The organism is Subtercola boreus, from assembly GCF_006716115.1.
GTDB lineage: Bacteria > Actinomycetota > Actinomycetes > Actinomycetales > Microbacteriaceae > Subtercola > Subtercola boreus.
Map to the genome: position 1 here is coordinate 510,801 of NZ_VFOO01000001.1, position 230,686 is coordinate 741,486.

The following is a 230,686-nucleotide window of genomic DNA, read 5'->3' on the forward strand; positions in this document are numbered from 1 at the left end:
CACCGGTTACGCGGCTGCCCATCACCGCTTCTCGCCTGAGTTCGAGTGGGCGGTCTCGATGAGCACCTCGATCGCGCTGCACCTCCTCGGCGAGGGATTCCAGGTGCGGCACATCGACGCTGTCGGGGCGCGGTTCGACCCGTCGTCACCCGAAGAACTGCTGCTGCACGCGGCCCGCACGACGGTCATCGAACCGGAAGCTGACACAGATTCTGCTCCGACAGGCGTCGACTACCGGCTCGCCGTGAGCCGCACCGAGTCCGCCGCGGGCGACCTCCCCCCGCTCTTCGCCGTGGTCGGTCGACTCGACGACGCCTCGCTGCACTCGCTCGCGAGCTCCGCCCGGTTCTCCTCCGGCGCTGTCGCGATCATCGTCACCCCGCCCGGCGCAGCGTTGTCGACGTGGGCCGTCGCCGAGCGCCAGACCCTCGAATCGGCCGGCTGGACGACCCAGGTCATCACCTCCGACGAAGCCCCCTCCGCCGCGTGGGGCACGGTCGACGGCGAGAGGCTCGTGCTGTGAGCGGCACGCGCATCCGCCCCTCCTCCCGGCGGCCCGGAGGCAGCAGACTCACCGGCCGTCGGGGTTCCAGCGACGAATTCACCCGGGCCTGGGCCGGATTCGACGAAGCCAGGGCGACACCCGCCGGCACGACCCCGCGGGGCCCGGTCCACAGTGACGGGGTCGGCAGAGCCGACGACCACGACCGCCTCACCCGCACCGAACCGGGCCGCGCCGGCCAGGCTGCCGTCTCGCCGATCCTCTTCCTGCTGATCATGCTCCCGGTGGGCGGGCTCGCCCCGCTTCTGTCGGGGTCGGGCTGGTGGTGGAACACTGCCCTCGTCGTCGCCCTGGTGCTCGGAGCGGCGCTCCTCGTGCGCCTCCTCCCGCTCCCTGCCGCTGCCCCACCGATCGCGGCCCTGGTTGCCTGGGCGATCACGGTCACCGTCATGTTCGCGCCGGGCGACGCCCTGTTCGGCTTCCTTCCGACCCTCGGCACGCTCGACACGATCCGTTCCGGCCTCGCCGACGCGGGGGAGTCGATCGCCCTGCAGAGCGTCCCCGCCGACCCCGTGCAGCCGATCGTGCTGCTGCTGGCCCTCACCGTGGGGCTCCTCGCCGTGCTCGCCGACTCGCTCGTCTTCGGGCTCCGGATGCCGGCTCTCGCCGGTCTCGTGCCCGTGTCGATCCTGGTCGTGCCCTACACGGTGCGCCAGCAGGAGTTCGACATCGTGCTGTTCGTCGTTCTCGCCGCGACCTACCTGCTGCTGCTCTTCGCGGCGGGCCGCTTCGGCATCGGCCTCCGCCTCCGGCAGGGGGAGAACATCCGTGCCGGGCGGAATGCCGGGCGCGCCGTGCTCTCCGGTGCGCTCGCCGTGCTGCTCGCCTGCTTCCTCCCCGGGGTGACGCCGGGGCTCACGCCCGGCTCGTTCCGCCCGGCCCAGTCGGCGCAGCTGCCTTCGGTCTATTCCAGCGGTGTGGATCCGTCGATCCAGCTCAGCCAGGACCTCCGCCGCACGAACCCCGTGCTCTCCCTCACCTACAGCACGACCTCGGCCTCGGGCCTCTATCTGAAGCTCGTGAACCTCTCCGATTTCACCACCAGCCCCTGGCAGCCCGAAGACCTCTCCGAAGCGGCGCCGCTCGGGTCGGGCTTCGCCGCGCCCGACGGTCTCTCGGCCGATGTCGCCATCCAGCCGGTCACCACCGACGTCTCGGTGACGGGGCTCCGGAGCGACTGGCTGCCCGTGCCGTATCCCGAGACCGACGTCACGGGCCTCGACGGCGACTGGACGGTGAGCCCGGGCAGCCTCACGGTGACCGGCGACAACACCAACACGACAGGCCAGGACTACTCGGTCACGAGCCTGCTCGTACAACCCACCCCCGCGCAGCTCGCAGCTTCCGCCTCCACGGTTCCGGATGCCCTGCAGAACTACCTGCGGCTGCCGAGGTCGATCTCCCCGATCATCCGCAACACCGCCCTAGAGGTGACGGGCAGTGCGGCGAGCAACTACGACAAGGCTGTCGCACTGCAGAGCTACTTCACGTCGGGTGCGTTCGAGTACTCGGTCTCGGCGCCCGTGGAGGGCCACTACGACGGGGGCAACTTCGCCGCGGTCGCCACGTTCCTGTCGGCCAAGAGCGGGTATTGCATCCATTTCGCTTCGGCGATGGCCGTCATGGCGCGTACCCTCGGCATCCCGTCGCGCATCGCGATCGGCTACCACCCGGGTGGGGCCGGAACGCGCGAGTCAGACGATCTGACCACGTTCCAGGTCTACAGCGACCAGTTGCACGCCTGGCCCGAGCTCTGGTTCGACGGCATCGGCTGGCTGGCGTTCGAGCCGACTCCGGGCCTCGGGCTGACGCCACCGGAGTACTCCCTGCCGAACTACACCGGAGCCGCCGCCACGGCCCCGCTCCGGGACGGTGCCACCTCGTCGGCGGTGCCCACGACCCCGCGCGCGGCCCCCCAGCTCGACAGTGGCGACGTTGCAACCAGTGACCCGCAGGTGCAGGCGGCCCAGCAGGGCCGCGCCTGGCTGATCGCGGCCGGCATCGCGGTGCTCGTCATCCTGCTCGCGCTCGTGCCCGCCGGGTGGCGCCGGCTCCGTCGACGGCGTCGCCTCGCCGCGATGATGGTGGATGACCGGCCGGCCTCGATCGGCTGGCAGGAGGTCAGGGACTCCGCGAAGGACTACCGCTTCGAGCTGCTGGACGGTGAGACGGCCCGCGGTTTCGCGGCCCGACTCGGGTCTCTCTACCACATGCCCGCGGAGCCGATCGAGGAGTTGCTCGTCGCGGTCGAGCGTGAACAGTTCGCGCGGCCCGGCACGGCGGGGCAGCCAGACCGCCTGGTGTCAGACGTCGAGCAGATCATCCGTGCGCTGAGTGCGCAGGCGAGCACAGCGGATGATCGGCGGGCGCTCCTCCTGCCCACGTCGTTGCTCGGCCGTCCCGGGCGCTGACGCCGGCCGCCGCCCGCCGGCCGCCGCTCCCCGGGCCCGCGCCCCGGGCGTTCGGCTACCGCAGCGAGTCGCTCTGCGCCGCCTCCGGGGTGCCGGAGGCGTGGGCGCTCGCCGTCCGCGCGGTGGTGGTCAGGGCGTCGGCCGCACGTACGAGGGCGAGGTGCGACAGCGCCTGGGGTGTGTTCCCGGCCTGGCGGTGGCCCGTGATGTCGTACTCCTCGCTGAGAAGGCCGACGTCGTTGCGGAGCTTCAGCAGGTCATCCATCAGCCGGCGGCCGTCTTTCAGCCGGCCGCTCCGCGCATACTGCTCGACCAGCCAGAACGAGCACGCGAGGAACGGGTACTCGCCCGCAGGGAGTCCGTCGACGCCGGTCTCCGTGCGGTAGCGGAGCAGCAGCCCATCGTGCAGCAGCTCCTGCTCGATGCGGGCGACGGTCCCGAGCATCCGGGGGTCGTCGGCTTCGACGTAGCCCACCTGGGCGAGCTGAAGCAGGGAGGCGTCGACCGCGGTGCCGCCGAAGACCTGCGTGTAGCAGCCGAGCTCGGCGTTGTAGCCCTTCTCCTCGATCTCGGCACGCACCTGCTCGCGGAGGCGACGCCACTTCTCGACCGGGCCGCGGAGGCCGAACTGCTCGACACCCTTGACGCCCCGGTCGAGCGCCGCCCAGACCATCACGCGCGAGTGGGTGAAGAACTGGTCCGGCCCGCGGATCTCCCAGATGCCGGAGTCGGGGCGTTCGAGATTCGATTCGACGACTGTGAGCAGCGCTCGCTGCAGGGCCCAGGCGTCCTGGCTGGCCTGCCCGGTCTGCACGCGTGAACGGTGCAGCGCCACCATCACCTCACCGATGACGTCGGCCTGGTACTGGTCGACCGCGCCGTTGCCGATCCGCACGGGGGAGGCCCCGTTGTACCCGGGCAGCGACGTGATTTCCTGCTCCGGCAGCCAGCGCTCACCCGCCAGTCCGTACATGATCTGCACGTCGTTCGGGTCACCGGCGATCGCGCGGAGGAGCCAGCCGCGCCAGGCATCCGCCTCGCCGACGAAGCCGTGGTCGAGCAGCACGGTGAGGGTGAGCGAGGCGTCCCGGAGCCACACGTAGCGGTAGTCCCAGTTGCGCTGCCCGCCGAAGCTCTCGGGCAGGGAGGTGGTCGCGGCGGCGACGATGCCGCCGGTGTCCTCATGGGTGAGCGCGCGGAGCACGAGCAGCGACCGCATCACTGCGGCGTGGTACGGGCCGTCCTGGGCACTGTTCGATCCCCAGTTCTCCCACCAGTCGAGGGTGTCGGCCAGCGCGACATCCACATCGTTCGGTGTCGGCGTCGGGCGGTGCGACGGATACCAGGTCAGCACGGTGTCGACAGTCTCGCCCTCCGTCACGACGAACTCGCGGCCGTGCGAATGGTCGGTGGGTTCGAGCTCCGGCCCGCGGACCACCAGTGCATCGGGGCCGGCGATGGCGACGAGGTCGGAGGCACCCTCGGGCGTGGCGATCTGCCGAACCCACGGGATGGCGGTGGCGTAACCGAACCGCATCCGCAGGTCGACCGTCATCGGGACCGACCCGGAGATGCCCCTGACGCGGCGCATCAGGTCGGCCCGCCGGTCGCCGTGCGGCATGAAATCGGTGACCTCGACCACGCCGGTCGGGGTGGTCCAGACGGTGCTGAGCACGAACGTGTTCCCGACGTACTGGCGGTGCGAGCGGGCCTCCGGATGCTGCGGGGCGATCTTCCACCGGCCGTGGCTCTCGTCGCCGAGCAGGGCGCCGAACGTCGACGGCGAGTCGTAGCGCGGCAGGCACAGCCAGTCGATGCTGCCGTCGTCCCCGACCAGGGCCGCGGTGTGGCAGTCGCTGATCAGGGCGTAGTTCTCAATCGGGAGGGCCATGTGACCATCTTGCACGACCGGCCCGCGCGCGGCCCCCCATTGCGGTTTAGTCTTGTTCGGTGACACCGGACACCCTCCTCGACGACGAACTGCTGCAGGTCATCCGTTCGCGCGCCGCCGGCTACGACGCCTCGAACACGTTCTTCGCTGAAGACCTCGACGACCTCCGCGCTGCCGGTTACCTCCGGATGTTCGTGCCGACCGAGCTCGGTGGGCACGGTTTCGGGCTGGAACGCGTGGCCCGGGAACAGCTCCGCCTCGCCACGGCGGCCCCGGCGACGGCGCTCGGCATCACCATGCACCTCGTCTGGACGGGCGTGGCGAAGACGCTGCTCGACCGCGGGGACTGTTCGCTCGAGTTCGTGCTGCGGGAGGCGGCCGCGGGAGAGGTGTTCGCCTTCGGCAACAGCGAGGCGGGCAACGACCTCGTGCTCTTCGGATCGACCACCCGCGCCGAGCCGCAGCCCGGCGGCGCGTACCGCTACTTCGGGCAGAAGATCTTCACGTCGCTCTCGCCCGCCTGGACCCGGCTCGGCATCTTCGGGCTCGACGACTCAGACTCCGGGCATCCGCTGCTCGTGCACGGCTTCCTCGATCGTGCGGCGGGCGGGTACGAGATCCTCGACGACTGGGACACCGTCGGGATGCGCGCAAGCCAGAGCCGAACGACGGTGCTCGACGGCGCCGAGGTGGCCGCGGACCGGATCGTGCGGAAGCTCCCGGCCGGCCCGAGCAGAGACCCGTTGGTGTTCGCGATCTTCGCCAACTTCGAGATCCTGATCGCCGCCCTCTACACCGGTATCGGCGAGCGGGCCCTCGAGCTGGCAGTGCTCGCCGCCCACCAGCGAAAGTCCCTGAAGAACGATGGCCGACCCTACTCATCAGACCCGGACATCCGCTACCGCGTCGCCGAGGCTGCCATCGCGCAGGACGGTCTCTACCCCCAGCTCGACGTGCTCGCGCGGGCCGTCGACGACCTCGCCGACCTCGGGGCGTCGTGGTTCCCGCGGCTCGTCGGGCTGAAGCTCCGGGCGACCGAGAACGCGCGGTTCGTGGTCGACCAGGCGCTCCGTGTCTCGGGCGGGCGGGCGCTGTCGTCGGCGAGCGAGCTCGGCCGGCTGTACCGGGACGTCGTCGCCGGTATGTTCCATCCCTCCGACCCCGAGTCTGCGCACTCGACGGTCGCCAACGCCTGGTTGGGGCCTCCCGAATGACAGCTTTCCCGAACATCCTCCCGCTCGACGGGGTCACGCCTGTCGTCGATGCCTCGGCCTGGATCGCGCCCACCGCCCTGCTCATCGGCGACGTCGCTGTGGCTGCCTCGGCGAGCGTCTTCTACGGCGCCGTCGTGCGCGGGGACACCGCCCACATCGCCCTCGGCGAGGGGAGCAACCTGCAGGACAACGTGGTCGTGCATGCCGACCCCGGCTCTCCGGTCTCGGTCGGGACAGACGTCAGCGTCGGGCACGGCGCGGTGCTGCACGGCTGCACGATCGGCGACCGCACGCTCATCGGCATGAATGCGACCGTGCTCAACGGGGCGCAGATCGGTGACGACTGCCTGGTCGCTGCGGGCGCGCTCATTCTCGAGAACACCGTCATCCCGAACGGATCGCTGGTGGCCGGGATGCCCGGGAAGGTGCGGCGCGAGCTCACCGACGACGAGCGGGCCTCCGTGAAGGACAACGCGGTGCGTTACCGGTCGACGGCGGCGCGGCACCGGCAGGCCGTGGGAGGGGAGTGACGGCGCGGGTGCTCCGGAGGCCGACGACCTGGGCCGCGCTGGTCGCCGGTGCTGCGCTGGCAGTTTCGCTCGGTGGATGCTCGGGCGAGGGCCAGGCGGATCCTGCGGCGGGCGCGCCGCCGGCGGCCGCGCCCTCCGGTGCCGCTGTCACCGGTGTCGAGACGTCTGCACCGACACCGACACAGACACCAACACCGACACAGACACCGACACCGACGGTGTCGGCCACCCCTCCTGCCAGTCCCGCGGAGCTCGATGCTCTGTATGCCTCTACACGCATGGACTCGATGTCGCTCGATGCCAAGATTTCCATGATGTTCATGGTGCAGGTGCCGGGCACCGACCCCGCGCCGATGGCGGCCTACCTGGCGGCGAACGGCCCGGGCGGCTTCCTGCTGCTCGGCAACAACGTGCCGGGCTCGGCGGAAGCTCTCCGCGCGCAACTCGCCGGGGTGGAGGCGACAGCCGGGCTGTCTCCGCTCATCTCGATCGATGAGGAGGGCGGTGACGTCGCCCGCCTCGGCCAGGACGTCTTCCCCGGCGCCGATGAACTGAAGTCCCTGCCCGTCGAGGCGACGACCGACTCCTTCAGCCAACGCGCGGCGCTGCTGGTGTCGGCGGGCGTCTCGGTGAACTTCGGCACCGTCGCCGACGTCACCGCCGACCCGGGCTCGTTCATCTTCGACCGGGTTCTCGGAACCGACCCCGCCTCGGCCGGCGCGCGGGTCGCTGCGTCGGTGTCCGCCGAGAACGGATCGGTGTTCAGCACGCTGAAGCACTTCCCGGGACACGGCGAGACGAACGCCGACTCGCACACGAGCATTCCGGCCACCGACCTGTCGTTCGACCAGTGGCAGGCTCGGGATGCACCCCCCTTCGCCGCAGGCGTCGAGGCCGGCGCGTCGCTGGTGATGTTCGGGCACCTCGCCTACTCGAGTGTCGACCCCGAGCCGGCCTCGCTCTCGGCGCGCTGGCACGAGGTCCTGCGCAGCGAGCTGGGCTTCACCGGTGTCGCAGTCACGGACGACATGCTGATGCTCCAGGACTCGGGCCTGCCCGAGTTCGCCGACCAGTCGGCGAATGCCGTGCGGGCCGTGTCGGCGGGTAATGACATGCTGCTCTACAACAGTGCGATCGACATGGCACCGCCGGTCGCGGCGATCCGCGCGGCTGTGCAGTCCGGGCAGTTCAGCGAAAAACAGATCGACGAGTCGGTGGTGCGCATCCTGACGCTGCAACGGCAGCAGTGGGAGCGCACGCACCCGGCCAGGTGATGGGCGGGCCGGTTGTAATCGGGTTGACGAGTGGAAGGCAGGGCAGCGCATGTGCGGAAGGTTCGCCATGAACAAGGAGACGGATGACCTCATCCTCGAGTTCATCGCACGCGGTGGCCGGGCCGAGGACTGGCGGCCGAGCTACAGCGTCGCCCCGACAGACGAGGCCCCGATCATCCGGGACCGCGTGCCGAAAGACGAGACAGGCCAGCCGGGCGAGACGGTCGAGCGGGAACTGGAGCTCGCAGCCTGGGGGCTGAAGCCGGCGTGGTCGAAACCGGGTGGCCCGGCTCCGATCAACGCGCGGCTGGAGTCCGTCGCGACGAACGGGATGTTCCGCGGCGCCTTCGCCTCGCATCGCTGCATCGTTCCGATGACCGGTTACTACGAATGGCAGCAGCAAGACGACGGCAAGCAGCCGTACTTCATCCACTCCGACGCGGAGGTGCTGGCCGCCGCCGGGCTCTACAGCGCGCGGAAGGTGGACGACGCATGGAACGTCACCTTCACGATCATCACGCGCGAGGCACGGGATGCCTCGGGGGAGGTCCACGACCGGATGCCCGTGTTCCTGCAGCCCGACCTCTGGACGCAGTGGCTCGACCCCGCGAAGGTGACGGCGCCGGATGCCCTGCTGCACCTGCTCGAGCTCAGCTCGGCCTCGGTGGCGCGGTCGATCACGACGTACCCCGTGGCGCGTACAGTGAACAATTCGCGCACACTCGACGCAGCGGACCCCGCACTCATCGAGCCGATCGAACTGGCGGGCTGAGCGGGCTGAGCGGGCCGCGAGCCCGGGTTGGCGGGCTGGGGGCTCAGCTGCGGTTCGCTGCAGCCGCCTCGAGCGCCGGCAGCGCCTGCGCGAGGGTGCCGATATCGTCGTCGGACTGGTCGGAGAGCAACTGCAGTACCCGGTTGGTGCGGGCGAGGCGCGCCTTCGCGACCGCTTCCACACCCGACTCGGAGGCGCGGAGGAGGAACGACCGGCCGTCTGCCGGGTCGGGTTCGCGTTCGACGAGGCCCCGGTTCTCAAGATCGGCGACGATCCTGGTCATCGTGGGGGCGGCGACGTTCTCGAGCCGCGCGAGGTCGCTCGGGCGGAGCGGACCGGCGGCGTTCACGCTCGACAGGGCCGAGAGCACCCCATTGCTCAGTTCGTCACCGACGGGGCGGATGCGGCGATTCAGGCGGCTGATGGCCAGCAGGAGGCGTTCGGCCACCTCGTGGCGGTCGATGCTGGTTTCGTCAGGCATTTCTCGACTTTACACTGAGCGGGTGGACGGCTGCGGGACGCTCGCCCCCTTCTCGGGAACGGCCTCCTCGACGTGCACGTACCTGGAGCCACGGGTGATCGACATCACCGCGGCGATGACCGACATGGCGGCGGCGACCACGAAGACGAGCACGAGACCGTCGTGGAACGGACCCGACAGCAGTTCGGGGAAGAACGTCTGGCCGGTGAGGGTGGCCGAATTCTGGGCCGACAGGCTGCCGAGGACTCCCGTGGGGCCGAGCAGGCTCTCGATCGGGTTGTAGCCGAGGAAAGCGGCGAACAGGCTGCCGACCGGGGGAGTCTGGCCGATCTGCGCCGCGATGTTCGCCGGCACACCGTTCTGGCTGAGGCCCGCCGTCATGGCTCCCGGAAGGGAAGAGGAGAGCCCGGCGATCATCAGCGAGAAGAACACTCCGATCGAGAGCGAACTGCCGGCGTTCAGTGCGGCGCCCGCCATTCCCGAGGCCGAACCGCGCTGGTTCGCGGGCACGCTGTTCATGATCGCGGTGCGGTTGGGCGAACTGAAGAGCCCGGAACCGATGCCGCTGAGCCCGGTGATGAGGGCGAACTCCCAGTACTCGAAGTTCACCGGGATGACCAGCAGGGCGAGGAAGGTGGCGGCGTTCAGCAGCAGGCCGGTCGTCGCGAAGGCCCGGGCGCCGAAGCGATCCGAGAGTGCCCCCGACAGCGGTCCGGCGATCAGGAAGCCGATGGTGATCGGCAGCAGGTAGATGCCTGCCCAGAGCGGGGTGTCCTCGTACGAGTAGCCGTGCAGCGGTAGCCAGATGCCCTGAAGCCAGATGATCAGCATGAACTGGAGCCCACCTCGCCCGATGGCAGCCAGGAGCCCGGCGAAGATGCCGCTCGTGAAGGCCCGGATCTTGAAGAGGTGCATGTTGAACATCGGGTTTGCCACCCGGAGTTCGATCATCACGAAGACGACGAGCAGAGCGAGGCCTCCGATGATGGCCGCGAGCACCCACGGATTCAGCCAGCCCATCGTCATGCCGCCGTAAGGCTGGATCCCATAGGTGATCCCGGCGAGCACGGCCGTGAGGCCGACCGCGAAGGTGATGTTGCCGGGCCAGTCCACCGAGCTCTTCGTACTGGTGCCGACCTCGTGCAGCGACTTGTACGACCAGATCGTGCCGATGATGCCGATCGGAACGCTCACGAAGAACACCGCGCGCCAGTCGACCACGGCGAGCAGTCCGCCGACGATCAGGCCGATGAAGCTGCCGGCGATCGCAGCGACCTGGTTGATCCCCAGGGCGAACCCGCGTTTGTTGACAGGGAACGCATCGGTCAGGATCGCGGTCGAGTTCGCGAAGAGCATGGCCCCGCCGACGCCCTGCACGACCCGCCAGACGATGAGCCACATCGCGCCCGCTCCGGCGCTGTACGGGTCCAGGGCAAGGGCGATCGATCCGGCGGTGAACACGATGAAGCCGATGTTGTAGATCTTCACGCGGCCGTAGATGTCGCCGAGCCGACCGAAGGTGACCACGAACACAGCCGTCACCAGCATGTAGCCCATCAGGATCCAGAGCAGGTAACTGACGTTGCCGGGTTCCAGCGGGTTCAGCCCGATCCCCTTGAAGATGGCGGGCAGCGAGATGATGACGATCGACGAGTTGATCGTCGCCATCAGCACGCCGAGAGTGGTATTGCTGAGCGCGACCCAGCGGTACCTGGGGTGATCCTTGGTGAACAGGGCAGTACGAGAGGCCACAGGATGCTCCGGAGTCAGTAGGGCACTTATTAGTTGCTTTAGCCTAACTAACTATAGTGCGCCTGCGGCTGATCCAGATCGTTCCCGCACCGATCGCCGTGATGACCAGGGCGATGAGGATCACATAGAACGTCACGGAGAGGTAGCCGTTCGCCGACGTCGCCGGGTTCAGGAAGGGGTACGGGTACCACTCCTTGCCGGTGGCGCTGTCGATGGCCAGCGGCCCGCGGACCAGGGTGTAGACCACCCAGACGATCGGGAAGGACAGGATCGCCCAGAGACGCTTCCAGTTCAGCGGCACCCGCCCCGGGGCGAACAGCCAGTCGAGCAGCAGGTAGATCGGCGCGATCACGTGCAGAATTTCGTTCGACCAGGCGAGCGTCTGTCCCTGGGGGAGTGCAATGCCGCGGAGCAACAGGTTGTAGACGATTCCGGTGGTCACCATGTAGGTGACCACGGCTGCGCGCACAGTGGTGAAGAGCACGGGATCGGGCGACACGCGGCGCACGACCAGCGCTGCCCCGACGACGAGCACCACGATGCTGGCCGCGTTGGAGTCGATCGTGAAGAAGCTGAAGAAATTGACCACCACGAAACCCACCGATGCAGGGTTCGCCTGGTTGGCGAGATTCGCGGTGTGGGCCAGCTGGCCCACAATGGCGGTGGCTATGGCGGCTGCGACCAGGATGCGCAGCACGCTGAACAGGAGCTTCATGTCCACAGCATAGGACGCGGTGGCGTGCCGGCGTGGTGTCCCAGCGGGGCGGGGTCAGGCGGCTTTCGCGAAAGACCCCTCGGCGTGGGATGAACGGCTGACGACCGAGTCGTCGGGAACGACGGAGTCGTGAGCGACATGCACCGAGTCGGCGACGGTCGCGCGGTCGCCGATACGACTGTGGCTGCCGATCTTCGCGCCGCGGCCGATGCGGGATTCCTGCCCCACGTGCACGCTCGCCCCGATGAACACTCCGGCACCCACGAGGGCGCCGCGGTCGATCCAGCTGCCGGCGCCGATCCAGGCACCCTGCCCGACCTGGGCGTCGGGTTCGACGTAGGCGGACGATTCGATGTAGGCGCTCGGGTGCACCGTCGCGGTCGCCGAAATGAAGCCGCGACCATTCAGGTGGTGCTTGTAACGCGCGAGTTCACCGAACTCGTTCTCGATCTCGACATAGACCTTGCTCAACAGTGTCTCCCTGACGTACTTGTGCCTGAGGTTCTTGTACCTTTGATACATGTAACACCGCGGGAGGCTAGTCGATTCCCTACAGGCTGCAAATCAGCTGGGCGTTTGCGCCTCCTCCGCTCGCCGTGTACGACGCATGCCGAGACGGATGACCAGCAGCACGATCGCGGCGATCAGAGCGAGCGCGACCAGCCAGGGCAGGGCCACCCCGAACGCGACAAGAGCTCCCGACAGCGCCGTCACCAGCGAGGACCAACCGGTGCCGAGGCCACTCCAGAAGTCGCCGGGACCGACCGTCGGCGCGGTGGCGGCCGTATCGACACTGACCGTGATCGCGGAGTAGGCGACGGTGTCGGTGAGCGCCGTGCGCTGCGCGACCAGGCTGTCGAGGTCGGCCTGGCGCTCGGAGAGGGTGGATTCCAGCGCGATGAGGTCGGTGGTGCTCGTCGCCTTCGACATCAGGTCGAGGAGCCGGGCGACCGAGGTCTGCAGGGCGGTGATCCGCGCGGCGATGTCACTCGACTGGGCCGTCACGTCCGTCGCCGTGATGCTGACGGAGTCGACCGTGGCGAGCTCTTTCAGGCCGTCGATCGCCTCGGTCACCTTCTCGCTGGGGATGCGGAGCACGAGGTCGGCTCGTGCGTCGCCGGAGGTCTGCTCCGTCCGGTTGTCGACATGCCCGCCGAGCGACGTCGCCAGGGCGACGGCGCGGTCGGCGACGGTTGTCGGTTCCTCGGCGAGGAGGGCGATGGTTCCCGTCGTGACGATCTGCGCGCCGGGAACCAGTGTCGCGACATCCCGGCCCGTGTCGCCGTCGGAGTGTGCCGCCAGCGTGCCTCCGGGGGAGTTGTTCGCGTCGCTGGAGGTTCCACCGCCTTCGAAGGTTTCGCCCGGCGAACTGCTGGATGCGCTGCCGAGGGCCGAGCATCCACCGAGCAGCAGGGCGACGGACAGTGCGCCGATAACGAGCAATTTTCGCTTCATGGCCACACTGTAGGCAAACCACCTGCGAATCAAGCCTCCCCAGCGCACATGGTTATCGGGTTGTTATCCGCCCTAGGCTGGGGGAATGCATTCACGCGAACTCGGCCGTACCCACCGCACCGTCTCGGAGATCGGGCTCGGCACCTGGCAACTCGGCGCCGACTGGGGCGACGTCCACGAAGAGGATGCCCTGGCCGTACTCGATGCGGCTGTCGACCATGGTGTCACCTTCTTCGACACGGCCGACGTCTACGGCGACGGTCGGAGCGAGCAGACGATCGGCTCCTACCTGGCATCGAACCCCGGGCACTCGATCACGGTCGCAACGAAGATGGGGCGGCGGGAGGCGCAGGTCGCGTCGAACTACGTGCTCGACAACTTCCGGCTGTGGACAGACCGGTCGCGCCAGAACCTCGGCGTCGACACACTCGACCTGGTGCAGCTGCACTGCCCGCCCTCCGAGGTCTTCACCGACGATGCGGTCTACGACGCGCTCGACACCCTCTTCTCCGAGGAACGCATCGCCGCCTACGGGTTCAGCGTGGAGACCGCAGACCAGGCGCTCGCCGCCATCGCGCGGCCCGGCACCGCGACCATCCAGATCATCCTGAACGCGTTCCGGCTGAAGCCGCTCGACGAGGTGCTGCCCGCGGCGCGCGCCGCGGGGGTCGGCATCATCGCGCGTGTCCCGCTCGCCTCCGGGCTCCTCAGCGGCAAGTACACGGCCGAGACCACGTTCGACGCGAACGACCACCGCACCTTCAACCGGGACGGCAGCGCATTCGATGTGGGCGAGACCTTCTCGGGCGTCGACTTCGCCACCGGTGTCGAGGCGGCCCGTGCGTTCGCCGAGCTGGTGCCGGAGGGCGTCGCGCCTGCCACCGCCGCTCTCGCCTGGGTCGCACAGCAGCCCGGCGTCAGCGCGGTCATCCCCGGCGCGCGCACCCCCGGCCAGGCCGTGGGAAACGCGGAGGCGGGCTCCCTCCCGCCCCTCGGCGCCGCCTTCGACGACGGTGTGCACGCCATCTACGACCGCTACTTCCGCCAGAGCATCCACTCCCGCTGGTAGAGAGCGCCCGCCCTTCTCGCGAGCGACGGCGGGAGGCCGCTAGCCGACGTCGTCGGGGTCGCGGCCGGTGCGCTCACCGGTCTCGAGCGCGGCGATGAGGGCGAGGTCTGCGTCGTCGAGGGTGAACTCGAACACGTCGATGTTGCTCGCGATGCGCGAGGGCGTGATCGATTTCGGGATGACGACGTTCCCGAGCTGCACATGCCAGCGGATGACGACCTGCGCGGGGGAGACGCCGTGCTTCGCGGCAATACCGTCGAGCACGGGATTGCCGAGCACCCGGCCCCGGGCGAGCGGCGACCACGCCTCGGTGAGGATACCGTGCGCGTCATGGTACGCGCGGAGGTCGGCCTGGGGGAGCCACGGGTGCAGCTCCACCTGGTTGACGCTCGGAACCACACCCGTCTCGGCCGCGAGCCGGTCGAGGTGGTGCGTGTGGAAGTTCGAGACGCCGATGGATCGGGCCAGCCCGTCGGCCTGGATCCTCTCGAGGGCCCGCCAGGTCTCGACATAGAGGTTCTGCTTCGGTGCGGGCCAGTGGATCAGGAAGAGGTCGACATAGTCGAGTCCCAGCCGGTCGAGGCTCTCATCGAAGGAGCGGCGTGCCTCGTCGTAGCCGTGTCGGTCCTGGAAGACCTTCGTCGTGACGAAGATCTCCCGGCGATCCACCTCCGAGCGGTTCACAGCCTCACCGACCCCGACCTCATTGTCGTAGAGGGTCGCCGTGTCGATGTGGCGGTAGCCGGCGTCGAGGGCGACTCCGATCGCGTCGACCGCTTCGGCGTCGGTCACTTTGTAGACCCCGAGCCCGACCTGCGGGATCGTGTGGCCGTCGTTCAGGGGCATCGCTGGAGCTGTGGTCATGACCCCATTCTTCTACGGTCGCGCGCCCTTGCCGTTCGCCACCGGCCGGGGCGCGCTCAGCTCGTGACGGCGGCGAACGGCTCGGTGTCGGGAATCGGACTGGCGTCCCTGCCGCGGAGGTCCGGGTGCCAGCGCCGACCGAGGAGGGGCACGAGGAAACCGACGAGCGCGAGTGCGGCGGCGACGACGAACGCGCCCGTCGGTCCCTGCGCGTCGATGAGGAACCCCGCGAGAGCGGATCCGACAGCCGCACCGATGAGCTGGCCGGTGCCGACCCAGCCGTACGCCTCCGCCGTCTCGCTGAAACGCACGCTCGACGAGACGATCGAGAACATCACGGCCAGCGCGGGAGCGATACCGACCCCGGCCAGGAACAGGAAGACAGCGAGCCACCACACGTTCAGGGAGACGGCTGCGATCGCCGTGCCGGCGAAGACGATCAGCATGCGCTGCGCGAGGGCCCACGGACCGATTCCGACGTGGCCGAGCGCGAGACCGCCGACCAGGGAGCCCACCGCGAAGATGGCCAGCACGATACCGGCCTCCGCGCCGCCGTGCCCGAACGAGGCGACGACCCCTGCCTCGATCGCCGCGCAGGCCGCCACCAGCAGGAAGCCGACGATCGTCGCGAGCAGAACGGGGGGCTTGGCCAGCACCGCCCCGAGGCGCTTGCGGCTGCGGGGGATGCGCACCCGGCCGAGTTCGGGGCTCGACAGGAACCACGCGCCGCCGCCCACCAGGAACGCGACCGCGAGCAGGATGCCCTCGACCGTGCCGACCTGCGTCGCGGTGAAGGTGGTGATGACCGGCCCGACGACCCAGATGATCTCCTGCGCCGAGGCGTCGAGCGAGAACAGCGGGGTGAGCTGCTTCGAGTTGACCATCTTCGGGTAGATCGTGCGGACGGCAGGCTGGATCGGCGGCATCGTGAGGCCCGCCGCGAAGGCGACCCCCATGGTCAGCGGGATCGTCATCGGAACGAGCGCGATGACGGAGACAGCGATCGCACAGATCGCGATCGTGCCCGTGATCACCGGCCGCATGCCGAGCCGGCCCATCAGGCGGCTCGTCAGCGGTCCCGCGATCGCCTGCCCGATCGACAGTGCGGCGAGCACCAGCCCGGCCGCGCCATACGATCCGTGCACCCGTTCGATGTGCAGCAGGAAGGCGAGCGACAGCATGCCGAAGGGGAACCGTGCCACGAGCTGGGCGGCCATGATCCGCCCGACACCGCGGGTCTTCAGAAGATTTGCGTAACTGCTCACAAGAGGTCAAGTGTACCGGTTGGACGGTACAAGAACGCCCCTGTGGCAGGTGCAGACATCCGATCGTCACCGGGAGTTCAGCCCGGCAGCAGCCTCAGCTCACGGCCGACTCAGCCCGGCAGCAGCCCCAGCCCGGCAGCCGGCTCAGCCCGGCGGCCAACTCAGCTCGCGAGCAGCTTCTGCAGCCGCTGGAGCGAGACGGGCTCAGCGGTTCCGAGCGACTGCGCGAAGAGGCTGATCCGCAACTCCTCGATCATCCAGCGCGCGCGGATGAGCGGGGCGCTCAGCACCGAGGCGGCATCCGCCGGCAGGGGGAGCGCGCCGCCCGATGCTTCGTAGCGTGCTGTGGCATTCTGTACCTCCGTCATCCAGGCCCGGTCCCGTGCCGGTGCGTCGGGCAACTTCTGCATACGCTGCTCAACCCCTGTCAAGTACCGTGGATAACTCCGCAGCTGCACCGTGCCTGTGGAGGAGATGAAGCCAGGGAAGATCAGCGCCGCCAGCTGGGCCCGGGCATCCGACAGTGCCGGCAGCAGCGACACACTGGTCACAGCCTTGAGGGCCCGCTCGGCATCCCGAGCCTTCAGCAGGGTCGCCGCAACGGTGGCGACGGTCTGGTACATCGAATCGATGATGCCGGCCGAGAGGCGATCGCGGACAGCCTCGAACTCGTCCTTCGTGTACAGCAGGCCCGCCGGATGCTCGGCCCGCAGCACCTCGTCGGCCGAAGCGCGCAGGCAGTCGTCGAACAGGGCCTGGATGCCCGGGTAGGGGCTCGTTGCGAGGATCAGTTTCTCGTTCTGGCTGAGGTGCTCGCGAACGTACGACACCGGTGAGGGCACGGCGAGCAGCAGCAGGCGCCGGATGCCCGCGGGCGTCAGCCGGTCGGCCTCCTGCTGGGTGCTCATCAGCCGGATCGCAACAGAGCTCTTCTCGTCCACAATCGCGGGATATGCGCGAATCACACTGTTCTGGAGTTTCGTGTCCACGAACCTCGGCAGTTCCGTAAAGTCCCACGTTGTGAGGCCGCTCCGCTCCAACGAGTGCGCGGTCTGGCGAGAAGCACGGGCGACACTGTCGCGCGCCGCCGAACGGAACCGGGCCTGGAGTGCGGGCAGATCCTTCGACGCCGCGACAGTCTTGCCCGTCTCATCCACCACACGGAAGGAGACGGAGAGATGCGAGGGAATGCGCGAGCGGTCGAAATCACTCACGGCGACGGGTACGTACGCCAGGCGCGACATGGTCTGGGCGAGAGAGGCGAGGAAGGTCAGTTCGTCGCTCCCGGCATCCGGCAGCGACGTCAGGAGCTTCGACGCCCAGTCGGTCGCCGGCACGAAGTTCCGCCGGATCGCCTTCGGCAGCGAGCGGATCAGCGCGGTCACCAGTTCCTCGCGGAAGCCCGGCACCTGCGCCTCGAAGTCCTCCGGCTCCAGCCGCGGCAGCAGAGCGAGCGGAACGGTCACGCTGACCCCATCATCGTCGGAGCCCGGCTCGAACCGGTACGACAGCGCGAGCTGCTGGTCGCCCTGCTGCCAGGCCGCGGGGAATTTCGTCTCGTCGACCTCCGGTGCGCCCTCGGGCAGCAGCGAATCGACGGTCATCGTGAGCAGCGCAGGCGTGTCGTGCCGGGCCTTCTTCCACCAGCCGTCGAAGCTCCGCGCGGTGTTGACGTCACGCGGCACGCGCTTGTCGTAGAACTCGAAGACCGCCTCGTCGTCGAGCAGCAGGTCGCGGCGGCGACTGCGTTCCTCGATCTCGGCGAGCTCGTCACGGAATCGCCGGTTCTCCCGGTCGAAGGCGTGAGGGGATTCCCAGTCACCGTCGACGAGGGCGTGCCGGATGAACAGCTCACGGGCATAGGCGGCATCCACCCGGGAGAACTGCACCCGGCGTTTCTGGATGATCGGCACCCCGTAGAGCGTTACCCGCTCGAACGCGACCACCGCTCCCTGCTTCTTCTCCCAGTGCGGCTCCGAATAGCTCCGCTTGCAGAGGTCCCCGGCCAGCGACTCCGCCCACGCCGGATCGATGGAGGCGTTCATCCGGGCGAAGAGCCGGCTCGTCTCCACCAGCTCCGCACTCATCACCGCGTTCGGCTGCTTCTTCGACAGGACAGAGCCGGGAAAGAGGCTGAACCGGGTCTGGCGTGCGCCGACGTAGTCCTTCTTCGCGGTGTCCTTCAGGCCGATGTGGGAGAGCAGACCCGCAAGCAGAGACCGGTGGATGCCGTCGGGGTCGACGGACGGCTCGCCGATCACCAGGTCGAGGGGCTTGCTGAGCTGGCGGAGCTGACGGAAGACGTCCTGCCATTCCCGCACCCGCAGGTAGTTCAGGTGCTCGGCCTTGCAGAGCCGGCGGAAGGCGCTCGACGACAGCTCCCGCTGCTTCTCCTCGACATAGTTCCAGAGGTTCAACAGGGTCAGGAAGTCACTGGTCGGGTCGGTGAACCGCGCGTGGAACTCGTCAGCGCGCTGCCGCTTCTCGAGCGGGCGTTCCCGCGGGTCCTGGACGGTCAGCCCGGCCACGATCGCCATCACCTCACGGCTGGTGCCGTGGTTCTTCGACTCGATCACCATCCGCGCGAAGCGGGGTTCGATCGGCATCCGGGAGAGGTCGCGCCCGACCCTGCTGAGAGTCGGTACCGCCGATGCGCCCGGCTTGTTCGACGACGACCCTGGGGCATTGATCGCGCCCAGTTCGCTCAGCAGGTCGAGCCCGTCCTTGATGCCCCGGGAGTCCGGCGGCTGCAGGAAGGGGAACGAGGCGATGTCGCCGAGCCCCAGCGAGATCATCTGCAGGATGACCGCCGCGAGGTTCGTGCGGAGGATCTCCGGTTCGGTGAACTCGGGCCGGGCGAGATAGTCCTCCACGGAGAACAGCCGGATGCAGATACCGTCGCTCGTGCGCCCGCTCCGTCCCGCGCGCTGGTTGGCCGAGGCCTGCGAGATCGCCTCGATCGGCAGGCGCTGCACCTTCGACCGCACGCTGTAACGACTGATGCGGGCCGTGCCCGTGTCGATCACGTACTTGATGCCCGGAACGGTGAGGCTCGTCTCGGCCACGTTGGTCGCCAGCACGATCCGGCGCCGGATGCCCGGGGTGCTGTTCCGCTGGAAGACCTTGTGCTGGTCGGCGGCGCTCAACCGTCCGTAGAGCGGGAGTACCTCGGTGGCAGCACCGAGCGAGCCCGAACCGCCGGAGTTCAGGCGGCCGCGGATCGACTCCTCGGCGTCGCGGATCTCGTTCTCGCCCGAGAAGAAGACGAGCACGTCCCCGTCGCCCTCCCGTGCGAGTTCGTCGAGGGCCTCGTTGACGGCGTCGAGGGGGTCACGGTCGGCGGTTGCGCCGGCGCCGGTCCGCCCGGTCGAGGTACCTGCGCCGGCGCCGGTCCGCCCGGTCGAGGTACCTGCGCCGGTGCCGGCGCGACTTCCGCCCGGCCCGGTGCCGGGTCGCGAGCGGGGGGCGGGCTCGTCGTCGACGTCGTCGACGTCATCCAGAACCGCGCCGTCTGCGACGAGCGGCCGGTACCGCACCTCGACCGGGAAGGTGCGGCCGGAGACCTCGATGATCGGCGCGCCGCCGAAGTGCCGGGAGAAGCTCTCGGGGTCAATCGTCGCCGAGGTGACGATCACCTTCAGGTCGGGGCGTTTCGGCAGGAGTTCGCGCAGGTAGCCGAGCAGGAAGTCGATGGTGAGGCTCCGCTCGTGCGCCTCATCGATGATGATCGTGTCGTACTTCTTCAGCAGGCGGTCGCGGTGGATCTCGTTCAGCAGGATTCCGTCGGTCATCAGTTTGATGCGGGTGTCGGCTCCGACCCTGTCGGTGAACCGCACCTGGTAGCCGACGAGTTCGCCGACCTCCTGGCCGAGCTCCTCGGCTATGCGTTCGGCGATCGTGCGCGCGGCGATCCGCCTCGGCTGGGTGTGGCCGATGCTGGTGCGGCCGAGCTCCAGGCAGATCTTCGGGATCTGGGTGGTCTTGCCCGAGCCGGTCTCGCCGGCGATGATCACGACCTGGTTCGCCTCGATGGTGCGGGCGATCTCTTCGCGGAGTCGGCTGACGGGGAGCTCTGGCGGGAAGTGGATCGACGCGGGAATCATGGGCATTCCATTCTACAAGCGTGGGTGGGGCGCCGGGCCGGGTGCGGACCGGGCCCCGGGCCGGAGCGTCGGTCGGGCCGGAGGCCGTGGCCGGGGCCGGCCCTGCGGGCGGGCCCCGTACGCTGGGAGCATGGCCAACCGACTCGCCACAGCGATAAGTCCGTATCTCCGTTCGCACAGCGACAACCCGGTGGATTGGTTCCCCTGGGGTGAGGAGGCCTTCGCCGAGGCGGTGCGGCGGGATGTGCCGGTGCTGGTGTCGATCGGCTACTCCACCTGCCACTGGTGCCATGTGATGGCCCGGGAGAGCTTCAGCGATCCTGCCCTCGCCGCTGTGCTCAACGACGGCTTCGTGGCGATCAAGGTCGACAGGGAGGAGCACCCCGAGGTCGACTCGGTCTACCTTGCGGCGGCCGGCGCCTTCACCCAGAACCTCGGCTGGCCGCTGAATGTGTTCGCGACACCCGGCGGCCGGGTGTTCTTCGCGGGAACCTACTCGCCCCCGGTCGCCGTGCAGGGCAACCCGTCGTTCCGGCAGGTGCTCGATGCGGTGCAGGAGGCCTGGCGGAGCAGACGGAGCGACGTCGAGAGTACGGCCGCGCAACTCGTCGAGGCGCTCGCCGAGGCGGGATCGCAACACGCGCCAACGGCGGGGCAGCAGTACGACTCGCCGGTGTCGCCCGACCCCGAACTGCCGACCACGGCGGAGCTGGCCCAGGTGGTCTTCGAGCTCGACGCCTACGAGGACACCGTGCACGGAGGGTTCGGAACCGCTCCCAAGTTCCCGGTTGCCCCGGTGCTGCGGTTCCTGCAGGCGATGGATGCTCCGCTGGCCGATCGCACACTCAAGGTGATGGCGGCCTCCCCGCTTCGCGACCCCATCGAGGGCGGATTCTTCCGTTACGCCACCCAACAGGACTGGAGCGACCCGCACTACGAACGGATGCTCTACGACAACGCGCTGCTGCTGGACGCGTACACGACCGCGGCCGAGAAGCAGCCGGGTGCCGATTGGGCGAAGGAGACGGCGCTCGGCATCGCCGACTACCTGATGACGCGCCTGCAGCAGCCGGAGGGCGGCTTCGGCTCCGCGCAGGATTCCGAGAGCACTGTCGGGGGAGTCCGGACCGAGGGCGGGTACTACGGGCTCGATGCCGGGCAGCGTGCGGCGGAGGTGCCTCCGGCTGTCGACCTGAAGATCCTCACCGGGTGGAACGGCCTCGCCATCGGTGCCCTGGCTCACGCTGGGTCGGCTTTCGGCGAGAACGGCCTCCTCGATTCAGCCCGACAGGCGGCGGACTACCTGCTCGCCCACCACCTGCGGGCCGACGGAACGGTGGTGCGCGCGTCACTCGGAGGCCGGGTCTCCGAGGCGCGCGCCACCCTCGAGGACTACGGCATGCTCAGCGCTGGCCTGTTGCGGCTCGGCACCGCAACCGGCGACAAGCGCTACAGTGCGGCGGGAGCGGCGCTGCTGGACGCTGTGCTGGAGGCGGGTGCTGAGCCGGGAGAGAGCGACGCACCTGCCGGAAGCGTCGGCACTGCCCAGAAGCTGTTCGTCGTACCCGGCGGCGGTGACCCCGTGCTGGCTGCCCGCGGGCTGCTCCTGGAGGGAGACGTCTCCGAGGGGGCGTACCCGTCGGGCAACAGTGCTGCGGCTGAGGCTGCGTACCTCCGTTACCGGGAGACCGGCGACGCAGCGTATCGGTCTGTCGCGCTACGGGCGCTCGCGCCGCTGGGGCCGGACGCATTGTCACGGCCCATCGGATTCGGAGCCGCCCTCGAACTGATGGTGCGGCTCCGAGCGGAGGCCCGGTCCGAAGGCGGGCCAGGGTTCTAGGCTGCGGAGGAGTCTGCGGCCGATTCGGTGGGCCGCTCCTCGGCGTTCCACTTCGCAAAACCGCCGTCGAGAACGGTGACACGCTCGTGGCCGAAAGATCGGAAGACGTCGCGGAGTCGGGCAGCGTCATCCACAGGTGCGGTCTCCGACCCTGCGGATGACCCTGCGGTCTTCGATCCCGCACCCGCGTCGTACAGCACGACCGTCGAGCTGGAATCGATGCCGTAGCGGAGAGTGATCTCCCGGAAGGACGCGTCATCCGCGGCCGCGAACCCGTCGGCGAAGAGGGCGGTGGGGATGCGCGAGCACCGCGCCTCCGACGGTCCGGCCGCGCGGCCGAAGCCACGGCCATCCAGAACCACCATCGTGTCGGAGCCGAGATGATCGCAGAGCCACTGGGTCGACACGGAGGGCGACACGGCGGGACGCGTGGCGGGAGGTGTCGGGAAGGCGGCAGACGAGATCACGTCTCTCACGCTAGCGGCGACCGGTGACACCGACCTGAACATCCGGCCTGAAAGTCACAGACGCGTAACATTCGGCGTCGAATGCCGTCGCTCCGTACACTCGGCCACGATCACGGCGACGCACGGCTGCAGCGCCCGGCTGCAACGTTCGGCCGTAACCGCAACGCCCTACCGGAGCGTCTTGCGTGCCGAGATCTGGCCCGTGTCGAACCCCAGCAGGTGCAGTCCGCCGTGAAAGCGGGCGTGCTCCACCTTGATGCAGCGGTCCATGACCACGGTGAGGCCCTGGCTCTCGCCGTACTCCGCCGCCTCCTGGTTCCAGATGCCGAGCTGCACCCAGACGGTCTTCGCGCCGCTGGCGATCACGTCGTCGATGACCGAGGGGATGTCGCTGGCTTTCCGGAACACGTCGACGATGTCGGGCACCTCGGGGAGGGACGCGAGGTCAGGGTAGGCGGGCTGGCCGAGGATCTCCTTCGCGTTGGGGTTCACGAAGTAGACGCGGTAGTCGCTCGACGACAGCAGGTAGGTGCCGACGAAGTAGCTGGACCGGGCGGCGTTCGGCGAAGCGCCGACAATCGCGATCGACTTCGCCTTCCGCAGGATCTTCAGCCGCTCCTTCGCGTCGGGGCCGACCCAGGTGCGCTGCGACTTCAGGAGTTTCGCAAGCGGTGACGACGAGGGGACCGAGCAGGTCAGCCCGTTCGAGAGCTGGGCCGTGACGAGATCGTCGGGGACAGCTGTGGGGAGGGGAGTTTCGCTGGTGAGAGTCATGAGAGACCTTCCGTCGCCTTTGTCAGTGCCTGGTCGAGGTCGTAAACAATGTCCTCGGGGTCTTCTATTCCCACGCTGATGCGCACGATGCCGGGCAGCACACCCGCCTCGACGAGCTGCTGCTCGTTCAGCTGGGCGTGGGTCGTCGACGCGGGGTGGATCACCAGCGTCTTCGCATCGCCGATGTTCGCGAGGTGGCTGGCGAGGTCGACCGATTCGATGAAGGTGCGCCCGGCATCCCGGCCGCCCTTGACGCCGAAGCTGAAGACCGAGCCCGGCCCCTTCGGCAGGTACTTCAGGCCCCGCTCGTAGTGCGGATGCGCGGGAAGGCCTGCCCAGTTGACGTACTCGACGCGGGGGTCCGCGTCGAGCCACTCCGCGACGATCCGTGCGTTGTCGATGTGGGCCTGCATGCGGAACGGCAGGGTCTCGACGCCCTGCGCGAGCAGGAAGGCGGAGTGCGGGGCGAGGGAGGGGCCGATGTCCCGCAGCTGCTCGGCGCGGAGGCGGGTCAGGAAGGCGTACTCGCCGAAGTTGCCCGACCATTCGAGGCCGCCGTAGCTCGGCACGGGCTGGCCGAACAGCGGGAATTTCTCGCTGTGCCACTCGAACCTGCCGCTCTCGACGACGACGCCGCCGAGGGTTGTGCCGTGCCCGCCGAGGAACTTGGTGGCCGAGTGGATGACGATGTCGGCACCCCACTCGATGGGCCGGTTGAGGAACGGGGTGGCAATGGTCGAGTCGATGATGAGGGGAATGCCGTGCGCGTGCGCGACCTCGGCGAGCCCCTCGATGTCGGCGACCTCGCCGGACGGGTTCGCGACGGTCTCCGCGAAGATCAGCTTCGTCCTGTCGGTGATCGCTGCGGCATAGTCGGCGGGGTCGGAGCTCCGCACGAACGTGGTGTCGACGCCGAAACGCCGGAGGGTGACATCCAGTTGCGTGATCGAGCCGCCGTAGAGGTTGGCAGACGAGACGATGTGGTCACCCGCCCCGACGAGTGAGGCGAAGGTGATGTACTGCGCGGCGAGCCCGCTCGCGGTCGCGACGGCGCCGAGTCCGCCCTCGAGGCTCGCGATGCGCTCCTCGAACGAGGCGACCGTGGGGTTCGCGAGCCGGCTGTAGATGTTGCCGTACTTCTGCAGGGCGAAGCGGGCCGCGGCATCAGCCGTGTCGTCGAAGACGAAAGCCGACGTCTGGTAGATCGGCAGCGCGCGGGCGCCGGTCACCTCGTCGGGGATGTTGCCTGCGTGGATTGCACGAGTCCTGAAGCCGTATTCGCGATCTGCCATAGAAGCCAAACTACCGGAGGCTACAGCGACGAATGCCCTGCGGAGCCCACTGCGACGCAATGTGACGCTGTGGGTCTCGCAGACGGCGACGCGGGTCTCGCAGACAGTTCTGAGACTCCCGAACTAAGCTGTATGCACGTCAATGCCGACCGAAAGAAGTGCTTCATGAGTGCAGGTTTTGCCACGATGTCCGTTGCGTCGATTCTCGTCGAATCCGCGAAGCGCACACCCGACCACGTCGCGATCGTGGTCGGGGAGACCTCGACCACCTACGCAGAACTCTGGCAGCAGACCCGCGAGTATGCGGGTGCCCTGCGCGACCGTGGGGTCGGCCCCGGCACCGCCGTGGCGATGCTCATCCCGAACGTCGCGGACTTCCCCCGCATCTACTACGCGGTGCTCTCGCTCGGCGGCGTGGTCGTGCCGATCCACGCCCTGCTGAAGGGCAAGGAGATCGAATACGTGCTCCGCGACAGCGGCGCCGAGCTGCTGGTCTGCGCCGCTCCGCTGCTGGCCGAGGGCGCCAAGGGCGCGGGCCTCGCCGGTGTGCCGGTTCTCAGCGTGCTGCTGCCCGAGGCGAACCCCGGGCTGCCGCCCCGGCTCGAGGACGAGGCTCGCGCATCCGTGCCGATCGACACCTATGTGCAGCGCGAACCCTTCGACACAGCGACCATCCTCTACACCAGCGGTACGACCGGAACGCCGAAGGGCGCCGAGGGCTCGCACCTGGCGCTGGTCGAGCAGGTGAACGTCTCGCTGCTGACGACCTTCGACATGAAGGCGGATGACAAGGTTCTCGGCGCCCTGCCGCTGTTCCACACGTTCGGTCAGACCTGCACCATGAACACGGTCTTCCGCGCCGGAGCGACCATGGTGATGGTGCCGAAGTTCGACGGCGACACGGCGCTGAAGGTCATGAACGACCAGCAGTGCACGATCTTCATGGGTGTGCCGACGATGTACATCGCGCTTCTGGATGCGGCGACCCGCACCGATACCAGGCCCCCGCTCCGCTACGGCATCTCCGGGGGTGCGGCGATCCCCGTCGCCGTGATCAACCGCTTCAAGGAGCTGTTCGGAACCGAGATCCACGAGGGGTACGGCCTGACCGAGACGTCGCCCGTCGCCACGTTCAACATGGTCGGGGTTCCGCCGCGCGCGGGCACGATCGGCACGCCGATCTGGGGGGTGGATGTCGAGATCGCCGACGCCGAGACGGCCGACTCGATCGTGCTGCTGCCGACCGGCGAGCTGGGGGAGCTGGTCATCCGGGGGCACAACCTGATGAATGGCTACCACAACCGTCCCGAGGACACGGCGAAGGCGATGGTGGACGGCTGGTTCCGCACCGGCGACCTCGGCCGGAAGGACGAAGACGGCTACCTCACGATCGTCGACCGCACGAAGGACATGATCCTGCGGAACGGCTACAACGTGTACCCGCGCGAGGTCGAGGAGGTGCTGGCCGGGCATCCGGCGGTCTCGATGGTGGCCGTCTACGGGGTGCCGCACGAGACCCACGGGCAGGAGATCATCGCCTCGGTCGTGCTGGCTGCCGGCGCGTCGGCCACAGCCGATGAACTCACCGTGTTCGTGAAGCAGGATGTCGCGGCCTACAAGTACCCGCGCCACATCGACATCGTGGAGTCGCTGCCGCTCGGACCGTCGGGCAAGGTGCTGAAGCGCGAGCTCGTGGCCGCGTACGTGGCGCGCGAGGAGGCGGCCGTCGCGGGCTGACGGCCGCCGGCTGGCGCCCCTGCGGGTCGGTGCAGCGGCGGTCAGCGCAGCAGCGCGACCGCCGCGAGCGACAGCAGCGCGATCAGCAGCCACGACGCCAGGCCGACGATGAGCGCGCGCCAGCCGGTGCGGGCAAGGGTGGCGAAGCGGATGTTCGAGCCCAGCGCGAACAGCGCCATGCCGAGCAGGATGGTCTGTGCGGTGTCCGCGACGGAGAGCACCGACCCGGCCACCGCAGCTCCCATCACGCCGTCGCCGAGCAGGAACGTTCGCACGAGCACCGCGGCGAGGAAGCCCACGATGAACAGGGGCACGATCGCTGGCCGCTTGGCCCGGTCAGTGGATTCCGCGCCGGCAGAAGACCGCCCCTGATCCTCGGCCCGGAACGCCCGGCGGTCGCGCCTGCGCTTGACGAACCCGACGATCGCGACCATCGGGGCGAGCGTCAGCACCCGCGTCAACTTGACGACGACGGCCGCAGCCAGCGCGGTGGGACCGGCGATCTGGGCGGTCGCGACGACCTGCCCGACGTCGTGCACGCTCAGCCCGACCCAGAGGCCGAAGTCCGCGTAGTCGAGGCCGAGCGGGAAGCGGAGCGCCGGCAGGATGAAGATCGCCAGCGTGCCGCAGAGCGTCACCAGGGCCACGGGGGTTGCCTGGTCCTCGTCCTTGCTGCGGGTCACGGCGCTCATCGCACCGATCGCCGAGGCCCCGCAGATCGAGAATCCGGCAGCGATCAGGATCGGCTGGGTGCCGGGCAGGCGCATCAGCCGGCCGAGCCCGAGGGTGGCTGCGAACGTGATCCCGACGACGAGCACGATCACGATGATCGTGGGCCAGCCGAGCCCGGCGATGTCGTAGAGCGAGAGTTTCAGGCCGAGCAGCACGATACCGATCCGCAGCAGCCGCCGGGCCGCCAGCGCGATCCCCGGCTTCAGCACGGTGTCGAGCAACCGCTGCGTGGCGGGGATCTGGCCCACGATCATCCCGAGCCCGACCGCCGCGGTGAGCAGCGGGATGGCCGGCAGGGCGAGGTGGAGGAGGAACGCGACGAGCGTGGCCAGCCCTGCGACCGCGAAGCCGGGCAGCCAGCGCGGGCCGGGAAGCCAGCTCGGGCCGGGAAGCCAGCGCGGCGCTAGCGCCACGTCGGCAGCCAGTAGTGCAGCGTCAGCAGCCAGCCCGGTATCGGCTGCGCCGTCCAGACGGGCCAGAAGAACACCGACACCGCCACCGCGAGCAGCAGGTAGGCGCCCACGACCCAGAGGGCCGCGACCCGTTTTCGCCGGGCATCCGTTCGCTTGCCGAGCGCCATGCCGATCACGAAGGTCAGTCCGAGGATCATGTAGGGCTCGAACGCGATCGTGTAGAACTGGAAGATCGTGCGGCCCGAGAAGAGCAGCCAGGGCAGGTAACCGCCGACCATGCCCATCAGGATGATGCCGACCTGCCACTCGCGCTTCCGGATGAGACGGTAGACGAGGAAGAAGATGGCAGCTGTCGCGGCCCACCAGATCGCGGCGTTTCCCACCGAGGTGATGTTCTCGTAGCAGGTCTGCTCGCCACAGCCACCCGTACCGTCGCTGATCGTGTTCACATACATCTGTGTCGGGCGGATCATGAACAACCAGGTGAACGGGTTGGCTGCATACGGGTGCGGCGAGTGTTCGTTCACGTTGAAGTTGTAGACCGACACTTCGAAGTGCCAGAAGTTCTGGATGGTCAGCGGCACCCAGGCGAGGCCGCCGGCCCAGGGCGTGCCGTCGGTCTGCGCCCAGTTGCGGTAGTAGCCGTTCGTGCTCGTGAACCAGCCCGTCCAGGTGACGAGGTAGCTCGCGAGGTAGACGGGCACGAGCAGCACGAACGTCGCGAGGCCCTGCTTGAGGATGGCGGCGCTGATCCAGAAGGGCAGGCCCGCGCGGCGCCTCGCCAGGGCATCCACCAGCACCGTCCAGAGCGCGAACGCGACGAGGAAGTAGAGGCCTGACCACTTGACGGCGGTCGCGAGGCCGAGGGCGACGCCCGCGGCCACCAGCCACGGCCGGTTCCAGATCGCCGGGCCCCAGAGCACTTCGTCACCCTCGCGCTCGCGTGCGGCTATCCGCTCGGCCAGCCGTTTCAGGTGCCACTCTCGGTCGAGCAGGAACGCGCCGAACCCGAGCAGCAGGAACAGCATCAGGATGCCGTCGAGAATGCCCACCCGCGACATCACGATCGCGTGCCCGTCGATCGCGAAGAGGAACCCGGCGATCGTGCCGAGCAGCGTCGAACGGAAGAGTTTGGTGCCGATCATCGAGATCAGCAGCACGCCGAGGATGCCGCAGACCGCCACCGAGATGCGCCAACCGAAGCTGTTCTCGGCCCCGAAGACGGCCAGGCCGAGCGCGATGATCCACTTTCCGAGCGGTGGATGCACGACATACGTCGGGCTGTCGGTATAGGTGTTGACGTCGCCGGCGTTGAACGCGGGGTCGGGCGTCGCCGGCCAGGATCCCTCGTAGCCGAGGTGCAGCAGGGACCAGCCGTCTTTGACGTAGAACGTCTCGTCGAAGACCAGGCTGTGTGGGTCGCCGAGGTTCCAGAGCCGGAGGATCGCGGCGAGCAGGGTGACGGCGATCGGGCCGCCCCACCGCCACGCGCGCTGCCTCGCCGGAGTGGAGACGAGCGCACCCCACCACGAGTCGAGCCGGCTGCCGCGCGGGCCCTCGACGACGGGCGGTGCTGGCGCTGGGTGTACGGCGTCGGTCGCGTGGCTCACCCGCCCCATGGTAGCGGGCGACCTCCCCGCCGGGCCGACAACCCCGCCGGGCCCAGCGGTGCGAGACTGGGGGGATGATCATCCTCGCCGCCACTCCGATCGGCAACCTCAAGGACGCCTCCGTGCGCCTCGTCGAGACGCTCGAAGCCGCCGAGGTGGTCGCAGCCGAGGACACGCGCGTCACGGCCAAGCTGTTGCGTGCGCTCGGCGTCGAGAACCGGCCGCGCCTCCTTGCGCTGCACGACCACAACGAGCGGGAGAAGTCGGCCGAGCTGGTCGAACTGGCGCGCACGACCGACCTCGTCGTTCTGAGCGATGCCGGCATGCCGACGGTCTCCGATCCGGGGTTCCATCTCGTGCAGGCGGCTGTCGCGGCGGGGGTGGATGTCACGGTCATCCCCGGCCCGTCGGCGGTCGTGTCGGCGCTCGCGGTCTCGGGGCTGCCCACCGACCGGTTCACCTTCGAGGGTTTCCTGCCGCGGAAACCGGGCGACCGGGTCTCGGCGCTCACGGAACTCGTGCGGGAGCGCCGCACGATGGTGTTCTTCGAGTCGCCGAACCGGCTCGCGGCCTCGCTCGGCGACATCGCGGCGGTGCTCGGCGACGATCGGGTCGTCGCGGTGTGCCGCGAGCTGACGAAGCTCTACGAAGAGGTGCGGCGGGGCGGCGCGGCATCCCTCGTGCCGTGGGCGTCGGCCGGGGTGAAGGGCGAGATCGTGCTCGTGGTCGCGGGGGCGCCCGCGCTCGACGTCACACTCGAGACCGGGCTGGCCCAGGTGCGCGAGTTGGTCTCCGACGGCACGCGCCTGAAGGATGCCGCGGCGGCCATCGCCGAAGCGACGGGGCTCAGTAAGCGTGACCTCTATGAGGCGGCGCTGGCCGGCAGGTCATCCGGTGCGTCCTCTCGTCCACAGGTGGCGGATCTGCCGGGTTATCCCCCGCCCCGGTAACAGGGCGGTTCGGATGACCGGCACACCTTAAGATGATGAGCATGTCCGACGGCTCTTCGTTCTATATCACCACTCCCATCTTCTACGTCAACGACGTGCCCCACATCGGGCACGCCTACACCGAGGTGGCGAGTGACGTTCTGGCGCGCTGGCACCGCCAGGCGGGCGACCCGACGTGGTTCCTCACCGGTACCGATGAGCACGGGCAGAAGATCCTCCGCACGGCTACCGCGAACGGCGTCTCGCCGAAGGAGTGGGCCGATCGCCTCGTCGAGACGGCCTGGCAGCCGCTGCTGTCGACCATCGACATCTCGAACGACGACTTCATCCGCACCACCGATGAGCGGCACGAGGCCAACGTGCAGCTCTTCCTGCAGCGACTCTTCGACGCCGGGTACATCTACACGGGGGACTACGAGGGCTTCTACTGTGTGGGCTGCGAGGAGTACAAGCAGCCCACCGACCTCGTCGCCGGCACCGGGCAGTACGAGGGCGTGCAGGTCTGCGCCATCCACTCCAAGCCGGTGGAGCTGCTGCAGGAGCGCAACTACTTCTTCCGCATGAGCGACTTCACGCAGCCGCTGCTCGACCTCTACGAGTCGAACCCCGACTTCATCCAGCCCGAGAGCGTGCGCAACGAGATCGTCGCCTTCGTGAAGCGTGGGCTGAACGACCTGTCGATCAGCCGCCAGTCGTTCGACTGGGGCATCAAGGTCCCGTGGGACGACACGCACGTCGTCTACGTCTGGTTCGACGCGCTGCTGAACTACATCACTGCGGCCGGTTACGGCAGCGACGACGCCCGCTTCGAGGAGCTGTGGCCCGCCACGCACATCGTCGGCAAAGACATTGCACGCTTCCACGCCGTCATCTGGCCGGCGATGCTGATGGCTGCCGGGCTCTCCGTGCCGAAGCAGGTCTTCGGCCACGGCTGGCTGCTCGTGGGCGGGGAGAAGATGTCGAAGTCGAAGCTCACCGGCATCGCCCCGAACCAGATCACCGACACGTTCGGGTCGGATGCGTTCCGGTACTACTTCATGAGCGCCATCACCTTCGGCCAGGACGGATCGTTCAGCTGGGAAGACCTGTCCGCCCGCTACCAGTCCGAGCTCGCCAATGGGTTCGGCAACCTCGCGTCGCGCGTCGTCGCGATGGTGTCGCGCTACTTCGACGGGGAGATCCCGGCGGCCGGGGCGCTCGAGGAGGCCGACGAGAAGATCCGCTCAGTGGAACAGACCGCCACGGCCGATGCCGACGCGGCCATCGAACGACTCGCCATCCACGACGCGCTCACGAGCATCTGGCAGCTGGTCGACGACCTGAACGGGTACATCACGGCCCAGGAGCCGTGGGCCCTGTCGAAGCAGCCCGAGACCCGCGAGCGGCTGCAGACCGTGCTGGCCACGGCCGTGCACGGCGTCGGTACGCTCGCCGTGCTGCTCTCACCGGTGATCCCGGAGGCCACGGCGAAACTGTGGCTCGCGCTCGGCGGCGTGGGAGACCTCGGCGCCGTGCCGCTCCGCCGTGCGTGGGAGTGGCAGAGCTCCGGCCGCGTGGTTCCACTCGAGCCGCTGTTCCCGCGGGTCGAGACCATCGAGGGTGCGGCGTGACCGACGACGGGCCGCCTTCGGGCGGAGCGTCTGGTGCTGGTACGTCTGGTGCTGGTGCGTCTGATGCCGGTGCGTCTGGTGCCGGTGCCATCCGGCAACGCGACCCCTCGCCCGGGCGTGACCTGAGCTACCCGCCGCTCCCGCAGCCGCTCACCGTTCCCGTCTACGACAACCACACCCACCTCGAGATCGCCGACGGCGCACCCGGTGAGACGCTCACGTACCGCGAACACCTCGACCGGGCATCCAGTGTCGGCGTGCGCGGGGTCGTGCAGGTCGGCGGCGACGTCGAGACCTCCCGCTGGTCGGCCAAGCAGGCGCTCCGCGAGCCCCGGATGCTCGCGGCCGTCGCCCTGCACCCGAACGAGGCTCCCGTGTACGAGCTCGCAGGCGGTCTCGACGACGCGCTCGCGGTCATCGCCGAACTCGCCACCCGCCCCCGCGTCGCGGCGATCGGCGAGACGGGGCTCGACTTCTTCCGCACCTCCGGCGACGAAGCCATCGCCGCGCAGTACCGCTCGTTCGAGGCGCACATCGAGATCGCGAAAGAGAACAACCTCGCGATGCAGATCCACGACCGTGACGCCCACGCCGAGGTCATCGCGACACTGAAGCGCGTCGGAGCACCGGAGCGCACGGTCTTCCACTGCTTCTCGGGCGACGCCGAGTTGGCTGAGATCTGCGCCGAGAACGGCTGGTACATGTCGTTCGCGGGCACCGTGACCTTCAAGAATGCGGCCAAGCTGCGCGAAGCCCTCGCGATCGCACCGCGCAACCTGCTGCTCGTCGAGACCGATGCCCCCTTCCTCACGCCGGTGCCGAACCGGGGCCGGCCGAATGCGCCCTACCTGATCCCGCACACCCTCCGGGCGATGGCCGACCACCTCGGCACCGATGTGTCGATGCTCGCCGCGCAGATCTCCTCCAACACGGAGCTCGTCTACGGCTCGTGGAACGCTGAGCCCGTCGTGCTGCCCGAGTGGAGCGAGTGATGACCGACGAACGCGCAGCGCTGCTGGGCCCGGCCGAGATCCGCGACCTCGCCGAGCTGCTGAACCTCACCCCGACGAAGAAGCTCGGCCAGAACTTCGTCATCGACGGCAACTCGGTGCGCCGCATCGTGCGCATTGCGGGCGTGCAACCCGGGGAGACGGTGGTCGAGGTCGGTCCCGGGCTCGGCTCTCTCACCCTCGGCATCCTCGAGGTCGGAGCCGAGGTCATCGCGGTCGAGATCGACAAACGCCTCGCCGAGCAGCTCCCGCTCACGGTCGGCCTGCTGCAACCGGATGCCCGGCTGACCGTCATCCGCGACGACGCGATGCGCATCATGTCCCTGCCCGGCGCCCCCACCCGGCTGGTCGCGAACCTGCCGTACAACGTCTCCGTGCCTGTACTCCTGCACTTCCTCGAGCACTTCTGGAGCATCCAGAGCGGGGTCGTGATGGTGCAGGCCGAGGTCGGGCACCGCATCGCCGCCGACCCCGGGTCGAAGGTCTACGGCAGCCCGAGTGTCAAGGCGTCGTGGTACGGCACCTGGCGAACGGCAGGCCAGGTGAGCAGACAGGTGTTCTGGCCGGTGCCGAACGTCGACTCGGTGTTGGTGGCGTTCGAGCGGTCGTCGACGAGCCTTGCCAGCGAGGAGCTGCGCCTCGCCACGTTCGAGCTGGTCGACGCAGCCTTCCAGCAGCGGCGCAAGATGCTCCGGCAGTCGCTGTCCAGCGTGTTCGGCAGTTCTGCCACCGCCGCGCAGGTCATCGAGTCCGCCGGGCAGGATCCGACCGCCCGCGGCGAAGCCCTCACGGTGCACGACTTCCTCTCGATCGCCCGGGTGGCGACAACCGTCGAGTGACGTGCCCGGCCGGCCCCGGGCATCCCGCGCGACCACTCTCGGGTGACGCGCCTGTCCGGCCCGGGCATCCCGCGCGACCACCGTCGAGCGAGCTCTCCCGGCTCGGGTAGGTTATTCTCATGACTCAGAACTGGCGGGGCAAAGCGGTTCACGTCAGGGCGCCGGGCAAGATCAACGTGTTCCTCAAAGTCGGGGCCGTGATGCCCGACGGCTACCATGACGTCGCGACCGCGTACCAAGCCGTCTCGCTCTACGAAGACGTGAGAGCGTACGACGCCGATGACTTCTCGGTCGCCTTCACCGGATCCATCGACTCGACCGGGCTGTTGACCGACGGCTCGAACCTCGCCATCCGCGCCGCCCGCATGCTTGCGCACCGCGCCGGCTACCGCGGGGGAGTGCACCTCGAGATCTCGAAGAACGTCCCCATCGCCGGCGGCATGGGCGGCGGGTCAGCGGATGCCGCGGCCACCCTCCTCGCCTGCGACACCCTCTGGGGCACGGAACTCGGCCGCGAGGAGCTGCTCGGGCTCGCCGCGCGCCTCGGGGCCGACGTCCCGTTCGCCTTCACAGGTGGCACCGCGATCGGCACCGGCCGGGGCGACCGGCTGAGCCCGGCGCTCGCGAAGGGGCAGTTCCAGTGGGTGCTGGCGCTCGCGACGTTCGGCTCGTCGACCCCCGAGGTCTACCGGGAGCTCGACCGCCACCGCGACCGTCACGCGCAGGACATCTTCCCCGCCCAGACCCAGCCGACCGTCGACGCCGATGTGCTGCAGGCGCTCCGCGCGGGCGACCCGCACATGCTCGCGGAGTCGCTCCACAACGACCTCCAGGCACCGGCGCTCCACCTCGCGCCCGCGCTCGCCCAGGTGCTCGAGATCGGCGAGGCCAACGGTGCCCTCGCCGGCATCGTCTCAGGCTCCGGCCCCACGGTGGCGTTCCTCGCCGCCGACCCTGACGGAGCCCTCGAACTGCAGCTCGCGCTGGGCGCTGCGCGCCACACGGTCGTGCGCGTGACGGGCCCCGTGCACGGCGCCCGCCTGATCGGCGACTGACCGCCCTCCGCCCCTCGCCCGCCGCCTGCCGCATGCTCCCGCTCGGGCCGCGCCGCCCTCCACCGCGCCGCGCCGCCCTCGCGAACCGGCGGAGCTCAGCCCACACGAACTCGTATACGCGGTCGCAGCGCCTGAGGTTCGTCGGTTCATTCGGGCGCCGACAGGTTTCGGGCATCCGGCGTACTATCTGGGGCGAATCGCCGAATCCGTGTCCGATGTGGTGGCCGGCGGGCCGGGCGGTACGAGGGTAAGGCGTTTTGTGTCGCCGTTCCAGTGCCGCAGGGGGCCGGCGAAGGACGGCCACGAGGTGCCCGCCATGAGATCGTGCGTGGCCCAGCCCTCGGCGGCCAGCGCTGTGAGAGCGTCGGCGAGCTGCGCGGGTGTCAGTCGCGATGCGAGGGTGACGTGCGGCAGCCATGCGTCCGGGCGGCTGAACGCCGACAGGTCGACCACTCCTCGAGCGCGCCGGTGCACTGCGGCGTGCAGTTCGAGCAGCCGGGGGCTCACGACGACGAGCCTGGCGAGGACGAGGCCCGACGGCGGCTGGCCGAACACGGCAAAACCCTGGAGGGTGAGCGGAAGCGGTCGGTGCTCCAGTCCCGGCCCGGATCCAGCATCCGCTTCGAGAGCTGCTGTTGCGTCGGCATCGAGCGCGGCTTGAGCGCCGGGCGCTTCGGCGGGGCCGAGATCGGCATGCACCGCGCGCGCGGCGAGCAGCGTGAGGTGCGGCGCGTTGCTCGCGCCGGTGTGCCGCGCCTGGCTCGGCAGGCCAGCATCCAGGAGGGGCTGCCACTCAGCCCTGATCCGGGCATCCGTCACTGGGTCGAGCAGCAGCTCGAAGCTCATCATGCGCGGGCGCCCGCCGCCCGGCCGCCTGCCGCAGCCCGACCGCCTGCCGCAGCCCGACCGCCTGCCGCCGCCCGACCGCCCGTCGCAGCCCGACCGCCCGCCGCCGCCCGACCGCCCGCAGCAGTCCCGGCGCTCGCCGCCGCCCGGCCGCCCACCACCACCGCCGCGCTCAGGCCGGCAGCTCGATGAGCGCGTGCACCGGGTACCCGGCGACGGCTTCGCGCCCGCCGAGCCCCGTGAGCTCGATGGCAACGCCGAGCCCCACGACCACGTAGCCCGCCCGTTCGAGCAGCCGCACGGCCGCAGCGAGGGTACCGCCCGTGGCGAGCAGATCGTCGAGCACGTACACGCGGGAGCCCGGGGCGAGCGAGTCCGGCTGCAACTGGATGGTCGCGGTGCCGTATTCGAGATCGTATGTCTCGCTCAGCAGCGGCCCGGGCAGTTTGCCTGCTTTGCGGATCGGGTACACCCCGATGCCCCGCGAGTGCGCGGCGGCGGCAGCGAACAGGAACCCGCGGGCCTCGACACCGACCACGGCATCGATGTCGGCCGGCATCCGGGAGAGCAGGGCATCCGTCACCTGCCGGAGGGCCGGTCCGTCGGCCATCAGGCCGGTCAGGTCACGGAACAGGATGCCCGGCTGCGGGAAGTCGGGAGTGGTGGTCATCTTGGCGGCGATCAGTTCCGCCACGCTCGTCGAAGAGGTCACCCTCGAAGGCTAGCCGAGCATCCAGAGCCCGGCCGACGCCCCGGCAGCCAGCCCGGCCGCCGCACCAGCCGCACCAGCACTCAGACGATGTCGTCGCGGCGCTCGCTCCGCGTGATCTGCTCGCCGCTCACCGGGTCGACCGCACTGCGGGTCGTCGCGGTCGAGGAGCGCTTCCGAGCGATCAGCGCGATACCGATGATGACAATGACGAAACCGGCGCCCATCAGGATGTAACCGACCGTCTTCAGGTCGATCCAGCTGACGGTCACGTCGAGCGCGAAGGCGAGGATGGCGCCGACGGCGAAGAGGAAGATACCGAATCCGAGACTCATGGGAGACCTGCTTTCTGCGTCACCCCCGACGCTACACGGGTGGTGCCTCTTACACCCTCTCCGTGGGTCCCCCGATTCTGTGGTCAACTTGAGGTAATGGCACATCTACTGGGGGCAGAGTCCCTCCACCTCGAATTCCCCACCCGCGTGATCTTCGACGACGTCACCATCGGCATCAACGAGGGCGACCGCATCGGCATCGTCGGTCGTAACGGCGACGGCAAGTCCACCCTGCTCCGGATGCTCGCGGGGAGGCTCGAGCCTGACAGCGGCCGCGTCACCCGCCGGAACGGTGTCACGCTGGCGGTGCTCGACCAGTCCGACACCCTCGACGACACGCTCACGGTCGGCCAGACCATCGTCGGCGACATCGACGAGCACGTCTGGGCGGGCGACCCGATCGTGCGCGACGTGATCGCGGGCCTCGCCAGCGACATCCCGTGGGAGGCGAACGTCAGCGACCTCTCCGGTGGCCAGCGCCGCCGAATCGCGCTCGCCCAGCTGCTGATCGGCGACCACGACATCATCTTCCTCGACGAACCGACGAACCACCTCGACGTGGAGGGCATCTCCTGGCTCGCCGGGCACCTCAAGCGCCGCTGGTCGACGAACTCCGGCGGGCTCGTGGTCGTCACCCACGACCGGTGGTTCCTCGACGAGATCTGCACCGCCACCTGGGAGGTGCACGACCGGCTGATCGAGCCGTTCGAGGGCGGCTACGCGGCCTACATCCTGCAGCGCGTCGAGCGTGACCAGATGGCGGCGACGATGGAGGGCAAGCGCCAGAACCTGATGAAGAAGGAGCTCGCCTGGCTGCGTCGGGGGGCCCCCGCCCGCACCGCGAAGCCGAAGTTCCGCATCGACGCTGCCAACGCGCTGATCGCCGACGAGCCGCCCGTGCGCAACTCGATCTCGCTCGCCTCGATGGCCATGCAGCGCCTCGGCAAAGACGTGGTCGACCTCGAGAACGTCTCCGTCGTCTACGACGGAGCCGGCTCGCAGGGTGAGAAGCGGGTGCTGCACGACGTCACCTGGCGCATCGCCCCGGGCGAGCGCACCGGGGTGCTGGGCGTGAACGGGGCCGGCAAGTCGACCCTGCTGAGCCTCGTCGCCGGCTCACTCCAGCCGACCACCGGCACGGTCAAGCGCGGCAAGACCATCCGCGTCGCCACGCTCACCCAGCAGCTCTTCGAGCTCGACGACATCCTGAACGACCGCGTCAGCGAGGTCATCGGCCGCCAGCGCAGCAGCTACGTCTCCGGCGGCAAGGAGATGACGCCCACCCAGCTGCTCGAACGCGTCGGCTTCACGAGTGCGCAGCTCTCCACCCCGGTCAAAGACCTCTCCGGTGGGCAGAAGCGTCGCCTGCAGCTGCTGCTCATCCTGCTCAGCGAGCCGAATGTGCTGATTCTGGATGAGCCCACCAACGACCTCGACACCGACATGCTCGCCGCCATCGAAGATCTGCTCGACACCTACCCCGGCACGCTCCTCGTCGTCTCGCACGACCGGTACCTGCTGGAGCGCGTGACCGACAACCAGTACGCGGTGATCGAGGGTGGATTCATCCACCTCCCGCGGGGGGTCGACCAGTACCTCGAGGTGCGCGCCCTGCAGCAGCGCACGGGGACTCGCGGGTCGACGTCGAGCCCGACCGAGTCGCAGGCGGGCGGTTCGGCTCCGGCGGGTGGATCGGGCAGTGCCACCGGTGCGCCCTCGAAGCCGAAACTGTCGGGTGCGGACCTCCGCAATGCGCAGAAGGAGCTCGCCTCGGTGAACCGCCGGCTCGAGAAGTACGGCACGCAGGTCGCAGGCATCCACGAGAAGATGGCGACTCACGACGCCAGCGACTACGCCGGCCTCGGTGCCCTGTCGGCCGAGCTCGACACGGTGCAGTCGACGCTCAGCGACCTGGAGCTGCGCTGGCTCGAGTTGAGCGAGCTGCTGGCTTAGCCGAAGTCGCGGGAGAGTTTCCGCAGAAGCCCGGCCAGGCGTTCCTGGTCGGGCTTCGACAGGCCCGACAGCAGCTGCGTCTCGTTGATCACGAGCTCGTCGATCGCCCGGTCGACCCGGGCGAGGCCGTCGGGCGTCATGGTGACGAGGATGCCGCGGCCGTCCTTCGGTGAGGTGCGCCGTTCGACGAGGCCCCGGCTGACGAGCCGGTCGATCCGGTTGGTCATCGTGCCCGACGACACGAGTGTCTCCTCCAGCAGTGCCTTCGGGCTCAGCTGGTACGGAGAGCCCGCCCGCCGGAGCGCGGAGAGCACGTCGAACTCCCACGAATCCAGCTCGCTGGTGCCGAAGGAAGTGCGGCGCGCCCGGTCGAGGTGCCGCGAGAGCCGCCAGACGCGCGAGAGCACCTGGAGCGGTGCGAAGTCGAGATCGGGCCGTTCCCTCTTCCACGCGTCGACGATCGCATCGACTGAGTCTGTGGATTCCGGTTCGGGCATCCTTTCATTATCGCCCGAAACCGCCCGGATCTGGTCTGGCCCGTCACGCCCGGGCGCGTGATCTGGCAGACTTGTTCCCTGCACGCGGCGAACGCCGTGGGCATTCCGCCTTGGTGTAACGGCAGCACGACAGCCTTTGGAGCTGTTAGGACTAGGTTCGAATCCTGGAGGCGGAGCGCTCGGCGTCCGCGCCCCGGGCGAACGGAACGAAAGAGGACCATGACCGACTCCCGACTCGCGATCATCATCCTCGCCGCAGGCCAGGGCACGCGCATGAAGTCCGAGACGCCGAAGCTCCTGCACCACCTCGCGGGCATCCCGATCGTGAGCCACGTGCTCGCGACGGCACGGGAACTGGACGCTGTGCACACCGTCGCCGTGGTGCGCCACGAACGCGACCTCCTCGTCGACGTGATCACCGAACAGCTGCCCGACGGCCTGGTCGTCGACCAGGACGAGATCCCGGGCACCGGTCGCGCCGTGGAGCAGGCGGTGGCCGCCCTTCCCGCCGACTTCGACGGCGACGTCCTGGTGATGAACGGCGACACCCCGATGCTCGACGTGCAGACCCTCGCGGGCCTCGTGGACGAGCACCGTCGCTCCCGGGCATCCGCAACGCTGCTGAGCGCCTTCCTGCCCGATCCGTCGGGCTACGGCCGCATCGTGCGCCACACCGACGACGATGCCTCGCGCGCCGACGGCAGCGCGGGCCGGGTGGACCGCATCGTCGAGCACCGTGACGCGACCGACAGCGAGCTCGCGATCGCCGAGATCAACGCCGGGGTGTACATGTTCGGCGTGTCCGAGCTCCGTGACCTGCTGCCGCAGCTCAGCACGCACAACGCCCAGGGCGAGAAGTACCTCACCGACGTCATCGAACTGCTCCGCCGGGCGGGATCCGATGTGAGCGCCCTCGCGGTCGCCGAGTCGTGGCTCGTCGCGGGCATCAACGACCGCGCCCAGCTCAGCGAAGCCGCCGCCCAGATGAATGCCCTGATCATCCGGGGCTGGCAGCTGGCCGGCGTCACCGTCCAGGATCCGGCGACGACCTGGATCGACCTGAAGGCCACCCTCGAACCCGACGTGACCATCCTGCCGGGAACCCAGATCCGCGGTGCGACCACCATCGCGCGCAGCGCCGTCGTCGGCCCCGACACGACCCTGGTCGACTGCGAGATCGGGCAGGGGGCGATCGTGAAACGAACGGATGCCGAACTCGCCGTGATCGGAGCCGGAGCCACCGTCGGGCCGTTCTCCTACCTCCGGCCGAACACCGTGCTCGGTGCCGGCGGCAAGATCGGCACCTTCGTCGAGACGAAGAACGCCGAGATCGGCGCGGGAAGCAAGGTTCCGCACCTCTCGTACGTCGGAGACGCGCGCATCGGCGAGCAGTCGAACATCGGCGCAGCCACGATCTTCGCCAACTACAACGGCATCGTGAAGAGCCACACCGAGGTCGGTTCGCATGTGCGCACCGGGTCGCACAACGTGTTCGTCGCCCCCGTTACAATTGGTGACGGAGCGTACAGCGCCGCCGGAACAGTGGTGCGGAAGAACGTTCCAGCAGGATCGTTGGCCATGAACGTCGCACCGCAGCGCAACCTCGAGGGGTGGGTCGCTTCGCATCGCGAAGGATCGGCCGCCGACCTGGCTGCGAAGCGGGCCGAAGCCGCCGCGGCCGACAATTCAACAACAGCGGCGCCCGTCGCGCCGGATTCGGGAGAATAAGTGTCTGAGATCACGTCCAACGGTGAAAAGCACCTCGTTCTCGCCTCGGGCAGGGCGCACCCCGAGCTCGCTGAGGCCATCGCGGCCGAGCTCGACACCGGACTGATCAGCACCACCGCGCACACCTTCGCGAACGGCGAACTCTACGTGCGCTTCAACGGCAGCGTGCGCGGCAGCGACGTGTTCGTCATCCAGTCGCACTCGACGCCGATCAACGAGTGGTTGATGGAGCAGCTCGTCATGGTCGACGCTCTGAAGCGCGCCTCGGCGAAGCGCATCACGGTGGTCGCCCCGTTCTACCCGTACGCCCGGCAGGACAAGAAGCACCGCGGCCGTGAGCCGATCTCGGCCCGCCTCGTCGCCGACCTCTTCAAGGCGGCCGGTGCCGACCGCATCATGTCGGTGGATCTGCACGCCCCGCAGATCCAGGGCTTCTTCGACGGCCCCGTCGACCACCTGTTCGCCATGCCGGTGCTCATGGAGCACATTCGGAGGACATTCGACCTAAAGCAGCTCACAGTCGTCTCGCCCGACATGGGGCGCGTGCGGGTCGCCGATGTGTGGAGCGACAAGCTCGGCACACCCCTGGCGATCATCCACAAGCGCCGTGATCCGCTGGTGCCGAACCAGGTCTCGGTGCACGAGATCGTCGGTGACGTGAGCGGCCGCTGGTGCCTGCTGGTCGACGACCTGATCGACACCGGCCGCACGATCGTCGCGGCCTCGGAGGCTCTGAAGAACGCCGGCGCCAAGGGCGTCATCGTCGCGGCGACGCACGCCGTGTTCTCCGACCCGGCCTACGACATCCTCCAGTCGGACTTCATCGACTCGGTGGTCGTGACCGATACGCTCCCGATTCCGGCGGAGAAGCGTTTCCCGTCGCTGACAGTGCTCCCGATCGCGCCGCTGCTCGCGCGCGCCATCCACGAGGTGTTCGACGACGGCTCCGTCACGTCGATGTTCGACGGCGATGCGTGAAAATCTGTTCGTGAAATAAACGTCGCAGGCCACCGGTTGAAGACATCATGACGACCACAACCGACTTCCTTCCTGCCGCCGAGACCATCACGATGTTCAGCACCTCGTGGTGCGGTTACTGCAACCGCCTCAAGAAGCAGCTCGACAAAGACGGCATCGGCTACACCGAGGTCAACATCGAGGAGGTCGAGGGCACGGCCGAGCTGGTCGAGGCCCTGAACGGCGGCAACCAGACGGTGCCGACCGTGCTCTTTCCCGACGGCTCCAGCGCCACGAACCCCTCGGTGATCGAAGTGAAGTCGCGCCTCGGCCTGTAGAGCCCTACGGGTTCAGCGCGTCCTGCGGGCTGAGCTGGCGCAGCTCGGCCTGGGTCGGGTACGAGGGGATCAGCCCCAGCGCCGCCACCGGTTTGCGGTCGCCGCCGTACGCCCCCACTGAGTAGCACACCCAGCCGGCACCGACGGCGGCGAAGAGCTCGAACCGCACCGACGAGCCGGTGGCGCTCGGTACCCGGTAGGCCACGTTCGCCTGGCAGGCGGCGCCGGCGGTCGCTTTGGCGAGGCTGTAGGTCGTGAGGATGCCCGGCAGCACGAGCGCGACGATGCCGAGTACGACGACCGCGCGCATCACGTGCAGGCGCCTGGCGCTCCGGAGCGGCCTGTCGCCGTGCGGCTCATAGCCGGCGAGTTCGGGTTCGTCGTCGTAGTCGGTCACGCGATCCATCCCGCGGTGGCTCCGGTGACGGCCGTGCCGTCGAGGTCGCGGAGCTTGAGCCCGACGAAACCGGTCGCCGCATCGGAGGTCTGCACGCGGAACGGTGGCCGGTCATCCAGAAGAATCCCGACGATGACGTCGGCGACGCCCTGCGGTTGCTGTGCGCCATCGAAGGAGCCCCTGGTGCGCTCGAGGTAGTGGTCGAACGCCTCGCGGTAGGCCTCGGAGCCGTTCGCGGCCCCCGTGCTGAGCGCGTCGATGCTCGCACCGACGTTCGCCACGAACTGGGTGGCCACGGCGCCCGGTTCGACGACTGTGACGCGCACCCCGGCTGCGGCCGCGACGGGGTGGAGGCTCTCCATCATGCCTTCGACCGCGAACTTGGCGGCGCAGTAGCTCTCGTTGAAGGGCTGGCCGACGATACCGCCCACGCTCGTGACTGTGACGAGGCTGCCGCCGGATGCCCGGAGGTGCGGCATCGCGGGTCTCGTGACATTGAGCACCCCGAAGTAGTTCACCTCCATCACCTGTCGTACCGCGTCGAGGGTGTCGAGTTCGAGGGTGCCCACGTGGCCCGCTCCGGCGTTGTTCACGACGGCATCGAGCCGACCGTGGGTTGACGCGATGTCGTCGACCAGGGCGGCGGACGCCTGCGGGTCGGTGATGTCGAGCATCCGCAGTTCGAGATATTCGGAGACCCCGGCGACCGCGGCGGCCGTCAGCAGCTCGGCATCGCTGCCCGCTCGGCGCACCGTGGCGACAACATGCCAGCCGGCGAGGGCTGCTGAGACGGCCGTGGCCAGCCCGATGCCTGTGGACGTACCGGTGACCAGGACGACGGGTCGGGCGGATGGAGTCTCGGGGGAGTCAGTGGCCATAGAGAGATTATCCGCCCATCCACTGACTCCCGCGATGGGGCTGCTAGTGCGAGCTGCCCTCGGACTCGATCTCCGTGCGGTCGCCCGACCACAGGGTGTGGAAGGTGCCTTCCCTGTCGACGCGCTTGTAGGTGTGCGCACCGAAGAAGTCGCGCTGCGCCTGCACGAGCGAGGCCGGCAGGCGCTTCGACGCGAGCGAGTCGTAGTAGCTGAGCGCCGAACTGAACCCGGGAACAGGGATACCCGAGAGCGCAGCGGTCGACACGATCCGGCGCCAGGCCGCCTCGCCGTTCGCCACCGCAGAGGCGAAGTACGGGTCGGCAAGCAACGTCTTCAGGCCCGGGTTCTTGTCGTACGCCTCGACGATGCGGTTCAGGAACTGGGCCCGGATGATGCAGCCACCCCGCCAGATCTTCGCGATGTTGCCCTTGTTGATGTCCCAGCCGTACTTCTCGGCGCCCGCGATGATGGCGTCGAAGCCCTGGGCGTACGCGACGACCTTGGAGGCGTAGAGCGCCGCGTTCACGTCGTCGGAGAACGATGAACCGACCTCGACGGGCGACGGGCGCGACGTGATGACGGCCTGGGCCGCCTCGCGCTGCTCGGGGTGCGACGACACGGCGCGGGCGAACACGGCCTCGGCGATGCCGCCGACGGGCACACCCAGGTCGAGGGCGTTCTGCACGGTCCAGACGCCGGTGCCCTTGGAACCTGCCTGGTCGAGCACGATGTCGACGAACGGCTTGCCGGTCTCTGCATCGACCTGCTTCAGCACCTCGGCCGTGATCTCGATCAGGTACGACTCGAGGTCGCCCGAGTTCCACTCGGTGAAGACGTCTGCCGCGGCGCGCGGCGTGAGGCCGCCGATCTTCGTCAGGAGGTCGTACGACTCGGCGATCAGCTGCATGTCGGCGTACTCGATGCCGTTGTGGATCATCTTGACGAAGTGGCCGGCGCCGCCCGTGCCCACGTGGGTCACGCAGGGCTCGCCCTCGGCGACGGCCGCGATCGACTTCAGAATGGGGCCGAGGGTCTTCCACGACTCATCCGAACCGCCAGGCATGATCGAGGGGCCCTTGAGCGCGCCCTCCTCGCCGCCCGAGATGCCGGTGCCGACGAAGTGGATGCCCTTCGCCGTCACGGCCTCCTCGCGGCGGATCGTGTCGGTGAAGAGCGCGTTGCCGCCGTCGACGATGATGTCGCCCTCTTCGAAGAGGTCGGCGAGCTGCGAGATGACGGCGTCGGTGCCCTTGCCGGCCTGCACCATGATGATGGCCGTGCGGGGCTTCGTGAGGGAGGCGACGAAGTCCTCGATCTTCTCGCTGGCGACGAAGCCGGCCTCCGGGTGCTCCTCGGTGAGCAGGTTCGTGCGCTCCACCGACCGGTTGTACACGGCGACCGTGTTGCCTTCGCGGCTCGCCAGGTTGCGGGCCAGGTTCGAGCCCATCACGGCAAGCCCGACAACGCCGATGTTCGCTGTCGCTTCGCTTGTTTCAGCCATTGTTCTCCTCCAGATAAGTACCGTTTCCAGCGTAGTGCTTCGACGCCGGGCGCCCCCGGGTGCCCGCGTGGGGGTTGGGTGAGGGATGGGTACCCCCCTATGTGGGCAATTCCCCCCGGTCGGGGGTGCGGGGGTAATAGGATCGCACCGAGCACCCTAGGAGAGGCGACACATCGTGAGTATCACTGGCATCCGAGGCACTTTCTTCGACTTCGTCGACGACCCCTGGAAGCACGTCGGCGACGAGGAGGCCTCGGCCCGGTTCCACTCCGACGGACTGCTGGTGGTCGAAGACGGCATCATCATCGCTTTCGGCGACTACAGCGAGATCATCAACGATTTCGCTGACATCGACGTGACCCACATCGAGCACCGCATCATCACCCCGGGGTTCATCGACGGGCACATCCACTTCCCGCAGACCCGGGTGCTCGGTGCCTTCGGCGAGCAGCTGCTGCCGTGGCTTCAGAAGTGGGTCTTCCCCGAGGAGGCCCGCTACGCCGACCGCGCCTACGCCAAAGACGGTGCCGTGCGGTTCTTCGACAACCTGCTCGCCTCCGGAACCACGACGGTACAGGCGTTCACGAGCAGTGCACCCGTCTGCACCGAGGAACTCTTCGAGGAGGCGTCGAAGCGCAACATGCGCGTCATCGCCGGGCTCACGGGCATCGACAAGAACGCTCCCGACTACTTCGTCGACACCGCCGACAACTTCTACGCCGACAGCAAGACGCTGATCGAGAAGTACCACAACGTCGGCCGCAACCTCTACGCGATCACGCCGCGGTTCGCGTTCGGCGCGAGCCCCGAGCTGCTCGAGCGCTGCGCACAGCTGAAGACCGAGCATCCGGATGCCTGGGTGCACACCCACATCTCGGAGAACCCGGCGGAGGTGCGTGGCGTCAGTGAGGCCCACGAGGGCGCGGAGGACTACCTCGCCGTCTACGAGAAGTACAACCTCGTCGGCCCGAAGTTCACCGGCGGTCACGCCGTCTGGCTGTCGAACTCGGAGTACAAGCGCCTGCACGAGGCCGAGGCCTCCGTCACCTTCTGCCCGAACTCGAACCTCTTCCTCGGCAGCGGTATGTTCCGCCTCGGCAAGGCAACCGACCCCGACCAGCGGGTGCGGATGACCTTCGGCACCGACATGGGCGGCGGAAACCGGTTCAGCATGCTCTCCGTGCTCGACGGCGCGTACAAGGTCGGGATGATCAACAACACCCTGCTCGACGGCAGTGTCGACCCCTCACTGAAAGACAGCGCCGAGGCCGAGCGCAACAAGCTGTCGGCCTACCGCGCGTTCTGGTCGATCACCCTGGGCGGGGCCGAGGGTCTCTACATCGACGACAGGGTCGGCAGCTTCGAGGTCGGCAAGGAGGCGGACTTCGTCGCCCTCGACTGGACCCAGGGCCCCCCCGGCGCCGACTGGCACTCCTCGCTCATCGCCGACGGCGGCGACCCGGTGACGATGGATGACGCGGCGAACATGCTGTTCGGCATCATGATCGTCGGCGACGAACGTGCTGTCGACGAGACCTGGGTCTACGGGTCACGCGCCTACAAGAAGGGCTGAGTGTGGCGACGACGGTCGGTGAGACCCGGCAGGGGCCCGCGGTCTCGCTGATCATCCAGCGCCGTGTGCTGCCGGGCAGCGACGATGTCTACCGGGCCTGGCAGCGGAAGCTCGGCAACGTGCTGAGCGTCTGGCCGGGCTTCCTCGGGCGCGACGTCATCGAACCGTCGCCACCGTCGCAGACCGACTGGGTGCTCGTGCAGCGGTTCGCGAACGTCGAGGCCGCCCGGGGCTGGCTGCAGAGCCCCGAGCGGGCAGCCCTGTTCGACGAGATCAAGGAGCACTTCGTCGGCCAGGAGGAGATCAACCTCGTCACCGAAGACGAGCGGAAGGCGCCGGAGGCGGCGTCGATCATCGTCACCAGCCGTGTTGCACCGGCCGACGAAGCCGCATTCCTCAGCTGGCAGCGGAAGATCTCGGCGGCCGAGGCCAACTTCCCGGGCTTCCAGGGGCACAAGATCGAACGCCCGACTCCCGGTGTGCAGGAGGACTGGACGGTCATCCTGAGCTTCGACACCGACCAGAACCTCGCGGCCTGGACGGATTCTCCGCAGCGCCAGAAGCTGCTGGCGGAGGGGGAGGCCTTCGCCTCGAACACCCGCGTCTCGAAGGCGAAGTACGGATTCACCTTCTGGAGCACCGACCGGCCGAGCCGGCTGATGATCTTCAAGGACAACCTGCTCGTGCTGCTGGTGCTGTACCCGATCGTGTTCCTGTTCGGGTATCTCATCAGCGAGCCGTTCCTCAGCGGGGTGCCGTTCTGGCTGAGCCTGTTCATCGGCAACATCGTCAGCACGCAGCTTCTCGGTTGGCTGGTGGCGCCCTGGATCTTCCGGGTCTTCGCGTGGTGGCACAAGCCCGGTATCGGGTCGCGCCGGGAGGTGCTCGGCTACGTCATCCTCGCGGTGCTCTACGCGGCGTCGATGGCTCTGGATGCCCTGCTGATCGCCCTCGGGCCGATCGGTGGTGGCGGCGCCGCGTAGGCTCGGGATGTGACAGCTTCCGCCCCCGCTCTGCCGCCCGTCGTCGTGATGGGGGTCTCCGGATCGGGTAAATCGACCGTCGGAGCCGCGCTCGCTTCAGCACTCGGCGTCGACTTCATCGACGGCGACGACCTGCACTCCGCAGCCAACACGGCGAAGATGGCCAGCGGCGTGCCGCTCACCGACACCGACCGGCAGCCCTGGCTCGAAGCGGTTGGGCACGTGCTGCATTCGGAGCCGGGTGCCGGCCCTGTCGTCGCGTGTTCGGCCCTCCGCCGTGTGTACAGGGAGGTCCTGCGGGGTGCCGCACCCGACGCCGTGTTCCTCCACCTGGCCGCCGGGGCGGACCTGCTGCGCGCCCGCCTGGTGCACCGCGAGAACCACTTCATGCCGCCGGCCCTGCTCGCCTCGCAGCTCGGCACTCTCGAGCCGCTGGAAGCCGACGAGCGCGGCGTCGTGCTCGACACGGCGGGTGGAGTCGACGAGGTCGTCCTGCAGGCGATCGTGTGGCTCCGCGGTTCCGTGTAGACTCTCAAGCTGAACTTCGGCGAGGGATGCTCTGCATCCGTGATCGACGCGGTGGACGAGGCTTCTGGTCTTTCCTCACGCTGATGCGTTCGAGTTGAACACACCCACAAACCCTCTCATTCGAGACTTTTACAGCGGGCCTTCGTGGCCTGCAAGGAGAAACACCATGGCTGACGACAACAAGATCATCGCGGAGACGCGCACTTCCTTCGGCAAGGGTGCGGCGCGCAAGCTCCGCGCCGCCGGCAAGATCCCCGCCGTGATCTACGGCCACGGCGCCGACCCGCAGCACGTGAGCCTTCCGGGCCACGAGGTCTTCCTGCTCATCCGCAAGTCGAACGCGCTCATCGAGCTCGACATCGAAGGCGCCAAGCAGCTCGCGCTGGTCAAGGATGTGCAGAAGGACCCGGTGCGCCAGATCATCGAGCACCTCGACCTGATCGTCGTGCGCCAGGGTGAGCGTGTGCAGGTGGAGGTCTCCGTGCAGGTCGAGGGCGAGCCCGTCTCCGGCGCCACCGCCGACCTCGACACCTTCACGCTGCTGCTCGAGGTGCTCGCCACGAACATCCCGACCCGCGTCGTCGTCAACATCGAGGGCGCCGAGGCCGGCACCCAGATCCTCGCCAAGGACATCGAACTGCCCGAGGGCGCTGTTCTCGTCGGCGACGAGGACCAGCTGATCGTTGCCGTCTCGATCCCCGAGGAGCAGGACCTGGGCGACAGCCTCTCGGCCGGCGACGCGTCGACGTCGGACGCCCCGACGACCGCATAGTCTCCTGTTCTGTCCAGACGTGCCGCGGCGGCCTTGTTCGCCGCGGCACGTCTGTTTTCTCCCCCAGGTTCTTCTTCCTCTCCGCTGAAAGGTGCGCGTCATGGCTGCTGACGACCAGTGGCTCGTCGTCGGGCTCGGCAACCCCGGCCCGGAGTACGCCGGCAACCGGCACAATGTGGGCCAGATGGTGCTCGACGAGCTGGCGTCGCGGTTCTCGGGGTCGTTCAAAGCGCACCGTTCCAACGCCCGGGTGGCCGAGGGGCGGCTCGTTCCGGGCGGGACGCGGTTCGTCCTCGCCAAGCCGAACAGCTACATGAACAACTCGGGCGGGCCGACCGCCGGCCTGCTCTCCTACTACTCGATCGATCCGTCGCACCTGATCGTGGTGCACGACGAGCTCGACATCCCGTTCGACACCCTCCGCCTGAAGTCGGGCGGCGGGCACGGCGGGCACAACGGCATCCGCGACATCATCACGGCCTCGGGCACACCCGACTTCACCCGGGTGCGGGTCGGCATCGGGCGCCCGCCCGGCCGGCAGAGCGCGGCGGACTTCGTGCTCCGCGACTTCTCGTCGACGGAGCGGACGGTGCTGCCGAACCTGCTGGCGGATGCCGCCGACGCCGTCGAACTCATCGCCGCCGACGGCCTCACGGCCGCGCAGCAGCGCTTCCACGCGCCGCCCGCCTGAGCTGAGCCGCGCACGCTGTCGGCGCAAGCCCGGCCGGGTGTCGGAGGGGAGCCGTAGAATTGGGTACGTGATCCTTCAGGGCTTGATTCCGGCGCTTTCGCGCGCCTCCACGTTCGACCGTGCCCTGGCGGAAGCCGGACGAGATGCCGACTTCTCGCTCACCGACGGGCTGCGGGCGCCGCTTCTCGCCGGGCTCCTGGCGCAGCGCGCGGAACGGGGACTCCCGGAGGCGCTCTTCGTGGTGACGGCAACCGGGCGCGACTCGGAGAGTCTGCGCGCGAGCCTCGAGTGCCTGGCGCCGGGTGCCGACATCCTCGAGTTCCCGGCGTGGGAGACACTGCCGCATGAGCGGCTGAGTCCGAGCGCCGAGATCGTGGGCAAGCGCATCGCCGCGCTCCGCCGCCTCGACGAGTGGACCGCCGAGACGGCAGCTGCCGATGCGAAGGTGAAGGGCGCAGAACGTCCCCGGCCGCTTGTCGTCGTGGCGTCGGTTCGTGCCGCGCTCCAGCCCCTGGCCGACAACCTCACCGAGCACCAGCCCGTGCGGTTGGTGAAGGGCGGCCGCGGTTACGATCTCGCGAGCCTGGTCGGCGAACTCGTCGAACTCGCCTACTCGCGGGTCGACATGGTCACCCGTCGCGGCGAGTTCGCGGTGCGCGGCGGCATCCTCGACATCTTCCCGGCCGTCTCCGAGCACCCCGTGCGGGTCGACTTCTTCGGCGACGAGATCGAGGAGATCCGCGGCTTCTCGGTCGCCGACCAGCGTTCGCTCGAGAACCAGTTCGACCACGTCGAGCTGCCGCCGAGCCGCGAGCTCTTGCTCAGCGAGTCCGTGAAGCAGCGCGCGCGGGAGATGCAGCACGAGTTCCCGAGCCTGTCGGGGCTGCTGGAGAAGATCGGCCAGGGCATCCCCGTCGAGGGGATGGAGTCGCTTGCCCCTGCGCTGCTCGATCGACTCGTCACGGTCACCCACTACTTGCCAGCCGGTGCCGCGATCGCCGTCATCTCGCCCGAACGGGTGGCAAGTCGGGCTGTCAGCCTGACGGAGACGAACCGCGAGTTCCTCTCCGCCGCCTGGAACGCCGCCACCGCAGGAGCCGAGGCTCCGATCGACCTGGCTTCGGGCGAATTCATCACGCTGAACGACCTGCGCGACGCCGCCGGCATCCACCGCCCGTGGTGGACTCTCAGTACGTTCGACAGCGGAACGGCATCCGTCGACGAACACCTGGAAGCGATCGTGGGCACCGATGCGCACTACTTGAGAATCCAGGCTGACGCCGTTCCGAGCTTCCAGGGCAACGTCGAGGGTGCGCTCGATCATGTGGCGAGCCGGATGCACGACGGCTGGAGTGTCGCGGTCGTCGCGGCGGGCACCGGTCTCGTCGAACGCGCGGCCGACGTCCTGGCCGAACGCGAACTGCCTGCGCGCGTGGTCGAGCAGTTCCCGGCCGCACCCGAGCCGGGAATCGCCTACCTCGTGAAGGCCACCGTCGAGAGCGGCTTCGAGCTGCCCGAGATCAAGCTCGCGCTGATCAGTGAGAACGAGTTCTACGGTCGGAGCGCCGGATACGACGCCCGCCAGGTGAAGAAGCTGGCGACGCGCCGCAAGAATGTCGTCGACCCCTTGCAGCTGAAGGCCGGAGACATCGTCGTGCACCAGACGCACGGCATCGGCAAGTTCCTCGAACTCGTGCAACGCGAGGTGTCGAGCGGCGGCCGCAACCCGGTGAAGAGCACCCGCGAATACCTGCTGATCGAGTACGCGCCCTCGAAGCGCGGCTACCCCGGTGACAAGCTCTACGTTCCCACCGACCAGCTCGACCTGCTCACCCGGTACGTCGGGGGAGAGGCGCCCGCCCTGTCGAAGATGGGCGGCAGCGACTGGTCGGCGGCGAAGACGAAGGCACGGAAGGCCGTGCGCGACATCGCCGTCGAGCTCGTGAAGCTCTACTCGGCACGCATGGCGTCGAAGGGCTACGCGTTCGGCCCCGACACCCCCTGGCAGCGGGAGCTCGAGGAGGCGTTCCCGTTTGCCGAGACGCCCGACCAGCTCACCACGATCGACGAGGTCAAGGCCGACATGGAGCGGCCGATCCCGATGGACCGCCTTCTCGCCGGTGACGTGGGCTTCGGCAAGACCGAGGTCGCCGTGCGCGCCGCATTCAAGGCCATCCAGGAGGGCAAGCAGGTCGCGATGCTCGTGCCGACCACCCTTCTCGTGCGCCAGCATCTCGAGACCTTCACCGAACGTTTCGCCGGTTTCCCTGTGCACACCCGTGCGCTCTCGCGGTTCCAGACCGACAAGGAGGCCCGCGAGACGATCAAAGGCCTCGAAGACGGCACCATCGATATGGTGATCGGCACCCACCGCATCCTCGCCGAAGCGATGACGTTCAAAGACCTCGGCCTCGTGATCATCGACGAAGAGCAGCGTTTCGGTGTCGAACACAAAGACAAGCTGAAGAAACTCAAGACGAACGTCGACATCCTCTCGATGAGCGCCACGCCCATCCCTCGCACCCTCGAGATGGCGGTGACGGGCATCCGCGAGATGTCGACGCTCGCGACGCCGCCCGAAGACCGGCACCCGATCCTCACCTATGTCGGCCCGAACTCCGACCGGCAGATCGCGGCCGCCATCCATCGGGAGATGCTCCGCGAGGGGCAGGTCTTCTTCGTGCACAACCGGGTCTCATCGATCAACCGGGTCGCGGCGCACATCGCCGAGCTGGTTCCGGATGCCCGTATCGCCGTCGCCCACGGGCAGCTGCCTGAGCACCTGCTCGAACAGGTGATCGTGGACTTCTGGGAACGCAAGTTCGACGTGCTCGTCTCGACCACAATCATCGAGACCGGGCTCGACATTCCGAACGCCAACACGCTGATCATCGACCGTGCAGACAAGTACGGCCTGTCGCAGTTGCACCAGCTGCGCGGGCGGGTCGGGCGCGGCCGCGAGCGGGCGTATGCGTACTTCCTCTACGACGAGCTGAAGCCGCTTTCGGAGACCGCGCACGACCGCCTCTCGACGATCGCGGCGAACAACGAGCTCGGCTCCGGCATGCAGGTCGCCCTGAAAGACCTCGAGATCCGCGGGGCGGGCAACCTGCTCGGCGGCGAACAGTCGGGCCACATCGCGGGTGTCGGTTTCGACCTCTACCTCCGGATGATCGGGGAGGCCGTCTCGACGTTCCGCGGCGATGTCGCAGAAGGCCAGACCGAGTTGCGGCTAGAACTGCCGGTGGATGCGCACATCCCCGAAGGGTACGTCGACAGCGAGCGGCTGCGGCTGGAGGCCTACCAGAAGCTCTCGACCGCCTCGTCGCCGGCCGCGGCGGACGGCCAGATCGACCAGGTGCTCGAAGAGCTGACCGACCGGTACGGCGAACCGCCGGAGCAGGTCACGAACCTGATCACGGTCTCGAAACTGCGCCGGCTCGCCCAGCGCACCGGGCTCAGCGAGGTCGTGGCGATGGGGTCGAATCTGCGCGTGGCGCCTGCGGCGCTGGCGGATTCGGTGCAGGCCAGGCTCCGGCGGATGTACCCGTCCGCGAAGTACATGGCGGCGGCTGCAGCACTGTCGGTTCCGATGCCGGTCGTGAACGGGCATCCGCTGCCCGACGCGGAACTCATCGCGTGGGTCGAGAGCCTGCTCGGCGCGATCTTCCCGGCGCCCGCGGTTCCGGCCGCAGCGGCGGCGCCCGCCGAGTAGCCCCGGCTCACCCCCGCCCGGTAGCGCCCACCCCACCCGCACCCCCCCCTCGGGGAGTCGATTTCTCCACCAAAATCGGCTTTTTGCCGGAGAAATCGACTCCCCGATCGGTGAGCGGGGCGGGAGGGGGGGCGAGGCGGGTCGGGTCAGAGGTTCTCGCCGCGGTAGCTGCCGACGCTCCAGGCGTTGCCCTCGGGGTCGGTGAACGAGAACTCGCTGCCGCCGTAGCTCTGCTCGGTGAGGGGGCGGATGATCGTCCACCCGGCCGCGCTCACCCGGTCGAAGACCGCCCGGGGTTCGTCGGTACTGAGGTAGGTCGTCGAGGTTCCCGGGCCGCCGACCGTTCCCGACCATCCGGTGCCGCCGGTGTCGCTGCCGAACATGATTCCGCCGCCGCCCGGCCAGAGCAGTTCGGCGTGCGCGATGTCGCGCTCGGGATCCCCGGCGACGTCGCCCCGGTAGACGACGTGTTCGGTGAACCCGATGGTCTCGACGAGCCAGGCCAGCGCGGCTGCCGCGTCATGGAAGCGGAAGGTGGGCCAGACTCCCGGCGCTGGTGTCTTCGTCATGGCGAACAGCCTGCCACCCGGGACGGCGGATCGCCAGAGGTCGGCGTCACGCCAGCGGCTCCGCAGGAGCGATGACCCGCCGCCGCGCCGCGGTGCGCACTGCTCCGATGCTCGCAGCGATGACCAGCGCGATCGCCACCGCCTCGACCCAGGTCAGCGCTTGGCCGAGGATGGCGAGCCCGGCCAGTGCCGCGATCGCGGGCGCGAGGCTCATCAGGATCGAGAACGTCGCCTCTGGGATGCGCCGCAAGGCCAGCAGCTCGAACGCGTACGGGATCGTCGAGGAGAGGAGAGCAACCGCCAGGCCGAGCAGCAGTACCCGGGGCTCGACGAGGGCGGATCCGGCCGTCAGCAACCCGAACGGCAGGGAGATGATGGCTCCGACCACCATCGCGATCGCGATGCCGTCGAGCTTCGGGAATCGGGCCCCGGTGCGCGCCGAGAGCAGGATGTAGGCCGCCCAGAAGACCCCGGTTCCTGCGGCGAAGGCGACGCCGACCGGGTCGAGGGCGTCCGCACCGCCCTGGCTGAGCAGTGCGACGCCCGCGAAAGCGAGGACCGCCCAGAGCCAGGCGGAAGCGCGCCGGCTCACGACGACCGAGAGCACCAGCGGCCCGAGAACCTCGATGGTGACGGTGGTTCCGAGCGGCAACCTGTCGAGCGCGGTGTAGAACATCATGTTCATGCCGCCCACCGTGAGACCGAAGGCGACCACGATCATCCAGTCGCTGCGGCTGTATCCCCGAAGCCGGGGGCGGCAGAGGGCCATCAGGACGAGCGCGGAGAACCCGAGGCGGAGTGTCACCATGCCGAGAGCGCCGACGGTCGGGAACAGCGTGATCGCGAACGACGCGCCGATCTCCTGGCAGAGCAGCCCCGCAACGACAAGCCCGATGGGCCCGAGTGTGCCGGCTCGGAGGCTCAGGGCGGTGGATGTCACGCCCTCACGTTACCGTTCGGAGGGTCCCGGGTCGGTTCTGTCGTCTGCTCTGCCGTACGCGTCCGCCTCCGCCAGCTCGGCCTTGGCGTAGTGCCGGTTGCGGGGGCGGAGCACCACGGTGGCGAGCAGAGCGGCGAGCACGGACGCGACCAGGATGGCCACCTTGGCGTCGTCGTCGTGCACGCTGCCGATGCCGAAACTGAGTTCCGCGACGAGGAGCGAGACGGTGAACCCGATCCCGCCGAGCAGGGCGACCCCGGTGAGATCGATCCACCGGATGCTCGGATCGAGTTGCGCGCGGGTCGCCCGGGTGGTGACCCAGGTCGTGAGCAGGATGCCGACGGGTTTGCCGAGCACCAGGGCGGCGACGATGCCGATCGTCACCGGACTCGAGAGCGCGGTGGTGAAGCCGTCGAGCCCGCCGATGGTGACACCTGCGGCGAAGAACGCGAAGACCGGCACGGCGAAGCCGGTGGAGATCGGGCGGAAACGGTGCTCGAAGATCTCGGACAGCCCGGGTCCCGCCTCCGGCCCGCCGCTGGCCTTGCTCCGGATCACCGGGATCGCGAAGCCGAGCAGCACCCCCGCGATGGTCGCGTGGATCCCCGACGCGTGGATCAGAGCCCAGACGGCCACTGCGATCGGCAGCAGGATCAGCCAGGCCGCCGCCTGGTGCCGGCCGAAGAACCGGCGGAACCGCTGGGCGAGAACGGTGTAGAGGGCGAGCGGGAGCAGAGCGAGCAGCAGGGGTACGAACTGGATCTCGCTGGTGTACACGAAGGCGATGATCGCGATGGCGATGAGGTCGTCGACCACCGCGAGTGTGAGCAGGAAGATGCGGAGTGCGCTCGGCAGCCGGGAGCCGACGATCGCGAGCACGGCCACGGCGAAGGCGATGTCTGTCGCGGTGGGGATCGCCCAGCCGGTGATGGCTTCCGGGTCGGCGAGGTTGATCGCCAGGTAGATGAGGGCGGGGACGATCACGCCGCCGACCGCAGCGGAGACCGGCACGATCGCCTTGCTGAACTGGCGGAGCTCGCCCGCGACGAACTCCCGTTTAAGCTCGAGCCCGACCAGGAAGAAGAAGATCGCCAGCAGACCGTCTGATGCCCACTGGCCGAGGCTCAGATGCAGGTGCAGAGCCTCCGGCCCGATCTCGAAGTCCCGGAGCGCGAAGTAGCTGTCAGCGAACGGAGTGTTGGCCCAGATGACAGCGATGGCCGCCGCGACCACGAGGATCACGCCGCCGACCGTTTCTTTACGGAGGATCTCGCCGAGACGGGACGATTCGGCCGAACGGTCTGCGGCGAACAGGCCGGGCTTCGTGTCGGGGGTGCCCGCGGGCGGTGAGTGCTGGGTCATGGTGCCTCTCGGAAGGGTCGAAGAAGTTTCTGCCGACCAGACTTCCCGGCTCACCGGTTACAGTCTAACGACAGTGCTCAACCGGCCGGCGTGACCCGCGCCGACCGATGGATGTGAGGCCCGCGTGACAGACCAGTACCCCTCCAGGCTCGACGAACTGATCGCCGTCACCGCTCGGCTGCGCGCGCCGGGTGGATGCCCGTGGGACGCCGAGCAGACCCACGAGTCGCTCGTGCAGTACCTCGTCGAGGAGTCGCACGAGCTGGTCGAGGCGATCGAGGTGGGCACACGCGACGACCTGCTCGAGGAGCTCGGCGACGTGCTCTACCAGGTGATCTTCCACGCCGATCTCGCCGCTCACACGCCGGGCGAGGGCTTCGACATCCAGGATGTCGCGGCTCACATGACCGCGAAGATGGTGGGGCGGCATCCGCATGTCTTCGGCGACCGGATCGCGCACACGGCTGCCGACGTGGTGGGAATGTGGGACGACCTGAAGGCCGTCGAGAAGCCGGGCCGCACAAGCGTGCTCGACGGGATCCCCCAGGGGATGCCCTCGCTCGCGCTCGCGGACAAGGTGATCGGCAAGGCGCAGAAGATCGGCCTGCTCGACGCCGACGCCCCGGCGGGCATCCCGGTCAGCGACGAAGACGAGCTCGGTTCGCTGCTGCTCGCCGTGGTTGCTTCGGCCAAGGCGCAGGGGCTCGATGCCGAACGCGCGCTGCGGTCGACGCTCCGGGGACTGCAGGATGAGATCCGCGAGGCGGAGGCTCAGGATTCAGCCGACGCGGGCATCATCGCGCTGCCGTCTGTCGACTGATGCCCCGGGCCAGCGCCCGAGCAGCAGCACCGCAATCGCGTAGAACACCGCGCCGAGCACGGCGAACGGCAGGTCGAGGAAGAACTCCATCACGCAGAACGCCGGCACGAACGTGAGCACGGCGGCCAGCGCGACGATCGGCCCCGGGGGAGTGGGCCCCACCTCGCGCGGCTTCTCGAACCGCCCGACCAGGAACGACAACCCGAACAGCGCCGCCATGACGATCACGAAAAAGACGGGGCGGCTCCACCACCAGGCCGGGCCCGCCGGAGCGGGGGATGCCCCGGGGATGAGCAGCGCGATCCCTGAGAGAATGATGATCACGGGCAGGTGCCAGAGGTAGATCGTCATCAGCCGCGATCCGACGACGAAGACGAAGGCGCGCGCGGCGTGCGTGTTCATGAGGGCTGCCAGCGCCGGTCGCAGCAGCCTCAGGATGCACGCCTGACCGAGGGCGAGCGCGACCAGGGGCAGCGTGGGAGGGTTCAGGTTCGTGAGCATGTCGTCGCTGTACGGGCCCAGACCGGTCAGCGGGAACAGGGTCGCGTACGCGGCGGCGGCGACCAGCACCAGCTGCCACCAGGCGCGTCGGTCGAACCATCCGTCGGCGTACCAGAAGCCCAACTGCTGCACCAGCAGCCAGACGAAGAAGAGGTTCAGCAGGCCGACGGCGTCGATCCCGCTGGAGTAGCGCAGGGCATCCACGACCACCGCACCGGCGAGCAGCACGACCAGGGTGAGGCGCGGGGCTCGCGCATGCCAGCGGGCCATTGCGGGCACGAGCGCCTGGCAGAGACCGTAGGCGGCGAGGAACCAGAGCGGCGAGCCGGCCCCGACGACGACGGTGTCGAGCAGGGTCGGGTCGATACCGATGAGCCGCGCCCCGCCGATGACGGCCACGTAGAACACGAAGAGGGGGAGGGCGGGCTGGGCGAGGCGCAGAACCCGGGTGCGCACGAAGTCGGCGGGGGTGCCTCCGCGGCGAACGGAGCTCCGCCAGGCTGTGATGCTCGCGAACCCGCCGACCACGAAGAAGAGCGGCATGATCTGGCCCTCCCACGTCACGGGCGCGAACCACCACTGCTGCTCGAGGGGGCGCGAAACAGTGAGTTGGCCGTCGGCCGCGAACCCGACGCCGACCATGAGCAGGTGGATGATCACCACGAGCAGCACGCAGAACACCCGCGCGATGTCGAGCGTCAGGTCGCGTTTGGAGAGGTCGATCGACGACGTTGTCAGACTGGCGGAACTCATGCGAACAATATAGGGGACGCGAGCTTTCGTCAGCCGCGGCGGCGCGGTGCCGGCATCCGGGCACCGACGAACGGGCGAGGATGGTGCGGCACGCCCCGCTCCGCGGCACCCTGTCCGCTGAGGCTCGTCCGTTTGTCGGCCGACAGCGGGCAGGACGGGGAAGGCTCCGCGCGACTGGCAGAATTGGGGCATGGCTCAGGCAATCACCCCGCCCCGCGGCATGCGCGACTTCCTTCCGGCAGAGAAGGCGACGCGCGAGCGTGCGCTCGGCATCATCCGCCGCTCCTACACCGCGCACGGGTTCGACGAGATCGAGACGCCCGTGATGGAGGACATCGAGCGCCTGCACTCCGGCCTCGGCGGGGACAACGAAAAGCTGAGCTTCAGCGTGATGAAGCGTGCGCTCAGCAAGAGCGACCTCGAGGAGGCGGCCGAGTTCGAGGCGCCCGAATTCCTCGCCGACCTGGGGCTCCGGTTCGACCTCACGGTTCCGCTCGCACGGTTCTACGCGAGCCACCGCGGGGAGTTGCCGAGCGTCTTCCGGGCCATCCAGATCGCGCCGGTCTGGCGTGCGGAGCGCCCGCAGAAGGGTCGCTACCGCCAGTTCGTGCAGTGCGACATCGACATCATCGGCGAGCCAGGCCAGCTGGCCGAGGCGGAGATCATCACGGCGACGCTCGCCACGCTCGACGAGCTGGGGCTGGCCGGCTGCACGATCCGCATCAACGACCGTCGGCTGCTCACGGCGATGCTGGACGTCTTCGGATTCGCTCCGGCTGAACATCCACAGGTTCTGATCACGGTCGACAAGCTCGACAAGGTGGGCCAGGACGGCGTCGTCGCCGAACTGCGCGAGCGCGCCGTCACACCGGCCGCCGTCGATGCGCTCGACGCGTTCTTCCACCGCATCACGACCCAGGAGTTCAACCCGTTCGGCGTGCGTGCGATCACGAAGGCCCTGCCGGCGGGGGTCGACCCCGAGCTCATCGCCGAGCTGGCCGCGCTCGCAGAGGTCGTCGACAAGGCGTACCTGCAGTTCGACCCGTTCCTCGTGCGCGGCATGGGCTACTACACGGGCACGATCTTCGAGATCGCGCACCCCGACTTCTCGTTCTCGCTCGGGGGAGGAGGTCGTTACGACGGCATGATCGGCCGTTTCCTCGGTACGGATGTCGCGGCCTGCGGCTTCTCGATCGGATTCGAGCGCATCGTCGACCTCCTGCAGGCCGACGCCGTCGGGGCTCCGGATGCCCTGCTGCTCCTGCACGACGCATCCGCGACGCCGGCGCAACTGGTCGGGTTGAAGACGCAGCTGATCGCCTCGGGAACCCGTGTGCGGCTCGAGAAGCGGACGAAGAACACGAAGGCGCAGCTCGACCGCGCGGCAGCCGGCGGGTTCACCTCGTTCGCGTTCGTCGGCCCCGACACCCACGCCGAGGCAGACCTCGAGGTCAAGGCGATCTAATCTTCTACATCTCGTAGAAAAAGTGAGGATTTGGACGTTAGATAGTTCGGCTATACAATCAAGTACGTGAACAGCGAACTTTCTGAACTTCTGGGCGACCTCGTAGCCGTCACCCACCGCCTCACCCGTCTCGCGGCCCAGGCCACGGGGGAGACCACGCCGCCCGCCTCGTGGCGGACGCTCAGCGTGCTCACCTCCGCCGGGCCCATGCGCCTCGGCGAACTCGCGAACGCGAGCCGCGTCAGCCAGCCGACGATGACCAGGATCGTCGCCAACCTCAACGAGCTCGAATGGATCAAGCGCATCGCCGATTCATCCGACGCCCGCGCCTGGCAGATCGCCATCGCGCCGAAGGGCCAGGTCGCGTTGAACGATTGGCGTTTCCGCCTCGGCGTCGCCCTCGAACCCCTCTTCTCCGACCTCACGCACCGTGAGCTCGAAGTTCTCAGCCAGGCCACCGAGCTCATCGGCGACCGTATAGACGTACAGGAGCTTGCAGCCTAATCATGACAACCGTCGGATCCTCCCAGGGCTCCGCGACCCCCGCCACACCGACGAAGGCCGCTTCAGCCGCACAGACAGCACCCGCACCCACTACGCACGGCCCCGGAAGCTCAGGCCACGGCCACGGCCACGGCCACGGCGGTGGCGGGGCATCCATCCTGCACCAGCCGAAAGCCGTCTGGGCCGTCGCCTTCGCGAGCGTCATCGCGTTCATGGGCATCGGCCTGGTCGACCCGATCCTGCCGGCCATCGCCGAAGCGCTCCAGGCCAGCCCGACGCAGACCTCGCTGCTCTTCACGAGCTACCTCGTCATCACCGGCCTCGCGATGCTCATCACGAGCTTCGTCTCGAGCCGGATCGGTGCCAAGAAGACCCTGCTCATCGGTCTCGCCCTGATCGTCGTGTTCGCGGCCCTCGCCGGGCTCGCCGGCAGCGTCGAGGGTGTCATCGGGTTCCGCGGCGGCTGGGGGCTCGGCAACGCGTTCTTCATCTCCACGGCCCTCGCCACCATCGTCGGCGCCGCGAGCGGCGGAGCGTCGAGCGCCATCGTGCTGTACGAGGCCGCCCTCGGTCTCGGTATCGCGATCGGTCCACTGCTCGGTGGCCTGCTCGGCTCGATCAGCTGGCGCGGCCCGTTCTTCGGAACCGCCGTGCTCATGGCCATCGGCTTCATCGCGATCGCGGTCCTGCTGAAGAAGGACGAGAAGGTCGACCGGGTTCCGACCCGCCTCAGTGCGCCGATCCGGGCACTGGCGAACCCGAGCATCCGCCTGCTCGCCTTCACCGCCCTGTTCTACAACATGGGCTTCTTCACCCTGCTGGCCTACACGCCGTTCCCGCTCGGCCTCAACGCGATCGGCCTGGGCTTCACCTTCTTCGGCTGGGGGATCGGAGTCGCGGTCACCTCGGTGTTCGTCGCCCCTCTGCTGACCCGTCGGATGAAGCGCACCACAGCCCTGACCGGGGCGCTCGTGCTGCTCGCGCTCGACCTCGTCGCGGGTGGGCTCCTCATCTCCTCCACAGTCGGCCTCATCGTCTGCATTGTCGTCGGCGGCCTGATGCTCGGAATCATCAATACCGTGCTCACCGAGTCGGTCATGATGGCGACCGACCTGCCGCGCACCGTCGCGTCGTCGGCCTACTCGGCCGTGCGGTTCCTCGGCGGTGCCATCGCTCCGCCCGCCGCAGCAGCGCTGGCCGTGGCCGTCAGCCCCGGGTTCCCGATGTACGCGGCTGCCGGCTCGGTGATCGTGGCCGCCCTGTTCGTCGTCATCGGACGGAAGACCCTCCGCCGGGTCGACGCCGGCGGCGAGGAGACCGAGTTCGAGGAGGCCCAGGCGCTGAGCGTCGGCGAGGAGTAGATCGGTAGACTGGTGCCACCGGATGCTCGCCTGCTGCGACATCCGTCACAGAACTCATAAGGAGACAATCCAGTGGCATTGATCGAAGCCGTAGGCGCTCGCGAGATCCTCGATTCGCGCGGCAACCCGACCATCGAGGTCGAGGTTCTGCTCGACGACGGCGTGGTTTCCCGCGCTGCCGTCCCGTCCGGAGCATCCACCGGTGCCTTCGAAGCCTACGAGCTCCGCGACGGCGACAAGAGCCGCTACCTCGGCAAGGGCGTGCTGAAGGCCGTCGACGCCGTGATCGACGAGCTCGGCCCGGCGCTGGAAGGCTTCGACGCCAGCGACCAGCGCCTCGTCGACGGTGCGATGATCGCGCTCGACGGCACCGAGAACAAGAGCCGCCTCGGCGCGAACTCGATCCTCGGCGTCTCGCTCGCCGTCGCCCGGGCCGCTGCCGACTCGGCCGACCTGCCCCTGTTCCGCTACGTCGGCGGCCCGAACGCCCACGTGCTGCCCGTGCCGATGATGAACATCATCAACGGTGGGTCGCACGCCGACTCGAACGTCGACATCCAGGAGTTCATGATCGCGCCGATCGGTGCCGAGACGTTCTCCGAGGCCCTCCGCTGGGGCGTCGAGACCTACCACGCGCTCAAGTCGCTGATGTCGAAGAAGGGCCTCTCGACGGGCCTCGGCGACGAGGGCGGCTTCGCGCCGAACCTGTCGTCGAACGCTGCGGCGCTCGACCTCATCCTCGAGGCGATCACGGCGGCGGGCTTCACCCCCGGCACCGACATCGCCCTGGCGATGGATGTCGCGGCGAGCGAGTTCTACCGCGACGGCGCCTACCAGTTCGAAGGCAAGGCCACGTCGTCGGTGGAACTCAGCAGCTACTTCGAGAACCTGCTGGCGAACTACCCGCTCGTCTCGATCGAAGACCCGCTCGAAGAAGACGACTGGGAGGGCTACCAGCACCTCACCTCGTCGATCGGCGGCAAGGTGCAGATCGTCGGTGACGACCTGTTCGTCACGAACCCGGTTCGCCTGGCCAAGGGCATCTCGCTGGGCGCCGGCAACTCGATGCTCGTCAAGGTCAACCAGATCGGCACGCTCACCGAGACGCTCGACGCGGTCTCCCTGGCGCAGCGTTCCGGCTACACCACGATGATGTCGCACCGTTCGGGTGAGACCGAGGACACGACCATCGCCGACCTCGCCGTCGCCACCAACTCGGGTCAGATCAAGACCGGTGCGCCTGCCCGCAGCGAGCGCGTCGCTAAGTACAATCAACTCCTGAGGATCGAAGAGGAGCTCGCCGAGGCGGCTGTCTACGCGGGCCGCACCGCGTTCCCGCGCTTCACCGCCTGATCGGGCAGAGCGCTCCAGCAGTAGGCGGTTCCACCGAACCGCGAGTGAGGAATTCCATGAGATCGACGGTCGGCAGGGCTCCGCGCTCCGCCGACCGCCGGTCGACCGGGGCCGCACCCACCAACTGGCTCCGCAGCATCCGGTTCTCCGGCTTCACCGTGCTGATGCTGGTCATCCTCGTGCTCTTCGTCGTGATCGTCGCGCCGGGTGCGCGGATCTTCATCGAACAGCGCCAGCAGATCGCCGACCTCCAGCAGAACCTGAAGGCTGCCGAGGCGCAGAACTCCAGCCTCACCTCGGATGTCGCGCGGTGGAGCGACCCCGCCTACATCCGGGCCGAGGCGCGCGACCGCCTCTACTACGTCATGCCCGGCGAAACCAGTTTCCTCGTGCTGAACGACACCGGCACGGGGCAGGCCGGCAGTACGGCACCGGTGTCGAGTGACATCCAGACCACACAGAGCGACTGGATCGCGTCGCTGCTGGTCTCCGGGCTCACCGCCGGCCTCAGCACCCAGACGCCCGACCAGCTCGGCCTCACGCCCACCGGCGCAGCGACCCCCGATGGAACGGCGCCCACCGGCGCGGCCACCCCCGACGGAACGACACAATGACAACGCCCCCGTTCGACGCTCCCACCCAGCTCGACATCCAGACCGTCTCGAACCAGCTCGGCAGGCAGGCGCGGAACGTGCTCGGTATCGCCGCGCGCTGCATCTGTGGCGCGCCGACCGTCGTCGCCACCGCCCCACGCCTCGACGACGGAACCCCGTTCCCCACGATGTACTACCTGAGCCACCCGGCCGCGACAGCCGCCATGTCCGACCTCGAGGCCGCCCAGATCATGCCCTCCCTCCAGCAACTCGTCGAATCCGACGAAGCGGTCGGTGCCGCGTACCTCGCCGCGCACGAGCAGTACCTCGCCGACCGGGAGAGCATTGCCGTCGTCGAGGAGATCGCCAACATCTCGGCCGGAGGGATGCCCGTGCGGGTCAAATGCCTGCACGCCCTCGCCGCGCACGCCCTCGCGGCGGGCCCCGGGGTGAACCCGATCGGCGATCTCGCCCTGGCGCGGGGGGACTGGTCGCCACTCGTCTGCGAGTGCAAGGAGTATCCTGTAGATGCGGCCAGCGCAGGCCATTGAACAACTCCGTGGCACACCAGTGCGATAACTCGTTCTGGCCCGTGGTGCGGAGGTAGTAGCCTGTTGGCTTGTACCTGACCGAGGAGAACCTTTACTGTGCCGAAAATCTTGATCGTCGGCGGCGGCTACGCCGGCTTCTACACCGCCTGGAAGCTCGAGAAGTGGTTGCGGAACGGCGAGGCTGAGGTCACCGTCGTCGACCCGCTGCCGTACATGACGTACCAGCCCTTCCTGCCCGAGATCGCATCCGGCTCGATCGAGCCCCGCCACGCGGTCGTCGCGCTCCGTCGCCACCTCAAGAAGACGACGATCATCGCCGGCAAGGTCGAGAAGATCACCCACGCCGACAAGACCGTCACGATCCACCCGAACATCGGCGAGGACTACGAGGTCGAGTACGACACCATCGTCGTCACCGCCGGCTCGGTCTCGCGTACGTTCCCGATCCCGGGTGTCGCAGACGAGGCCATCGGTCTGAAGACGATCGAGGAGGCCGTGGCCATCCGCGACCGCATCCTCACCAACTTCGACAAGGCTTCGCAGCTGCCCGAGGGACCCGAGCGCGACCGCCTGCTGACCTTCGTCGTCGTCGGCGGCGGCTTCGCCGGCATCGAGATCTTCGCCGAGATTCGCTCCTTCGCCAGCGCCCTGCTCGACAGCTATCCCGAGCTCGCCTTCGAGGACACCCACTTCCACCTGATCGAGGCCATGGGCCGCATCATGCCCGAGGTCTCGCTGAAGACCGCCGGCTGGGTCATCAAGAACCTCGCCGAGCGTGGCGCCCAGATCCACCTCGACACCCAGCTGAAATCCGCTGTCGGCGGTGTCGTCGAGCTGTCGACCGGTGAGAGCTTCGAGTCCGACACCATCGTCTGGACGGCCGGCGTCATGGCCAGCCCGATGCTGAAGAACACCGACCTCCCCATCGAGGAGCGCGGCCGCCTGCGCCTGCAGGCCGACCTCCGTGTCGTCGGTGACGACGGCATCGTTCCCGACGCCTGGGGTGCCGGCGACGTCTCGGCCGTGCCCGACCTCTCCGGTGGTGGTGTGGGCGGGTTCTGCGTACCGAATGCCCAGCACGCCGTGCGCCAGGGCAAGCAGCTCGCGAAGAACATCGTCGCCGAGCTCCGTGGTGAAGACGTCAAGGACTACTTCCACAAGAACGCTGGCGCGGTCGCCGGCCTCGGCCTCGGCGTCGGCGCTTTCCAGTCGGGCAAGATCGGTATCACCGGCTTCCCCGCCTGGGTCATGCACCGTGGCTACCACGGTCTCGCCATGCCGAGCTGGGAGCGCAAGATCCGCGTCATCGGCAACTGGGCGTTCAACCTCGTGCTCGGCCGCGACATCGCCTCGCTCGAGGCCCGGGTGCACCCGCGCGCAGCGTTCGAGGAGTTCGCGTCCCGTCCCCGTCCGGCTGCTCCCGCCGCTGCGGCGCCCGCCGCTCCTGCTGTCGGTGCTGGCACCCCAGGCCCCGCCGGTGCTCCGGTGCCGGTCGGTGGAGCGGTCTCGAAAGAGTAACCTCCTGGTCGCCCCCATAGCCCAATTGGCAGAGGCAGACGACTTAAAATCGTCGTAGTGAGGGTTCGAGTCCCTCTGGGGGTACTTCAGCCTTAACTTTGTCTTGCTGTGTCAACGGGAGAGTTGGGGCTATCGCCGGCGCGGATCGGGTTGCCGCGCGCGCCGCGCCTAGTGGCCCTCCCGCCGGAGCTCCGCCTCGAGCGGCGCATCCGACACGATCGTCACCGGCACGCCGGGGGTGATGAGAAGTTCGTAGGTCTGCGGGTTGCCCTCGAGGTCGGTGCAGAGGAATGCCGTCCACTCGGTGCGGCCCGCGGCGACGATCGACTGGATCAGGTCGCGGACCGCGGTGTGCTCGTCGGCGTCAGCGATCACGATCTCGGTATTGCCGTACTGCAGAATCGAAGTCATTCGGTTTCCCCTCGTCTTTTCGGCCGCCTGTGCCGGAGAAATCCTCAGGGAGGGATCTTCCGGCACAGGGGCGGCATCGCCATGTTGCCGAAGGTTCCGCTCAGGGAGCGGAACACGTCAGGCAACGGATGGGCGTCGACGGAGCGCTAGGAACACTCTTCAACCGGCAGCACAATTCGGTAGCTGCGCATTCAAGCTAACCCGTTCGGGTTAACCCCTGCAAAGGCCCAGTTGTGGGGGCAGACGGGGAACGCCGCCGACGTCCCCGTCCAACACGAGGACGAACATGACGTCTAAAACGATGACCCGAGCAGCACCGATTGTTCACCTGGGCGCGCGAGAGTAGGCGGATGACGGCACCACCCACCCTCGCGCGAAAGCTCGGCACCGTCGACGCGGTGAGCATCGGCCTCGGTTCGATGATCGGGGCCGGCATCTTCGCCGCGTTCGCCCCGGCCTCGTCCGTCGCGGGTGCTGGGCTGCTCGTGGGGCTGCTGGTCGCCGGGATCGTCGCCTTCTGCAACGCGACGTCATCGGCGCAGCTCGCCGCGCAGTATCCGACGTCGGGTGGCAGCTACGTCTACGGCCGGGAACGGCTGGGGGAGTGGCCCGGGTTCCTGGCGGGGTGGAGCTTCGTGGTCGGCAAGACGGCCAGCTGCGCGGCGATGGCGCTCACGTTCGCCGCGTATGCGGCACCGGCCGGCTGGGAGAAGCCCGTCGCGGTGCTGGCTGTGCTCGCTCTCGCAGCCGTCAACCTCGTCGGGGTCACCCGAACGGCAGCGCTGACGCGCGTGATCGTGGCATTCGTGCTGCTGGTGCTGGCCGTTGTCGTGATCTCGGCGGTGGCGGGCCGGGGGCCGCTGGTTCTGGATGCTCGACCCGACTTGTTCGAGCACGGCTGGTACGGCATCCTGCAGTCCGGCGGGCTGCTCTTCTTCGCCTTCGCGGGCTACGCGCGCATCGCGACGATGGGGGAGGAAGTGAAGGAGCCGCAACGCACGATCCCACGCGCCATCCTCGTCGCCCTGGCGGCGACCTTCGTGGTCTACGCCGTTATCGCGCTGACGGTTCTCGCCGTGCTCGGCCCGGAACGGCTCGCCGCGAGCAGCGCACCGCTCGCCGATGTCGTGGCGGCGGGAGGGTGGAGCTGGGCTTCGCCGCTCGTGCGGATCGGTGCGGCCGCCGCGGCCCTCGGTGCGCTGCTGGCGCTCATCGCGGGAATCGGACGCACGAGCCTCGCGATGGCCCGCAACGACGATCTGCCCCGCTGGCTTGCGGCCGTGCATCCGAGGCGCCGGGTGCCGCAGCACGCGGAGATCGCGCTGGCCGTGGTCGTGTGTGTGCTGGTGCTGAGTGTAGACCTCCGATCAGCGATCGGTTTCTCGTCGTTCGGCGTGCTGCTCTACTACGTTGTCGCGAATGCTGCCGCCTTCACGCAGGGCGCGGCGGATCGGCGCTACCCGCGAGCGCTCCAGGTTGTCGGAGTGCTCGGTTGCCTCGTTCTGGTCGCGACGCTGCCGCTGCCGGCTGTGCTCGTGGGGCTGGGTGTGCTGGTGGTGGGGATCGGGTACCGGATCGTGCGGTTGCGCACCGCGGTCAGCGCGAAGCGGCCGCCTTCTCCGCCAGGTAGTCGTCCATCGTGACGGCGACGTCGCTGAGGAACCGCTCGAACTCCGCCAGAACCTCGGGGGAGTAGCGATCCATGACCGTGCCGAGGCGTTCGGCGAGCGGGTCGAAGAAGCCGTCGATCAGTTCTTCGACTCCGTCGGTCGAGTGCAGGGTGACGATGCGCCGGTCGGCGTTGTCGCGCGCGCGGCGGATGTGCCCGGCGTCTTCGAGCCGGTTGAGGAGCGAGGATGTCGCGCCCCCGGTCAGCCCGACGCGGTGGCTGAGCTGGGTCTGGGTGAGGGGCGCACCGGCGTCCTGTGCGGCGAGAATGTGTACCAGCGCGTTGGCGTCGGTGGTGTGGAGGCCGGCGGAGAGCCCGAGCTGGCGGCCCATGTCGCTGAACGCTGTTCCGTGCATCCGGAGCGCTGTGAGCAGCCGGTCGTGCTGGGCGTTCGGACCGGACGGCGATTCCGGCATGGCGACCTCCTCGTGTCAACCCCAGTCTACGGGTATTCGTTTGATTGTCACTTCATTTGATCATGGGTTAGATTGATCATGTAACTATTTTGAAGGGGCCCATCATGAACGAGAATCCGAAAGTCCTGATCTCCGGGGCGAGCATTGCCGGCCCCGCCCTCGCCTACTGGCTGGGGCGTTACGGCTGGCGGAGCACCGTGGTCGAACGGGCGTCGGAGTTCCGCGACGGGGGGCAGAACATCGACGTGCGTGGGGCGGGCCGTGAAGTGCTGCGGCGAGCGGGCCTCGAAGACGCGGTTCGCCGGGCGAACACGGGTGAGGTCGGCACGCGGTTCCTGGGCAGCGGCGGGTCGATCGTCGCCGAATTCCCGGTGCGGGCCTCGGAGAGCGGCGGCGCAACAGCCGAACTCGAGATCCTTCGCGGGGACCTGGCGCGCATCCTCGTCGACGCAAGCGTGGCCGGCGACCTCACCGACTATCTCTACGGCGACCAGATCGCGGGGATCGTCGAAGGCGAAGACGACGTGGAAGTGACATTCGAGAGCGGCGAGCAGCGGCGCTTCGACCTCGTCGTCGCCGCAGACGGAATGCGCTCGAGCACCCGCGAGCTCGTGTTCGGCGGCGAAGCATCCGTTCATCCCCTCGGCATGGAGACGAGCTACTTCACCGTCCCGCGCACCGCCACCGACACCCCCTGGTGGAACTGGTACAACGAAGCGGGCGGCCTCGCCGTGACGCTCCGACCCGACCAGCACGGCACGACGCGCGCGACGCTCTCGTCGATCAGCTACGGGAAGGTCGGCGGTTCCGGCAGGTCCGGGGCGGTGGATGCTCGCAGTGAGCGCCGCACGGCCGCTGAGCAGAGGGCGCGGCTCCGCGAGCAGTTCCGTGACGTCGGCTGGGAGGCTCCGCGCCTTCTCGACGCGCTCGACGACGCGTCCGACCTGTACTTCGAGTCGATCGGGCAGGTGAAGGCACCGCACTGGTCCCGCGGTCGTGTCGCGCTGGCAGGGGATGCCGCGTGGTGCGCCTCGCCCGTGAGCGGCATGGGCACCAGCCTGTCGATCGTGGGCGCGTACGTGCTTGCGGGCGAGCTCGCCTCGCACGTGCACCACCGGGATGCGTTCGCCGGCTACGAGCGGATCATGCGCCCCTACGTCGACCAGGCACAGCAGCTCCCGCCCGGAGTGCCCCGCGTTGCCAACCCGCGGACGCGGGCCGGTCTCGCGGCGCTGCACGTGGCGCTCCGCGCCGCATCCACCCCCCTCGTGGGCAAGCTCGGCGCGAAACTCTTCGCGCCGCCCGCCGACAGGATCGAGCTGCCCGACTACGCGCACCTGGAGCGCGGCCGCGCGTAGCGCCCCGTCGCTGAGGGCTCGCCCCGGGTCAGGCGGCCGCCGATTCCAGCACGTGTTCGGCGCGCTCGGGGCTGCCCGCGGCGAGACCGCGGTCGATCGCCCGGCGGGATGCGAGCCAGATGACGACGCCGAGGAGGAAGACGAGCCCCTCGGAGACGGTCAGCGACCAGATGATGCCGGCGAGACCGAACCAGAGGTTGCCGAGCAGCACGATGGGGATGAACAGCACGCCCTGCGCCAGGGACATGACGATGGCGGGCACCGAGCGCCCGGTCGCCTGGAAGAGCGAGGTCAGCAGACCGGTGAAACCGTTCACGATCATCGCGACGAGCTGGGCGGTGAGGATGGTGACACCGATGGCCAGCACGGAGGGGTCGGAGACGAACGCTGAGAAGACCTGGTCGCGGAACACGAAGACCGAAGCGGCCGAGAGGAGCACGATGCCGCCGACGGTGACCGCCGAGACCCGGAGGGCCGACCGGAGCCTGGCTCGGTCGCCTTTGCCGTAGGAGTAAGCGAGCAGCGGCAGTACGCCGAGGGTGACGCCCATGACGAGGAACTCCGGCACCTGGGCGATGCGCACGGCGACGCCCATCGCGGCGAGGGCGCTGTCGCCGTAGGCCACCGCGAGGTTGTTCAGCACCAGGGAGGTGACGATCAGGAAGGCCGACTGCAGAAGCTCGCCGACACCCACGCCGAAGACCGGCTTCAGCACGGCGGGCGACAGGGTGAACCAGCGTGGCGCGAGGCTCACGTGTTCGCTGTGGCGCTGCAGCCAGACGATGAAGTAGACGACGACTCCGAGGTTCGAGAGCCCCATCGCGAGTGCCGCTCCGCCGACGCCCCAGTGCAGCACCAGGATGAACAGCACGTCGAAGACGACGTTCGCGATGGTGGACGCGATGAGCCCGATCATCACCTGCCGCGCCGCACCCTCCGCCCGCACGATCTGTTCCAGGCAGAAGGCGGCGGCGAGCACCGGCACGAAGCCGAGCATGACGGCCACGTAGGCGCTCGTCGCGGGCACCGCGGCGGCATCCGCCCCGAGAAGCGACACGAGCGGACCGAGCAGCAGCAGTCCGAGACCGCCGAGGATGGCGCCCGTCACGATGGCCCCCCACAGGGCGAAGGAGGAGACGTGCTTGATCTGGTCGGCCTGGCCTGAGTCGGTCTCGGCGGCGCCGAACAGCCTCGAGATGAGGGCGCCGCCGCCGACGCCGAACACGCCGCCGACCGCCATGACCAGGCCGAGGAGGGGTGTGCCGAACGTGATGGCGGCGAGCAGGGTGGCGTCGTGCAGCGAGCCGATGAAGCCCGCGTTGACGACGTTGTAGACGGCGCCCACGATCATGGCGGCGGCCATCGGCACGCAGAGGTGCACCAGGGCGCGCACGATCGGTGCGGCGGAGAGGTACCAGCGATTGGTGCCGACGGCGCCTACCCGGGGCGGGAGTGTGACGGGGGGAGTGGAGGGTGGGGTGGAGGGTGAGGTGCTCATGACTGCTCCTTTCCGGGCAGGTTCGAGCGCGCGCCGACGAACGCCGGCACGGCGAGGAGAGGTGGGGGACTCTGGATGCCCGCCCGGGCTCGATGGTCAGGGTGGGGTGGTGCGGGGATTGGTCCGGCGGGGCGCTACCGGGGCGTTATCGCGTGGGTTGCGGCAACACGGAGGTCACCTTCGTCAGGAGGTCGTGCAGCGTGGCCCGCTCCGCTGCGCTGAGCGGCGCGAGGATGGTGTCGTCGGCGGCCTCCATGGCGGAGTCGAAGCCGGCGATGAGTTCGGCGCCGGCGGGCGTGGCGTAGACGCGTTTGCTGCGCTCGTTCCCGCCCTCCGTGCGGCGTTCGATGAGGCCTCGGCGTTCGAGCCCCTGCAGGAGGCTCGACACGCTGGCGGCGCTGGTGCGGGTGAGTGCGGCGATGTCGCGCTGGATGGATCCGGGGTTCTGTTCGAGGAAACCGAGGGCGAATGCCTGCTCATGGCTCAGCTCACGCTCGCGGATCCAGTCCTCGCCGACTTTGCGCTGTGCCCAGCCGATCCAGCGCAGCAGTGAGAGCGTGCTGGTGAATTCCGGTTCCTTCATGATCAGAACTCTAACTGTTAGCCTTCTAACTGTCAAGGGAACCGCCAGCTGGCGCGCGAAACGGCCTGATCAGTCACGACTGGCGGTCGCGAGAGGCGGGAGCGCCCGACAGAATGAAGACGAAGGCACAACGCCGTGCCCCACGGCCCAGGGAGACCAACCATGACATCCACCGATTCTGTCCGCGAGTTCGCTCGCCCGCCCTACGACCCGGAGCTCGCTGCAGTGCTCGCCGTGCTCGGCGCACAGATGCCGCCGACCGTGACCCCTGGGATGATCGCCCCGATGCGCTCGGCGAGCGTCACACCGCCGATCGAGGAGTTGCTGGCCGGCCGCGCGGTGACCCACGAGGAGCGCAGCGTGCCCGGACCCGAGGGGGCTCCGGAGATCATCCTGAGCATCTTCCGTCGCACGGATCACGTGGCGGGAGGCCCGGGGATCTACAACGTGCACGGTGGCGGCATGATCATCGGCGACCGCTTCACCGGCCTCGAACCGCTGCTGGACTGGGTCGAGCAGTTCGATGCCGTGCTGGTGAGCGTCGAGTACCGGCTCGCTCCCGAGTCCCCCGATCCTGCCCTCGTCGACGACTGCTACGCCGGGCTGGTCTGGACCGCGGAGCACGCCGACGAGCTCGGCTTCAACGCCGACCGACTGGTCATCTCGGGAGGAAGCGCTGGCGGCGGCATCGCCGCGGGAGTCACCCTGATGGCCCGGGACAAGGGCGGTCCCGCGCTGATCGGCTCCCTGCTGATGTACCCGATGCTGGATGACCGGAATGAAACGGTTTCGAGCCACCAGTTCGTCGGCATCGGCGTCTGGGACCGGGGCAGCAACGACACCGGCTGGGATGCTCTCCTGGGCGATCGCCGCGGGACGGAGAACGTGTCCATCTACGCGGCTCCTGCTCGCGCGACCGACCTCTCCGGTCTTCCGCCCACGTTCATCGATGTCGGCTCGGCTGAGGTCTTCCGCGACGAGGACGTGGCGTATGCGTCGAAGATCTGGGCCGACGGTGGCATCTGCGAGCTGCATGTGACCCCGGGGGTGTTCCACGGGGCTGAGCTGATGGCGCCCGCGGCTGCCCTGTCGACCGCCGTCGCAGAGAACAGGACCCGCTGGTTGCGGCGTATCCTCGGCGTCTGACGGGTTGCGCGCCGGGCAGGCCTCGGACGTTCTCGTCCGACCTGTCCTGCCTGGGTTAGGGTGGGGGCAGACAGCAGCGCGCCGTCCTGCGACTCTCCGGCCGGCGCGCACCTCGCAGAGTCGTGAGTGGATCTCCAGAACATGCAGGAACTAGTGGGACGGATCACCGCCCTCGATCCGGTGGCGAGCGACAGCCTGCGGGTGATCTCCTACTTCGACACGCTGGTGGAGGGGCATGCGTCGGCCGAGGCGCTCCTCCGCGCCGCCAGCGTGCTCACGGGGTGCGGGGTCGGCTTTGTTGCAGAGGAGACGGTGATGCGTGTCGACAGCGCCGGTGCGCGCTCGGCGGATCCCGGCGTTCCGGAGGGTGGCCGTTGGCCCTCCCACGCGGTCGGTGAGGGCTGGTACGCGTGGATCGAACGGAGCGGGAGCGCTCACGTGAACGACGCGATGGTGCTGGAGCGACTGTCGTTCGGCTTGCGGATCTCGCTGGAACGCACCCATCCGGTCGCCATTGCCCGCCGGAACCTGGAGATCCTCATCGATGCGGCCGAGAGTCCCGACGCCCGGGCGGCAGCGGCTCGCCGCCTGAGGGTCGACACCGGCCTGCTGCGACTGGTGGCGGCCCCGGCCGCCGACTCTGGAGCCGAGCCGGGTGCCGGCAGCGTTGTGGTCGACACGCTTGTCGGCCGGGTGCGGGCGAGGATCGTTCGCGAAGGCGCGGGTGCGCCTCTCGGCCGCCTCGGTCTCGGACTCCTTCTCCCGGCGACCGATGCGCCGCGGTCGTGGCAGACGGCGCTCCTGGCGCTCCGTCTGTCCACGGAGGCCGAACCGGTCATCGACGCCAGCGCCCTCGGCGGCATGCTTCTGCTCGCCGAAGCAGCCGAGACCTCATCCCATCCGCAGCCCGACGTCGAGGCGATCGATCGGCTGGTGCAGGATGACCCACGGAACCTCGCGAACCTCGAACTCCTCGTGCGTGCGGAGAGCGTCCGCGCGGCGGCGGCCTCGACAGGGGTGCACCACTCGACGATGCAGGCCCGCGTGTCCGAGCTCAGCGAGCGACTCGGCTTCGATGTGCGTTCTTCAGAAGGCCGGGTACGGCTGTCGCTGGCGCTCCGCCTCCACCACCTTGCCACGAATCGGTTCTGACGGGGACGGGGCTTCCACGCGCACGGCGCGGAAGCCCAGGATCACTCCGCCGCCTCGACCTCCGGCTCGATGATGAGGAACAGGCCACCGTAGGGCGGGAGGCTCACGGAGAAGCTCTGCAGGTCATCCACCCGCCCGGTCTCCTCGCGGGTCGTCGCGTCGATGACCGCGCGGCGGGCGATCAGGGCGTCGGAGCGGACGGTGCCGTCGATCTCCTCTCCGGTGAAGTTCAGCACGGTGATCTGCAGGCGCGGATCCTCGATCGTGATGTCGCCTTCGTCGAGGCGGTGCACCATGACGAGCATGCCGGGGTGCGCGACATCCGGGATGTCGACCTGGCTGGCGATGTCGAGCCCGTAGGTCGAACGGAGGTCGAGGATCTGCCGCACCGACAGCGCGAACGAGCCGGGCGTGTCGAGCTGCTCGGGCAGGGGACCGTAGAGCGAGCGGCCGCGGGGCATGCCCGAACTCGACGCCGTGGCCTCGGGGAACACGTTCATCAGGTCGTGGGCGCCGCGCTCGATCCAGCGGGTGTCGCCGTCGGCGATGAGGTCGCGCACCTCGTCGACCGGCACCGGCAGCATGCCGAGCAGATCCCAGGCCGAGAGGGCAAAGACGCCGGGCTGCCAGGCGTTGAAGCGCACCAGGCAGAGGTGGGCGGCACGGATGCTCGCGACATCCTCATCGGTGATCGACGCCAGCGTGGTGTGGCCCTGCGTCGCGGCGATGACCGAGGCGGTGGTGCAGGCGATGCCGTTGGTGGTGAAGACCATGTTGTAGTCGGCCGCGTCTCCGGTCAGCTTCGACACCAGGTCGGCACGAACCGTCTCGGCGAGCTGCCCGCCGGTGATCTCCTCGTCGCGGAACGGGTACAGGTCGGCGCGGTGCAGGGTCTCCCAGTGCAGCAGCTCGTAGGTGAGCTCGTCGTGGTTCTGGAGGGCGTGCACGAGGCTCACCGGTTCGACGCCGAGGCTCAGGGAGGTGCGGAGCGTCAGCCGCAGGAACTCGGTGTCGCCCATCGCCAGCGCGTGCTGGTAGGCGGGCCGGTTGATGAAGTCGTAGGAGAGGTCGGCGCCGACCCGGCCGGTGTCGCGGATGTCCTCGATGGTGAGGTTCAGCTCCTGGAAGCTGAAGCCGCCGACCTTCCGCACCATGCCCGCGATGAGGTGGTTCGCGGCCTCGGAGAGCGGATGTCCCTCCGACCACGCCGGGCTGCCTGAGGCGCTCTTCTCCACGCCGAGGAAGCCGTTGGCGTCGAGGCGGAGCGCGCTCGAACCGAGGTCGCCGAGGGAGTGCAACGCATCGCCGATCACGAGGCGCATTCCGGCGAACGTGGGGTCGAGCCAGTTGATCGAGGGCTGGCCCTGCTTGAAGTAGTGCAGGTAGACCCAGCGGCGGGTGATGCCGTCGACGCCGAGCACGGGGCCGGTGGCGCTCCAGTTCGTGTCCTTCTGGCCGGGGGAGTAGAAGATCACGCGCTGCAGTTCGCCGATGATGAAACCCTGCTCGGCGAGCTGGTGCTCGGTCTCCTTGTTGAGGTTCACCGAGTCGCGGCCCGCGGGCACCTCGGGCAGCAGCCCCCAGCTCTCCTCGGGGATCTCGACCATGTGGTAGATGCCCGGGTAGTCCTTGTAGGCCATCTCCGCGAGGCGGAAGTCGGCGCCCTTGCCGGTGTGGCCCGGCACGATGTCGTCGATGACGCTGCCGCCGTGATGGTCGGCGACATCCGAGAGCAGCCGGAACTCGTCCTCCGAGCCGAACGCGGGGTCGATCTGGGTGGAGATGCGGTCGAAGTGGCCGTCGACGCTGGCTGTCATGCTCCAGCCGGTGATGCCGCCGGCACGCTTCACGGGGCCGGTGTGCACGGCTGAGATGCCGATGGTCTCGAAGGCGGCCCAGAGCCGTTCGTCGCCGAGGGCGCCGAGGTAGGAGACACCCGGTTCGGTGATCAGCGAGATGGGGTAGGCGGTGAACCAGACGGATGCTGTGCGGATGGCTCGCCGGGCATCCGGTTTCGCGTAGGGGTTCCGCCACATGCTCGGCTGGCCGGACAGACCGCGCGAGAGCACCTGGGCGTCGCGGAGCATCGACTGCCGGATCAGCCATTCGACATAGGAGACGTTCGACGCGTCGGCTGACCGCGGATCGGAGAAGGAGCGTTGGATGCGGCTCGCACGGAGGTTCGCGCGGGGCCGGAGGCGTGGCGGCCGCGCCGGATAGAGCTCGCCGTCGAACGTGATCTCGGCAGCGGGTTCGGTCGATTCTTCTTCGGTCATAGCCCTATCTTTCCCTCTCCCGAAGGCGGTTGCGTGCATTCCCCCCATTTGCAGCCGATTGTTCCGCGAAGTGCCCGCTCGTGGGCAGTAATATGCCATACACGACTACGAGCCATACGTGCTGGCCGCGCCTGCTTAGGAGATGATGCTGAGATGAACGAGAGCTCTTCGATCCGAAGCATCCCGCAGTCGTCGAGTCTCCGCGCCGAAGTGGAGCGCGCACTCTCGGTCGCGATCATCTCCGGCGAACTCGAGCCGGGCACGGTCGTGTCGGTTCCCGGGCTCGCCACCCAGTTCGGGGTGTCGGCGACCCCGGTGCGCGAGGCCATGCTCGACCTCGAGAAGCGGGGGTTCGTCGAGTCGGTGCGCAACAAGGGTTTCCGCATCACCACCGTCGGCGAAGACGACCTCCGCGAGATCGTTCAGGCGCGCCGCTGGTTGGAGGTGCCGGCGATCCGGATCGCCGCGGAGGAGTTCCCGGAAAATCGCCTCCCGGAGTTCCGCGCGATGGCGGAGCAGATCATCCGGGCAGCCGCGGCCGCCGACTTCGCCGCCTACCTGGCTGCGGACTCGCACTTCCATCTCGAACTGATCGCGCTGACGGGCAATCGCCGGCTCGTGAGGCTCGTCGAGGAACTCCGCAGCCAGACCCGCATGGTCGGCCTTGCCGAGCTGAAGGACACCCGCGAACTCGAACTCTCGGCAACGGAACACCACGAACTACTCGACCTGCTCGTCGCGGGCGACGCCGACGCAGCCGAGAAACTGCTGCATGCGCACATCGGCCACGTGCTCGGCTGGTGGGCGGGCCTCGCCGAAGACCAGCTCGAAACCTCCACCCTCCCCACGAAATGAGCACCCCGCGTTGACCACCCCACACTCCTTTCCCACGACGGCCCTCCTCGGTGCCGGTTCCATGGGCCAGGCCGTGCTCGCCGGGCTCCTCCGCCCCGACGTCACGGTCGAGGGCGGCATCAGGGCGACCACGAGGTCGGCGTCGCGCGCGGCGACCGTGCCCGAGCATCCGTCGCTCAGCGTGTACAGCACCGAGACCGACCCCCGGGCGAACCAGGTGGCCGTGACGGATGCCCGCATCGTCATCGTCGGAGTGAAGCCGTACATGGTCACCGACCTGCTGGCCGAGATCGCCCCCTCGCTCGCGCCGGACGCCATCGTCGTGAGCCTCGCCGCCGGCGTCACCCTCGATGTGTTCGAGCGCGCCCTGCCGTCGTCGGTCGCGGTCGTGCGGGCGATGCCGAACACGCCCTCGCTCATCGGCAAGGGTGTCACCGGGCTGGCGCAGGGGAAGCGCGCGAGCGACGAGCAGTTCGCGCTGGTGACGGCGCTGTTCGAGCTGGTCGGCGACGTGGTCGCTGTTCCCGAGGGCGAGATCGATGCGCTCAGCTCGATCTCCGGATCGGGTCCGGCGTACTTCTTCTACCTCGTCGAGCAGCTCACCGCGGCGGCTGTCGCGAAGGGCTTCACGCCCTCGCAGGCGGCAACACTCGTGAACGGCACGTTCATCGGTGCCGCTGCGCTGCTGGAGCACACGGGGGAGGATCCGGCCGAGCTCCGGCGCCGCGTCACCAGCCCCAAGGGCACCACCGAGCAGGCCATCCGCGTGCTGTCGGAGGGCGGCCTCGAGAAGCTGTTCACGGAGGCGACGGATGCTGCGGTGGCGCGCTCGAAGGAGCTGGCGTCGGGTAGCTGACGCCGACCGCGGCGCCGGCGCCGGTTTTCTGTACAGATGCACATGTGAAGATCGTGTTTCCGATCGCTCTGTGACCGGTTCTCCGGGGTTCTCATTGTCGTAGCGCGTCACTCGGCGCGGCTTTCGACGACGACAGTTCGCCTTGGGAGGCCCCCGTGTCGACATCCGCAGCATCCCGCGAAGCAAGCTCCGGCACGTCCTCGCCGGCCCTGAAACGCACCGTCGGGTTCTGGGGGCTGACGTTCGTCTCACTCGGGTCGATCATCGGGTCGGGCTGGCTGCTGGGGGCGCTGACAGCGGCGAAGTTCGCGGGCGGCTCCGCCCTCATCTCGTGGGTCATCGCCGCGATCATGCTCATGGTGCTCGCGCTGATCCACGCCGATCTGGGCGGTGCGTACCCGGTCGCCGGGGGCACCGCGCGCTACCCGCACTACGCGTTCGGTGGTTTCGCGGGGTTCACGGCGGGTTGGGTGACCTACCTGCAGGCGGTGTTCATCGCTCCGCTCGAGGTGGAGGCGTCGCTCAGCTACGTGAACTCGGTCGGCAGCATCAGCACCGACTTCCCGCTGATCAACGTCGACGGAACGCTCACCGGCCAGGGCATCGTCGTGGGCATTCTGGCGATGCTGCTGTTCACCTTCGTCAACCTCGGCGGCGCCCGCTGGATGAGCGACAGCAACACCGGCATCGTCATCTGGAAGACGCTGGTGCCGATCCTGACGATCGTGGTACTGATCACGCTGAGCTTTCACGCACAGAACTTCACGGCGAACGGTGGGTTCGCGCCCTTCGGCTTCCACGGCATCTTCGCGGCGCTGCCGGCCGGCGTCGTCTTCGCGCTCCAGGGGTTTGAGCAGGCATCGCAGATGGCCGGCGAGGCCAAGAACCCGAAGAAGGATGTCGCGCGGGCGATCATCCTCGCGATGGGTATCGGTGCGCTGCTCTACCTGCTGCTCGAGGTGGCCTTCGTCGGGTCGCTCGACCCGGCCACGCTCATCCAGAACGGCTGGTCGAATCCCATCGGCGAGGGCGACTACGGGCCCTATTACACGCTGGCGCTGTCAGCCGGGGCGGGGTGGCTGGCCGCTGTGCTGATCATCGACGCCGTGATCTCGCCCGGCGGAACGGGGCTCATCTATGTGGGCACGACCGCCCGCATCTCGTACGCCCTGGGACTGCCCGACCGGCTCACCCGCCTTTCGGCCCGCGGTGTGCCGGTCTGGTCGCTGGCGCTCGCGAGCCTCCTCGGCATCGGCGCCCTGCTGGTACCGGGGTCGGGCTGGCTGCAGCTCGTCGGCTACATCACCGGCGCGACAGCGATCATGTACGCCTTCGCGCCGATCTCGCTCGCTGCCCTGCGGAAGGCCGACCAGAAGCGCCACCACCCCTACAGGGTGCCGGCGCCGATGTTCATCCTGCCGCTCGGTTTCGTCTTCGCGAACCTGATCATCTACTGGGGCGGTTTCGACGCGACCTGGCGACTGTCGGTTGCGGTGCTGGTCGGCCAGGTGCTGTTCGTCATCGCGGCGCTCGTGAAGGCGAAGAACGTGAACCTCGCGAAGGCGCGCTGGCAGTCGGCGTTGTGGATCTGGCCGTGGCTCGTCGGCATGTGCATCATCGGCTACCTCGGTGACTTCGGAACCACGCAGCTGAACGTGCTGCCCGCCGACTGGGACACGCTGATCGTGGCGGCGTTCGCCGTGGCGGTCTTCTACTGGGCGGTGAGCCGCCGGATGTCTTCCGCCGACGTTGAATCGCAGGTGGCGGAGGACATCGAGCACGAGGAGGAGGCCGAGGCCGGCCGGCCCGCCGTGCTCCCCGCCTGACCGCGGCGGGCGACGCGGCTAGACGAGCAAGCCGGACTGGACGACCTGGCGGGGGCGGGACTGGTCCCAGAGCAGGGCGCTGTCGTCGAAGGGGTTGCCGTCGAGCAGCAGCAGGTCGCCGGCGGCTCCGGGCGCGATGCGTCCGATGTCGGTGCGCTGCAGCAGGGAGGCGTTCACCGAGGTGAGCGAGCGCAGCACGTCGGCGACCGACTCGACCTCCAACTGCAGGCGGATACCCTGCAGCTGATCGTCGGCGAGCGCCGACATCAGGTCGCTGCCGAAGCCGATCTGCACCCCGGCCGCCCGGGCCAGCTGCACGGCGGTCTTGCCGGCATCCAGAACCTCGGAGTTCTTCGCCCGCGAGATGGGGTTGAGGTTCACCTCGTCTCCGCGGCGGTTCATCGCGTCGTAGGCGACGAGCGTCGGCACGAGGAACGCCCCGTGCGCCGCCATCAGCGCCGCAGCCTCCTCGTCGAGCAGGTTGCCGTGCTCGATCGACCGGATGCCGTTGGTCACCGAATGGATGATCGCCTCCGGCGAGTACGCGTGCGCGGCCACGTAGCTCCCGCGACGCGTCGCCTCGTCGGAGACGGCGAGCAGCTCCTCGGCGGAGTACTGCGGCACCCGGATCGGGTCGGTCAGTGACACGACACCGCCCGACGTCATCACCTTGATGGCGTGGGCACCGGTGCGGAATCTCTGCCGCACGGCGCGCCGCAGGTCATCCACTCCGTCCACGATCTCGTTCATGTGCCCGCCGTGGAAGCAGAGGTCGAGGTCGCCGGGCCGCGGGTCGCCGTGCCCGCCGGTCTGGCTGAGGGCGGGGCCGGTGAAGTGGTAGCGCGGGGAGGGGAAGAGGTCTTCGTCGATGGCCCGGGCGAGGCCGATGTCACCACCGGCGACATCGCGCACCGTGGTGAAGCCCCGGCGGAGGGCAGCGGCGAGCCGGTGCGTGCCCACGATCGAGACGTAACTGAGTGGCCGGAGTTCCAACTCCATCCCGCCCATCGCGGTGCTGTAGGCGTGGAAATGGGCGTCGATGAACCCCGGGACGATCGCCCTGCCCTTCGCGTCGACGACACGGCCGACACGGGTTAGCCCCGGCCCGACCTCGGCGATGACCCCGTCGACGACGGTGATGTCGGCCTCGACGAGGTCGTCGGAGACCCCGTCGAAGACGAGGGCATCGGTGACGGTCAGGGTTCCGGTGGCGCGGCTCATCGGGGGGCTGCTTCCTTCGAGAGAGTGGGGTGCTGCGTGATATACTACTGTAGGGGTGGGGAGGGAGAGCCATGAAGGTCATCGTGATCGGCGGCGGCATCATCGGTGCAGCCACAGCGCGCAGTCTCTCCCGCCGGGGCATCGAGGTCAGCGTCATCGAACGCGGCCGGAACGTCGGTGGCACCTCCTCGGGAGGCGAGGGCAACCTGCTGCTCTCCGACAAGGGACCGGGCGACGAGCTCCGGCTCACGCAGTACTCGTCGACCCTCTGGCCCGTCGTCGACGCCCAGCTGGCAGACGAGCTGGGCCCCGGTTTCCCGTCGGTCGAGTTCGAGCGGAAGGGCGGGGTGGTCGTGGCGACCACCGCCGGAGGCGCCCAGCCGCTCTACGACTTCGCGGCCCTGCAGCGCACGGCGGGCGTGGATGCTCGACCCGTCGACCCGGCGGAAGCCCTGCTGCTCGAACCGCACCTGAACCCCGCGATCACGGCGGCCATCCACTACCCCGAAGACGCCCAGGTGCAGCCCGTGGTGATGACGGAGGCGCTCATCGCGTCGGCGAAGCTCAGCGGCGCCCGGTTCTTCGAGAACGAGACCGTGCTGGCGGGCATCCGGAACCCGCAGGGCGAGCTCGTGGGAGTGCGGACCTCGCGCGGCACACACCATGCGGATGCCGTCGTCGTTGCGGCGGGCCCGTGGTCGGCCGAGGTGTCCGGCGCCCTGGGCGTGCCTCTGCCCGTGAAGCCGCGCCGCGGAATGGTGCTGGTCACCTCGCGGATGCCGCACCGCATCTTCCACAAGGTGTACGACGGCGACTACGTCGGGGCGGTCGGGTCGAGCGACGCGGCGCTCCAGACCTCGAGCGTCATCGAGACGACGGCTGCGGGCACAGTGCTCATCGGCTCGTCCCGCCAGCAGATCGGCTTCGACAGCCGTCTGACCGTCGCCGTGCTGCGGGAGCTCGCGCAGAAGGCGCTGCGGCTCTTCCCCTTCCTCGCCGGCATGTCGGTGATGCGGAGCTACGGCGGATTCCGCCCGTTCATGCCCGACCACCTGCCCGTGATCGGGCCCGACCCGCGGCTGTCGGGGCTCTGGCACGCCACCGGGCACGAGGGTGCCGGGATCGGGCTGTCGGTCGCGACAGGTGCGATCCTCGCCGACCTGATGACCGGAGCTGCGCCTGCGCTGGATGCCGCACCCTTCTCACCCGCGCGGGCCTCGCTCGCGCCGTTCCTCGACGCCGGGGCGGCCTGAACCGTGACCTCCTTCCTCCTGCCTCCCTCCCAGGACCCGATCCGTCCGGCTGCTGCCGCGGGCATCCGGATCGCCGTCGACGGACGAGCCGTCGACGGGATCGCCGGCCAGACCATCGCGGGCGTACTGCTCGGCTCGGGCACGCTCGCCTGGCGCACAACCTCGAAGAACGCCCGCCCGCGCGGGGTCTTCTGCGGCATCGGGGTCTGCTACGACTGCCTGGTCGAGGTGAACGGGCAGCGCGATGTGCGGGCCTGCCAGCGCCGGGCCGCCGACGGCGATGCGGTGGTGACGCAGTACGACGAGCTGCCGGCTGCCTCGCCGGCCATGCCGGCCACCTCGGCCACCCCGGCCATGCCGGCCACGCCGGCCATGCCGTCGACTGCGGCCACCCCGGCCACCTCGGCCGCCTCGGCCATGCCGACTTCGTCCGGGGCGGGGGATGACCGTGCCTGACGTGCTCATCGTCGGCGCCGGCCCGGCCGGCCTCAGCGCGGCCCGCGCCGCCCGTCGCCAGGGCGCCGCGGTGACTCTGCTCGACTCCTCCGACGAGCTCGGCGGGCAGTACTGGCGTCACCTCCCGGCCTCACGCCCGGCCGAACGCGAGAGTGCGCTTCACCACGGCTGGGCGACGTTCACGGCGCTCCGCGAGGAGCTCGAGGCCGATGACGGCTGCACGATCATCCGCGGGGCGAACGTCTGGGCGATCGAGACCCGCGAGGGTCGGCCCGGTGCCGTGTTCGCGGTGATCGGTGAACCCGACGGCGTCGACCGCCAGCAGCGCATCTTCGAGCCCGACGCCCTCGTGCTCGCCACCGGTGCCTACGATCGCACGCTGCCGTTCCCCGGCTGGGACCTGCCCGGAGTGTTCACAGCGGGTGCCGCCCAGGCGCTCGCGAAGGGCGAGCGCGTCGCCATCGGTTCCCGCGTGCTGGTCGCCGGGGCGGGCCCGTTCCTGCTGCCGGTCGCAGCCTCGCTCGCCGCCACCGGTTCGACCGTGATCGGCGTGTACGAGGCCAACCGCACGAAATCGCTGGCCCGTGGATGGCTGCCAAAACCTTGGCAGCTGCTCCGCGCCGCGAAGAAGGGCACAGAACTCGCCGGGTACGTGCTGAACCATCTGCAGCACCGCATTCCGTACCGGCTCGGCACGGCCGTGGTGCGCGCCGACGGTACCGACCGTGTCGAGAGCGTGACGGTCGCCTCCGTCGATGCCTCCTGGGCGCCGATCCCGGGCACCGAGCGCACCTTCGCTGTCGACGCGGTCTGTGTCGGCCACGGCTTCACCCCGCGTCTCGAGCTCGCCCTCGCGGCGGGCTGCGAGCTGGGTGCGGACGATTTCGTGAGCGTCGACGAGGGGCAGCAGACGAGCATCCCGTCGGTGTACGCCGCCGGCGAGATCACCGGCATCGGCGGGGTCGACGCGGCGCTCGCCGAGGGGGAAATCGCCGGTCACACCGCCGCCGGCGGTTCGGTTCTGGATGCCCGGCTCACACCTGCACTCGCACACCGCCGCACGTACCGCTCCTTCGCCGACCGCATCGAGAACGCGCACGGCATCGAACCCGGCTGGACGCGCTGGCTCACCGACGACACGGTCGTCTGCCGGTGCGAGGAGGTGACGTACGGTGCGCTCTGCGGGGTCGCGTCGGCGACGGGCGGGGCGAGCCTCCGGTCGCTGAAGCTCACCAGTCGCGCCGGACTCGGCATCTGCCAGGGGCGGGTGTGCGGGCGCACGGTCGAGGAGCTGCTCCAGGGGCTGACGCCCGGGCACAGCGACCGGCCGGGCTCCGGGGCTGCCGACCGGGTACGAACCGACCGGCGGCCGATCGCGCTGCCCCTCCGGCTGGGCGAGCTGGCGGCGGAACCCCTCTGAGCTCCTCTCCTCCACATGCGACCGATCGACGACGTTCTCCACAGATTCCTCTGCTCATCACGATCCGGCCCACCGAGGCCGCACACTGGGACCACTCCCGAGAAAGACACCCATGACCAACACGGCATTCGACCTCGGCGGCGTCATCGTCGCCACCACCCTCGCCTTCACAGAAGACGCTTCGGCCCCGGCCGGCCTCGCCGTCGACTACGACCGCTACGCGGAGCACTGCAACTGGCTCATCGAGAACGGCTGCCGTGGCGTCGGCCCGAACGGATCGCTCGGCGAGTACTCCTCGCTCACCGACGACGAGCGCCGGAAGGTCGTGCAGACCGCCGTCGAGGCCGTCGACGGCCGGGGCCTCGTCATCGCCGGTGTGCACGGCATCGGCTGGCACCAGGCCAGGCACTGGGCGGAGCTCGCGAAGGAGGATGGCGCCGACGGCGTTCTGCTGCTGCCGCCGACCATCTACCGGGCCAGCGACGCGGAGGTCATCGAGCACTACACCCGTGTCGCCGAGGTGGGCCTGCCGATCATGGCCTACAACAACCCGTTCGACACCAAGGTCGACCTGACCCCCGCCCTGCTCGCCGAGATCGCGAAGATCCCCGAGGTCGTGGCGGTGAAGGAGTTCTCGGGCGACATCCGCCGCGTGCTCGAGATCAGGGAACTCACCGACCTCGACGTGATCGCCGGCGCCGACGACCTGCTCTTCGAGACCTTGGTGGATGGCGCGGTCGGCTGGTTCGCCGGCTACCCGAACGCCTTCCCGAAAGAGGCCGTCGAGATCTACACGCTCGTCACCGAGGGTAAAATCGCAGAGGCGCTCATGCTCTACAAGGAGCTCGTGGCGGTGTTCCGCTGGGACTCCCGCACGGAGTTCGTGCAGGCGATCAAGCTCTCCATCGACATCGCCGGCCAGAGCTTCGGCGGCAAGACCCGGCCGCCGCGCGGCCCCCTCAGCGCGGAGAACGAGGCGAAGGTGCGAGCCGATACCGAGAAGGCGTTGCGCTACCTCGCGTCGCGCTGAATCCCGGCCACCCGAAACACCCACAAGGAGCACCATGCGCAGCAGCCGGATGTTCACCGCCGTCGATTCGCACACCGAGGGCATGCCCACGCGGGTCGTGACGGGCGGCATGGGCGTCATCCCCGGCGCCACCATGAACGAGAAGCGGCTCCACTTCATGGAGCACCTCGACGACGTGAGACTCCTCCTCATGAACGAGCCGAGGGGGCACGCCGCGATGAGCGGCGCCATCCTGCAGCCGTCCACGCGGGCCGACGCCGACTGGGGTGTGGTCTACATCGAGGTCTCCGGATGTCTCCCGATGTGCGGCCACGGCACGATCGGTGTGGCGACCGTGCTGGTCGAGACGGGCATGGTCGAGGTCGTCGAACCGGTCACGACCATCCGGCTCGACACGCCGGCCGGGCTCGTCATTGCGCGCGTCGCGGTCAGTGACGGGCACGCGGACTCGGTCACGATCGAGAACGTTCCCGCCTACGTCGAACGTCTCGATGCGGTGATCGAGGTGCCGGGCTACGGCCGGGTCCCGTACTCGCTGGCGTTCGGTGGCAACTTCTACGCGATGGTCGACCTCGACGCGGTGAGCCTGCCGTTCGACCGCAGCCGCCAGAACGACATCATCGAGGCGGGGCTCGCCATCATGGCGGCGATCAACGAGCAGGACGCCCCGCGACATCCGGAGATCGACGGCGTGGACCACTGCCACCACGTCGAGTTCATCGCGCCCGGGTCGGATGCGACGCTCTCGCGGCACGCGATGGCGATCCACCCGGGCTGGTTCGACCGCTCGCCGTGCGGCACCGGAACGTCCGCCCGCATGGCCGAGCTGTGGGCCCGGGGCGAGCTCGCCCTCGACACCGACTTCGTCAACGAGTCGTTCATCGGCTCGCGTTTCGTCGGCCGCCTCCTCCGCACCACCGAGGTCGGCGGCCGCCCCGCGGTGATCCCGACCATCACCGGCCGCGCCTGGGTCACCGGCATCGGACAGTACCTGCTCGACCCCTCCGACCCGTTCCCCACCGGCTTCCAGTTCTGAGCCTGCCCACCCCGCTGCCGGCCCTCTGCCCGCCCCGCTGCCCGCCCCTCTGCTCGCGGGCGACCATCCCCGCACCACCCAGTACCAGGAGTCCGACGTGACCGACACCACCACCCCCGCCATCCCGACCCCCACGGGCTCCGGCGGCGCAGCCGGCCCGACAGCGGCCGACGACGTCGAAGCGCTGGCCGGCCGCGCCGCCGCTTCCAGCCGGGCCTTCGCGCAGACCGCGCCGCGCGATCGCGCCCGCGCGCTGGTCGCGGTCGGCGACGCGCTCGCCGCAGCCGCCGACGAACTCATCGACCTCGCGATGGCCGAGACCGGCCTCGCCCGCCCGCGCCTCACCGGTGAACTGAAGCGCACGGTGGTGCAGCTGAAGCTCTTCGCCGAGACGATCGTCGACGGTGCGTACCTCGACGCCCGCATCGATCCGGCCGACCCCGAGTTCGCGCTCGGTGCCCGGCCCGACCTCCGTCGCACCCTCGTCCCGCTCGGCCCGGTCCTGAACTACGCGGGCAGCAACTTCCCGTTCGCGTTCTCCGTGGCCGGGGGTGACACCGCGGCCGCGCTGGCCGCCGGCTGCCCGGTGATCGTGAAGGGCCACCCCGGGCATCCACAGCTCTCGATCCGCACCGCCGCCATCGTCGCCGAAGCCCTCGCCGTGGCCGGTATGCCCGACGGGGTCTTCCAACTCGCCCTCGGGCAGGAGGCGGGCGTTGCGCTGCTGAAGGACGATCGCATCCGCGCCGGATCGTTCACCGGTTCGCTCCGCGCGGGTCGCTTCCTCGCGGATGTCGCTGCCGCGCGCCCCCGCCCGATCCCGTTCTTCGGCGAGCTCGGCAGCGTCAACCCGGTCTTCGTCTTCCCCTCCGCCGCGGCGGGCGCCGGCGCGGCCGCCACCATCGGAGCGGGCTTCGCCGCCAGCATCTCGGGGTCGGCCGGGCAGCTCTGCACCAAGCCGGGGTTCCTCTTCGTGCCCGCCGAGTCCGCCGCCGAACTCACCCGAGCGGTCGCCTCCGGCGTCGCCGGCGTCCCCGAGCAGCGGATGCTCAACCCGCAGATCGCGTCGGGATTCGTCGCCCGCCAGCACACCGTGCTCGGCGCCGACGGGGTCAGCACCGTCGTCGACGGCGGCACACGTCTCGACGGAGACGAGCAGGGCTGGGTGACCCCGACGGTCGCGTCGACGACCGTCGCAGCCCTCAGCGCGGCCGGTTCCGCCGTGCTCGACGAGGCGTTCGGTCCGCTCTCCGTCGTGGTCGCGTACGACGACGTCTCTGAGCTGGCTGCCCTCGCTGCCGAGCTGTTCCCCGGCAACCTGACGTCGACCGTCTTCCTCGGCGAGGGCGACGAATCAGCCCTCGTGCACGAGTTCGTCTCGGTGCTCAGCGAGACCAGCGGGCGGGTGCTCTTCGGCGGCTGGCCCACAGGCGTCGCGGTCACCCCGGCCATGCAGCACGGCGGGCCCTACCCCGCCACGACGAGCGACAGCGGAACCTCGGTGGGCTCCGCAGCGATCACCCGGTTCCTGCGGGCCGTCACCTACCAGGACGCCCCCCAGCCCCTCCTGCCGCCGCAACTCCGCGACGACAACCCCTGGAACGTGCCGCAGACCATCTCGCCCCCCGGCGCCTCGGCCACCTGGGGCGCGCTGGTCTGACCGGCCCCGCCGGCCCGCCGGCCCAGCCGGCCCGGGCGCGGGCGAACGGGCGAACGTCAGACAGCGCGACCGCCCAGGGGCGTGCGCGTCGGCCGAGCCTCGTCCATTCGTCGCGCAGCCCGGCGGGCGGGCGCGGGGAGGCGCAGAATGGGACCATGGACCCCGTCGCCGCCCTCTCCGAGATCGCCTTCCACCTGGAACGCGACCGGGCACCGCAGTTCAAGGTGCAGGCCTTCCGGAAGGCCGCGGCGACGCTCGGCGCCTGGAGCCCCGCTGAGCTGGCGGCCCGCGCCGGCGACGGCCGTCTCAAGGCGACGAAGGGCATCGGTGCGAGCACCTTCGAGGTGGTGCGGCAGGCGCTCGACGGCGGCGTGCCCGACCGCCTCGCGAAGCTGCGCGCCGCAGCGACAAGCCCCCTCACCGACGGCGGCCGGGCGCTCGCCGCCCAGATCCGGGGTGACCTCCATTCGCACAGCGACTGGTCCGACGGCACCACACCCGTCCCGCTGATGGTCGATGCCGCCGTCAGCCTCGGCCGCGAGTATCTCGCCCTCACCGACCACTCACCGCACCTCACAGTCGCGCACGGACTCACGGCCGAACGCCTCACCGACCAACTGGACGTCGTCGACGAACTCGACCGGCACACCCCCGGCCTCCGGCTGCTGACAGGCATCGAGGTCGACATTCTCGACGACGGCACCCTGGACCAGAACCCCGAACTGCTCGATCGCCTCGATGTGGTGGTGGCGAGCATCCATTCGCATCTGCGGGCAGACCGGGCCACGATGACCGAACGGATGCTCGGGGCCGTCACGCACCCGCGCACCACGATCCTCGGCCACTGCACTGGGCGGCTCGTCGAAGGCTCCCGCGGAACCCGTCCGCCGTCGGAGTTCGACGCCGCGCGGGTGTTCGCGGCCTGCGCGGAGAACGACGTCGCCGTGGAGATCAACGCCCGGCCGGAGCGCCAGGATCCGCCGGACGACCTGATCGCTCTCGCGCTCGACTCGGGCTGCCTGTTCAGCATCGATTCCGATGCGCATGCCCCCGGCCAGCTGGCGCTTCTCGACTACGGGATCGAACGCGCGGCAGCGAACGGGGTGCCGGCCGACCGCATCATCACAACGTGGCCGGTGGAGCGCCTGCTCGAGTGGGCTCGCCACTGAAGACGGGCTCTGGTGCGCGCACGGCATCCGCGACATCCGCCGCAGGCAGCCGCACCAGCGCGAACACGATCACCCAGAGCAGTGCGACGGTCGCTGCGGCCAGTTCCAGCCAGCCGCCGAGGTCCACCCGGAACCGGAACACCGACAGCAGTCCGCCGACGCCCGACGCGAGGATGATCAGCGCCCCGCTCGCGATCGACACGGCGAACAGCGGGCGGAGGGTGTGCGCATACGCCGCCTGGATGATCGCCAGCCCGACCGCGGCGAAGCCGAGCGTCGCGGCGAGGGTGTGCACGAAGTCGGCCACGGTCGATCCGTTCGTGAACGGCACTGGGCACCCCGGCGAGCAGGTCACGCGTGAGGCCAGTGCGATCGAGAGGCAGGCGAAGAGCAGGGTTGCAGAGATGCTCCACGCCCCGAGCAGCCGCACACGAGACCGGATGCCCGACCGCCCGAGGGCGACGAGACCGCCGCCGACCGCGATGGCGAGGAGGCCCGAGTTGAAGATCAGGGGAGTGGGAGCATCCGAAGCACCCATCTCGCTGAGATAGACGTTGGTCTGCGAAGCCAGCCGGGTCGCCCAGATGACAGCGACGCCGACTGCCAGCAGGACGGCACCGACCAGGCGCACGGCTACAAGTGCGGTGCTTCGCCCCGAACGGGAGAACCCCGGCGGCCGCGGGGGTCGCCGGGGTTCCATGGGACAGAGTTTACGCGGAGACGTCGCCGCGCCAGGACCCGTCTTCGGAGCCCTTCTTCTCGATGTACTCCTTGAAGTTCTTCAGGTCCTTCTTGACAGCGTGGTTGTCGGCGCCGAGAGCGCCACCCAGCTTCTCGAGGAGTCCCTGGGCTTCCCAGTCGAGCTGCACGGTGACGCGGGTCTCATCGTCGCTCAGCTTGTGGAACGTGACGACGCCGGCGTGATCGACGTCGCCGCCGGTGCTGTTCCAGGCGACGCGCTCATCGGGGTGCTGCTCCGTGATGTTGGCCTCGAACGTCTTCTCGACGGGACCGACTTTGACCGTCCACACCGTGAGGGTCTCGGTCTCCTGCTTGATCGACTCGACCTCGTCGAGGAACTTCGGGAATTCCTCGAACTGGGTCCATTGGTTGTACGCGACCGAGACGGGAACGCTGACGTCGACGGTTTCGATGACCTGTGGCATTTCGGATGACTCCTTCAGTGTCGGCGGATCCGACTCTTCGACGTTACGTCCGGAGCAAAGACCGGGGCACCCCTCGCTTTTTCGGGCCTGAATCTGGTAGGGCCGCGTTCAGCAAACCCCCAGCAGGATGGCCTGTGCGGGTGTACGGCTGCGATGATGGAGGCATGAACGAGATCTCTGTTTCCGAACTGGCTGCCGTTTCCGCACCGTCGATCATCGATGTGCGTGAGCCCGACGAGTTCGCCGGCGGGCACGTGCCCGGCGCCGTGAACATCCCCCTCGGCCAGCTCCAGGGGAGCGACCTTCCCGAGGGTCCGGTCTACGTGATCTGCGAACTCGGCGGCCGGAGCGCCCGCGCGACGCAGTATCTCGCCGGCCAGGGTGTCGACGCGACGAACATCGCCGGCGGCACCACGGCCTGGCGCGAGGCGGGCCTCGCGACAACCCAGGACTGAGCGCCGCGAGGCCCGTTCGATCAACCTGCCGAGCGGATGCTCAGCCCCGGTCGGGCGTCGTCACGACGTGATCGAGGCGGTGGATGATCCACCGGCCTTGAGCGCGGCGAAACGGGCATCGACCTCGGTGAGTTCGCCCAGGTCGTCGAGCTGGTCGAACTGCGAGTCGAGGCTCGACGCGGCGATTTCGCTCGCACCCCGCACCTTCGCCTCCTCGCGGCGGATCTTGTCCTCGAAGCGGCTGACCTCGCTCGTGGGGTCGAGGATGTCGACGCTCTTCACCGCGTCGAGCACCTGGGCCTGGGCGGCAGCGCTCTTCGAGCGGGCCACGAGTTCGCTGCGCTTCGACTTCAGCTGGTCGAGCTTCTGCTTCATCGTGTTCAGGCCGGTCTTCAGCTTGTCGACGATCTCGGTCTGCGAGGCGATCTGCGGCTCCGCGTCGGTCGCCTCCTTCTCGGACTGGATCTGGCGTTGCAGGGCGATCTTCGCGAGGGAGTCGAAGCGGTCGGCGTCGGCAGCAGTGCCTTCGCCTCCCTCCGCCCGGTACTCGTCGGCCTTGCGGCTCGCGGCCAGGGCCTTCGCGCCCCAGCTCGCCGCGGCCTCGACGTCTTCGCGGTGGTCGTCCTCGGCCAGGCGCAGGTTGCCGATCGTCTCGGCGATGGCGCTCTCGGCGTCGGCGATGCTGTTCGTGTAGTCGCGCACCATCTGGTCGAGCATCTTCTCCGGGTCTTCGGCGGAGTCGATCAGTGCATTGATGTTCGCCTTCGTGAGCTGCGCGATGCGGCCGAAGATGGACTGTTTTGCCATGGTTCCTTCTCTTTTCGTGTGGTTCTGCCGGTTGTCTGGATCGTTGTCCGTGATGGTCTGCGTGGGGACTCTGGTCAGCGGGGAGCTCAGAAGCGGCCGCCGCCGCGACGGGACCGCGTTCCGCCGCCGCCGAAACTGCCGGCGCTCCGGCCGCCGAACGAGCCGCCGCCGCTCCGGCTGCGACTGCCGCCGCGACTGCCGCCGCCACCGCCGAAGAACCCACCGCTCCCGCCGCCGCCGAACAGCCCACCGAAGCCATCGTCATCGTCGTCGTCGCTCCGTCCGCTGCTGCCGCCGAACATCCCGCCGCCCCGGTTGCCCCCGCCGCCGAGCACGGAATTGATGATGATGCCGCCGAGCATGGCCCCGAGCATCCCGTTCCCTGCGCCGCCGCCGCTGCCGCCACTGCTGCCGCCGCTGCCGCCCCCGAAACCGCCGAACAGTCCACCTCCGCCGGCCGGGCTGTCGCCTGCGCCGCCGTCGTACCCGGCTCCTGCCGCGAACTCACCCACATCACGCTGTGCCGATTCGATCGCCTGGGCGGCGAGCGAATCGGCGCGCTGCGCGGCCGCGAGTGCGCCGGCAGCGTCTGTCGGGGCCAACTCCTCGGCACGCGCCACGAGCCGCGTCGCCTCCGCGAGCCGGGTGCGCGCCTCTGCGCCGACCCCGCCGCGGCGCGCGGTGATGTAGTCGTTCGCCGCCGACACCCGGCTGCGGGCGGACTGGAGCGTCTGCGCCAACGTCGTGACAGCGCGCTGCTCGGTTGCCTGCTGTCCGCGCACCGCTCCCAGCACGCCGTCGATGTCGCGGTTCGCGAGGTCGAGTCTCTGCGCAACAGCCGACGGATCCACCGGGCCCGCCGCGAGCTGCGCCTGCACCTCGGCGATGACCGAGCTCGTGCGCTCCGAGGCGGCCGCGATCGCGCCCTGCGGATCGCCCGCCGCAGCCACGGCGTGGGCGTCGACCACATCCTGCTGGAGGTTGCCGAGCACCGCGTCGAGCTGGCCCCGTGCGGCGGCGAGGTCGGCCGCCACCCGGTCGACAGCGTCGAGCAGGAGAGTCGCCTGGTCGACCGCCTCCTCGGCAGCCCGCACCCCGACGGCGGCTTCGCCGGTGTCGGCGGCCTGCTCGTGTTCTGCGGCGTCGAGTGCGGCGCGGGCGAAGGTCAGCCGTTCGGTCGCCTGGGCCGGGTTGTCCGCGACGGTAGAGAAGGCGCTTGCCTGATACGACGCGGCGAGGGCCTGCAGGGTCGCCTCGGCTGCCGCCACCCGCGGCTCCACCGTTCCGCAGGCCGCTCGGCCCGCAGCAACTCCGGCAGGGATGTTCTTCTCGAGCTCCCGCAGCTCATCAAAGGCAGCGGCCTGCTCGTCGAGAACGCGGTTCGCTTCGGCGCAGAGCCGCACGATGTCGGCGTTCCACTGGCGGGTCTCGGCGTCGGAGTCGGGCTCGGCGTCGTCGAGCTTCTGCTTCACCTGGAATGCCTGCCGAAGCGAGGCCGTCGCGGTGTCGAGGGCCTTCTGGAAGGGAGCGGATGCGGCACTGCCGTACTGCGCCACGGCGAATCCGAGCTCCTCCGTGCTGGTCTGCACCGCATCGTCCGTCTGGACGAGCGCCGACCCCGCCTGCCGTTGGAGTTCGACGATCGGCATGCTCTGCAGGGGGTCGGTGGGGGTGTCGGTGCGTCCGGTCGATCCGCCGGCTCCGGATGCAGCGCCGCCGTCGCCGAGGGCAGCGCCGCCGCCGCCCGTGACCCGATTGCGGCGTGCAGCCCGCACGAACACGATGACGATGATCCCGCCGACGATCACGAGGATCAGTACGAGCACGATGACGATGGCCCCGATCGTGCCAGCACTCACCCCCGACGAGGACGAGGTGCCCGATCCACCCGATCCGGAACCACCGGACCCCCCGTTGACCGCGTCGCCGAGCCCCGCGGCGGCGGCCTCCGCAGCTCCCGCCCAGTCGCTGTTCTTCAACTGCGGTTCGATCCGCGAGCTCTCGATCGACGACAGCTGGTCGCCGCTGACCGGCCCAGCGCTGTCGCCGGAGAGGTAGTAGGCGCGGCCGTCGACGGCGACGGCGAGCAGGTAGTCGGTGGGGCCCAGGTTGTTGCGGGAGGCGGTCTCGTTCGCCCACCCTTCAGCGTCTGCCGGGCCTTCGAATGTTCCGACGAAGGCGACGAAGAGATCTATGCCGCTGTCGGCATACAGTTTGTCGGCGGCGCTGGTGATGGAAGCGGTACCCGCCGCATCCAGGACCCCCGCGGTATCGATGACCCGGCTGCCGCCTAGATCGACGGGCGTGCTGGCGGGAGCGGCGGAACCGGCCGTGGCGGCGGAACCGGCCGTGGCGGCAAAACCGGCCGAGGCAGACGAGGCGCCGCCGAGCGCGAGACCGAGCGCCAGGCCGAGAGCAAGGAGGGGGATGACGATCTGCCGTGGTGCTCGCATGCCCCCATCCTAGGGATCTGTCACGCTGTACGGTTCAGCGAAAACCCAGCCCGACTGGTCGCCGCTTCTTCGGACTGGGCCAGCAGAACCGCCTTCACGGTCGTTCCGTACACCGTCTTCAGAGCCCGGTGGAGTTCGTGTTCGCCGGAGAATCCGGCATGCCTGGCGATCTCCTTCAGCGAAGACACCTCGAGTCCGGTGGCCTGCAGCCCGAGCATCGCCATGGCCATCCGGCGCTCGGTGATCGCCGAGCCGGCGTTGCCGCGATCGCCGGTGACGCTGAAAGTGCGTTCGAGTTCGGCCGGAGACATCTGGAGCTGCGCAGCCAGTGTCTTCGCCCCGTAGCCGGAATCGCTCGACCCGAGCGCGATGAGCGAATCGGCGAGGGCACGAACATCCAGATCGGGCTGATGGGCGCCGAGCGAGTAGGCGTTGTCGGCGAGGAAGAGCCTGGACACCAGTCCGGTGAGCACGGTGGCCGTCGGTTCGCACGGAAGCGACTGCTCGTCGAGGATCTCGATGAGCGCGAGCAGGAACGACATCAGCGGTGAGCTCTGGGCGGTGGAGTAGGCGAAAGCTCCGAATGAGTCGTGGACCTCGACGCCCGCTGCGCGCAGCCAGCTGCGCGGCATGGAGACGGCCAGGGCGCGACAGGGCTCCGAGATCTCGACCGTGGTCGTGGCGTTCGAGGCGGCGAACGCTGCGGAGCCGGAGGCGAACCGCAGCAGGTTGCCATCGTGAGCAACCGTGACGTCGCCGTCGACCAGGGCGATCACCGCAACGCGCTCGTCGAAACGGGGGTGTGGGGAGATCCCCGGGCGAGGTCCGAAGAGGGGGATCGGTGCTGTGGGCTGCTGCACCACGTCGACGACATCGACACCGCCGAACGACCAGACCGTGCCTCGGGCGGAGGAGGGCGACGTGATCGCCACACGGATACTTCGACGCATAAAAAACCCCCCCGCTGGCTGAGCGGCCGGGGTCTGGGGCACGATGACCGCTTCAGCTGAGACGGTCGGTGCGGTCAACCGTACACGGCGCTGTCGGCGTGGAACAGTCCCGCCACGAGATCGGTCAGCACGCCCGCTGTCGGCTCGGCAGGAAGAGCCCGTTCCCTCACGCTGTCGATGAGCGCGAGAGTGTAGGTGAGCAGCGGGGACGTTCGCGCGGTCGTGGCGGCGAACGCCCCGAAGGTGTGTTCGGCGTCGATTCCGGCGTCCCGGAGACGCTTCCGACTGAGGGAGACGATGACGGCATGGCAGGTCTCGGATGCTTCGACCGTCGTCGTCGTCCCCGTGACGATGTACGCCGCCGACCCGGCCAGGAAGCGGAGGAGAGCGCCCTCGTAGGACACCTGCACCTCACCCTCCAGCAGGAACATCACCGCGATCCGCTCGCCGTGGAGGGGCGAGACATGCCGGAAGATCGGGATCGGAGGGGTGGGTGACTGCACGACGTCGACGACTTCGACGCCGGCAAAAGACCAGAGGGTGCCGTCGCCGAAACGGCGGTGGTCGGTGTCCGCGTGCGTGTCCGTGCCATGGTCGTCGCTCATTCTCGACGAGAGGGTGATGCTCATACTGCGCGCCATCGTTCTCACTCCATTACTCCGCAGCAGGGTCTGAGCACGCGGTGTCACAGCCAGAAAATACCGCCGGAACCTCACAGAGAACCGGGATGCGGCTGAAGAATACACGGGAAATCGCGACCCGTCACTCCTTCACGGCGGATTCGCCGTGAGGTCTACTCTCGACTCTGTGTCAACGACAGAGCGAACCCAGGGCAGTGGTGCCGGAGGCGTGAAGAGCCTCGTCCCGGCACGGATGGACAGGCTCCCGTGGACGAGGTTCCATTGGTCGATCGTCATCGGGCTGGGGTTCTCGTGGGTGCTCGACGGCCTCGAGATCCAGATCGTCGCGTCAGCGGGGTTCCAGAAGGATCTCGGCATGAGCCCCGCCGATGTGGGGCTCGCCGGCACGGTCTACCTGGTCGGCCAGATCGTCGGTGCGCTCGTCTTCGGCCGCCTCTCCGACAAGCTGGGGCGCAGGAAGCTGTTCATCCTGACACTCGTGATCTACCTCATCGCCAGTGCCGCGGCGGGACTCTCACCGAGCATGTACGTGCTGTTCTTCTTCCGGTTCTTCGCCGGAATGGGAATCGGCGGCGAGTACGCGGCCATCAACTCAGCGATCGACGAACTGATCCCGTCGCACTACCGCGGGCGGGTCGACATTGCAATCAACGGCACGTACTGGGGCGGCGCGGCCCTCGGATCGGCGGCGAACCTCTTCTTCCTGAACCCCGACAACTTCGCCGAGAACATCGGCTGGCGGCTCGCGTTCTTCATCGGCCCGATCCTCGGCCTTGCGATCATCTACCTGAGGCGGCACATCCCCGAGAGTCCGCGCTGGCTGATGACCCATGGCCGCGAGAAGGAGGCTGAGGAGACGGTCGACGACATCGAGGCCCGCGTGGAACGGGAGGGCGGGAAGATCGAGCCGGTCGACGAGAAGCTGGCGATCACCGTGAAGGCCACGGAGAGCATCCCGTTCCGCACCATCGTGAGGGTGCTGTTCCGCGACTACCCGAAGCGCACCCTGGTCGGCGCGACGATGATGATCACCCAGTCGTTCCTCTACAACGCCATCTTCTTCACCTATGCGCTTGTGCTGCAGAACTTCTACGGCACCGACTCCGTGTCGACGCAGTTCTACTTCTTCCCGTTCGCCATCGGCAATCTGCTCGGCCCGCTGCTGCTCGGTCACCTCTTCGACGTCTGGGGCAGGCGCAAGATGATCCTGCTCACCTATGGCGTCTCCGGTGTCGTCCTCGGCGTCTCCGCTGTGCTGTTCAGCGCTGGTGCGCTCGACGCGACGACGCAGACGATCTTCTGGTGCGTCTCGTTCTTCTTCGCCTCGGCCGGCGCGTCGAGTGCATACCTCACCGTGAGCGAGATCTTCCCGCTCGAGCTCCGCAGCCAGGCGATCTCGTACTTCTTCGCCCTCGGCCAGCTCGCCGGAGCCGGGGCCCCGTTGATCTACGGGATCCTGATCGGCGACGGCACCGATCGCGGCCCGCTGACGGGCGGCTACTTCCTCGGGGCCGGCATCATGATCCTCGGCGGCATCATCGCCTTCATCTTCGGTGTGGATGCCGAACGCAAGTCGCTCGAATCGATCACCCAGCCCCTGTCCGTCGTGACTGATGACCGGCAGACTGGGCGGTAAGAACATCCATTCAGAAGGAGCAGACCTATGGGACTCGAAGACATCACGGCAAAAGCAAAGTCTTTCCTTGCAGATGGCAAGGTTCAGGATGCGCTGAAGAGCGAGAAGGCCGAAGACGTCAGCGACAACATCCTCGAGTCGGTCAGCGGCGCGGTCAAGAAGGTCACCGGCGGCAAGTTCGACGAGCAGATCGACAGTGCCCGCGACAAGGCCGACAAGGCCGTCGGCACCGAGTGAGTGAATCCGGGGTGGAGGTGGCGCCGAACGGCGTCAGCTCCTCCCCGGATCAGTCGGAGAGCTTCCGCTCCAGCGCGTCGAGCAGCGGTTCCTGCCCCGCCACGAGAAGGGTCCGGGCCTCGGCCAGCGGCACCCAGCGGGCACCGTCTATCTCGGGATACTCCCGCAGCAGGCCCGATCCGCGTGGCCACTCGACCGTGAACGTGTTGCTGCCGACGAAGACCACAAGTTCGCCCTCCGCCAGTTCTGCCGCGTAGGCCAGCACGATCTTGCCGGACCGCTGGCGCACCTCGGCGAGCAGTCCGTACGGCGCAGGCGGCGGAGGTGCCCCGATCTCCTCGGCGAATTCGCGGAGTGCCGCATGGAGCGTGTCCTCCCCGGGCTCGACCAGGCCCTTCGGGATCGACCAGGCCCGCTCGTGCTTCCGCGCCCAGAACGGACCGCCCATGTGCGCGATCCAGACCTCGGTGCCGCCTGCGCCCTGCCGGTACAGCAGGATGCCCGCACTCAGCTTCCCGGGTGGCCGGCTGCTTCCCGTCTCCCCGTCGCCCCCCGTTTCGCCGTCGAACCCCGGCGCCCGGTCGCCGCTCGTCGGCTGGTCGCCGTTCATCGTCCGGCCGCCCGGGCGGTGCTGGATGCTCGGCGGGCCGCTTTCTCACGCTGCTGGTCGAGCCGCCCCAGCTCCCGGTCGGTCTCGTCCCGCCGGTCATCCAGTTCACTGCGCTCGGCGCGGCGCTCGGAGAGTTCTTCCTCGAGATCGGCCAGCCGGGCGGCGATCCCGTCGATCTCGTCGCTGAGGGCGTCCGACCGTTCGCGCGCCCGGTCGCGGAGCTCCCGCAGCTCGTCGAGCTGCCGGTCGACGGCCTCCAGCGCGGCCGCAGCCTCCTCGGCTTCTGCTGCTGCCCGAGCCTGGCTCGCCCGTGTGTCTCTCGGCACATCCGGATCGTCCGCGGCTCGACGGGGGCTGCCCGTTCGGGAGACGACAACGCCTCGCGCGCCAGCCTCGTCGCTCGGGTCGGCGCCCTCGGCGCAATCCGCACCCCGTTCGGGCGGGGTGAACGGCCCGCTCACGGCGCCGTCCAGGTCGACGGCCTCGAGCCCGGTCGCCGCCAGCGGCCGCACGAGACGACCCGTGCGCGCCGCCGCTGCCGCCGCGGGATCGGCCAGCACGGCCTGCATGGTCTGCTCGATGTCGTTGCCGACAGCGGGGGAGAGCTTCTGCTGCGGGGCGGGGGGTCCGCCATCCGGCCCCGCCCCCGGCAGGGACAGCACCTGTTCGGCGAGCTGCAGGGCCGCGGCCGTCGCGCGCCCGAGCGTGCTTCGGCGCTCGGCCGACAGCTCGGCCAGCGCACCCGCCTCGCCGCGCTCGCTCGCCGCCCGCACACGTGCACCGAGGGCGGCCACCGTCTCGAACTCGCCGGGTTGTCGCGTCGCGAGCAGGTTCACCGCCCAGGCCGCCGCCGACGGCTTCACCAGCCGCCTGATCGCCTCGGCCTGCTCGCGCCCGGCTGCCCTGTCGCCGCCGCCCGCCGCGCTGCCTGCCCCCGCGCCCGCCGGACCGCCTGCGCCCGCGCCCGCGCGCGCCGCTTTCGCGAGCTCCGTACGCCGGGCCACGAACTCGGCCGGTGGCAGTACGCAGAGCTCGGCGGCGACGCTCTCGAGATCCACTCCTCCAGTATCGCTCTTCGCACTGCCCCGGGCGGGGCGGTGTGAACAACCCCGTACTGGGCGGGGCCGGTGCGAACAAGCCCGTGCCGGCCGGGCCGCGGTGCGAACGGCCCCGGTGCATACTGGAAGCACCGGGCCGCGAGGCGCCCGCTCATCTCTTCGGGGGGCCGGATGATCGTCGTCATCGCATTCGTCGCGAACATCCTGGTGGCCATCGCCAAATCCGTCGCTGCGGTGCTCACCGGTTCGGCATCCCTGGTTGCCGAGGCGTCCCACTCCTGGGCGGATGCGGGCAACGAGATCTTCCTGCTGGTGGCCGACCGGCGTTCGACGCGCAGCAAGGACGACGGGCATCCGCTCGGCTTCGGCCGGGAAGCGTACGTCTGGTCGCTGCTCGCGGCGGTCGGGGTGTTCACGGTCGGTGCCGTCGTCTCGGTGATGCACGGCATCCAGGAGATGTTCGACCCCGAGCCCGCTTCCGACTATCTGATCGCCTACATCGTGCTCGGCGTCTCCGCGCTGCTCGAGGGCGCTTCGTTGCTGCAGTCGGTGATCCAGGCGCGCCGCACGGCGGCGAAGTACCGCCGGGAGGCATTCGACTATGTTCTGAACGGATCGGATCCGACGCTCCGCGCCGTCGTCGCCGAGGATTCCGCGGCCCTCGCCGGCCTGGCGATCGCGTTCCTCGGCATCCTGCTGCACCAGCTCACCGGCAACCCGTTCTGGGATGCGCTCGGCTCCGTGCTCATCGGGCTGCTGCTCGCGGTCGTCGCTGTCGTACTGATCAACCAGAACCGACGCTATCTGGTCGGGTTCAACCCGCCCCCACGCTTCCGCACCGGGGCGGCGGAGCAGCTGCTCGCGCAGCCCGAGATCGCCCGGATCACCTACCTGCACCTCGAATTCGTCGGGCCGTCGAGGCTTTTCCTGGTCGCGGCCGTCGACCTCGCCGGCGACGAGCGCGAGGAGCACGTCGCCCGGGTGCTCCGGCGCATCGAACGCACGATCGAGGAGAACGAACTCGTCGAGCAGGCGGTTCTGACGCTGTCGGTGTCAGACGAGCCGTCGCTCGAGTTCTGATCCGCCGCCGCGGGGCCTCCGGGCATCCGAAGACCGCAGAGCGGCGCTCCCGGGCATCCGGAGAGCGCAGAGCGGCGCCGCGGGCATCCGGAGACCGCAGAGCGGCGCCCCGGGCATCCACTGCCCGAAGCGCCGCGAAGGTGCTGCTGCTACTACTGCTACTGCGAAGCTGAGGCGGTGGCGAGGATGTCGACGACGAACACGATGTCGTCGGTTCCGCTGATGCCGGCCGACGACTGGCCTGTCGTGCCGTAGCCCTGGTCCGGCGGGATGACCACGATCACCTGGGAGCCGACGGTCGCGCCGACGAGTGCGGCACCGAAGCCCTTGATGACCTGGTTGGTGGCGAAACTCGTCGGGCCGCCCTTGGTCCAGCTCTCATCGAAGACGGCGCCTGTGGTCCAGTTGACACCCTGGTACTGCACGGTGACGGTGTCGCCGTCACCCACGACCGCACCGGTGCCGAGCTTCAGCGTGGCCATCTGCAGCGTGGTCGGAGCCGGGGTGCTCGGGATCGTCACCGTCGGCGTGCCGTCGTCGGCCAGGGTGACCGTCGGGAAGCCGGCGGGTGCGGGCTGGTCTGCACCCGTGGCGCGGGTGGGCATGTTCGGATCGGTCGTCGGCGAGGGTGCGGTGGTCGCCGCGGGCGCCTCGGTCACGTCTTTGACGTCGATCACGAACACGACAGTGTCGGTGGCGGCGACGCCGAGCGTGCTGTTGCCGGCCTCGCTCCAGGCGTCGGCCGGCGGCACGACGGCCACGATCCGGGAGCCGACGGTGGAGCACTCGACGGCCTTCACGATGCCGGGCAGGAACTGGGTCTGGTCGACGGTCACCTGCTGGGCGCCGACCTCGGCGTCAGTGGTCGTGAAGAGCTGCTTGCCCGACGTTCCGTTGTAGAGGGTGAAGTCGATGGTCGCGAGCGATCCGTCGGTGACTTCGGCTCCCGTTCCCACAGTGGTGACCGTGCGCTCGGTCGCCGTGGCGGCGAGCGGCGTGGTGAAGGTCGTCGTGGGGAGCGTGTCGAGGTCGCCCGTCGCGGTCACGGCGGCCGAATTCGTGCCCGGGGCCGTCGGCGTGCAGGCCGCGGCGGTGCTGGTCTCCGAGGAGGAGGGCGCCGCAGACGACGCGCATCCTGCCAGCGTGAGTGCGACGGCGGCCGCGGCGGCGATCAGGGTGATTTTTCGCATGGATCCTCAGACACTTCTCATTGGTGAACAAACCCGCCCAGTATGTTCGGTCGGCCTATGAACAACCTGTTGATGGGCTGGGAGAGCAGTCCGGATGAGGCCCGCAGGGGGATCATTTCGGAAAACTTCCGGCGAACGCGTGACGAATGGCTCGCGACATCCGTCTTATTAATGGCGTACTCTCGCCCACGTCCGCTCAGGAGGCGCACAGCACAATGGGAACACTCACCTACGGATCGTCCGGAACCGTCCTGCAGTTCGACGACCGGCTGCTGGCGCACCTGCAGGCCGTCATCATGGCGAAACTCCGGCGGGACGAGAAGTTCGGCCTGACCTGCTCGCATGACGCGGGAGGCTACACCTCGGTCTGGCTGCACCCGTCCATCCCCCTGGTGTTCACCTTCGACACGGTTGACCGGCCTCAACTCAATCGGCCGTGGGTCGAACTGCTGATGCAGTCGGCCAACAGCGGATCGGGTCTGAGCATGATCCCGGAGCCGCGGGACTGAAGACGGGCACTATCGTGGTGATGATGATTTCACGACGAGAGGCCGCGCTCCGCCTCGACATTCCGCTGGAGATGGCGACCCGGCACGGGTTGCCGCCCCGGATGACCGTGGAGGAACTCGACGCGATCGACACCGATCCACCGGCCTGGCTCGCCCAGTCGCGGGCCAACCGCACCGGGAAGAAACCCGTGTGGGTACAGCTGACCTGCTCGATCTGCGGATTCACTGAAGCGGCCCGGCCGAAGAAGTGGTGGCCGACCTTCACCTACCTCAGCTGCGACTTCCACTCCCCGGGGGAGCTCCCGCCCGTGGCATCCGGAGACACCCGCCGGGAGTTCGACGCGATCGGAAGCCGGTTCGTCGGAGTGGTCGACGAACCGGCCTGACCGGTCGCTCCTGCTCTTCGGTCCCTACTTCTTCTCTTCGAGCTTCAGGGCGACACCCAGCGCGAAGAACGTGGGGGCCCAGTGGCCGATGAAGATTCCCCAACGGTCGGACTGGGCCTTCGAGTCGCCCTTCCGGGCACGGCTGATGAAGTAGGCCACGAACGACAGCGCGATGGAGGCGAAACCGCCGGCGTACGCGTGCTCGCTCTTCAGGCCGTACTCACTGAGTTTCTCGATCATGAGGTGCTTCCTTCTGATTGTCTTCTACGCTCTGTAGATTCCTACAGTCTGCGCCGCCTTCTAGGCCGCGCACAGGCCCTTGACACAGGTCTCAGGCCTGGCCGTGGCTGGCCCGCGAACGGCGGGACAGCGAGTCGATGATCACGGCGAGCAGCAGAACGGCTCCCGTGATCATGTAACGGATCGACGAGTCGAGGTTGAGGAGCGTCAGCCCGTTCGAGATCGACTGGATGACCAGGATGCCGAGCAGAGCGGAATAGGCGCTGCCACGACCGCCGAAGAGGCTCGTGCCGCCGATGACCGCCGCGGCGATCGCGTTGAGGTTCGTGTCGCCGCCGCCGGAGGAGAGGCTCGCCGACGTCAGCCGGGCCGAGGCCAGCAGTCCGCCGAGGGCGGCGAACGTCGACGTGAGGATGAACACCGAGATGTACACCCGGTTCACCCGGATGCCGGCCCTGCGGGCCGCCTCGACAGAACCACCGACGGCGAACACCGAGCGACCCCACTTGGTGCGGGTGAGGAAGAAGTTCATCACCACGACCAGCACCACGAACAACAGGAACATCGCGCCGAGCCCGCGGTCCGTGGCGAGGTACGCGACCACGACCACGAGGAGCACCAGGAGGGCGATGGACTTGATCAGCGTCACCGACAGGGCACCGGTCGAGAGGCCGGCCTTCCGGCGGCGCGCGGCGCGGCGCACATCGGTGTAGAACACCGCGGCCGCGGCAAGCACGGCCAGCGCGTAGGCCGCCCACGGCGGGAGGAACGTCGCCTGGGCGAACTGCACGATCCACGAGTCATACGGGAGGTTGATCGAGCCGTTCGGCCCGAGCACCTTCAGCTGCAGGCCGAGGAAGGCGAGGAGACCGGCGAGGGTGATCACGAAGCTCGGCACGCCGAACCGGGTGAAGAGCAGGCCGTAGAGGAAGCCGATCGCGGCGCCCACCACCAGCGCGACAACGACGGCCAGGATCACCGGCCAGCCGAGCTGGGTGAGGCCGACGCCGAGGATGGCTGCGGCGAGACCGCTGACCGAACCAACTGAGAGGTCGATCTGGCCGAGCAGCAGCACCAGAACGATCCCGATCGAGATCGTGCCGACGGCGGCGCACTGCAGGGTCAGGTTGACGAGGTTGTTCGACGAGAGGAAGTTCGGGTTCAGGATCTGGAAGATCACCCAGATGACGACGAGCCCGATGATGACAGGAAGGGAGCCGAGGTCGCCGCCCCGCACCCGCTGCTGGAAGGCGAGCACGGCGCCGCGCACACCCTCGGTGCGGACGAGGCGTTCATCCTGGAGGTCCGCGGCGCGGTCGGCCGGGGATTCGGTGGGAGAAGTGGTCATGATCAGCGGATCTCCTTCGAACCGTCGTCGGGATTGTCGGCACCGGTGGCGTTGTCGGGCACGGGTTCGGTGACGTCGGCTCTGCCGGGGGCGGGGGCCGCGACATCCGGAGCCGTGCCGTGTGCATCGGCCGCAGCCGCCACCGCGTGCGCACTCGCGCGACGGGTGACCACGTTGTCGGTGGCGCCGGTGATGGCGGAGATGATCTCCTCGTAACTGACGTCGGCCACGTGGAAGTCGCCGTTGTTCCGACCGAGCCGCAGCACGACGACGCGGTCGGCGACCGCCTGCACATCGGCCATGTTGTGACTGATGATGAGCACGCCGAGGCCGCGCTCACGGAGGCGCTCGATCAGGTTGAGCACTTCGGCGGTCTGGGCGACGCCCAGGGCCGCGGTCGGTTCGTCGAGGATGACGACGCTCGGCTCGCCGATGAGCGAACGGGCGATCGCGACGGTCTGCCGCTGCCCGCCGGAGAGAGAGGCGACGGCGATCCGCACGGAGGGGATCTTCGCTGAGAGCTGGCGGAGCAGGCTCCACGCGCGCTGCTCCATCTCCTCTTCGTCGAGAGTGCCGTGGGTGATCTCGCGGCCGAGGAAGAGGTTCGAGACCACGTCGAGGTTGTCGCAGAGCGCGAGATCCTGGAACACGGTCGCGATCCCGAGGGCGCGCGAGGCGGTCGGGGTGGGGATCGACACCACCTGGCCGTCGAAGGTGATCGTGCCGGAATCCTGCGGGTGCACCCCGGCCAGGATCTTCACGAGCGTGGACTTTCCCGCGCCGTTGTCGCCGACGATGGCGACGACCTCCCCAGCGTGGATGTCGAGATCGATGTCGGTCAGGGCGCGCACGGCACCGAAGCCCTTCGACACACCCTTCAGCGACAGCACGGGTTCGCGGACGGAGCTCGCGGCTGGAGCGACGGCTGATTCCATCGTCACAGTTCCTCCTCAGGAATGGTGGTGGTGAGAGAAGAGGAGCGGACCCGGCCGGTGCGCACTGCGCGTCCGGCCGGGTCCGCTTCCCGGGGTGTTACTTGACGCCGGCGGTGGCGCAGGCTGCCGCGTAGTCTGCGGTGCAGATGTCCGAGGCCTTGTAGAAGCCGTCGGCGACGACGGTCGACTCGATGTTGGCGGCGGTCACAGCGACCGGCGTCAGCAGGAACGAGGGGATGGAGGCCCCGCCCTTGGTGGTGGTGTTCGACGTCGGAGTGACGCTCTCACCCTTCGCGAGCGAGACGGCGAGGGTCGCTGCCTGCTCGGCTTCGGGCTTGAACGCCTTGTAGACGGTCATGAACTGGTCTCCGGCGAGGATGCGCTGGATGCCGGCGAGCTCGGCGTCCTGGCCCGTGACGGGAGGCAGCGGGCTGACGTTGGCACCCTTGAGAGCGGCGATGGCGCCACCGGCGGTGCCGTCATTGGCGGCGTAGAGACCGACGATCTGCGGACCGAACTGCGTGATCTGGCCGGCGACCCAGGTCTGGGCCTGTGCCGGGTCCCATCCGGGTGTGTCGTACTCGGCGAGGATCTTGTAGCCCGATGCGTCGATGATCTTGTGGGCGCCCGCCTTGAACTGGCTGGCGTTGTTGTCGGTCGGCGACCCGTTGACCATCAGGATGCCCGCGTCAGCGGCAGCGCCGTCAGCCTTCAGCTTGTCGACCAGGGCCTGGCCCTGCAGCTCGCCGACCTTCTCGTTGTCGAACGAGATGTAGTACGACAGGTCGGCGCTGTTGATCAGTCGGTCGTAGGAGATGACCGGGATGTTCTTGGCCTTCGCCTCGCCCACGATGGATGCTGCGGCCTCGCCGTCGAACGGGTCGAGCACCAGCACGTTGACGCCCTGGGTCAGCATCGACTCCGCCTGCTGCTGCTGCTTGGCGGCATCGCCGTCGGCGTTGGAGTAGAGCACGGTGCAGTCGGGACAGAGGGACTTGATCTTCGCCTCGAACAGGGGCTTGTCCGCGCTCTCATAGCGAGCGGTGACAGAGTCGGGAAGCAGCAGGCCGATCTTCGCGCTCGAGGCGTTGGCGGTGTTTGCTGCGGTACCCGATGATGAGCCGTTCGAACATGCTGTGAGCGAACCGGCTGCGAGCAGGAGTGCGGCCGTCGCAATGACCGCTCTCGTGGTGGCGATCTTCATTGAAAAACCTCCCGTTACTGCCGCCCTCATTGGCGACGTGAGCGAGTTTTGCATCTTTGACGGTTGACGTCAAGACTTGAAGTCAAGCTGAAGATAACAACTTGGCGGCAGTGTTGTCGTCGGCCGTGATGTGCGCGCTGTCGACGGCGAAGACAGCGGCTCCGAGCGTCGCAGCGCGTGCCCCGAGCTGGCCCTGCACGATCTCGGGCATGAGGTCCCGGCCGACGATGACGGACCGCTCCACCGCGTGCCGGAGCGGTCCGAGCAGCAGCTCGCCCGCGCGGGCGAGCTCGCCGGCGACGACGATCCGCTCCGGGTCGAGCAGATTGCAGAGATTGGCTGCGGCGACGCCGATGTGCCGTCCGGCGTCCGCCACTGTGCGCATCGGCAGGGCCTCGCCGGCCATGGCCCGCAGCACGATGTCGCCGAGCTTGAGGCTGCCGAGATCGTCCCGCAGGCTCTCGAGCAGCGCTGGCCCGCCCGCGATGGCCTCGAGGCAGCCCCGGTTGCCGCACCGGCAGAGGGGGCCGTCCTCCAGGATGGTCGTGTGGCCGAACTCGCCGGCCACGCCGTTGTGGCCGCGGAAGATCGCCCCGTTCAGGATGAGCCCCGCGCCGATGCCGTCACCGACATCGATCGTGACGGAGTTGCTCCGGCCCCTCGCGGCTCCCAGCCGGTACTCGGCGAGTGCGGCGAGATTCGCGGCGTTGTCGACGAAGACGGGCCGTTTGAGGCGGCGTTCCATCACCTCGGCGACGTTCACGCCGTCCCAGCCGCGCATGATGCCTTTGCGGGCGGTCGTGCCCGTCTCACGGTCGAGGGGGGCGGGAACAGCGATGCCGACAGCGAGAACCTCCTGCATCGTGGCATCCACCGACTCCAGCATGTCTGCCAGCAGCAGAGTCGTCTTGTCGAGTTCGTTGTCGGCCCGGTGGTCTTTCGCCAGGGGCATGTGGTGCTCGGAGACCACGCGGTGGCTGGCATCCGCCAGAACGATGCGCATGTGCCGGGTCGAGAAGTGCACCCCGGCGAACAGGCCGAGGGAGTGCGCGAGAGTCACGTGTTGCGCCCGGCGCCCGCTCCGGGTGCTCGGTGCCACGTGCAGCAGACCGGTTCCGGAGAGCTCCTTGACGATGTTCGACACGGTTGCGGCAGAGAGGCCGGTCGCTCCGGCGAGTTCGACCTGGGTCAGACCGCCGTGCTTCTTGACGGCATCCACAATGCGCGCCCGATTGGCTTCACGAAGTGAAGTCTGAGAACCGGGAGTGCGCCGTTGGTCATCCACCAGAACAACATACAGCCCATGTCAATGCCCAGCCGGGGAGTCGCATAATTGCAGGATGATCTCTCCGCAGCTCTCCCACGCACTGCGCCTGGCCGGACTCCGCTGGCGCCCGGTCTCCGGCGACCTCTTCGTGATCTCCCGGGAAGGGTTCGAGGGCGACGTCTTCACGGTCAGCGACATGACCATCGAAGCGCACGAGTACGACACCGGAACGGTGCTCGGCTTCAACGGCACCACCGAATGGGCGCTCGACTCCGTGGCGCTCGACGACGCGCTCTGGATGCCCGCGGAGCACCAGCTGCGCGCCCTGCTCGGCTCGACCTTCCGGTCGCTCCGGCAGGTGGGGAGCAGGGGAGCGGGCGGTGCGGGCGGGGTGGGCCGGGCGGGAGATGGCGCCGTTGGTGGGACCGGGTCTGCTGCCGGGGGCGCCGGGGTGGGTTCGCTCGATGAGGACGGCCTGCTGGTCGAGGAGTCGTACGAGGTCGAGATCGTGCTCTCCGGCCAGTCCCGGGTCTTCGTCGCGGTCGACGCGGCCGATGCCTACGCCGGCGCACTGCTCGAACTCATCGGCGCTTCCGGTGGTGGCCTCGAAGCCGACCTCGGCTGAGCGGCCCGGCGCGTGAACCGGCTGGCGAAGGCGGGCTACTGGATGCTCGACTACGGCTACAGCGCGAGGGCGGAGGTGGGAGGCATCCTGCGCCCGCGCGGCCGGCGCGCGCTCGTCGGGCCGGCCGGCGCAGGGCAGGGTGCGGGCGGGGGCGTCGACGCGGGCGGGGGCGCCGACGCGGGCGGGGGCCCGCGGCCCGCCGGACCCGTGAACGTCGTGCTGCTGCCGGGCGTCTACGAGCGCTGGCACTTCATGCTGCCGATCATGCGGCGGCTGGCGCGGCAGGGCCACCCCGTGCATCCGGTGCCGGAACTCGGCCGGAACGTGCTCCCGATCGCGGACTCCGCACGGCTGCTCGCCGACCGTCTCGCGGCCGACGACCTCCGGAACGTCGTTCTCGTGGCGCACAGCAAGGGCGGGCTGATCGGCAAGTACCTGATGCTGAGGCTCGATCCGGAACATCGCGTCGAGCGGATGATCGCCGTGAACAGCCCCTTCTCGGGTTCGACGTGGGCGCGGTACCTCCGCCTGTCGAGCATCCGGATGTTCGCCGCCGACGACCTGACCGTCACCTTCCTCGGCGCGCCGTCACCCGTGAACGCCCGCATCACGTCGGTGTACGGAACCTTCGACCAGCACGTGCAGGCGGGGAGCGTGCTGCCGGGCGCGCGCAACGTGCAGCTGCCCGTCGCCGGTCATTCGCGCATCATCGGCTCCCGGGCCCTCGCGGCCCTCCTCGACGAGGAGCTCGCCGAAGTCGCTGCGCGCCTCCACCCCTGACCCCCGCCCGCGCCCCCCGCCCCCCGCGCCACCCTCCCTTCCCTCCTGCCGCGCGTGCTCCCCCTTCCCTTCCCCGTCGTCCCGCAACTTGATCGATCAAAAGGACGCCAACTGCTCTTTCGCCGCGGATGTGGAGCAGTTAGCGTCCTCTGGATGGGGTCCGCGGCAAGGGAGGCTGCGGGTCAGTGCGCGGCGCGGTGGCGCTCGTACCGGGCCCGCGCCTCGATCGCCATGACGGCGGCGAGCTGGGTCGAGAGCGCGGTGGTCGCGCCGGGTGCTGCTGCCCAGTCGTCTGCGACGAGGGGGTACGGATGCGCGGCGAGCCGGAGGGGCGCGGTGGCGGGGGTGGCGGCGAGGGCAGATGCCAGAGCGGGGGCGGCGGCGCGGGCGGGGGCGGCGAGCAGGTCGGTGTTGGCGAGGAAGAAGGGTTCGAGCATCCGGAGCCCGGCGCTGCCCGGGGCGAGACGTTCGAGCAGCAGCTCGAGGTAGCGCACGAAGACACCCTTGAAGAGGCCTGCGTCGCCGCCGCCGCGCTGGTCGAGGCGCGCGGGCTCGTCGAGGAACCGGCCCGACGGGGCCAGTCGGGCGATGGTCGCGGTGGCTGTGCGCACGGCGCGTTCGAGGAGTTCTGCGCGGGCGGTGCGGTCGAACGCCTCGACGAGCGCTCCGAGGTAGAGGCCCTGGTTGTAGCTGAACAGCCATTCGGAGTCGAGGACGCCGTCGCCCTGCCGGTTGAGGCCGTCCGCGACGAGGTCGGCGGGGCCGGCCGGCCTCCCCTCGGCGAGAGCGCTGCCCTGCCCTCCCACGAGGGCATCGGTGAGAAATGTGAGCGAGGAGTCGGCGGCGGTCTCGTAACGGAGGCTTCCGGTGCGGCTGGCGAGCCGTGCGGAGAGGATCGCGAAGGCACCATTCGTCGGCGCGTTGAGGTAGTCGAGCTGGCTGTCGCGCCAGGCGATCGCACCGGGCCGAGCACTGCTCCCGCCGTGGGCGTGGATGTACGCCCAGAGCGCCTCGGCATCGGCCAGGTACCGCGGCGCACCGGTGAGGTCGAACAGCCGCAGCGCGGCAAGGGCCAGCCAGCCCATGTCGTCGAAGTAGTGGTTGAACAGCCCGCGGTTGCGGCACAGGATGCCCGCGTAGGTGTTCTGGGCGAGGGCGACGCGCCCGGCCGCAGCGCTCGCGCCGGACCGTGCCGCGCCGGACCCTGCCGCGCCCGACCCTGCCGCGCCGGACCCTGCCGCCCCCGCGCCTGCGCCCTGCCGGCCGCTGCCGGCATCCGCAGCGCCGCCGGCAGCGCCGCCGGCAGCGCCGCCGGCAGCGCCGCAGCGCCGCTCTGCCCCGTCGACCCTTACCTCGACCGCGTGGGCGAGCCACCAGTAGTTGAACGTGGCGATCTGTCCGAGCCGCAGCGGTGCCGTGTTGTGCAGCCACCGGGCACCGAAGACCCGGCTCTGGAAGTGGTGGGTGAGCCCCTGTTGCGCCCCATCCCCGAGGCGGCCCCAGGCAGCGGCGTCCCGCGAAGTCATAACCATCGCTCCGTCACAGCCATCGCTCCGTCACAGCCATCGCTCCGTCACAGCCACTGCTCCGTCACGGCGGCCCGGGGTCGCCGCAGCCCCCGCCTCACAGCGAACCCCCACGTCACTTCAGGGACGGAGCGACGAACCGCAGCCACGCCCATACCGACAGGCTCACCGCGGCGAACCCGACGGCGACCAGCAGCAGCGGCAGGACGGCGGGCGCGGGCGCCGCGATGAGTCCGCTGCCGGGCGCGACGGCGGGGGCGACGACGGCCGCGAGCAGCGTGAACGAGCCGAGTGCCGTTGCGAGCCAGGCCGGCCGCGACCAGGTGAAGAGAGCGCGCCCGCTCAGCCGGCCGAACGGCAGCACGAGAACGGCAGCGGCTCCGAACGAGCCGAGCACGAGGGTGTTCAGCGTCTCGGTCGTGAAGGCGCCGAATGGGGAGTTGAGGTCGGGCAGCAGGCTGATGGTCGTCCAGGCGACTCCGCCGAGCACGAGCAGCGAGAGCAGGTGCAGCATCGCGAACTGGCCTCTGATGCGCTGTGACACCCCGTCGACGCAGCCGATGGCGAGCACCAGGCCGAACAGCAGGGCGGGCTCGATCGTGAACACGCGGGAGACCAGCGACGCGATCACCGCGAGCACCAGGTAGCGCGGAGCGAACGTCACGACCGAGCGCACCCCGAGCATCCGGAGCCCGAGGAAGCGGGGAACCAGCAACGAGACAGCGTTCAGCAGGGCGAAGGCGAGGCAGATGGCCGCCAGCAGGCGGAGGTAGGCGGGCTGGTTCTCGACCGGACCGGAGAGCATGCCGATCGCTGCGGCTGCCACGACGGCGACGGAGGCGAGCAGCCACGGATTCACGCTGAGCTCTGGTGCGCGGTCGTACTCGGCGCGGGGGCGGTTCCGCCCGGTGAGCCGGGTTCCGCGGCGCTTGGCGCGGGCGTGCGTCGCAACCGAGACAGCCCCGGCCATCAGTCGGGCGGGGGCGGCGACCAGTAGGAGGGCCGCGAGGGCGACTCCGACGGCGAGCAGCCAGTTGAGGCCCGACGCCTCACCGAAGACGGGCGTGAGTGCGCCGGAGAACCGGGTCGAGCCGGCCCACGAGCCGTCGGCGGCGTGCGTTTCGGCGTGGGAGGGGCTGCCGCCGCCCGCGCTGCCGTCGGGGGTCCCCGGCAGGGATCCCGTGCCTCCCGTGCCCGATCCGTCAGAGCCGGAACCGGATCCGGTGCCACCCGGGTTCGTGCCGTCGCCGGTGGCCGCGCCGCCGCCGCCCGCGCCGGCATTGCCGCCACTGCCCCCGGTGCCGCCCGTGCCTCCGCTGCCCGGCGATGCCCCCGGTGTCTGGCTCCCCGCTCCCGCCCCGGGTGTGGCGGGCGCGCTCGGCGACGGGCTCGGAGCGGGAGTCCCGGCCACGAAGACCGCGTCGAACGGCGCGCTCTCGTTGCTGACATTGCCCGCGACATCCTGCTGGATCGCCGACACCGGAGTGCGGCCCGCCGCCAGTTCGCCGCCGGTGCAGCTCCAGGCGCCGTTCTGCACGGTCGCCGTGCAGGCCGCGAACGAGCCGGCGAACACCGTCACGAGGGCGTCCGGCTCGCCAGTTCCGGCGAAGACGGTTCCGGATGCCCGCACGGAGGTTCCCGCTGCGGGGCTGGTGACCACCGGCGGTTTCGGCGTGTCGGAGTCGATCCGCAGGGTGAACGTCGAGGCGGCCGACGACTCGCCGCCACTCCAGGAGGTGGTCTGCGTGGCGCGCACACGGAGGCTGCCGCTCGGGATGCCCGATCCGAGGTTGCACGCCCAGGCGCCCGACCCGTCGACCACCGCGAGGCAGTCGTACGTGCCGGCGTCGCCCTGGCCGCTGGCGTTCACGGTCGCCCCGGCGACCGCCGTGCCGCGGATGGTGCCGTACCCGGTGCTGACTCCCGAGCTGGAGCCGGACTGCGCGGTCGGTGCATTCAGCACGTTCACGGTGACCGTGTCGCTGAGGTTGTCGTGCCCCGCCACGAGCTGCACGACCCGGAGCTGCATGCCGGGAGCGCTCGGCAGCGTGCCCGTGCTGCAGCTGAAGGAGCCGTCCGCTCCCGCGGTGGTCACGCAGAGCGGGTCGGACCGGCTGCTCGCCGAGACCTGCACGGCGCTGCCCGGTTCGGCTGTCCCCTCGATCGTGAAGCTCCCGCCGAGGAGAGCCCCGGCTGAGGGGGAGGTGATCTCCGGGCTGGCGATCGGGTCCGGGTCGGACGGCGGATCCGTCGGGGGAGGAGTCGGGGTGGACGTCGCGGTGGGCGTCGGCGCCGGCGCGATGCTCGGCGCCGGGGTGGGCGAGGGCGACGGTGAGGAGGTGGCGGCCGGTGCGGCATCTGGCTGAGGCGTTCCGGTCGGCGACTCCGCGGTCGGTGCGGCTGCGGTCGGAGACACCGCGCCCGGCGACACCGCGCCCGGCGTGGCGGCGGCACTGCCTGCACCGGTGGTCAGCGTGAGCGCGACAGGCGCGATTAGCCCCAGAAGTGAGAGCGCGATCAGGACCCGGAATCGCGAAGTCCGAGCAGCCGGCCCCGCCGGCGCGCCCTCGGACTTTCCCCATTTCACAACTGACACGTTCTCCCATTTAGCAAGGAATCTTCCCCAAAGTCAAAGCCCCATGCGGTTGTATGTAAGAAAACAACGGGATGGACGGTGAACGGATGTCGCGTGGAACCCCGGCGCCGCAGAGCGGAAGCACCACCGCAGCGGCTGGAACGCCCCCCGAACCCTTCGCGGAACCGACCGCCCGCGTGGGTGGCGGCTGGATCGCCCTGTTCGCCGCCGCCTGGCTCGGCATCTGGATGGCGCAGCTCACCCCGATCCAACTCCTGCTGCCCCTGCAGATCGAGAGCAGGGTGGGCGCGGTCGCGACGGGAGCAGGAACGGGAACTGCCGCCTCCTCCGATTGGATCGCCAGCGTTCTCGCCTTCGGCATCATCTCCGGCATCGCGGGCGTCGCGGCCCTCGTCGTCTTCCCCCTGACCGGCGCCCTCTCCGACCGCACCACCTCCCGGTTCGGCCGTCGCCGCCCCTGGCTGGCTGCGGGCACGCTCCTCTTCGCTGCCTCGCTGGTGCTGCTCGGCCTCCAGACCTCGCTGTTCGGCATCGGCGTCTTCTGGACGCTCACCATCACCGGTTTCTGCATCCTCACCGCGGCGCTCACGGCGACGATCTCCGACCAGGTTCCCGTCGCGCAGCGCGGGGCCGTCTCGGGCTGGCTCGCCGCGCCCCAGGCGGTCGGCACCATCCTCGGGCTCATCCTCGTGACCACACTCTTCACCGCGCAGTTCGCCGGCTACCTCGTCGTGGCCGTGCTGCTCGTCGTACTGGTGCTGCCGTTCTGCCTGCGGGTTCCGGATGCCGTGCTCGAGCGTTCCGCCCGAGCCCGGGTGAGCGCCCGGGGGTTCCTCGACGGGTTCTGGATCAGCCCGAAGGCTCATCCCGATTTCGGGTTCACCCTGCTCGGTCGGGTGCTGGTCAACACCGGCAACGCGCTCGGAACGGCCCTGCTGCTCTACTTCCTGATGTTCGGGCTGCACGACGACACGGCCGAAGACGACCTGATCGTTCTGACACTCATCTACATGGTGTTCGTGGTGCTGGCCTCGCTCGGCGCCGGGGTGCTCTCCGACCGGCTGGGGCGTCGCCGTGTCTTCGTGTTCGTCGCCTCGATCTGCCAGGCTGCTGCCGCCCTGCTGCTGGCGCTGGTGCCGGAGCTCGGCGTCGCGATGGTGGCCGCCGGCCTCCTCGGCCTCGGTTACGGCTGCTTCCTCTCCGTCGACCAGGCTCTGGCGACGCAGGTGTTGCCGGATCCGGCCGCGCGCGGCAAAGACCTCGGCATCATGAACATCGCCACGGCGGTACCCCAGGCGATCGCACCCCTGCTCGGCGCGGCTGTGGTCGCGCTGTCGGGCGGGTTCATGGCGCTCTTCCTCCTCTCCGCGCTCTTCGCGGCAGCCGGCGCGCTCGCCGTCGCCCGGGTGAGAGGGGTGCGCTGATGGGCACACCGCCCTTCCGGTTGGAGCGCCCCGCGCCCGGAGACACACCCTGGCTGGAACCCGCCCGCTTCTGGCCGCGGCTGACCCGCGCCACGGCCCACCTCGATCCGCCCCTCGCCGCGCTCGACCTCGGTGCCCTCGCGCACAACGCCTTCTCCATGCTCGACCGGGCGGCGGGCAAGCCGATCCGTGTGGCCAGCAAGTCCGTCCGGGTGCGCGCGGTGCTCGACTCCGTGCTCGCGCTGCCGGGTTATGCCGGCGTGCTCGCCTACACGCTGCCCGAAGCGCTCTGGCTCGCGGAGACCATCGACGACGTGGTGGTGGGGTATCCGACGGCCGACCGTGCGGCGATCCGGCTGCTGGCCGCCGACGAACAGCTCGCCTCCCGCGTTACGCTGATGGTCGACTCCGTGGAGCAGCTCGACCTCATCGACGCCGTCGTTCCGCCCCGGGGGAGGGCGGGCATCCGACTCTGTGTCGAACTCGACTCGTCGTACGTCACCCGCGCCCTCGGGCACGTGGGGGTCTGGCGCTCGCCGGTCTTCACGGCCGGGCAGGCGCGCGTGCTCGCCCAGCACATCGCGGCCCGGCCCGGCTTCGAACTCGTCGGGCTGATGGGCTACGAGGCGCAGATCGCCGGCGTCGGCAACCGCCCGCGCGGCAACCCGGCGCGGGCGCGCGTGCTCGACTGGATGCAGCACCGCTCCATCGCAGAGATCGCCGACCGCCGCGGCGAGGTCGTCCGCGCGGTGCGCGAGGTGGCCGACCTCGCGTTCGTGAATGGCGGCGGCACCGGCTCGCTCGAGAGCACCTCCGCCGACGCGTCGGTGACGGAGGTCGCGGCCGGCAGCGGACTGTTCGGCGGCCACCTCTTCGACACCTATTCGCGTTTCCGCCCTGCGCCGGCCGCCGCCTTCGCCCTCTCCGTGGTGCGGAAACCCACGCCTCAGATGGCGACGCTGCTGGGTGGGGGATGGATCGCCTCCGGCCCGGCGCAGCCCGACCGTCTCCCCGAGATCGTCTGGCCGGAAGGGCTCTCGATGCAGCCGCGCGAAATGGCGGGCGAGGTGCAGACCCCTCTGTCGGGCCGGGCGACGGCGGCGCTTGCGGCAGGGGACCGGGTCTGGCTCCGGCACACGAAATCGGGCGAGCTGTCGGAGCATGTGAACGAGTTCCACGTGGTGTCGGGCGACGAGGTGGTCGCGGCGGTGCCGACGTACCGCGGCGAGGGGAAGGCGTTCCTGTGAGCGCGGCGGATCCCACGCCGCAGCTGCATGAGGCCGCGCCGGCCGACCCCGCGGTGCCTGCCGCCGTGCCCGACTCCGCGGTGCCCGCCGCGGTGCCCGACTCCGCGGTGCCCGCCGCGGTGCTCGACTCCGCGGTGCCCGCCGCCACTGCCGCATCCCCTGTCACCCCACCGGCCTCCGCGCGCGCGGCCGCGCCCCGAACGCGCCGCCGCCCACCGCGCGTCGGGGTCGGCGTGGGGCTCGGAGCCGACGGCGCCGCCGCCGTCACGGGCGCCGTGTGGCGCAACTGGGGTCGCACCGAGGCCGTGCGTCCGGCGCGTGTCGAACGGCCCGCGACCCCGGATGCCGTGCAGCGTGCTGTCGCGGCGGCGGCCCGCGCGGGCATCCGCATCAAGGCCGTCGGCGCCGGCCACAGCTTCACCGGCATCGCCGTCGCGACCGGCGTGCAGCTCGACCTCTCCGACCTCAGCGGAGTGCTGGCCGTCGATCAGGAACGCTCCCGCGTGACTCTCGCCGCGGGCACCCGGCTCTACGACCTGCCCCGGCTGCTCCGCCCACACGGGCTCGCCCTGGCGAACATGGGCGACATCGACCGGCAGAGCATCAGTGGAGCGATCTCGACCGGCACCCATGGCACCGGTGCCGGGTTCGGCGGCATCGCGACCCAGGTCGTCGGCGCCGAGCTCGTGACCGGCACGGGCGAGCTGTTGCGCGTCGGCGACACGGGGGGCGGCGCGGCGACCGGCACCGACGCCGAGAACGCCGACCTCCTGCCGGCCGTCGCGCTCGGGCTCGGCGCCCTCGGCATCCTCGTCTCCGTCACCCTGCAGTGCGTGCCGGCCTTCGTGCTGCACGCCGTCGAGCGCGCGGAACCGCTCGGCGAGCTGCTCGACACCCTCGAGACGCGTGTCCGGGCATCCGACCACTTCGAGTTCTACTGGTTTCCGCACACACAGACCGCGCTCACGAAGACGAACACGCGCCTGTCGGCGACGGCCCCCCGTTCCCCGCTGACGCCCGCCCGCCGCGTCGTCGACGACTGGCTCGTGTCGAATCAGCTCTTCGGGCTCACCTGTTCACTCGGGCGGCTGGCGTCGCCGGTCATCCCGCACATCAACCGGCTCGCCGAGAAGCTCACCGGCACCCGCGAGTTCACTGACCACTCGCAGCGCGTGTTCGCGACGAGGCGCACGGTGCGGTTCCGCGAGATGGAGTACGCGCTGCCGGCAGCCGAGGTTCCCGCGGTGCTCCGGGAGATCGATGCGCTCATAGAGCGTCGGGGCTGGCGCATCTCGTTCCCGATCGAGGTGCGCTTCGCCGCCGCCGACGACCTGTGGCTGTCGACCGCGAGCGGACGCGCGACGGGATACATTGCAGTGCACCGCTTTTTCCGTGAACCACACGCGACATACTTCGAGGCGGTCGAGGAGATCATGACGGCACACGCCGGCCGGCCGCACTGGGGCAAACTGCACACACGGAAAGCGGATGACCTGCGGGAGCTGTATCCACGGTTCGACGACTTCGTGGCGCTCCGCGACAGGCTCGACCCGGCGCGCCTGTTCGCGAACTCCTACCTCGACCGCGTGCTCGGCGCATGAGGCGGGGGAGCGGGGCCGGCGGCGCGGGCAGGGCGAGCGGGCCGATCGGGTCGAGCGGGCCACGGTCATCCAGCGGCGCGTCCGGCGGCCACGGTGCGGCAGGCCGGTCGGGCGCGGCGAGCCGGCGGCGCTCGGATGCCCGTGACACCGCCCAGGGCGAGGCAGAAGCCTTCGCCACCCTGCTCCCGGCGGGGCTCGAGCTCGGGGTCGCCACCAGCGCCTTCCAGATCGAGGGCGGGGCGCACGACGGCGGGCGGGAGCCGTCCGTCTGGGACGACTTCAGCCACCAGCGCGGCCGCATCGAGGGCGGCGCCACGGCCGACGTCGCCGCCGACCACTTCCACCGGGTTGCCGAAGACGTCGGTCTGCTGGCGGCGCTCGGGGCGAAATCGTATTCGTTCTCGTTCGGCTGGCCGCGCCTGCAACCGCAGGGTTCCGGGCCGCTGAACCGAGAAGGCGTCGCGTTCTACGACCGTCTGCTCGACGAACTGCTCGCCGTCGGCATCAGCCCCGTGGCGACGCTCTTCCACTGGGACACGCCGTCGGCGCTCCGCGGCGGCTGGCTGAACCGCGACACCGCGCACCGGTTCGGCGACTACGCCTACGCCGTGGGGGAGCTGTTCGGCGACCGCATCGACCGCTGGGTGACCCTCCACGAGCCGGCCACGGTGATGCTCGAGGGGTACGCCTTCGGGCGGCACGCGCCGGGATCCACGCTGCTCTTCGACGCCCTGCCGGTCGGCCACCACCTGCTGCTCGGCCACGGGATCGCGGTCGAAGCCCTCCGCGCGGCGCCCGTCTCGGGGCAGATCGGCATCGTGAATGCCTACTCGCGGACGACGCCGCAGACGGGTTCGGACGACGACGCGCAGTTCTCGACGCTCTGGGACACGGTGCAGAACCAGATGTTCGGTGACGCGGTGCTCCGCGGAACCTACCCGGCGGTCGCCGACGAGTTCAGCAGGCTGTTGCGCCCGCTGGTCGAGGCCTCCGAGGGCGACCTGGCGGTCATCCACCAGCCCCTCGACTTCTACGGGATCAGCTACGCCGCTCCCACCCGCATCGCAGCCGGTGGGCTCGGCGTGGTGGCCGCAGACGGGGAGGCGTCGGCGCTCGGTTCGCTGCCGTTCCGCTTCGCGCCGTGGCCCGAGTTCGACCGCACGCCCGCCGGCCAGCCCGACGCGCCGGAGTTCCTCGGCGTCGCGCTCGCCGAGCTCGGTTCCCGGTATGGCGAGGCGCTCCCTCCGGTGCATGTCGCGGGGCTGGGGCTCGGCCTCGCCGACCGGGTGGTTCTGGATGCCGCGACCGGCGTCGCCCGCATCGCCGACGGCCGACGGATCGACCACCTCACCGCCCACATCGTCGCGGCGCTCGACGCAGTGGGGCCATCCGGAGCCGCTTCGGGGGTGCGGCTCGCGGGAATCCAGCTCCGCTCGCTGCTCGACGGCTTCGAGTGGACGGCCGGCTACAGCCTCCGCTACGGGATCGTGCACGTCGACCCGAACACGCACGACCGCACGCCGAAACAGTCCTTCGAATGGTTGCAGCGGGTGCTTGAAGCGCGAATGTGATGTCGGGCATCCGGCGGCCCTGCTGCCTGCCGCCTGCCGCCCGGCGACCTCGCTGGGAGCTTGCCGCACCGCCGCTGTGTGAGGAGCCCTCAGTCGTTATAGTGGTGGCATGGAATGGCTCATCCCTCTGATCATCGTCGTCGTGCTCGTCGTCATCGTCGGCATCTACCTGTGGGCGACCTACAACTCGCTGGTGACGCTGAACGTGCGCGTCGACGAGGCGTGGAGCGACATCACGGTGCAACTGAAGCGCAGGGCCGACCTGTTGCCGAACCTCATCGAGTCGGTGAAGGGCTATGCGGCGCACGAGAAGGGCGTCTTCGAGGCCGTCACACAGGCCCGGGCAGAGACGCTCAGCGCGCAGGGCCCCGCCGAGGCATCCGCCGCTGAGAACCACATGCAGAGCGCGTTGAAGAGCATCTTCGCGGTCGCAGAGGCCTACCCCCAGCTCCAGGCGTCGCAGAACTTCCTGCAGCTGCAGGCCGAGCTTGTCGACACCGAAGACAAGGTGCAGGCGTCGCGCCGCTTCTACAACGGCGGCGTGCGGGAGCTCAACACGAAGATCAAGGTCTTCCCGAACAACGTGTTCGCCAAGCGCCTCGGGTTCAGCTCGCGCGACTTCTTCGAGGTCTCCGACCTCGCCGCCATCGCCGAGCCGCCGCGCGTGCAGTTCTAGGGCCGTAGTTGTACAAAGCCATCGCGCAGAACAAGCGCAACACCGTCATCATCCTTGTTCTGTTCGTGCTCATCATCGGCGGGCTCGGCTATCTCGCCGGGTTCCTCGACAACAACTTCTCGCTCACCATCGTCATCCTGGTCTTCGCGATCGGGTTCGCGATCGTGCAGTACTTCTTCGCGGCCTCGCAGGCTGTCATCTCGAGTGGTGCGGTGGAGATCCAGAAGGCCGACAACCCGCGGCTCTGGCGCATCATCGAGAACCTCTCCATCACCACCGGCATGGCGATGCCCCGCGTCTACATCGTCAACGACGCCGCCCCCAACGCCTTCGCGACCGGGCGTGACCCCGCACACGCGGTCGTCGCCGTGACCACCGGACTGCTCGACATCATGACCGACGCCGAACTCGAAGGCGTCATGGCGCACGAACTCGGGCACGTCAAGAACTACGACATCCGTGTCTCGCTGATCGTCTACGGGCTGGTCGTCGCCGTCGGCATCATCGCTGACTTCTTCCTCCGCATGGCCTTCTTCGGCCGCGGCAACAACAACAACTCGAACCCCGTGCTGCTCATCCTCGGCCTGGTCGCCGCGATCATCGCGCCGCTCGTCGCCACCGTCGTGCAACTCGCCGTCTCCCGCCAGCGCGAATACCTGGCCGACGCGACGAGCGCGATGACGACCCGCCACCCCGACGCGCTCGCCAGCGCCCTCGTGAAACTCGAGAACTACGGCCGCCCCATGGTGCGGCAGTCGACGTCGATGGCGCACATGTGGATCGCCGACCCCCTCAAGCCCGGCCTGATGAACAAACTCTTCGCAACCCACCCCCCGATCCCCGAGCGCGTCGCCCGCCTCCAGAAAATGGGCGGCTCGTTCTGAGTTTATGGTCCGCCCTGCGGGCGGCACCGTAGAACCTCGGGGTGGCCCGTTGCGCGCCGGGGGCGGCACCGTAGAACCTCGGGGTGGCCCGTTGCGCGCCGGGCGGCTCGGTTCCCCCTCGGTGTGGCTCGTCGCGCCCTGCGGGCGGCACCGTCCCCCCTCGGGGTGGCCCGTTGCGCGCCGGGCGCGGCACCGTCCCCCCCCTCAGGGTGGCCCGTCGCGTGCCGTGGGCGGCACCGTCCCTTTCCTCGGTGCCCGCGCTTTTCACACTCCATTGAGTGGGCAGTTTGGGCCCGAAAACTGCTCCTTTGTGGCCCAAACTGCCCACCCGAATCCGATCGGGCGGTCGGTGGGAGGCGCCCGCGCCTTTGTACGCACAGCCCGTCCTCCCGCGGGTCCCGTGCCCGCGTGGTCTCACACTCCATCGAGTGGGCAGTTTGGGCCCCAAGATTGCCGTTTTAGGGCCCAAACTGCCCACTCGATCGGAGGGTGAGTCCGGGCTGAGAGCGACGACGCACAGCGCGGTCGGGGGCAGGGGAGCGACACTCAGGCGGGGAGGGCCAGCTCCGCGGCGAGGGGGGCCGAGAAGGTGCCCGCGGGCATGACCGCGACGGCGTCGAGGCCCTGCCACGCGGCGGTGGTGCGGAGCACCGCCGCCAGGCGCGCGGCGATGGTCGGGTGAGCCGCGGGGGAGACCCCCGGCTCGATCCACGCCGACTGCACGCGCAGCACGCCGGCCTGGCGGTCGCTCTTCAGGTCCACCCGGCCGACGACCCGGTCGTCGATCAGCACGGGCAGCACGTAGTAGCCGAAGATGCGTTTCGGCTGCGGCGTGTAGATCTCGATGCGGTAGTGGAAGTCGAAGAGCCGCTCGGCCCGCTCACGCCGCCAGACGACGGGGTCGAACGGCGAGAGGATGGCCGCGGCATCCATTCGTCGGGGAAACCGCGCGTCGCGGTGCAGCCATGCAGGCCGGTTCCAGCCGTCGACCGTGACGGGCAGCAGTTCGCCCGACTCCTCGAGCGCGCGGACGGCCGGGAGGGCATCCACCGTCTTCAGGCGGAAGTAGTCCGCAATATCGCCGAGCGTTCCCACCCCGAGTGCGCGCGCCGACTGGGACACGAGTTCGCGCATCGCCTCCTCCCGTGGCACGGGCGTATCGCGGAGCGCGGTGACGATCGAGGGCGGGAGTACCTGCGACGGCAGCGCATAGAGCCGCTCGAACCGCGTGCGGCCGGCCGAGACCACGTCGCCCCAGCGGAACAGCGTCTCGAGCCCGATCTTCACGTCGCTCCAGCCCCACCACGGCCCGTTCCGCCGGTTGCTCTCGTGTTCGAAGGTGCTCGCGGTCATCGGCCCCTTCTCGGCGAGTTCGCTCTGCAGCCAGGCGATCATCTGGGGATTCCCGGCCGCCCACGTGTCGGTGCCCGCGTCGGTGCGGGCGCGGTAGTCGTCCATGCGCCAGCGGAGCAGCGGCAGGGTCGTCACCGGGATGAACGAAGCGACGTGCGCCCAGTACTCGATCATGCGCGGGCCGTAGGTCAGCCGGTCGAGCTGCGCTTTGTCGTAGGCGCCGAGCCGAGCGAAGACGGGAAGGTAGTGGCTCCGTTCGAAGACGTTCACGGAGTCGATCTGCAGCAGCGCGAGCTTCGACACGAGCGGCGCGAACTGGCGGAGCCCCGGTGTGGGCCGCGTGGATGTCGCGCTGCCGCCCGCCGGGGGACCGGATGTCGCGCTGCCGCCCGCCGCGGGACCGGATGTCGCGCTGCCGCCCGCCGCGGGACCGGATGTAGCGCTGCCGCCCGTGCGCGCCGCACCGAACCCCTGGGCGCCGAGCGCCACCCGCCTGGCCAGCGCCGCAGACATCGAATCAACCACGCCTCGACCCTACTGCTGACCCCGGACATCGTTCGCGCGACGCCCCTCTCCTCCTCCACAGTGCGCACTTCGCGGTGTCTCTCCACAAGGGGTGCCCGCGCGGAGTCCACGGCCGCTCCGGACTCCTAGAATGGGGCAATGTCAGGCACAGCCTCACCCCCCAGCCCTCCCCGCCGCCGCGCGGGATTCTTTGCACGGCTTCGAGCCGCGGCAGACGCCAAGTACGAGGTCGCCGAGTCGGCGGCGAGCGTGACCGAGGCCACCGCGACCGCCGCCGCGGCATCCGGGTCCGTTCCCCCGGGCATGCAGATCGCCGGGGCGTGGGCATGGCGGCTGCTGGTGATCGCGGGCGCGCTGGCGGCGCTGCTCTTCGTTCTCGCGCAGTTCTCGCTGGTGATCATCCCGCTGCTCATTGCCGTCGTGCTGAGCGCACTGCTCGTGCCGTTCAAGAACTTCCTGATCCGCCATCACTGGCCGAAGTGGCTGTCGATCGTCGTCTCGATCCTCAGTGTGTTCCTCGTGATCGGCGGCCTGGGCATCCTCGTCACGACGCAGATCTCGTCGGGTTACGCCGATCTCAAGACGCAGAGCACAGCAAGCTACAACCAGTTGCACGACTGGTTGCAGACGGGGCCGCTGCAGCTGAGCGACGACCAGATCAACGGCTACATCGGGCAGGCGTTCCAGGCCATCCAGAACGACAGTTCCGCTCTGGTCAGCGGCGCCCTCAGCGTGGGGTCGACCCTGACCCATGTGCTCACCGGCGTGCTTCTGGTGCTGTTCTCGACGCTGTTCATCCTGATCGATGGCCAGGGCATCTGGAAATGGCTCGTCCGCGTCTTCCCGAAGCGCGCCCGCGCAGGGGTCGACGGCGCAGGCAAGGCCGGCTGGACCACTCTGCAGAGCTTCGTGAAGGTGCAGATCCTCGTCGCTTTCGTCGACGCGGTGGGCATCGGGCTCGGGGCGTTCCTGCTCGGTGTTCCGCTCGCTGTGCCGGTCGCGGTCCTGGTCTTCCTGGGCTCGTTCATCCCTGTCGTCGGTGCCGTCCTGACGGGTGCCGTCGCCATCTTCATCGCCCTCATCTACAACGGCTGGGTGATAGCGCTCGTGATGCTCGGTGTCGTTCTGCTCGTGCAGCAGATCGAAGGCCACGTGCTGCAGCCGCTTGTCATGGGAACGGCCGTCAAGGTGCATCCCCTGGCAGTCGTACTGGCTGTGGCGGGGGGAAGTATCATCGCAGGTATCCCGGGTGCCTTTTTCGCCGTGCCTTTCATCGCCACGCTCAATGTGATGGTGAAATACATCGCGAGTGGCACCTGGCACGCGAAACCCGATCCGAAAGAATCCACAGCAGATGCTTGAGACCCCCGCGCCGTCGCACACACAGTCGGTCGTGCCGGCGCTGGCCGACATCGAAGCCGCGCGGGCCGTCGTCTCGAAGGTGGCGCAGAGCACCCCGATGGAGACCTCACGTTACCTCGCCGAGGTACTGGGGTCGGAGGTGCTGCTGAAGCTCGAGAACCTGCAGCGCACCGGCTCCTACAAGATCCGTGGTGCGTACTACCGGATGTCGCGGCTGAGCCCCGAGGAGCGGGCGCGCGGCGTCGTCGCGGCCTCCGCCGGCAACCACGCCCAGGGTGTCGCCTTCGCGGCCCGTGAGCTCGGCATCAAGGCCACCATCTTCATGCCCCTCGGAGTCGCCCTGCCGAAGCTGCAGGCGACGCGCGACTACGGCGCCGACGTTCTGCTCCGCGGCCACACGGTCGAAGAGCCCCTGGCGGCGGCGGCGGAGTTCGCGAAGACCACGGGCGCCGTGCTGATACCGCCGTTCGATCATCCCGACGTCATCGTCGGCCAGGGCACGCTCGGGCTCGAGATCTTCGAGCAGGCCCCGGATGCGCGCACGGTCATCGTGCCGATCGGCGGCGGCGGGCTCATCTCGGGCGTCGCCAGCGCCCTCAAGCACCGTGCCGCGGCCGAGGGGCGGAGCATCCGGATCATCGGGGTGCAGGCGGCGAACGCCGCGGCCTATCCGCCGTCGCTGGCCATGGGGGAGCCCACGCTGATCCGCACCTCGGCGACGATCGCCGACGGCATCTCGGTGGCGAAACCGGGTGCGCTGAACTTCGAGATCATCCGCGAACTGGTCGACGAGATCGTGACGGTGACCGAGGCGGACATCGCCCGGGCGATCCTGGTGCTGCTGGAGAGGGCGAAGCTCGTGGTCGAGCCGGCCGGCGCGGTCGGTGTGGCCGCGATCCTGTCCGGCCAGGTCGGGGAGGATCCCGGAACGACGGTCGTCATCCTCTCGGGCGGCAACATCGACCCCCTGCTGATGCAGCGCGTCATCAGCAACGGACTCGCCGCCTCCGACCGGTACCTGAAGCTGAAGATCATGCTGCCCGACCGCCCGGGGCAGCTCGCTCGCACCGCCGAGATCGTGGCGGAGGCCAACGCCAACGTGATCGAAGTGCTGCACACCCGGCACGGCCGCGGCCTGCAGCTCAGCGAGGTCGAACTCGAGCTGAGTGTCGAGACGCGGGGCCCCGAGCACCGCGCGGAGGTCGTCGCCAAACTCCGCGACGCCGGCTACGACGCCCGCCTCGTCCAGGACTGAACCCGCCGCCGCCCCACACCCCCGCACCCCCGCACCTCCAAACATTCGAGTGGGCAGTTCGGGCCCCAAATCGTAGATTATGGGGCCCGAACTGCCCACTCGATGGAATGGCGGGGGCGGGAAGGTACGCGGGGCGGTCAGCCCGTGTAGTTCTCCACGGCCGTCACCTTCACCGTGATGGCGCGTCCGTTGGGGGCCTCATACGTGGTCGAGTCGCCGACGGCGAGGCCGAGGATGGCCGTGCCGAGCGGGCTCTTCTCCGAATAGACGTCGAGGTCGCTCTCGCCCGCGATCTCCCGGCTGCCGAGCAGGAACACGCTCTCGTCGCCCGCAATCACGGCGGTGATGACCGTACCGGGCACCACGACACCGTGGCTCTCGGGGGCCGCGCTCACCTGCGCGGTCTTCAGCAGGTTGGTGAGGAACCGGATCCGCGCCTCGATCTTGCCCTGCTCGTCTTTGGCGGCGTGGTAGCCGCTGTTCTCCTTGAGGTCGCCCTCCTCGCGCGCCGACTGGATCTTGTCGGTGATCTCCTGGCGACCCGTCGTGCTGGCGTACTCGAGTTCATTCGCCAGGCGGTCGTACGCCTCCTGGGTCAGCCAGCTGACTGCTGCTTCTTCGGCCATGCGAACTCCTTAGCTCAAAGACCAGATTTTACGTGAGCCAGCAGCTGTAGATCAAACCCGTGACGGCAGGCTCCGTGGTGAGCACCGTCGTGGTGACCTCCTGGTCGCGCTGTGTCGAAGCCGGGATGTCGACGATCTTCCAGCCGACGACCGCATGCTGCTCGTTCTGCGCCTGCACGGCGCAGGCGGTTGCGATGCCGCGGTCGACCGACACGTCGAAGGTCACATCGACACGGGTGTTGCTCACGATGACGTGGCCCTTGTCCTGAGCATCCACTGTGGATTGTGAGCCGTCGAGCCCGGCCCAGACGACCCAGGATCCGATCACGACGACCACCGCGGCCCCGAAGGCGAGGGCGATGAACCGGCCGCGTCCGCGTGACCTCGCGGTGTTGCCGTAACGTTCGCCGCGAACAGTGGATGCCGCGGCCACCGTCGAGGATGGAGCCTCAAGGTCTGAGGTGGCAGCGAAGGGCCCGTCTTCGATCTGCTCGTCTTCGCTCACGTGCCTGGTCTCCTTGCCGAACGATTAGTCTGGTCGAGTCGGAATTTCCCGGCAGAATCTTCGACCCTGCCTACAGGGTAGTTCGCTTAGCTGAGGAGTTGAGACAGCTGGTACTTCGTCTCATGGCCGTGCACGCTCATCCCGACGACGAATCGAGCAAGGGCGCCGCGACCTACGCCTACTACGTCGACCGCGGCGCAGAGGTGATGGTGGTCAGCTGCACGGGCGGCGAACGGGGCGACATCCTGAACGAGGGGCTCGAACTCCGCGCCTGGGGCGACCGGGACATGCCGGGGCTCCGACGCGTCGAGATGGCCGCGGCCCAGGCGGCGGTCGGTTTCGAGCACCGCTGGCTCGGGTACGCCGACTCGGGGCTCCCCGAGAACGACGAACCGCTCCCGGCGAACGCGTTCGCGGCGATCGATCCGACGCTGAGCGTGCGGCCGTTGGTGCACCTCATCCGGGAGCAGAAGCCTCAGGTGCTGCTGACCTACGACGAGAAGGGTGGCTACCCGCACCCCGACCACATCCGCTGCCACGACATCTCGGTGCTCGCCTACGAGCTGGCCGCAGATCCGTCGTATGCGCCCGAGCTCGGCGCGGCCTGGCAGGTCTCGAAGCTCTACTACGACCGCATCTTCAGCTCGCAGCGCATGCGGGCCATCCACGATCTGCTGGTCGAGACGGATCCCGAGAACCCGCTCATCCAGTCGTTCACCGAGATGAAGCGGTGGATGGACGAGACCCCCTACCTCGCGACGACCCAGGTTCCCGCGGGTGCCTTCTTCGGTGCGCGGGACAACGCCCTCCGCGCCCACGCTTCGCAGGTCGCCCCCGACAGTGCCTTCTTCTTCTGGCCCAACGAGCTGCAGCAGCAGGCCTGGCCGTTCGAGGACTACCAGCTCATCGATTCGAAGGTGCCACTGCCGACAGCCGGCGAGGGAGAGTTCGAGAACGACCTCTTCGCCGGAATCGACGACGACGGATGGTCGTCGAAATGAGTCTCGTCGTGACCGCTTCGGCGACCATCCACACCGTCGTCGGTACGGCGCTCGGCTGGCTGGCCGAGGTCACGCCCGAGCCGACACCGTCGACCGACCCGGCGTTCAACCCCGACACCGTCACCCCGGGAACGATCGGCTTCATCGTCACGTTCGGCGTCATGGTGCTCGCCGTGCTGCTGATCGTCGACATGACAAGGCGTGTGCGCCGGGTGAACATGCGGGCGCAGGTGGCGGAGAAGTTGGATGCCGAAGAGGCCGCGCGTGCCGCTGCCGACCGCGGGCCGGGAGCCAAGGGCCTCGACGCGAAGAAGTAGGCGTTTCGCGGATGCTCGGGCCGCTGTGACGCGGGCCGTTGGTCTCCGCCGCGCTCAGCCGGCCCCGGCCCCAAACCCGCTCAGCCGTTGAACGGCGGGTTGATCGCGATCAGCAGGATGCCCGTCCAGTGGCAGGCGAACGCCACCAGCGTCAGCGCGTGGAAGATCTCGTGGAACCCGAACACCCCCGGCACCGGGTTCGGCCGCTTCAGGCCGTAGGCCAGCGCACCGAGCATGTAGGCGAGACCGCCCACGAGCACCAGCGTCATGGTCACCGCGTTGGCGTTGAAGATGTCGACGATGAACAGCAGCGCCGCCCCGCCCATCAGCACGTAGAGCGGCGTGTAGAGCCAGCGCGGGGCGTCGATCCAGAAGACCCGGAAGCCGATGCCGAGAACGGCGGCGACCCACACCGCGATCAGCACGAAGGTGCCCTTGCCCGGAGGCAGGGCGAGCACGGCAATCGGCGTGTAGGTGCCGGCGATCAGCAGGAAGATATTGGCGTGGTCGATCCGTTTGAGAAGCCGTTTGACCTTCGGCTTCCAATTGAAACGGTGGTAGAGCGCGGAGTTGCCGAACAGCAGCAGTGAGGTGACCGCGAAGACCGCACTCGACGCCTTGGCCGCTGCGCCGTCGGCGAGCACGACGAGCACGATTCCCGCGGCGATCGCGACGGGGAAGGTGCCGGCGTGGATCCAGCCGCGCCAGGTGGGTTTGACCTCGGGAACCGGCCCTGCCTGGCGGTCCTCACCGACTGCCGCATCGTCGAGCAGCGGCAGGTGGGGGAGGGGAGCGCCCTCATCGGTCAGTGACGAATCGGGCTGCACGGGCATGATTCCACCCTACTCGGGGCTCGCCCGGCACCCGCTGGGAGTTTGGGCCCACGGGGGGTAGCGTTACCTCGTGCGAAACAGGCAGGACACCCCGGGAAGAGGCCTGCTCTACGGGCTCTACCAGAAGAGGCTCAGGCGCGAGCTCGATGCCGGCAACCTCCCGCACCACGTGGCAATGATCATCGACGGCAACCGCCGCTGGGCGAAGCAGAACCTGCTCGAGACCGCCGCGCACGGTCACCGGGCCGGGGCCGTCAAGGTGCGTGAGTTCCTGGAGTGGTGCGACGACCTCGGAATCAAGGTCGCCACCCTCTACCTCCTCTCGACCGACAACCTCTCGAGCCGGAGCGAAGCCGAACTCACCGAGTTGATCGAGATCATCGCGCAACTGGCCGAAGAACTGTCGAACTACCGCGACTGGCGCATCAAGCATGTCGGCAGCAACGAGGGTCTGCCGTCCCGGCTGGTGGATGCCCTCACCGACGCCGAGCAGCGCACCGCCGGTCATCCTGGGCTGCACGTCAACCTCGCTGTGGGCTACGGGGGCCGCACGGAGATCGCGGATGCCGTGCAGAGTATCATCCGCACCCACCAGGACGCCGGGCACTCGCTCGAAGATCTCGCCGCGAACCTCGACGAAGAGCTGATCAGCGCGCATCTCTACACCGGCGGGCAACCCGATCCGGATCTGGTGATCCGCACGTCGGGCGAGCAGCGCCTCAGCGACTTCCTGCTCTGGCAGAGCGCGCACAGCGAGTTCTACTTCATGGAGGCGCTCGGGCCGGACATCCGCGAGGTCGACTTCCTGCGGGCACTCCGTGACTTCTCGAGGCGCAACCGGCGCTTCGGCAGCTGACCGCGTCGACAGGATGACGCAGGGCGAGGTCAAGCCCTTGAAGCGTGGCCCGAATATCCGGAACATCGATCGTGTACACATTCGCGAACGACAGAAGAAACGGTGAAATCGGATGAAGGGCAAAATCTTGCTGGTGATCGGCTTCGGAGTCGGTTACGTTGCGGGTTCAGCGGCTGGCCGCAGGCGCTACGAGCAGATCAAGTCGAAAGCCGAGGCGGCGTGGAATCAGCCGCAGGTGCAGAAGGCCGTGCACAACGCCGAGCAGTTCGTTGCCGACAAGGCCCCGATCGTGCAGGAGAAGCTCACCGACGCAGCCAAGGCGGCGCCCGGCGTGATCAAGGATGCAGCGGCCAAGGTGCGCGGCACCGCCGACGACGTGGCGGACAAAGCCGAAGACGCGGCAGACGATCTCGCGAAGAAGACCTCCTGACATCGTTCGGTTCCTCCCCCGTAACACAACGTTAACGTCTGCAGGGGTGTGTCGATTCGTTTCGGCGCACCCCTTCGGAATAGGTTGTGAGCATCAGGTATGGCACCTGATCGAGGCGGCCACATAAGTACGTTTCGATACCAGCCACGGTCTTGAAAGAGGCTTGGCGGCCGCTTCGCCGGAAAGAGATCCGGGTGAGCAACGCCGCCCGGGGTTGGAGTACTTGTGCCCGATCAGAAACTCAAGAAGTCCGAGACCACCAGCCAGAAGACGGCCGAGCGTACCTATGTGCTCGACACCTCCGTACTGCTGAGCGACCCGAAGGCGATCTTCCGGTTCGCCGAGCATCCTGTGGTGCTCCCGGTTGTGGTCATCTCCGAGCTCGAATCCAAACGGAACGACCCGGAGATCGGATACTTCGCCCGCCAGGCCCTTCGGAACCTCGATGAGCTGCGCGTGCTGCACGAAAGGCTCGACTTCCCGATCGCGGTCGGTGATGCCGGTGGGAGCCTGCGGGTCGAACTCAACCACTCGAACATGTCGGTGCTGCCGTCGGGCCTGCAGTTGCAGGACAACGACTCGCGCATCCTCGCCGTCGCGCTGAACCTGTCGAACGACGGGCTCGACGTGACGGTCGTGTCGAAAGACCTCCCGCTCCGGGTCAAGGCGGCGTCCATCGGGCTCGCCGCCGAAGAGTACCGCGCGGAGCTCGCCGTCGATTCCGGGTGGACCGGCATCGACAGCATCACGCTGAGCGCCGCCGACATGTCGAAGCTCTGGGACCAGGACGGCATGGACACCCCGCTGGTGTCGGACATGCCGATCAACACCGGCTTGGTCATCCATTCGGATCGTGGATCGGCGCTGGGACGCGTGAACGGAAAGCACTCGTTCCAGCTGGTGCGCGGCGACCGTGACGTGTTCGGCCTGCACGGGCGCTCGGCTGAGCAGCGTGTGGCGATCGACATGCTGCTCGACCCCGAGGTCGGCATCATCTCGCTGGGGGGTCGAGCCGGTACGGGGAAGTCCGCTCTGGCCCTCTGCGCCGGGCTCGAAGCGGTGCTCGAGAAGCAGCAGCACAAGAAGATCATGGTGTTCAGGCCGCTCTACGCGGTCGGTGGCCAGGAGCTCGGTTTCCTGCCGGGAGATGCCAGCGAGAAGATGAACCCCTGGGCGCAGGCGGTCTTCGACACGCTCGGTTCGCTCGTGTCGCAGAACGTGCTCGACGAGGTGGTGGAGCGGGGCATCCTCGAGGTGCTGCCGCTCACGCACATCCGCGGGCGGTCGCTGCACGATGCGTTCGTGATCGTGGATGAAGCGCAGTCACTCGAACGCAACGTTCTGTTGACCGTGCTGTCGCGAATCGGGTCCAACTCACGCGTCGTCCTTACACATGACGTGGCGCAGCGCGACAACCTGCGCGTCGGCCGGCACGACGGCGTCGCCTCGGTGATCGAGACGCTGAAGGGCCACCCGCTCTTCGGACACATCACGCTGACGCGCTCGGAGCGGTCGGCGATCGCTGCGCTGGTGACGGAGATGCTGGAGTCGAACGAGCTGTCGTAGCACCGGCGCGCTGCCGGCGTGAGGCGGCGGGCATGTTCGACGAGGGGCCGGATGCCTGTGGATAACTTCTACAGGCCGCCGGCCCCTCGGTCTAGGGTCTCCGGATGCCCGTCACCTTCGTCTTCGCCCTGTCCGTCCTGCCCGTGCTGTACGTTGCCGTCGCGACGCCATTCCTCGTCGTCTTCGACGTGCGCCATCGCCGGCTGCCGAACGTCATCGTGCTTCCCGGACTTGCGGTGGTGGCTCTCGCGGCGGCCGCGGCGGCACTGGTGGCGCACGTCGACGCCTCCGGCACCGCACTCGTCGCGGGCGTGACCCTGGTCGTGTTCGCACTGTTCCGCGCGGCGGGCGCCCTCGCCATGGGAGACGTGAAGCTCGCTGTACTGCTCGCGGCGGCACTCGCGCCGCTCGCCGGAGCGAGCCTCGCGCCCTACGTCCTCGCCGTCACCACCACCGCGTTCACGGCCGGTCTCGTCTCGCTGCTCGTGCTCGACCGCACGCGCCGGCGTTCTCGCCGGAGTTGCGATCGTGCCTGCCGGTGCCGTGAGCGGACGACCCGTGCCTGTGGCCGTGCCTGCCGGAGCCCCCGACAGGCCGCTGGCGGCCTCGCCTTCAGCCCTCGCGAACAAGGGAGCGTCAGAGTTGGTGTCAGGCCTCCTGTGGGTGTCGCCTCCACCGTGAGGGCTAGCCCGAGTGACATTCCGCTCGGGCCGTTCCTCCTGCTCGGCTTCTGGGTGCCGGTCGTCGCAGCCATCGTGTTGCCGGGCGGAGTGATCCCGGAGTGAATCGCCGTCTCGACGCCGGGCCTTCGACAGACGGACGATTCTCAGCCGCTACGACCAGCTATTGCGCCGTCTGTTTGCTGAAGCTCGTCCAATTGTTCGTCGCGTGCGCGTGCGAGACCCGCCTAGCCGTCTGGCCGCGCCTCCGGGCGGCTCGGGGGCGCGCAGGCGGCGCGGGTCAGGCGCCGAAGAGTTTTGCGCGCAGGAAGTCGTTGCGGAACTTGTGGGTCGGGTCGACCTGTTCGGCGAGCCGGGTGAAGTCGGGCATCCGGCTGTAGAGCGGAGCGATCGCCGAGACATCGGCCGCGAAGACCTTGCCCCAGTGCGGGCGCGCACCGAACGGCGCGAGTGCGGACTCGAGATCGGGCAGGAGGGCCTCGACCTCCGGCCCGAGCGGCTTCCACGTGAAGTGCAGCGCGACGGAGTCACGTTCGGAGGCTGTGCTCAGCCAGAAGGTGTCGGCGGCCACGGTGCGGATCTCGCTGATGAACAGCAGCGGGGCGATCCGGTGCGCGAGCCCGCGGAGCGCATCAATTGCCGCGACGGCGTGCTCGCGCGGGATCAGGTACTCCGACTGCAGCTCGTCGCCCTTCGACGGGGTGAAGTCGAGCCGGAAGTGGGGGAGCCTGTCGATCCACGCGCCGGGAAGGCCGAGCTGCTCGGTGCAGGCCTCCGCTCCGACATCCGGGAGCGGGTGGCGGCGTTCCGTGGCGGAGCGGGTGCTGAAGAACCCTTCGCCGAGCCCGACCGCGACACCGCCCGTGCCACCAGCCGCGCGGCCGCCCGCGCCACCAGCCGCGCCGCCGCTCGTGCCGTCAGCCGCGCCGCCGCTCGCGCCATCGACCGTACCGTCAGCCGTGACGTCGCGATGCAGCGCGTGGCGCCCCCGGCGCTGCTTCAGCCAGACCTGGTCGACGGTGTCGTTGGCCCAGTTCGTGAAGAGGCTCACGCTGTACGCGGCCGAGGTGATCTCGTCGAAGTGTGCGGCCAGGTCGTTCCAGGAGAGGTTCTCGAACACCGAGACGGCCACGTCGAAGGTCGGCTCGATGTCGAGGGTCAGCTCGCTGATGACGCCGAGTGCACCCAGGCCGACGGCGTAGCCGTCGAACTGCTCATCTCCCCGCGAGATGTCGACGAGCGATCCGTTCGCCTGCACCAGCTGCAGGGAGGCGATGGATGTCGCGAGGTTGCCGTTCCGGTCGCCGGAGCCGTGCGTCGCCGTCGCCGTGGCCCCGCTGACCGAGATGTGCGGCAGCGAGGCGAGGTTGGCGAGCGCAAAACCGTGCTGTTGCAGGTAGTGGCCGAGCACGCCGTAGGTGATGCCCGCTGTCACCCGCACCGTCATCGAGACCTCGTCGATGTCGATCACCGGCTCGAAGCGGTCGAAGGAGACCAGGATGCCCGGGGTGGCAGCGATGGTGTTGAACGAGTGTCGCGACCCGAGCGGGCGCACCGCCTCAGCGCGGGCGACCTGCTGCTGCAGTTCGTCGAGCGTGCGCGGTCGCCGGAGCTTCTTCTCCCCGTAGGCGACGTTGCCCGCCCAGTTCTTCTCGCTCACAGGCTCTTCTCGCTCACAGCTTCTTCTCGCTCACAGAAATCTTGCGCTCACAGGCAGGCTCCCGGCCGGAGCCCCGACCGCGCCGGAGCCCCGACCGCGCCTCAGGCCGTGGCCTGGGGCGGCCGCGTCATCGACAGCACATCGAGCGCCGTGTCGAGCTGCTCCAGCGTGACCTCGCCGCGCTCGACGAAACCGAGGTCGATGACGGCCTCGCGCACGGTGAGTCCGTTCGCCACGGAGTGCTTCGCGATCTTCGCCGCCGCTTCGTACCCGATGATGCGGTTCAGCGGCGTGACGATCGAGGGCGACGACTCGGCCAGCGCGCGGGCGCGCTCGAGGTTCGCCTCGAGACCCGCAACGGTCTTGTCGGCGAGCAGCACCGACGACGTCGACAGCAGGCGGATCGACTCCAGCAGTGCCGTGCCCATCACCGGGATCGCGACGTTGAGCTCGAACGAGCCCGACGCACCCGACCAGGCGATCGACGCGTCGTTGCCGATGACCCGCGAGCACACCTGCAGCACGGCCTCCGGGATGACCGGGTTGACCTTGCCGGGCATGATCGACGAACCGGGCTGGAGGTCGGGGATGTGCAGCTCACCGAGGCCGGTGTTGGGGCCGGAGCCCATCCAGCGGAGGTCGTTGCAGATCTTGGTGAGGCTGACGGCAAGCACCCGCAGTGCTCCGGATGCCTCGACCAGCGAGTCGCGGGCGCCCTGCGCCTCGAAGTGGTCGCGGGCCTCGGTGATCGGCAGGCCCGTCTCCGACGCGAGAAGCTGGATGACCAGCTGCGGGAAGCCGGCGGGCGTGTTGATGCCCGTTCCGACGGCCGTGCCACCGAGGGGAACCTCTGCGACATGCTTCAGCGTGCCTTCGACACGCTCGATGCCGAGGCGCACCTGGGAGGCGTATCCGCCGAACTCCTGGCCGAGGGTGACGGGCGTCGCGTCCATCAGGTGGGTGCGGCCCGACTTGACGGCCGTGGCCCAGAGCACCGATTTCTCCTCCAGTGCCTCGGCGAGGTGCGCGAGGGAGGGGACGAGGTCGTTGATCAGCGCCGCCGTGACGGCGACGTGCACGGAGGTCGGGAAGACGTCGTTCGACGACTGGGACGCGTTGACGTGGTCGTTCGGGTGCACCTTCGAGCCGAGCCGCTCGGAGGCGAGGCTCGCCAGAACCTCGTTCATGTTCATGTTCGTTGAGGTGCCGCTGCCGGTCTGGTAGATGTCGATCGGGAACTGGTCGCCGTGGTCTCCTGCTACGACCTCGTCGGCGGCCGAGGCGATCGCGTCGGCGATTCCGCGGTCGAGCACGCCGAGTTCGGCATTCGCGAGGGCTGCCGCCTTCTTGATGCGTGCGAGGGCCGCGATCTGGGCGGGCTCCAGCACGTCGCCTGAGACGGGGAAGTTCTCGACCGCACGCTGCGTCTGGGCGCCGTACAGGGCGCTGGCGGGAACCCGCACCTCGCCCATCGTGTCGTGCTCGATGCGGTACTCGGATCCGGCTGCGTTCTCCACCACTTCGTGGTTCCTTTCGGTAGGTGCGTGGCCCGGGAGAGGGGCACGCGGGATGGTTGTCGTGAGAGCTGTGTGAGGTGTCGGCTCGTCCGCTGGTGCGAGCGACGGGTCAGAGGTCGCCGATCACCACGTCGGGTTCGGCGCGGCCCTCGGAGAGCCGGTAGTTGGCCCCGACGATGCCGAGGCGGCCGTCGGCGATCGCCTCGGAGATCATCTCCGAGCTTTCGAGCAGCTCGGCGATGGTGTCTTCGAGGTGGTACTTGCCGACCACATGTGCATCGAGAGGGGCGTCCGCCTCCGCACCGGCCAGGGCGGCCTCACCGGCGACCCGCCTGACCGCCGGGATGATCGGGCTGATCAGGTTGGCGATGTGCACCGGCAGGGGTTCGGCATCCGGAAGCACCGAGTCGATCGCGGCCCTCACCGCACCGCACTCGTCGTGGCCGAGCACGACGATGAGCTGCACGCCGAGCACGCCGACCGCGTACTCCAGGCTGCCGACGACGGACTCGGAGATGACCTGTCCGGCGTTCCGCACGACGAAGAGGTCGCCGAGGCCCTGGTCGAAGATGATCTCCGCGGCGAGCCGCGAGTCGCTGCAGCCGAAGAGCGCCGCACGGGGTGTCTGCTGGGCTGCGAGGCTGTTGCGCCGATCGACGTCCTGCCGGGGGTGCTGCGGTGCCCCGGTGATGAATCGTTCGTTGCCGGCGAGCATCTCCGCCCAGGTCTCGGCGGGTGTGCTGGCTTCTTCGACGGTGCTCACGACCCGGCTCCTGTGCTCGGCGCCGGCCCGGCGGTCGACTGGGCGGCGATGTTGGTGGTGAGGGCGGCCGCGACGAGCTCGACGTCGGTGTCGCTGGCTGTTCCGTAGAGCACGTAGGTGCTGCGGCCTGCCGTCGTGGTGAGGGCGTACTCGGCGTTCCCGACGTCCTGGGAGGTCGACCGGTTGTCGTAGACGGTCCACTGGATGCCGTCGACCAGGATCGTCGACGAAGCCGCCGTGTCGTGCACCTGGTCGGACAGCCAGCTGTCGTTCGCGTCGACACCCTGCGCGAGCGCCACGAAGGTGGTGGCCGGTGTCACCAGCCCGATGTACCAGTAGGCCACACCGTCGTTGCCCCGGCGGATCTCCGCGGCATTCGACGTCCAGCCGGTGGGCAGGTCGGGTACGGCGACCGGCACGGGCAGCGCTGCCTGCGCGCTCGTCGCGACCGAGCGGTAGTCGATGGTCTGCAGCTGGGAGGTGTCGTTCCGGGGTACGAGCAGCACGATCACGATGACCACGGCGACGCAGACGATCAGCGACAGCCACAGGTTGTTGATGGTCTTGTTGGCCCGGTACTTGCGCGACTGCTCCGCCTTGCGGGCGGTCGTCTCCTCGAGGGTCTCGGGCCGACCGAGCTCTGCGACGACGCGCGGAGGTTTCTGGGCCACGGGCTACTCCGCCTTCGATCCGGAGCTCGCGGTGGCCCGGGCGGCGTCGAGCCGCGACTTCGCACCGATCAGCCACTCCTCACAGCGAGCGGCCAGGGCCTCGCCGCGCTCCCAGAGCGCCAGCGACTGTTCGAGGGTGGCTGCGCCCCGCTCGAGTTCGTTCACGACCTGCACCAGCTCGTCGCGGGCCTGCTCGTAGCTGAGCGCGCTCGTGTCGGTGGCGGCACCGGCGGGAGCGCCCACAGCGACCGCGTCGGAAGGAGCAGAGGGGTTCGGCATGGCTCCAATCCTATCCGCGACCGGAGGAGGGGGCCTCGCCCTCCGAGCGACCTGTGAGTGTTCCCTCGGCAAGTGTGATTGTGAGCGAGGAGGCGGGTGGAGCATCCGAGGGCCGCCGCACGATGCCGCCGCTCGGCCCCTGCACGATCGCATAACCGCGGTCGAGTGTGCTCTGCGGCGAGAGCGCCCGGAGCCTCGCGCCCAGTTCGCTCGTGCTGTTGCCGGCGCGCTCGAGCACCCGGTGCAGCAGTTCGGTGCCGCGGGCCACGTAACGGGTCAGGTCTTCGGCCCGCGAGTCGACGATCCAGGAGGATCCGGCCAGAGCCGGCCGCGACCGCAGCTGTTCCACGCGATCGATCTCGTGCCGCACGAACGCGCTCACGCGGAGCGACAGGCGGGCGCGGGCCTGGTCGATGCGGTCGAGTTCCTCCGAGACATCCGGAACCACCCGCTTCGCGGCGTCGGTCGGTGTGGATGCCCGGAGATCCGCCACCTCGTCGAGCAGCGGCCGGTCGGCCTCGTGCCCGATCGCCGAGACCAGCGGTGTCGCACACGCAGCGGCCGCCCGCAGCACGCTCTCGTCGCTGAAGCCGAGCAGGTTCTGGAAGTCGCCGCCGCCCCGCGCGACGATGATCACGTCGACCTCCGGGTCGGCGTCGAGCGCGCTGATCGCCGCGGAGACCTCGCGGGGTACCCGGTCGCCCTGGACCGCGGCATGGACGACCCGGAACGACACGGACGGCCAGCGCAGTTGCGCATTCCGCAGCACGTCTTTCTCGGCGTCACTGTCTTTGCCCGTGACCAGCCCGATGCAGCGGGGGAGGAAGGGAAGCGGCTTCTTGCGGGAGGCGTCGAAGAGCCCCTCGGAGGCGAGTTGGCGGCGCAGGCGCTCGAGGCGCTCGAGCATGTCGCCGAGCCCGACGTGGCGCATCTCGAACACCTGCATCGAGAGCGTTCCCGCCTTCAACCAGTAGTTCGGCTTGAACAGGGCGATCACTCGGTCACCCTGTTTGAGGTCATCCGGCAGCTTCGCCTTCACCGACGACCAGATCGTGAAACCGACCGTGACATCTTCGGTGAGGTCCCGGAGTTTGCCGTAGACGTTGCCGCCGCTCACGCCCCACTGGGTGATCTCGCCTTCGACCCAGGCGGTGCCGAGGCGGTCGAGGTAGGCCTTGATCTTGCCCGAGAACACGGAGACCGGCCACGGGCTCTCCAGGGTCGGCGGACCACTCGGATCGAACGCAACGGCCAAGCCCACACCTCCTGCACGTAGAATCATCAGGTGAGCAACGCAACCGTCAGTCTGCCGATGCCGAGAATCCCCGGCGTACGCAACAGGCTAAAGGATACCCCCGTCATCGGAGCCAAGCGGGTGCTGCTCGCCGCCCCCCGGGGCTACTGCGCCGGAGTCGACCGCGCGGTCGTCGCCGTCGAGAAGGCCCTCGAACGCTACGGCGCACCGGTCTACGTGCGGAAGCAGATCGTGCACAACGTGCATGTCGTCTCGACGCTCGAGAAGCAGGGCGCCATCTTCGTCGAGGAGGTGGATGAGGTACCCGCCGGCTCGCATGTCGTCTTCAGCGCGCACGGCGTGTCGCCCGCCGTGGTGCAGGGTGCCGCAGACCGGGGTCTCCAGGCCATCGACGCCACCTGCCCGCTCGTCACGAAAGTGCACCGCGAGGCCGTGCGTTTCGCCCGTGACGACTTCGAGATCCTGCTGATCGGTCACGAAGGTCACGAAGAGGTCGAAGGAACGGCCGGTGAGGCTCCCGAGCACACCACGCTCGTCGGCAGCCCCGACGAGGCGGACACCATCGTCGTGCGCGACCCCGACCGCGTCGTCTGGCTCTCGCAGACCACCCTCAGCGTCGACGAGACGATGGAGACCGTGCGGCGCCTCCGCGCCCGGTTCCCGAACCTGCAGGATCCGCCGAGCGACGACATCTGCTACGCCACCCAGAACCGCCAGGTGGCCATCAAGAAGGTCGCCGCCGGCAGCGACCTCGTGATCGTCGTGGGTTCGGCCAACTCGTCCAACTCGGTGCGCCTCGTCGAGGTCGCGCTCGAATACGGCGCGAAGGCGGCCTACCGCGTCGACTACGCGCACGAGGTCAAGCAGGAGTGGCTCGACGGCGTCAACACGGTCGGTGTCACCTCCGGGGCATCCGTTCCCGAGGTGCTCGTGCAGGAACTGCTCGACGACCTGGCCGGCGCCGGCTACGGCGACATCGAGACCGTTCAGACGGCTGAAGAAGACCTGATCTTCTCGCTTCCGAAGGAGCTCCGCCAGAGCTCGTCGGGGCAGCAGGATGCCCGGGCTCTCGGAGGCCGCCGGAGCTGAGTGTTTCGTCCCCGCCGAAGCGCCTCCCCTACGATGGGGGCGATGAGAAGGGGAATCTCCATGACGCCAGACCTCCCGGTCGCGGCCCTCGAACTCCGTGGGCTCACCAAACGATTCGGTGACAAAGTCGCCGTCGACTCGCTCAGCCTGACCGTTCCGACAGGGTCGTTCTACGGCCTCGTCGGCCCGAACGGCGCCGGCAAGACGACGACGCTCTCGATGGCCACGGGCCTGCTCCAACCCGATGCCGGGCAGTCGATCATCCACGGCGTCGACATGTGGCAGCAGCCGCTTCAGGCCAAGCAGCTCGTCGGCAATCTCTCCGACGGCGTCAAACTCTTCGACCGTCTCACCGGCGAGCAGCTCGTCACCTACAACGGCCTGCTGTTCGGCATGTCGCGTGAAACCGTCGCCGAGCGGGTCGCCGACCTGCTGAAGCTGCTCGACCTCGAGAGCGCCGCGGGCACCCTCGTCGTCGACTACTCCGCGGGCATGACCAAGAAGATCGCCCTCGCCTGCGCGCTCGTGCACGCGCCGAAACTGCTCGTGCTCGACGAGCCGTTCGAGTCGGTGGATCCGGTTTCGGCCGCCAACATCCGCGACATGCTGACCGACTACGTGGGTGGCGGGGGAACGGTCATCGTCTCCAGCCACGTGATGGATCTCGTGCAGCGCATGTGTGACCATGTTGCCGTCGTCTCGGCGGGCCGTGTGCTGGCCGCAGGCACCGTCGACGACGTACGCGGCGAATCGTCCCTGGAGGACCGCTTCGTCGAGCTGGTCGGCGGGCGGCACCACACGGAGGGTCCGGCATGGTTGCGACACTCCTGAGACTCCGCTTCCTCGTCCTTCGCAACTCCCTCCGGCGGAGCACCTGGCAGCTGGTCGCCGTCATCATCGGGGCGGTCTACGGGCTCGGCGTGCTCGGTATCGCCGTGATCGGGCTCGTCGCCCTGGCGTTCGCTCCGCAGGAGCTCGCCGCGACGATCATCGTGCTTGCGGGGTCGGCGGTGGTGCTCGGCTGGATCGTGGTGCCTCTCATCGCGGCAGGGGTCGACCAGACGCTCGACCCGGCACGGCTCGCCCAGTTCCCGCTGCCGATGTCGAAGCTGCTGGTGGGGCTGACCCTCGCCGGGGTGCTCGGTGTGCCCGGCGTCATCACGACGATCGCCTCGCTCGCGACCGTGGCGTCGTGGATCCGGTACCCCTTTGCGGCGGCGGCCGCGGTCGTCTGTGCCGCCCTGGCCGTGCTCACCTGTGTGGTCGGCTCCCGCATGGTGGCCGCGCTCAGCGTGAGCCTGCAGTCGCAGCGGCGGTTCCGGGAGATCAGCAGCATCCTCATCTTCATCCCGCTCATCCTGCTCGGCCCGATCATCATCGGCGTGAGCCAGAGTGTGCGGAACTCGGCCGATGCCCTGCCGGCGATCGCCGACGGGCTCGGCTGGACACCGCTCGGTGCCGCCTGGAGCGTGCCCGCCGACCTGGCAGCCGGCGATCCCGCGGGGGCAGGGTTCAAGTTCCTCATCGCCGTGGCGACGCTCGCTCTGCTGGTGTTCATCTGGCGGCGGAGCCTCGCTGCCGCGCTCGTCTCGCCGCACGCGGCAGCGTCGAAGCGGGTCGCCCGCGGCAAGATCGGCCTGTTCGGGGTCTTCCCCGCCACTCCGGCCGGCGCAGTCGCGGCCCGCTGCCTCACCTACTGGCGACGCGACCCCCGCTACGCCCGCCAGCTGATCGTCGTGCCGCTGATCCCGGTGCTGCTCGCGTTCTACTCGAACAACATGCATTCGCTCACGCTCCTGACGCTCGCGGGCCCTCTCGTCGCGTTCCTCCTGTCGCTCGGAACGCTCGCCGACATCTCGTATGACGGCACCGCGTTCGCCGTACACGTCGCCGACGGGGTGCGCGGAAGGGATGACCGGCTGGGCCGCGTCGTGGCACTGGCCGTGATCGCGGTTCCCGTCGTGCTGGCCCTCACGCTCATCACCGTGGGGATCGCGAACGCCTGGGCCGAACTGCCGCTCCTCCTCGGGCTGGGGTTCGGCGCTCTGCTGTCGGGCTTCGGCGTCACCAGCGTCTCGTCGGCACGCATCGTCATCCCGGTGCCGGCCGCCGGCGACAACCCGTTCAAATCGGCTCCCGGCGCCGGTTTCACCACGGCGCTCAGCTCGTTCGCGACCTGGGGCATCCTGACCCTGCTGGTGCTGCCCGAGATCGTGCTGACCGTGGTGGGGTTCGTCACCGGCTCCGCGCTGGTCGGGTGGATCGGGTTGGTCGTGGGGCTGCTTCTCGGCACGGCACTGGCGATCGCGGGCATCCGTCTCGGCGGGCGCCAGCTCGACCGCTCGGGCCCCCAGCTGCTCAGCCGCCTGAAGACCCTGCGCGGCGCGTAGCCGCCTCGCCCGCCCTGCCCGCCCGCCCGGCCCCGCTCGCCCCGCCCGCCTCGGCCCCGCACCGCCACCTCGAACTCCCGAGCCGATCGGCGCGGCAGCGACGCTAAGGAGCGGTGGTGCCCGTGACCGCGGTGATCTCCTGCAGGAACGACGGGTCGCTGAAGAACGCGAACGTGATCGCGCCGATCCAGACGACGAAGGTGACCGCGCCGAAGACCAGCGGGATGAAGAACGCGATCCGGCGGCGCTGCACGCGCCGCACCGACAGGATGATCGAGCCGAGGTTCAGGATGACCGTCAGCACACCCGCGACGGTGCCGACCGTCTGGGCGGCCGACGACGCGGCGAACGAGCCATAGCCCTGCATGGCCGCGGCCTGGCCGAGAACGGTGTTGAAGTCGAACAGTGCGGGCACCATGCTGGCCGAGAGCAGGATGCCGAAGAAGAGCAGCACGCCGGTCGCGACCACGTCGGCGGTGTTGAGGCGGCGGGGTGCGCCGGCAGCGGTGGCACCGTACTTCGGAGCGGAATCCTGCCCGTTCAGCGGGCTGTACGGACGCGGCTGGCCGGTCGGCGGCACTGCCTGGCCGCCGTAGGGCGACGGCGCGGAGCCCGGTTGGGTGCCCCCGGCGGCCGGCACCGGCACGTCCGCGCCGGCGGGTGGTGCGGGGGGCTTCCACTCCCAGCCCTCAGGGGCGAGCTCGCCGTACTTGGGTTTCGGCCTGTCGTCTACCATGCCCACGACCCTACCGAGTTTCCCCGATGCGCAGCTGAACGGGCGGTCCGTTGCGCTACAGGGAAACCCGGCGAAGGGTGCAGGAGGGGCGGGTGCGGGAGGAGCGGGTGCGGCCTATTTTCCGGAGTGGCCGGCGGAGCCGAGCTGCTGCGTCGCCTCGACCACGCGGGCGGCCATAGCGGTCTCGGCGATCTTGCCCCAGGCGCGCGGGTCGTAGACCTTCTTGTTGCCGACCTCGCCGTCGACCTTCAGCACGCTGTCGTAGTTGCTGAACATCGTGCCGGCGATCGACCGGGTGAACGCGTACTGCGTGTCGGTGTCGATGTTCATCTTGATGACACCGTTCGCGACGGCCTCGGTGATCTCAGCGTCGCTCGAACCGGAGCCGCCGTGGAAGACGAGGTCGAAGGGCTTGTGGTTGTCGCCGAGGGTCGAGGCGTACTTCGCGTACACGCCGTCCTGGATCTCCTTCAACAGCTCCGGGCGGAGCTTCACGTTGCCGGGCTTGTACACGCCGTGCACGTTGCCGAACGTCAGGGCCGCCATGTAACGCCCGTTCTCACCGAGGCCGAGCGCCTCGACGGTGGCCAGGGCATCCTCGACAGTCGTGTACAGGTGCTCGTTGATGTCGTGGCTGACGCCGTCCTCCTCGCCGCCGACGACGCCGATCTCGACCTCGAGGATGGCGTTGATGGCGCGGGTGCGCTTCAGGATGTCTTCGGCGACCTTCAGGTTCTCACCGAGCGGGATGGCGGATCCGTCCCACATGTGCGACTGGAAGATCGGGTCACGGCCGGCCTTGACCTCGGCCTCGCTCGCGGCGATCAGCGGCAGCACGAAGCTGTCGAGAGCGTTCTGCGGGCAGTGGTCGGTGTGGAGGGCCACAATGATGGGGTAGTTCTTCGCGACCTCGTGCGCGAACGCGGCGAAGGCGAGCGCGCCGGTCGCGCGGGCGCTGCCCGAGGCGGCCTGGGCCTTCTGGCCCGCGAAGTAGTCCGCGCCACCCGTGGTGACCTGGATGATGCCATCGGAACCCGCCTCGGAGAGGCCCTGCAGCACCGCGTTCAGCGTCTGCGAACTCGAGACGTTGACCGCTGGATAAGCGAACCCGGAGGTCTTCGCTTTGTCGAGCATTTCGGCGTACTGATCGGGCGTGGCGATGGGCATGACTCTCCTTTGATGATGTGCGGTTCCAGCATAGCGAGACAGGCCTTCCCGGGCTGGGGGCCCTGCCAGCGCTACTCTGTAAGCAAGCGGGCACACTCACCGTCTTCACGCGGGCGGGACTCCCGCCACCGCCCTGTCACGAGCCCCGAGAAGGAACCGCCTTGACCATCACCGATTCTCCCGCCTCCCTGCAGCACCCCGACCGGAACCTCGCCCTCGAACTCGTTCGGGCCACCGAAGCCGCCGCCATCCGGGCCTGGCCGTGGATCGGCAAGGGCGACAAGCTCGCCGCCGACGGTGCGGCTGTGGATGCCATGCGAGCCCTGCTCGGAACGGTCGACTTCGACGGTGTCGTCGTCATCGGCGAGGGCGAGAAGGACAAGGCCCCGATGCTGTTCAACGGTGAACACGTCGGAAACGGCAACGGACCGGCCTGCGACATCGCCGTCGACCCGATCGACGGCACCTCGCTGACGGCCGCAGGCCGCCCGAACGCCATCTCCGTGATGGCCGTGTCCGACCGCGGCACGATGCTCGACGCCTCCTCGGTGTTCTACATGGACAAGATCGTCACCGGTCCCGAGGGCATCGGTGTCGTCGACATCCGGAAGCCCATCGGGGAGAACATCCGCGCACTCGCCAAGGCGAAGGGCAAGGATGTCTCGGAGATGAAGATCGCGGTGCTCGACCGTCCACGGCACGCCCAGCTGATCGACGAGATCCGCGCTGCGGGAGCCGGAACGCGGCTGATGCTCGACGGCGACGTGGCCGGCGGCATCAACGCGGCCCGCTACGAGACCCGCACCGACATGTGCGTGGGCATTGGTGGCAGCCCGGAGGGCATCGTCACGGCGTGCGCGATCAAGGCGCTCGGCGGATTCATCCAGGGCATCCTCCGCCCGGGCAACGACGAGGAGCGCCAGCGCGGCATCGACGCAGGCCTCCTGATGGACCACGTCTACGAGGCCAACGACCTGGTCGCCTCCGACAACACGTTCTTCGTCGCGACGGGCGTGACGGATGGCGGGCTGGTGAACGGTGTGCGACGCAAGGGCCCGATCATCCGCACCGAGAGCATCGTGCTGCGCTCCCACTCGGGCACCATCCGCCGCATCGTGGCCGACCACCTGGCGGAGAAGTGGCTCTAGCCGGCTGAGGCCGTCACGCCCGGGTGGCGGCGTGTTCCGTCGCTCCGAGCAACACCTCGTCGGTGGCGTGAGCGGAGCTCCCCAGAATCAGGTCGGCCGCCTTCTCGCCGATGACGATGGACGGGGCATTGGTGTGACCCCGGATGATCCCCGGCATCACCGAGGCGTCGGCGACGCGCAGCCCCTGCACTCCGCGCACCCGGAGTTCTTCGTCGACCACCGACGCGGCGTCGGAGCCCATCCGCGCGGTGCCGACAGGGTGGTACAGCGTGTGCGAGTGCTGTTCGATGGCGAGAGCGTCGCGATCGTCGACGTTCAGCGACTCTGCGCCGTCGGGTTGCACGAAGGTGCCCCGGGTGATCGACCGCATCGCCTGCGTCGTGAGGATCCGTTCGCAGACCTTCAGTCCAGCCGTCAGCGTCGCCCGGTCCCGGCCCGCCGCGTCGCTGAGGTACTTCGGATCGATGAGCGGTTTGTCGAACGGATCGGCCGTCGCCAGCGTGACTGTGCCGGAGCTCTCCGGCTGCAGCAGGATGGCGCCGACGGAGAGGCCGTGGTCGGTGTGACCGATGAGTCCTTCGCCGATGAAGGCGACGGGTGCGAAGATGAGCTCGATGTCGGGCAGGGCGAGCGATGGATCGGTCTTGATGAAGCCGTACGCTTCGGCGACGTTCGAGGTCAGCATGCCCTGCTTCTTCGAGAGGTACTTCACGAGCTGGGCAGGCTTCTGGGCCAGGAACAGCGTGTCCTCTGCGGCATCGACCGCGAGCAGCGCGACGAGGTGGTCGCGCAGATTCCTGCCGACCTCGGGGGAGTGCGCCACCACGTCGATCCCGAACTTCTGAAGCTCGGCGCTGTCGCCCACCCCTGACAGCATCAACAGTTGCGGGGTGTTGACGGCACCGCCGCTCAGGATGATCTCCCGACGGGCGCGCACGACCTTCGTGCGACCATCCTGGACATATTCGACACCCGCCGCTCTCGTTCCCTCGAACAGCACCCGCGTGGTGTGGGCGCCCGTGCGCACGACGAGGTTCTTCCGCTTGCGGGCCGGCTTGAGGTATCCGTCTGCCGTGCTGAAGCGCGCACCCTTGGCCTGGGTGACCATCGTCTGGCTCACTCCTTCCTGGTTCTTCCCGTTCGCGGCGACGACGGCCAGGCCGATCTCCTTCGCGGCGGAGAGGAAGACAGCCGTGTGCGAACGCGGGCTTCGCTGGGCCGACACGCTGATGGCCCCGGATGCCCCGGTCTCAGCGTCATGCGTTCCCTCGACCCGCTCTGCGCGCGTGAAGTATCGCACGAGCGATTTCCAGGACCAGCCTGCGCCCGCCGACTCGGCCCAGGCGTCGTAGTCTTCGGGAAACCCGCGCACCCACATCATCGCGTTGATCGACGACGAGCCGCCGAGCATCTTTCCCCGCGGCCAGTAGATACGCCGACCGCCGAGCTGCGGCTGCGGCTCGGTGTCGTAGTTCCAGTCGAGCGGTGAGCGGAAGAGACTCGAGAACGCCGCGGGAATGTGGATCTCCATCTTCTTGTCGACCGGGCCCGCCTCGAGCAACAGAACGGTGTGGGTGCCGTTCTCGCTCAGCCTGCTCGCGAGGGCGGAGCCGGCTGATCCCGCACCGACGATCACATAGTCATGGGACTCGGTGCCGGCATCCAGAACTTCGGGTCTGGCGTTCGAGCGTGCGGTGGTCACAGGGTTCTCCTCAGCAGTGGTGTTCAGGGATGGTGGAGCGGGAGGGAGCTGGTGGTGGTGGGGTGGTGGCGGTGGGGTGGTTGTCAGGCGCGGAACGCAGCCGCGAAGACCGCGGGCAGCCGGAGCCATCCGGGGCGCGCAGCGAACCCGGTCAGCTTGCGGCCCGTCGCCGCAGCGCTCTGTGAGGTGACGAACCACGGCGGTTTCGGAAACAGAGTGAACTCGCCGTGCGCGAAGGACCGGGGGAACGGCCGGAACGGCCCCGTGACGACCGTGCGCTCGGGAGCGCTGATCAACAGGGCGTTGTGCACGATTCCGCGACCACTCTCCACATCGTGGAGAGTGTGTCCGGGAAAGGCTCCCCAGGGTGCAGCCGCTGTGAGGAAGCCGAGCCCGGTCCAGGTGTTGACGGCGATGGTGCCATAACGGAGCCGCGCGAGAGCCTCCCGGAATCCCGCGCCCATCGACCTGATGTCGCGCGGGTCGGCGATGATGTTCGCGCCGAGAGTGCCGAGCAGGCTGTCGTTCGCCGTTCTGACGGCCGCGTCGAAGAACGACTGCCCCGTTCCCGGAACCTCGATCACGCCGAGCACGGGGGAGAAGAACTCGGTCGACTGGATCACCGAGGCATCCATTCCCTGCTTCAGATCGACGAGGAGTCGGCCCCTCTGGCTGCCGAGATGTTCGGCGTTCGGATACGCTTCCTCGGCTCTCGCGATCCGGTCACCGCTCCCGGGGTACCACGGCGCTCGATCGGGAGTCCGCCCGAGCGCCGCCCGCAACTCGGCGAGAAACGCGCCCTTCTGTTCCCAGTCGCTCGAAACCACGACGACCTGGCCGGCGATGCAGTTGTAACCGCCGTTGTGGAGCCGCATCGTGGCGACGTGTTCGGCCTGGTAGCGCAGGTCACGGGCTGTCCACCGACCGGGCACAACGATGACGGGGGCGACCCCACCGAGCTCGCTGGTGATCGGCTTCTCGAGAAGGGGCGTGCCCGCGGCCTTTCGGCGGGCCCCTTCTGCACCCTGCCCAAAGACGACGATGTCGTGGGTGGTCGAACTCCCCGTGATGTGCACGTGCGAGATGCCCGGGTGGTGGGCGAGATAGCTGCCCGCCGCGGCGCCGCCCTGCACGATGCGCAGAACGCCGGCATCGATGAGCGGCGCGAACGCCCGGCGATAGGCCTGCTCCATGTGCGCCATGACGGGGTTCAGTTTGAGCAGGACGACCCGGTTGTTCGCGATGAGTTCGTAGAGCACATCGAGGGGAGCGATGGAGGTGATGTTCCCGGCGCCGAGCACCAGTCCGATGCCCTGTGTGAGTGTGGGGCGCCGTTCGGCCAGGCCGGCATGCGACCGCACCGTCGAGGCGCCGACCCCCGGGGGCATCCAGACCTCGGCATGGAAGCCGTGCATCAAGACTCGTTCATAGGCGGAATGAGGCAGCACGGAGACGGTCACCCGTCTGCCCGGCGCCGTGCCGAAGTGCAGACCGTCGAGTGGACTCCTGCCCTGGTCGAGCGCCCGCAGGCTGTGCGCCAGCGTGCCGAGTCCGGAGAGCACGGGGTACGGGCCGGAGATCCATTCCTCGCCGACAGCCTGCGAGTCGGGGTCGAGTCCCTTGATGGCGCTGGCTGCGTCGACCCATTCGCGCGCGGTCCGGGCGACCTCGGAATGCACACGGCCGAGGAGTTCGGCTCGTTCGGCCAATCGGCGGGTGGCCCAGGCCGCTTCGCCGGCGGCGAGTTCCTCGATGCAGGCGTCGAGTCGAAGCCGATCGGCATCGGTGAGAGTCTGGTGGTCGGCGGTTGCCGAGGGTGCCGCCTCGAGGATGGTCATGGATCTCCTTTGATCTGCCTGTAAGTCTGCGCTGGCCCGCCCGCAGAACGAATGGGCGCGCGCACCTGATTGGTCGGCACTGATTGTGCCGCGGCACAAGACAGGAGGGCATCGACGAGTTATCGTCGTGGCATGACCATCACTGACGATGTCGCCCTCTCCGGGGAGCCGGGCCTCGGCCAGGCTCCTTCCGACCTGTTCGCCGAGCTGTTGGGCTGCGTCGATGCGCTCAGTGATCGTGTCGTGCGGCAGATCCTGGCAGGCGAACACTCCTACGCCGAATCGGGGATCAGTGCTGACGAACTCGCCGTGATCGTGAGGTTGAACGTGCGGGCGCTCCTTCAGACCCTGACGGGCGACCTCGACTCCCTCGAAGCCGCGCGAACGGCAGGCAGGCTCAAAGCCCAGTACGGAATTCCGATGGCGAGCCTGCTGCACGCCTACCGTCTCGCGGGGCTCACTCTCTGGGAGGAGATGATCGCGCGGTCGGGCGCCCTGAACAACTCGGTCGCCCTGCTGCGGGTCTCCTCGGAGGTCTGGGGCATCATCGACCGGTTCTCGAGTGCTGCGGCCGAGGCCTACCGCGAAGTCGTCGACGAACAGGGCCGACGCGACCAGCAGGCCCGAAGCGTCATGCTGCTCTCTCTTCTCGACGGGAGTGCCAACGCGCCGGGCTCCGGCGGAATCCTCCGTTCGCTCGGGCTGCCCGACCATGCGGACTATCTGGTCGTGGTCGCCGAGCTGAGCGAGACCGGTGACGACCCCCTGCCCTCCGTCGTCACCCGACTTCGCGGGATCGGTGCCGCGTCGGCCTGGGCGAGCTGGAAAGGCGAGCACGTCGGTGTGGTTGCGTGCTCATCCAGGGCCGAGATCGTCGACGCTGCCGAGGTGATGAAGGCGTCGGCCACCTCGCGCGTGGGCTGCAGTCGGCAGTTCAGAGCGATGCACCAGGCGCCCGATGCACTGCGCCAGGCGCGCATCGCGATGGAATGCGTTCCGCCGGCGAGCATCGGTCTCACGGCGTACGGATCGGCTCCGCTCGACACCGTGCTCGTGGTCCAGCCCGAATACGCCCGAGAACTGAGAGACGACATCCTCGGCGCCGTTCTGGCCACCACTGACGGCGAATCGCTCATCGAGACACTGGAGGCCTGGTTCGCTGCCGACGGATCCACCGCCGCTGCGGGTTCGGCCCTGCACTGCCACCGCAACACGGTCGGATACCGGCTCGGTCGTATCGCCGAGCTGACCGGGCGTTCTGTCGCGCATCCTGTCGACGCAGCGGAGCTGTTCGCCGCGCTGAGAGCGATGCGCCTGCTGCGCTAGATCAGTTTGTTGGGGTCGTCGATGCTTTCGAGGTCGCGGGCCAGGTCGAGTTCGGCGACCAGTTCGAACGCGGTGACCTGGCGTGCGGTCTCCTCGACCGGTTCGAGCGTCTTCAGCACCACCGACTCGTCAAGCGCGTTCAGCCGGCGCGCGGTCGGGAACACCTGCCGCTCGAACGACCCGACGAACGCGTTGTAGTCCTTCACGCTCCGCTCGATCGTGCGCCCCAGCTTGTCGATGTGGGTCGAGGTCGTGGCGAGCCGTGAATAGAGTTCCTTGCCGAGGTCGAAGAGCGTCTTCGCCTCATGCGTCAGCACGTCCTGCTGCCAGCTGAACGCCACCGTCTTCAGCAGCGACCACAGCGTGACCGGCGACACCAGCGCGACCTTCTTCGAGAACGCGAAGTCCATGATGCCGGGGTCGGCCTCCATCGCCGTCGAGATGAGAGACTCGCTCGGGATGAACGCCACCACCAGTTCGGGCGACGCATCCAGTCCCGCCCAGTAGCCCTTCGACCCCAGAGCCGTGATGTGGTCGCGCACCGCCTTCACATGCGCCCGCAGCAGCTCCTCACGCCGGGCGCCCTCCGCGCCGGTCGCGGTCACGGCGATGGTGGACGCCTCCAGGTACGCCGTGAACGGCACCTTCGCGTCGACCGCGATGTTCTTTCCTCCCGGCAGGTGCACGACCATGTCGGGTCGCCCGGCTCCGCGGTCGCTCCGGATGCTCGACTGCACCTCGAAGTCGACCCTGTCGAGCAGGCCCGCCGCCTCCACCACGTTGCGGAGCTGCGTCTCGCCCCACACCCCACGGGTGCTGTTCGAGCGGAGGGCCGAGGCCAGCGACTCCGCCGTCGTGCGCAGCCGCTCTTCGGACTCGGTCGCCGAACGCAGCTGCTCGCTCAGCTCACCGTGCTGCTGCCGCCGCTGCTCCTCGAGTTCGGTGACCTTCGCCTGCACCAGCCGGAGGCTCTCCTGCACGGGACTCAGCGCGACGAGCACCCGGCCGTCGGTTGCGGCCCGCGCAGCCTCCGCCCGCTGCGCATCGGCGAGCCGCTCCTGGAACTCGGCCAGGCGCCCCTCCTGCTGCGCGATCTGCTCGCGGTACTGGGCATCCTGCGCGCGGAGCTGCTGGCGGAGGCCGGCAGCGGTCGCCTCCGCGCCGGCACTCCGGCCCTGCAGCTCCAGGAGAGGAGCGAGATCGCGGGCGCGCGCGGCAGCGTCGGCCGAGCGCGTCGCCGCGAAGCGGCTGCCCCGCAGCATCCACCCGCCGAGCGCGCCGACCACCAGCGCAAGGGCCAGGCAGACCAGAAAGACTCCGAGTGATTCCATGCCAGAAGTGTCGCACCGGCCTCCGACACCGGGTCGATGCCACCCCGGCCGGCCCCGATGCCACACCGGCGACCGGCGCGGCGGCGCACCGGGTGGCCCTGAAACCGGGCATGCTCTAACCTCAGAACACGCAACCGAAAGTGATCCGAAATGACCGACGTTCTCACCGACACCGCTGTCGTCACCCACTACATCAACGGAGCGCTGGTCGAGAGCACCAGCGGTCGCACGGCTCCCGTGTACGACCCCGCGCTCGGCGTGCAGACCAAACAGGTCGCACTCGCCGACGAGGCGGAGATCGCCGCCGCCATCGCCGCCGCGAAGGCCGCCTTCCCCGCCTGGCGCGACACCTCGCTGACCCGCCGCCAGCAGATCATGTTCGCCTTCCGCGAGCTGCTGGCCGCCCGGCGTGGTGAGCTCGCCGAGATCCTGACCGCCGAGCACGGCAAGGTACTCTCCGACGCCGCCGGCGAGATCACGCGCGGCCTCGAGGTCGTCGAGTTCGTCTGCGGCTTCCCGCACCTCATCAAGGGCGACTACTCCGAGAACGTCTCGACCGGCATCGACGTCTACTCGACGCGCGGCCCGCTCGGCGTGGTCGGCATGATCAGCCCCTTCAACTTTCCGGCGATGGTGCCGCTCTGGTTCTTCCCCGTCGCCATCGCGGCCGGCAACACGGTCGTTCTGAAGCCCAGTGAGAAAGACCCGAGCGCCGCCAACTGGCTCGCCGCCCTGTTCACGGAAGCGGGCCTGCCCGACGGCGTGCTGAACGTGCTGCACGGCGACAAGGTGGCGGTGGATGGTCTCCTCAACAGCCCCGACGTCAAGGCGATCTCGTTCGTGGGTTCCACGCCGATCGCGCGCTACGTCTACGAGACGGCCACCCGAAACGGCAAGCGCGTGCAGGCCCTCGGAGGCGCGAAGAACCACATGCTGGTACTCCCGGATGCCGACCTCGACCTCGTCGCCGACGCCGCCGTCAACGCGGGCTTCGGTTCGGCCGGTGAGCGTTGCATGGCCATTTCGGTGGTCGTTGCTGTCGAGCCCGTCGCGGACGAACTGATCGAGAAGATCCAGTCGCGCGTGGCCGGTCTGGTCGTCGGCGACGGACGCCGCGCGTGCGACATGGGCCCCCTCGTCACCGAGGTGCACCGCGACAAGGTCGCCTCCTACATCGACATCGCGACCGCCGACGGCGCCTCGGTCGTCATCGACGGGCGCGACGTGGTCGTCGACGGTGCTCCCGACGGTTTCTGGCTCGGACCGACGCTGATCGACAAGGTGTCGACCTCGTCGAAGGTCTACACGGACGAGATCTTCGGCCCGGTGCTCTCGATCGTGCGCGTCGCCTCCTACGAGGAGGGTGTCGACCTCATCAACGCCTCGCCCTACGGCAACGGCACCGCGATCTTCACGAACGACGGGGGAGCGGCCCGCCGCTTCCAGAACGAGGTCGAGGTCGGCATGATCGGTATCAACGTGCCGATCCCCGTGCCCGTGTCCTACTACTCCTTCGGCGGCTTCAAGGACTCGATCTTCGGCGACTCGAAGGCGTACGGCATCGACGGCTTCCAGTTCTACACCCGCCAGAAGGCGATCACCTCCCGCTGGCTCGATCCCTCCCACGGCGGCATCAACCTGGGTTTCCCCCAGAACTAGCGCCGCGGCCCCTGGCACACCGCACCAGGGGCCGCGATTCCCTGTGGCGACCGGCTGGCCGGGGCCGCCCGGGTACGATTGACTCTCGTGGCTCTAACTATCGCAATCGTCGGGCTGCCCAATGTGGGCAAGTCCACTCTCTTCAACGCCCTCACCAAGAACCAGGTGCTGGCGGCGAACTACCCGTTCGCCACCATCGAGCCGAACGTCGGCGTGGTGAACCTTCCCGACCCGCGCCTGGCGGCTCTCGCCGGCATCCATGGCAGTGAGCGGCTGCTGCCGGCTCCCGTGTCGTTCGTCGACATCGCCGGCATCGTCAAGGGCGCCAGCGTGGGCGAGGGTCTCGGCAACAAGTTCCTCGCGAACATCCGCGAAGCCGACGCCATCGCGCAGGTGGTGCGCGGTTTCAGCGACCCCGACGTCGTGCACGTCGACGGCAAGGTGGATGCTGCGAGCGACCTCGAGACGATCAACACCGAACTCATCCTCGCCGACCTGCAGACCCTCGAGAAGGCTGTCGCCCGGTACGAGAAGGAGGTCAAGACGAAGCGGATCGAGCCCGCCGTGCTGGCGACCGCCCTCGAAGCGCAGAAGATTCTCGACTCGGGTGCGCCCCTGTCGAGTGCGCCGAAGTTCGACATCGAACCCATCAAAGAGCTCGGCCTGCTGACTGCGAAGCCGTTCATCTATGTCTTCAACGTGGATGAGGGCGTGCTCGGCGACCAAGCTGCCCTCGACGCGCTCGCTGCCCTCGTCGCGCCCGCCCAGGCCATCTTCCTCGACGCGAAACTCGAATCCGAGCTCATCGACCTCGACCCCGAGGACGCGGCCGAACTGCTCGCCTCGACCGGCCAGGAGGAGTCGGGCCTCGATCAGCTCGCCCGCATCGGTTTCGACACCCTCGGCCTCCAGACCTACCTCACCGCCGGTCCCAAAGAGTCGCGTGCCTGGACCATCGGCAAGGGCTGGACCGCCCCGCAGGCGGCCGGCGTCATCCACACCGACTTCCAGAAGGGCTTCATCAAGGCCGAGATCGTCTCCTTCGACGACCTCATCGAGGCCGGATCGATGGCCGAGGCCAAGGCCCGCGGCAAGGTGCGCATCGAGGGCAAGGAATACGTCATGCACGACGGCGACGTCGTGGAGTTCCGCTTCAACGTGTAGAAAAGCCCATACGGTTTCGGCATGGGTGCCCGCAGAGCCCGGCAGGGGTGTCGACCGGAATGTGCAACCTGCGACACTCAGAATGCTTGAACTCCTCCATGCGCACAGCACGGCATTCGCGTGAATGCCCAACGGCGTATCTGCTGTGTTCGGAGAGAGGGAGGTGCAGAAGATGTCGAACTCGTCGACTACGACTGACAGCGAGCGGATCGAGCCGGTTCGATGAGATCGTTCACGGCAAACGCGGAATGACGGCGGATACGGCTATTCGCCTCGCTCGTTGCTTCGGAACGTCGGAGGAGTTCTGGATGAACCTCCAGTCCAACTACGAGCTGCGACTCGAGCGACGAGCCCTGTGGGAGAAAATCGAGGCAATCACGCCTCTGACGGTTGCCTGAAGCGTCGTTTGAAGCCCGGGGTCAGCGTTCGACGAGGATTCCGTCCTCGTCGCTGTAGAGCATCGCGCCCGGACGGAAGGTCACTCCGCCGAACTGCAGCGGCACATCCGCCTCGCCTTCACCGGTCTTCGTGCTCTTCCGCGGGTTGGTGCCGAGGGCTTTGATGCCGATCGCGATCTCCGAGATCGCGACGCGATCACGGATGGCGCCGTTGATCACGGCGCCGGCCCACCCGTTGTCTGCTGCGATCTTCGCGATCATGTCGCCCATGAGTGCCGTTTCGAGCGAGCCCCCGCCGTCGACGACGAGAACGGCGCCGGCGCCGGGAGTCGACACGATCGATTTGAGCAGTGCGTTGTCTTCGAAGCACTTCACCGTGCGAATCGGTCCCTCGAACTTCGCCTGGGCGCCGAAGGACTGGAGCTGGAGCGGCAGCGACTGAATTCCTTCGCCCCGTTCGTCGTACAGGTCAGCAGTAATCGTTGTCATGAGATCCAGCGTCGCACACAGAATCTGCTCTCTGCGGCAGAAGAACCGGGTTTCTTCTGAGCGGTAGAAGTGTCGGCATACTTCGGCCATGAATTCACCTGTCGGGCGGTGGATCTCCGCTCAGAGTGGTCATACGCGCTGCACAGAACCTCTCACAACGAAGGATGAACAATGACTGCCTACCAAGACGACATCGATGCGATCGAGGCGCTGAAGCAGGAGACCGGCAGCAGCTGGGATGCGATCAACCCCGAGTCCGTCGCCCGTATGCGCGCTCAGAACCGCTTCCGCACGGGCCTTCAGATCGCCCAGTACACCGCGGACATCATGCGCAAGGACATGGCGGAGTACGACGCCGATTCGTCTGTCTACACCCAGTCCCTCGGCGTCTGGCACGGCTTCATCGGCCAACAGAAGCTCATCTCGATCAAGAAGCACCTCAAGACCACCAACAAGCGTTACCTCTACCTCTCGGGCTGGATGGTTGCCGCGCTGCGTTCGGAATTCGGGCCGCTCCCCGACCAGTCCATGCACGAGAAGACGGCGGTGCCGGCCCTCATCGAGGAGCTCTACACGTTCCTCCGCCAAGCCGACGCGCGTGAGCTCGACCTGCTCTTCAGCCAGTTGGATGCCGCGCGCGCCGCCGGTGACGAGACATCCATCGAGCTCATCCAGACTCAGATCGACAACTACGAGACCCACGTCGTGCCGATCATCGCCGACATCGACGCCGGCTTCGGCAACCCCGAGGCCACGTACCTGCTGGCCAAGAAGATGATCGAGGCGGGCGCCTGCGCCCTCCAGATCGAGAACCAGGTCTCCGATGAGAAGCAGTGCGGCCACCAGGACGGCAAGGTCACCGTTCCCCACGAGGACTTCATCGCCAAGATCAACGCGGTGCGCTACGCGTTCCTCGAGCTCGGCATCGACAACGGCGTGATCGTCTCGCGCACCGACTCCCTCGGCGCCGGCCTCACGCAGAAGCTCGCTGTGAGCCGCGCGCCCGGCGACCTCGGTGACCAGTACAATTCGTTCCTCGATGTCGAGGAGATCCCCGAGTCCGGGCTCAGCGACGGCGACGTCGTCATCAAGCGCGACGGCAAGCTCGTACGCCCGAAGCGCCTCCCCAGCAACCTCTTCCAGTTCCGCGCGGGCACAGGTGAGGAGCGTTGCGTGCTCGACAGCATCACGTCGCTGCAGAACGGTGCCGACCTGCTGTGGATCGAGACGGAGAAGCCGCACATCGCCCAGATCGCCGGCATGATGAACGCGGTTCGGAAGGTCATCCCGAACGCCAAGCTGGTCTACAACAACAGTCCGTCGTTCAACTGGACCACCAGCTTCCGCCAGCAGACCTACGACGCCTTCGTCGAAGCGGGCAAGGACGTCTCGGCCTACGACCGGAGCAAGCTCATGGGCGTCGAGTACGACGACACCGAACTGGCGCAGGTCGCTGATGAGAACATCCGCACGTTCCAGCGGGACAGCTCGGCACAGGCGGGTATCTTCCATCACCTGATCACGCTGCCGACCTACCACACGGCTGCGCTGTCGACGGATGACCTGGCCAAGGGGTACTTCGCCGACCAGGGCATGCTCGCCTACGTCAAGGGCGTGCAGCGTCGCGAGATCCGCGAGGGTGTCGCCACGGTGAAGCACCAGAACATGGCCGGATCCGACATCGGCGACAACCACAAGGAGTACTTCGCCGGCGACTCGGCCCTCAAGGCCGGCGGCGAGAACAACACGATGAACCAGTTCTAGGTGTAGGGCTCGTTCTCCTCCGCCAGCGATGCCGGTCTCCCAGAGAGGCCGGCATCGCTGCGTCTGCGCTCACGTGCGCTCCGCGGAGTATCTGGTGGGGCGACATACGATGGTCTGGTGGCCCTGGCTGCCCCAGAGAATGGCGCAGGCCCTCGCACCACCATCGAACGAAAGGCCCCCATGCCAGTCATCGCCATTGTCGGAGCCGGGCCGGGCCTCGGCGCAGCTGTCGCCCGCAGGTTCGCGCGCGAAGGCTTCTCGATCGCTCTCATCTCGCGCGACCAGTCGAAGCTCGACACTCTGGCCGCCGAACTGGAGACGATCGGAGCGAAAGCTCGCGGCTACGCAGCGGACGTGCGGGAACCGGCCCAGCTCGAAGGTGCCCTCGAGCGGGCCGCGGCCGAACTCGGGCCGATCACCGTGTTGCAGTACAGCCCGCTCCCGTCCCGCGACTACCTGAAGCCGGTGCTCGACCTGACGCCCGAACTGGCGCTGGAAGCCCTGCAGTTCTCGGTGCTCGGGCTCATCCACGCGGCGCGTGCGGTGCTGCCGGCGATGCGCGAGGCGGGGGAGGGCAGCATCATCCTCATCAACGGCGGGACCTCGGTGAAGGCGCGCGCCGGCTTCGCAGGAACATCGGTCGCCTTCCCGTCGGAGAGCGCCTACGGCGAGATGCTCCACGACGCGCTCGAGGGGGAGGGCATCCGGGTCAGCCAGCTCGTGATCCCGGGCGGCATCCCGAAGCTGCAACTCCCGAACGGCATCGACGACGTCGCCGATCGCATCTGGGGTCTGCACTCCACCGCCGGAGAGTTCCGCACCATGCTGATCCCGCTGGAGGATGGCAGGGAGTAGCGGCAGGGGAGCAGCGCAGGGCGGCGGCGCAGGGCGGCGGCACCGGATGTCGCGGGTTCGGCCTAGAGTCGGAGTGCGCACTGCTCTGCGTCGCGCGTGTTCCGCTCCACGAAAGGATGATCGATGTCGTCGTTGCCCACAGCCTCCGCCCTCCACCGTGTCGGAGGTCTCGCCGTCGGCGCAGGCGCGTTGTTCGTGGCCGCCGGTGCCGGTGCCTGGTTGACCGTCACGAAGCAGCTGCAGGCTGAGAAGATCACCGTGCCCGGCAACGCACCGCGCTTCGCGGGAAAGTCCGTGCAGGGTCCGGCGACGGCGTACGTCGAAGCGCTCGTCATCAAGGGCAACGCCGAGCGCGGAGCGGGTGGTCGCACGTTCGCCGACATCAGCAACGCCCTGCGCGGTGTCGATGCGCAGAGCGACGAGGCGAAGGAACTCCGCAACCACAGCGCGGCGCTCGCGACGGGCGCATCCCTTCGCACCTCGCTGATGACCTCCGTGCTCGCGTACGGGGTGAGCGCCTTCGCCGTCGGTCTCGGCGGCTTCTTCCTGGTCGCCGGGTCGCAGCTGCGCCGGGCCGACAGCTAGCCGTACCCACCGAAACGCCCGGAACCCGATCAGGAGCCTCGCATGCCGTACGAAGTCGACTTCACCACCGTCTCCACCGCCGGCCTCGAGACGTCACCCGTCGTCGACGCGCTGGCCGGCCTCCGCGCCAACGAGGCGCGCTACTACAAGAACAAGTACGACCACGTCTTCACTGTCAGCCCGGTCGCGGAAGCGCCCGAGGTGCTCGAGTGGATCACGGGCATCCTGAAATCCGAGCGCGACCTCGTTATCTCCTCGCCTGCCCTCGAGGTCAGCGACTTCGTGGTCGATGGCCTCCACATGGCGTACGTGTTCTACGAGTCCGGGCTCTCGATCAACGTCATGTACGCGGTCGAAGACGGCGGCAAGCGCGCGGTCGGGTTCAAGCTCTCCGACGGCATGGATGTTCCGGAGGAACTCGAAGGCCGCTTCAAGTTCGCCCGCCAGAAGTCGAAGCTGGCCGGCACCATCCGCGGTTCGTACTTCGTGATCAAGGGCGAGCACTGAGGCGAGCCCACCCGCGAGCTCGCCATCGGACCGCCGATGCGTGGTACCACGGTGGTATCATCCGTGTATGGCTATGACACTGCGACTCACCGAAGACCAGGAGAAGACCTTGGCGAAACTGGCCGAGATGCAGGGGGTCAGCAAGCAGGAAGCCACAGTGCGTGCAATCACCGAAGCTGTCGACCGGCGCACGCGTGCCGACGAAGTGAATGCGCTGTCGGCTGCCGGCCGTGCTCGCTACGCGGCATTGCTCGACCGCCTGGCCCAGTGACGGTCCAGTACCTCACGCTCGAACATCTCCTTGCGCTGGCGGAAGATCTGGGCGTTCCCTCCGTGAGGGACATCGGACTGCTGGATTCTGCCGCTCACCGACCGCAATCGTCACTGTTCGGCAACCCCGCCTACCCGTCCGTGCACCTGAAAGCGGCGGTTCTGCTCGAATCGCTGGTGCGCAACCACGCTTTGGTCGATGGAAACAACCGGCTGGGTTGGATGGCCGTCTACGTGTTCTACGGAATCAACGGCATGACTCTCGAAGCTCCGGATGATGCAGCCTACGATCTGGTGATCTCGACGGCGACGGGTGAATCGAACGCAGAAGCGGGTGCTCTGTTGTTCGCGAGCTGGACCTCGACCAGCTGAAATAGCGCGGGGATGCCGAATCAGGTCGTCGAAGGGGGAGCAGCAGCAGGAGGAATTCGCCTGACTGACGCCGGTCATCGACGGGAAGTCCGAGCGCGGTGATCACCAGCAAGACCAGCGCCCACACCACCAGCAGCGCGACGCCGAACAGCGCGAGCATCCAACCGGAGAATCTCCGCTGCGCATCATTGCCGCTCGATACAACGGGCGAACACGCACGGACCCCGTTCGGGGGCTAGCGTGCTGGCACCGGCGCTGCGCTAGTCTCAAGGCGTCTGGTCCCGAAACTGTCGGGGCGGACATTCAATTGTGCCGAGCGAAGACGCTCGAGCCTTAAGTCGGGGGACATCATCGTAGAACTTAGATCTCTTCGCGCGCGCCGAAAAGGGTATGCGTTCGGTTCGGCAATCCTCGCGCTCGCCGTGGGCCTGGTCGTCCTGATGCCGGCCGGCGCGCAGGCAGTGCCGGTCATCTCGGCCTCTGCTTCGGAGGTCGGTGTGATCAGCGGCATCGCAGGCTCCGACCGTCTGTCGGGTGCCGAGACGCTTGTGCCGGGCCAGTCGTTAGTGTCGTCCGACGGAACCAAGCGGTTCGTCATGCAGGGTGACGGCAACGCGGTCGTCTACAAGAGGAACGGAAGCGCTCTCTGGTCCACCCACGGAACGGCCGCGGGAAGCAGCATGACGATGCAGAGCGACGGCAATCTGGTCGAGTATTCGCCCTCCGGGAACGCAGTCTGGAACTCAGGGACCTTCAACAATCCTGGCGCCTTCGTGGTCATCCAGAACGACGGCAACCTGGTGATCTACCGTGGTGGCGCCGCGAAGTGGAACAGTTTCGCTGCGAATGCGCCGATCGACCCACCCAAGCCGGTGACGAGTTCGACTCTCGCCAGCAACGCCCAATTGACCCGGGGAATGTCGATCGTGAACGGTTCGAACTCGGCCGTGTTGCAGAGCGATGGCAACTTCGTCGTCTATGCACAAGGACGCGCCCCGTGGAGCACCAAGACGAACAGCGGAGGCAAACTGGTGATGCAGGGCGACGGCAACGCCGTACTGTATTCGACCTCCGGCAAGGCGATCTGGAACTCCGGCACCAGCGGCAACGCCGGCGCGCGCCTCGTCATCCAGTCGGACGGCAACCTGGTCGTCTACAGCACGTCGAACCGTGCGCTCTGGAACAGCGTCGACGCGAGCCGTCCAAAGCCGGCACCGGCACCCGCTCCCGCACCGGCCCCAGCGCCCACGCCCAGCGTCTACTACGCCAACTGTGATGCGGTGAGGGCCGCCGGTGCAGCTCCGCTCTACAGCTGGCAGCCCGGGTACCGCCCAGGGCTTGACGGCGACAGCGACGGGATCGCCTGCGAATAGCAGAGGTAGTCAAGGCGCGGCCCCGGGGCTCGGGTCAAGTCTCGGGATCCTCCGCCGCCATGTGCGCGAGCAGGCGCTCCGTCGCCGTCTTCAGCACGCGCCGGGCCACGGCGAGGTCGGCCGGGTCGGCGCCGTCGAACGACACCGCGGTCGTCAGGGCGACCGGATCCGGTAGGCCGGCCCACAGTTCACGGCCGGTCGCCGTGACGCTCAGGATGCGCTGCCGCTGGTCCGCGACATCCGGAACCTGCACGACCAGCCCTTTGCGCACGAGGGTCGAGACGACGCCGCTCATCGTGGCGCGCTCGACCTTCAACGCGACTCCGAGTTCGCGCTGGGACGTCGCGCCCTCGTTCACGAGCTGATGCAGCACGTACCACTGGGTGGGGCCGAGCCCGTGCTCTCGCAGGGTCGCCTCGATGAGGGCGCGGGACGCGAAGTGGAACTGCTTCGCCCAGGCCCCCACCGAGTCGTGTTGGTCGTACGATTCGTCAGGCACCTGACATGATTACCACGGAATCGTCTCGTTCTCCCAGCGGGTGAAGGTGTTCGTGGGTCCGTCGGGGCCGAGGAGTGCCACGCGCACCACCTCGCGGGATCCGTCTTCGACCGATTCCGTGCCGGCGAAGTTGTTGAGCGCCGTGCTCGTGAAGCCGGGGGAGACCAGGTTGATCTTGATGCCGGTGTCTTCGAGTTCGATCATCATGGCCAGGGTCATCGCGTTCTCGGCCGCCTTGGACGCGGGATACACCGGCCCGTAGATCGCGCGGTAGGGGAAGCTCGGGTCGGCGTTGGAGCTGAGGGAGCCGACGCCGCTCGAGACGTTGACGATCCGTGCATCCGACGACTGGCGGAGCAGGGGGAGCATCGCCTGGTAGACGGCGAGCACGCCGAACACGTTCACGTCCCAGACGGCGCGGATCTCGTCGAGGGATGCCGTGCTGGCCTTCGACCGCGCCGCGTTCTGTTCCGGGGTGAGGCCGGCGCCGCCGGTGTTCGAGATGCCGGCGTTGTTGACGAGAAGGTCGAGGCGGCCGAACCGCTCACCGATGCTGGCGGCGGCTGCGGCGATGGATGTCGCGTCGCTGACGTCGAGCTGGATGGCGGTGGCGCCCTCGCCGATCTCGGCGGCGGCCGCCTCGCCGCGGGCGAGGTCGCGGGATCCGACCAGCACGGTCGCGCCGTTGGCGACGAGCTCTCTGGCGACCTGCTTGCCGACGCCCTGGTTGGCGCCGGTGATGAGTGCGATGCGTTCTGTGGACATGAGTGGTCTCCTCAATGAATGTTCTAAATTGTTTGCTACCTTGCGATTATTGTACGGTAGCAGACGATCCGCAAGGCAAGGCGACAAACCCGGGTCAGCGTCTGTACAGGCTGAGCCCCGTGATAGTTTGCACAGGCCGCCAGGCGCCCGATCTGGCCTCTCGCCCCCCGCAATCACACAGAAACGGCCCCGATTGAGCCTCATCCGCATGAACGACGTCACCGTGAGCTTCGACGGGCGGCAGGTGCTGCGGGAGGTGTTCTTCCGCCTCGAGGCCCGCGACCGGGTCGGGCTCATCGGGCGGAACGGTTCGGGCAAGTCCACGATGCTGAAGCTCGCTCTCGAGCAGGTGGCTCCGGATGGCGGCACCGTCACCCTCGACGACGGGCTGAAGCTCGGGTACTTCTCGCAGTTCTCCGAGCTGGATGGCACCGCCACCATCACCGAGACGCTCGAGGGCCTCTTCGGCGACATCCATGAGATCGAAGACGAACTGGCGAGCATCGATGCGGCCGTCGCGATCGCCGCAGTGGGCACGAGCGATGACGACGCGAAGGAGCTCGACCGCCTCATCACCCGCCAGGCGGAGCTGTTCGAGCTGATGGAGCACAAGGGCGGCTGGGACTACCAGCGCAGCATCGACCGCGCCCTCACGACGCTCGGCTTCGACGAGGCCCACCGCACGAGCCCGATCGACGATCTCTCGGGCGGGTGGCGGAACCGGGCCGCGCTCGCGAAGATCGTGCTTGAGTCGCCCGATGTGCTGCTGCTGGATGAGCCCACCAACTTCCTCGATGTGGCGGGCGTCGAGTGGCTGGAGGCCTGGTTCCGCGAGTTCCGCGGTGCGGCGATCATCGTGTCGCACGACCGGACCTTCCTCGATGCGGTTGTGACGAGGATCGTGGAGGTCGAGAACTTCCACCTGCACGAGTACCCCGGCAATTTCGACGAGTACGTGGTGCAGAAGCAGTTCCGGTTGAAGACGCTCGAGCAGCAGTTCGTGCACGAGTCCGAGTTGCTCGCGTTCGAGGCCGAGGGCATCTCCGACCGGCGCGAGGCGCTGAAGGCGTCCAAGGCGTCGAACAGTACGACCGGCAAGAACCTCGGCAAGCAGCTCGCGGGCATCAAGAAGCAGCGCGCCCCGCGCCCGGTCGACCAGATCATCACCGAGATCTACAGCGGGCTGCACATCAAGGACGTGCTCTGCCGCGTCGACCAGCTCGGCAAGAGCTACGGCGACAAGCGCCTGTTCGAGGGGCTGACCCTCGAGATCAGGCGTGGCAACCGGATCGCGGTTCTCGGCGCGAACGGCAGCGGCAAGAGCACGCTCCTCCGCGTGCTGATGGGGGAGGAGCGCCCCGACGAGGGCAGCGTCGACTGGCCGAAAGGCGTGGGCGTCGTCTCGTACAACCGGATGCTCGCAGAGCTCGACGACGATGACACCATCACGCACGCGGTGAACGCCCTGCCCGACAGCCTCGCCCTGACGGCCACGCGCAAGTCGGTGGGGCGGTTCCTCGCGATGTTCCAGTTCTCGGAGGCTGAGCTGAAGCAGCGCATCGGAACCCTCTCCGGTGGACAGCGGGCCCGCGTTGCGATGGCCCAGTGCCTGCTGTCGGGCGCATCCGTTCTGCTGCTCGACGAGCCGACGAACCACCTCGACCTCTCGAGCACGCAGGTGATGGAGCGCGCGCTGCTGCACTTCCCCGGCGCGGTCGTCGTGGTCAGCCACGACCGGTTCTTCACCGAGAAGATCGCGACACGCTACGTCGAGTTCGGTGCAGCCGGCTCCGGCGTCGCCGAGCTGGCGGTCAGCGCCGCCTGACGGCCCTTCCGCGCTGTCCCGCGATGGCCGTGGAGGGCCGGTGGGTAGATGCTCAACCCGGCGGGCGATCGGGGCAAGCCGGGCATCCGGAGGCCTGCGGGCTGGTGACGATCTCGACCACGGAGGACTACGAGGCCGAGTCGCCGAAGCAGATCCAGGTGTCGAAGAGCACGCCGGTGGAGATCACTCCCGCCGAGTGAGTCCGCCGGTCTCGTCGACGGGCAACAGTTTCACTCTCATCGTCGGGATGTCGTCGTTCCAGATTGCGGCGTCTGCCCGCACGACGACGAGCACGTCGCCGAGCACGTCGCCGAGTATCGAGGTGCGGATGCGGATCCCGCGCTCGCGGGCCAGCCGGCGGATCTCCGCGCGCAGTCGCGGGACGTCGTCCCCCGCCCGGATCCGGTGAGCGACCTGCTCGTCTGAGGCCGCGCGATCCAGGAGGTGTCGGGCGAGGTCGTCGGTGCGCATGCTCGATAGTGCTCCCGTGCCGCCGGTCTGTCCAGAGCGTGTCGGAGGCCGACGCTAGCGTGGGTCCTGCGCCGGCCAGGGGTGCTCATCGGGGGGGAGCGCGTGTGGTCGACTGGCATCCCGCGCGCCTCGCGCAGCCCGTCGAATGGATGTTGCAGCATCCGGTGTCGCCGAGACCGTTCGCGGTCATCCGGTTGATCCGGTTTCCGGCGCAGAAGGGCACGGTCGATGCCTGGTATCGGGTGGTGACCTGGTCGGCAGGGTCGTCGGACCGCGAGCTGGTCGGCTGGTGCCTCAGCCTCGAGGCGGCGTGCGAGGCGGCGTGGGACTATTTTCGCGCGATGTCGTCGTGGCAGCACGCGCAGGCGGCGACACGGATGCACGAGCGGCCCGGTGGCGCACCGCCGAAGCCGCCCGCGCACGACCTGCTGCTCGCGTACCGGGCGGCTGCGCGCGGGGCCCGCGCTCCCCTTGTCTACTCGCCCGCGGGCGGCACCTCGTGAGATTCGACGCGCGGGGTGGACAGGGGTGCGGGGCGACGGGCGGGCAATACGCTGCGACCGTGCCAGAACTCCCCGGAACCTCTGCCCCCGACGCCGCCGGGATCCCCGGGCGGGTGGCGCGCGGCGACGACGGGTACGAGGCGGCGGTGCGCGATCCGCTGTTCAACCGGCTGGTGCCGGACGGCCGGCCCGAGGCTGTGTTCCACCCGCAGAACGAGACCGACCTCGTGGCGATCGTCAACGGTGCCCGCGCTACCGGCGAGAAGCTCGCGCTGCGGTCGGGCGGGCACAGCTGGGTCGCAGCGTCGGTGCGCGATGGAGGGCTGCTCGTCGACCTCGGCGCCTTCGACAGCGTCAGCATCAACACCGCGGCACGCACGGCCACGGTGGGGCCGGCGGTACGGGGCGGCCACCTGGGATCCGCGCTGGTCGCCGAGGGCCTCGCGTTCCCGGTCGGGCACTGCGGCACGCCGGGGGTGGGCGGATTCCTGCTCGGGGGCGGCCTCGGCCTCAACTGGGGGGAGTGGCTGCCGTCGTGCTTCTCGATCCGCAGTATGAGGGTCGTGCTGGCCTCCGGCGAGATCGTCAGAGCGTCAGCGACCGAGAACGCCGACCTGTTCTGGCTGGCGCGCGGCTCCGGCCCCGGCTTCCCGGGCATCGTGACCGAGTTCGAGCTGCAGTTGCGACCGCTGCCCCGCGACATCCGACTCTCCTCATGGACGTTCGACCTCGCCCACGTCGACGCCGTCACCGAGTGGGCGTGCCGCGCCATCCGCCAGCTGCCGGCGAGCGTCGAGGTCTCGCTGGTGCTGCAGGGGCCCGAACGGCCGGGCGGCCCCGCAACAGTGGGCGGCGATCCGGATGCTCCCACCCACGTCGTGGGTATCGTCGCGATCAGCTACACCGACACCGAGGCCGAGGCCGGGCGCGCGTTCGCCGCGTTCGAGGAAGCCGGAGTCCCGCCCGTGGCCGTGTCCACAGCACCAGACGAAGCCGGAGCCCCGCCCGCAGCCGTGCCCGCAGCGCCAGACGAGTCCGGGCGCCGAACCGTCCCCCCGGGCATCCACCCGGTCGAGCACCTCGACCGTCTCAGCGTGGCCTTCGACGAGTTGCACGTGGGTGTCGACGCGACCTACCCCGAAGGGCACCGGTACCTCGCCGACACGTTCTGGAGCCCGCGGGACCTCGCCGACCTGCTCCCGCGCCTCGCCGAGACACTGCGGGCTGCGCCGTCGGGGAAGTCGTACATCCTGTCGGCGATGCCCGGCCACGGCGCGGGTCGCACTCTGCTTCCCGAGGGCGAGGCGGCGTACGGGATGCACGACACGAGCCTGGTCGTTCCGTATGTGATCTGGGACGACCCGGCAGCGGATGAGCTGAACAGGGAGTGGCTGAACCGGGTCGCGGCTCTGCTCGAGCCGCTGAGCTCCGGCCACTTCCTGAGTGAGGCCGACCTGCGGCACAACCCCGGTCGCGTGGCGGGTTCGTTCCGGGCCGGGGACTGGGCGCGCATCCAGAGACTGACCGAGCAGTTCGACCCCACCGGCGTGTTCCACCGCTACCCCTTGGCATAGCGGGCGCGGTGTGGTTGCCTGAGCGCATGGACGACACCCTGCCGGTCTTTCCGCTCGGCTCCGTACTGTTCCCCTTCATGCCGCTGCAACTGCGGCTGTTCGAGGAGCGGTACCTCGTGATGCTCTCGAAAGTGCTCGAATCCGAGCCGTCGGAGTTCGGCGTGGTGCTCATCGAACGCGGCCAGGAGGTCGGCGGCGGCGAACAGCGCTTCACCGTGGGAACCCTCGCGCAGATCGCCCAGCTCGAAGCGCCGGAGGGCTACGTCGTGCTGGTCGCGGTCGGCACCCGGCGGTTCGTCATCGACGAATGGATGCCCGACAATCCCTATCCGGAGGCCCGGGCCTCCCTCCTCCCACCCCTCGAGTGGGACGAGTCGCTGGCGCCGCTCCGGGAGGAGGCGGAGGTCGTGGTGCGCCGGGTGCTGACGCTCGCCGCCTCCCTCGGTGAGGAGGAGTGGCCCGCCGACCTCCAGCTCTCGGAGGACCCGAGTGCGGCATCCTGGCAGCTCGCCGGCATCGCCCCCGTGGGGCCGCTCGACCAGATCGCACTGCTGCGATCGAACAGCCTGAAGAACCTTCTTACCTCGGTGATCTCGATGACCCGGGATGTGGAGGAGACGTACCGCACGCTCTGGCCGGGTGACGGCGAACCGGATGGCGCGGCGGGGCCGGCGGCGGACGACGGGCTCTAGCCCGAGTGTCGGCTGAGCATCCGCCCCGACGGCAGGAAGCTCCAAGGTGCGGACGGTTATCGTTGTCGAGTGCCAACCTTCACCCCCGAATCGCGTCGCCGGGCAGCCCTCTCGCTCGTCGTGGGTCTTGTGCTCGCCGGGGTCAGCGTGGGTGCCGGAGTCGGTGTCGGAACCGCCGCTCCCGCGATGGCTCACGACCAGGTCGTCTCGTCGAGCCCCGAGTCCGGGGAGACGGTGACCGAGCCGATCAAGACGGTTTCGATCACGTTCAGCGATGACCTGCTGACCGCGGTCGGTGCCGTGGCGCTCATGACTGTCACCGATGCCGATGACGGCCATCACGAATCGGGCTGCACGACCGTCGACGGCGACACCCTGACGACTGACGTCTCCCTCGGCGAGGCCGGCCAGTACACGGTCACCTATCAGATCGTCTCCTCGGACGGTCATCAGACCGACGGAACCTACATCTTCGACTGGCAGCCCCCGATGCCGACCGCCACCAGTACGGCGCTGATGTCCGCCCCCGCCTGCGGCGACACCTGGGCGGGTTCGCCGCAGTCTGCGACAGCCACCGAGACGCCGACGCCCTCCGCGGACGCCGTGGAGCCCGGCACGCTGCCGGCGAACGCGCTGCCCGAACCGACGATGACGATTCTGAATTCCGCGCCGGTCGGTCAGACCGACCAGCCCGCGCTCTCGGTTCCGCTGCTCATCGCGGCGATGATCGCGATTGTGGCAGCCCTCGGAGCTGTCATCGTGGTGGTCATGCGACGGTTGCGCCGACCGTAGCGCTCTGCCGCTGCAGCGTTGCGGGCTGGAGAGCTGCGCCGCCGCAGGACTGCGCCGGCCGTAACCCGCCCGCAACACGGGGGCCACTAAGCTGGAGCTGCTGCACGCACGACCCCCCAACTGAACACTGCCGGCCGACAGGTCGATGCGGGAGAGCCCCAGGAACGCCGGGGCACCGAAGGAGCAATTCTCTCCACCAATCTCTCAGGTACGTGTACCGCGTCGAACTGGCCACTCTGAAAAGCAGTCCCCGGATCTCCGAGGGGCTCGCCCACGGTGAAAGCCGCCCTCGCTCCGGCGTGGCGGTGAAACTCTCAGGCACGATGACAGAGGGAGAGTTCTCGGGGGGCCGACCGGTTCCCCGTCGACATCAGCCCGCCTCGGCCGTCTCGCATCTGCGAACCCGCCGAGGCCCGCCTGACCAGAGAGAACTCATGACCGACAGTTCTGATCCGAACGGCCCGGGCTCGCACGGCGATCTCCCTCCCACCCTCTCCTCGCCCGACGCGACGCTGCTCGACGCGACTGCGATGCCCGACGGACTGGTGTTCTCGCCGCTCCACGAGGTTCATGTCGCGGCCGGCGCCGGGTTCACCGACTTCGCCGGCTGGCAGATGCCGGTGCGGTACTCCAGCGATCTCGCCGAACATCACGCCGTGCGCACCTCCGCCGGCATCTTCGACCTCTCCCACATGGCCGAGTTGCGGGTCGAGGGCCCCGAGGCTGCAGCCTTCCTCGACTTCGCCCTCGCGGGCAGGCTGTCGGCGATCGCGATCGGCCAGGCGAAGTACAGCCTGCTGCTGACGCCGGATGCTGGCATCGTCGACGACCTGGTCGTGTACCGCCGCGGCGAGAACGACTTCCTCGTGGTCGCGAACGCAGGCAACCACGCCGCGGCGCTCGACGCCCTCCGGGCACGCACGGGCGGTTTCGCGGTCGCGGTCAGCGACGAGAGCGACGACACGGCACTGGTCGCGGTGCAGGGCCCCAACGCCCGCGCGATCGTGAAGGCCGTCACGGGCATCCGCTTCGGTGAGCCTGCGACTGCGGCTGCGGCTGCGGGCACGCCTGCGACTGCGACTGCGACACAGGATGCCGCGACCGACGCAGTGCCGGGTGCCAACGCCGAGACCGCTCCGGATGACGTCTCCCACCCCCTCGACACCCTGAAGTACTACTGGTCGGTCGACGCAGAGTACGACGGGCAGGGCCTCTTCGTCGCCCGCACCGGTTACACAGGGGAGGACGGCTTCGAGCTCTACGTTCCGGTCGCCCTCGCGGTGTCGCTCTGGAACGACCTGGTCGCGGCCGGCGAATCGTTCGGTCTCGTGCCGGCCGGGCTCGCCTCGCGCGACACCCTGCGTCTGGAAGCGGGCATGCCGCTCTACGGCCACGAACTGGGTCTCGACACGAAGCCGGCCCAGGCGGGGCTCGGCCGGGTGCCGAACCTGTCCAAGGGCGACTTCGTCGGCCGTGCGGCGCTCGAGGCCGACGCCCGCCCGGGATCGGGTGCCGACACGGCCCGCGTTCTGGTCGGTCTCGTCGGGGAGGGCAAGCGCGCCGCACGGGCGGAGTACGAGATCTTCGCCCCCGCACCATCCGGAACCGGCACTGCGGACGCCGGCTATGACGGAGCCGGCGCCAACGGCGCCCCCGTCGGCACCGTCACCAGCGGCGTGCTCTCGCCCACCCTCGGCTTCCCCGTCGCCATGGCGTACGTCGAGCCGGCGCTGGCCGAGCCCGGTACCGAGCTCACCATCGACATCCGCGGCAAGCGTCTTGCCTTCCGCGTCACCACCCTGCCGTTCTACCGCCGAAAGAGAGACTAGAGACGTGACTGACTTCGACCAGCTGCACTTCACCGCAGAGCACGAATGGGTTCGCCTCGAGCCCGCCGCCGACGGGGCCGCCCCGAGCGCCACGATCGGCATCACGGCCTATGCGGCCGACAAGCTCGGCGACGTGGTCTACGTCGACCTGCCCGACGAGGGCGTCGAGATCGCCGACGGTTCTGTGGTCGGCGAGATCGAGTCGACCAAGTCGGTCGGCGAGCTCTTCGCCCCGGTGAACGGAACCGTGCTCGCGAAGAACTCCGCTGTGGAGGATTCGCCCGAGCTCGTGAACAGTGACCCCTATGGCGAGGGCTGGCTCATCCGGGTCGCGTTCACCGACCTGCCCGAGCTGCTCAGCTACACCGAGTACCAGGCGCTGCTCGGCGACGAGGAGGCCTCTCACTGATGGCAGTCCCCTTCGTCGATCGTCACATCGGCACCGACCAGGCGGCCCAGGCCGTCATGCTCGACGCTCTCGGCTACGACTCGGTGAACGCGCTGGTCGAGGCCGCCGTGCCCGAGTCGATCCACGCCACCGAAATCGGTGCGGCAGGGGTCGGTGCGGCATCCGTCATCCCCGCGCCGGCCACCGAGCGCGAGGTGTCCGCCGAGCTCCGTGCGCTGGCGTCGCAGAACAGCGTGAAGAGGTCGATGATCGGCCTCGGCTACTACGACACCATCACTCCGGCCGTCATCAAGCGGAACGTCTTCGAGAACCCGAGCTGGTACACGGCCTACACGCCCTACCAGCCGGAGATCTCGCAGGGTCGCCTCGAGGCCCTCATCAACTTCCAGACGATGGTCGCAGAGCTCACCGGGCTCACCACCTCGAACGCGTCGATGCTCGACGAGTCGACCGCTGTGGTCGAGGGGATGCTGCTCGCCCGTCGCGCGAGCAAGCAGGCCTCGCACACGTTCGTGGTCGACGCCGATGCGCTTCCGCAGACCAGGGCGCTGCTGGCGTCCCGCGCAGAGGCCGTGGGGATCGACCTCGTCGAGCTCGACCTGTCCACGACGGCTCCGGATGATCTTCCCGAGAGTTTCGGCGTGTTCATCCAGTACCCCGGGGCGTCCGGGCGCATCCTCGACCCCCGCGCCTTCATCGAGAAGGCGCACTCCGGGGGCGCCCTCGCCGTCGTCGCCGCCGACCTGCTCGCCCTGACCCTGCTCGAGTCGCCCGGCTCACTGGGGGCGGATGTCGCGGTGGGCACCACCCAGCGCTTCGGCGTGCCGATGGGTTTCGGCGGCCCGCACGCGGGCTACATGGCTGTGCGCAAGGGTCTCGAACGCCAGCTGCCGGGCCGCCTCGTCGGTGTGAGTGTGGATGCTGCCGGCAACCGCGCCTACCGATTGAGTCTGCAGGCCCGCGAACAGCACATCCGCCGTGAGAAGGCCACCTCGAACATCTGCACGGCGCAGGTGCTGCTCGCGATCATGGCTGGAATGTACGCGGTCTACCACGGGCCCGATGGGCTGAAGGCGATCGCCGTCGAGGTGAACGAGCGGGCGCGGGAGCTCGCCACGACACTCCGCGCCGGCGGGTTCACTGTTGTGCACGAGCACTTCTTCGACACCCTGACTCTGGCCGTCCCCGACCGGGCACGGTCCCTCGCCGATGCTGCGTACGCTCGCGGGTACCTGCTGAACGTCGTCGACGACGACACCCTCACGATCTCGGTCGACGAGACGACGACCCCGGCCGACCTGCTCGCCGTGACCGACGCCCTCGACGCCCTGCCGCGGGGCACGGCGTCGTTCTCCGAAGTGCTGCCGAGCCTGCCCGACGCCCTCATCCGCACGACCGACTACCTGACGCATCCCGTCTTCAACACGCACCGCTCCGAGACGAGCATGATGCGTTACCTGAAGCGCCTCGCCGACTACGACTACGCCCTCGACCGCGGCATGATCCCGCTCGGCTCCTGCACGATGAAGCTGAACGCCGCCACCGAGATGGAGGCGGTGAGCTGGCCCGAGTTCGCCGGGCTCCACCCCTTCGCACCGCGTGACGACGTCACCGGCTACCTGTCGCTGATCGACCAGCTCGAGACGTGGCTCGCCGAGGTGACCGGATACGACTCCGTGTCGCTGCAGCCGAACGCCGGCAGCCAGGGCGAGCTCGCCGGGCTGCTCGCGATCCGCGGGTACCACCGCTCCCGCGGTGACCTCGACCGCACCGTCTGCCTCATCCCGTCGAGCGCGCACGGCACCAACGCGGCCTCCGCCGTGCTCGCCGGCATGAAGGTCGTCGTCGTCGCCTGCGACGAGCTCGGCAATGTGGACGTGGATGACCTGCGGGCCAAGATCGAAGGCCACGCCGACACCCTGGCCGCCCTGATGATCACCTATCCGTCGACGCACGGCGTGTACGAGCACGACGTGGTCGACATCTGCCGCCTCGTGCACGAGGCCGGCGGACAGGTCTATGTCGACGGTGCGAACCTCAACGCGGTGCTCGGATTCGCCCGGTTCGGCGAGTTCGGGGGCGACGTGTCGCACCTCAACCTGCACAAGACCTTCTGCATCCCGCACGGCGGTGGCGGGCCGGGCGTGGGACCTGTGGCGGCGCGGGCGCACTTGGCCCCGTTCCTGCCCGGTCATGCGTTCGCGCAGAAGGCCGAGCATCCACTGGCCGGCGTCGGCGCGGGCGGCAGCGTCGGCGGCTCGGTCATCCACGCCGGGGGAGCCGTCTCGGGGGCGCCCTACGGCAGTTCGAGCATCCTGCCGATCAGCTGGGCGTACGTGCGCATGATGGGCTCCGAGGGGCTCAAGCAGGCGACCGGGGCGGCCGTGCTGGCGGCCAACTACGTCGCCGTACGCCTCCGCGACCACTACCCGGTGCTCTACGCCGGCGAGAACGGGCTCGTGGCGCACGAGTGCATCCTCGACCTCCGGCCCTTGAAGGATGCCACGGGCGTGACGGTCGACGATGTGGCCAAGCGGCTCGTCGACTACGGCTTCCACTCGCCGACGATGAGCTTCCCGGTCGCGGGCACCCTCATGGTCGAACCGACCGAGAGCGAGGACCTGGCCGAGATCGACCGGTTCATCGACGCGATGATCGCCATCAAGGCCGAAGCTGACGCCGTGCAGGCGGGGGAGTGGCCCGCAGGCGACAACCCGCTGGTGAACGCCCCGCACACCGCCCAGTCGATCGCTGTGGGCTCGTGGGAGCATCCGTACGACAGGGAGCGTGCCGTGTTCCCCGTGCAGTCGCTGATCTCGCACAAGTATTGGCCGCCGGTTCGCCGCATCGACCAGGCCTACGGCGACCGCAATCTGTTCTGCGCCTGCCCCCCGCCGGAGGCTTTCGAGTAGGGCTGAGTCTTTCTCAGCCCGTACTATGGTCACGATGCTTTCGAAACGTTTGCTCCCACGGATGATGGCCACCCTCGTACTGGCGGGGGCGCTGGCGGCCGGTGCTGTCGCCGGTGCCGCGCCCGCCTCCGCCAACCCTGACGGTGCCAACCCTGATGGTGCTGGGGCGGCGGTGGCTCTCGCCGCCCCGGCGTACTCGTCCGACGGCTGCGACATCAACCGCGCGGTCGACGGGCCGGTGGCGGGCGGGAGCCAGTGCGCGGGGGCAGACCTCAGCGGCGCGAAGCTAGCCCAGTCGGCCTTCCAGGGCGCCGACCTGTCGGGGGCCAGCCTCGCGCGGGCCGACGTGCAGGACTCGAACTTCCAGGGCGCGAACCTCACCGGCGCCGACTTCAGTGCCACACGCATCGTGAGCGCGGACTTCACCGGGGCGGGCATCCTGCCGGCGACCCTCGACGTGACCGCAGACTCGGCTGACGGCGCGCCCGTCACCCTCACGCCCACCCTGCCGACGGGGTTGACCATGACGGGCTGCACCATCGCCGGTGAGCCCGTCGAATCGGGTGCGGTCTTCCCGCTCGGCCAGTCGGGAGTCGTCTGCTCGTTCGCGTCGTCGCGCGCGAACGAGACGGCGACCGCGCTCGTGGTGATCAGCGTCACGACTCCGGTGACGACGGCCACGGCGCCGCCTGTTCCGGTGTTCACGGAGACGCCCGCCGCCCAGGGCTCCGGAGGCGGAGCCTCGCAGGGCCTGCCGCCCGGCACCATGAACATCCTGCTGTTCGGCGGCGGCGGGGTGCTGCTGCTCGGCATCGTCGCGCTGGTGGTGCGTGGCGCTCGCGGTTCCGCCCGAGGCCGCGGCCGGCCTTAGAAGTCTGCTGTTCAGAAGAACTGCGGGAACGTCGCCAGCGCCCACGCGTACCCGACGAATGACGCGATGTCGATGACCCAGTGCGCGATGACCAGTGGCACCACGCGCCCCCAGCGGAGGTAGAGCCAGCCGAAGACCACACCCATCACCACGTTGCCGATGAACGGGCCGATGCCCTGGTACAGGTGGTAGCTGCCCCGCAGCACCGCTGTGCTCAGGATGATCGTCCATCTGCCCCAGCCGAGCCGGGCCAGTCGCTCGTAGAGGTAACCCACGACGATCAGCTCCTCGGTGAGCGCCGCGCGGAGCGCTGAGAGGATGAGCACCGGCACCGTCCACCAGTACGAGTCGAGCGGGGCGGGCACGACGTTCACGGTGATGCCGAGCGCCCGGCCGACGAAGTAGAGGGCGATGCCCGGCACGCCGATGACGAGCACGAGGAAGAGTCCGCGCGACATGTCGAACACCGGGCGGCGGGCATCGAAGCCGAGCCTCCGGAACGGGTCCACGCCCGAGAGCGCAAGCAGGTAGAAGGCGAGCACGACCGGCAGCAGGGCGAAGAAGATGGCGAGCAGCTGGTAGATCAGGTCGAACGTCGGGCGGTCGCTGAGGCTGCCGTTGATCGTCGCCGTCTGCGACCCGAGGGGGGTCGTCAGCGTCAGGTTCGCGACGAGCCTGACGACGGAATACACCGCCGAAGCGCCGAGCGAGAGACCCAGTACGACGAGCACTTCGAGACCGAGCATCCGGCGGCTGCGAGGGGCAAACTGAGAAGAGGTCATCCCGCGGCTTTCTTGCGTTGAAGCGTATGAATACACCAAGAATGTGCAAAGAGCACAACAAAACGGTGATTTTAGTTTCTAGTATGTAACTTTTTTCACACGCATTTGGTTATGTGCGCGCCCCCTTTTAGGGTACTCGGTAGTCATCGCGCACGAGTTTCGGCTCGAGCGCGGCCTCGACTTGCCCAAGTTGCACAGGAGGAACATTGAGAATCAAACGTTACGGAGTGGGCTTCGCGGCTCTGGCTGTCGCCAGTGCGCTCGTGCTCACGGGTTGCTCGGGTGGCGGTGCCAGCACACCGACCACGAGCGCGAACACGACCGCGATCATCAGCACCAACGGCTCCGAGCCGCAGAACCCGCTGATCCCGACCAACACCAACGAAACCGGTGGCGGAAAGATCACGGACAACATCTTCGCCGGCCTCGTCTACTACGACGAGAAGGGTGCTCCCCAGAACGACATGGCCGAGTCGATCGAGACGACCGACTCCACCACGTTCACGATCAAGATCAAGCCGGACGAGAAGTTCACGAACGGCGAAGCGGTCACCGCCGACTCGTTCATCAATGCCTGGCAGTACGGTGCCCTGCTCAGCAACGCCCAGCTGAACAGCTACTTCTTCGAGGACATCGAAGGCTTCAGCTACGACGCCGACTCACCCCTCACCGGGCTGAAGAAGGTCGACGACCTGACGTTCACCGTCACGCTGACCGCCCCGCACTCCGACTTCCCGCTGCGCCTCGGCTACACGGCCTTCATGCCGCTGCCCTCGGTCGCGCTGACCGACGTCGCCGCCTTCGGTGAGAACCCGATCGGAAACGGCCCGTACAAGCTGGCCGCGACCGGTGCCTGGCAGCACAACGTCAAGATCGACCTCGTCGCGAACCCCGACTACACCGGCGGACGCAAAGCGCAGAACGGTGGCCTGACCATCAAGTTCTACGCCAGCGCCGATGCGGCCTACGCCGACCTGCAGTCGAATGCCGTCGACGTGATCGACGAGATCCCCGACAGCGCGTACCAGACCTACACCACCGACCTCGGTGACCGTGCGGTCAACCAGCCTGCCGCGATCTTCCAGTCGTTCACCATCCCCGAGCGCCTCGCACACTTCAGTGGCGAAGAGGGCCAGCTGCGTCGCCAGGCGATCTCCGAGGCCATCGACCGCGACACGATCACCAAGGTGATCTTCGAGGGAACCCGCACCCCCGCCGCCGACTTCACCTCCCCGGTGATCGACGGCTGGTCCGACTCCATCGATGGTTCCGATGTGCTGAAGTACAACGCCGACGACGCGAAGGCACTGTGGGCCAAGGCCGACGCCATCTCGCCGTGGAGCGGTACCTTCCAGATCGCGTACAACGCTGACGGCGGCCACCAGGGCTGGGTCGACGCTGTGGCCAACAACCTGAAGAACAACCTCGGTATCGACGCTTCTGGCGCCCCGTCACCGACGTTCGCCCAGGTGCGCACCGCGATCACCGACCGTACGATCCAGACCGCCTTCCGCACCGGATGGCAGGCTGACTACCCGGGCCTGTTCAACTTCCTCGGCCCGTTGTACGCGACGAACGCAGGATCGAACGACGGCGACTACTCGAACCCCGACTTCGACGCTCTTCTCAGCAAGGGCTCGAGCGAGACCGACAGCGCGGCTGCGAACAAGGACTACCAGGACGCCCAGGCCATCCTGTTCAAGGACCTGCCCGCGATCCCGCTCTGGTACTCGAACGTGACCGGTGGCTACGGAACATCCGTCTCCAACGTGCACTTCGGCTGGAACTCGGTACCGCTGTACTACGAGATCACCAAGGGCTGACCCCAGTCCCCACCCTCTGCAGGGGCGACAGCATCCACGCTGTCGCCCCTGTAGTTTGATCCCGTACGCTTCACAGTGAGGTCGAAACGCCCGTATGTGCACCACGCAACCCGAAAACCGAGGCTGAGCTTCTATGGCCGGATACATCCTCAGGCGCCTGCTCCAGGCGATTCCTGTCTTCATCGGAACAACGTTCCTCATCTACTTCATGGTCTTCGCCCTCCCGGGAGACCCGATCATCGCCCTGTTCGGTGACAAGACCCCGAACCCGGCCGTCGTCGCGCAACTCCGGGAGCAGTACCACCTCGACCAGCCGTTCATCGTCCAATACCTGATCTACATGGGCGGCATCTTCCGCGGCGACTTCGGCATCTCGTTCTCCGGCCAGCCGGTCACGGAGATCCTGGCGCGCACGTTCCCTGTCACGATCCGCCTGGCGATCATCGCCCTGCTCATCGAGACCATCGCGGGCATCCTCGTCGGCATGGTCGCCGGCCTCCGGAAGGGCAAGCTCTTCGATGGCACGACGCTCGCCGTCAGCCTCATCCTGATCTCGCTGCCCGTGTTCGTGATCGCGTTCGTCGCGCAGTTCGTCTTCGGTGTGCAACTGGGCTGGGCCCGCACGACCGTCGGTGACGGAGCCCCCATCCAGGACCTGATACTGCCGGCGATCGTGCTGGCGAGCATCAGTTTCGCGCAGATCGTCAGGCTCACCCGGTCATCGGTGATCGAGACCTCGAGCCTCGACTTCGTGCGCACGGCCTACAGCAAGGGCCTCGGTCGCCGCCGCATCATCCCTGTGCACATCCTCCGCAACTCGCTGATCCCCGTTGTCACCTACCTCGCGACCGACTTCGGTGTGCTGCTGGTCGGAGCGACGGTCACAGAGGGCATCTTCAACGTGCCCGGTGTCGGCAACACGCTCTACCAGGCGATCATCCGGGGTGAGGGGCCGACGGTCGTCTCCTTCGTCACGGTGATGGTTCTGATCTATCTCCTCGTGAACCTCGCCGTTGACCTGCTCTACGGCCTGCTCGACCCAAGGATCCGCTATGTCAAATGACGTCAACGAGTCGCCGGTGACCGGCATTCCGGCCCGCTCAGCCAACCATTTCGTCGCCCCGCTCGAAGAGACCCCGCTTGTCGCCATCGACGTCGTGAAAGTCGCCGAGAAGCCCTCGAACCTCTGGATCGACGCCTGGCGCGACGCCCGCAGCCGCCCCATCTTCTGGATCTCGGGCGTGCTCATCCTGCTTGTCCTCGTGGTGGCGATCTTCCCCGGTCTCTTCACCTCCGTGGCGCCGAACAACGACTGCCAGCTCGCCCTCTCGAACGGCGGACCGACGGACGGGCATCCACTCGGCTTCACGAAGCAGGGCTGCGACGTATACTCGCGCATCATCAACGGCACGTCGACGTCGCTGACGGTCGGCATCATCGTGATCCTGCTCACCACCGTGCTGGGCGTCGTCTTCGGTGCCTTCGCCGGTTTCTACGGCGGATGGCTCGACTCGTTCCTCTCCCGCATCGGCGACATCTTCTTCTCGATCCCCTACATCCTGGCCGCCGTGGTCATCATGTCGGTGCTGTCGCAGTACCGGAGCGTGTGGACGATCTCGCTCGCCATCGGCATCTTCGCGTGGCCCTCGACGGCCCGCGTGCTGAGGGCGGAGATCCTGAGCGTCAAGCAGTCGGACTACGTGATGGCCTCCGAGGCGCTCGGCGTCTCGAAGCTCCGCATCCTGTTCCGGCACGTTCTGCCGAACTCGATCGCCCCGGTCATCGCGATCACGACGATTTCGCTCGCCGCCGCGATCGTCGCAGAGGCGACCCTGTCGTTCCTCGGCGTCGGCCTCGGCAGCGACATCATGTCGTGGGGCAACGAGATCAACCAGGCCCAGCGCGACATCCGCACCCACCCGCAGACGCTGATCTACCCGTCGATCGCTCTCTCGATCACCGTGTTCGCCTTCATCCTGATGGGTGAAGTCATTCGAGAAGCACTCGACCCGAAAGCGAGGGCACTCCGTTGAGTTCCACCACCCCCAGGCAGACCGTCTCCGGTGCGCCGCTGCTCGAGATCAAAAACCTGCAGGTCGGCTTCCAGACCCAGAACGGCATGGTCCAGGCCGTGCGCGGTGCCTCACTGACCCTCCGCGCGGGCGAGACCCTCGCGATCGTCGGGGAATCCGGATCGGGTAAATCGACCACCGCCCACGCCGTGATCAACCTGCTCCCGGGCTCCGGCCAGGTCACCGGCGGCGAGATCCTCTTCGAGGGCCGCGACCTCACCAAGCTCTCCCAGAAGGAGATGGAGGAGGTGCGCGGCAAGCTGATCGGTTTCGTGCCGCAAGACCCGATGTCGAACCTCAACCCGGTGTGGAGCATCGGCTTCCAGGTCGAGGAGGCCATCAAGGCCAACGGCATCGCCACCGGCAGGAAGGACATCAAGCGGCACGCCATCGCCGTGCTGAAGGAGGCAGGGCTCGGGGATGCTGAGAAGCGCCTCCGCCAGTTCCCGCACCAGTTCTCCGGCGGAATGCGCCAGCGTGTGCTGATCGGCATGGGACTCTCGTCGCGGCCGAAGCTGCTCATCGCCGACGAGCCGACCTCGGCCCTCGACGTGACCGTGCAGCGCACCATCCTCGACAACCTCGAGAAGCTCACCCGCGAAATCGGCACCGCCCTGCTGTTCATCACCCACGACCTCGGCCTCGCCGCCGAGCGTGCGGAGAACCTCGTCGTCATGTACAAGGGCCAGGTCGTCGAATCCGGGCCGTCGAAGGAGATCCTCCAGAACCCGCTGCACCCCTACACGCAGCGGCTGGTGGCCGCGGCGCCGAGCCTCGCTTCGCGCCGCATCCAGTCGAGCTCGAAGTCGCTCGTCGACCTCGACTACTCGGCCCCGAAGACGGCCGAGGGCCTCGACCTGATCAAGGCAGCAGAGGATCGCGCCGAACTCCAGGCCGCCGCTCCGAAGCGCGAAGCGTCGATTGTGCTGCAGAACCTCACCAAGGTCTACAAGATCCGGGGCAGCAAAGACGACTTCAAAGCCGTCGACAACGTCTCGTTCGAGATCGAGCGCGGCACCACCACGGCACTCGTGGGGGAGTCAGGCTCCGGCAAGTCGACCGTCGCGAAGATGCTGCTGAGGCTCGAAGACGCCACAGAGGGCAAGATCCTGATCAACGGCACCGACACGGCACCGTTGAAGGGCAAGGCGCTGCTCGACCTCCGTCGCCGCATGCAGCCGGTCTTCCAGGACCCGTACGGTTCGCTCGACCCGCTCCGCAACATCGGCAACACCATCGGGGAGCCGCTCGCCACGCACAACATCGGTGACAAGGCGTCCCGCCGGGCCCGGGTGCTCGAGCTGCTCGACCAGGTCTCGCTGCCGGCGACGCTCGCGACGCGGTACCCGAACGAGCTCTCGGGCGGCCAGCGTCAGCGTGTGGCGATCGCGCGGGCGCTCGCGCTGAAGCCCGACATCGTCATCCTCGACGAAGCCGTCTCGGCGCTCGACGTGCTGGTGCAGGCGCAGATCCTGCAGTTGCTCACCGACCTGCAGGGCGAACTGGGCCTCACGTACCTCTTCATCACACACGACCTCGCGGTGGTGCGGGTGATCGCCGACAACGTGTGTGTGATGCAGCGCGGAAAGATCGTCGAGAAGGCCACAACGAACGAGGTCTTCGACAACCCGCAGATGGAATATACTAAAGAGTTGCTGAACGCGATCCCCGGGGCCGGAATCGCCCTCGGAGTTTAACGCCGCGTTCACAACCTGCGTGTATTCTCCTGCTGGGCGAGCCCCGGCGAAGAACACATTCCTGAGGGCGTCGCTGCCCCAACCCGTTTATTCGTCGGGCTCGCCACCAGTTTGAGTCCGCATTACATTGAGGACGATCATCCATGGCGTCAGCCACCCGCGATGACCTACGTAACGTAGCCATTGTTGCCCACGTCGACCACGGCAAGACCACGCTCGTCGACGCGATGCTCAAGCAGACCAACTCCTTCGACGCCCACTTCGAGGGCGAAGACCGCATGATGGACTCGAATGACCTCGAGCGCGAAAAGGGCATCACCATCCTGGCCAAGAACACCTCGGTGCTCTACAGCGGCAAGCACGCGAATGGCAAGAACATTGTCATCAACGTCATCGACACCCCGGGCCACGCCGACTTCGGTGGTGAGGTCGAGCGCGGCCTCTCCATGGTCGACGGCGTCGTGCTGCTGGTGGATGCCTCGGAGGGTCCGCTGCCGCAGACCCGCTTCGTGCTCCGCAAGGCGCTCGAGGCCAACCTCCCGGTCATCCTGCTCGTCAACAAGACCGACCGCCCCGACGCCCGCATCGACGAGGTCATCGCCGAGAGCCAGGACCTTCTGCTCGGCCTCGCCTCCGACATGTCGGATGACCACCCCGACCTCGACCTCGACGCTGTGCTCGACGTCCCGATCGTCTACGCCTCCGGGCGCAACGGTGCTGCGTCGAACAACAAGCCCGAGAACGGCACGCTGCCCGACAACGACGACCTCGAACCGCTGTTCGAGGCCATCCTGAAGCACGTTCCGGCTCCGGTCTACGACGACGAGCACCCGCTGCAGGCGCACGTGACGAACCTCGACGCTTCGCCGTTCCTCGGCCGTCTTGCCCTGCTCCGTATCTTCAACGGCCACATCAAGAAGGGCCAGCAGGTCGCCTGGGTGCGCCACGACGGTTCCGTCCAGAACGTCAAGCTCACCGAGCTGCTGATCACGAAGGCGCTCACCCGCTTCCCGACCGAGACGGCCGGCCCCGGCGACATCGTCGCCATCGCCGGTATCGAAGAGATCACCATCGGTGACACGATCAGCGACCCCGATGATGTCCGGCCGCTGCCGATCATCACGGTCGACGATCCCGCCATCTCGATGACCATCGGCACGAACACGTCGCCGATGATCGGGCGCACCAAGGGCTCGAAGGTCACCGCCCGCATGGTGAAGGATCGCCTCGACCGTGAGCTCGTCGGTAACGTCTCACTGAAGGTCGTCGACATCGGCCGCCCCGACGCGTGGGAGGTGCAGGGCCGTGGAGAACTGGCTCTCGCCATCCTCGTCGAGCAGATGCGACGCGAGGGATTCGAGCTCACCGTGGGCAAGCCCCAGGTGGTCACCAAGCAGGTCAACGGCAAGACGCACGAGCCGTTCGAGCACCTGACGGTGGATGCGCCCGAGGAGTTCCTCGGCGCGATCACCCAGCTGCTCGCGTCTCGCAAGGGCATGATGACGACCATGCAGAACCACGGCACCGGCTGGGTCCGCATGGAGTTCATCGTTCCGTCGCGCGGGCTCATCGGGTTCCGCACGGAGTTCCTCACGACCACACGCGGCACCGGTATCGCCAACGCGATCGCGCACGGCTACGACGCGTGGGCCGGCCCCATCGTCACCCGCAACAACGGCTCCATCGTGGCCGACCGTTCGGGCGTCGTCACGCCGTTCGCCATCGTCAACCTGCAGGAGCGCATGTCGTTCTTCGTCGAGCCGACGCAGGAGGTGTACGAGGGCATGGTCATCGGCGAGAACTCGCGCGCCGACGACATGGACGTGAACATCACCAAGGAGAAGCAGCTCACCAACATGCGCCAGTCGACGTCCGACACGTTCGAGCGCATGACGCCGTCCCGCAAGCTGACCCTCGAGGAGTCGCTCGAGTTCGCCCGCGAAGACGAGTGCGTCGAGGTGACGCCCGAGTGGGTGCGCATCCGCAAGGTGGAGCTCTCGGCGCAGGCGCGCCAGCGCAGCGCCTCGCGCGTCAAGAGCCAGAACGCGAACGCCTAAGCGAGCGCAGGAGAGGCCCTGAACGGGCCTCTCCTTGGAGCGCGGCGCGTCTCGCGCGGTCGAGGCCCTGACGGGCCTCTCCCCAGGGCGCGGCGCGTCTCGCGCGGTCGAGGCCCTGAACGGGTCTCTCCCCGGAGCGCGGCGCGTCAGCACTCGTTCCCTCCCCGAAGCCCCCGTGGCCGAGTCTCGACTCAGCCACGGGGGCTTCGTCGTTCGTTCGGGCACTGCTTCGGGCATCCGGACCGCTCTGAGCCGGGCGAGGAGTACGGACGGGCGAACCTGGGTCAGCACGAGGCCGTATGCGGGGGCATGGTGGCTGAGGTTCGTCCATCCGTGCGCCCGGCGGGCTCCCGGATGCCCGTGGCCGCGTTTTCGGCCAACTCCATGCCCGCCGGGAGGAGATGGGCGCGTCCGGGGCCGTGGAGACGGCGGATCGCCTCACCTCCTCCCGAGCGGCAGGACCTCCGGCCCGGCTGGCGCGGTAGGTGCGGTCGGGCGCGGGCGCGTCGGCGCGCGAGCGCGCGGAGCGGGTCAGTCGGCGTCGGCGTAGGAGTCGACGACGGAGATGTCGAGCGGCACGTCGAGCGGGAACCGGCCGAAGAGCAGGCGTGTGGCGGCGGCGGCGGACGCGCGGATTGCCTCCGCGACCTCCTCGGCCAGTGCTGCCGGCGCGTGCACGATGACCTCGTCGTGCAGGAAGAACACCAGGTGCGGCGCGCGCCGGAACGGCGGCTTCGCCCTGCTGGGAGCGATGGTCGCGGACGCAGTGGTGGCAGCGGGGCCGGTCGGAGCGGCGACGGCCGTCGGGGCGCGGGCCGGGTCGGCGGCGGGCGAAGCCGGGGGACGACCGGTGGCGGCGGGATCACGGTCGGATGTGGTCGTTCGAGGGCGCGCGGTGGCGGCGGGATCACGGTCGGATGTGGTCGTTTGAGGCCGGGCGGAGGCTGGCGCGGTCGCGTGAGGACGCGCTGTGTCTGGCGCGGTGCCGGGCAGCCGTGAGGTGCCGGTGCCCGGCGTCGTGACGGTCGCCGGGCGGGCTACGCCGGTGGCAGGGGACGGCGAGGTGGGCGGGCGCACGCTTCGGCCGGCCGACTGCAGTTCGGCGAGGCGAGCGGCAATGGCGGCGACGGGGTCGGCTGCTTTGAAGGGGGAGTCGGCGGCCTTGCGGCGCTCGCGCTCCGCGATCTCGGCTTCGATCGCGGCGATGCGTGCGGCCTCGCGGTCGGCTGGGGAGAGGTCGCCGACATCCGCGGCGGCGGTGCCGGTGGCAGATGCGGGGAAGGTGGAGTCGGGGTCGGTGGCTGAAGCCGGGAGGGGTTGTGCAGTGGTGCGCGCGTCGACCGGGTCAGAGTCGGCGGGGGTGTCGGCGAGGTCTGTGTCGGCGGGGGCGAGGGCCGCCAGGCGGCGGCGGAGGTCGGCCAGCCAGCAGAGCGCCCAGTCGGCCGCGCTCGCCTGCACCACGAAGTTGCGGGTGAAGCGACCCCAGTCGCGGGCCTCGCGGCGCGCCTGCTGCTGCGCAGCCTCGTTGGGGGAGCCTTCGCGGGCGAGCGCCTGCGCCTCCCACCAGGCTTCGCCGGGCCGCGGGGCGCTCCGGCCGAGGCGGGACGTGACGACCTCGCCCCGCTCCCCGGCGCGCGCGGCATTCTCGACGTAGGCGAGCGCCGTCGGGAAGGCCCGGCCGAGCCGGGGGAGCAGTCGCCCGCTCTCCCCGGTCGTGGCACCGTACATCGCCCCGAGCATGGCCACCTTCGCCTCGGCACGGGTCTGCACGGCCCCGCTCTCGACGATGCCGGCGTAGAGGTCCCTGCCCCGGCCCGCGGCCGCCATGGCTTCGTCGGTCGAGATCCCGGCGAGGATGCGCGGTTCGAGCTGGGCGGCATCCGCGACGACGAGGGTCCAGCCGTCGTCTGCCGTCACCGCGCGCCGCACCTGTTTGGGCAGCTGCAGCGCCCCGCCGCCGCGGGTGGCCCAACGCCCTGAGACGACCCCGCCGGGCAGGTAGTCGGGGAAGAAGCGGCCCTCGCTGACCCAGGACTGCATCCACGACCATCCATTGGCTGTGAGCAGGCGCGACAGCTTCTTGTACTCGAGCAGGGGCGGCACGACCGGATGATCGATGCCCTTCAACTCCCAGGAGCGGGTGCTCGTCACGGCGAGGCCGGCCGCGCGGAGGGTGCGGAGGAGGTCTTGCGGGGAGTCGGGGTTCAGCTGCGGGGCACCGAGTGCCTGTCGCACGGCCTGCGCGAGGGCTTCGAGCCGGGCCGGCCGCTGGCCCGCGGCGACCTGGGGCCCGAGCAGTTCGGTGAGCAGTTCGTTGTGGAGGTCTTCGCGCCAGGGCAGTCCGGCGTGCGACATCTCCGCGGCGACGAGGGCGCCGGCGGACTCGGCCGCGACGAGCAGCCGCAGTCGGTTGGGTTCCGTGGCGGTGCGGATCGTGTCGAGCTGCAACGCCAGCTCGGCCACCGTGCGCTCCGCGAGATCCTCGTCGTCGGAGTTCCCCGGCGCTGTCCCGGGAGTGGCGTCGCCACCCTCGAAGTCGAGCGTCACGGGTGCTGCGGTCGCCTCACCCGAGGCGGCGGAGGACGCGCCGCCACCGGCGGGCGAGGCCAGCGACGCGAGCGGTGCCGGCCCGTCGAACTCCCCGCGGCCCGAGGAGGCCAGCGCCGATCCGGCTGAGAGAGTGGATGCCCGCAGGATCGCCCGCGTCAGCCGGAGGTCGTGGCACCGGTCGACGCGCATCCCGTGGGCCAGCAGCCAGCCGTAGCGCGGCGCGGTGTCGGCCCAGACCCAGCGGGGATTCTCGAGCTCGAGGGCCTCGACGGCCTCGACGAGGTCGTCGCCCTCGAGGGTGGTCGCCGGTTCGTCCGGGTCGGCGTTCCCGGTGTCGTCGAGCGAGGTGAGGGTGGCGGAGCTTCGACGGGTTCCGGAGATGACGACGTACACGTCATCCATTGTTGCCGGTGCCGCGGACATCCCCGGTTGCCCCGCCGAGAAAGTCAGTGCAGCCCACCCTAACTAAGTGTAGGCTTACCTTCGTTCCGCTACCCGGCGAGAACCCCACTCTGTGCGCCCCGTCACGCTGCGCGCCTGTTGCAGGAGCCTGACCCCGTTGCTTGCTACTTTTGTGATCGGCCTCCGTGAGGGTCTCGAAGCCGCTTTGATCGTCGGCATCATCGCCGCATTCCTGAAGCGCAACGGGCACTCGCTGAAGTCGATGTGGGTGGGTGTGATCGCCGCTATCGTGCTGAGCGTCGGGGTCGGCGTGGTGCTCGAGGTCATCTCCGTGGGGCTCCCGCAGGCCCAGCAGGAGGGCATGGAGTCGGTCATCGGTGCCGTCGCCGTCGTGATGGTGACCATCATGATCGTGTGGATGTCGAAGCACGCCCGCTACATGCGCTCCGAACTCGAGGAGGTTGCCGGCGACGCACTGGCCCGCGGCTCTGTGGCGGCCCTGGCCGTGATGGCGTTCCTGGCCGTCCTCCGCGAGGGTTTCGAGACGAGCGTGTTCCTGCTGGCCGCGTTCCAGTCGTCGGTGAGCCCGCTGGTGGCCGGCGCCGGCGCTGTTCTCGGCCTGCTCCTGGCTGTGGTGATCGGCTACCTGATCTACCGCGGCGGCATCCGGCTGAACCTCGGCAAGTTCTTCACCGTCACCGGCGTCTTCCTCGTCTTCGTCGCGGCGGGCCTCGTGATGAGCGCTCTCCGCACGGCGCACGAGGCCGGCTGGATCGTCATCGGCCAGGCGGCGACCCTCGACCTCTCCTGGCTCGCGCCCAACGGTTCCGTGCAGGCCGCCCTGGTCACCGGTGTGCTCGGCATCCCCGCGGATCCGAAGGTCATCGAAGTGCTCGGCTGGCTGCTCTACCTCGTGCCGGTGCTGCTGTTCGTGCTCTGGCCGCACGCGCTCCGGCCGGGCATCCGCGCCTACCGCGTGCAGTTCGGCATCGCCGCTGTCGCAGCGGTCGCGGCCGTCGTGCTGTTCATCGCGGTGCCGGCGTCCGGCGGGGCCGCCCTTCCCTCAGCTCCGCTCGCAATCACCTCGGCCGACGGCCAGCAGGTCGGCACAGCCCAACTCGCGACGACCGCCGACGGGTACGAACTCACCTCGACCGTGCAGGGGGTCGCGGCGTCGATCGCACTCGCAGTAGGTGCCTCCACGCCCGAGACGCGGCTGGGCCAGGATGCCCGCACCTGGGCCGTGACGACGCAGACCGTTCCGACGGGCGTGCCGTCGACCGTCACGCTCGACGAGCTCAGCGCGCTGAACGGCGGCCGCACCCCGGTCGGCGTCAACCGCGCCCAGAACCCGGGGCCGTTCACCGTCGCCTGGCAGGTGACCCTCAACGAGCGCGTCTGGGTCGTCGGCGACACGCTGCTCGACGCCACGAGCGATGCGGTCACGACGCTGAGCCTCTCGGACGGAGGCCTCACGGCGCCGCGCACGGTCACGGTGAGCTCGGCGACAGGGGCCGCCACCGGCAGTGCCGCCACGACCAGCGGGGGTACCGCGGCCCCCGAGTCGATCTCGTGGACCGTGGATGCCCAGCAGGCCGACCTCGTATCCGCAGCGCTCTCAGACCGGGCCGCCGCCGCCGACGAGGCCGCCCTGTTCAAGTTCTACCTGCCGCTCGTGCTCGCCGTGGCAGCGATCGTTTTCGCCCTGTTCGGTGCACGCGGGCTCCGCGCTGTGAAGCGCAGCGGCGCGGCGCCGGGCCAACCCGCGGCCGGCCCCGACCCAGACCACGCCGATGGCACCGGACCTGCGAATGCCGGCACGGCCGGCCCCGCTGCCGGCACCCCCGTTGCCGGCACCCCCGTTGCCGGCACCCCCGTTGCCGGCACCCCTGGCCCCGACCACCCCGTTGCAGACGCAGCCGGCCCGGGCGAGGGTCCGAGCATCCAGAACCCCGGCGAACGCACCACCGTCTCTGCCCACAGCTGACCCGAAGAGGAACACCATCGTGACCCACAGAACCCTGCCCGCCCGCCGCGCCGCGAAGTATGTCGTGCTGACCGGACTGGTCGCCGGGAGCATGCTGCTCGCGGGCTGCGCCGGCACCGCATCGACCGGCACGAGCAGTGACAGCGGCACCAGCGCCGCCGCCGGATCCGCCCCCGTGTCGAATGGTGCGGCCCAGGTGAAAGTCACGCTCAGCGGCAACGACTGCGCGATGGACTTCGCCAGTGCCCCGGCCGGTCCCGTCACGTTCGAGATCACGAACTCCGATGCCGCCGGCCTCAGCGAGGTGGAGCTGATGAACGACAAGCGCATCCTCGGCGAACGGGAGAACATCGTCGCCGGCCTCAAGGCCTCCTCGTTCACGGTGACCCTGACCGGCGGCACGTACCAGCTCAACTGCCCGGGGGCGACCACCGAGAACACCGACTTCACCGTGATCGGTGACGCCACCTCGGCTCCGAGCGACGTGCAGGGCCTGCTCGCCGAGGGCACCGTCGGCTACGGCCAGTACGTCGAGGGCCAGGCCGCCAGCCTGGTCGACGCCGTCGCGACTCTCAACACCGCCATCCAGGCCGGCGATGTGGAGGCGGCCAAGACCGCCTACGCCGCGGCCCGCCCGTTCTACGAGCGCATCGAGCCGGTCGCCGAGAGCTTCGCCGACCTCGACCCGCAGGTCGACGCCCGCGTCGCCGACGTCGAACCCGGCACCGAGTGGACCGGCTTCCACCCGATCGAGAAGGACCTCTTCGAGACCGGCGCGATCACCGACGCGACGAAGGCGCTCGGCACGAAGCTCGTCACCGACATCGGCCAGCTGCAGACCCTCACGACGGGCCTCACATACAAGCCGGAGGAACTCGCCAACGGCGCATCCGGCCTGCTCGAAGAGGTGCAGTCCTCGAAGATCACGGGTGAAGAGGAGGCCTACAGCCACATCGACCTCGTCGACTTCGTCGCCAACGTGGAAGGCTCCGAGCAGGCGTTCGAATACCTGAAGCCGGCACTCACCACGATCGACCCTGACCTGACCTCGTCGATCAGCGCCCAGTTCGCCTCGGTCGATGCCCTGCTCGCAACCTACAAGGACGCATCCGCCCCCGGTGGGTACAAGCTGTACGACGAGGCGCTCCGCACCTCGGACGCCCCGAAATTCACGCAGGCCATCCAGGCCCTGCAGGCGCCTCTCGCCCAGATCAGTGAAAAGGTGGCGACTGCCTAAGTGGCCCGCAGAAAGTCGAAGCACGACGGCTCTTCCGACGGCGACGCCCGGTTCCAGAAACCGGCCGGCGCCGCGGGAGGGCCTTCCGGCGTTGCCGGTGAGGCTCCGGATGACCGGGGCGACGCCCCCGCAGAGGCAGGGGTGAGCGGCCCGAAGCCGGGCTTCTCACGCCGGGCCTTCTTCGGCGGCGCCGTCGCCAGCGCGGCCGCGGGCGCTGCGATCGGTGTGACGGCCACGGGACTCTCCGAGCAGGCGGCGAACGCGCAGGCGGGCGGCCAGGGCTCTGCCGCCGGCACGTCGACGGCAGCCGGGGAGACATACCCCTTCTACGGTGAGCACCAGGCGGGCATCCAGACTCCTCCTCAGGACCACCTCGTCTTCATGGTGTTCGACGTCACGACGACCTCCGCCACCGAGCTGCAAGTGATGCTGGCGAAGTGGTCGGCGGCGATCGCGCAGTACACCCAGGGGCTCGCCGTCGGCACCGTCGAGCCCGAGCGGGAGCTTGCTGTGCCCGGCGACACGGGCGAGGCCGCGGGCATGGGTGCGAACCAGTTGACCGTGACCGTCGGTTTCGCGCCGTCGATGTTCGACGGCCGGTTCGGCTGGGCGAAGTACAAGCCGGCCGTGCTGAACGACCTGCCCGCCTTCGCGAGCGACGCGCTCACGCCCGAGTTCACGGGCGGCGACATCTGCGTGCAGGCCTGCGCGAGCGATCCGCAGGTCGCCTACCACGCGATCCGCAACCTCGCGCGGATGGCCCGCACTACCGCGACCACCCGGTGGACCGTGCAGGGCTTCGGCCGGGCATCCAGAAGCGCCGACCAGGCGACGCCCCGCAACCTGATGGGCTTCAAGGACGGCACGCGCAACATCGTGGGCGACGACGAATTCGCCCAGCAGGTCTGGGTCGGCGCCGACAGCGACCAGCAGTGGATGACCGGCGGCACCTACCTCGTCGCGCGCAAGATCCACATGCTGATCGAGACCTGGGACACCGACTACATCGGCGACCAGCACGCGGTCTTCGGGCGCACCAAGATGGAGGGCGCCCCGCTCAGCGGCGCGGCCGAGTTCGACACCCCCGACTTCGCCGCGACCGGCGCGGACGGGAAGTCGGTCATCCCGGCGAACTCCCATGTCGCCCTGGCGGCGCACGAGAACAACGGCGGCACGAAGATCCTGCGGCGCGGGTACAACTTCACCGACGGCATCGACAGCGTCGGGCGTCTGGATGCCGGACTGATGTTCATCTCGTTCCAGCACGACCCCGCGCAGTTCATCGCGCTGCAGCAGAAGCTCGGCTCGATGGACCGGCTCAACGAGTACATCCGGCACGTCGGATCCGGTGTCTTCGCGGTGCCGCCCGGCCTCGCCGCCGCCGGCGACTACTACGGCAAGGCCCTGTTCGCGTAGCAGCGCGTCGCGCCGCGCCGCGCTGTGGGGTGGCGGCCGTCCAGGCCGTCAGCCGCGCTCGATGCGCCGCGCTGTGGGGTGGCGGCCGTCCAGGCCGTCAGCCGCGCTCGATGCGCCGCGCTGTAGGCGGGCGGCCGTTCAGGCCGCGGGCCGCGCTCGCCTACGGGAATGTTCGCGGGGCTGTGGAAGTTGAGGGCCGCCCGTTGCGCGAAGCGAGGGAGCGAACCCCTGTCCGACGGGCCGCTCGCCGAGAGGCCGATCGAAAGTTCGGCGGGGTGGCGTGGCTCAGCTCGCGAGTGTTCCCGGCACTTGGCCGAGCGACGAGGTGAGGTCGGCCACCGCCGACTGCAGCGTCTGCCTCTGCTCTTCGCTGAGCGTGTCGTAACCGGGGAAGGAGATTCCTGTCCGCAGCCCGTTCAGCTCACCCTCGGCCGCTTCGAACCGGTGGTCGAGCGTGGTGGCGAGGGCTGCGTTCTGCGTGACGAGGATCGGCCGGAGCCCGGAGAACACCTCACGCGCACCGTCGATGTAGGCCTGCAGGTCGGAGAGGTCGGAGTGCGAGTGCGGCTCCGCCAGCCCGGCGGCTGCGGCGGTGGCGCGGCCGTTCATCAGCGCCGCGACGCCCGCCGCCTGTTCCTCGACGCTCGGACGCAGCCCGGCGACAGCGCTCGAGAGTGCCTTCGTGTCGGTCAGCAGTTGGTCTCCGCGGGTCTTCCGCGTGTCGGATGTCGCGGCCGCAGCCGCGCCTTCCGGTGCGGGATCCGAGCCGCCGAACAGGTCAGCCTCCACGGCGTGCCATCCCGGGTACACCCCGGGGCAGTCGCAGGTCGCCAGCTGCGAGTCGAGCGACGCATCGAGCTCGGGGAACGCGGCCGCACCGCCGAGCATCCGGTTGTAGAAGACGCGCGTCGGCGCGTACAGGGAGCGCGCCAGTTCGTCGTCACCGGACTCGTACGCCGCAACGAACTCGGCGGTTCCGGCCTCGAGGGTGAAGGCCTGCCGCCGGAGGTACTCACCGAAGTCGACGCTCGAGAGGCTCAGCTGCCTCGTGATGAAAGCCTGCTGGCTGAGCGGTTTCGCAGCGGCCGCTGCCGCCGCCTCGCCGGGAGAGGAGGCGGTGCATCCCGTCAGCGCGAGAAGGAGAGCGGCACCCGCGGCGAACACAGCGAGCCCGGCCGTCTGGCGGGAGGGAGAGTGAGGCACGAACGGGCTCCGTCGGTGGTGGAGGACAGCGGGGTGGAACGACATCGTTGTCCTCAGGCAAGGTTACAAGTGTTCAGGATGCCCCGGTACATTGGTGCGACAACGAAAGGCGATTGTGATGTCAGACGTGCACGCCCCGGCGGCCCCTGCAGCCCGGGAGCCCGCGGCAGACCAGCCGGCGCCAGACCAGCCGGCGGCAGACCAGCCCGTGGGGGAGTCCGTCGTCGTGCGGATCGCGAGCTGGGTCATCGGCCTGCTGCTCGGTGTCGTCTTCGGCATGCTGGGAACCGTCGTGCACCAGTCCACGATCAGCTTCTTCGGCCTGTTCGACCTGCCGATCGGGCTCATCCTGGCGATCGCGGCTGTCATCTGCCTGCTCGTGGGGCTCCGCCTCATCCTGCCGTCGAGGCTCATCGCGTTCCTCGCCGCTCTGGGGCTGGTGGGCATCGTGGCCGTACTGACGCTGCCGAGCCCCGGCGGGTCGATCCTCGTGCCCGCCGACGAGCACGGCTACGGCTACACGTGGACTTTCGCCCCCACCGTGATCGCCCTCGTGGTGCTGGCCTGGCCGCGGCTGGCGCGGAGGCAGCGGTCCGGGCATCCGGAACCCGTGCCCAGCAGCCAGGCAGTTCCCCCCTCCGACGCCGCATAGACTGGAAGCTGCTCGTTTCGGAAGGATCTCACCACCGTGACCTATGTCATCGCCCTGCCGTGTGTCGACGTCAAAGACCGCGCATGTATCGACGAATGCCCCGTCGACTGCATCTACGAGGGTGAACGTTCGCTCTACATCCACCCCGACGAATGCGTCGACTGCGGTGCCTGCGAACCGGTCTGCCCCGTCGAGGCGATCTACTACGAAGACGACCTGCCCGAAGAATGGGCCGACTACTACAAGGCCAACGTCGAGTTCTTCACCGACATCGGCTCGCCCGGTGGGGCTGCGAAGGTCGGTGTGATCGCGAAGGACCACCCGGTCATCTCGGCGCTCCCGCCGCAAGAGAGCCACGTCTAGAAGGTGGCGCTCGGCTCCCTGCCCGACTACCCGTGGGACGCGATGACCCCGTTCGCCGCGAAGGCGAGAGCCCACCCGCGCGGGATCGTCGACCTGTCGATCGGTTCACCCGTCGATCCGACGCCCGACGTCGTTCGTGCGGCGCTTGCGGCGGCGACGGATGCCCACTCCTATCCGGCGACCGCGGGGAGCCCTGAGCTCCGGCACGCGATCGTGGCGTGGTTCGAGAGGCGCCGCGGCGTCACGGGGCTCACTGACACGCAGGTGCTGCCGACCATCGGCTCGAAGGAGCTCGTGGCCTGGCTGCCGTTCATGCTGGGGCTCGGTGAGGGCGACGTGGTCGTGCATCCCCGGGCCGCCTACCCGACGTACGAGATCGGCGCGACCATCGCGGGGGCCCGCTCGTTCGCCTCCGACGATCCGTCAGAGTGGCCCGCCGCGACGAAGCTCGTCTGGCTCAACTCGCCCGGCAACCCCGACGGCGCGGTTCTGGATGCCGCGCACCTCCGCCTGGCGGTGGAACGCGCCCGCGCGCTCGGAGCCACGATCGCGAACGACGAGTGCTACGCCGAGCTCGGCTGGGACGGGGAGTGGGCGGCATCCCCGGTGCCGAGCATCCTCGACCCGGCTGTCGTGACGGGGGAGGACGGCGTGGTCGACCTGACGGGCGTGCTCGCGGTGTACTCGCTCAGCAAGCAGTCGAACCTCGCCGGCTACCGCGCCGCGTTCGTGGCGGGCGACGAGGTGCTCGTGGAGCGTCTGCTGACGGTGCGGAAGCACGCTGGCATGATCCCGCCGGCACCCGTGCAGACGGCGATGATCGCCGCCCTCGGCGACGACGGGCACGTGGCACACCAGAAGGAGCTCTACCGGGCTCGCCGCGACATCCTGAAGCCCGCGCTCGAGGCAGTGGGCTTCAGGATCGACCGGAGCGAAGCGGGACTCTACCTCTGGGCGACCGAGGAACGGGACGCCTGGCAGAGCATCGAACGGCTCGCCGCTCTCGGCATCCTGGCCGGGCCCGGGCCGTTCTACGGCGACCACTTCCCCCAGCACGTGCGGTTCTCACTCACCGCGACCGACGAACGGATCAGAGAGGCCGCCGAACGGCTGGCTTCGCCCAGTGCTTTAGGCTGAGTGTGCACATCACGAATCTCAAGGAGGCGCCGTGGGCGACACCGACCAGGCTGCAGGCGCTGAGCAGAAGGCTCCCGCGCAGAACGCTCCCGAGCAGGAAACCCCCGCACAGAAGGCGACGCTGACGTTCCCCGGCGGCACGGCGGAGTTCCCGATCCTCACGAGCGCCGATGGTGCGTCATCCGTCGACATCTCGACGTTCACGAAGCAGACCGGGCTCACCACCCTCGACTACGGATTCGTCAACACCTCCGCCACCCGCTCGACCATCACCTACATCGACGGCGACAAGGGCATCCTGCGGTACCGCGGCTATCCGATCGACCAGATCGCCGAGAACTCGACCTACCTCGAGACGGCCTGGCTGCTCATCTACGGCGAGCTGCCGACCGCTTCGCAGCTGGAGAAGTTCGACAGCGAGATCCGTCACCACACGCTGCTGCACGAAGACCTGAAGCGCTTCTTCGACGCGCTGCCGCACAACGCGCACCCGATGTCGGTGCTGTCGGCCGGCATCTCGGCGCTGTCGACCTACTACCAGGACTCGCTCGACCCGCGGAACCCCGAGCACGTCGAGATCTCGACCATCCGCCTGCTGGCGAAACTGCCGGTGATGGCGGCCTACGCGCACAAGAAGAGCCTCGGGCAGGCGTTCCTCTACCCCGACAACAGCCTGAGCTTCATCGACAACTTCCTGCGCCTGAACTTCGGCACGATGGCCGAGCCGTACGTGGCGAACCCGGTGCTGTCGAAGGCGCTCGAGCGCCTGCTGATCCTGCATGAAGACCACGAGCAGAACGCCTCCACGTCGACCGTGCGCCTGGTCGGTTCGACAGAGGCCAACATGTTCGCGTCGATCTCGGCCGGCATCAACGCGCTGTACGGTCCGCTGCACGGCGGGGCGAACGAGGCCGTGCTCACGATGCTGGCGCAGATCCGCGACTCCGGCGAGGGTGTGGAGAAATTCGTCGAGCGGGTCAAGAACAAGGAGGCGGGCATCCGCCTCATGGGCTTCGGCCACCGCGTCTACAAGAACTACGACCCGCGGGCGAAGCTCGTGAAGGAGGCGGCCGACGAGGTGCTGGCCGCCCTCGGCGTGAAAGACGACCTGCTCGACATCGCCAAGGAGCTCGAGGCGATTGCGCTGGCCGACGACTACTTCATCTCCCGGCGCCTGTACCCGAACGTCGACTTCTACACCGGCGTGATCTACAAGGCGATGGGCTTCCCGACGCGCATGTTCACCGTGCTCTTCGCGATCGGGCGCCTGCCCGGCTGGATCGCGCACTGGCGTGAGATGCAGACCGACCCGGCCACGAAGATCGGCCGCCCGCAGCAGCTCTACCTGGGCAGCCCCGAGCGCGCCTGGCCGACCGACCGCTAGCGCACCGCGCGCTAGGTCAGGCGTGCAGGGTCTCGTTGAGGGTCACGCCGGCACCGGTGCGGTTCAGCACCTCGACGGCGCCCGTGAGCGAGTTGCGGCGGAAGAGCAGGTTCGCCCGGCCCGAGAGTTCGACGGCCTTGACGCTCGGCGTCGAGCCGTCGGGGCGGGGTGCGGCACCGACGAGGCGCACCTTCGTTCCGGCCGTCACGTAGAGCCCGGCCTCGACGACCGAGTCGTCGCCGATCGAGATGCCGATACCCGAATTCGCCCCGAGCAGGGCGCGTTCGCCGATCGAGACGCGCTGTGTTCCGCCGCCCGAGAGGGTGCCCATGATGGATGCCCCGCCCCCGACATCCGACCCGTCGCCGACGACGACGCCTTGCGAGATGCGGCCCTCCACCATCGAGGTGCCGAGGGTTCCGGCGTTGAAGTTCACGAAGCCCTCGTGCATCACCGTGGTGCCGGGGGCGAGGTGCGCGCCGAGGCGCACGCGCGAGGCATCCGCGATGCGCACGCGGTCGGGGCTGACGTAGTCGGTGAGGCGCGGGAACTTGTCGATGCTGTGCGCGGCGATGCCGTGCCGCTGGAGCGACGGGCGCAGGCGGTCGAAGTCGGCGGGGAGCACGGGGCCGGCGTTCGTCCAGACCACGATCGGCAGGTGCCCGAAGAGACCGTCGAGGTTGATCGTGTTGGGGGCGACGAGCAGGTGGGACAGCAGATGCAGACGGAGGTACGCGTCGGGCGTCGACGCGGGCGGGTCGGCGAGGGTGATCTTCGTCGTCACGACCTCGACGGCGACGTTCCGGCGGGCATCCGGTGTCGCCTGCTCCGCGAGCCCACGGGGAAAGGATGCCGCCGCATCGGCGTCGCCCACGGTGCCGAGGCGGGGCGACGGGTACCAGGTGTCGAGTACTGTGCCGTCACCTGCGGTTGTGGCGAGGCCGTGGCCCCAGGCCAGCGTCGGCCGTGTGTCGTTCGAAGTCATGGCTCAAGGGTAGCGGCGGTGGGCAGACGCGCACTCACAGCGGATGCGCGGGTGCTCCCATAAACTGGGGGGCATGCCGGAGACCCCCACCACGATCATCCCGCTCGACCTGGCGGCCACCTCCGTCGACATCACCCGCCAGCTCGTCGACATCCACTCGGTCTCGGGTGACGAGGGGCCGCTCGCCGACGCGATCGTGGCCAGTCTCGCGGATGCCCAGCACCTGGAGATCATCCGCGACGGTGACACGGTCGTCGCCCGCACGAACTTCGGGCGGGCCCAGCGCGTCGTCATCGCCGGCCACATCGACGTGGTTCCCGAGAACGACAACGTGCCGAGCCGGTACGAGACGATCGACGGCGACGAGTACCTCTGGGGCCGCGGCACGGTCGACATGAAGGCCGGCGTCGCCGTGCAGCTGAAGCTCGCCGCCGAGCTCACCGACCCCCGCGTCGACATCACGTGGATGTGGTACGACCACGAGGAGGTCTCGGCGGCCCTCAACGGGCTCGGCCGGCTCGCCGCGAACCGGCCCGACCTGTTCGTGGGTGACTTCTCGATCCTCGGGGAACCGTCGAACAGCCAGATCGAGGGTGGCTGCAACGGCAACCTCCGCATCGAGGTGCGGGCCTTCGGCAAGCGTTCCCACTCCGCCCGGGGGTGGGTGGGGTCGAACGCGATCCACAAACTCGCACCGGTGCTCGACACGCTCGCCGCCTACGAAGCGCGCGAGGTGGAGGTCGACGGGCTCGTCTACCGCGAGGGCCTGAACGCCGTGGGCATCAGCGGGGGAGTTGCGGGCAACGTGATCCCGGATGAAGCGATGGTGCACATCAACTACCGGTTCGCCCCGAACCGTTCGGGCGAGGAGGCCATCGCGCACATGCACGATCTCTTCGGCGACTACGAGATCACCGTGGTCGACCTCGCGGAGGGCGCCCGTCCGGGGCTCGACGCCCCGCTGGCGCAGGAGTTCCTGGCGGCCGTCGGCGGCGAGGCGAAGCCCAAGTACGGCTGGACCGACGTCGCCCGGTTCTCGGCCCTCGGCATCCCGTCGGTGAACTTCGGCCCCGGCGACCCGATGAAGGCCCACGCCGACGACGAACGGGTGCTCACCAGCCAGATCACGTCATGCGAGCAGGCCCTGCGGGTCTGGCTCTCGAAGTCGTGATCGACGGGCTCGCATGATCGACCAGACGGGTGTGACCGGGCAGCCCGGCGCGAAGGGCTCGAGCGAAGCGGGCAGAGCGGGCGCCGTCGCCGAGAAGAGCGGACGGGCATCCTCACCGGCCGCCCCGAGGCTCGCCCGGTGGTGGGGCTCCTGGTGGATGACCGTGCTGCTCATCTACGTCGCGGCCCGAGCGGCAACCACCATCATGCTGCTCGTGCTCGCGAGCGTGCAGGGCAAGAACCCCTGGACGGCCGCCCAGCCCTCCTACTGGGACTACGCCTCCATCTGGGACGGCACCTGGTACAAGATCATCGCGTACTGGGGCTATCCGTCCACCTTGCCCATCGGCACCTCGGGGCACGTCGAGCAGAACGCCTGGGCGTTCCTCCCGGGGTACCCGTTCCTGATCCGCGGTCTCACCACGGTCACCGGGGTGCCGTGGGAGTACATGACGGTGTTCGTGTCGCTGGTCTGCGGCGCCGGCGCGGCCCTCGTGTTCTACAAACTGATGCGGCTCACCCTGCCGCAGGGCACGTCGATGTTCGCCGTGCTGCTGTTCTGCATCGCACCCGTGTCTCCGATGTTCCAGGTCGCGTACGCCGAATCGATGTACCTGTTCCTGCTGATGGTGGCCCTCTACCTGCTGGTGCGGCGGAAGTACGTGTGGCTCTTCCCCGTCGTGCTCGTGATGTCGTTCACCCGGCCGAGCGGTCTCGCGTTCGCGCTCGCGCTGGGCTTCCACATCGTGCACCGGTGGTGGATCCGGGAACGGGAGCCGTTCCCTCTCCGGGAGCGCGTGCTCTCGATCGCCGTCACGGTCTTCAGCATCGTGGTCGGCCTGCTCTGGACCGTCATCGCCTGGGCCGCGACCGGCTACTCCCAGGCTTACACCGAGACGGAACTCGCCTGGCGGGCCGCCTACATCGGCTACAGCCACCTGGTGCCCTTCGCCTCCTGGATCCAGGGCGGCAACTGGTGGCTCGGCGTGCCGACCGGCGCGGTGGTGGTCGTACTGCTCGTGCTCGCCTTCGGCCTGTTCATGGCCACCCGCGGGGTGCGACGCATCGCCCTCGACCTGAGGCTGTGGGTGATCGCGTACGCCCTCTACCTGCTCGCCGTCTTCTTCCCGCAGTCGAGCATCTTCCGCCTGCTGATGCCGCTCTTCCCGCTGCTCGGGGTGGTGGCGCTACCGAAATCGCGCATCTACCGCACGATCATCGTGATCGTTTTCCTGGCGGCCCAGTGGGGCTGGCTGCTGATCTGCTGGGGCGTCGACGGATCCGACTGGACCCCGCCGTGACCCGCTTCCGGAGCAGTCGCCGAGCAGCCTCCGGGCAGCCGCTGGGCGGCCGTTGGTTCAAGACACTGCTGTGAATGAACGATAATAGAGATACGACACCACGGAAGGGGAGCCGCATGGCCGCCATGAAACCCAGAACCGGCGACGGACCGATGGAGGCTGTCAAAGAAGGACGCCTCATCATTGTCCGCGTGCCACTCGAAGGAGGCGGCAGGCTTGTGGTCTCCGTCAACGACGCAGAGGCCCGGGAGCTTCACGACGCGCTAGCCGGAGTTGTGGCACCCGCCTGACGCACACCGAACGAAGCCCCCGCTGCTCCTGTCTTCCAGGAGCGACGGGGGCTTTGTTCGTTGGGCCGTTCAGCCTGATCGACGTCGGATGCTCAGCCGAGCACCTTCGTGATCTGGAGCAGTCCGTCGCCGATCGGCGACAGGGCGGTGATGACCGCGCTCGACTGCGAGAGTTCGCTGAGCAGGGACCGGAAGTCGGCGACGGTGTCGTCGCGCTGCACCGGATCCGCCACCCTGTCGCGCCAGAGCGCATGCGGCACAGCTACGGTGCCGCCCACCCGCACGAGACGGAGCCCGTGCTCGACGTACTCGATCACGGATTCCGGGTCGGCGTCGACGAGCACCAGGTCGTAGGAGCCCTCGTTCATGCGCGGCAGCACGTCTTTCGCCCGACCGGTGATGAGCCGGATGCGGTTGGCCGCGACGCCCGAGGCTGTGAACGCTGCGCGGGCGGACTGCTGCCGGTCGACCTCGGTGTCGATCGACGTGAGGGTGGCCGCGGGGGCTCCCGCGAGCATCCAGAGCCCGGAGACGCCGAGGCCGGTGCCGATCTCGACGATAGAGCGGGCGGCAGCCGCACCAGCGAGCACAGCGAGCTGCGCGCCGATGCCGGGGCTCACCGATTCGACGCCGAGTTCACCCGCGTGGGCGCGGGCCTCGACGATCACCGCCGGCTCCGTCACGATGTCTTCGGCGTACTTCCAGTTGGTCTCTTTCGACACAGGTAATGACCTCCGCGTTCAGCTTAGGGGCCGCGCCGCGACCAGCCCTGCTGCCCCACGACGGCATTTCGCGATTCGGAGCATTTCGTCAAGTAGGGTGTACACATGTTCGGGTTGACGTTCGAGAAGCTCATCATCATCGGGGTTGTTGCCGCGTTCGTGATCGGTCCTGAGCGCCTGCCGCACTACGCCTCCGTGCTGGCGAAGTTCGTGCGCCAGCTCCGCGACTTCACCAACGGTGCGAAGAACCGGATGAAGGAGGAGATGGGGCCCGACTTCGACGAGGTCGAGTGGAAGAAGCTCGACCCGCGCCAGTACGATCCCCGCCGGATCATCCGCGACGCTCTGCTCGACGATCCGGCCGAGCCGGCGACGGCGCCCGTCAAACCGTCGGCGCCGATGGCTGCTTCGGTGAAGGCCGCGCAGGCTCCGGGCGGCGCCGCTGCAATGGCCGCGGGTGCCGCCGGTGCTGCGGGCTCGGTGAGCCTCGACAAAGACGCTCCGGTCGACGCCCTCGCCCTGTCGCTCGCCGAAGACGCCGCGTTCGACGACGGACCCGGTGTGTCGCTGTCTGTGCCGGTGAGTGACGTGCCGTCGGGCGACGCGCTCTCCGGCGACGCCAGCCCCGACTACCTCTCGGGCCGCAAGTCGGAGGCGCGTCTCGCCGCTGCCCAGCCGGCCATGGCCGCCCCGTTCGACACCGAGGCGACCTGACCGCAGGCGTCAGCCGCTACCGGTTGACCGGCGTCATGTCCGCGTAGCGGTCACCGACCGGGGCCGCGACGGCGTCGAGCGCCGCGAGCTGCGCCTCCGTGAGCACCAGGGCGTCGGCGGCCGTGTTCTCCTCGAGGTACGACACCCGCTTCGTGCCCGGGATCGGCGCAATGTCGTCACCCTGCGCGAGCAGCCAGGCGAGTGCGACCTGGCCGGGCTTCGCCCCGAGTTCCGCCGCGACAGCATCCACCTGTTCGACGATCCGGATGTTCGCCGCGAGGTTCTCGCCTTCGAACCGCGGGTTGTTCCGCCGGAAGTCCTTCTCGTCGAGCTGGTCGAGCGAACGGATCGTGCCGGTGAGGAACCCCCGCCCAAGCGGCGAGTACGGCACGAAGCCGATGCCGAGCTCCCGCACGGTGGGCAGGATCTCGGCCTCCGGATCCCGCGACCAGAGCGAGTACTCGGTCTGCAGTGCGGTCACCGGATGCACGGCGTGCGCCCGGCGGATCGTCTCGGGCGCGGCCTCACTCAGGCCGATGTAGCGGATCTTTCCCTCGGCTACGAATTCCGCCAGCGCGCCGACGGTCTCCTCGATCGGAACCTTCGGGTCCATCCGGTGCTGGTAGTAGAGGTCGATGTGGTCGGTGCCGAGCCGCTTCAGCGAGCCTTCGAGGGCGAGGCGGGCGTTCTCCGGACGGCCGTCGAGGCCCCGGCTCCCGTCGCCCAGGTGCTGGATGAAGCCGAACTTGGTTGCGATCGTGACCTCGTCGCGGTGCGCGGCCAGGGCCTTGCCGACGAGTTCCTCGTTCGTGAACGGGCCGTAGATCTCCGCCGTGTCGAAGAAGGTCACGCCGAGCTCGAGGGCACGGTGGATCGTCGCGATCGAACCCTGCTCGTCGGTGCCGTGACCCGTGTAGAAGTCGCTCATTCCCATGCAGCCGAGACCGAGGCGGGAGACCTCGGGGCCGTTCGTGCCGAGTGTGATGGTGTGCATACTTCGAGCCTACGCTCGCCGCCCGCCCCCCTCCTCCTACTCCCTCCTACTCCCTCCTCCTTCCTTCCCTCCCTCCCTCCGCCCCGAAGGGTCCCATATCGCGCCAACGGTGACCGCGCACCGCGATATGGGACCCTTCGAGTGCGGTGTCAGTGCGCACGGCCTCGGGAGACGGCCGAAGCGACGCGGCGGCGCAGAATCTCCGAAATGTGTTCGGTGGTCCGGCGGGGGAAGTCGAAGAGCCCCTCCTTCCGCACGCGGATGACATGCCAGTCGTCGAGGTGGAACCGCTCCAGTCGCGTCGCATCCTTCTCGTATTGCCTGTCATTCGTGCGGTGCTGCTGGCCGTCGTATTCGACGATGACCCTGGCCTCCCGGAAGACGAGATCTGCCCGGCCGATCCTTCTGCCGGTCGAATCACAGAGTTCCGGATTCACCTCGGGTTTTGGCAACCCGGCCCTGTGGAGGAGGAGACGCAGCAGGCTCTCCGGGCGCGATTCCGCCCTACCATTCATCAGCGCCAGGGCCACTCTCGCTCGGTTCACGCTGGGGCCGCGGGCACTTCTGGCATGCGCTTCGAGTTCCGCGAGCGTGACGTAGGGGCGACGGTCTCCTCGAACCGGGTGGACCGGACGGTGGATCAGGTGGTCGCCGAGCGCCACGAGCTCGTCGAGGGAGAGGAGCTGAGCCGCTCCGAACCAGGTGGTTGTCGGGTCGGTGACGGGGAGCCCACGTCGGATGACCATCGGTGATGGTGGGAGCGTGTGGCCGACGGTGCCGCGAGCTCGGCGAGCCCTGGCGGGGTCGGGGACGGCGACATGCAACGGTGCGGTGGTGAAGCTTCTGGGCAGCGCGGCTCCCCAGAGCAGGGCGGCGGTGGTGTGGGAGAAGCGTTCGCCGGGCCTGAGCACGGTGGCGAAGGCGTGGCACCGCGCGACTGCTTCGCGGACGAGTCGGTCTTCATCGCCGGGCTGGCGGCCGGCTCCTGCGGAGGTGTGCACCCCGTGGAACGGCGCGCGGAGGTCTGCGCTCCGGAGGCGTCCAGCTCCGACGCCGAGTCTGTGTGCGGTCCGGTTCGTGAAGGGGATGCCCGTCAGCGCGGCGGGCAGGGGCTTGAGTTCTGGCATGCGAACACCCTGCCGGGCTTCCAGAGGCGTCGTGCACCGTTTTCCACAGGGTGAACGTCAGCGAGGGGACGCATATCGCGCCACCCCTCCCCGTTGGCGCGATATGCGTCCCTTCGGAGGGGCGCGGAAGGAGGGGAGGAGGGGCGCGGGGGGAGGGGCGCGGGAGGAGGGGCGGAGGGGTGCGGGAGGAGGGCAGGCGGAGAGAGGGGAGGGCCGGGTCAGGCGGGGGTGACGCCGAGGCGGCGGCCGGCCAGGCCGCGGCCGCGCGACGCGAGCTTCGCCGCGATGGCGAGGATGGCGGCGGCCGCGGGGTCCGCCGGGTCTGAGAGCACGATCGGCACACCCGTGTCGCCGCCGGTGCGGAGCCCCACGCTGAGCGGGATCGATGCCAGCAGTTCGACCGCGGCATCCGGAGCCTGCCCCACCGAGAGCCGCCGCGCCACCTCGGCCCCGCCGCCCGACCCGAACACGTCGAGCACCGAGCCGTCGGGTTGCGGAAGCCCGGCCATGTTCTCGATGACGCCGACGATGCGCTGCCCGGTCTGGCGGGCGACGACGCCGGAGCGTTCGGCGACGTCGGCGGCCGCCGGCTGCGGCGTCGTCACCACGAGAACCTCAGCGTGCGGGAGCAGCTGCCCGACCGAGATCGCGACGTCACCGGTGCCGGGCGGCAGGTCGAGCAGCAGGATGTCGAGGTCGCCGAAGTACACGTCGGTCAAAAACTGCTGGATCGTGCGGTGCAGCATCGGCCCGCGCCAGGCGACGGCGGCGTTGTCGTCGACGAACATGCCGATCGAGATGACCTTCACCCCGTAGCCGACCGGCGGCAGGATCATCTCGCCGACCCGCGTCGGCTTCTGTGCGACCCCGCCTTCGGTCAGCCCCAGGATGCCCGGGATCGAGAACCCGTAGACATCGGCGTCCACGATGCCCACGCGCAGCCCGCTGGCCGCCAACGCCACGGCGAGGTTCGCGGTCAGCGTCGACTTGCCCACCCCGCCCTTGCCGCTCGTCACGGCGATCACGCGGGTGAGGGAGTCCGGCCCGAAGGGCATCGCGCGCGCGCCGCCCGGTCCGCGGAGCCTCTCGGTGAGGGCGTTCCGCTGCTCGCGGGTCATCACACTGATCTGGATGTCGGCACCCGACACGCCCGCCACGCCGAGTGTGGCTGCCCTGACGTCCCGTTCGATCGTGTCGGCTGCCGGGCATCCGACGATCGTCAACTTCACAGCGACCGATGCCCGCCCGTCGACGTCGACCGTCACGTCGCCGACCATGTCGAGTTCGGTGATGGGTTTCCGGATCTCCGGATCCAGTACCCGCCCGAGCGCCCGTCGAACGTCGTCGGCGAGCGTGGGGGAGTGCTCAGGCACCAGCGGTCGCCTGGCCGGTCGTGGACTGCTCCGCGTCATCCGCGGTCAGCTCCTCGAGCAGGGCGCGGAGCTCCGCGCGGATGAAGTCCTTGCTCGCCATGTCCTGCATCGCGAGCCGCAACGCGACGACCTCGCGGGCGAGGTATTCGGTATCGGCGAGGTTCCGCTCGGCGCGCTGCCGGTCCTGCTCGATCTGTACACGGTCGCGGTCGTCCTGCCGGTTCTGCGCGAGCAGGATGAGGGGCGCCGCGTAGGAGGCCTGCAGGCTCAGGATGAGCGTGAGGGCCGTGAAGCCGATGGCGGCGGAGTCGAACCGGAGGTCGGCCGGACCGTACGTGTTGAACCCGATCCAGATGAGCACGAAGACCGTGAGGATGACGAGGAACCACGGGGTGCCCATTCCCCGCGCAATGGCTTCGGTGCTGCGGCCGAACCGGTCCCGGCTGGCGCGACCGGGACGATTGCGGGTGGGCAGTACTCCGCTCCGGAGGCCTTTGGGCGCGTCGAGCCGGGTGTTGGATGCACGGGTGGGCGAGTTACGAGCCATTGCCGATTCTCCTCTCGTGGGCCGTTCCGGGCCTCAGTTGGCCGGTTCCGGCCGAAGGTACCTTGATCTGGCCGCCCGCCGGGCTGCCGGTAAGGGGTCTCGCCTGCAGGGAGGGCGCCGTTCGCCTCGCGAGCCGGTCGTCGCCCTCGTGACTTCGCCAGTCGTCGGGCAGCAGGTAGTCGAGAACATCGTCAATTGTCACCACCCCGACAAGTCGGTGGTTCTCATCGACCACGGGAACAGACACGAGATTGTAACTCGCGAGGATGCGGGAGACCTCCGCGGCGCTGGTCTCGGCGGTGACCGCCTCGAGACCGTCGTCGACGAGGGAACCCAGCCGTTCGTGAGGCGGGTAGCGGAGCATCCGCTGGAAGTGCACCATGCCGAGGAAACGCCCGGTCGGCGGCTCGTAGGGGGGCAGCGTGACGCAGATCGCGGCGCCGAGCGCGGGCGCGAGTTCGTGACGACGGATGAGGGCGAGCCCCTCCGCCACGGTGGCGTCCGCCGAGACGATGATCGGTTCGGTGGTCATCAGTCCACCTGCCGTGTCGGGGGCGTAGGCGAGCAGCATGCGCACATCGTCGGCCTCTTCGGGCTGCATGAGCTTCAGGAGCTCCTCGCCGCGCGCCTCGGAGAGCTGCGCGATGAGGTCGGCCGCGTCATCCGGCTGCATCTGGTCGAGAACGTCGGCCGCGCGGGTGTCGTCGAGCTGGTTCATGATCTCGACCTGCTCGCTCTCGGGCATCTCCTCGAGAACGTCGGCGAGCCGGGCGTCGGGCAGCTCACCGGCCACTTCGAGCATCCGGAGCTGCGGCAGGTCCATCAGCGTGTTCGCGAGGTCGGCGGGCTTCATGTCGGCGTAGGTCGCGATGAGCTGCTCTGCCGACTGGGACTCGCCGGTCTGGCCGAGCTCCAGCACCTCGTTCCAGGCCGCGAAGACCGTCGGGCCCTTGGCGAACGGGCTGGCCCCCGTCTTCGGGCGGCGGAGGAAGACCTGCGACACGCTCCACTCGCCGGGCCCCGACTGTTCGATGGCGACATCCTCGATCGTCGCCTGCCCGGAGCCGTCGGTGAACCGCACGCGGCGCCCGAGGATCTCGGCGATCACCCGCACCTCACCGCCGCGCTGCTCGAAGCGGCGCACGTTCATCAGCCCGGTCGTGATGATCTGCCCGCTGCCGACGCTCGTGACGCGGCCGATGCTCACGAAGACGCGGCGCTTGCCGGGGATCTCGACGATCAGCCCGACGAGCCGCGGCGACAGGCCGTTGCGGTACACCACGAGCACGTCGCGCACCTTGCCGAGGCGGTCGCCGGCAGGGTCGAAGACGGTGCACCCGGCCAGTCGGGCGACGAAGACTCTGGTGGCACTCACGGTACTAACTTAGACCGTCAGGCTGGGCGGGGAGCAGCCGGGCGCACAGGCGCTCCGAGGGGTGGGCGTGGGAGAATGGATGCTGTGACCAACCCACTCTCACGGCCCGGCCGATCGAACCCCCTGTCACCGCGCATCCCGCGGGGTGACGTCGTCGCGACATATGAGACCTACGAGGAAGCGCAGCAGGCGGTGGACCTCCTCGCCCGCGAGGACTTTCCGGTCGCGCAGCTCTCGATCGTCGGCAGCGAGCTGAAGAGCGTCGAGAACGTCACGGGCAAGCTGAGCTACGGGCGCGCCGCCGCGGCGGGCGCGGTCAGCGGGGCCTGGCTCGGGCTCTTCCTCGGGCTGCTGCTCATCATCTTCCAGCCGGCGGCCTCGTCGCTCCCGTTCCTCGGCGCAGCGGTGCTGATCGGGGCGGGTTTCGGCATGCTGTTCCGCATCGTGTCGTACACGCTGACCCGCCGCCGACGCGACTACACGTCGACGATGCAGGTCATCGCCTCCAGGTACGACGTGGTGGCCGACACGGAGGTCGCGAACCGGGCCCGCAACATCGTCAGCCCCGGCCAGGGCTGGGGCCAGGCGGCGTTCACCTCGCCGCCCGCCGCTGCGCACCCGTCGGACCCGCCGCCCGCCGCGGCAGAGCCGACGCCCGCTCCCGGCCAGCCTGCCCCGGAGCAGCCGACCGCCTAGCCGGCTGCTCCCGCCGCGCTCATCGTGCCGCGCTGGGGGCGAGCGCCGTTCAGGCGCCCGCCGCGCTCACCCAAGCCTCGACCTCGTCGGCGGTGCGGGGGATGGCCGCCGAGAGGTTCTCCGCGCCGGTGGCCGTGACGAGGATGTCGTCTTCGATGCGCACGCCGATGCCCCGGAAGGACTCCGGCACCGTCAGGTCGTCGGGCTGGAAGTAGAGCCCCGGCTCGATCGTGAACACCATGCCCGCCTCGAGCACTCCGTCGAGGTACATCTCGCGCCGGGCCTTGGCGCAGTCGTGCACGTCGAGCCCCAGGTGGTGGCTCGTGCCGTGCACCATGTAGCGGCGGTGCTGCTGGTTCTCGGGCTCGATCGCCTCTTCGGCCGTCACCGGCAGCAGGCCCCACTCGGCCGTCTTCCGTGCGATCACACCCATCGCCGTGGCGTGGATCTCTCGGAACCGGATGCCCGGCCGCACGATGGCGAACGCGGCGTCTGCGGCCTCCCGAACGGCTTCGTAGATCATCCGCTGCTCGTCGCTGAACCGGCCGCTGACCGGCAGCGTGCGTGTGATGTCGGCGGTGTAGTAGCTGTCGAGCTCCACGCCGGCGTCGACGAGGATCAGGTCGCCCGGGACGACAGGGCCGTCGTTCCGCGTCCAGTGCAGGATGCATGCGTGCGGGCCTGAAGCCGCAATCGTGTCGTAGCCGACCGCGGCGCCGTCGGCCCGGGCGCGACCGTTGAAGACGCCTTCGACGAGGCGTTCGCCGCGCTCGTGTTCGGTGATGCGCGGCAGGTCGGCGATGATGTCGCCGAAGCCGCGGGCGGTCGCCGCGATCGCGAGGCGCATCTGCCCGATCTCGTACTCATCTTTCACGAGGCGCAGTTCGGAGAGCTTCTGTTCGAACTCGGCGGAGTCCGTCTCGCCCAGCAGGGCGGTCAGGTCGGGGTCGGCGTCGCGCACGGCAAGCGTGTTCGCGCTGCCGGTGGAGACCACAGCGGCGACCACGGCGTCGAGTTCGGCGATGCCCTGCGTCGCCAGAGCGAGGTCGCTCGCGACCTGCGCGAGGGATGGGCGCGGCCCGATCCAGAACTCCCCGATCTCGGGGTTCGCGTAGAACTCGTCGGAGTCGCGCCCGGCCCGCTCGCGGAAGTAGAGGGTCGCCTCGTGTCCACCGCCCGCATCGGGCTCCAGCACGAGCACCGAACCCGGCTCGGAGTCGCTGCCCCATCCGGTGAGGTAGGTGAAGGCCGTGTGGGCCCGGAACGGGTAGTCCGTGTCGTTGGAACGCTGCTTGAGCCGGCCGGCCGGGATGACCAGCCGTTTGCCGGGGTAGTCCGCCGAGAGCCGCGCGCGCCGGTCGGCCGCGAACGAGGCCTCCTCGCGGGCCGGGGGGAGCACGTCCGTGCGTTCGGCCCACTGGCTGCCGATGTACTGCTTGAAGGTGTCGGAACCCGGCGTGGTCGAGCGGTTCGAGGTGGCGCGGGGGGCGGTGTCTGTCTGTTCAGCCATACCCTCATTCTCTCGCAAGAGTCGCCGTGATGGGCCGGTGATCGCTGCCGGCCTCGTCTTCGCCCTGGATGACTTCGGCTGAGACGACACGCCAGCCGGTGGTGCTCACGACGTGGTCGATGGGCGCCCCGGCCAGGGCGGGCAGCCAGGTCGGCCAGGTTCCGAGCGCGGCGGTGCCGGCGGCGAGGGCCGCGTCCTTACAGTCGCCGAGGCCGGTCAGATGGTCGAGCGTCGCGTTGAAGTCGCCCGCGGCGATCAGGTCGGGCGTGGCGCAGAGCTTCGTGACCCAGTCGAGGTCGGACTTCCAGTCGTCGAGGTCGTCAGGCACGGGGGCGACCGGATGCACGGCTGCCAGTGTCGGCCCATTCCCGTTCACGGGGGAGACGACCACGCTCGGCAGCACCCCCGTGTCGCCGAACGAGCCGTTCACCGCATACTCGCCGAGCGCCGTGGCGACGAGGATCGACGTCGACAGTCCGGCGTAGTCGCCGTGACGGGCCGTGTACGCCGACACGGGCGTACCACCGGCCTCCATCAGCGACGCGATCTCGGTGGCGGTGCTCTCCGGTGTCTCCGGGAGCGTCACGACGTCGGCGCCGAGACGGAGGGCGAGCCCGGCGACGGTTGCGGCATCCGCCTCGCCGCCGAGCGTGTTCCAGGAGAGCACGACGATGTCGTCGTCGGCGACGGCCTCCGCGCTGCCGGCGTGGCCCACGCCCGGCACCCAGCCGCGGGAGGCGAGGATGCCCGCCTGGCCACCCGCGAACAGGAGGAGCAGCACGGAGAGGAATCCGAACAGCGCGCGCGTGCGGCGGGCCACGAGCATCCCGGCCAGCAGCAGCACGGCAAGCACGACGGCGACGACGGCGAGGATCGGGCGGAAGGCGATGGCCTCTGCGATGCCGATCGTGTGTTCCAGCCGGAACGCCTGCGGCCAGGTGAGCACAGCGAGCACCGCCAGTGCCACGACCCCGACGATTCCGAACACGATCCGAACGATCATCCACTCACTCCCGGCACAGTCCACAAGGGGGGGACGGCACCCTCGCCCCGCAAGCCTACGATGGGCTTATGTCCGAAGTCGCTCCCGTGTTCCGCAGTCCCATCGATCTGCACACGCATTCGAGCGCTTCCGACGGCACGGAGACCCCCTACAACGTGGTGCGTTCCGCGAGCGAGGCCGGGCTCGGCACGCTGGCCCTGACCGACCACGATTCGACGGCAGGCTGGCCGTCGGCCTCCGAAGCGGCACGCGACCACGAACTCACGCTGATTCCCGGGATGGAGCTCAGCACCCGGCTCGACCACGTGAGCGTGCACCTGCTCTCCTATCTCTTCGACCCCGTGAACCCCGCCCTCCTCGCGGAGACCGAGACGATCCGGGAGGCCCGGCTGGCCCGCGCGCACGCCATCGTCGACCGCATCGCCGCCGACTACGACCTGACCTGGGACGACGTTCTCGCCGAGACGCAACCGGGTGCAACGGTCGGTCGCCCGCACATCGCCGACGCCCTCGTGAAGAAGGGGCTGGCGCCGACGAGGAGCGATGCGTTCCAGGGCATCCTGCACTGGCGGGCCGGCTACTTCCAGCCGCACTACGCGCCGACCCCCCTCCGCGGCGTCGAGCTCGTCGTCGCAGCCGGGGGAGTGCCGGTGCTCGCACACCCGGGAACGGGGCCGCGGGAACGCGTCATCCCGGAACGCCGGCTCGCCGAACTCGTCGACGCCGGCCTGTTCGGCCTGGAGATCGAACACCGGCAGAACTCGCCGGAGGGCAAGGAACGCCTGTACGAGCTCGCGGCGAAGTTCGGGCTGGCCATCACCGGTTCGAGCGACTACCACGGGGCCGGCAAGCCCAACCGTCTCGGCGAGAACACGACGAGCCCCGAGGTGCTGTCAGAGCTCATCGATCGCGCGACCGGCTGGTCGCCGGTGTACGGGGCTGTCACGCGCTCGCTCTGAACGTCCCGTGCACACCGTCCGACTAGGATGCACGACATGAAGAGACCCGCAGCCACCCTGCTGATCATCGGATCGACCGTGTTCATGCTCGTGACCGGGCTCGCGGTGGCCCTCGTCGTGATGGTGGCTGTGCAGAGCATCAACCCGGTGCTCCCGAACTACTCGGGCACCCCGCCGCCGGTGGCTTCGGGCAGCCCGGCGGCACCGGCCGGCGAGCGTCACGGCGACTACACCTTCGGGCACACGGCAGCGGCCATCTCTCCCGGCGGCGACAGTGTCCCGATCAACATCACCGAGCGCATGCCGTTCACCCTCGATGCCGACGTCACGAGCATGCGACTGCACGTGCGCAACTGGAACTACATCACCGACACGGCCCTGCCCGGAACGGTGAACCTCAGCGGTATCGCGATCGGCAAGGCGGCGTCGGGGCAGATCCCGGGCGACTCGAGCGCCTTCTCCGCAACACCGGCGGTCTTCAGCGGAGCCACCTCGCTCACCGACGGTGAGGAGTTCGTCAGCGACTGGGTCAGCGCCGACACCGTCGGGTTCGAGAAGAGCACTCCGTTCTTCCTCTCCGTCGGGATGTCGGCCGCCCCCGGTACCAAGATCGGCGTGTCGACGAGCGTGTCGTGGTTCGCGACCGACTCGCAGCCGAGCGCGGTCACGACCCAGGATTCGGTCGGGGACTTCATCCAGGTCGGCCCGTTCCTGGACATGTGGATGGACTACACCTACTCGGGCGATGAACCCCTGATCGTCGTTGCCGGCCACTCCCTGAACTCGGGCGCGAACAACAGCGAAGGAAAAGTGCCGCACACCGGTGAGAACAGTTCGTGGCACCAGGTCTGGGCCGACGCGAACGGCGCGGTCGCCGCATCCCTCTCGACGCCGGGTTCGCTGACGACCCAGTTCGCCCCCGACTCGCCGAAGTGGAACATCTACACGGATCTGGATCCCGATGCCTTCGTGCTCTGGTCGGCATCCAACGACATCGCCAACGGCGTGCCGTTCGACGAACTGAAGACGGCCTGGCTGGCAACTCTCGGCAAGGCGAAGGAGCTCTGGCCGAATGCCCGGGTGTTCGTCATGACGGAACCCGGCCGGGGCCTCGCGGAACAGCGTGAAGGCCTCCGGGTGGCGTGGAACGACTGGTTGAAGAGCGACACCTCGGGCGACTTCACGGTGGTCGATGCGGATGCTGCACTGAGCGATCCCGCCCAGCCCGACCAACTCGACCCGGCGATCAACGGTGACGGCATCCATCCGTCTCCAGCCGGTTTCGCCCGCGTGGCGGACGCCTTCGAGACGGCGTACGCCGCGGGTTGAGGTGTCCCCTGAAGGAGTCGCCACTGTTCGGGTGAGGCGATCGGGACACAGAAGCGAGTCACGTAGATTTTTGAGGGGGGGAGTCGGCAAGAACACCCTGCCCGAAAAAGAGGACGAGATGAGCGCGCCACAGAGAGTCTCCTCCTTCCGCGGGGACCTGGAGGGGATCCGGGGCATCGCCCTCGTCATCATCCTCTTCACCCACCTGATCGAATGGCCGACCGGTGGATTCGTCGCCCTCGACGTCTTCTTCGTGCTCTCCGGGTATCTCATCACCGGGCTGCTGCTGCGGGAGTACCGGCTCACCGGCACGATCTCGCTGAACGGGTTCTACCGTCGACGCATCCGCCGCCTCATGCCGAGCTCGATGCTCGTGCTGGTGGTGACCGCCCTGGCGGGTCTCTACATCTTCATCTTCTCCCGGGCCGTCTCGACGCTCTGGGATGCCCTCTGGTCGGTGCTGCTCGTCAGCAACTGGAACTTCGCGCTGAACGGCACCGACTACTTCGCCACGTCGCTCCCGCAGAGCCCGCTCCTGCATTTCTGGTCGCTGAGCGTCGAGGAGCAGTTCTACCTCTTCTGGCCGGCGATCGTGCTCGCTCTCCTCGTGCTGGGGGCCGGTGTGCGGCACGCCCGGAGGAGGTCGGCGGGTGGCCCTCAGAGCATCCGCCCGGTGGTCGTCGGGATCGCCGTCATCGGTCTGCTCTCCTTCGGCTGGAACCTCTTCCAGTCCGACCTGAACCCGCAGGTGTCGTACCTGTCGACCCTCACCCGGATCTGGGAGCTCGCCGTCGGTGCGCTCCTCTGCTTCGTCACTCCGCTGGCCCAGAAGATCCCCGCGGCACTCCGGCCGGTGCTCGCCTGGGCGGGGTTCGCGGCGCTCCTCGTCGTCGCCTTCCTCTACACCCCAGCGCTCCACTATCCCGGGTACTGGTGCCTCGTTCCCGTCGCCGCCACGGTGCTGATCATCGTCGCCGGGATCGGTGGTCCGAGCCATCTCGTCATCACCACGAATCCCGTCTCCCGGTATCTCGGCAAGATCTCCTACACCAGCTACCTCTGGCACTGGCCCATCTTCATCTTCGCCGGGGTGCTGTTCGGCAAGGAATCGCCGATCTACCTGTTCGCCTCGATCCCGGTCTCGCTGGCCGTCGCTGCGCTCACGACCCGCTTCATCGAGGATCCCATCCGGCACTCGAACTGGCTCGAGCCGCAGAAGCGGAGCCGGGGCCACCGCCACCACCACCGCCACCGCCACCACAAGGCGAACCGCCAACACGGCCAGCGTGTGAAGGTCTCCCTGATCACCGCGGGAGCCACCCTCGCGGTCGCGCTCATCGCCGTGATCGGGATCGCACCGCAGATGCAGAAGTCGAGCATCCCGGTCGCCTCGGCGGTCGGTTCGGGGGTCTCGCCGACCTCCACGGCCGCGCCCGGTACGGACACGATCGCGACTGAGGAGTCCCGCCTGTCCGCGGCCGTCAGTGCCGGCCTGAACACAGCCGACTGGCCGGACGACCTCACCCCTGCCCTCGACAAGGCGATCGACTCCCGTGCTCCGCAGTGGGTCGACGACAACTGTCTCGACACCTCGGAGGACAACTACGCGACCTGCATCTACGGTGACGCGTCACTGACCAAGACGGCCGTGCTGCTCGGCGACTCGACCGCCATCAGTTACATGCCGGGCCTGGTGCCCGCATTGAACTCCCTCGGCTACCGCGTGCGGACCCTCACGCACGGGCAGTGCCCCTTCGCGAACGTGCAGGTTCTCGGGCAGGCAGAGAACGGCCAGGCGGCCCCCGGATTCCCCGGGTTCTGTGATGATGGTCGCGCCTGGTCGATCCAGAAGACCCTGGAGATCAAGCCCGACCTCGTGGTGATCACCGACGGGGAAGACCAGACCGGTGCCATGGTCGTGCAGGGTGACGACGCGAGGCTCAGAGCGATGCAGGCCGGCATGGAGGACTCGCTCACACAGCTGTCGTCGCTCACAGCCCAGTTCAGCATCCTCGCCAGCCCACCGCACGCAGAGAACGTCGCCGAGTGCGCCACCCGCATCAACCACCCGAGCGACTGCACGTCGACCATCGACGACAACTGGTTCAAGCTGCTGAAGGTGACGAAGGATGCCGCGGCCTCTGTCGCAGCGGCCCAGAACCGCACGGTGCCCGTGATCGACAGCAGCCTCTGGGTCTGCTCAGAGCGGTCGGCCTGCCCGGCCATCGCCGGCAAGACGATCATCCGCGCCGACCGCACCCATCTGACCCGGCAGTTCGCCGCAGGACTCCAGGACATCCTGAAGCTGGAGTACCAGAGGATTCTCGGGGTCTCCTAGCGGCCCTGAGTCGACCGGCGCCCCTGGGTCAGCCGGCGGAGCCTGAGTCAGCTGGCGAGCGAGACGAGCGCCTGCGCGACCGTGAAGATCGCCACGCCCGCAAGGGAACCCACGACGGTGCCGTTGATCCGGATGAACTGCAGGTCCTTCCCGACCTGGAGCTCGATCTTCAGGCTGGTCTCCTCGCCGTCCCAGCCCTGAACCGTCTCGGAGATCACCGCGGCGATGTCGTGCCGGTAGCTCGCGACGAGGTGGGTGGCCGCGCCCTCGACCCAGGTGTCGACCTTCTGCGCCAGCGCCACGTCGGTGGTGAGCCGCTCGCCGGCGTCGACGATCGTCTGCTCGATGGTCTGCCGGAGCCCGGAATCGGGGTCGGCGAGAGCCGCGAGGAGCGCATCCTTGATGGACTGCCAGGCGGTCGCCGCGAGTTCCCGGATGCGCGGATCGTCGAGCAGCTGCTCCTTCACACCCTCGACGCGGGCGCGCATAACCGGATCGTGCTGCAGTTCGCCCGCGAGCTTCCGCAGGTAGTCATCGAGCGCGAGCCGGAGGCGGTGGTTCGGATCGGCCTGCACGGCCTGAACGAACTTCAGCGCTTCACGGGAGACCCGGTCATCCACCACCCGGTCGACGAACGACGGGAGCCAGGTGGGCAGGCGCTTCGAGACCGCATCGCCGAACGAGTCGGGATTGGCGAGCATCCACTCCTCGGCCTTGTCGAGCAGCAGGTCGACAGCCTGGTGGTGCTGGCCGGATTCGACGATCTTCGAGGTGAGCACACCGAGCTGCGGTGACCAGTCCCGGCCGACCAGGTGGGTGCGGGCGAGCCCTTCGATGACACCGCGGATGTCGTCGTCGCTGAGGAACGCCATGGCACCGGTCAGCCCGGCGGAGAGTTCGTTCGTCAGGCGCCGGGCGTTGCCGGGTTTCGTGAGCCAGTTTCCGACGACCCGTGAGACTCCGACCGAGGCGAGCTTGTCGCGCACCACCGTCTCGGAGAGGAAGTTCTGCTCGACGAAGTCGCCGAGGCTCTCGCCGATCTCGTTCTTGCGGGTCGGGATGATCGCCGTGTGCGGCACCTTCAGTCCGAGCGGATGCCGGAACAGCGCGGTCACGGCGAACCAGTCCGCCAGCGCGCCGACCATGCCGCCCTCGCTCGCCGCCCGCACATACTCGAGCCAGGGGTAGCGGCCCTGCAGGGCGAACGACACAGCGAAGATCGCGGCCATGATCACCAGGAGGCCGGTCGCCAGGAGCTTCATGCGCCGGAGCGCACGGAGCTTCAGGGCGTCGGCCTCCGTCAGGCTGACCAGGGTCGCCCGGCGCGCACGCCGGGCACTGGCGCTCAGCGAACGGCCGCTCTACTCGGCGCGGGGCGCGCGGCCCCGCGAACGGCTGCGGCGGCGGGGTGCGCTGTTGCCATCGTGGTGCTCGTGGCCGGCCGATCCACCGTGGCCGGCTGCGCCACCGGATGCTGCACCGTCGGTCTCGCCCGTGCCGGTGAAGCTCACCGCGGTGGTCTCACCGAGCATCCCGCTCGAGACGGCCTCGCTCGACACGCCACCGGACGTGGTGGCGTTGCCGCCGGAGCGGGAGGAGCCGGCCGAGCCGGAGGAGCCGGCCGAGCGGTTGCGGCTGCGGCTGCGGTTCCGTGCCGGGCGATCGCCGCCCTCGGAAGGCGCTTCGGCCTCGCGGGGGATCCGCGGCGGACGCTGGGCCCCCTCGAGGGCGGTGGTCGGTTCGGCGGAGAGGCCGACCCCGACGCGGGTGGTGTCGCGGGTGCCGCGACCGGTGCCCTGGGCACCACGGTTCGACGCCTCCGTCGACGTGCCGGTCGAGGCCTCAGTGGTGGAGCCTGCCGATGCACTGCCCACGGAGCGGTTGTCGCTGCGGGTGTCGTTGCGGCCGTCGCTGCGGTTCTCGCTACGCCCGCCCGAGCGCGGCTCGCGGCCACCCTCACGCGGGCCGCGCGAACCGGATCCGCCTTCGCGGGGCGGACGGCTCGCCGCACCCTCCGGGCCCTTCGCGGCAGGGGTCGGCTTCAGGCGCCCCTTCACTCCCGCGGGGATGTTGAGGTCGGTGAAGAGGTGCGGAGAGGAGGAGTAGGTCTCGACGGGCTCGGGCTGTCCCATGTCTAGCGCACGGTTGATGAGCGCCCATTTGTGCAGGTCGTCCCAGTCGACGAACGTGACGGCGATACCGGTCTTGCCGGCGCGGCCCGTGCGGCCGGCGCGGTGCAGGTAGGTCTTCTCGTCTTCGGGGATGGTGTGGTTGATCACGTGCGTCACGTCGTTCACATCGATGCCGCGGGCTGCGACATCCGTGGCGATCAGAACGTCGCGCTTGCCGGCCTTGAAGGCGGCCATGGCTCGCTCGCGCTGTTCCTGGTTGAGGTCGCCGTGCACGGCGGCGGCGTTGAAGCCGCGGTCGCCGAGCTCCTCGACGAGGCGGGCGGCGGCGCGCTTGGTGCGGGTGAAGATGACCGTCTTGCCGCGGCCCTCGGCCTGCAGGATGCGCGCGATGACCTCGTCTTTGTCGAGGTTGTGGGCGCGGTAGACGACGTGCTTGATGTTCGCCTGGGTGAGACCCTCGTCGGGGTCGGTGGCACGGATGTGGATCGGCCGGTTCATGAACCGGCGGGCGAGGGCCACGACCGGGCCGGGCATGGTCGCTGAGAACAGCATCGTGTGGCGGCCGGCCGGCGTCTGGGCAAACAGCTTCTCGACGTCGGCGAGGAAGCCGAGGTCGAGCATCTTGTCGGCCTCGTCGAGCACCATCACCTTGACGTTCGCGAGCGAGAGCAGGCGCTGCCCGGCGAGGTCGAGCAGGCGGCCGGGGGTTCCGACGACGACCTGCGCGCCGGCCTTCAGCTGCTCGATCTGGCCCTCGTACGACTTGCCGCCGTAGATGGCGATGACGGTGGTCGGGCGGAGGGAGGCTGCCAGCTGGAGGTCTTCGGTGACCTGCACCGCGAGCTCGCGGGTCGGCACGACGACGAGCGCCTGCACACCGGGCTCCGGGTTCGCGCCGAGGCGCTGCAGCAGCGGGAGCCCGAAGCCGAAGGTCTTGCCGGTACCCGTCTTGGCCTGGCCGATGATGTCCTGGCCCTCGAGGCCGAGCGGAATGGTCTGCGTCTGGATCGGGAAGGGGTGCAGGATGCCCTTCGACGCCAGCGCGTCGACCAGGTCCTGCTCGATCTTCAGATCGGAGAAGGTGGTGTCGGTGAGGAAAGCGTCACCCACGAGCGGATCGGGCGCGACGACCTCGATCACCTCGACGGGTGCGTTCAGGTCTTCGGGGAGGGATGATGAAGAAGAAGGTTCGGTCGAAGTCACAGTGTGTGGGCCCTGTCAGTCAATGGGTACGCCGCGGATCGTCAGTGCGCTGCTCACCCGGAGTGCTGGAGCAGGGGGAGAGCGGACTGTCGTTCATGTCGGCCGGCGATGGCGCCTGGCGGCGGCGTAGAGGCCCCGATTCGTGTCAGGGTCCCCTCCAGTTTAGCGCCAGGGCGGGCTGTGCCCCTCCGCTAGAGTGGGCGAGTGTTTGAATTCTTCAGGCGCCCGACGGTGCGCATCGATGTTCCGCGCCTCCGGCCGCGCCGCACATCGGGTGCACTGCCCAAGGTGAACCTGGCTGAACTCACACCAGAAGTGCTTCCCTACCTCGGCCAGGCGGCGTACATCCAGCTCGCCATCTTCGAGGCGATCGCCCGTGCCGTGATGCTCTCGCCGACGGTGCGTGCCAAGGAGGCCCTGGGGCCGGCGGCGGGTGAGGCGCTCGGAAAGCACGAGAAGCTCGTCGGCGAGCTCCGGCGCCGGGTGGATGATCCGTCCTCCGTGATGGCAGCGTTCGCCCCGGCGATCGACAACTACGCAGCCGTCATCCGCGGCAGCGACTGGTACGAGTCGCTCGCGAGCATCTACCTCACCGCGGGCATCCTCGACGACTTCTTCGTCTTGCTCGCAACCGGTCTCGAGGGCGACATCGGACCGCGCGCCGCGCAGCTCATCAGCGTGGAGACGGGTCGTGCCGCGATCGTGGTTCTGCTGAACGACGCGATCGCCGAAGACCCGTCGCTCGGTTCGCGCCTCGCGCTCTGGGGTCGGCGACTCGTCGGCGACACGCTGCTCGTGGCACGGTCGGCCATCCACCACACCGAGAACGCGCGAACCGACGAGGAGCGCATCGAGCCCGTCTTCACCGAGCTCATCGCAAAGCACAGCCGCCGCATGGACGGCCTCGGCCTGACGGCCTGACCTCCCCTCCTGCAGTCGAGTGGGCGATTCGGGCCCTAAAACTCCGTTTTATGGGCCCAAATCGCCCACTCGATTGATGCCTGGGGGTTAGGGGGCAGGGTCCAGAGCCTCGCGGATGGCGGCCAGTCCGAGGACCAGCTCGCGGTAGGTGGTGGTGAGGGGGGAGAGGCCGACGCGGAGGCCTTCGGGTGCGCGGAAGTCCGGCACCACGCCGGTCTGCCAGAGGGCGGCGACGACCTCGCGGAACCGGGGATGGTCGAGGGTGACGTGGCTGCCGCGCTCAGCGCTCTGCCGGGGTGACGCCACCACGACTCCGAGAGGTTCGAGCCAGGCGTCGGCCAGTTCGATCGTCAGCTCGGTGAGCGCGATCGACTTCGCCCGCACGGCCGGGATGCCCGCTTCACCGATGAGGGCGATCATGTCCCGCATCGCGAGCATCCCGATCACCGGGGGAGTACCGCTCTGAAAGCTCCGGATGCCCGGGGCGCTGTTGTAGCCCGGCCCCATGGCGAACGGTTCGGCGTGGCCGAGCCAGCCCCAGATCGGCTGCCGGAGCTCCGACTGCAGCTCGCTCCGCACGTAGACGAACGCGGGAGAGCCCGGACCGCCGTTGAGGTACTTGTAGGTGCAGCCGACCGCGATGTCGACCTGCCACTCGTCGAGCAGCACCGGCACGCTGCCGGCCGAGTGGCAGAGGTCCCAGACGACGAGGGCCCCCGCGTCGTGGGTGATGCGGGTCAGCGTCTCGACGTCGGCGAGGTACCCCGAGCGGTACGCGACCTGGCTGGCGACGACGACTGCTGTGCGTTCGCCGACGGCCTCCGCGAGCAGTTCGGCCGTGAGCCCGAGGGTGCGCGAGGTCTGGACCCAGCGCACGGTGAGGCCGCGCTCGGCGGCGATGCCCTCCACCACGTAGCGGTCGGTGGGGAAGTTGTCGCTGTCCACCACGATCTCCGTGCGGCCGGGGCGGGCGGCGACGGCTGCTCGCACGGCCTTGTAGAGCAGCACGGTGGTCGAATCGCCGATCATCGTCTGCCCCGGGGCCGCGCCGAGGGCGGCTGCGCCGAGTTCGTCGCCGATCACGGTGGGGAGCTGCATCCACCCCTCGTCCCAGCCGCGGATGAGGCGCGACCCCCAGGAGTCCCGCACGAAGGCGGCGAGGGTGTCTGCGGTGGAGAGCAGCGGCCGGCCGAGGGAGTTGCCGTCGAGGTAGGCGACGACGGCGTCGTCCGAGGCGGCAGCGTCAGCCGACTCTGTGACGCCCGGCGCGGCGGCGTGAGCGGACTCGGGGACGCCCGGCGCCACGAACAGGTCGCGGTACCCGCCGAGCGTATCCGCGCGGTCGAGAGCATCGGCGCGCGTGAGGGCTTCGCCGAGGGTGAGGGGTGCGGGCATCCGGAACCGGCCTGTGTCGTGACGGGGTGCGAGGAACGGACGCGGCTAGATCGTGCGCGCCTTGGGGCTCAGCAGGGCGCTGAGCTCGGCGCGGTCACGATTGCGCCTGGCGCGACCGAGGGCCGGGGTGACGAGGGCGACGATCACGGCCGTGCCGACGAGGGCGATGACCCAGATCCAGCCGCCGTCATAGGGCAGGCCGAGCCAGGTCAGCACCTCCCACAGGATCGCGGCAGAGGCCGCGCCGAGCGCCGGCACCAGAAGCACGCCGTGCGTCTCCCGGAGCGGGAACAGGTAGCGCCCGAGCAGGCCGATGATGATGCCGCCGAGTACGACGAAGAGCAGTTCCATGACGGATGCGCCCGGCGCTAGCCGACGAAACCGATACGGCGGGACTCCTCGGTGCCGATCTCGACATAGCTGAGGCCGACAACGGGGATGAGGTACAGCTTGCCCTTGCTGTCTTTCAGCGAGAGGTGACCGGTTCCGCTGGTCAGGGCGGCAGAGACGGTCTGCTCGATCTCATCGGGAGACTGGTGCGTCTCGAAGCTCAGTTCGCGGGGAGAGTGTGCAATGCCGATACGAATTTCCACCAGGTGCGCCTTTCGAGAGTTGCGTGGACTGTGACCAGAACCACGTGCCCAGATTACGGCAGAACGGATGCCCGCCCCGCCGGTTGGGCCGCGCTCCGCACTCGCCGAGAGCGAACACCGGCGATGTCGGGGGTGGCCGTTAGCGTGGAGACGTGTCCACATCCCAGCTCCGCAGCGCCTTCCGCGCTGCCCTCGCCCTCGACGATTCGCAGGTCGAGGTGCTGGCGACCGGCGACGGTGTCAGCCGCGCGATCATCGGCGCCCCGGGCTCGGGAAAGACCACGACCCTCGTCGAGACCGTCGCAGAGCGGGTGCTCGGTCGCGGCTACCTGCCCTCCGAGGTGCTGGCGCTCACGCCCACGCGGCAGAGCGCGACCGTGCTCCGCGACCGGCTGGCGCTCCGCCTCGGCCTGCCGACGAACGGCCCGCTCGCGCGCACGGTGAACTCGCTCGCCTTCCAGATCGTGCAGAGCGCCCGGGCGGCGACCGGCGCGCTGCCGCCGACCCTCCTCACCGGAGCCGAGCAGGACCGCATCATCGCCGACCTGCTGGCGGGCCAGGCCGAGGAGGGCTTCGGTCCCGAGTGGCCCGATCCGTTGACCGGAGACGTGAGGGCACTCCGCGGCTTCCGCACGGAGCTCCGCGAACTGATGATGCGCGCCACCGAGTCCGGGGTCTCGCCGCGCCAGCTGGCGGAGCTCGGGGCGCAGCACGGCATCCCGGAATGGGTGGCCGTCGGCCGGTTCGCCGACGAGTACCAGAGCGTCGTCGGCAGCTTCCGCGACGCCTCCCTCGACTCGGCCGAGCTCATCGCCGAGGCGCGCCTGCAGGTCGTCACCGCCGATGCGGGGGTGCAGGGCGGATCGTTGGTCAACGGCGGGCCGCACGTCCTGGCCGGGGTTCGGATGATCGTGGTCGACGACCTCCAGGAGCTCAGCAGTGGCGCCGTCAGCTTCATCGCGACCCTCGCCCGGCGGGGGGTGACGGTGCTCGCGTTCGGAGACCCCGATGCGGCGACGACATCGTTCCGGGGCGGACAGAAGGATGCGCTCGGGCGGCTCGGCACGGTGTTGGGTGAGCGGGTTGCCACGGCCGCCCCGGTGTACCTGCAGGCGGTCTATCGGCATGGGCCGGGCATCCGGAGCCTCGTCGACCGGTCGACCTCCCGCATCGGCGCTTCGGCCGCGGGGCGGCAGCGGGCGGCGCGCGCGACCGCTTCAGCTCAGGAGGTCGAGGCCGCCCTCGAGGTGTCGGGGGTACCGGCCGTCCGCCGCATCGAGGCGGTCTCGCCGGCGGGGGAGCTCGCGGCGATCGTGCACCTGCTGCGGGAGCACCACCTGCTCCGCGGGGTGCCATGGAACCGCATGGCCGTGGTGGTGCGCTCCGGCGCGCTGATCAGTTCGCTCGTGCGCGGGCTCGGCGTGGCGGAGGTGCCCGCGACCACGCAGACGGGCGGCCGGGCGCTCCGCGACGACTACGCGGCCCGGCACCTCGCACGGGCGGTCGCCGCGGCGATCGGGGTGGAGCCGCTCAGCGACGAGCTCGCCACAGAGCTGCTGCTCGGCCCGTTCGGCGGTCTCGACGCGGTCGGCCTCCGCCGACTCCGGCTCGCGCTCCGGCAGGAGGAGCTGGCGGGCGGCGGCAACCGGGGCGCCGATGCCCTCGTCACCGAGAGCCTCAGCGGGCCGGGCCGGCTCGCGACCCTCGACGCGGCCCCCGCGCGGCGGGCGCGGCGTCTCGCCGATGCGCTGGCGGCCGTGCGACAGCGGAACGACGCCGGCGCGAGCATCGAAGAGCTGCTCTGGGAGCTCTGGAGCCGCAGCGGCCTCGCCCCGGCGTGGCAGAAGGCGTCGGCAGGTCCTGGCATCCTCGGCGACGAGGCGAACCGCAACCTCGACGGCATCGTGGGAGTGTTCAGTTCGGCCAAACGGTTCGTGGAACGGTACCCCAACCGGCCGGCCGCCGACTTCCTGGTCGACCTGTTGCAGTCCGAAGTACCGGAGGACTCGCTGTCGCCGCGCTCGGCCTCCGACGCGGTGGTCGTCTCGACGCCGAACGGGGTGATCGGCACCGAATTCGACGTGGTCGTGGTCGCGGGCCTCCAGGATTCGGTCTGGCCGAACCTCCGCCTCCGCGGCTCGCTGCTCCACCCCGACCGGCTGGCCGAACTCGTCGACGGTGCCCCTTCGTCCAACGTGGATGAACGGGCCGAGGTACTCGGCGACGAGCTCCGGATGTTTGTGCTCGCCGTCTCGCGGGCGACGACGCAGGTCGTGCTGACGAGCGTGGCGAACGACGACGAGCAGCCGTCGCCGTTCGTGCGGCTCATGCCGGAGGGGCCCGCAGGGCCAGCGGCCGCCGCTTCGGGGGAGCCGGGCGCGGCTACGGTGGCGGTGGCTCCCGCGCCGTCCACCTCGCCGTTCCAGCGATCGGCGGTCGAGCATCCACTGTCCCTGCGTGCGCTCACCGGGAGCCTCCGCCGCCGGCTCGTCGAAACCGGCGACCCCGCGGCCGCCGAGGCGCTCGCCCGGCTCGCCGCGGAGGGTGTGCCCGGGGCAGACCCGCTCAGCTGGTACGGGGTGCTCGAACCCTCGACCACCGAACCCCTGGTCGACCTCGACGACCCCGAGAACAGGGTCGACGTCTCTCCGTCGAAGCTCGAGACGTTCGAGAAGTCACCGTTGGCGTGGTTCATCGACCGGGTCTCGGGGTCCACGTTCGGGCTCTCCGCCGGCATCGGCACGCTGCTGCACTCGGTGATGGAGGAGGTCACCGCCGAACCCGCCGCGGATGCCGGGACCGACAGCCTGAGTGCGGATGCCCTGTGGCAACGCCTCGACGAACGCTGGAACGAACTGCAGTTCGAGTCCCCGTGGCTCGCCGAACGCGAACGCCAGAAGACCCGGGGCAAGGTGGAGGGTCTCTCCGAGTACCTCCGCGGCTTCGAACGGGAGGGCGGAAAGCTGCTCGGCGGCGAGGCTGCCTTCGCGCTCGACGTCGGCCGGGCGCGCCTCCGCGGAACCGTCGACCGCATCGAGCAGCGCTCCGACGGCCAGGTCACCGTCGTCGACCTGAAGACGGGCGGCACGGCACCGTCGTCTGCCGCAGTCTCGGCGCACGCGCAGCTCGGCAGCTACCAGCTCGCACTTCAGGCCGGCGCGCTCGACCAGGGGGAGCCGACGGGCGAGCCGGCAGAGCCTGGCATCACGCAGCCCGGAACAGCAGAGAGCGGGGGCGCCATGCTGCTCTACGTCGCCCTCACCTCTGGCGCCGGCGCGAACAGGGTCCTCTACAAACTGCTCGGCCAGCAACCTCTCGACGACGAGGCGATCGAAGTGTTCCGCGCACGCATCGAGCAGGCGGCGACCGGGATGGCCGGCAGCACCTTCCCGGGCCGGGACGATCTGCCGGAACGGGATCCGCACGGTGCCTGGGAGTACCGCATCCACCTCGTGAGGGCGGTGTCCTCGTGAGGGCGGTGACGTCGTGATCTCGAGCCTCGAGATCGCCGACGCCCTGCACCTGCCGCCGCCCACCCCGCAGCAGCAGGCCGTCATCGAGTCGCCGCTCGCCCCGAGCATCGTGATCGCCGGGGCCGGCAGCGGCAAGACCGAGACGATGGCGAACCGCGTGGTCTGGCTACTGGCGAACGACCTCGTCTCGGTCTCCGGGATCCTCGGCCTGACGTTCACCCGCAAGGCCGCCGGTGAGCTCGCCCAGCGCATCCGATCGCGCATCGACCAGCTCCAGGCGGCCCGGCTCACCACGACGGAGTTCGACCCGTTCGACTCGGCCACCGTGGCCACCTACAACTCGTTCGCGAACAGCATCTTCCGTGACAATGCCCTGCTCGTCGGGCGGGAGGGCGATTCGAGCATCCTGAGCGAGGCTTCGGCGTGGCAGATCGCGCGGCGCCTGGTCGCGAACAGTGTGGACGACCGGCTGGTCGGTCTCGACAAGTCCATCGACTCGATCACCGAGGCCGTGATCTCGCTCAGCCGCGCGATGAGCGAGAACGTCGTGACGTCGAACGATGTCGTGCGGATGGCCGGCCAGTTCACCGGGCTCGCCGAGCTTCCCACGGGTTCGAAGCGGGTGCCGACCCTGAACGCCGAGCTCCGCACAGCGCTGCAGGCCGTCAGCGCCCTCCCTGTGCTGGTCGACCTCGCCGACCGGTTCGCTGAGGAGAAGATCCGGCGCGGGTTCGTCGAGTACTCCGACCAGGTCGCCCTCGCCCTCTCGATCGCCGAGCGGGTGCCGCGGGTGGTCGCCGACTACCGGGAGCGCTTCCGCGTCGTGCTGCTCGACGAGTACCAGGACACCAGCGTCGTGCAGACGCGCCTGCTCTCCACCCTCTTCGCCGGCCGGCCGGTGATGGCCGTCGGCGACCCGCACCAGTCGATCTACGGCTGGCGCGGTGCGAGCGCGGCGAACCTCGGCACGTTCGCGGTCGACTTCACCGGCGATCGGTCCGGCGCTCTCGCCTTCCCGCTCTCGACGAGCTGGCGGAACCCCGTGCGGGTGCTGGAGGCTGCGAACCGCCTGGTGGCTCCGCTCACCGCCGCGTCGACGGTGCCGGTCTCGCGGCTCGAGCCCCGGCCGGCTGCGGGCCAGGGCGGACTCGACGTGTTCTTCGGCGAGACCATCGACGACGAGGCCCGGGCGATCGCGAACTGGTTCGCCACACAGCTCGAGCGCCCCGCACCGAAGGGCGGTGTGCGCTCCGCCGCCCTGCTCTGCCGCTCCATCAAGAAGATCGGCGCGTTCACCACGGCTCTCACCGAGCGAGGGGTGCGCTTCCACGTCCTCGGCCTCGGTGGCCTGCTCGAGGAGCCGGCGGTGGCCGATCTGGTGTCGGCGCTCCGCGTGATCTACCATCCCACGGCCGAGTCCGAACTGGTGCGGCTGCTCACCGGCGCACGGTGGCAGGTGGGGCTCCGCGACATCGCCGGGCTCAGCAGCGTCGCAGCCTGGCTGGCCGACCGTGACCACCACCACGCGCGGCTCGATCCGGCCCTCAAACAACGCATCCGCGACTCGGTGGTCATCGATGAGGGGCGTTCGCTCGTCGATGCCCTCGACTTCGTGGCCGGGGCACCCGCCGGGCACCGGATGCTCGAGAACTTCAGCCCCGCCGGAGAGGGCCGCCTGCGCGCCGCCGGCCGACAGCTCGCGTTCCTCCGCACCCGCACCGGCCTCGACCTGCTCGACCTCGTCAATCTCGTCACGCAGGAGCTCCTGCTCGACGTCGAGGTCGCCGCCAACGAGAGTTCCCACCTCGGCCGGGCGAGCCTCGACGCGTTCTCCGAACAGATCGCCGGCTTTGTCGCGGCCGATCCGTCCGCCGGGCTCGGTGCCTTCCTCTCCTGGCTCCGCGAGGCGGAGAAACGCGACCGGCTGAGCCCGCGCTCCGACGAGCCGGAGCCCGGCACCGTGCAGATCCTCACCATCCACGGGTCGAAGGGGCTCGAGTGGGACATCGTCGGTGTGCCGCGCATGGTCGAAGACGAACTGCCCGGCAAGCCGCAGAGCAAGCAGGGCTGGCTCGCGTTCGGGGAACTGCCTTTCGAGTTCCGGGGGGACTCGAGAGAACTGCCCGTGCTGGCCTGGCGGTCGGCGGCGACGCAGGCGGAGTTCGTGTCGGCGAAAGCGAGCTTCACCGAGCAGATCGTCGACCGCTATGCGGAGGAACAGCGTCGCCTGGTCTACGTCGCGGTGACGCGTGCACGCGAGAGCCTGCTGCTCAGCGGGTCGTTCTGGGTGGCCACGACGAAACCCCGTGGGCCGGGGCTGTTCCTCCGTGAACTGGCCGAAGCGGGGCTGGTCGCCACGGACGCGCTGCCGGAGGTCCCGCAGAGCGATGTGAATCCGCTCGCGGAGTCGACCATGCTCATCCCGTGGCCGCTTGCGCCGCTCGGCAACCGCAGGGCGCGGGTCACCGCGGCGGCTGAGGCTGTCGCGGTCGCCGACGCGAGTGCTGAAACACCGTGGTCGCACGACATCGACCTGCTGCTGGCGGAGCGGGCCGCAGCCCTCGACGGTGAACTGCTCGTCGTGCCCACCCGCGTTGCGGCCTCGCGCTTCAAGGACTACGTTACAGAACCCGACGCGGTGCTCCGCCAGCTCCGCCGCCCGATGCCGGAGCGACCCTACCGCCAGACCAGGCTCGGCACCCGGTTCCACTCCTGGGTCGAGAACCGGTACGGGCTCGTCGGCGGTTCCGAGCAGCTGGATGCCGCACAGGGCGAACTCGATCTCGACATCGATCCCGGGTCAGGCCCCGACTTCGACCTCGACCTTCTCGACCCTCTCGACATCGACGGCGGCACGGCAGAAGAGCAGGAACTCGAACGGCTCCAGGCCACCTTCGAGGCCTCGCCGTGGGGCGGCCGGAGCCCGGAGGAGGTGGAGATCGAGATCCACCTGGTGCTCGGTTCGAACATCGTGGTCTGCAAGATCGACGCCGTCTTCCGTGACGGCGATCGGTACCAGATCGTCGACTGGAAGACCGGTCGCGCCCCGTCGGACGCCGCGGACCTCGAGGTCAAGCAACTGCAGCTCGCCCTGTACCGTCTCGCCTATTCGCAGTACCGGGGCATCGATCCGGGCGACATCGATGCGGTCTTCTTCTTCGTGTCGGTCGACGAGATCGTCACTCCCGACCGGATGTACTCCGAACCCGAACTCCTGGAACTCTGGGAGAGCGTCAGTCGTCGTCGCTGATCCGCGCGGCGTTGACGTGGTCCCGCGCGGGCAGCGGCTGGCTCCGCGGCGTCTTGCTGAGCATCGCCTCGACCTCGTCGACAGCCAGCACGCGCCCCGTGTCGGTCGACAGCGGGTTCACGAGGTCGGCCTGCGAACTGGTGGCCAGCCCGTTCAGCATCACGACAGCATCTTCGACGATCGAGGGATCCCGGAGGTCGGATCCGTGGACCAGCCACTTCGCGATCTCGAGTTCGGCGTAGAGCCGCGCCCGCTTCCGGAGCTGCCGGTCGACGGGCCCCGAGCGGCTCACGTTGTAACCGGAGAACACGCTGGTCGCCGATTCCTCGCGGGTGACCGAACTCAGCCAGAAGAGATCGGCCGCGGGGTCGCCCACCTTGAGGTTCGACCAGTCGAGCACACCCGTCACCCGCTCGCCGGAGACGAGGAACGACTCGGGGCCCAGGGAACCGTGGATGACCGCGGGCTGGAACTGCCAGAGCGCGCTGTCCTCGAGGGCGAGCGACCAGCGGGTCAGCAGTTCGACGGGAACCTTGCCGGTCGCGGCGGCGCGGTCCTTGACCACCGTGGCCACACGCGCGGCCTCGACGGCGCTCAGAACGGGCAGTCCGGCATCCGTGATGACCGACGTGGGGAGGGAGTGGATGGCCGCGATCGCGCGCCCGAAGGCCTCGGCCAGTTCCACACTGTGGTCGAGACTGTCGAGGGCGGCGGGTGAACCCGGGATGAAGTCGTAGACGACACCGCGGGTCTGCCCGACCGGGGCCTGGCCACGGAACTCGGGGGCACGGAAGGGCAGGCGTTTCCGCGAGCCGGTGGTCAGCGCACGCAGGGCCACGAGGTCGCCGGACTGCTCCGTCTCCGTCTCCTGGGAGGTGGGGACGCGGATGATCAGCTGGTCGCCGCCCCGCACCGTGAGGAGCGCTGAGTCGAAGCGACCGGTCAGACCGGTCGAGATCGGGGTCGTGGAGACGACGTCGAGCCCAGCGACGGCAGCGGTGGCGAGCGCGGCTAGAGTGAGAGAGGATCTGGCCATACCTTCAGGGTAGGGCGGCTTCCCCGCTCGCAGGCTTTCGCCACGCATGATTGGTCAACCCGTGCACAAGACTTTGCTTCCCTCCCTGCCCCTCTCGCGTTTCGAGATCGACCGTGACCACCTCTTCAGGGACACCCCCGACCTCTTCGGCACGCTCTGGGCCGACGGCGAAACCCGGGTGCTGCCGATCTGGAAGCAGCAGGCACTGCTCGCTCCTGGCACAGGTGTGGGTGAAGGCTCCGGGAAGCCGTCGCTCGCGCTTCTCCCCGCAGCCGCGGTGCCGGATGTCGCGCTGCCCGTGTACCTCGGTCGTTCCCTGGCGACCGATCGAGCCGAACCGGTCGGAACGCGGATCGTCGCCGCCACCCTCTCCGACGAGGCGGCCGCCGCCCTCGAACCCGACGAGAGCCGCTGGGTGAACCTCCGCCTGGTCGCGGCGGATCTCGACGACCTCGACGCTGGGGCATTCACGGAGGCGCTCGGCATCCTCAACTGGCACCATTCGCACACCCACTGCCCGCGCTGCGGTGCGGAGACGGTGCCCGAGAAGGGCGGCTGGGTGAGACGCTGTCCCGTGCAGGACATCGAGATCTTCCCGCGCACCGACCCGGCCGTGATCGTCGGGATCGTGGATGCCGACGACAGGATCCTGCTCGGTTCGAACGCCCTCTGGGAGCAGAACCGGTACTCGTTGCTTGCCGGTTTCGTCGAGCCGGGGGAGTCTCTCGAAGCTGCGACCATCCGCGAGGTCTTCGAGGAGTCGGGCGTCTCGATCCTCGAACCGCAGTACCTCGGCTCCCAGCCGTGGCCGTTCCCGGCCTCGCTGATGTGCGGGTTCCTGGCGCACGTCGACCCCGACACCGCCGCCGACCCGCTGCTGCCCGACGGCGAGGAGATCCTCGACGTGCGGTGGTTCAGCCGCGCCGACCTCGAAGACCCGGACGCGACGGTGCTGCTGCCCGGCTCGTCGTCGATCGCCCGCGCCATCATCGAGCACTGGTACGGCGGGCCGCTTCCGCGGCCGACATGGTGAGCGGCGACCTCGAGGAGCGTTCGCTCCCGGCGACAGGGGTGGATGCCCTGCTCTCCGGCCTCGACGACGAGCAGCGGGTCGTGGCGAAGACCCTGCTCGGCCCGGTGGTGGTGCTCGCGGGGGCCGGAACCGGCAAGACCCGCGCCATCACGCACCGCATCGCCTACGGGGTCGCGACGGGTGTCTTCCCGCCGGGAAAGGTGATGGCGCTCACGTTCACCAGCCGTTCCGCCGCTGAGCTCCGCTCCCGCCTCCGGCCGCTCGGCGCCGGCGGGGTGTCGGCGCGCACCTTCCACTCTGCAGCTCTCGCCCAGCTGAACTTCTTCTGGCCCCAGGTCGTCGGTGGAGACGTGCCCCGGGTGCTGGAAGGCAAGGCGCGACTGCTCGGGCAGGTCGCCGAGTCGCTGAAGCTCAAGGTCGACACCGCTTCGCTCCGGGACCTCGCGGCCGAGATCGAGTGGCGGAAGATCTCGGACCTCTCACTCGATGCCTACGTCACCGCGGCGCACAGCAGCCGCACGATGCCCGGTTCGCTGAGTATCGACCAGGTCGTCGACCTGCAGCAGGGCTACGAGCGGATCAAGGACGAGCGGCGCCAGCTCGACTTCGAAGACGTGCTGCTCGCCACCGCCGGCATGATCGAGACGGAACCCTCCGTGGCGATGCAGGTGCGGGAGCAGTACCGCTTCTTCGTCGTCGACGAATACCAGGACGTCTCTCCCTTGCAGCATCACCTGCTCTCGCTCTGGGTCGGCGACCGCCGCGATCTCTGCGTCGTGGGTGACGCGAGCCAGACCATCTATTCGTTCGCCGGGGCCCAGTCCGCGTTCCTGCTCTCGTTCGCCTCGGCCTACGAGAATTCGACCGTGGTGCGGTTGGAACAGAACTACCGCTCCACACCCGCTGTCGTCGACACCGCGAACCGGCTGATGCGCGGTCGCACCGGCGCGCTGACCCTCCGGGCGGCAGGGGATGAGCCGTCGCGGGGAGCCGAACCGGTGGTCACCGGCTACCCCTCCGAATCGACGGAAGCGCGCGGGGTCGCCGCCTCCGTCGCCCGGCTCATCGCCGACGGCACCCGGCCCGAGGACATCGCGGTGCTGTACCGGATCAACGCCCAGGCGGCAGCGCTCGAAGGGGCGCTCGCCGAGGCGGGCGTCACCTACCAGATCCGCGGATCCCAGCGCTTCTTCGACCTGCCTGAGGTGAAGCAGGCCATCATGTCGCTCCGCGCCGCCTCGGTCTCGATCAGCGGTGAACCCCTCTTCAAGTCGGTCAGCGATGTGCTCCGCTCGCTCGGCTGGTCGCAGAGCCCCCCGGAGGGCCGCGGCGCTGTGCGGGACCGCTGGGAGTCGCTGAATGCGATCATGGGCCTCGCCGAGCAGTTGCCGCCCCGCACCACCTTCCGCGCGTTCACCGACGAACTGCTCGAACGGCAGGCCGGCCAGCACGAGCCGACGATCTCGGCGGTCACCCTCGCCACCCTGCACTCGGCGAAGGGTCTGGAATGGCCGACGGTCTTCCTGATCGGCCTGAGCGAAGGGCTGATGCCGATCAGCTACGCCACCACGCTCGACCTGGTCGACGAGGAGCGCCGGCTGCTCTACGTCGGTGTCACCCGGGCCCGCCAGCGGCTGATGCTCTCGTGGGCGGAGACCGGGGCGAGTCGCTCCCAGGTGCGCGCCCCGTCGAGGTTCCTGGCAGAGCTCGGCACGCGCACTCCGGATGCACGCCCTGACGGGTCTCGCTGACCGCACCCGTCAGCGCATCGAGGTGCAGCACCCGGCTCCCGGCGAGGGGTCCGGCCGGGCTCTCCCGCTCCTCGAGACAGAATGACGCCAACAGCGGGACAGCCCGCGCGATGGTCAGCGGCACCTCTGTGGGCGCCGACCTGCCGAGAAGCTGCCCGGCGATGGCAGGCCAGCTCCCGTCGGAGTCGATGCGGTACCGCTCCCTGCAGTGCAGGCACGCACCGGTGCCGGGCGTGACGAACGGACCGATCGTCACCTCCGCGTCGCTGAAGACCACGTCGACGTGCGGAACGTCGTCGCGGAGCCACGCCGCTGCCTCGGCCGGCGGCGTGAACCACGACGAGACGATGACGGCGAGGTCGATCCGCGGCTCCCCGGCAGGCTGCTCGCCGGCAGACTGTTCCCCGGCAGACCGTTGTTCGCCGGGCACGACCTCCGCCCCCAGCGCACCGAACAACTGCGCGATCGGCGCGGCGGCGGGCGAGTCCGCGGAGAGGGAGACAACGAGTCCGGCCATTCGGCCCGGGGCTCCGGATGCACTCCCCAGCAGTGCCGGGGCGACGCGGTCGAGCAGGCGCGCCACAGCTCTTCCGCCTCCGCGTGAGCGGGCCCCGATCATCCGGAGCCCGTCAGCGGTGACACCGCGCGCCAGGGCGTGGAGCATCCGCTCCTCAGCGGGACTGACCGCGGGAAAGAGGGCGCGCGGCCGGTCGACCCCGATCTGCAGGCAGGTGGGTGAGCGCCAGACCACCGGGAAACGGGGGTCGAGCCGGAGGGTGCCTGTGCCTGTGCCTGTGTCAGTTCGCATGCGCACAGCCTGCACCTGTTCCGCGACCGGCGTCAGAAGTTATCCACAGGCCGGGACCGGAACCCCTGCCGCAACAGCCGCCGGGACGGGCGCGGGATCAGACGACGGGCGGTGCGTCCGGGTCCCGGTCGCTCTGCGCGGCCTCGGCCGCCCCGTCGGGACCGGTCTCACCCGTACCCGCCTCCTCCTCCCGGAAGAAGTCCTCGAGCGCCAGGTCCATCTCGTCGGGCTCCGGAGTACCGGCGAGCAGCCGGGCGACCAGCGCCTCGGGGTTGTCGATGTCCTCCGAGGTCGGCACGACGTCGGGGTGCGACCACAGCGCGTCACGTGCCTCGGGGCCGACGGCATCCGTCACGGCCTGCCACATCGCGGCAGACTCGCGGAGCCTCCGCGGTCGGAGCTCGAGGCCGACCAGAGTCGAGAACGCCGATTCGGCGGGCCCCCCGGTCGCGCGTCGGCGCCGAACGGTCTCGGCGACGGCGTCGCGCTTCGGCAGTCTCACGGTCGCGGCGGCGGTGACGACATCCACCCAGCCCTCGACGAGCGCGAGAGTCGTCTCGAGGCGGGCGAGCGCCTGCAACTGCGACTCGGACTTCGGCGGGATGAGCGCGCCGCTCACCATCGCCTGCCGCAGTTCTTCGGGGTTGGCCGGGTCGAAGCTCGTGGCGAGGTCTTCGAGGCGTTCGGTGTCGATCGTGATGCCGCGGGCGAACTCGGTGATCGAGGAGATCTCGTGCAGCCGCAGCCACTTCGCGTGGCGGAACAGCCGGGCGTGGGCGATCTCCCGCACCGAGAGGTAGAGCTGCACCTGGTCGGCGGGGATGTCGAGGCCCTCGCCGAAGTCTTCGAGGTTCTGGGGCACGAGCGCCGCCTGCTGGTCGCCCATCAGCGGGATTCCGACGTCGCCGCCGGAGACGACCTCGGTCGAGAGCTGCCCGACGACCTGGCCGAGCTGCATTGCGAAGAGCGCCCCGCCGATGTTCCGCATCAGCTGGCTGGCGCTGGCCATCATGCCGGAGAGCTCCTCGGGTGCCTGGTCCTTCAGAACGCGGGTGAGGGCGTCGGCGATGCTGAGGGCGACGGGTTCAGCAACCTGGCTCCAGACCGGCATCGTCGCCGTCGTCCACTCCTTGCGCGTCAGCAGGCGCGGGGGAGCGGCGAGTTCGCTGACGAAGGTCACCTCGTCGAGCCAGAGCTCGGCCACGTGCAGGGCCTGTTCGAGCGCGGAACGCTGCCCGGGAGTGATCGCGACGGCGCCTGTGGAGGAGATCTGCTGGGCGGCATCGAGTGCGACCTTCCAGTCGACCCCGTCGCCGGAGTTCTGCATCGCGTTCTGCAGCTGCTGCATGAGGGCGGCGACAGCCGC

At 69.0% G+C, this 230,686-nt stretch carries 201 protein-coding genes, 2 tRNA genes, 2 pseudogenes and 2 riboswitches (2 of these 207 only partly in view); of the genes and pseudogenes, 120 read left to right on the forward strand and 85 right to left on the reverse strand.

Going from position 1 to position 230,686, the window contains the following annotated elements; all coding sequences use genetic code 11:
• Positions 1-523 carry the 3' end of a DUF58 domain-containing protein gene (locus tag FB464_RS02475; RefSeq protein WP_142206594.1) on the forward strand. Its footprint begins 830 nt before the window's first position, so 523 of the gene's 1,353 nt are visible here — the last part of the coding sequence; its start codon lies beyond the left edge, outside the window; it ends in the stop codon at positions 521-523.
• A complete protein-coding gene (locus tag FB464_RS02480) occupies positions 520-2,973 on the forward strand; it encodes a transglutaminase TgpA family protein (protein WP_116415262.1) in 2,454 nt (817 codons plus the stop codon). Before FB464_RS02475 ends, FB464_RS02480 begins: the two co-directional genes overlap by 4 nt.
• A gap of 55 nt (positions 2,974-3,028) precedes the next feature.
• On the opposite strand, the gene FB464_RS02485 is transcribed toward FB464_RS02480, so the two are convergent.
• Positions 3,029-4,864, reverse strand: a complete 1,836-nt coding sequence (locus FB464_RS02485) for a glycoside hydrolase family 15 protein (RefSeq protein ID WP_116415261.1) — start codon at positions 4,862-4,864, stop codon at positions 3,029-3,031.
• Between the two features lie 59 nt (positions 4,865-4,923).
• On the opposite strand from FB464_RS02485, the gene FB464_RS02490 reads away from it, so the two are divergent.
• The 4 genes from FB464_RS02490 to FB464_RS02505 are packed head-to-tail and all read left to right on the forward strand — an operon-like array spanning position 4,924 to position 8,654.
• Positions 4,924-6,078 (forward strand): acyl-CoA dehydrogenase family protein, encoded by a 1,155-nt coding sequence (locus FB464_RS02490; protein WP_116415260.1) that lies wholly within the window; start codon positions 4,924-4,926, stop codon positions 6,076-6,078.
• The gene (locus tag FB464_RS02495) at positions 6,075-6,608 is read left to right on the forward strand and encodes a gamma carbonic anhydrase family protein (protein ID WP_116415259.1); all 534 of its coding nucleotides are present in this window, start codon (positions 6,075-6,077) and stop codon (positions 6,606-6,608) included. The genes FB464_RS02490 and FB464_RS02495 overlap by 4 nt, the downstream gene beginning before the upstream one ends.
• Entirely contained in the window at positions 6,605-7,882 is a 1,278-nt protein-coding gene (locus FB464_RS02500) for a glycoside hydrolase family 3 N-terminal domain-containing protein (RefSeq protein ID WP_246092885.1), read from the forward strand. The genes FB464_RS02495 and FB464_RS02500 overlap by 4 nt, the downstream gene beginning before the upstream one ends.
• Before the next feature lie 49 nt (positions 7,883-7,931).
• The gene (locus FB464_RS02505; protein WP_116415258.1) at positions 7,932-8,654 is read left to right on the forward strand and encodes an SOS response-associated peptidase; all 723 of its coding nucleotides are present in this window, start codon (positions 7,932-7,934) and stop codon (positions 8,652-8,654) included.
• Between the two features lie 43 nt (positions 8,655-8,697).
• On the opposite strand, the gene FB464_RS02510 is transcribed toward FB464_RS02505, so the two are convergent.
• From FB464_RS02510 to FB464_RS02530, 5 genes are all read right to left on the reverse strand, one after another.
• Positions 8,698-9,135, reverse strand: a complete 438-nt coding sequence (locus FB464_RS02510; RefSeq protein ID WP_116415257.1) for a MarR family winged helix-turn-helix transcriptional regulator — start codon at positions 9,133-9,135, stop codon at positions 8,698-8,700.
• 9 nt (positions 9,136-9,144) lie between these two features.
• On the reverse strand, positions 9,145-10,887 hold the full coding sequence (locus tag FB464_RS02515) for an MFS transporter (protein WP_246092887.1): 1,743 nt from the start codon (positions 10,885-10,887) through the stop codon (positions 9,145-9,147).
• Positions 10,888-10,930: 43 nt separating this feature from the next.
• Positions 10,931-11,602, reverse strand: coding sequence for a Pr6Pr family membrane protein (locus tag FB464_RS02520; protein ID WP_116416645.1), 672 nt, complete (start codon positions 11,600-11,602; stop codon positions 10,931-10,933).
• A gap of 54 nt (positions 11,603-11,656) precedes the next feature.
• On the reverse strand, positions 11,657-12,073 hold the full coding sequence (locus FB464_RS02525) for a transferase (RefSeq protein ID WP_170151931.1): 417 nt from the start codon (positions 12,071-12,073) through the stop codon (positions 11,657-11,659).
• Between the two features lie 93 nt (positions 12,074-12,166).
• Entirely contained in the window at positions 12,167-13,057 is an 891-nt protein-coding gene (locus FB464_RS02530) for a DUF4349 domain-containing protein (protein WP_116415255.1), read from the reverse strand.
• Positions 13,058-13,142: 85 nt separating this feature from the next.
• On the opposite strand from FB464_RS02530, the gene FB464_RS02535 reads away from it, so the two are divergent.
• Positions 13,143-14,126 (forward strand): aldo/keto reductase, encoded by a 984-nt coding sequence (locus tag FB464_RS02535; protein WP_116415254.1) that lies wholly within the window; start codon positions 13,143-13,145, stop codon positions 14,124-14,126.
• Positions 14,127-14,165: 39 nt separating this feature from the next.
• Here the strand turns inward: FB464_RS02535 and FB464_RS02540 are convergent, their stop codons facing one another.
• The 3 genes from FB464_RS02540 to hrpA form a co-directional block, all read right to left on the reverse strand.
• Positions 14,166-14,990, reverse strand: coding sequence for an aldo/keto reductase (locus FB464_RS02540; protein WP_116415253.1), 825 nt, complete (start codon positions 14,988-14,990; stop codon positions 14,166-14,168).
• A gap of 56 nt (positions 14,991-15,046) precedes the next feature.
• A complete protein-coding gene (locus FB464_RS02545) occupies positions 15,047-16,255 on the reverse strand; it encodes an MFS transporter (RefSeq protein ID WP_116415252.1) in 1,209 nt (402 codons plus the stop codon).
• A gap of 161 nt (positions 16,256-16,416) precedes the next feature.
• Positions 16,417-20,364, reverse strand: a complete 3,948-nt coding sequence (gene hrpA / locus FB464_RS02550) for an ATP-dependent RNA helicase HrpA (protein WP_246092888.1) — start codon at positions 20,362-20,364, stop codon at positions 16,417-16,419.
• Positions 20,365-20,488: 124 nt separating this feature from the next.
• Here hrpA and FB464_RS02555 point away from each other — a divergent pair, with 124 nt between their 5' ends.
• The gene (locus tag FB464_RS02555) at positions 20,489-22,198 is read left to right on the forward strand and encodes a thioredoxin domain-containing protein (protein WP_116415250.1); all 1,710 of its coding nucleotides are present in this window, start codon (positions 20,489-20,491) and stop codon (positions 22,196-22,198) included.
• On the opposite strand, the gene FB464_RS02560 is transcribed toward FB464_RS02555, so the two are convergent.
• The 3 genes from FB464_RS02560 to FB464_RS02570 all read right to left on the reverse strand — a co-directional run bounded on the left by FB464_RS02560 (position 22,195) and on the right by FB464_RS02570 (position 24,731).
• Positions 22,195-22,665: a rhodanese-like domain-containing protein gene (locus tag FB464_RS02560; protein WP_170151930.1), complete on the reverse strand. Its 471-nt coding sequence runs from the start codon at positions 22,663-22,665 to the stop codon at positions 22,195-22,197. The two genes, FB464_RS02555 and FB464_RS02560, sit on opposite strands and share 4 nt — an antisense overlap.
• Before the next feature lie 168 nt (positions 22,666-22,833).
• Complete coding sequence (locus tag FB464_RS02565; protein WP_116415248.1) at positions 22,834-23,439, reverse strand: CoA-binding protein; 606 nt, start codon at positions 23,437-23,439, stop codon at positions 22,834-22,836.
• A complete protein-coding gene (locus FB464_RS02570) occupies positions 23,436-24,731 on the reverse strand; it encodes an O-acetylhomoserine aminocarboxypropyltransferase/cysteine synthase family protein (RefSeq protein WP_116415247.1) in 1,296 nt (431 codons plus the stop codon). The genes FB464_RS02565 and FB464_RS02570 overlap by 4 nt, the downstream gene beginning before the upstream one ends.
• 165 nt (positions 24,732-24,896) lie before the next feature.
• Between FB464_RS02570 and FB464_RS02575 the strand changes: the two genes are divergently transcribed.
• Positions 24,897-26,468 carry a long-chain-fatty-acid--CoA ligase gene (locus FB464_RS02575; protein WP_116416644.1) on the forward strand — a complete coding sequence of 524 codons (1,572 nt, stop codon included), beginning with the start codon at positions 24,897-24,899 and terminating at the stop codon, positions 26,466-26,468.
• Positions 26,469-26,509: 41 nt separating this feature from the next.
• Here FB464_RS02575 and FB464_RS02580 read toward each other — a convergent pair whose 3' ends face one another.
• Positions 26,510-27,613: a YeiH family protein gene (locus FB464_RS02580; protein WP_246092889.1), complete on the reverse strand. Its 1,104-nt coding sequence runs from the start codon at positions 27,611-27,613 to the stop codon at positions 26,510-26,512.
• On the reverse strand, positions 27,604-29,223 hold the full coding sequence (locus FB464_RS02585; protein ID WP_246092890.1) for a dolichyl-phosphate-mannose--protein mannosyltransferase: 1,620 nt from the start codon (positions 29,221-29,223) through the stop codon (positions 27,604-27,606). Before FB464_RS02585 ends, FB464_RS02580 begins: the two co-directional genes overlap by 10 nt.
• A gap of 74 nt (positions 29,224-29,297) precedes the next feature.
• Between FB464_RS02585 and rsmI the strand changes: the two genes are divergently transcribed.
• The 5 genes from rsmI (at position 29,298) to FB464_RS02610 (ending at position 34,687) form a co-directional block, all read left to right on the forward strand.
• Complete coding sequence (gene rsmI / locus FB464_RS02590) at positions 29,298-30,173, forward strand: 16S rRNA (cytidine(1402)-2'-O)-methyltransferase (protein ID WP_116415245.1); 876 nt, start codon at positions 29,298-29,300, stop codon at positions 30,171-30,173.
• 41 nt (positions 30,174-30,214) lie between these two features.
• Complete coding sequence (gene metG, locus FB464_RS02595; RefSeq protein ID WP_116416642.1) at positions 30,215-31,783, forward strand: methionine--tRNA ligase; 1,569 nt, start codon at positions 30,215-30,217, stop codon at positions 31,781-31,783.
• 89 nt (positions 31,784-31,872) lie between these two features.
• Positions 31,873-32,775, forward strand: coding sequence for a TatD family hydrolase (locus tag FB464_RS02600; RefSeq protein WP_116416641.1), 903 nt, complete (start codon positions 31,873-31,875; stop codon positions 32,773-32,775).
• Positions 32,775-33,632, forward strand: coding sequence for a 16S rRNA (adenine(1518)-N(6)/adenine(1519)-N(6))-dimethyltransferase RsmA (rsmA, locus tag FB464_RS02605; protein ID WP_116415244.1), 858 nt, complete (start codon positions 32,775-32,777; stop codon positions 33,630-33,632). Before FB464_RS02600 ends, rsmA begins: the two co-directional genes overlap by 1 nt.
• A 119-nt stretch (positions 33,633-33,751) precedes the next feature.
• Positions 33,752-34,687 (forward strand): 4-(cytidine 5'-diphospho)-2-C-methyl-D-erythritol kinase, encoded by a 936-nt coding sequence (locus FB464_RS02610; protein WP_116415243.1) that lies wholly within the window; start codon positions 33,752-33,754, stop codon positions 34,685-34,687.
• Between the two features lie 183 nt (positions 34,688-34,870).
• Here FB464_RS02610 and FB464_RS02615 read toward each other — a convergent pair whose 3' ends face one another.
• The 3 genes from FB464_RS02615 to FB464_RS02630 form a co-directional block, all read right to left on the reverse strand.
• A complete protein-coding gene (locus tag FB464_RS02615; RefSeq protein WP_116415242.1) occupies positions 34,871-35,536 on the reverse strand; it encodes a 2'-5' RNA ligase family protein in 666 nt (221 codons plus the stop codon).
• A gap of 169 nt (positions 35,537-35,705) precedes the next feature.
• Positions 35,706-36,245, reverse strand: coding sequence for an adenine phosphoribosyltransferase (locus tag FB464_RS02625; RefSeq protein WP_281279726.1), 540 nt, complete (start codon positions 36,243-36,245; stop codon positions 35,706-35,708).
• An 80-nt stretch (positions 36,246-36,325) separates the two neighbouring features.
• Positions 36,326-36,577 carry a DUF6458 family protein gene (locus FB464_RS02630; RefSeq protein ID WP_116415241.1) on the reverse strand — a complete coding sequence of 84 codons (252 nt, stop codon included), beginning with the start codon at positions 36,575-36,577 and terminating at the stop codon, positions 36,326-36,328.
• A 96-nt stretch (positions 36,578-36,673) separates the two neighbouring features.
• Between FB464_RS02630 and FB464_RS02635 the strand changes: the two genes are divergently transcribed.
• Positions 36,674-38,530, forward strand: coding sequence for an ABC-F family ATP-binding cassette domain-containing protein (locus FB464_RS02635; RefSeq protein WP_116415240.1), 1,857 nt, complete (start codon positions 36,674-36,676; stop codon positions 38,528-38,530).
• Here the strand turns inward: FB464_RS02635 and FB464_RS02640 are convergent.
• Positions 38,527-39,027, reverse strand: a complete 501-nt coding sequence (locus FB464_RS02640; RefSeq protein ID WP_116415239.1) for a MarR family winged helix-turn-helix transcriptional regulator — start codon at positions 39,025-39,027, stop codon at positions 38,527-38,529. The two genes, FB464_RS02635 and FB464_RS02640, sit on opposite strands and share 4 nt — an antisense overlap.
• Positions 39,028-39,131: 104 nt before the next feature.
• On the opposite strand from FB464_RS02640, the gene FB464_RS02645 reads away from it, so the two are divergent.
• The 4 genes from FB464_RS02645 to FB464_RS02660 all read left to right on the forward strand — a co-directional run bounded on the left by FB464_RS02645 (position 39,132) and on the right by FB464_RS02660 (position 42,050).
• Positions 39,132-39,203: transfer RNA gene (locus FB464_RS02645), tRNA-Gln, on the forward strand.
• Positions 39,204-39,246: 43 nt separating this feature from the next.
• On the forward strand, positions 39,247-40,755 hold the full coding sequence (glmU, locus tag FB464_RS02650; protein WP_116415238.1) for a bifunctional UDP-N-acetylglucosamine diphosphorylase/glucosamine-1-phosphate N-acetyltransferase GlmU: 1,509 nt from the start codon (positions 39,247-39,249) through the stop codon (positions 40,753-40,755).
• Positions 40,756-41,733, forward strand: a complete 978-nt coding sequence (locus FB464_RS02655) for a ribose-phosphate diphosphokinase (protein ID WP_116415237.1) — start codon at positions 40,756-40,758, stop codon at positions 41,731-41,733.
• A 47-nt stretch (positions 41,734-41,780) separates the two neighbouring features.
• Positions 41,781-42,050 carry a mycoredoxin gene (locus tag FB464_RS02660; protein WP_116415236.1) on the forward strand — a complete coding sequence of 90 codons (270 nt, stop codon included), beginning with the start codon at positions 41,781-41,783 and terminating at the stop codon, positions 42,048-42,050.
• Positions 42,051-42,054: 4 nt separating this feature from the next.
• Here the strand turns inward: FB464_RS02660 and FB464_RS02665 are convergent, their stop codons facing one another.
• From FB464_RS02665 to gndA, 3 genes are read right to left on the reverse strand one after another with little or no spacing between them, the layout of a single operon-like run.
• On the reverse strand, positions 42,055-42,456 hold the full coding sequence (locus tag FB464_RS02665) for a hypothetical protein (RefSeq protein ID WP_116415235.1): 402 nt from the start codon (positions 42,454-42,456) through the stop codon (positions 42,055-42,057).
• The gene (locus tag FB464_RS02670; protein ID WP_116415234.1) at positions 42,444-43,325 is read right to left on the reverse strand and encodes an SDR family NAD(P)-dependent oxidoreductase; all 882 of its coding nucleotides are present in this window, start codon (positions 43,323-43,325) and stop codon (positions 42,444-42,446) included. The genes FB464_RS02665 and FB464_RS02670 overlap by 13 nt, the downstream gene beginning before the upstream one ends.
• Before the next feature lie 43 nt (positions 43,326-43,368).
• Complete coding sequence (gndA, locus tag FB464_RS02675; protein ID WP_116415233.1) at positions 43,369-44,826, reverse strand: NADP-dependent phosphogluconate dehydrogenase; 1,458 nt, start codon at positions 44,824-44,826, stop codon at positions 43,369-43,371.
• Positions 44,827-45,001: 175 nt separating this feature from the next.
• Here gndA and guaD point away from each other — a divergent pair, with 175 nt between their 5' ends.
• The 6 genes from guaD to mfd all read left to right on the forward strand — a co-directional run bounded on the left by guaD (position 45,002) and on the right by mfd (position 53,088).
• Positions 45,002-46,399 carry a guanine deaminase gene (gene guaD, locus FB464_RS02680; protein WP_116415232.1) on the forward strand — a complete coding sequence of 466 codons (1,398 nt, stop codon included), beginning with the start codon at positions 45,002-45,004 and terminating at the stop codon, positions 46,397-46,399.
• 2 nt (positions 46,400-46,401) lie between these two features.
• A complete protein-coding gene (locus FB464_RS02685) occupies positions 46,402-47,382 on the forward strand; it encodes an antibiotic biosynthesis monooxygenase (RefSeq protein WP_116415231.1) in 981 nt (326 codons plus the stop codon).
• Positions 47,383-47,391: 9 nt separating this feature from the next.
• A complete protein-coding gene (locus FB464_RS02690) occupies positions 47,392-47,910 on the forward strand; it encodes a gluconokinase (RefSeq protein ID WP_246092891.1) in 519 nt (172 codons plus the stop codon).
• Between the two features lie 166 nt (positions 47,911-48,076).
• Positions 48,077-48,682: a 50S ribosomal protein L25/general stress protein Ctc gene (locus tag FB464_RS02695; RefSeq protein WP_116415229.1), complete on the forward strand. Its 606-nt coding sequence runs from the start codon at positions 48,077-48,079 to the stop codon at positions 48,680-48,682.
• 100 nt (positions 48,683-48,782) lie between these two features.
• On the forward strand, positions 48,783-49,373 hold the full coding sequence (gene pth / locus FB464_RS02700) for an aminoacyl-tRNA hydrolase (RefSeq protein ID WP_116415228.1): 591 nt from the start codon (positions 48,783-48,785) through the stop codon (positions 49,371-49,373).
• Positions 49,374-49,440: 67 nt separating this feature from the next.
• A complete protein-coding gene (gene mfd / locus FB464_RS02705) occupies positions 49,441-53,088 on the forward strand; it encodes a transcription-repair coupling factor (RefSeq protein WP_116415227.1) in 3,648 nt (1,215 codons plus the stop codon).
• 146 nt (positions 53,089-53,234) lie between these two features.
• Here the strand turns inward: mfd and FB464_RS02710 are convergent, their stop codons facing one another.
• Genes FB464_RS02710 through nhaA form a run of 3 tightly spaced genes read right to left on the reverse strand, consistent with a single transcriptional unit; the run spans position 53,235 to position 55,959 of the window.
• Positions 53,235-53,657 (reverse strand): VOC family protein, encoded by a 423-nt coding sequence (locus FB464_RS02710; protein ID WP_116415226.1) that lies wholly within the window; start codon positions 53,655-53,657, stop codon positions 53,235-53,237.
• Positions 53,658-53,703: 46 nt separating this feature from the next.
• Positions 53,704-54,597 carry an EamA family transporter gene (locus tag FB464_RS02715; protein ID WP_246092892.1) on the reverse strand — a complete coding sequence of 298 codons (894 nt, stop codon included), beginning with the start codon at positions 54,595-54,597 and terminating at the stop codon, positions 53,704-53,706.
• A 9-nt stretch (positions 54,598-54,606) separates the two neighbouring features.
• Positions 54,607-55,959 (reverse strand): Na+/H+ antiporter NhaA, encoded by a 1,353-nt coding sequence (gene nhaA / locus FB464_RS02720; protein ID WP_116415225.1) that lies wholly within the window; start codon positions 55,957-55,959, stop codon positions 54,607-54,609.
• A gap of 124 nt (positions 55,960-56,083) precedes the next feature.
• Here nhaA and FB464_RS02725 point away from each other — a divergent pair, with 124 nt between their 5' ends.
• The gene (locus tag FB464_RS02725) at positions 56,084-56,779 is read left to right on the forward strand and encodes a nucleoside triphosphate pyrophosphohydrolase (RefSeq protein ID WP_116415224.1); all 696 of its coding nucleotides are present in this window, start codon (positions 56,084-56,086) and stop codon (positions 56,777-56,779) included.
• On the opposite strand, the gene FB464_RS02730 is transcribed toward FB464_RS02725, so the two are convergent.
• A complete protein-coding gene (locus tag FB464_RS02730; protein WP_116415223.1) occupies positions 56,738-58,033 on the reverse strand; it encodes an acyltransferase family protein in 1,296 nt (431 codons plus the stop codon). The genes FB464_RS02725 and FB464_RS02730 overlap by 42 nt on opposite strands.
• 190 nt (positions 58,034-58,223) lie before the next feature.
• Here FB464_RS02730 and hisS point away from each other — a divergent pair, with 190 nt between their 5' ends.
• The 8 genes from hisS to FB464_RS02770 all read left to right on the forward strand — a co-directional run bounded on the left by hisS (position 58,224) and on the right by FB464_RS02770 (position 65,462).
• Positions 58,224-59,498, forward strand: a complete 1,275-nt coding sequence (gene hisS, locus FB464_RS02735; protein ID WP_116415222.1) for a histidine--tRNA ligase — start codon at positions 58,224-58,226, stop codon at positions 59,496-59,498.
• 66 nt (positions 59,499-59,564) lie between these two features.
• Entirely contained in the window at positions 59,565-60,002 is a 438-nt protein-coding gene (locus tag FB464_RS02740; protein WP_116415221.1) for a MarR family winged helix-turn-helix transcriptional regulator, read from the forward strand.
• Between the two features lie 2 nt (positions 60,003-60,004).
• Complete coding sequence (locus FB464_RS02745; RefSeq protein ID WP_116415220.1) at positions 60,005-61,363, forward strand: MFS transporter; 1,359 nt, start codon at positions 60,005-60,007, stop codon at positions 61,361-61,363.
• Positions 61,364-61,435: 72 nt separating this feature from the next.
• Positions 61,436-62,716: a phosphopyruvate hydratase gene (gene eno / locus FB464_RS02750; protein WP_116415219.1), complete on the forward strand. Its 1,281-nt coding sequence runs from the start codon at positions 61,436-61,438 to the stop codon at positions 62,714-62,716.
• A gap of 56 nt (positions 62,717-62,772) precedes the next feature.
• Positions 62,773-63,330, forward strand: coding sequence for an FtsB family cell division protein (locus tag FB464_RS02755; protein WP_116415218.1), 558 nt, complete (start codon positions 62,773-62,775; stop codon positions 63,328-63,330).
• The gene (locus FB464_RS02760) at positions 63,327-63,860 is read left to right on the forward strand and encodes a DUF501 domain-containing protein (protein ID WP_116415217.1); all 534 of its coding nucleotides are present in this window, start codon (positions 63,327-63,329) and stop codon (positions 63,858-63,860) included. Before FB464_RS02755 ends, FB464_RS02760 begins: the two co-directional genes overlap by 4 nt.
• A gap of 96 nt (positions 63,861-63,956) precedes the next feature.
• Positions 63,957-65,378 (forward strand): NAD(P)/FAD-dependent oxidoreductase, encoded by a 1,422-nt coding sequence (locus FB464_RS02765; RefSeq protein WP_116415216.1) that lies wholly within the window; start codon positions 63,957-63,959, stop codon positions 65,376-65,378.
• 10 nt (positions 65,379-65,388) lie between these two features.
• Positions 65,389-65,462, forward strand: a tRNA-Leu gene (locus tag FB464_RS02770).
• Between the two features lie 84 nt (positions 65,463-65,546).
• Here the strand turns inward: FB464_RS02770 and FB464_RS02775 are convergent.
• A complete protein-coding gene (locus tag FB464_RS02775; protein WP_116415215.1) occupies positions 65,547-65,789 on the reverse strand; it encodes a hypothetical protein in 243 nt (80 codons plus the stop codon).
• A gap of 350 nt (positions 65,790-66,139) precedes the next feature.
• Here FB464_RS02775 and FB464_RS02780 point away from each other — a divergent pair, with 350 nt between their 5' ends.
• A complete protein-coding gene (locus FB464_RS02780; protein WP_116415214.1) occupies positions 66,140-67,432 on the forward strand; it encodes an APC family permease in 1,293 nt (430 codons plus the stop codon).
• On the opposite strand, the gene FB464_RS02785 is transcribed toward FB464_RS02780, so the two are convergent.
• Positions 67,386-67,874 carry a MarR family winged helix-turn-helix transcriptional regulator gene (locus FB464_RS02785; protein ID WP_116415213.1) on the reverse strand — a complete coding sequence of 163 codons (489 nt, stop codon included), beginning with the start codon at positions 67,872-67,874 and terminating at the stop codon, positions 67,386-67,388. The two genes, FB464_RS02780 and FB464_RS02785, sit on opposite strands and share 47 nt — an antisense overlap.
• A gap of 104 nt (positions 67,875-67,978) precedes the next feature.
• On the opposite strand from FB464_RS02785, the gene FB464_RS02790 reads away from it, so the two are divergent.
• A complete protein-coding gene (locus FB464_RS02790) occupies positions 67,979-69,232 on the forward strand; it encodes an FAD-dependent monooxygenase (protein ID WP_116415212.1) in 1,254 nt (417 codons plus the stop codon).
• A gap of 28 nt (positions 69,233-69,260) precedes the next feature.
• On the opposite strand, the gene FB464_RS02795 is transcribed toward FB464_RS02790, so the two are convergent.
• Together FB464_RS02795 and FB464_RS02800 are read right to left on the reverse strand one after the other, a co-directional pair.
• Positions 69,261-70,730 (reverse strand): MATE family efflux transporter, encoded by a 1,470-nt coding sequence (locus FB464_RS02795; protein WP_116415211.1) that lies wholly within the window; start codon positions 70,728-70,730, stop codon positions 69,261-69,263.
• A 145-nt stretch (positions 70,731-70,875) separates the two neighbouring features.
• Positions 70,876-71,313 (reverse strand): MarR family winged helix-turn-helix transcriptional regulator, encoded by a 438-nt coding sequence (locus FB464_RS02800; RefSeq protein WP_116415210.1) that lies wholly within the window; start codon positions 71,311-71,313, stop codon positions 70,876-70,878.
• A 162-nt stretch (positions 71,314-71,475) separates the two neighbouring features.
• Here FB464_RS02800 and FB464_RS02805 point away from each other — a divergent pair, with 162 nt between their 5' ends.
• Complete coding sequence (locus tag FB464_RS02805) at positions 71,476-72,459, forward strand: alpha/beta hydrolase (protein WP_116415209.1); 984 nt, start codon at positions 71,476-71,478, stop codon at positions 72,457-72,459.
• 126 nt (positions 72,460-72,585) lie between these two features.
• Positions 72,586-73,611 (forward strand): helix-turn-helix domain-containing protein, encoded by a 1,026-nt coding sequence (locus FB464_RS02810; protein ID WP_116415208.1) that lies wholly within the window; start codon positions 72,586-72,588, stop codon positions 73,609-73,611.
• A gap of 41 nt (positions 73,612-73,652) precedes the next feature.
• Here FB464_RS02810 and treS read toward each other — a convergent pair whose 3' ends face one another.
• Positions 73,653-75,887 carry a maltose alpha-D-glucosyltransferase gene (treS, locus tag FB464_RS02815; RefSeq protein ID WP_211327376.1) on the reverse strand — a complete coding sequence of 745 codons (2,235 nt, stop codon included), beginning with the start codon at positions 75,885-75,887 and terminating at the stop codon, positions 73,653-73,655.
• Positions 75,888-76,040: 153 nt separating this feature from the next.
• Between treS and FB464_RS02820 the strand changes: the two genes are divergently transcribed.
• The 3 genes from FB464_RS02820 to FB464_RS02830 all read left to right on the forward strand — a co-directional run bounded on the left by FB464_RS02820 (position 76,041) and on the right by FB464_RS02830 (position 79,424).
• On the forward strand, positions 76,041-76,742 hold the full coding sequence (locus tag FB464_RS02820; protein WP_116415206.1) for a GntR family transcriptional regulator: 702 nt from the start codon (positions 76,041-76,043) through the stop codon (positions 76,740-76,742).
• Positions 76,743-76,752: 10 nt separating this feature from the next.
• Positions 76,753-77,598 (forward strand): pyrroline-5-carboxylate reductase, encoded by an 846-nt coding sequence (gene proC, locus FB464_RS02825; RefSeq protein ID WP_281279729.1) that lies wholly within the window; start codon positions 76,753-76,755, stop codon positions 77,596-77,598.
• A 155-nt stretch (positions 77,599-77,753) separates the two neighbouring features.
• Complete coding sequence (locus FB464_RS02830) at positions 77,754-79,424, forward strand: APC family permease (RefSeq protein ID WP_211327375.1); 1,671 nt, start codon at positions 77,754-77,756, stop codon at positions 79,422-79,424.
• An 18-nt stretch (positions 79,425-79,442) separates the two neighbouring features.
• On the opposite strand, the gene FB464_RS02835 is transcribed toward FB464_RS02830, so the two are convergent.
• The gene (locus FB464_RS02835; protein ID WP_116415204.1) at positions 79,443-80,645 is read right to left on the reverse strand and encodes a metal-dependent hydrolase family protein; all 1,203 of its coding nucleotides are present in this window, start codon (positions 80,643-80,645) and stop codon (positions 79,443-79,445) included.
• A 71-nt stretch (positions 80,646-80,716) separates the two neighbouring features.
• On the opposite strand from FB464_RS02835, the gene FB464_RS02840 reads away from it, so the two are divergent.
• From FB464_RS02840 to FB464_RS02870, 7 genes are all read left to right on the forward strand, one after another.
• Positions 80,717-81,898, forward strand: coding sequence for an NAD(P)/FAD-dependent oxidoreductase (locus FB464_RS02840; protein ID WP_116415203.1), 1,182 nt, complete (start codon positions 80,717-80,719; stop codon positions 81,896-81,898).
• Positions 81,899-81,901: 3 nt separating this feature from the next.
• Entirely contained in the window at positions 81,902-82,354 is a 453-nt protein-coding gene (locus FB464_RS02845; RefSeq protein ID WP_116415202.1) for a (2Fe-2S)-binding protein, read from the forward strand.
• On the forward strand, positions 82,341-83,774 hold the full coding sequence (locus FB464_RS02850) for an FAD-dependent oxidoreductase (protein ID WP_116415201.1): 1,434 nt from the start codon (positions 82,341-82,343) through the stop codon (positions 83,772-83,774). Before FB464_RS02845 ends, FB464_RS02850 begins: the two co-directional genes overlap by 14 nt.
• 112 nt (positions 83,775-83,886) lie before the next feature.
• Positions 83,887-84,804, forward strand: a complete 918-nt coding sequence (locus tag FB464_RS02855; protein WP_116415200.1) for a dihydrodipicolinate synthase family protein — start codon at positions 83,887-83,889, stop codon at positions 84,802-84,804.
• Positions 84,805-84,838: 34 nt separating this feature from the next.
• Positions 84,839-85,840: a proline racemase family protein gene (locus FB464_RS02860; protein WP_116415199.1), complete on the forward strand. Its 1,002-nt coding sequence runs from the start codon at positions 84,839-84,841 to the stop codon at positions 85,838-85,840.
• 97 nt (positions 85,841-85,937) lie between these two features.
• Positions 85,938-87,500, forward strand: a complete 1,563-nt coding sequence (locus tag FB464_RS02865) for an aldehyde dehydrogenase family protein (RefSeq protein ID WP_246092893.1) — start codon at positions 85,938-85,940, stop codon at positions 87,498-87,500.
• Between the two features lie 155 nt (positions 87,501-87,655).
• Positions 87,656-88,669 (forward strand): PHP domain-containing protein, encoded by a 1,014-nt coding sequence (locus tag FB464_RS02870; protein WP_116415198.1) that lies wholly within the window; start codon positions 87,656-87,658, stop codon positions 88,667-88,669.
• Here the strand turns inward: FB464_RS02870 and FB464_RS02875 are convergent.
• Both FB464_RS02875 and FB464_RS02880 read right to left on the reverse strand, forming a co-directional pair.
• On the reverse strand, positions 88,623-89,369 hold the full coding sequence (locus tag FB464_RS02875; RefSeq protein ID WP_116415197.1) for a DUF998 domain-containing protein: 747 nt from the start codon (positions 89,367-89,369) through the stop codon (positions 88,623-88,625). The two genes, FB464_RS02870 and FB464_RS02875, sit on opposite strands and share 47 nt — an antisense overlap.
• 10 nt (positions 89,370-89,379) lie before the next feature.
• Entirely contained in the window at positions 89,380-89,835 is a 456-nt protein-coding gene (locus FB464_RS02880) for an SRPBCC family protein (RefSeq protein WP_116415196.1), read from the reverse strand.
• A 164-nt stretch (positions 89,836-89,999) separates the two neighbouring features.
• On the opposite strand from FB464_RS02880, the gene FB464_RS02885 reads away from it, so the two are divergent.
• Positions 90,000-90,290 carry a rhodanese-like domain-containing protein gene (locus tag FB464_RS02885; RefSeq protein WP_116415195.1) on the forward strand — a complete coding sequence of 97 codons (291 nt, stop codon included), beginning with the start codon at positions 90,000-90,002 and terminating at the stop codon, positions 90,288-90,290.
• Positions 90,291-90,350: 60 nt separating this feature from the next.
• Here FB464_RS02885 and FB464_RS02890 read toward each other — a convergent pair whose 3' ends face one another.
• The 4 genes from FB464_RS02890 to FB464_RS02905 form a co-directional block, all read right to left on the reverse strand.
• Entirely contained in the window at positions 90,351-91,097 is a 747-nt protein-coding gene (locus FB464_RS02890; RefSeq protein WP_116415194.1) for a PspA/IM30 family protein, read from the reverse strand.
• Positions 91,098-91,183: 86 nt separating this feature from the next.
• On the reverse strand, positions 91,184-93,550 hold the full coding sequence (locus FB464_RS02895) for a TPM domain-containing protein (RefSeq protein ID WP_116415193.1): 2,367 nt from the start codon (positions 93,548-93,550) through the stop codon (positions 91,184-91,186).
• 20 nt (positions 93,551-93,570) lie between these two features.
• Entirely contained in the window at positions 93,571-94,500 is a 930-nt protein-coding gene (locus tag FB464_RS02900) for a helix-turn-helix domain-containing protein (protein WP_116415192.1), read from the reverse strand.
• 74 nt (positions 94,501-94,574) lie between these two features.
• Positions 94,575-95,129: an AraC-like ligand-binding domain-containing protein gene (locus FB464_RS02905; RefSeq protein WP_170151929.1), complete on the reverse strand. Its 555-nt coding sequence runs from the start codon at positions 95,127-95,129 to the stop codon at positions 94,575-94,577.
• A 178-nt stretch (positions 95,130-95,307) separates the two neighbouring features.
• On the opposite strand from FB464_RS02905, the gene FB464_RS02910 reads away from it, so the two are divergent.
• Complete coding sequence (locus FB464_RS02910) at positions 95,308-96,777, forward strand: MFS transporter (RefSeq protein WP_342780645.1); 1,470 nt, start codon at positions 95,308-95,310, stop codon at positions 96,775-96,777.
• Between the two features lie 27 nt (positions 96,778-96,804).
• Entirely contained in the window at positions 96,805-97,014 is a 210-nt protein-coding gene (locus tag FB464_RS02915; protein ID WP_116415189.1) for an antitoxin, read from the forward strand.
• A 49-nt stretch (positions 97,015-97,063) separates the two neighbouring features.
• Here the strand turns inward: FB464_RS02915 and FB464_RS02920 are convergent, their stop codons facing one another.
• Both FB464_RS02920 and FB464_RS02925 read right to left on the reverse strand, forming a co-directional pair.
• Positions 97,064-97,624, reverse strand: coding sequence for an NUDIX hydrolase (locus FB464_RS02920; RefSeq protein WP_116415188.1), 561 nt, complete (start codon positions 97,622-97,624; stop codon positions 97,064-97,066).
• Positions 97,621-98,682 (reverse strand): hypothetical protein, encoded by a 1,062-nt coding sequence (locus FB464_RS02925; RefSeq protein ID WP_116415187.1) that lies wholly within the window; start codon positions 98,680-98,682, stop codon positions 97,621-97,623. Before FB464_RS02925 ends, FB464_RS02920 begins: the two co-directional genes overlap by 4 nt.
• Before the next feature lie 171 nt (positions 98,683-98,853).
• On the opposite strand from FB464_RS02925, the gene FB464_RS02930 reads away from it, so the two are divergent.
• Positions 98,854-99,762, forward strand: a complete 909-nt coding sequence (locus FB464_RS02930) for a cation diffusion facilitator family transporter (RefSeq protein ID WP_116415186.1) — start codon at positions 98,854-98,856, stop codon at positions 99,760-99,762.
• Between the two features lie 158 nt (positions 99,763-99,920).
• Here the strand turns inward: FB464_RS02930 and FB464_RS02935 are convergent, their stop codons facing one another.
• Positions 99,921-100,952, reverse strand: coding sequence for an FKBP-type peptidyl-prolyl cis-trans isomerase (locus FB464_RS02935; RefSeq protein ID WP_170151928.1), 1,032 nt, complete (start codon positions 100,950-100,952; stop codon positions 99,921-99,923).
• Between the two features lie 215 nt (positions 100,953-101,167).
• On the opposite strand from FB464_RS02935, the gene FB464_RS02940 reads away from it, so the two are divergent.
• Positions 101,168-101,461: a DUF7882 family protein gene (locus tag FB464_RS02940; protein WP_116415185.1), complete on the forward strand. Its 294-nt coding sequence runs from the start codon at positions 101,168-101,170 to the stop codon at positions 101,459-101,461.
• A gap of 23 nt (positions 101,462-101,484) precedes the next feature.
• Entirely contained in the window at positions 101,485-101,847 is a 363-nt protein-coding gene (locus FB464_RS02945) for a hypothetical protein (protein WP_116416636.1), read from the forward strand.
• Between the two features lie 24 nt (positions 101,848-101,871).
• Here the strand turns inward: FB464_RS02945 and FB464_RS02950 are convergent, their stop codons facing one another.
• The 5 genes from FB464_RS02950 to FB464_RS02970 all read right to left on the reverse strand — a co-directional run bounded on the left by FB464_RS02950 (position 101,872) and on the right by FB464_RS02970 (position 106,793).
• On the reverse strand, positions 101,872-102,087 hold the full coding sequence (locus FB464_RS02950; protein WP_116415184.1) for a hypothetical protein: 216 nt from the start codon (positions 102,085-102,087) through the stop codon (positions 101,872-101,874).
• A 91-nt stretch (positions 102,088-102,178) separates the two neighbouring features.
• Positions 102,179-103,435 carry a sugar ABC transporter permease gene (locus FB464_RS02955; protein WP_116415183.1) on the reverse strand — a complete coding sequence of 419 codons (1,257 nt, stop codon included), beginning with the start codon at positions 103,433-103,435 and terminating at the stop codon, positions 102,179-102,181.
• 2 nt (positions 103,436-103,437) lie between these two features.
• Complete coding sequence (locus tag FB464_RS02960; RefSeq protein WP_116415182.1) at positions 103,438-104,370, reverse strand: ATP-binding cassette domain-containing protein; 933 nt, start codon at positions 104,368-104,370, stop codon at positions 103,438-103,440.
• Positions 104,371-104,467: 97 nt separating this feature from the next.
• On the reverse strand, positions 104,468-105,574 hold the full coding sequence (locus FB464_RS02965) for a sugar ABC transporter substrate-binding protein (RefSeq protein ID WP_116415181.1): 1,107 nt from the start codon (positions 105,572-105,574) through the stop codon (positions 104,468-104,470).
• Between the two features lie 82 nt (positions 105,575-105,656).
• Positions 105,657-106,793 (reverse strand): ROK family transcriptional regulator, encoded by a 1,137-nt coding sequence (locus FB464_RS02970; RefSeq protein ID WP_246092894.1) that lies wholly within the window; start codon positions 106,791-106,793, stop codon positions 105,657-105,659.
• A gap of 121 nt (positions 106,794-106,914) precedes the next feature.
• Between FB464_RS02970 and FB464_RS20545 the strand changes: the two genes are divergently transcribed.
• A complete protein-coding gene (locus FB464_RS20545; RefSeq protein WP_116415179.1) occupies positions 106,915-107,466 on the forward strand; it encodes a hypothetical protein in 552 nt (183 codons plus the stop codon).
• 12 nt (positions 107,467-107,478) lie between these two features.
• Positions 107,479-108,246: an esterase/lipase family protein gene (locus tag FB464_RS02980; RefSeq protein WP_116415178.1), complete on the forward strand. Its 768-nt coding sequence runs from the start codon at positions 107,479-107,481 to the stop codon at positions 108,244-108,246.
• 182 nt (positions 108,247-108,428) lie between these two features.
• On the opposite strand, the gene FB464_RS02985 is transcribed toward FB464_RS02980, so the two are convergent.
• Together FB464_RS02985 and FB464_RS02990 are read right to left on the reverse strand one after the other, a co-directional pair.
• On the reverse strand, positions 108,429-109,772 hold the full coding sequence (locus FB464_RS02985; RefSeq protein WP_116415177.1) for a glycoside hydrolase family 76 protein: 1,344 nt from the start codon (positions 109,770-109,772) through the stop codon (positions 108,429-108,431).
• Between the two features lie 115 nt (positions 109,773-109,887).
• Complete coding sequence (locus FB464_RS02990; protein ID WP_116415176.1) at positions 109,888-111,801, reverse strand: Ig-like domain-containing protein; 1,914 nt, start codon at positions 111,799-111,801, stop codon at positions 109,888-109,890.
• On the opposite strand from FB464_RS02990, the gene FB464_RS02995 reads away from it, so the two are divergent.
• The 7 genes from FB464_RS02995 (at position 111,800) to FB464_RS03025 (ending at position 119,771) form a co-directional block, all read left to right on the forward strand.
• On the forward strand, positions 111,800-112,138 hold the full coding sequence (locus FB464_RS02995; RefSeq protein WP_116415175.1) for a hypothetical protein: 339 nt from the start codon (positions 111,800-111,802) through the stop codon (positions 112,136-112,138). The two genes, FB464_RS02990 and FB464_RS02995, sit on opposite strands and share 2 nt — an antisense overlap.
• A 316-nt stretch (positions 112,139-112,454) precedes the next feature.
• Complete coding sequence (locus FB464_RS03000) at positions 112,455-113,792, forward strand: MFS transporter (RefSeq protein ID WP_116416635.1); 1,338 nt, start codon at positions 112,455-112,457, stop codon at positions 113,790-113,792.
• Complete coding sequence (locus tag FB464_RS03005; RefSeq protein WP_116415174.1) at positions 113,792-115,039, forward strand: alanine racemase; 1,248 nt, start codon at positions 113,792-113,794, stop codon at positions 115,037-115,039. The genes FB464_RS03000 and FB464_RS03005 overlap by 1 nt, the downstream gene beginning before the upstream one ends.
• 275 nt (positions 115,040-115,314) lie before the next feature.
• Entirely contained in the window at positions 115,315-116,640 is a 1,326-nt protein-coding gene (locus FB464_RS03010) for a D-arabinono-1,4-lactone oxidase (RefSeq protein ID WP_116416634.1), read from the forward strand.
• Positions 116,637-118,211: a glycoside hydrolase family 1 protein gene (locus tag FB464_RS03015; protein WP_246092895.1), complete on the forward strand. Its 1,575-nt coding sequence runs from the start codon at positions 116,637-116,639 to the stop codon at positions 118,209-118,211. Before FB464_RS03010 ends, FB464_RS03015 begins: the two co-directional genes overlap by 4 nt.
• A 109-nt stretch (positions 118,212-118,320) precedes the next feature.
• A complete protein-coding gene (locus FB464_RS03020; RefSeq protein WP_116415173.1) occupies positions 118,321-118,887 on the forward strand; it encodes a LemA family protein in 567 nt (188 codons plus the stop codon).
• Between the two features lie 8 nt (positions 118,888-118,895).
• Entirely contained in the window at positions 118,896-119,771 is an 876-nt protein-coding gene (locus FB464_RS03025) for a M48 family metalloprotease (RefSeq protein WP_116415172.1), read from the forward strand.
• A 546-nt stretch (positions 119,772-120,317) separates the two neighbouring features.
• Here the strand turns inward: FB464_RS03025 and FB464_RS03030 are convergent.
• A complete protein-coding gene (locus FB464_RS03030; RefSeq protein WP_246092896.1) occupies positions 120,318-121,649 on the reverse strand; it encodes a winged helix-turn-helix domain-containing protein in 1,332 nt (443 codons plus the stop codon).
• Positions 121,650-121,787: 138 nt separating this feature from the next.
• Between FB464_RS03030 and FB464_RS03035 the strand changes: the two genes are divergently transcribed.
• Together FB464_RS03035 and ilvA are read left to right on the forward strand one after the other, a co-directional pair.
• Positions 121,788-123,011: an AI-2E family transporter gene (locus tag FB464_RS03035; protein WP_211327374.1), complete on the forward strand. Its 1,224-nt coding sequence runs from the start codon at positions 121,788-121,790 to the stop codon at positions 123,009-123,011.
• Positions 123,004-124,266, forward strand: coding sequence for a threonine ammonia-lyase (gene ilvA / locus FB464_RS03040; protein ID WP_116415171.1), 1,263 nt, complete (start codon positions 123,004-123,006; stop codon positions 124,264-124,266). Before FB464_RS03035 ends, ilvA begins: the two co-directional genes overlap by 8 nt.
• Positions 124,267-124,403: 137 nt before the next feature.
• Here ilvA and greA read toward each other — a convergent pair whose 3' ends face one another.
• Together greA and FB464_RS03050 are read right to left on the reverse strand one after the other, a co-directional pair.
• The gene (gene greA / locus FB464_RS03045) at positions 124,404-124,892 is read right to left on the reverse strand and encodes a transcription elongation factor GreA (protein ID WP_116415170.1); all 489 of its coding nucleotides are present in this window, start codon (positions 124,890-124,892) and stop codon (positions 124,404-124,406) included.
• 28 nt (positions 124,893-124,920) lie between these two features.
• Positions 124,921-125,397, reverse strand: coding sequence for a DUF4307 domain-containing protein (locus tag FB464_RS03050; protein ID WP_116415169.1), 477 nt, complete (start codon positions 125,395-125,397; stop codon positions 124,921-124,923).
• A gap of 122 nt (positions 125,398-125,519) precedes the next feature.
• On the opposite strand from FB464_RS03050, the gene mca reads away from it, so the two are divergent.
• Together mca and FB464_RS03060 are read left to right on the forward strand one after the other, a co-directional pair.
• Entirely contained in the window at positions 125,520-126,398 is an 879-nt protein-coding gene (gene mca / locus FB464_RS03055) for a mycothiol conjugate amidase Mca (RefSeq protein ID WP_116415168.1), read from the forward strand.
• Complete coding sequence (locus FB464_RS03060; protein WP_116415167.1) at positions 126,395-126,715, forward strand: hypothetical protein; 321 nt, start codon at positions 126,395-126,397, stop codon at positions 126,713-126,715. Before mca ends, FB464_RS03060 begins: the two co-directional genes overlap by 4 nt.
• An 80-nt stretch (positions 126,716-126,795) precedes the next feature.
• Here the strand turns inward: FB464_RS03060 and trhA are convergent, their stop codons facing one another.
• Positions 126,796-127,548: a PAQR family membrane homeostasis protein TrhA gene (gene trhA / locus FB464_RS03065; RefSeq protein ID WP_116415166.1), complete on the reverse strand. Its 753-nt coding sequence runs from the start codon at positions 127,546-127,548 to the stop codon at positions 126,796-126,798.
• Between the two features lie 70 nt (positions 127,549-127,618).
• On the opposite strand from trhA, the gene FB464_RS03070 reads away from it, so the two are divergent.
• The 4 genes from FB464_RS03070 (at position 127,619) to FB464_RS03085 (ending at position 131,185) form a co-directional block, all read left to right on the forward strand.
• Positions 127,619-128,404, forward strand: coding sequence for an isoprenyl transferase (locus tag FB464_RS03070; RefSeq protein WP_116415165.1), 786 nt, complete (start codon positions 127,619-127,621; stop codon positions 128,402-128,404).
• 112 nt (positions 128,405-128,516) lie between these two features.
• Complete coding sequence (locus tag FB464_RS03075) at positions 128,517-128,834, forward strand: YtxH domain-containing protein (RefSeq protein WP_116411743.1); 318 nt, start codon at positions 128,517-128,519, stop codon at positions 128,832-128,834.
• 225 nt (positions 128,835-129,059) lie between these two features.
• Positions 129,060-130,400 (forward strand): RNA 5'-3' helicase PhoH2, encoded by a 1,341-nt coding sequence (gene phoH2 / locus FB464_RS03080; protein WP_246092897.1) that lies wholly within the window; start codon positions 129,060-129,062, stop codon positions 130,398-130,400.
• A gap of 104 nt (positions 130,401-130,504) precedes the next feature.
• A complete protein-coding gene (locus FB464_RS03085) occupies positions 130,505-131,185 on the forward strand; it encodes a prepilin peptidase (protein WP_116415164.1) in 681 nt (226 codons plus the stop codon).
• Between the two features lie 175 nt (positions 131,186-131,360).
• On the opposite strand, the gene FB464_RS03090 is transcribed toward FB464_RS03085, so the two are convergent.
• The 6 genes from FB464_RS03090 to xseA all read right to left on the reverse strand — a co-directional run bounded on the left by FB464_RS03090 (position 131,361) and on the right by xseA (position 137,225).
• A complete protein-coding gene (locus FB464_RS03090; RefSeq protein WP_116415163.1) occupies positions 131,361-132,740 on the reverse strand; it encodes an FAD-binding protein in 1,380 nt (459 codons plus the stop codon).
• Positions 132,741-132,841: 101 nt separating this feature from the next.
• A complete protein-coding gene (locus tag FB464_RS03095) occupies positions 132,842-134,260 on the reverse strand; it encodes a class II fumarate hydratase (protein WP_116415162.1) in 1,419 nt (472 codons plus the stop codon).
• Between the two features lie 106 nt (positions 134,261-134,366).
• Positions 134,367-134,972: a carbonic anhydrase gene (locus FB464_RS03100; protein WP_116416629.1), complete on the reverse strand. Its 606-nt coding sequence runs from the start codon at positions 134,970-134,972 to the stop codon at positions 134,367-134,369.
• 44 nt (positions 134,973-135,016) lie between these two features.
• Positions 135,017-135,691, reverse strand: coding sequence for a DUF4245 domain-containing protein (locus FB464_RS03105; protein ID WP_116415161.1), 675 nt, complete (start codon positions 135,689-135,691; stop codon positions 135,017-135,019).
• Positions 135,692-135,694: 3 nt separating this feature from the next.
• Positions 135,695-135,970, reverse strand: coding sequence for an exodeoxyribonuclease VII small subunit (locus FB464_RS03110; protein WP_116415160.1), 276 nt, complete (start codon positions 135,968-135,970; stop codon positions 135,695-135,697).
• 10 nt (positions 135,971-135,980) lie between these two features.
• Positions 135,981-137,225, reverse strand: a complete 1,245-nt coding sequence (xseA, locus tag FB464_RS03115) for an exodeoxyribonuclease VII large subunit (protein ID WP_246092898.1) — start codon at positions 137,223-137,225, stop codon at positions 135,981-135,983.
• 57 nt (positions 137,226-137,282) lie between these two features.
• Between xseA and FB464_RS03120 the strand changes: the two genes are divergently transcribed.
• The 3 genes from FB464_RS03120 to FB464_RS03130 are packed head-to-tail and all read left to right on the forward strand — an operon-like array spanning position 137,283 to position 140,704.
• A complete protein-coding gene (locus FB464_RS03120; protein WP_142206766.1) occupies positions 137,283-138,314 on the forward strand; it encodes a 4-hydroxy-3-methylbut-2-enyl diphosphate reductase in 1,032 nt (343 codons plus the stop codon).
• Positions 138,315-138,374: 60 nt separating this feature from the next.
• On the forward strand, positions 138,375-139,145 hold the full coding sequence (locus FB464_RS03125; protein WP_246092899.1) for an ABC transporter ATP-binding protein: 771 nt from the start codon (positions 138,375-138,377) through the stop codon (positions 139,143-139,145).
• Entirely contained in the window at positions 139,127-140,704 is a 1,578-nt protein-coding gene (locus FB464_RS03130; RefSeq protein ID WP_116415158.1) for a transporter, read from the forward strand. The genes FB464_RS03125 and FB464_RS03130 overlap by 19 nt, the downstream gene beginning before the upstream one ends.
• 103 nt (positions 140,705-140,807) lie before the next feature.
• Here the strand turns inward: FB464_RS03130 and FB464_RS03135 are convergent, their stop codons facing one another.
• Together FB464_RS03135 and fbaA are read right to left on the reverse strand one after the other, a co-directional pair.
• Entirely contained in the window at positions 140,808-141,440 is a 633-nt protein-coding gene (locus FB464_RS03135; RefSeq protein ID WP_116415157.1) for a DUF6264 family protein, read from the reverse strand.
• Between the two features lie 114 nt (positions 141,441-141,554).
• On the reverse strand, positions 141,555-142,607 hold the full coding sequence (fbaA, locus tag FB464_RS03140; protein WP_116415156.1) for a class II fructose-bisphosphate aldolase: 1,053 nt from the start codon (positions 142,605-142,607) through the stop codon (positions 141,555-141,557).
• Between the two features lie 161 nt (positions 142,608-142,768).
• Here fbaA and glpX point away from each other — a divergent pair, with 161 nt between their 5' ends.
• Positions 142,769-143,755 (forward strand): class II fructose-bisphosphatase, encoded by a 987-nt coding sequence (glpX, locus tag FB464_RS03145; protein WP_116415155.1) that lies wholly within the window; start codon positions 142,769-142,771, stop codon positions 143,753-143,755.
• A 13-nt stretch (positions 143,756-143,768) separates the two neighbouring features.
• Here glpX and FB464_RS03150 read toward each other — a convergent pair whose 3' ends face one another.
• A complete protein-coding gene (locus tag FB464_RS03150) occupies positions 143,769-145,457 on the reverse strand; it encodes a GMC family oxidoreductase (RefSeq protein WP_246092900.1) in 1,689 nt (562 codons plus the stop codon).
• An 83-nt stretch (positions 145,458-145,540) separates the two neighbouring features.
• Positions 145,541-147,295, reverse strand: a complete 1,755-nt coding sequence (locus FB464_RS03155) for an aldehyde dehydrogenase family protein (RefSeq protein WP_116415153.1) — start codon at positions 147,293-147,295, stop codon at positions 145,541-145,543.
• A 132-nt stretch (positions 147,296-147,427) separates the two neighbouring features.
• On the opposite strand from FB464_RS03155, the gene FB464_RS03160 reads away from it, so the two are divergent.
• Positions 147,428-148,621 carry a PucR family transcriptional regulator gene (locus FB464_RS03160; protein WP_116415152.1) on the forward strand — a complete coding sequence of 398 codons (1,194 nt, stop codon included), beginning with the start codon at positions 147,428-147,430 and terminating at the stop codon, positions 148,619-148,621.
• Here the strand turns inward: FB464_RS03160 and FB464_RS03165 are convergent.
• Positions 148,618-149,952 carry a DNA recombination protein RmuC gene (locus FB464_RS03165; RefSeq protein ID WP_116415151.1) on the reverse strand — a complete coding sequence of 445 codons (1,335 nt, stop codon included), beginning with the start codon at positions 149,950-149,952 and terminating at the stop codon, positions 148,618-148,620. The two genes, FB464_RS03160 and FB464_RS03165, sit on opposite strands and share 4 nt — an antisense overlap.
• Before the next feature lie 150 nt (positions 149,953-150,102).
• On the opposite strand from FB464_RS03165, the gene FB464_RS03170 reads away from it, so the two are divergent.
• The 3 genes and pseudogenes from FB464_RS03170 to FB464_RS20550 all read left to right on the forward strand — a co-directional run.
• Positions 150,103-151,611 (forward strand): CoA-acylating methylmalonate-semialdehyde dehydrogenase, encoded by a 1,509-nt coding sequence (locus FB464_RS03170; RefSeq protein WP_116415150.1) that lies wholly within the window; start codon positions 150,103-150,105, stop codon positions 151,609-151,611.
• Between the two features lie 87 nt (positions 151,612-151,698).
• Positions 151,699-152,775 carry a redox-regulated ATPase YchF gene (ychF, locus tag FB464_RS03175; RefSeq protein WP_116415149.1) on the forward strand — a complete coding sequence of 359 codons (1,077 nt, stop codon included), beginning with the start codon at positions 151,699-151,701 and terminating at the stop codon, positions 152,773-152,775.
• A 215-nt stretch (positions 152,776-152,990) separates the two neighbouring features.
• Positions 152,991-153,173, forward strand: a pseudogene (locus tag FB464_RS20550) (HigA family addiction module antitoxin); the annotation flags it as partial.
• A gap of 21 nt (positions 153,174-153,194) precedes the next feature.
• On the opposite strand, the gene rraA reads toward FB464_RS20550, so the two are convergent.
• Entirely contained in the window at positions 153,195-153,662 is a 468-nt protein-coding gene (gene rraA, locus FB464_RS03185) for a ribonuclease E activity regulator RraA (protein ID WP_116415148.1), read from the reverse strand.
• A 171-nt stretch (positions 153,663-153,833) separates the two neighbouring features.
• Here rraA and FB464_RS03190 point away from each other — a divergent pair, with 171 nt between their 5' ends.
• From FB464_RS03190 to FB464_RS19680, 7 genes are all read left to right on the forward strand, one after another.
• The gene (locus FB464_RS03190) at positions 153,834-155,426 is read left to right on the forward strand and encodes an isocitrate lyase (protein ID WP_116415147.1); all 1,593 of its coding nucleotides are present in this window, start codon (positions 153,834-153,836) and stop codon (positions 155,424-155,426) included.
• 180 nt (positions 155,427-155,606) lie between these two features.
• The gene (locus FB464_RS03195; protein WP_116415146.1) at positions 155,607-156,281 is read left to right on the forward strand and encodes an SDR family NAD(P)-dependent oxidoreductase; all 675 of its coding nucleotides are present in this window, start codon (positions 155,607-155,609) and stop codon (positions 156,279-156,281) included.
• A 123-nt stretch (positions 156,282-156,404) separates the two neighbouring features.
• Complete coding sequence (locus tag FB464_RS03200) at positions 156,405-156,866, forward strand: hypothetical protein (RefSeq protein ID WP_116415145.1); 462 nt, start codon at positions 156,405-156,407, stop codon at positions 156,864-156,866.
• Between the two features lie 42 nt (positions 156,867-156,908).
• Positions 156,909-157,373, forward strand: a complete 465-nt coding sequence (locus FB464_RS03205; protein WP_116415144.1) for a phage tail protein — start codon at positions 156,909-156,911, stop codon at positions 157,371-157,373.
• Positions 157,374-157,440: 67 nt separating this feature from the next.
• Positions 157,441-157,644 (forward strand): CopG family transcriptional regulator, encoded by a 204-nt coding sequence (locus tag FB464_RS20100; RefSeq protein WP_116415143.1) that lies wholly within the window; start codon positions 157,441-157,443, stop codon positions 157,642-157,644.
• Positions 157,641-158,015 (forward strand): type II toxin-antitoxin system death-on-curing family toxin, encoded by a 375-nt coding sequence (locus FB464_RS20105; RefSeq protein ID WP_116415142.1) that lies wholly within the window; start codon positions 157,641-157,643, stop codon positions 158,013-158,015. The genes FB464_RS20100 and FB464_RS20105 overlap by 4 nt, the downstream gene beginning before the upstream one ends.
• A gap of 422 nt (positions 158,016-158,437) precedes the next feature.
• Positions 158,438-159,388 carry an excalibur calcium-binding domain-containing protein gene (locus tag FB464_RS19680; RefSeq protein WP_142206596.1) on the forward strand — a complete coding sequence of 317 codons (951 nt, stop codon included), beginning with the start codon at positions 158,438-158,440 and terminating at the stop codon, positions 159,386-159,388.
• Between the two features lie 34 nt (positions 159,389-159,422).
• Here the strand turns inward: FB464_RS19680 and FB464_RS03225 are convergent, their stop codons facing one another.
• Positions 159,423-159,887, reverse strand: coding sequence for a MarR family winged helix-turn-helix transcriptional regulator (locus FB464_RS03225; RefSeq protein ID WP_116415141.1), 465 nt, complete (start codon positions 159,885-159,887; stop codon positions 159,423-159,425).
• A gap of 9 nt (positions 159,888-159,896) precedes the next feature.
• Positions 159,897-160,652, reverse strand: a complete 756-nt coding sequence (locus FB464_RS03230; RefSeq protein WP_116415140.1) for an SDR family NAD(P)-dependent oxidoreductase — start codon at positions 160,650-160,652, stop codon at positions 159,897-159,899.
• A 208-nt stretch (positions 160,653-160,860) separates the two neighbouring features.
• Here FB464_RS03230 and FB464_RS03235 point away from each other — a divergent pair, with 208 nt between their 5' ends.
• A complete protein-coding gene (locus tag FB464_RS03235; protein WP_246092901.1) occupies positions 160,861-162,477 on the forward strand; it encodes an ABC-F family ATP-binding cassette domain-containing protein in 1,617 nt (538 codons plus the stop codon).
• A 183-nt stretch (positions 162,478-162,660) separates the two neighbouring features.
• On the opposite strand, the gene FB464_RS03240 is transcribed toward FB464_RS03235, so the two are convergent.
• On the reverse strand, positions 162,661-162,948 hold the full coding sequence (locus FB464_RS03240) for a hypothetical protein (protein ID WP_116415138.1): 288 nt from the start codon (positions 162,946-162,948) through the stop codon (positions 162,661-162,663).
• A gap of 104 nt (positions 162,949-163,052) precedes the next feature.
• Between FB464_RS03240 and FB464_RS19685 the strand changes: the two genes are divergently transcribed.
• The 8 genes from FB464_RS19685 to FB464_RS03275 all read left to right on the forward strand — a co-directional run bounded on the left by FB464_RS19685 (position 163,053) and on the right by FB464_RS03275 (position 172,530).
• The gene (locus FB464_RS19685; RefSeq protein WP_170151927.1) at positions 163,053-163,451 is read left to right on the forward strand and encodes a hypothetical protein; all 399 of its coding nucleotides are present in this window, start codon (positions 163,053-163,055) and stop codon (positions 163,449-163,451) included.
• Positions 163,452-163,510: 59 nt separating this feature from the next.
• A complete protein-coding gene (locus tag FB464_RS03245; RefSeq protein WP_170151926.1) occupies positions 163,511-165,025 on the forward strand; it encodes an FAD-binding oxidoreductase in 1,515 nt (504 codons plus the stop codon).
• 26 nt (positions 165,026-165,051) lie between these two features.
• Complete coding sequence (locus FB464_RS03250) at positions 165,052-165,717, forward strand: LON peptidase substrate-binding domain-containing protein (RefSeq protein ID WP_116415136.1); 666 nt, start codon at positions 165,052-165,054, stop codon at positions 165,715-165,717.
• Positions 165,718-165,786: 69 nt separating this feature from the next.
• Positions 165,787-166,509: a copper resistance CopC family protein gene (locus tag FB464_RS03255; protein WP_116415135.1), complete on the forward strand. Its 723-nt coding sequence runs from the start codon at positions 165,787-165,789 to the stop codon at positions 166,507-166,509.
• A gap of 138 nt (positions 166,510-166,647) precedes the next feature.
• A riboswitch (glycine riboswitch) is annotated at positions 166,648-166,739 on the forward strand.
• Positions 166,740-166,741: 2 nt separating this feature from the next.
• Positions 166,742-166,843: riboswitch (glycine riboswitch) on the forward strand.
• 100 nt (positions 166,844-166,943) lie between these two features.
• Entirely contained in the window at positions 166,944-168,338 is a 1,395-nt protein-coding gene (locus FB464_RS03260) for a glycine cleavage system aminomethyltransferase GcvT (protein WP_425472393.1), read from the forward strand.
• 4 nt (positions 168,339-168,342) lie between these two features.
• Positions 168,343-168,747: a glycine cleavage system protein GcvH gene (gcvH, locus tag FB464_RS03265; RefSeq protein WP_116415134.1), complete on the forward strand. Its 405-nt coding sequence runs from the start codon at positions 168,343-168,345 to the stop codon at positions 168,745-168,747.
• The gene (gene gcvP / locus FB464_RS03270) at positions 168,747-171,659 is read left to right on the forward strand and encodes an aminomethyl-transferring glycine dehydrogenase (protein ID WP_116415133.1); all 2,913 of its coding nucleotides are present in this window, start codon (positions 168,747-168,749) and stop codon (positions 171,657-171,659) included. The genes gcvH and gcvP overlap by 1 nt, the downstream gene beginning before the upstream one ends.
• A 34-nt stretch (positions 171,660-171,693) precedes the next feature.
• The gene (locus FB464_RS03275) at positions 171,694-172,530 is read left to right on the forward strand and encodes a pentapeptide repeat-containing protein (RefSeq protein WP_170151925.1); all 837 of its coding nucleotides are present in this window, start codon (positions 171,694-171,696) and stop codon (positions 172,528-172,530) included.
• Between the two features lie 11 nt (positions 172,531-172,541).
• Here FB464_RS03275 and FB464_RS03280 read toward each other — a convergent pair whose 3' ends face one another.
• On the reverse strand, positions 172,542-173,312 hold the full coding sequence (locus FB464_RS03280; RefSeq protein WP_116415131.1) for a CPBP family intramembrane glutamic endopeptidase: 771 nt from the start codon (positions 173,310-173,312) through the stop codon (positions 172,542-172,544).
• Positions 173,313-173,524: 212 nt separating this feature from the next.
• Between FB464_RS03280 and FB464_RS03285 the strand changes: the two genes are divergently transcribed.
• From FB464_RS03285 to typA, 5 genes are all read left to right on the forward strand, one after another.
• Positions 173,525-175,135, forward strand: a complete 1,611-nt coding sequence (locus tag FB464_RS03285) for a peptide ABC transporter substrate-binding protein (RefSeq protein WP_116416625.1) — start codon at positions 173,525-173,527, stop codon at positions 175,133-175,135.
• 133 nt (positions 175,136-175,268) lie between these two features.
• Positions 175,269-176,198: an ABC transporter permease gene (locus FB464_RS03290; protein WP_116415130.1), complete on the forward strand. Its 930-nt coding sequence runs from the start codon at positions 175,269-175,271 to the stop codon at positions 176,196-176,198.
• On the forward strand, positions 176,188-177,168 hold the full coding sequence (locus FB464_RS03295; protein WP_116415129.1) for an ABC transporter permease: 981 nt from the start codon (positions 176,188-176,190) through the stop codon (positions 177,166-177,168). Before FB464_RS03290 ends, FB464_RS03295 begins: the two co-directional genes overlap by 11 nt.
• Complete coding sequence (locus FB464_RS03300) at positions 177,165-178,904, forward strand: dipeptide ABC transporter ATP-binding protein (protein WP_116415128.1); 1,740 nt, start codon at positions 177,165-177,167, stop codon at positions 178,902-178,904. Before FB464_RS03295 ends, FB464_RS03300 begins: the two co-directional genes overlap by 4 nt.
• Before the next feature lie 143 nt (positions 178,905-179,047).
• Positions 179,048-180,961, forward strand: coding sequence for a translational GTPase TypA (gene typA / locus FB464_RS03305; protein ID WP_116415127.1), 1,914 nt, complete (start codon positions 179,048-179,050; stop codon positions 180,959-180,961).
• 1,377 nt (positions 180,962-182,338) lie between these two features.
• On the opposite strand, the pseudogene FB464_RS20555 reads toward typA, so the two are convergent.
• Positions 182,339-183,913: pseudogene (locus FB464_RS20555) on the reverse strand (bifunctional 3'-5' exonuclease/DNA polymerase); the annotation flags it as partial.
• A gap of 172 nt (positions 183,914-184,085) precedes the next feature.
• Here FB464_RS20555 and efeU point away from each other — a divergent pair.
• From efeU to efeB, 3 genes are read left to right on the forward strand one after another with little or no spacing between them, the layout of a single operon-like run.
• Positions 184,086-185,900, forward strand: coding sequence for an iron uptake transporter permease EfeU (gene efeU / locus FB464_RS20400; protein WP_281279730.1), 1,815 nt, complete (start codon positions 184,086-184,088; stop codon positions 185,898-185,900).
• A 19-nt stretch (positions 185,901-185,919) separates the two neighbouring features.
• Complete coding sequence (efeO, locus tag FB464_RS03320; protein ID WP_116415125.1) at positions 185,920-187,137, forward strand: iron uptake system protein EfeO; 1,218 nt, start codon at positions 185,920-185,922, stop codon at positions 187,135-187,137.
• The gene (efeB, locus tag FB464_RS03325) at positions 187,138-188,553 is read left to right on the forward strand and encodes an iron uptake transporter deferrochelatase/peroxidase subunit (protein WP_246092903.1); all 1,416 of its coding nucleotides are present in this window, start codon (positions 187,138-187,140) and stop codon (positions 188,551-188,553) included.
• Between the two features lie 285 nt (positions 188,554-188,838).
• Here the strand turns inward: efeB and FB464_RS03330 are convergent, their stop codons facing one another.
• Positions 188,839-189,756 carry an EfeM/EfeO family lipoprotein gene (locus FB464_RS03330; RefSeq protein ID WP_170151924.1) on the reverse strand — a complete coding sequence of 306 codons (918 nt, stop codon included), beginning with the start codon at positions 189,754-189,756 and terminating at the stop codon, positions 188,839-188,841.
• A gap of 118 nt (positions 189,757-189,874) precedes the next feature.
• On the opposite strand from FB464_RS03330, the gene FB464_RS03335 reads away from it, so the two are divergent.
• The 4 genes from FB464_RS03335 to FB464_RS03350 all read left to right on the forward strand — a co-directional run bounded on the left by FB464_RS03335 (position 189,875) and on the right by FB464_RS03350 (position 193,292).
• The gene (locus tag FB464_RS03335; protein WP_116415123.1) at positions 189,875-190,408 is read left to right on the forward strand and encodes a hypothetical protein; all 534 of its coding nucleotides are present in this window, start codon (positions 189,875-189,877) and stop codon (positions 190,406-190,408) included.
• A 36-nt stretch (positions 190,409-190,444) separates the two neighbouring features.
• Positions 190,445-190,771 (forward strand): ferredoxin, encoded by a 327-nt coding sequence (fdxA, locus tag FB464_RS03340; protein WP_116415121.1) that lies wholly within the window; start codon positions 190,445-190,447, stop codon positions 190,769-190,771.
• A 3-nt stretch (positions 190,772-190,774) separates the two neighbouring features.
• A complete protein-coding gene (dapC, locus tag FB464_RS03345) occupies positions 190,775-191,908 on the forward strand; it encodes a succinyldiaminopimelate transaminase (RefSeq protein WP_116415120.1) in 1,134 nt (377 codons plus the stop codon).
• 121 nt (positions 191,909-192,029) lie between these two features.
• Complete coding sequence (locus tag FB464_RS03350; protein WP_246093158.1) at positions 192,030-193,292, forward strand: citrate synthase; 1,263 nt, start codon at positions 192,030-192,032, stop codon at positions 193,290-193,292.
• A gap of 16 nt (positions 193,293-193,308) precedes the next feature.
• Here FB464_RS03350 and dapD read toward each other — a convergent pair whose 3' ends face one another.
• Entirely contained in the window at positions 193,309-194,277 is a 969-nt protein-coding gene (gene dapD / locus FB464_RS03355; RefSeq protein ID WP_116415117.1) for a 2,3,4,5-tetrahydropyridine-2,6-dicarboxylate N-succinyltransferase, read from the reverse strand.
• A 73-nt stretch (positions 194,278-194,350) separates the two neighbouring features.
• Here dapD and dapE point away from each other — a divergent pair, with 73 nt between their 5' ends.
• The 3 genes from dapE (at position 194,351) to FB464_RS03370 (ending at position 197,038) form a co-directional block, all read left to right on the forward strand.
• Positions 194,351-195,448 carry a succinyl-diaminopimelate desuccinylase gene (dapE, locus tag FB464_RS03360; protein ID WP_116415115.1) on the forward strand — a complete coding sequence of 366 codons (1,098 nt, stop codon included), beginning with the start codon at positions 194,351-194,353 and terminating at the stop codon, positions 195,446-195,448.
• A 13-nt stretch (positions 195,449-195,461) separates the two neighbouring features.
• A complete protein-coding gene (locus tag FB464_RS03365; RefSeq protein ID WP_246092904.1) occupies positions 195,462-196,748 on the forward strand; it encodes a glycosyltransferase family protein in 1,287 nt (428 codons plus the stop codon).
• A 116-nt stretch (positions 196,749-196,864) separates the two neighbouring features.
• Positions 196,865-197,038: a DUF3117 domain-containing protein gene (locus FB464_RS03370; RefSeq protein ID WP_104244821.1), complete on the forward strand. Its 174-nt coding sequence runs from the start codon at positions 196,865-196,867 to the stop codon at positions 197,036-197,038.
• 92 nt (positions 197,039-197,130) lie between these two features.
• Here the strand turns inward: FB464_RS03370 and FB464_RS03375 are convergent, their stop codons facing one another.
• Positions 197,131-197,760 (reverse strand): O-methyltransferase, encoded by a 630-nt coding sequence (locus tag FB464_RS03375; RefSeq protein ID WP_116415113.1) that lies wholly within the window; start codon positions 197,758-197,760, stop codon positions 197,131-197,133.
• Positions 197,761-197,865: 105 nt separating this feature from the next.
• On the opposite strand from FB464_RS03375, the gene FB464_RS20560 reads away from it, so the two are divergent.
• Positions 197,866-198,474 carry a twin-arginine translocase TatA/TatE family subunit gene (locus tag FB464_RS20560; protein WP_425472394.1) on the forward strand — a complete coding sequence of 203 codons (609 nt, stop codon included), beginning with the start codon at positions 197,866-197,868 and terminating at the stop codon, positions 198,472-198,474.
• 16 nt (positions 198,475-198,490) lie between these two features.
• Here the strand turns inward: FB464_RS20560 and FB464_RS03385 are convergent, their stop codons facing one another.
• The 5 genes from FB464_RS03385 to FB464_RS03405 form a co-directional block, all read right to left on the reverse strand.
• Positions 198,491-199,468, reverse strand: coding sequence for an aldo/keto reductase (locus FB464_RS03385; protein ID WP_116415112.1), 978 nt, complete (start codon positions 199,466-199,468; stop codon positions 198,491-198,493).
• A gap of 149 nt (positions 199,469-199,617) precedes the next feature.
• Positions 199,618-200,595, reverse strand: coding sequence for an endonuclease domain-containing protein (locus FB464_RS03390; protein ID WP_116415111.1), 978 nt, complete (start codon positions 200,593-200,595; stop codon positions 199,618-199,620).
• A gap of 218 nt (positions 200,596-200,813) precedes the next feature.
• Positions 200,814-202,007 (reverse strand): P-loop NTPase, encoded by a 1,194-nt coding sequence (locus FB464_RS03395; RefSeq protein ID WP_116415110.1) that lies wholly within the window; start codon positions 202,005-202,007, stop codon positions 200,814-200,816.
• Positions 201,961-202,515 (reverse strand): DUF1003 domain-containing protein, encoded by a 555-nt coding sequence (locus FB464_RS03400; protein ID WP_116415109.1) that lies wholly within the window; start codon positions 202,513-202,515, stop codon positions 201,961-201,963. Before FB464_RS03400 ends, FB464_RS03395 begins: the two co-directional genes overlap by 47 nt.
• A complete protein-coding gene (locus FB464_RS03405) occupies positions 202,505-203,890 on the reverse strand; it encodes a magnesium transporter MgtE N-terminal domain-containing protein (RefSeq protein ID WP_116415107.1) in 1,386 nt (461 codons plus the stop codon). Before FB464_RS03405 ends, FB464_RS03400 begins: the two co-directional genes overlap by 11 nt.
• An 84-nt stretch (positions 203,891-203,974) precedes the next feature.
• On the opposite strand from FB464_RS03405, the gene FB464_RS03410 reads away from it, so the two are divergent.
• Entirely contained in the window at positions 203,975-204,586 is a 612-nt protein-coding gene (locus tag FB464_RS03410) for a YflT domain-containing protein (RefSeq protein WP_246092906.1), read from the forward strand.
• A 49-nt stretch (positions 204,587-204,635) separates the two neighbouring features.
• Here FB464_RS03410 and FB464_RS03415 read toward each other — a convergent pair whose 3' ends face one another.
• Positions 204,636-206,096, reverse strand: coding sequence for an aminopeptidase P family protein (locus tag FB464_RS03415; RefSeq protein WP_116415104.1), 1,461 nt, complete (start codon positions 206,094-206,096; stop codon positions 204,636-204,638).
• A 4-nt stretch (positions 206,097-206,100) separates the two neighbouring features.
• A complete protein-coding gene (locus tag FB464_RS03420; RefSeq protein WP_246092907.1) occupies positions 206,101-207,099 on the reverse strand; it encodes an endonuclease/exonuclease/phosphatase family protein in 999 nt (332 codons plus the stop codon).
• A gap of 68 nt (positions 207,100-207,167) precedes the next feature.
• Here FB464_RS03420 and FB464_RS03425 point away from each other — a divergent pair, with 68 nt between their 5' ends.
• The 3 genes from FB464_RS03425 (at position 207,168) to FB464_RS03435 (ending at position 211,725) form a co-directional block, all read left to right on the forward strand.
• Complete coding sequence (locus tag FB464_RS03425; RefSeq protein WP_116415103.1) at positions 207,168-208,058, forward strand: PHP domain-containing protein; 891 nt, start codon at positions 207,168-207,170, stop codon at positions 208,056-208,058.
• A 36-nt stretch (positions 208,059-208,094) separates the two neighbouring features.
• Positions 208,095-209,387 (forward strand): GDSL-type esterase/lipase family protein, encoded by a 1,293-nt coding sequence (locus tag FB464_RS03430; protein ID WP_170151923.1) that lies wholly within the window; start codon positions 208,095-208,097, stop codon positions 209,385-209,387.
• A gap of 118 nt (positions 209,388-209,505) precedes the next feature.
• Positions 209,506-211,725, forward strand: a complete 2,220-nt coding sequence (locus FB464_RS03435; RefSeq protein WP_116415099.1) for an acyltransferase family protein — start codon at positions 209,506-209,508, stop codon at positions 211,723-211,725.
• Positions 211,726-211,772: 47 nt separating this feature from the next.
• Here the strand turns inward: FB464_RS03435 and FB464_RS03440 are convergent, their stop codons facing one another.
• The gene (locus FB464_RS03440; protein WP_116415098.1) at positions 211,773-212,987 is read right to left on the reverse strand and encodes a DUF445 domain-containing protein; all 1,215 of its coding nucleotides are present in this window, start codon (positions 212,985-212,987) and stop codon (positions 211,773-211,775) included.
• Between the two features lie 99 nt (positions 212,988-213,086).
• Positions 213,087-215,060 (reverse strand): DEAD/DEAH box helicase, encoded by a 1,974-nt coding sequence (locus FB464_RS03445; RefSeq protein WP_425472395.1) that lies wholly within the window; start codon positions 215,058-215,060, stop codon positions 213,087-213,089.
• A 204-nt stretch (positions 215,061-215,264) separates the two neighbouring features.
• On the opposite strand from FB464_RS03445, the gene FB464_RS03450 reads away from it, so the two are divergent.
• On the forward strand, positions 215,265-215,981 hold the full coding sequence (locus FB464_RS03450; RefSeq protein ID WP_246092908.1) for a ferritin-like fold-containing protein: 717 nt from the start codon (positions 215,265-215,267) through the stop codon (positions 215,979-215,981).
• 87 nt (positions 215,982-216,068) lie between these two features.
• Here FB464_RS03450 and FB464_RS03455 read toward each other — a convergent pair whose 3' ends face one another.
• Genes FB464_RS03455 through FB464_RS03465 form a run of 3 tightly spaced genes read right to left on the reverse strand, consistent with a single transcriptional unit; the run spans position 216,069 to position 217,969 of the window.
• Positions 216,069-217,376, reverse strand: coding sequence for a kynureninase (locus FB464_RS03455; protein ID WP_116415096.1), 1,308 nt, complete (start codon positions 217,374-217,376; stop codon positions 216,069-216,071).
• 45 nt (positions 217,377-217,421) lie between these two features.
• Positions 217,422-217,727 (reverse strand): hypothetical protein, encoded by a 306-nt coding sequence (locus FB464_RS03460; protein WP_116415095.1) that lies wholly within the window; start codon positions 217,725-217,727, stop codon positions 217,422-217,424.
• A 17-nt stretch (positions 217,728-217,744) separates the two neighbouring features.
• On the reverse strand, positions 217,745-217,969 hold the full coding sequence (locus FB464_RS03465) for a DUF3107 domain-containing protein (protein ID WP_116415093.1): 225 nt from the start codon (positions 217,967-217,969) through the stop codon (positions 217,745-217,747).
• A 152-nt stretch (positions 217,970-218,121) separates the two neighbouring features.
• Between FB464_RS03465 and FB464_RS03470 the strand changes: the two genes are divergently transcribed.
• A complete protein-coding gene (locus tag FB464_RS03470; RefSeq protein ID WP_116415091.1) occupies positions 218,122-221,442 on the forward strand; it encodes an ATP-dependent DNA helicase in 3,321 nt (1,106 codons plus the stop codon).
• Between the two features lie 13 nt (positions 221,443-221,455).
• Entirely contained in the window at positions 221,456-224,692 is a 3,237-nt protein-coding gene (locus tag FB464_RS03475; protein ID WP_116415090.1) for an ATP-dependent DNA helicase, read from the forward strand.
• Here the strand turns inward: FB464_RS03475 and FB464_RS03480 are convergent.
• On the reverse strand, positions 224,676-225,728 hold the full coding sequence (locus tag FB464_RS03480; protein ID WP_116415088.1) for a phosphotransferase: 1,053 nt from the start codon (positions 225,726-225,728) through the stop codon (positions 224,676-224,678). The genes FB464_RS03475 and FB464_RS03480 overlap by 17 nt on opposite strands.
• A gap of 61 nt (positions 225,729-225,789) precedes the next feature.
• Here FB464_RS03480 and nudC point away from each other — a divergent pair, with 61 nt between their 5' ends.
• Positions 225,790-226,761, forward strand: a complete 972-nt coding sequence (gene nudC / locus FB464_RS03485; RefSeq protein WP_246092909.1) for an NAD(+) diphosphatase — start codon at positions 225,790-225,792, stop codon at positions 226,759-226,761.
• On the forward strand, positions 226,755-228,512 hold the full coding sequence (locus tag FB464_RS03490) for an ATP-dependent helicase (protein WP_116415085.1): 1,758 nt from the start codon (positions 226,755-226,757) through the stop codon (positions 228,510-228,512). Before nudC ends, FB464_RS03490 begins: the two co-directional genes overlap by 7 nt.
• Before the next feature lie 905 nt (positions 228,513-229,417).
• Here the strand turns inward: FB464_RS03490 and FB464_RS03495 are convergent.
• On the reverse strand, positions 229,418-230,686 hold the 3' portion of the coding sequence (locus FB464_RS03495) for a zinc-dependent metalloprotease (protein WP_116415084.1). 126 nt of this gene lie beyond the right edge of the window; only the last 1,269 of its 1,395 coding nucleotides appear in the window; its start codon lies beyond the right edge, outside the window; the stop codon is at positions 229,418-229,420.

Coding starts and splice junctions, on each gene's coding strand:
- FB464_RS02940 (WP_116415185.1), top strand. CDS start 101,168: ATGGGAACACTCACCTACGGATCGTCCGGAACCGTCCTGCAGTTCGAC.
- FB464_RS03190 (WP_116415147.1), top strand. CDS start 153,834: ATGACTGCCTACCAAGACGACATCGATGCGATCGAGGCGCTGAAGCAG.
- pth (WP_116415228.1), top strand. CDS start 48,783: ATGGCTGCTGACGACCAGTGGCTCGTCGTCGGGCTCGGCAACCCCGGC.
- FB464_RS03400 (WP_116415109.1), bottom strand. CDS start 202,515: ATGGCTCGTAACTCGCCCACCCGTGCATCCAACACCCGGCTCGACGCG.
- FB464_RS02800 (WP_116415210.1), bottom strand. CDS start 71,313: ATGAAGGAACCGGAATTCACCAGCACGCTCTCACTGCTGCGCTGGATC.
- FB464_RS02780 (WP_116415214.1), top strand. CDS start 66,140: ATGACGGCACCACCCACCCTCGCGCGAAAGCTCGGCACCGTCGACGCG.
- FB464_RS02985 (WP_116415177.1), bottom strand. CDS start 109,772: ATGACTTCGCGGGACGCCGCTGCCTGGGGCCGCCTCGGGGATGGGGCG.
- FB464_RS02880 (WP_116415196.1), bottom strand. CDS start 89,835: ATGCCACAGGTCATCGAAACCGTCGACGTCAGCGTTCCCGTCTCGGTC.
- FB464_RS03490 (WP_116415085.1), top strand. CDS start 226,755: ATGGTGAGCGGCGACCTCGAGGAGCGTTCGCTCCCGGCGACAGGGGTG.
- FB464_RS02935 (WP_170151928.1), bottom strand. CDS start 100,952: ATGCGAAAAATCACCCTGATCGCCGCCGCGGCCGCCGTCGCACTCACG.
- FB464_RS02660 (WP_116415236.1), top strand. CDS start 41,781: ATGACGACCACAACCGACTTCCTTCCTGCCGCCGAGACCATCACGATG.
- FB464_RS02635 (WP_116415240.1), top strand. CDS start 36,674: ATGGCACATCTACTGGGGGCAGAGTCCCTCCACCTCGAATTCCCCACC.
- FB464_RS03165 (WP_116415151.1), bottom strand. CDS start 149,952: ATGGAATCACTCGGAGTCTTTCTGGTCTGCCTGGCCCTTGCGCTGGTG.
- FB464_RS03110 (WP_116415160.1), bottom strand. CDS start 135,970: ATGCCGAACCCCTCTGCTCCTTCCGACGCGGTCGCTGTGGGCGCTCCC.
- FB464_RS02540 (WP_116415253.1), bottom strand. CDS start 14,990: ATGACCACAGCTCCAGCGATGCCCCTGAACGACGGCCACACGATCCCG.
- FB464_RS02820 (WP_116415206.1), top strand. CDS start 76,041: ATGAACGAGAGCTCTTCGATCCGAAGCATCCCGCAGTCGTCGAGTCTC.
- FB464_RS02790 (WP_116415212.1), top strand. CDS start 67,979: ATGAACGAGAATCCGAAAGTCCTGATCTCCGGGGCGAGCATTGCCGGC.
- FB464_RS02745 (WP_116415220.1), top strand. CDS start 60,005: ATGACAACCGTCGGATCCTCCCAGGGCTCCGCGACCCCCGCCACACCG.
- FB464_RS03160 (WP_116415152.1), top strand. CDS start 147,428: ATGACCATCACTGACGATGTCGCCCTCTCCGGGGAGCCGGGCCTCGGC.
- FB464_RS02950 (WP_116415184.1), bottom strand. CDS start 102,087: ATGATCGAGAAACTCAGTGAGTACGGCCTGAAGAGCGAGCACGCGTAC.
- FB464_RS03135 (WP_116415157.1), bottom strand. CDS start 141,440: ATGGTAGACGACAGGCCGAAACCCAAGTACGGCGAGCTCGCCCCTGAG.
- FB464_RS02920 (WP_116415188.1), bottom strand. CDS start 97,624: ATGAACGGCGACCAGCCGACGAGCGGCGACCGGGCGCCGGGGTTCGAC.
- FB464_RS03480 (WP_116415088.1), bottom strand. CDS start 225,728: ATGGCCAGATCCTCTCTCACTCTAGCCGCGCTCGCCACCGCTGCCGTC.
- dapE (WP_116415115.1), top strand. CDS start 194,351: ATGCCGGAGACCCCCACCACGATCATCCCGCTCGACCTGGCGGCCACC.
- FB464_RS02530 (WP_116415255.1), bottom strand. CDS start 13,057: ATGAAGCGAAAATTGCTCGTTATCGGCGCACTGTCCGTCGCCCTGCTG.
- FB464_RS03390 (WP_116415111.1), bottom strand. CDS start 200,595: ATGCCAGAACTCAAGCCCCTGCCCGCCGCGCTGACGGGCATCCCCTTC.
- FB464_RS03335 (WP_116415123.1), top strand. CDS start 189,875: ATGTCAGACGTGCACGCCCCGGCGGCCCCTGCAGCCCGGGAGCCCGCG.
- FB464_RS02890 (WP_116415194.1), bottom strand. CDS start 91,097: ATGGCAAAACAGTCCATCTTCGGCCGCATCGCGCAGCTCACGAAGGCG.
- FB464_RS03280 (WP_116415131.1), bottom strand. CDS start 173,312: ATGACCTCTTCTCAGTTTGCCCCTCGCAGCCGCCGGATGCTCGGTCTC.
- FB464_RS02575 (WP_116416644.1), top strand. CDS start 24,897: ATGAGTGCAGGTTTTGCCACGATGTCCGTTGCGTCGATTCTCGTCGAA.
- FB464_RS02555 (WP_116415250.1), top strand. CDS start 20,489: ATGGCCAACCGACTCGCCACAGCGATAAGTCCGTATCTCCGTTCGCAC.
- FB464_RS02900 (WP_116415192.1), bottom strand. CDS start 94,500: ATGCGTCGAAGTATCCGTGTGGCGATCACGTCGCCCTCCTCCGCCCGA.
- FB464_RS03085 (WP_116415164.1), top strand. CDS start 130,505: ATGCCCGTCACCTTCGTCTTCGCCCTGTCCGTCCTGCCCGTGCTGTAC.
- FB464_RS03290 (WP_116415130.1), top strand. CDS start 175,269: ATGGCCGGATACATCCTCAGGCGCCTGCTCCAGGCGATTCCTGTCTTC.
- FB464_RS02670 (WP_116415234.1), bottom strand. CDS start 43,325: ATGGCCACTGACTCCCCCGAGACTCCATCCGCCCGACCCGTCGTCCTG.
- rraA (WP_116415148.1), bottom strand. CDS start 153,662: ATGACAACGATTACTGCTGACCTGTACGACGAACGGGGCGAAGGAATT.
- rsmA (WP_116415244.1), top strand. CDS start 32,775: ATGACCGACGAACGCGCAGCGCTGCTGGGCCCGGCCGAGATCCGCGAC.
- FB464_RS03415 (WP_116415104.1), bottom strand. CDS start 206,096: ATGGCTGAACAGACAGACACCGCCCCCCGCGCCACCTCGAACCGCTCG.
- gndA (WP_116415233.1), bottom strand. CDS start 44,826: ATGGCTGAAACAAGCGAAGCGACAGCGAACATCGGCGTTGTCGGGCTT.
- FB464_RS03435 (WP_116415099.1), top strand. CDS start 209,506: ATGAGCGCGCCACAGAGAGTCTCCTCCTTCCGCGGGGACCTGGAGGGG.
- FB464_RS02895 (WP_116415193.1), bottom strand. CDS start 93,550: ATGCGAGCACCACGGCAGATCGTCATCCCCCTCCTTGCTCTCGGCCTG.
- FB464_RS03125 (WP_246092899.1), top strand. CDS start 138,375: ATGACGCCAGACCTCCCGGTCGCGGCCCTCGAACTCCGTGGGCTCACC.
- FB464_RS02610 (WP_116415243.1), top strand. CDS start 33,752: ATGACTCAGAACTGGCGGGGCAAAGCGGTTCACGTCAGGGCGCCGGGC.
- FB464_RS02875 (WP_116415197.1), bottom strand. CDS start 89,369: ATGGAACCCCGGCGACCCCCGCGGCCGCCGGGGTTCTCCCGTTCGGGG.
- FB464_RS02850 (WP_116415201.1), top strand. CDS start 82,341: ATGACCGTGCCTGACGTGCTCATCGTCGGCGCCGGCCCGGCCGGCCTC.
- FB464_RS20545 (WP_116415179.1), top strand. CDS start 106,915: ATGATCTCTCCGCAGCTCTCCCACGCACTGCGCCTGGCCGGACTCCGC.
- gcvP (WP_116415133.1), top strand. CDS start 168,747: ATGGCAGTCCCCTTCGTCGATCGTCACATCGGCACCGACCAGGCGGCC.
- FB464_RS02960 (WP_116415182.1), bottom strand. CDS start 104,370: ATGGAATCAGCCGTCGCTCCAGCCGCGAGCTCCGTCCGCGAACCCGTG.
- FB464_RS03430 (WP_170151923.1), top strand. CDS start 208,095: ATGAAGAGACCCGCAGCCACCCTGCTGATCATCGGATCGACCGTGTTC.
- ilvA (WP_116415171.1), top strand. CDS start 123,004: ATGCTTGAGACCCCCGCGCCGTCGCACACACAGTCGGTCGTGCCGGCG.
- metG (WP_116416642.1), top strand. CDS start 30,215: ATGTCCGACGGCTCTTCGTTCTATATCACCACTCCCATCTTCTACGTC.
- FB464_RS02930 (WP_116415186.1), top strand. CDS start 98,854: ATGATCGTCGTCATCGCATTCGTCGCGAACATCCTGGTGGCCATCGCC.
- FB464_RS03020 (WP_116415173.1), top strand. CDS start 118,321: ATGGAATGGCTCATCCCTCTGATCATCGTCGTCGTGCTCGTCGTCATC.
- fbaA (WP_116415156.1), bottom strand. CDS start 142,607: ATGCCCATCGCCACGCCCGATCAGTACGCCGAAATGCTCGACAAAGCG.
- FB464_RS03120 (WP_142206766.1), top strand. CDS start 137,283: ATGCCGAGAATCCCCGGCGTACGCAACAGGCTAAAGGATACCCCCGTC.
- FB464_RS02495 (WP_116415259.1), top strand. CDS start 6,075: ATGACAGCTTTCCCGAACATCCTCCCGCTCGACGGGGTCACGCCTGTC.
- FB464_RS20560 (WP_425472394.1), top strand. CDS start 197,866: ATGTTCGGGTTGACGTTCGAGAAGCTCATCATCATCGGGGTTGTTGCC.
- FB464_RS02570 (WP_116415247.1), bottom strand. CDS start 24,731: ATGGCAGATCGCGAATACGGCTTCAGGACTCGTGCAATCCACGCAGGC.
- FB464_RS02835 (WP_116415204.1), bottom strand. CDS start 80,645: ATGAGCCGCGCCACCGGAACCCTGACCGTCACCGATGCCCTCGTCTTC.
- FB464_RS02870 (WP_116415198.1), top strand. CDS start 87,656: ATGGACCCCGTCGCCGCCCTCTCCGAGATCGCCTTCCACCTGGAACGC.
- FB464_RS02485 (WP_116415261.1), bottom strand. CDS start 4,864: ATGGCCCTCCCGATTGAGAACTACGCCCTGATCAGCGACTGCCACACC.
- FB464_RS02665 (WP_116415235.1), bottom strand. CDS start 42,456: ATGGATCGCGTGACCGACTACGACGACGAACCCGAACTCGCCGGCTAT.
- FB464_RS03195 (WP_116415146.1), top strand. CDS start 155,607: ATGCCAGTCATCGCCATTGTCGGAGCCGGGCCGGGCCTCGGCGCAGCT.
- FB464_RS03155 (WP_116415153.1), bottom strand. CDS start 147,295: ATGACCATCCTCGAGGCGGCACCCTCGGCAACCGCCGACCACCAGACT.
- FB464_RS02885 (WP_116415195.1), top strand. CDS start 90,000: ATGAACGAGATCTCTGTTTCCGAACTGGCTGCCGTTTCCGCACCGTCG.
- FB464_RS03230 (WP_116415140.1), bottom strand. CDS start 160,652: ATGTCCACAGAACGCATCGCACTCATCACCGGCGCCAACCAGGGCGTC.
- FB464_RS03370 (WP_104244821.1), top strand. CDS start 196,865: ATGGCCGCCATGAAACCCAGAACCGGCGACGGACCGATGGAGGCTGTC.
- greA (WP_116415170.1), bottom strand. CDS start 124,892: ATGGCCGAAGAAGCAGCAGTCAGCTGGCTGACCCAGGAGGCGTACGAC.
- FB464_RS02955 (WP_116415183.1), bottom strand. CDS start 103,435: ATGACCACTTCTCCCACCGAATCCCCGGCCGACCGCGCCGCGGACCTC.
- FB464_RS03440 (WP_116415098.1), bottom strand. CDS start 212,987: ATGAAGCTCCTGGCGACCGGCCTCCTGGTGATCATGGCCGCGATCTTC.
- FB464_RS03170 (WP_116415150.1), top strand. CDS start 150,103: ATGACCGACGTTCTCACCGACACCGCTGTCGTCACCCACTACATCAAC.
- FB464_RS02795 (WP_116415211.1), bottom strand. CDS start 70,730: ATGAGCACCTCACCCTCCACCCCACCCTCCACTCCCCCCGTCACACTC.
- FB464_RS03235 (WP_246092901.1), top strand. CDS start 160,861: ATGAACGACGTCACCGTGAGCTTCGACGGGCGGCAGGTGCTGCGGGAG.
- FB464_RS03295 (WP_116415129.1), top strand. CDS start 176,188: ATGTCAAATGACGTCAACGAGTCGCCGGTGACCGGCATTCCGGCCCGC.
- FB464_RS03000 (WP_116416635.1), top strand. CDS start 112,455: ATGTCGCGTGGAACCCCGGCGCCGCAGAGCGGAAGCACCACCGCAGCG.
- FB464_RS03385 (WP_116415112.1), bottom strand. CDS start 199,468: ATGCACACCATCACACTCGGCACGAACGGCCCCGAGGTCTCCCGCCTC.
- FB464_RS03015 (WP_246092895.1), top strand. CDS start 116,637: ATGAGGCGGGGGAGCGGGGCCGGCGGCGCGGGCAGGGCGAGCGGGCCG.
- FB464_RS02840 (WP_116415203.1), top strand. CDS start 80,717: ATGAAGGTCATCGTGATCGGCGGCGGCATCATCGGTGCAGCCACAGCG.
- FB464_RS02510 (WP_116415257.1), bottom strand. CDS start 9,135: ATGCCTGACGAAACCAGCATCGACCGCCACGAGGTGGCCGAACGCCTC.
- typA (WP_116415127.1), top strand. CDS start 179,048: ATGGCGTCAGCCACCCGCGATGACCTACGTAACGTAGCCATTGTTGCC.
- FB464_RS03035 (WP_211327374.1), top strand. CDS start 121,788: ATGTCAGGCACAGCCTCACCCCCCAGCCCTCCCCGCCGCCGCGCGGGA.
- FB464_RS03250 (WP_116415136.1), top strand. CDS start 165,052: ATGGACGACACCCTGCCGGTCTTTCCGCTCGGCTCCGTACTGTTCCCC.
- FB464_RS02535 (WP_116415254.1), top strand. CDS start 13,143: ATGCATTCACGCGAACTCGGCCGTACCCACCGCACCGTCTCGGAGATC.
- rsmI (WP_116415245.1), top strand. CDS start 29,298: ATGATCATCCTCGCCGCCACTCCGATCGGCAACCTCAAGGACGCCTCC.
- dapD (WP_116415117.1), bottom strand. CDS start 194,277: ATGACTTCGAACGACACACGGCCGACGCTGGCCTGGGGCCACGGCCTC.
- FB464_RS02860 (WP_116415199.1), top strand. CDS start 84,839: ATGCGCAGCAGCCGGATGTTCACCGCCGTCGATTCGCACACCGAGGGC.
- FB464_RS03060 (WP_116415167.1), top strand. CDS start 126,395: ATGAGTCTCGTCGTGACCGCTTCGGCGACCATCCACACCGTCGTCGGT.
- FB464_RS02630 (WP_116415241.1), bottom strand. CDS start 36,577: ATGAGTCTCGGATTCGGTATCTTCCTCTTCGCCGTCGGCGCCATCCTC.
- FB464_RS03275 (WP_170151925.1), top strand. CDS start 171,694: ATGCTTTCGAAACGTTTGCTCCCACGGATGATGGCCACCCTCGTACTG.
- FB464_RS03075 (WP_116411743.1), top strand. CDS start 128,517: ATGAAGGGCAAAATCTTGCTGGTGATCGGCTTCGGAGTCGGTTACGTT.
- FB464_RS03205 (WP_116415144.1), top strand. CDS start 156,909: ATGCCGTACGAAGTCGACTTCACCACCGTCTCCACCGCCGGCCTCGAG.
- FB464_RS03425 (WP_116415103.1), top strand. CDS start 207,168: ATGTCCGAAGTCGCTCCCGTGTTCCGCAGTCCCATCGATCTGCACACG.
- FB464_RS02760 (WP_116415217.1), top strand. CDS start 63,327: ATGACAACGCCCCCGTTCGACGCTCCCACCCAGCTCGACATCCAGACC.
- FB464_RS02730 (WP_116415223.1), bottom strand. CDS start 58,033: ATGAGTTCCGCCAGTCTGACAACGTCGTCGATCGACCTCTCCAAACGC.
- FB464_RS02695 (WP_116415229.1), top strand. CDS start 48,077: ATGGCTGACGACAACAAGATCATCGCGGAGACGCGCACTTCCTTCGGC.
- FB464_RS03100 (WP_116416629.1), bottom strand. CDS start 134,972: ATGCTCGCCGGCAACGAACGATTCATCACCGGGGCACCGCAGCACCCC.
- FB464_RS03005 (WP_116415174.1), top strand. CDS start 113,792: ATGGGCACACCGCCCTTCCGGTTGGAGCGCCCCGCGCCCGGAGACACA.
- FB464_RS03460 (WP_116415095.1), bottom strand. CDS start 217,727: ATGGAACTGCTCTTCGTCGTACTCGGCGGCATCATCATCGGCCTGCTC.
- FB464_RS02965 (WP_116415181.1), bottom strand. CDS start 105,574: ATGAAGATCGCCACCACGAGAGCGGTCATTGCGACGGCCGCACTCCTG.
- FB464_RS02775 (WP_116415215.1), bottom strand. CDS start 65,789: ATGACTTCGATTCTGCAGTACGGCAATACCGAGATCGTGATCGCTGAC.
- FB464_RS02855 (WP_116415200.1), top strand. CDS start 83,887: ATGACCAACACGGCATTCGACCTCGGCGGCGTCATCGTCGCCACCACC.
- FB464_RS02615 (WP_116415242.1), bottom strand. CDS start 35,536: ATGATGAGCTTCGAGCTGCTGCTCGACCCAGTGACGGATGCCCGGATC.
- FB464_RS02505 (WP_116415258.1), top strand. CDS start 7,932: ATGTGCGGAAGGTTCGCCATGAACAAGGAGACGGATGACCTCATCCTC.
- FB464_RS02945 (WP_116416636.1), top strand. CDS start 101,485: ATGATTTCACGACGAGAGGCCGCGCTCCGCCTCGACATTCCGCTGGAG.
- FB464_RS02565 (WP_116415248.1), bottom strand. CDS start 23,439: ATGACTCTCACCAGCGAAACTCCCCTCCCCACAGCTGTCCCCGACGAT.
- FB464_RS02905 (WP_170151929.1), bottom strand. CDS start 95,129: ATGAGCATCACCCTCTCGTCGAGAATGAGCGACGACCATGGCACGGAC.
- hrpA (WP_246092888.1), bottom strand. CDS start 20,364: ATGCCCATGATTCCCGCGTCGATCCACTTCCCGCCAGAGCTCCCCGTC.
- FB464_RS03260 (WP_425472393.1), top strand. CDS start 166,944: ATGACCGACAGTTCTGATCCGAACGGCCCGGGCTCGCACGGCGATCTC.
- FB464_RS20100 (WP_116415143.1), top strand. CDS start 157,441: ATGGCTATGACACTGCGACTCACCGAAGACCAGGAGAAGACCTTGGCG.
- FB464_RS03240 (WP_116415138.1), bottom strand. CDS start 162,948: ATGCGCACCGACGACCTCGCCCGACACCTCCTGGATCGCGCGGCCTCA.
- FB464_RS02640 (WP_116415239.1), bottom strand. CDS start 39,027: ATGCCCGAACCGGAATCCACAGACTCAGTCGATGCGATCGTCGACGCG.
- FB464_RS03395 (WP_116415110.1), bottom strand. CDS start 202,007: ATGACGCGGAGCAGTCCACGACCGGCCAGGCGACCGCTGGTGCCTGAG.
- hisS (WP_116415222.1), top strand. CDS start 58,224: ATGGCTCAGGCAATCACCCCGCCCCGCGGCATGCGCGACTTCCTTCCG.
- FB464_RS02785 (WP_116415213.1), bottom strand. CDS start 67,874: ATGCCGGAATCGCCGTCCGGTCCGAACGCCCAGCACGACCGGCTGCTC.
- treS (WP_211327376.1), bottom strand. CDS start 75,887: ATGACCGAAGAAGAATCGACCGAACCCGCTGCCGAGATCACGTTCGAC.
- FB464_RS02520 (WP_116416645.1), bottom strand. CDS start 11,602: ATGAAGCTCCTGTTCAGCGTGCTGCGCATCCTGGTCGCAGCCGCCATA.
- FB464_RS03130 (WP_116415158.1), top strand. CDS start 139,127: ATGGTTGCGACACTCCTGAGACTCCGCTTCCTCGTCCTTCGCAACTCC.
- FB464_RS02995 (WP_116415175.1), top strand. CDS start 111,800: ATGCCGGGAGCGCTCGGCAGCGTGCCCGTGCTGCAGCTGAAGGAGCCG.
- FB464_RS02990 (WP_116415176.1), bottom strand. CDS start 111,801: ATGCAGCTCCGGGTCGTGCAGCTCGTGGCGGGGCACGACAACCTCAGC.
- FB464_RS02805 (WP_116415209.1), top strand. CDS start 71,476: ATGACATCCACCGATTCTGTCCGCGAGTTCGCTCGCCCGCCCTACGAC.
- trhA (WP_116415166.1), bottom strand. CDS start 127,548: ATGCCCGTGCAGCCCGATTCGTCACTGACCGATGAGGGCGCTCCCCTC.
- FB464_RS02710 (WP_116415226.1), bottom strand. CDS start 53,657: ATGACGAAGACACCAGCGCCGGGAGTCTGGCCCACCTTCCGCTTCCAT.
- FB464_RS03200 (WP_116415145.1), top strand. CDS start 156,405: ATGTCGTCGTTGCCCACAGCCTCCGCCCTCCACCGTGTCGGAGGTCTC.
- FB464_RS03455 (WP_116415096.1), bottom strand. CDS start 217,376: ATGCCCGCACCCCTCACCCTCGGCGAAGCCCTCACGCGCGCCGATGCT.
- FB464_RS03420 (WP_246092907.1), bottom strand. CDS start 207,099: ATGATCGTTCGGATCGTGTTCGGAATCGTCGGGGTCGTGGCACTGGCG.
- mca (WP_116415168.1), top strand. CDS start 125,520: ATGGCCGTGCACGCTCATCCCGACGACGAATCGAGCAAGGGCGCCGCG.
- FB464_RS03365 (WP_246092904.1), top strand. CDS start 195,462: ATGATCGACCAGACGGGTGTGACCGGGCAGCCCGGCGCGAAGGGCTCG.
- FB464_RS02755 (WP_116415218.1), top strand. CDS start 62,773: ATGAGATCGACGGTCGGCAGGGCTCCGCGCTCCGCCGACCGCCGGTCG.
- nhaA (WP_116415225.1), bottom strand. CDS start 55,959: ATGACCCAGCACTCACCGCCCGCGGGCACCCCCGACACGAAGCCCGGC.
- FB464_RS02915 (WP_116415189.1), top strand. CDS start 96,805: ATGGGACTCGAAGACATCACGGCAAAAGCAAAGTCTTTCCTTGCAGAT.
- glmU (WP_116415238.1), top strand. CDS start 39,247: ATGACCGACTCCCGACTCGCGATCATCATCCTCGCCGCAGGCCAGGGC.